This window comes from Pseudomonas sp. HR96 (assembly GCF_034059295.1).
Lineage (GTDB): Bacteria > Pseudomonadota > Gammaproteobacteria > Pseudomonadales > Pseudomonadaceae > Aquipseudomonas.
In genome coordinates, this window is the sequence record NZ_CP139141.1 from 3,342,817 (window position 1) to 3,571,877 (window position 229,061).

Genomic DNA, 229,061 nt, shown 5'->3' on the forward strand with positions numbered 1-229,061 from the left:
GCCGCACCGAAGAACGGGTGTTCGAGCTGGCCCGCCAGGGCCTGGAAGAGATCGTACTGGTCAGCGACGACGAACTGCTGCAGGCGGCGCAGTGGCTGTGGTTCGAGCTGGGTCTGGCGGCCGACCTGAGCGGCGCCGCCGCGATCGCAGCGCTCAGGTCCGGCAAGCTGCAATTCGCCGCCGGGACGCAGGTCTGTGCGCTGGTGTGCGGGGCCGGGGCCGAGGGGCTCTAGCGCAGACGCCCTCGATCAGGATCAAACCGGCCTAGCGGCCTTTGGGGGCTGCGGCCCCTCCTGATCAACCTCTGGGGCCGTCGACTGGCAATGCTCCCAGCATCCCTTCGATCCAGCCGATCTCCTGCTGCAACCCTCGCCGCTGCTCCTCGACCAGCTCCTGGCGGGCGTTCGCCAGCCCAGCCAGGGTCTGGCGCTTGCGCCGCAGAGCACGCTGCCATTTATCGAGAAACGCCGGGCTGCGCACCGCCATCAGGCGCGGCCCGAAGTACAACTGCTCGGCGCTGTAGCGGACCTCTTCGGCGCGCTCGGCGACGATGATTTCGTAGTCGAACCGATTCTCGCGCAGGATCTCCTCGGCCAGGATGCGATAACCGTTGCCCAGCAACCACTGGCGCAACGGCTGCTCGCCGCCGTTGGGCTGCAACACCAGCCGTTCGCGGCCGTTCAGGCGTGCCTTGCCTTGCTCGAGGATGTCGCGAATGGTTTCGCCACCCATGCCGCACAGGCTGACGGCAGTGATGCCATCGCCTGGCTCGAGCGCCGCCAGACCATCGGCCAGGCGAACACTGATCAAGGCCTGCAGGTCATTGTGCTCGACGCTGCGCTGGGCGGCACGCAACGGCGTCAGCGCCACCTCCCCGGCGACCGCTGCGCTGATCGCACCACGGCGCAGCAGCGCGACCGGCAGATACGCATGGTCCGAGCCGATATCGGCCAGTCGGGCGCCTGGCGGGATGTGCGCGGCGACGAGCTGCAGGCGTCTGGACAAGGTCTGGTGGTTCAACTGGGGGCTGCCGTATGGGAGGTAATGATCAAAAAAGTGGGCCTTTATACACCAGTTCGGCACGCCTCCAATGCCCTTACCTGCTGCCCTTGCGCATCGAAGTTGTTTTCTGCCAACCACGCCTCGAATGCCGCCTTGCGCTCGGGCCACTCGCTGTCGATGATCGAGAACCACGCGGTGTCACGGGTGCGCCCCTTGTACATCACAGCCTGGCGGAAGATGCCTTCGAAACTGAAACCCAGCCGCAGCGCAGCCTTGCGCGACGGCGCATTGAGCGCATCGCACTTCCACTCGTAGCGCCGATAGCCCAGGTCGTCGAAGACGAATTTCATCAGCAGGTACTGCACTTCGGTGGAGATCGCCGTGCGTTTCATCAGCGGCGAGAAGGTCACGTTGCCGACTTCGATCACCCCATTGTTGCCGTCGATGCGCATCAGCGCCAGCGTGCCCACCGCCTGCCCGGTGCGCTCATCGATAACCGCCCAATGCTGTGGATCCCGGGAGGCTGCGGCAGCCGACACGTAGGCCTGATAGCTGGCGAGGTCTTCGAACGGCCCGACAAAGAGGTAGGTCCAGTCGCTGCCATCGGCGGCCTGCCGATAGGCCGCAAACAAGGGTTCGGCGTGCTGTGCCGCATCCAGCGGCTCGAGCCGGCAAGTGCGCCCCTGCAGGATCTCGCGCGCAGGGTGCTGGCGCGCAGTCCAGTCGCGGGTGCTGGCGCCGATGGGTTGGCCGTAGGCATTGATGAGGGACGACATGCGAGCTCCTGCACAAGTGGGATACGGTGCCGAGGTTAGAACCGACAATGACTTGTGGAAAGATCCACTGCTCCCCGATCCGGCCAGACCAATAGCGAGACCTTGCCGGATATAGACTGCATATCTATAGTGGACTGATTTTCCACAGCGAGCACCCATCATGATCAGCGATGAAAGTTACAGCAGGCTGTTCGACTCCATTACCGAGGCCCACCAAGCCCTGCGACCCGGCGTGGCAGTCACGCCTCTGGCGCACAGCCCTCGATTGTCAGCTCAGAGCGGTGCGCAGCTGTACCTCAAGTGCGAACACCTGCAACACACCGGCTCGTTCAAATTCCGCGGAGCCAGCAACAAGGTTCGCCTGCTGACAGCAGCGCAGCGCCGCGTCGGCGTCATCACCGCCTCCTCCGGCAATCATGGCCAAGGGCTGGCCTTGGCCGCCCGGGAAGCAGGGGTGCCCGTCACCGTGTATGCCTGCGCCGACGCCTCGGCGTTCAAGCTCGATGCGATTCGGGCACTGGGCGCCGAGGTCATCACTCTGGACAGCGACCCCCTGAGCGTCGAACTGCATGCTGCAGAGCAAGCGCGGCGCCAGGGCCAGCTCTACGTTTCGCCCTACAACGACACCCAGGTCATCGCCGGCCAGGGCACCATCGGCCTGGAGCTGCTCGAACAGCTGCCCGATGTCGATGCGGTGTTCGTCGCCGTGGGTGGCGGCGGCCTGATCTCGGGCATCGGCACTGCTATCAAGCGCCTGCGGCCCGGCACCGAGATCATTGGCTGCTGGCCGAGCAACGCGCCGGCCATGGAGCGATGCCTGGCGGCCGGGCAAATCGTCGACGTGGCCGAGACCGACACCCTGTCCGATGGTACCGCCGGGGGTGTCGAACCTGGCAGCATCACCTTCCCTCTCTGCCAGCGGGTGATCGACCGCCGAGTGCTGGTCAGCGAAGCCGAGATCCGCGCAGCGCTGCAGGCGGCCGCCCGGCACGAACGCTGGATCATCGAAGGCGCGGCCGGCGTGGCCCTGGCCGGGGCCCTGCAACTGGCCGCGCAGTACCAGGGCAAGCGGGTGGCGGTGATCATCTGCGGGCGCAACATTCTTCTGGAAAAATTCCTCGGAGCCGTGCAATGAAGCTGTTCGACCTGCCCTGTATCGCCGCCGCCGTGGACCCGGCCGAAGCCGCCGAACAGATTCGCCTGGGCTTCATCGCCTACTCGCAAGGCCGGGTCAAGGTGCCGCCGGTGCAGAACTTCGTGTTTGCGCCAGCCAACGGCGACTGCTGCGTGAAATCGGCCTGGGTCGAGGGCAGCGACAGCTTCACGGTGAAGATTTCTACCGGCTTCTATGACAACCCGACGCGCGGCTTGCCCAGCAACGACGGGCTGATGCTGGTGCTCTCGGCGTTGACCGGCCAGCCGCTGGCGCTGCTCCAGGACGAGGGCTGGCTGACCGGCCTGCGCACCGCCCTGGCTGGCCAGATCGTCGCCCGGGCCCTGGCGCCGGCGCAGGTGGAGGCCATCGGCATCTTCGGCACCGGCAGCCAGGCGCGGCTGCAGCTCGAACACCTGCTGCCGGTCACCGACTGCCGCCACGTGCTGGTCTGGGGCCGGCACGACGAGGCTCTGCACCGTTACCGCGAATTCGCCGAAGGGCTGGGCCTGCGCGTCACCACCACCCGGCATGCCGAAGAAGTCGCGCGCCAGGCCAACCTGATCGTCACCACCACGCCATCGCGCGAGGCGCTGCTGCAGCGCCAGTGGCTTCGGCCGGGCAGCCATATCACCGCAGTGGGTGCCGACAGCCCGGGCAAGCAGGAGCTGGATGCGCAGCTGGTGGCGGCGGCCGAGGTCATCGTTGTCGACTCCATCGCCCAGTGCAGCCTGTACGGCGAGGTGTCCCACGCCCTCAAGGCCGGGCTGATCGAGCGCTCGCGCCTGCTGGAGCTCGGCCAGTTGCTGGCCGGCGAAGGCCAGGGCCGCCGCGACGACCGGCAGATCACCCTGGCCGACCTGACCGGGGTGGCGGTGCAGGATGCGCAGATCGCCCGCTATGCCGTGCAGGCCTGCAGCCGCGTCTGACGGCGGCGCAGGTTATTGAAGGTCGGTGCGGGCGTTGCGGCGGCTTTGCACCACCACGAAGATCACCACCGCCGCCGCCACCACCGTGGCCACGGCAATCCCGCAAAAGGCCTTGAGGCTGGGAGGCATCTGGTCGATCCAGGGAAACCACTGTGACAACTGCTGCATACTGCCCTCCAGAGGGGTCGATCAAAATAGCCGGATATCATACGCCAACCGCTTTCGCAGAGGGGGCTGTCGCTCGTCGGACGCTCTATCTCGAAGGTTTAACCCAACAAAGCCACGACACCGTAACAATTCAGTAGTATTTTCGTCTGATTCTTCGGCGGGACTGAATCGGTAGTGATCCCCCAATCCTCATCGCTTGATTGGCTGCGGCGCGTTCTGCTGCTGGTGTGCGTGGTCACCCTGGGCTGGCTGTGGGGTCTCTGTGCCCAGCAGAAGTTCTCGGCGCAACGTGAAGCGCTCGAGGCCAAGGCCGCCGAACACCTGAACCTGGCAACCGTCGCCGCCGAGGACATCGGCCAGTGGGTCGACCGCGCGCAAACCCTCGGCAAGCTCGCGCGGCGCAGCGCCGCCGACCTCGACCCGGGGCGCGGCGGGGTTGCGCGGATGCTCGCCGAAGATCCGCTGATCAAGCGCCTGAGCCTTTACGACCCGCAGGGCATTCGTCTGTCGACCACCGACCCCGATGAGCCGCAAACCCTCCCGGCGAATTGGCTGGAGCAGATCCAGCGTCACCGCGACCGCTATGGCTACACCCCGCTGATGCCCGGCCTCGCTCAAGCCTCGCCCCCCCAAGCCACGCGCGAGCAGCTGCCGTTTCTGCTGCCGCTGATCGACCCAGCCACCGACAAGCTGGACGCGATCATGCTGGTGCAGCTGGATGCCGGCTACCTGGCTGCCCTGTTCAAGCACATCGAGTTGGGCGCCAGCGGCATGCTGCGCCTGCTTGACCAGGACGGCCAGGAACGCTTGCGCCTCGACAACCGCGGCATCGCTGCCGCTGGCGCCGCCCTCAGCCCGGCGCTGCCCAGCGGCGGCGACGAGTACGGCGAGTTTACCCAGCAATCCAGCACCGCCGCGTACCAGAGCCTGTATCGGCGCATGCCGCAGCGCGGCTTTTCGGTCGTGGTCAGCCAGCAGCGCGACGAGATTCTCGCCCCCGCGTGCGCCCGCCTGGGTCGACAGCTGTGGCTGAACCTGGCGATGACGATCTTCATCGTCGCCGGCATGTGGTGGATCCTGCGGGGCCTCAGCCGCCGCCATCAGGCGTTCGAAGCGCTGGAAGAGGCACAGCAGGTCAATCAGCAGCTGATCAGCCGCCTCGAGGAGCAGCACCAGCACAGCAGCAAGGCCGCCGCCACTGACCACCTGAGCGGCCTGCACAATCGCCGCCACTTCCTTGAAATCGCCCACGAAACCCTGCTGCGCCAGCGCAACCGTCGGCGCCTGATGGCACTGCTGTTCATCGACATGGACCGCTTCAAATCCATCAACGACTCGCTGGGGCACAAGGTCGGCGACCTTCTGCTGCAGGCCATCGCCCGGCGCATCGAGCGTCTGCTCGAACCGACCGACACAGCCGCGCGCTTTGGCGGCGATGAATTCGTCGTGCTGCTGGCCGGCAAGCGCACCGAGGCGCAGATCGAAGCCTGGGTCAGCCGATTGGTCAGCAGCGTCAGCGTGCCATACGTGATCGACGGCCAGCAGCTGAACACCAGCCCCAGCGTCGGCGTCAGCGTGTGCCCACGGGACGGCCAGAACGTCGAACAGGCGATTCGACATGCCGATGCGGCGATGTATTCGGCCAAGAGAGCCGGCCGTGCGCAGTATCGTTTCTTCGACCCGTCGCTGAACGTCAGCGACGTCAAGGACTTTCTCCTTGAACAAGCGTTTGCCGCAGCGCTGAGCGACCGTCAGTTCGTCCTGCACTTTCAGCCTCAGGTCAACCTCGCCAGCATGTGCGTGGACAGTTACGAGGCGCTGGTGCGCTGGCAGCACCCGGAGTTCGGCCTGCTCTACCCCGATCGTTTCATCGACCTGGCCGAGCGCAGTGGCTTCATTGTCGCGCTGGGCTGGGAGGTGCTGCGCCTGGCCTGCGAGGAACTGTCGCAGTGGCGGGTCGAAGGCAAAAGCATGGTCGTCGCCATCAACGTCTCGCCCCTGCAGCTGCGTCAGGCGGATTTCAGTTACCGCGTGCTGGCCGAATTGCAGAAGCGGCACATCGTCCCGCACCACCTGGAAATTGAAATCACCGAAACCATCGTGATCGACGACGAACCCCTGGCCATCGCTCACCTGCAAAGGCTGCGCGAAGCCGGCATGCAGATCAGCCTCGACGACTTCGGCAAGGGCTATGCCGGATTCGGCCATCTACAGAAGCTGCCACTGACCAAGCTGAAGATCGACCGCAGCGTGATCGCCCCGCTGGTCAACAGCCCGGACGACAGCCCGATCGTTTCCTCGACCATCATTCTGGCCAAGCGCATGGGCCTGACGGTGGTGGCCGAGGGCGTGGAAACTCGCGAGAACCTGATCTGCCTGCGTCTGGCCGGCTGCGATGCGGTGCAGGGTTATCATTTCAGCCGGCCGCTGTCGGCGGTTCAGTTGCGCGCCTACGCGCCCTTTCGCCAACCACGGGAAAAAGCCAGCGCGCATCAGCAGCTTTAGCCGGCCAGGTTGATCACCCCGGCATACACCTGGCGATCGACATTGCCCCCCGTCAGCATCACCGCGACCCGCCGCCCGGCCATGGCTTCGCGCTCCAGCGTGAAACCGGCCAGCGCCGCCGCCCCCGCGCCCTCCACCAACTGATGAGTGTCACTGTAATAGACCCGCATGGCCTCGGCGATCTGCGCTTCGCTGACCGCGAGGATTCGCGCTGCACCGCTGGCATACACGGCGAAGGCTTCAGCCACGGGCTTGCGCACAGCCAGGCCGTCGGCGAAGGTGGCGGCCGAAGCGGTTTCAACCAACTCTCCCGCTTCGCAGGACAGCTTGGCGGCCATCGCCGCGCTGGCTACCACACCGACTATCTCGGTGCTCAAGCCCAACGCATCGCGTGCCGCGATCGCCGCGCAGATCCCCGAGCCGCAGCCGATCGGCACGTACAAGCTATGCAGATTCGCCACCGCCTGGAGCAACTCCAATGCCGCCGTGGCCACTCCCTTGACCAGTTCGACATGGTAAGGCGGCACCAGAAAAAGTCCCTGTTCACTGGCCAGCCGCGCGGCGTGCTCGCGTGCCTCGTCGAAGTCGCCGCCCTGCTCGACCAGCTCGGCGCCAAAGCCGCGCATGGCAGCGTTTTTCTCCGCCGAGTTGCCCTGCGGCACCACGATCACCGCGCGCATCCCCTGGCGCGCGGCCGCCCGCGCCAGGCTCTGGCCGTGATTGCCGCGGGTTGCGCTGACGATCCCCTGGACCTGCGGATGTTGCTGCCTGAGCCAGTGCATGAAGGCAATCCCTCCGCGTACCTTGAACGCGCCCGTCGGCGTGTGGTTTTCGTGCTTGACCCAGACCTCGCAGCCGAGCCGATCGGCCAGCAGCGGCCAGGCGTATTGCGCGGTGGGTGGCATTTCCCGATAAACGAGCGCGGCGGCGCTACGGATAGCGTCGAGCGTGATAGGTTGCATGGACAAGCTCCTCGAAATGGCGTCGCCAGGATAGGCACAGCACCCGCCTGAGTGCTTTCAAAAACCTGACCTGACTTTGCCCACCGCGATTGAGTAACATGGCACCATGACCCGTCGCCCCGCCCCGACCTGCCCTGCTTGCTCCCCGTCGGTGCGCCGCGCCGAGGTCGGGCCGTGGCTGATCGAATTGCTGCCCGCCATGGCCTATCACGCACGCTACGTGGCTCCCGAGGCGAGCGTCGGTTTTGCCTTCGACAGCCAGCGCGGGCAGCACGCGATCGGCAGTGACCGGGTGCTGCCGTTCACCGCCAGCGCCAACGGCCTGGCCTTCGTACCGGCCGGTTGCGATGTGTTTTCCGAGTCCGCCGAAGGCGGCGAGTACCTGCGCCTGGTGCGACTGGAGCGCCAGGATGCGGCGCCGTGGCTGCAAAGCGACGCCTTCAACAACCGTCTCGACCGGCAGGCGATGACCCTGGCCCGCCGCTTGCGCATCGCGCTGCTGTCGCCCTCGCCCCTGGATGATTGCGAAGGCTGGGCACTGGCGCTGGCAGGCTGTACGGTCGCAGCGCGTGGCGCGCCACCCTCAGGGCCAGGCGCGGGCTTGACCACCCGGCGCTTGCGCCTGCTCGACGATTGGCTACAGGCGCATCTCGAGCAGCCACTGAGCGTGCAGGCCATGGCCGCCCTGCTGGGGTTGTCGGAGGCATACTTCAGCCGGGCCTTCAAACAAAGCACCGGACAAAGCCCACACAGCTACCTGCTCGACCGCCGTATCGCTCGCGCCCGCAGCTTGCTGCTCGGCAGCAGCAGCGGCCTAGCCGATATCGCCCAGCGCTGCGGCTTCGCTTCCCACGCTCACCTGAGCCTGGCGTTCCGCCAGCGCCTGGGCCTGACGCCCAGCCAGCTGCGCGGCCGGGCCTAGACGTTTTTGCCACCGGCCCTGCAGGATCGGGCGCTGAACGGAATACCACACACCGTCAAATAAATTTTACACAGACCATCCCAACTCCCGTCGCAATCCGCTACCCTAGCGGCTACCAGCAAGCACCGCCTCGTCCCAGACCCAAGACCGAGAACGATATGAACGCCGATTTCGACCTTCTTCATGACCTCCAGCCCGCCACCCCAGCTTCACGCCTTGAAGGAGCCTGCGCATGATCGAAGTCACTGAGGTATCAATCGCCGCCTTGCGCGCCGCCCTGGAGTCGGGGCAGACCACCTCGGTCGAGCTGGTGCAGGCCTACCTGGCGCGGATCGAGGCCTACGACATTCCTGCCAGCGCCACCGCGCTCAATGCCGTAGTCGTGCGCAACCCCGCCGCCCTCGACGAGGCCCGCGCCAGCGATGCGCGCCGGGCCAGCGGCGCCACGCTCGGCCCGCTGGACGGCATCCCCTACACGGCCAAGGACAGCTACCTGGTCAAGGGCCTGACCGCCGCTTCCGGCAGCCCGGCATTCGCCAGGCTGGTGGCCCAGCGCGACGCCTTCACCATCGAGCGCCTGCGCGCCGCCGGGGCGATCTGCCTGGGCAAGACCAACATGCCGCCGATGGCCAACGGCGGCATGCAGCGCGGCGTGTATGGCCGCGCTGAAAGCCCGTACAACGCGGCCTACCTGACCGCGCCGTTCGCGTCCGGCTCCTCAAACGGCGCCGGGACGGCGACGGCGGCGAGCTTCTCGGCGTTCGGCCTGGCCGAGGAGACCTGGTCCAGCGGCCGCGGGCCGGCCGCCAACAATGGTCTGTGCGCCTACACGCCCTCGCGCGGGGTCATCTCGGTGCGCGGCAACTGGCCGCTGACGCCGACCATGGACGTGGTCGTGCCCTATGCGCGAACCATGGCCGATCTGCTCGAAGTGCTTGACGTGGTGGTGGCCGAAGACCCCGACACCCGTGGCGACCTTTGGCGCCTGCAGCCTTGGGTGCCGATCCCCAAGGTCAGCGAGGTGCGCCCGGCCTCCTACCTGGAACTCGCCGTCGGCGCCCAGGCGCTGGCCGGCAAGCGCCTGGGCGTGCCGCGCATGTACATCAATGCCGACCCCGAAGCCGGCACCAGCGAGGCGCCGGGCATCGGCGGCCCGACTGGCCAGCAGATCCACACGCGGGCAAGCATGCTCGCCTTGTGGCAGCAGGCACGCCAGGCCCTCGAAGCCGCCGGCGCCGAAGTGCTTGAAGTGGACTTCCCACTGGTATCCAACTGTGAAGGCGACCGCCCGGGGGCACCGACCGTGTACAACCGCGGTCTGGTGTCCAGGGAGTTTCTCCATGACGAACTCTGGAGCCTTTCAGCCTGGGCGTTCGATGATTTCCTGCGCGCCAACGACGACCCGTCGCTCAATCGCCTGGCCGATGTCGACGGCCCGCTGATCTTCCCCCACGATCCCGGCACCCTGCCCAACCGCGAAGGCGACCTGGCAGCCGGCATGGACGAATACGTGCGCATGGCCGAGCGCGGCATCACCCCCTGGGACCAGATCGCGACGCTGCCCGACGGCCTGCGTGGCCTGGAACAGACCCGGCGCATCGACCTGGAAGAATGGATGGACCGCCTGGGCCTGGACGCCGTGCTGTTCCCCACCGTGGCCGACGTCGGCCCGGCCAACGCCGATGTCGACCCCAAAGCGGCAGACATCGCCTGGAGCAACGGCGTATGGGTAGCCAATGGCAACCTTGCTATTCGCCATCTGGGCGTGCCGACGGTCACCGTGCCGATGGGCGTGATGGCCGACATCGGCATGCCCGGCGGACTCACCTTCGCCGGCCGGGCCTACGACGACACCGCCCTGCTGAAGCTGGCGGCCGCCTTCGAGGCGACCGGTTCGCGGCGCCAGATTCCACCCCGTACGCCGGCGCTGTAGCCCTCCTGCGGCGGCCAGCCGATGGCTCAGCCCTGGCCCTCGGCCTCACCGGGGGTGTGCGTCTTGAGCCAATCGGCCAGCGCCGCGTTCATGCGCGTCTGCCAGCCAGGCCCGGTCGCCCTGAATTGCGCCAGCACATCAGGCTCCAGGCGGATGGTGATGCGTTCGCGCACCACATCGGCCTTCGGCCGGCCGCGGCGCACCCGCCGGGCGCCCTGAAACTCGTCGGCCTGCACGAAGAATGCCGCGGTCAGTTCCGGGGCTTCATCCGGATCAACCCAGGCGGCTGCGGTATCGCTCTTGTTCTCGTTCATTGGCTTTTCTCATGGAGATGATTCGGCGGTCCTCGCCTCGTTGTGTCCAGACCATCACGACCATTCGCTCATTCAATGAGCCCAGCGTGACGAAGCGACTCGCCGTACTCGTATCGGCGATCTTCGGCTGGGAAGTGATGCCCGGAGAAAACCGTGGTTGCATCGGCGAAGTCCAGGCCACGCTCGCAAAGAGTCCGGTCTCGTTCGGCTTGATCATAGGTAATGGGCATCGCTTATTTGTATGCACATAAAAAAGCATAAACAAGCAATGCATTGTGTCGGGATGTTCGCAACAACGATCAACCGGGCATTGACCCAGTCGCGATCGTGAACTTGAATCCATCCACCGCTGGAAGTGGGTAGTCGGCTCTTGCGTGCAAGCGAGGTGGCTATGGGCAATATCGTGATCTGCTGCGACGGCACCTGGAACACCCCCGATCAACAGGACCATGGCGTGCCGGCGCCGACCAACGTGGTGCGGCTGTACAACGCCCTGGCCCCCGTCGATGCGCAAGGCGCCGTGCAGGACCGCTATTACCATCCCGGGGTCGGCACCTCGGGCAAATGGTGGGACAAGGCAGTCGGTGGCGGCACAGGCGCGGGCCTGGACCAGAACATCATGAGTGCTTACCAGAAGCTCTGCTTCAGCTACCGGCCTGATGCCGACATTTACCTGTTCGGCTTCAGTCGCGGCGCCTACACCGTGCGCAGCCTGTGCGGTTTCATCGCCTGTTGCGGGTTGCTGAAGATCGATCATCTGCCGCCCGCCGAGGTCTGGCAGCGCATCGAGCAACTGCTTGACCAGGGTTACCGACGCAAGATCGAAACCCGCCAGCACTGGGAAACGCTCGGCTGGGAGTTCCATAACGGCGCCGGGCAGGACATCCCCATTCACTTCGTGGGCGTCTGGGACACTGTCGGCGCCCTGGGCATCCCCGATGACATGGCGTTGCTGAGCCTGCTGGACGAGCGCAGCCACTACACCTTCCATGACACCAGCCTGCACCCCTCGGTGAAGCACGCTCGCCATGCACTGGCCATGGACGAGCGACGCGCGTCGTTCCAGCCGACCCTGTGGACTGACGTACCCGCGGGCAGAGACATGCAGCAGATCTGGTTCCCCGGCGTACACAGTGACGTGGGCGGCGGCTACCACGAATGCGGCCTGGCCGATGGCGCATTGCAGTGGATGATCGACCAGGCCAGCGGGCACGGGCTGGCGTTCAACAAGGCCACCCGGCAGATTCAGCCGAACTACCATGACATGCTGCATGACTCCTGCCAGGGCGTATTCGGGCTACTGCCGACCCAACCCCGGAGCATCGCCCACCTGCTCGACAGGATCGACTTCCACGACTCGGCGCTCAAGCGCCAGGACGACCCGCCGATCGCGCAGTCGCCGTACCGCCACCTGCATGTGCTCGACCCCGCCCTGCCACTGACCCTGGACATCGGCGCGCGCCTGCAGTGGAACGAGACCGGAGTGTGGTTGGAGGCCGGGCGCAGCTACCGCTTCAGCGCCAGTGGCGAATGGCTGGACGGCGCGGTCAAGTGCGGGCCTGGCGGGCCGCCGGCGCAGCACTTTCAACCGGCCGGGATCGGCCAGTTGCTGGGCAGCGCCCTGGGCCAGCTGGAAAAACTGTTGCCCGGCGGCACGGTCGACCTGCGCTTCACGCGGCGCCACGAACAATACCCCTGGCTGAGTTTGATCGGCGCGATCGCCAACGGCATCGGCGTGGACGCCAAGCAGTGCACCATTCGCCCGGAAACTTTCTATATCGGCGCAGGCTGCACGTACACACCGAAGGCGGCAGGTTACCTGTATGCCTACGCCAACGATGCCTGGAATGGGTATGGGAACAATGTCGGGCATGTGGCCCTGCGGATCGGCTAGGCAATACCGGCAGCCCGGGTCTGTGGAAGGGGCCTTGACCCCTTCGACTCCCCCCTCAGATCCCCGAGCGGATCTTGGTCCAGGCCCGGTTCATCACCCGTTGCGTGGTGATCGGCAGGTCGGCGATGGCGTAGAGCTTCTCCATGACGTCGAGCGGCGGATAGGCCCCCGGGTCGTTGCGGATGTCTTCGTCCACCAGCGGCGTGGCGGCGGCGTTGCCGTTGGGGTAACGCACGCTGTTGCTGATTTCGGCCATTACCTCGGGGCGCAGCAGGTAGTTCATGAACCGGTAGGCCCCCTCGACGTTCACCGCATCGCGGGGAATGGCGACCATGTCATAGAAGCTGCCAGCGCCCTCCTTCGGGATGCTGTAGCGCACCTCGACCTTGCCGCCGGCATCCAGAGCCCGTTGCCGCGCCTGGGCAATGTCGCCGGAATAGCCCACTGCCACGCAGGTGTTGCCGTTGGCCAGGTCCGAGATGTACTTGGAGGAATGGAAATACGCCACCGCCGGGCGCACCTGCATGAACAACGCGCTGGCCTGCTGGATCTGCTGCTTGTCCTGCGAGTCGGTCGGGTAGCCCAGGTAATGCAGCGCCACGGGCAGCATCTCGGTGGCGGAGTCGAGGAAGCTGACCCCGCAGGCCTTGAGCTTCTCGGCGTTCTCGGGCTTGAACAATAGGTCCCAGGAGTCTACCGGCGCGTTGTCGCCGAGCACTTCGCGGACCTTCTGCGGGTTGTAGCCGATGCCGATGGTGCCCCACATATACGGGAAGGCATGGGCGTTGTCCGGGTCGCTGACCGCGACCTTTTTCAATAGCACCTTGTTCAGGTTGTCCCAGTTGGGCAGCCTGGATTTGTCCAGCGGCAGGTAGACATCGGCCTTGAGCTGCTTGGCCAGAAAGTTGTTGGACGGCACCACCACGTCGTACCCGGAGCGTCCGGCCAGCAATTTGGCCTCCAGCGTCTCGTTGCTGTCGAACACGTCATAGACCACCTTGATGCCGGTCTCGTCCTCGAACTTCTTGATGGTGTCCGGTGCAATGTAGTCCGACCAGTTGTACACGTGCAGGGTCTGCGGGTCGGCCTGGACCGCCGCGGCGCCACCCAGGCCCAGCAGGCTGCCCACGGCGAGCGCGAGCAGGGTTTTGCGCATTGCGAACATCTTCATACTCCGTTGATTGCCTGGGCGGTCGACGGGCGGCGTGCGCCCTTGCCGGCCGCCGCCGGGCTGGCGGCTTCCACGGCCATTTGCTCCATGGCCTCCTGAATCCCGCGAATGCGGCGTTTTTCGGCGCGCCGGCCGAACAGCCAGGCCAGGTAGGTGGCGCAGGATACGGCGAGCAGAATCAGGCTGGCCACGGCGTTGATTTCCGGCTTGACACCCAGACGCACCGCCGAGAACACCTCCATCGGCAGCGTGGTGGAGCCCGGCCCGGAGACGAAGCTGGCGAGCACCAGGTCGTCCAGCGACAGCGCAAACGACATCATGCCGCCGGCCAGCAGGGACGGTGCGATCATCGGGATGGTGATCAGCATGAAGACCTTCCAGGGCCGCGCGCCGAGGTCCATGGCAGCTTCCTCGATGGAAATGTCCAGCTCGCGCAGACGCGCCGACACCACGACCGCCACATAGGCCGCGCAGAACGTGGTGTGGGCGATCCAGATGGTCGCCAGGCCACGCTCGGCAGGCCAGCCGAAGGTCTGCGCCATGGCGATGAACAACAGCAGCAGGGACAGGCCGGTGATTACCTCAGGCATCACCAGGGGTGCAGTGACCAGGCCACCGAACAGGGTGCGGCCCTTGAAGCGGGTGACCCGGGTCAGCACGAACGCAGCCAGGGTGCCGAGGATGATCGCGGCAATGGCAGTGTTGCAGGCGATCTGCAGCGAACGGCCGACCGCGCCCATCAATTGCGCGTTGTCCATCAGGCCCACATACCACTTCACCGACCAGCCGCCCCAAACGGTCACCAGCCGCGAGGCGTTGAACGAGTAGATGACCAGGATCAGCATGGGCAGGTAAATGAAGGCCAGGCCCAGGACGAGCATCATTCTTGAGAAGCTGAAGCCGAAACGGTTCATGCCCGTCCCTCCATTTCCTTGGCCTGGCTGCGGTTGAACAGCACGATGGGGATGATCAGGATGGCCAGCATCACCACCGCCAGCGCGGAAGCCACCGGCCAATCGCGGTTGTTGAAGAACTCCTGCCACAACACCCGGCCGATCATCAGCGTCTCCGGTCCACCGAGCAGCTCGGGGATGACGAACTCGCCCACCACCGGGATGAACACCAGCATGCAGCCGGCGATGATGCCGTTGCGCGCCAGCGGCACGGTGATTTTCCAGAAGCTGTTGAAGTTGCTCGAGCCCAGGTCCGCAGCCGCCTCCAGCAGGCTGGGGTCATGCTTGACCAGGTTGGCGAACAGCGGCAGCACCATGAACGGCAGGTAGGCGTAGACCACGCCGATGTACACCGCTGTGTTGGTGTTGAGGATTTCGATCGGGTGGTCGGTCAGGCCGGTCCACATCAGGAACCCGTTAAGCAGGCCGTTGTTGCTGAGGATGCCCATCCAGGCATAGACGCGAATCAGGATGGCCGTCCAGGTCGGCATCATGATCAGCAGCAACAGCACCGTCTGCGCTTCCTTGTGCGCTCGGGAAATGGCATAGGCCATGGGAAAGCCGATCACCAGGCACATCAAGGTGCTGTAGAGGGCGATCTTCAGCGAGCCAAAATAGGCCGCGATGTACAAGCTGTCGTCGGCCAGCAGGCTGTAGTTGGCAGTATTGAGGACGATGCTCAGCTTATCTTCGGCCAGGCTCAACAGCTCGGTGTAGGGCGGAATCGCCACCGAGGCTTCCGAGAAGCTGATCTTGAGGATGATGAAGAACGGCACCAGGAAGAACAGGAACAGCCAGAAGAACGGGATGCCGATCACCACCTTGCGCCCGCTGGGCAGCCAGCGGCTCAGGCGATGGAGGGTGGACGGGCTGATTGAGTGGTTCATGCTCGCAACACCACCCCGCTGTCGTTTTCCCAGCAGACGAACACTTCGTCATCCCAGGTCGGCCGCGCGCCGCGCCGTTCGGCGTTGGCGGTGAACGACTGGACAATCTTGCCGCTCGGCAACTTGACGTAGAACACAGAATGGCCGCCCAGGTAGGCGATGTCATGCACGCTGCCGCGCGACCAGTTGTAGGTCTCGGTTGGCCGCTCAGTGGTCACCAGCAGTTTTTCCGGGCGGATGGCGTAGGTCACGGCCTTGTCCTGGGCGGCGGTGGACACCCCATGCCCGACGTAGATGTCGCGCTCCAGCTCGTTGCTGGCGATGATTGCGTGGCCTTCCATGTCTTCGATCACTTCGCCGTCGAACAGGTTGACGTTGCCAATGAACTCGCAGACCAGGCGGTTGCTGGGCGTTTCATAGATGTCGATGGGGCTGCCGGTCTGGGCGATCCAGCCCAGGTGCATGATGGCGATGCGCTGGGCCATGGTCATGGCCTCCTCCTGGTCGTGGGTCACCATCACGCAGGTCACGCCGACCCGCTCGATAATCTCCACCAGTTCCAGCTGCATCTGCTGGCGCAGCTTCTTGTCCAGCGCGCCCATGGGCTCGTCGAGCAGCAGCAGCTTGGGGCGCTTGGCCAGCGAGCGGGCCAATGCCACGCGCTGACGCTGGCCACCGGAAAGTTGATGGGGTTTGCGCCGGGCATACTGGGTCATGTGCACCAGCTTGAGCATTTCCTCGACCCGTGCCTCGATCTCGCTAGCCGGCAGGCGGTCCTGCTTGAGGCCAAAGGCAATGTTCTGCGCCACGGTCATGTGCGGAAACAGCGCGTAGGACTGGAACATCATGTTGATGGGCCGCTCATAGGGCGGCATTTCGGTGATGTCCACGCCATCGAGGTAGATGCGCCCCTCGGTCGGCCGGTCGAAGCCGGCGAGCATGCGCAGCAGCGTGGACTTGCCGGACCCGGAGCCGCCCAGCAGGGCGAAGATCTCGCCTTGGCGAATCTCCAGGGAGACGTCATCCACAGCGGTGATTTCATCGAATTTCTTGGTCACTCGATCGATCTTGACCAGCACCTTGCTGGTCGGCAGACCGCCTTCGAGGGCCTTCCTGTGCTGACTGGAGGCATTTGCCATTTGAAGTCCCACCCCTTCTCTGGAGCGACGCCTTGAGCGCGCTTATTGTTTTCGGCAGCTTATCCTCGTTGATTTTATTTGACAACATTTTGTAAAGAATTCCCCACGAAGGCGATTGGCATCCTGCACAGGGCCATGCAGGCGTTGATGCGGAAAGGATTTATCAGGCGCATCGGCGTAGCAGGTCTGCGGAAACTGCACGGATGAAAATTATATTTAACGAACAAAAGATCCCGGCTAAAACGCCATTAGCGCTGCCCGGACGATGTGATTTAATAGCCGCCGGCGCGCGGCTGCCCATCGAAGGCCAGCCGCCTCAACGGCAGAACATAAGGCGGTTATGGATACGGGATCACGGCTCAAACTGGTTCGCGAACGGCATCAGCTTTCCCAGCGCGAGCTGGCCCGCCGCAGTGGCGTCACCAATGCAACCATCTCGTTGATCGAACAGAATCGCGTCAGCCCCTCGGTCAGCTCGCTGAAGAAACTGCTCGAAGGCATCCCCATGTCGCTGGCCGACTTCTTCACCTTCGACGAGCCGCCGCAGCAGGAACGCTATGTGTTCCGCGCTGGCGAACAACCGGACCTTGGCCGCAACGGGCTGCGCCTGCTGCTGGTCGGTGCCCCGGTGCCCGGGCGGCAGATGCGCTTTCTGCGCGAGGTGTATGCGCCGGGTGCAGGCTCCGGCGAGCCGATCGTGCACGCCGAAGGCGAGGAATGCGGGCTGGTGACCCGCGGGGTGATCGAGATGACCGTGGACGGCAACGTCAGCGTGCTCAACCCGGGGGATGGCTACTACTTCCCGACCACCCTGCCCCACAGCTTTCGCAACATTGGCGCCGACGAGGCGGAAATCATCAGCGCCAATACGCCGGCCAATTTCTGATCGAGCGGCAAGAACCTCCTCGGGGCTTAGCCCCGAGCTTTGCAAAGGTCAGAAAGCCGCGCGATTGACATCCGCCTCGCAGCGCTTGAGCAGGGTCCTGATCGATCCAAGAATCTTGCGCTTGCCCAGGTCTTCGGCGGTGAACCAGCGGCAATCGGCAATCTCGTTGCACGGCCGTGGTTCCTGCTGCGCCGGCAGCTGGCTCTCGAACAGGTAATGAATCACCCGCGCCTCGGCGTATTCCGACACATACACCAGGTTGTCCAGCGCCACGCCGGTTTCTTCGGCCATCTCGCGCATGGCCGCCTGCAAGGGCGTCTCGTCGGACTCGACGCGCCCGCCTGGCAAATTCCATTTGGCCTTGTGCTTGCGCACGAAAAGAATCTGGTCGTCCCGGCGAAAAATGACCGTCGCCCGGCGCTTTGGAGCCTTTGCCTTGCTGAGTACGGATGCGCTCATGGTGTACCTCGAACGACTGCGGCCGGGTCTATATCTAATTTACAAAAAATCGTCATCAAACTGTCACAAACACTCAGAAGCACAGAGCGTGCCGCAAGTCACGGCTGAACGAAGCTTATTGCCGAGCGGTCAACATAAATCCCATGGACCACGAGGCCAACGCCATGCTTACCGACTGGGAAATGTGCATCCGCCTTCTGTTATCGGCCGCACTGGGCAGTCTTATAGGGCTGGAGCGTGAACGGTTGCTGTGGGCTGCCGGGCTGCGCACGCACATGCTGGTGTGCGTGGGCTCCTGCCTTTTGATGATCGTTTCATCGTTTGGTTTCCAGGATGCCCTGGCAATGGCGCACACCGAGCTGGACCCCTCACGGGTAGCCGCCCAGGTGGTCTCGGGGATAGGGTTTCTCGGTGCAGGCTCGATCCTGCTGCGCGGCGAGGTGATCAAGGGCCTGACCACCGCCGCCAGCCTGTGGACGGTGGCCGCCATCGGCCTGGCCGTGGGCGGCGGCCTCTATGTGGTCAGCAGCGCCGCGACCTTTATCATCCTGCTGATTCTGGTGGCGATCAAGCCCATGGAGAAGCTGGTGCGTAACCATGTGCAGGTGCATGTGCTCAAGCTGGTCGCACCGTCACGCGCCTTGACCCTGAGCACGGTCAACGAAGTGCTGGGCAACCGCTCGAGCAAGGTCAAGCAGTTCATTGTCGAGAAGGGCCCCAGCGACGACACCGACAGCGTCACCATCGAACTCAAACGCACCTCGGGGGCGCAGGCCGAGCAGATTCTTGCGCAACTGTTGAGCATCGACGGGGTGCAGGAAGACGGCTCGGTCCAGTAGGCTCAGTCCTTCAGCTCGGCCAGGCCCAGGTGTTCGCGCAAGGTCGAGCCCTCATAGGCGGTGCGAAACAACCCCTTGCGCTGCAGATGGGGAATCACGCTTTCAACGAATTCGCTGAACGAGCCTGGCAGCCAGGCTGGCGAAATGACGAAGCCGTCGCAGCCACCCCCTTCGAACATCTGTGCCAGTTGATCGGCGATCTGCGCCCCGGTACCCACCAGTTGCGGCACCCGCACGCTGCTGGCAAAAATGCGACCGAGCTCTTCGAGCGTTGTCTCTGCCCCTTGCATCAATAATTTTTCCGCCGCTGCCGGAGGGATCGACGGTGAGCGGGCAATGTCGGCAAGGGTCGCCGACAACGGAAAAGGCGACAGGTCGACGTTCAACTGTGACGCCAGGGTGACCAGGCCCAGCTCGGGGCGCGCCAGCGCATTGTGCTGGTCGCGCTTGGCGCGCGCCTCGGCTTCGCTGCCGCCAACGAACGGCATCACCGCCGTCAGCACCTTGCAGCTGTCAGCCGTACGGCCCTGCTGCACCACCTGATTGCGCACGTCCTCACGGAACGCGTGCATGGCCTTGAGGTGCGGATGAATGGTGAAGATTGCCTCGGCCCAGCGCGCGCCGAAACGTCGACCGCGGCCGGACGAGCCTGCCTGGATCAACACCGGGCGGCCCTGGGGCGTGCGGGGGATATTCAGCGGACCCTCGACCTTGAACCACTCGCCATGGTGGCTTAGCGAATGAATCTTCGCCGGGTCGGCCAGCACCCCACTTTCGCGGTCGAGCTTCAGCGCGTCACGCTCCCAGCTGCGCCAGAGCTTGAGCGCGACTTCGACAAACTCGTCGGCGCGGTCGTAGCGCAGGTCGTGTTCCAGGTGCTTGTCCTTGCCGAACAGGCGTCCTTCGCTGTCGTTCATCGAGGTGACGATATTCCACGCCGCCCGGCCCCTGGACAGGTGATCGAGGGTGGCGAACTCGCGGGCGATGTGGGCCGGCTCGTAGTAGGTGGTCGAGCGAGTCGCGCCGAGGCCGAGCTTGCGCGTCTGCCCCACCAGGTAGGAGAGAATCGGCAAAGGGTCCAGCCGCGTGGCGTCCTGGGCGCCATAGCGCAGGGCGAGTTCGCGCGAACCGCCCATCTGGTCGCCGACCGCCAGACGGTCGGCGAAAAAGAGAAAGTCGAACAGGCCCTCCTCCACCACCCGCGCGGTACGTGCGTAATACTCCGGGTCAAGGTAGTTGCCCAGCGTCTCGGGATGGCGCCACACGGCGTGGCTATGAATCACCGGGCCCGTGAGCAGAAAGGCAGACAGGTGAATTTGACGGCTCATGTTCAGGTCTCGGGGCTAGTGGCTGTTGGGAGTCCAGACGGAAATGGCGTCGATCTTCAGCGGTTTGGGAATCAGCCTGGCCTGGTAGTAGGTATCGGCGATGCGCTGCTGCTCGGCCAGTTCGTCAACCTTGACCGGAACGATGTCGTAGCTGCGCCGCGAGTTGGCCAGCTCGACGGTTTGCGGCGCGATGTTGCCCCACAGCGGGCCAAGCTCCCTGGCGGCTTCCTGCGGATGGCTCTTGACCCACTGGCCGGTCTGGCGAAGGGTGTCGAACACCACTTGCAACACCTCCGGGTGGGCCGTGGCGAAGGTCGTGGTCGCCAAGTAGAAGCGGTTGTAATTGGCCACGCCATCGCTGCCATCGCTGAGCACGCGCACGTGGTGCTCACGCTGCTGGGTGGCGAGGAACGGGTCCCAGATCGACCAGGCGTCGACGTTGCCACTGGAAAACGCAGCGACTGCATCCGGCGCTTCCAGGTAGCGCGGGGTGATGTCGTCGAGGGTCAGGCCGGCTTTCTTCAGCGCCGACACCAGCAGGAAGTGACTGCCCGAGCCTTTGGACACGGCGACGGTCTTGCCCTTCAGATCAGCGAGGCTGTGGATCGGCGAATTTTCCGCGACGATGATTGCCTGGGCGCCCGGCGAAGGCGCTTCGCGGGCGTAATAGGTCAGGGGCGCATTGGCCGCCTGGGTGAACAAGGCGAACGCGTCCGCCACATCGGCGTGCAGGTCGACGCTGCCAGCGTTCATGGCACTGAGCAGCCCGCTGCTGAACTCGTGCCAGTTGACGGTAAAGCCCAAGGGCTTGAGGCGCTCCTGCAACTGACCGTTGTTTTTCAGCAGAATCCACAAGGTAGAGGAGCGCTGATAACCGATATCGAGGGTCTGCTCGGCATGGGCGGCCACCGCGCCGAGCATCAGGCTGGCGGCCAGGAAGAGTTTCTTGAAGGTCATGGGCTCTATCGCGAACGGTCGGGTTCCAGGTAGATTCCATTATAAAAGCTAATAGGCATTATGAAAGAAACGTATAAATCTAAGCTTATGCACATCGCTGCGGGACCGAGCCTGCTCGGGAAGACATCAGCGAACCCTAACGTCGAATCGCGGCTGGCTTTTCCCGAGCGAGCTCGGTCCTAGAGGTTTTCGTCAGATCTTCAGCACTCGACGAAGCTCACCGCCAACCCCCCACGCGAAGTTTCCTTGTACTTGTCGTGCATGTCCGCACCGGTGTCGCGCAGGGTGCGGATGGCGTGGTCCAGTGAGATGAAATGCTCGCCGTCGCCGCGCAGGGCCATCTGCGCGGCGTTGATGGCTTTCACCGCAGCGATGGCATTGCGTTCGATGCAGGGCACCTGGACCAGCCCGCCGACCGGGTCGCAGGTCAGGCCAAGATTGTGCTCCAGGCCGATCTCGGCAGCGTTCTCGACCTGCCGCGGGCTGGCGCCGAGAATCTCGGCCAGGCCGGCCGCCGCCATGGCGCAGGCCGAACCGACCTCGCCCTGACAACCAACCTCGGCCCCGGATATGGAAGCGTTCTTCTTGCACAGAATGCCCACCGCAGCAGCGGCCAGGAAGAAGCGCACGATGTCGTCGTCGCAGGCATCGGGATTGAACCGCACGTAATAGTGCAGCACTGCCGGGATGATGCCCGCCGCGCCGTTGGTGGGCGCCGTCACCATGCGTCCGCCGGCGGCGTTTTCCTCGTTGACCGCCAGCGCGAACAGATTGACCCACTCCATGGCGCTCAGGGTCGAACCGATGACATTGGGTTTGCCCGCCGCCTGCAGGCTCTGATGCAGGCGATGGGCTCGGCGCCGCACATTCAGCCCGCCGGGCAGCACGCCCTGCTCTTCCAGGCCCTTGCTGACGCAGGCCTGCATGGTGCGCCAGAGCGCAAGGATAGCGCTGCGGATCTGCGCTTCGTCACGCCAGGCGCGCTCGTTGGCCAACATCAGCTGGGAAATGCTCAGACCGTGCTGCTGGCACAACGCGAGCAACTGCGCGGCGCTGGAGAAATCATAAGGCAGGACCGTGCGGTCCGCGTCGAGGACGCCGCTGGCGGCCTGTTCGGAGCCGACGATAAACCCACCCCCGACTGAATAGTAGGTTTCTTCGAACAACTCGCCAGTGGCACCGAATGCGCTGAACGACATGCCATTGGGGTGATACGGCAGACTCTCTTCCAGCAAAAGCAGGTCGCGCGTGCAGACGAACTGCACCTCGTGCACGCCTGCCAGCACCAGGCGCTGCTCGCCAGTGACCCGCCCCAGGCGCGCGCCCATGGCTTGCAGGTCGACGCTGTCGGGCAACTCGCCCATCAGCCCCATCAGCACCGCGCGGTCACTGCCATGGCCGACCCCGGTCGCCGCCAGCGAGCCATACAGGCGCACCTCGACTCGGTGGACCTTGGCCAGAAGCTGGCTACGCTGCAGCTCGCCAACGAACGCCGCACCGGCGCGCATCGGGCCAACCGTATGGGAACTGGAGGGACCGATACCGACCTTGAACATGTCGAACACACTGATAGCCATCGCACGCCTTCGCTGTCGCTGGGCGCTCGAACAGGCGCCACACTGCGCACCATCTTTGGGCATCGGCCATTGCAAGGACAAACGAAAGTTGCTCAAGCGACGTTTAGCTTGGCTGATCGATCGCCTCGCTGCGCGGCGCCAATGCCGCCTGTACGGCATTACGGCCGGCTCGCTTGGCCTGGTACAGCGCGGCATCGGCCATGCCATAGGCGGTGTCGAAATGCGTGCCGGCCGCACAGGCGCTGATGCCGAAGCTGGCCGTCACCTGGCGCTCGACCGGGGCCGCGAAGCGGTGCTCGGCAATCGCCCGGCGCATCGCCTCGGCCAGCGTCAGCCCCTGCGCCAGGCTGCCACCGGGGACCAGTACGGTGAACTCCTCGCCGCCGACCCGGCCGACCAGGCCGGTATCGCCGACGATGCGTCGCAGGCAGTCGACGATGCCGCGGATGACCGCATCGCCCGCCGGGTGACCGAACTCGTCGTTGATCCGCTTGAAATGGTCGATGTCCAGGACGATCATCACCGCCCCACACCGGGCCAGCGCCTGCACCGATTTTTCGATGATCGCGCCGCGGTTGAGAATGCCGGTCAGGGCATCATGGGTCGCACGGTATTCCAGCTGCTGGGCCAGGGTGTTGAGCTGCAGGTTGAGGCTGTTCATCTCGCGCTCGGCGCGGTCGCTGCGGCCGATCAGCCGCCGCGTTTCGCGCATCAGGCGCTCGAAGTGGCCGGTCAGTTCCAGCAACGATGCGCGGTACACCGAGGCCTCGGCATCCTCCAGACCGGCGATCGCGCGGGCGCGCTGCACCGCCTCGTTCTCGCTCTCGAAAAGGTCTGGCGCATCGTTCACGGCTACCTCCCGCGCAGCGGCTGAAGTCAACATGGCGTGTGTCCTTGTCGGTTCGACGGTCAGGTGTTTACCGGATGATCGGTGAAGTGGATGGCCTGGAAATCCGCCTGCAGCTCTTCGCCGAACTCGAAAATGGTCTCGTCTTCGGCATCGTGATACCAGTTCATCAACACCTGGTTGCCCGCCTGGGCCGCTTCGTCCAGGGCATCGAACAGGCTGAAGAGCATCTTGGTGCTGGAGCTGTTGAAGTACGACAGGGCAATGTCGGTGGTGATGCGCTGGCTGCTGCAGGTGCCCAGGTAAGTGCGCAACTGCTGGATGATCGGCAGATAGAACGCCGCCGCGTTCTCCGGGTACGACTCGCCCTTGAGACTGAGCTGGTGCTCGTCGAAGCGAAAGTCGACTTGCGGGGAGGTGGCGGTGGCAGCGATGAACAGGTTATCCATGGTAAAGATCGTCCTTCAACTTCAGATAATTGCCTTGAGGCAGAACAGCGTGGTGCCTGGGTCGTCGGAGCGGGCCTGGAAGGCGAACTCCAAAGGCTCGCTGGCATCACGGGCCATGGTCAGGAAACCCAGGCCGGCCCCCTTGCTGTCGTCAGGGGTGTCGGCGCGCAAGGTGGTCTTGTAGGCCTGTTTGATCTGCTCCAGCGACATGTGGCACAGCGGCTCGAGCTTGTTGCGCAGGCGCTCGACCTCGAAGGTGGCGATCGGGTTGGCGCACAGCATGTAATGGCGGTCGCCTTTCACGCTGATGCACACCGCACCCTGGCGCAGGGAAGGCTGCTCGACGAAATCCTCGCTCAAGGCGTCCGAGGAGTAGTGAATGATGTTCTGCGACAGCTCGACGAACGAGGAAAACAGCTTGCGCCGGGTCGGCCCGCTGACACCGGATACCTCCAGCTGCAGCTTGACCACCTCGGACATGGCCGCAACGATGCTGTGGGAGAAATAGCCCTTGTGGTAGAAGATCACGTTGCGTTGCTGGGCAAGGTCCAGGAACGAGCAATCCTGATCGGCCAACGGTGAGTTCATCAATGGTCTTCCTGGGCGAAGGTCTGGGGAATTCGGGCGCAGAAAAAGGTCAGGTCGTCGCGACGGTTCTGCTCGCCCTGCCACTGGGCCAGCGCTCGCTGCAGAGCCAGACCGATCTGCGCGGTAGGTTGGTCGCGGTGCGCAATGATCAGGTCACAAGCCCGGCGCTTGCCGAAGGCGATGTGCCGGGGGCCGCCGATCTGGTCGGTCATGCCGTCGGTGGTGATGAACAGCAGGGTGCCGGGGGTGATGGCGACTGTGCAGTGCTGCCATTGGTAGTCGGCGTCGCTGTCCACGTAGCCGACGCCCATGCGCTGGCCGGCCACGGTCTCGAACTGCTCGGCACCTGGCGGCAACACGTGCAGGGAAACCCGGGCGCCAGCGAAGCTGAGCTCGCGGCGCGCGCTGTCGAACCAGAAAAAACCGGCATCGAGGCCGTCGTCCGATTCCGGGCTGTCGTCTGCGCCCTGGGTCTGCCCGAGCAGGCCCTTGACGCTGCGATTGACCGCCGACAGCAAGGCGGCAGGATGGCGCGGGCCGTGCTGGTCCAGTGCCTGGGTCAACGACGAAGAGGCGATCATGGTCATGAAGGCTCCCGGTACGCCGTGGCCAGTGCAGTCGGCGACCGCGCCGAACCAGCCATCGGCATGGCGGGCGAAGTGATAGAAGTCGCCGCCCACCACATCGCGCGGCTCCCACACCAGCACGGCGTCGCGCAACGTGGCCGCCAGGGCCTCGCGCGAGGCGCGCAGCATGGCGCGCTGGATGACGCTGGCGTATTCGATGCTTTGCATGGTCTGGCGGTTCTTTTCGGCTTGCAGCTCGGCCACCACCGCCATCAGCTGCAGGCCGTTGCCCAGACCGGCGAACAGACCGTCACGGGTGACGATGAAGCCGTCGGCCAGGGCCTTCTCGCCGGACTCCACTGTCTTGAACGTCAGCGCCTCGATCGACATCGCGGCATCGACGATCAGCGGCTCCTTGTCCATGAAGGCAATGCAGCTCTTGCGATCGTAGAGTTCGCGGTGGAACGGCCGGCTCATCTGCGACATGAAGATATTGCGGTTGATCAGGCCGATTGGCCGGCCTTTCTCGACCACTGCCAAGCAGACCATATCCTTGTGCGCTGAGAAGATCTCCATCACCGTCGTGTTGGTTCCCGTCGACTCGAGGGTTGGTACCTCGACGCACAGATCACCCGCGCACCGCCGATGCCGAGGCACCTCGGGGCGGTTGAAGGCCGCTAGTGTGGAATGCATGACAACACCATCGCGCAGGCTTGGAAAAAGGCAGCCTAGCGCCGTGATGTTAAGCTGATATTACAATGACACCCCCCCTCAGCGAAAAAATCCGAAAAAAAGCCCCGACAGGCGGGGCTTCATTTCCAGGCAGCTGCACTTACACGCGGATTTCTGCGGCCTGCGGCACGATGATGCTGGGGAACTCCCGCTGCGCCTGGCGCTGCGCCAGGACGATTTCCAAGGCGCGGCTGTGGGGGATCTCGACATCGTCGAAGGTCAGGATCTGACCGGGCTCGACGGCGCGGCGCAGTACTGCATTGTTGAGCATGCCGATCGGCACGTGGTCCGGGTTGCGCTCCAGCAGCACCGCTTCACCACGCAGCTGGTAGCCGCCGATGCCGCGCACGATCTTGTCGCCCAGCTTGAGCGCATGCTTGGCGATGGCAGCCACGCCCAAGGTCGGCGTGGTGGAGTTGTTCAGCAGCACGCCACCGCCGTTGATGACCCGGCGCAGGGTCTTGCCGACTTCCAGCGAACACAGGTGGAATGGACGCAGCAAGGTGTAGTAAGGGCCGCCACCGAGCTTGAAGTACTCGATGGCCTTGGTCTGTTCCTCGTCGTGACGACCCACCACGAACACGCCACCCGCCGAGTAGCCTTTTGGCATGATGTAGTCGACGATCGGGTGGCCGTGGTCATCGGCGATCTTGCCCAGCACGTTGCCGGTGGCCATCAGCTCGGTGGAGTCGAGCCCTTGCAGGCCCTGCTGGGTAATGGTGGCGCCCAGCCCGTTGCCCACCAATACCTGTTCGATCTGCACCTTGGTGCCATCGGTGAAGGAAATGGTCTGGTCGATGCTGGTGCCCTGGCGTTCTGCCCAGTAGGCCATATCGGCGGCGTTGGGGTTATGGTTCAGGTAGCCCTTCATGTTGCCATAGACCAGCGGGGTGAACCCCATGGCCAAGGCTTCTTCATGCAGAGCCGCCAGGGAACCTGGCTGATCGCCTTCGCCTTCGGTGAGAAACCCCTGGCCGGCCAGGTAGGAACCGGTGGTGACCTGCAATTCGGCGTTGATGGTAATGACCTTGAGGCCGGCGGCAAAGGCGCGCTCGATCACCTCGGTGCCATGGCAGACGTCGCCGCTGCATTCGATGATCAGGTCGGAGTTATCCACCAGATCATTCAATGAGTTGGTCAATACGGAACTCAGGGGAAAATCCTGAAGCGTATCAAGTGGCCGACGAGTCAGAATTCTGGTGATCTGGATATCGTTATAGTGCTTGGCAACCATGCGCACCAAAGCCAACGAAATCATGCCTGTACCACTAATACCAACGCGCGTAATCGATGATCTGTCCATGGGCCTTCAAAACCTTCAAAGTTTGGGAGTAACAGGCTCTTGCCCAACAAAGTTGGCGGCCCTTGATTTTCATGCTGAGCACTACGCAGTTACTCTCGCGTGGCGTACCCATCAATATTCAGTGCTTTATGGACCCTACTGCCGAATCAGGAGTTGATGCCGGCCGATACATCGTCACGCGTCAGCGCCGCGCTCCAGAAATCCGAGAGCCGCCATAGTGGCTAAGTGCTCTGACGGACGACCTGCGCGCGAGTTCAAAATTTTTGATAAAAAAATTTCAAGGACTTACGAAGCCTAGCTGGCCGTCGCCGAAAAAGCCGTCAAATCATTGTCGCCAACTTTAAGCGCGGCGGCGGCCAGCAATTCCACTGGCACCTGGACGCTTTCGACGACGCTTGGGACAGCCAGCCCGTGCTCGTCGAGCAGGACTTCACGAGCTGAATAACCATCGACGAAGACAACGGTACGGTTGAAGGGAGAGTTTTCGTTCATGACAATTGCCTCATGCAAAAAAGTAGAACAGTTGAGCGTCAATGCCTTGTCCGTATGAACCGCATACGGACGGCTGGTTGAGTGCCTGACTCAAGCAGACAACGCCTCATTGAAAAAACGCGATCACCTCGATCGTCAGACACGCGCACCCGCCTCCACAAAAACGAAAATCCGTTTGGAAAACGAGTCAGGAGGATGGTGGCTTCGGTAACTACTCGGGGACCGTACAAACCTGTGACGTCGCAAACTGCCGAACGTGCCAAGGGCCGGTAAATTATTTTCACGCTCCTGGCGGCGATTTAATGGCCGTCGCCGGGAGGAAGTCAACAGTTTGAGAGGGCCTCATGTCGGATTTTTTGACGCAACCATGATGGCATTTTCAAATGTCGCACCTATCTCGTTGTTTTTCTTATAAATTCACTCAAAAACTCAGCATGACACGACTTAAATTTCATGCTGATAAGGGCGCACGTTCTGAAAAAGGGGCTGTCCGAGCCGTTTGTCGGGGGTTGTTTGCCAGTAATTTGGCAAGGGGCCACTATGCCGCCCAGAGTCACCGTGAATGGAATGACCGTCAGGCGCGCGGACAGGTAGGCCTCCTGTCTCGACATACGCGTGGGCCGTGACTATGAATGCCAGGATTGCCCTATGAAAAGATTTGTCGTGCTCGATAGTTTCCGCGGCCTTTGCGCCCTGGCCGTTGTTCTGTTTCATACCTATGTTGTGCAAAGCATTGCCGAGCTGGAGTTTTTCAAGAACTCCTTTGTGCTCGTCGAGTTCTTTTTCATCCTCAGCGGTTTCGTCCTGTTCCATACCTATGGGCAACGACTGAACACCGGCAGCGACTTGAAGAACTTCTTCATCAGCCGCACCGCGCGCATCTTCCCTCTGCACTTGACCATGCTCGCGGTCTATCTCGTGTTGGAATGTGGACGCAAACTCGCGGAAAACAAAGGCTTCAGCTTCAACGAACCGGCCTTCAGCGGCGCCACGGCACCTCATGAACTGCTGCCCAATGCGCTGCTGCTGCAGTCCTGGCTGAACAACACCATCACCGGCTCATTCAACTACCCGTCGTGGAGCATCAGCATCGAGTACTACCTTTACTTGATCTTCGGCGCCCTTGCCCTGCTCGCCCGCAATAACAAGATCAAGATTTTCGCGGTGATTTCACTGGTTTCCTTCATCACTTTGTGGAACGGTGAAAGTTGGCTGAAACTGGAAATCTTCCGCGGCACTTCAAGCTTCTTCGCCGGTGCCTGCCTGTACCTGGTCTACAACCGGATCAAGGACCTTGACCTGCACGGCGTGGATTTCAACCTGCTGGAAATCGCCCTGGTGTTGGGCAGCTACCGCTTGATCGTGTCTTCCATCGACCACAAAGGTGTCTACGCAACGCTGCTGTTCTGCGTATTGATCCTGGTGTTTTCCTTCGAGCGTGGGGTGATCTCGCGTCTGCTCAGCCATCGGGTATTTCTCTGGCTCGGCAGCCTGTCGTTCTCCATCTACCTTACCCATGCAGCCATTCTGTTCGTCTACAAGAGCGGCATCATCGTGCTGGGCAAGCTGCTGCACACCGACTTCACCGAGACGCTGCAGGGCCATGACATGCCCGATATGATGAAGTACATCTCGACCCACAGCATGCTGCTGGATAACGGCATCGTGCTGCTGCAACTGGCAACGGTGCTCGCGGTGTCGGCCTTGACCTACAAGTACGTCGAACTCACCGGCATGCAACTGGGCAAGCGCCTGACTCGCAAGAAGAACATCACCCCGGACTCGATGCAGGGCGCGGCAAGCTGATCGCGCAGGAGGGGGCCAAGCGCCCCCTTCGTTCTTCACCGCCACTACCCTCCCCCGCTCAAGCCGCCGCACGATCCTCGGCCACTGCTCAGCCCTCGGCCACTGATTAGCCAAATTGTCATCGCTGCTTAGGCAAATCATGGTTTCGCCGCTCGCTCACCCCCCAGCACAATGGCGCTCACTCACAGCGCAAAGGACGCCCCCATGACGTTTTCCATTGTCGGCCGCTGCGCCACCACTGGCCAGCTGGGCATCGCCATCAGCTCCTCGAGCATCGCCGTCGGCGCGCGCTGCCCCTGGTTGCAGCCCGGGGTTGGCGCCGTGGCGACCCAGAACATCACCCTGCCCGCCCTTGGCCCGGCAGTTCTCGAGCAACTGGAGGCCGGCGTGGCGCCCAGTGCGGCACTGGAGAAGGCTCTGGCCGGCCATGATTTCAGCCAGTTCCGCCAGCTGACCGCTATCGATCATCTAGGCCGCACGGCGCACTTCAGCGGCAGCCAGACCCTGGGCATCCATCACGCCCGCTCGGGCGAGCAATGCGTGGGGGCCGGCAACATGCTCGCGGCGCAAGGCGTGATCGACGCTCTGGTGGAAGGTTTCGAACACAGCCAGGGTCAGCTGGGTGACCGTCTGCTGGCGGCCATGCAGGCGGCCGTCACCGCCGGCGGCGAAGCCGGACCGGTACATTCGGCGGCGCTGCTGGTGGTCGGCGACGTCAGCTGGCCGATCGTCGATCTGCGGGTCGACTGGGCCGAACAAGATCCGATCAAACAACTCGCCGAGCTCTGGCAGGCCTATCGTCCACAACTGCAGGATTACCTTACCCGCGCCCTGGACCCGACCCAGGCGCCCAGCTACGGCGTACCCGGGGACCAATGAATGAACGATAGCCGCACCTTGCTGGCCCATCTGATCGGCTTCGACACCACCAGCCGCGAGTCCAACCTGCAACTGATCGAGTTCGCCCAGAACTACCTGCGCGGCCTGGGCGTGAGCTGTGAGCTGATTTTCAATGCAGAACGCAGCAAGGCCAACCTGTTCGCCAGCATCGGCCCGACGGACCGGCCCGGGGTCGTGCTCTCCGGTCACACTGATGTAGTACCGGTGGACGGCCAGGCCTGGACGGTGCCGCCGTTCGCCCTGACCGAGCATGACGGCAAGCTGTATGGCCGTGGCAGCGCCGACATGAAAGGCTACATCGCCTGCGTGCTGGCGGCCGTGCCGCGCCTGCTGGCCAGCGACCTGCAGATGCCGGTGCATATTGCCCTGTCCTACGACGAGGAAGTCGGCTGTCTGGGGGTGCGCTCGCTGCTGGCGGAACTGGCGCAGCGTCCGCACAAGCCGCTGCTGTGCATCATAGGCGAGCCCACCGAGCTCAAGCCGGTGCTCGGCCACAAGGGCAAGCTGGCGATGCGCTGCGACGTGCATGGCGCCGCCTGCCACTCGGCCTATGCACCGCTGGGGGTCAACGCCATTGAATATGCCGCCGAACTGATCGGCGAGTTGGGGCGTATCGGCAGCCGCTTGCGTGACCACCAGGATGCCCGCTTCGATCCGCCCTGGTCGACGGTGCAGACCGGCGTGATCGCCGGTGGCAAGGCGCTGAACATTGTGCCCGCCGACTGCCGTTTCGATTTCGAGGTGCGCACGCTGCCGGCCCATGACCCACGCAAGGTCGCCAGCCAGTTGCAGGATTACGCCGAACAGCAGTTGCTGCCGCGCATGCGCGCCGTGCATGCAGGCAGCCAGATCGCGTTCACCGAGTTGTCGACTTACCCGGGTTTGCTCACCGACCAACACAGCAAGGCAGCGCAGCTGATTGCCCGCTGCTGCGGATCGAGCGAATTCGGCACCGTGGCCTTTGGTACCGAGGGTGGGTTGTTCGACGCCATCGGGATTGCCACCGTGGTCTGCGGCCCGGGCAGCATGGACCAGGGGCACAAGCCGGATGAATTCGTCAGCGTGGCGCAGCTGGAGGCCTGCGACCAGATGCTTGCCAGGCTCACCGAGGCGTTGACGGCGGCGGTAGACTTGTAGCCCCGGCTGGATTACCCGGCCGTGGCCCGGGCTTGCACCGGGCACCAGGCGCGGTGCAGGTTCAACGCGGTATTGATGATGCCCAAGTGGCTGAACGCCTGCGGAAAGTTGCCAAGCATGCGCCCGGCGTGCGGGTCGTACTGCTCGGCGAGCAGGCCAACGTCGTTGCACAGCCCGCTCAGGCGCTCGAACAGCGCGCTGGCGTCCGCCGTGCGGCCCAGCAGCACGTAGGCATCGGCCAGCCAGAACGAACACACCAGAAAGGTACCTTCCCCAGGGCTCAGGCCATCGTCGGTGGCCTGGGTGTCGTAGCGCAGCAGCAGACCGTCGCGCAGCAGGCGCTGCTCGATCTGCGCCACCGTCGCCAGCACCCGGGGATCGTCGGGCGGCAGGAAGCCGGTCAAGACGATCTGCAGCAGGCTGGCGTCCATATGGCTGGAGCCGTAGGCCTGGACGAAACAACCCAGCGCCGGGTCGAGCGCGTGTTCGCAGACCTGGCGATGAATCTGGTCGGCGACCGCACGGCAATGTTCGGCGCGCAGCCTCCCGGCCGGTGTGTCATCGGCCGATTGTGCCCAGCGATCGAACGCGACCCAGGCCATGACCTTGGAATGGGTGAAGTGCTGCGGCTCACCGCGAATCTCCCAGAGACCGGCGTCGGGCTGGTGCCAGATCTTTTCCAGATACGGCTGCAGCACCTGGGAAATCGCCGAGCCGCGTGCGTGATGGGGCATGCCGCCCTTGCGCGCCTGGGTCATGGCGTCCACCACTTCGCCGTAGACGTCGATCTGCAACTGCCCCGCCGCCAGGTTGCCGATGCGTACCGGCCGGGACTGCTCGTAGCCGGCCAGCCAGGGCAATTCGTATTCCGGCAACCGTCGTTCGCCAGCCAGGCCGTACATGATCTGGATCTGCTCGGGGTTGCCCGCCACCGAACGCAGCAGCCAGTCGCGCCAGGCGCTGGCCTCTTCGTAATAGCCCAGGTTCATGAACGCCAGCAGGGTCATGGTGGCGTCGCGCAGCCAGCAGTAGCGGTAATCCCAGTTGCGCTCGCCGCCGATGCGTTCGGGCAGCGAGGTGGTCACCGCCGCGACGATGCCACCGGTGGGCCGATAGGTCATGGCCTTGAGGGTGATGAGTGAGCGCTTGACCAGCTCGGTCCAGGGGCCGACATCGGGGCAGCGGTCGGAAAATTCGCGCCAGAAGCGCTCGGTTTCCGCCAGCGCCTGCTCGCCGTCGAAGCCGTCGCGCAGGGGCAGATGCGATGGTTGATGCGCCAGAGTGAAGACGTGACGTTCGTGGGCTCGCACGACAAAGTGGCTACCGGTGCTCTGGTCCTTGGCGTGCAGCGAGGACGGGCTGCGCAGCACCAGCATTTCCGGCCCGGCTACGGCCGTGAGGGTGCGCGGTACGGCCTTTTCCACCCAGGGCACACTGTTGCCGTAGTCGAAACGAATGGCCAGGTCCATCTCGAACGGCACCTCGCCCTCCAGCCCCTCGACAATGCGCAACACGGCGCTTTGCTCGCCCATGGGCATGCAGTCGATCAGCCGGGCGCTGCCACTGGCCGTGTGAAAGGTGGTTTCCAGAATCAGCGTCCCGGCACGGTACTGCCGGCTGCGCTGGATCACCGGCTCACGCGGGGCGATCAGCCAGCGGCCGTTTTCGTGCTCGCCGAGCAAGGCCGCAAAACAGGCCGGGGAATCGAAGCGGGGGAAGCACAACCAATCCAGCGAACCATCCCGGGCGACCAGCGCGGCAGTCTTGCAGTTGCCGAGCAATGCGTAGTCTTCGATCAAAGCAGCCATGGGGTTACGACCTTGTGCGATACGGATCAGGAAGAAGAACGACCTCGGGGCAGGATCATCCGGGTAATGGCGTCGGCGGCGCCCTCTTCGGCATTGCTGCCGGTGACGGCGCTGGCATGGCGTTTGACCTCGTCACTGCTCTGCCCCATTGCCACCGAAAAGCCGGCGCGGCGAAACATCGGGATGTCATTGCCGCCATCGCCCAGGGCGGCGGTCTGCGCCAGGTCGACGCCCAGGTAATCGGCCAGGCTGGCCAGGGCATCGCCTTTGTTGGCCGCCAGGTCCGTGACGTCCAGGTAGTAATCCTGCGAGCGGGAGGCCAGCGCCCGGCCTTCGATGCGTGGCAGCAGCGCTTGCTCGAGCTTGATGAGCAGGTCGAAATCGGCGCTGGTGGCGACGATCTTGTCGACCCGGTCCAGATAGGGTTCGAAGCTGGGCACCACAACTTCGTCATAGCCCAGCACATCGCGTTCCTTCTGCATGTAGGCGGCGCTGCGGTCGCGCACCAGCCACTGGTCGTCGGCGAAAAGCCAGACCGCCACCGGATGCCTGGCGAACAGGGCCAGGGCAATACGTGCCGCGTCGGGGTGCAGGTGACTGACCTTTATATAGCTGCCGTCGGCAGCCATCAGCGTCCCGCCGTTGAAGGCGGCCACCGGCACCTCGATGCCCAGTTGGGCAATCTGCTTGCGCATGGCCAAAGGCGGCCGGGCACTGGCCAGGCTCAACGCCACCCCGGCCTCGCGCAGTTGCGCGAAGGCCGCCAGGGTCTTGTCGCCGAAGCTGTGGTCCGGGCGCAGCAGGGTGCCATCGATGTCGCTGAGTACCAGCCGGATGGGCAGCTGCGCCGCGCCACTCATCCGAGGCTGTGCCAGCTGCGGCCATCACGGGTCAGCAGCTCGTCGGCCGCCTCCGGACCATCCTCGCCGGCGGCGTAGGTCATGACCTGGCCACCCTCCTTCCAGGCATCCAGGTAGGGCTGCACCGCACGCCAGCCGTTCTCGATGTTGTCGGCGCGCTGGAACAGGGTCTGATCGCCCGTCATGCAGTCGTACAGCAAGGTCTCGTAACCGGTGGACGGGGTCATCTGGAAAAAATCCTTGTAGGCAAAGCCCAGCTCGACGTTTTCCATGACCAGTGCCGGCCCGGGCCGCTTGGCCTGCAGGTCGAACCACATGCCTTCATTCGGCTGGATGCCGATCTTCAGGTAGTTGGGTTTCAGACGGTCGATTTCGGTGTCGCGGAACTGCGCGTACGGCGCCTGCTTGAAGCAGATGGCGATTTCCGTGTCGCGCTGGCTCAGGCGCTTGCCGGTGCGCAGGTAGAACGGCACGCCGACCCAGCGCCAGTTGTCGATCAGCACCTTGAGCGCGACATAGGTCTCGGTCTGGCTCTGCGGATCGACCTTGGGCTCTTCGCGATAGCCCGCCTTGCCACCGGCACCTGCGGTGTACTGGGCGCGCACCGAGTTCTTCAGCGCGTCGGCCTTGGAGTACGGGCGAATCGCACCGATGACCTTGGCCTTTTCGCCACGCACCGCGTCAGCGCCAAAAGCCGCTGGCGGCTCCATGGCAACCATCGCCAGCAGCTGGAACAAGTGGTTGGGCACCATGTCGCGCAGGGCGCCTGTGCTGTCGTAGAAACTGCCGCGGGTCTCGACGCCGACGGTTTCCGCCGCCGTGATCTGCACGTGGTCGATGTAATGATTGTTCCAGAACGCCTCGAAGATGCCGTTGGAAAAACGGCTGATGAGGATGTTCTGTACGGTTTCCTTGCCCAGGTAATGGTCGATGCGATAGATCTGCGTCTCGCTCATCACGCTCAGCAGGTCGGCGTTGAGCGCCTGCGCCGTGGCCAGGTCCGAGCCGAAGGGCTTTTCGATGACCACCCGGCGAAATGCCTCCGGGGTCTCCTTGAGCAGATTGGCTTCGCCGAGGCGCTTGGCGACCTCGCTGAAAAAGCGCGGTGAGGTCGCCAGGTAGAACATGGCGTTGCCCGTACCGTTCTTTTCGATGCGCTCGCCGATGGCCTTGTACGTCGCCGGATCGGTGAAGTCACCGGTGATGTAGCTGATGCGCTTGGTCAGCTTCTCCCAGAGCGCCGGGTCGATGATCTGCCCTTCGTCCTCGCTGCCTTTGGCCTTGGCCTGCTCGATGATGAAAGCCTTGAGCTTTGCAGCGAAGTCGGCGTCGCTGACCTCGTTGTGGTCGACGCCGACGATGTGCAGACCGTTATCCACCAGGCCGTCGCGACGCAGGTTGTAGAGCGCCGGCATCAGCAGGCGCTTGACCAGATCACCATGGGCACCGAACAGAAACAGCGTGGTTGCCGGTGCGGCGTCGACCTTGGATTTGCCTCGGATCATTTTGGAACCTCGATATGGCCGCCGAAACCAAAGCGCATGGCTGACAGCATCTTGTCGCCGTAGGTGCTCTCCTGGCGGGAGCGGAAACGGGCGAACAGCGCGCTGGAGAGTACCGGTACCGGTACGGCCTGTTCGACGGCGGCGTCGATGGTCCAGCGGCCTTCACCGCTGTCCGACACCGAGCCGGAATATTTGCTCAGGGCCGGGTCACTGGCCAGCGCGTCAGCGGTCAGGTCCAGCAGCCAGGAAGAGACCACGCTGCCGCGACGCCAGACTTCGGCGATGTCGGCCATGTTCAGGTCGAAGCGCTCTTTCTCCGGCAACTCTGTGGAGTTCTTGCTCTGCAGAATGTCGAAGCCTTCGGCATAGGCCTGCATCAGGCCGTACTCGATGCCGTTGTGGATCATCTTGACGAAGTGGCCGGAACCCGCCGGGCCTGCATGAATGTAGCCACGTTCGGCACGGTCGTCATCGGACTTGCGGTCACGGGTGCGTGGAATGTCGCCCATGCCCGGGGCCAGGCAGTCGAACAGCGGGTCAAGGCGCTCGACCACGGCGTTTTCGCCGCCGATCATCATGCAGTAGCCGCGCTCCAGGCCCCAGACGCCGCCGGAGGTGCCCACGTCGACATAGTGCAACTGCTTGGCCTTGAGCGCTTCGGCGCGGCGGATGTCGTCCTTGTAGAAGGTGTTGCCGCCGTCGATGATCACGTCGTCGGCCTCGAGCAGGCCGCTCAACTGCTGGATGGTTTCTTCGGTGGGTGCGCCGGCTGGCAGCATGACCCACACGGCGCGCGGTGCCTGAAGCTTGGCGACCAGGTCGGCCAGGTCGCTGGCGCCGGTGGCACCCTCGCCGGCCAGGCCCTTGACCGAATCCTGGCTACGGTCGTAGACCACGGTGGTGTGTCCGCCCTGCATCAGTCTTCTGGCGATGTTGCCGCCCATACGGCCCAATCCAATGATTCCCAGTTGCATGCCGGTGCTCCAATTTGCAAATAAAGGTGTCTTGCACCTTGATGGTCGACCCATCTTCCCACCGTTAGTCCAGAGCCTTTGTTGATAAGTTTCCGGATCGGCGAGATGAAGGAATATTTCATGTTGCGTGCTATCTGAGGGCCGCCGCTCGACGCCCTGAAACGTTACATCCTGAATCACGCAAACAGCATAGTTTACCGTTCGTCGGCGCTAACTGCGACTAATCCCCATGGAATCTGCCCACGGTCCTTACCTAGACTGGCCGCGCCGCTTCACCGCACCCCGTGGTGAGCATTAGCGACAGGACCTCTCATGAAACTCCATCTGCCCCTTGCCACCCTGTTCCTGAGCATTGGCTGCGCCACTGCGCAGGCCGCAGACGTCGCCCCCACCGCGCAGTGCCAGACGGCCAGCGAAGCGGACATTCAAGCCCTGTTCGTGCGCTGGAACGACTCGCTGAAAACCGGCGACCCGCAGAAGGTAGTCGCCAACTACGCACCTGTCTCGGTGTTGCTGCCGACAGTATCGAACAAGGTGCGCCTGAGCGCCGAGGAAAAGGCCGACTATTTCACGGCGTTCCTGGCCAACCAGCCGCAAGGCCGCATCGACTCGCGCTCGATACTGCTGGGTTGCAACAGCGCCGTGGACGCCGGGCTGTACACCTTCACCTATGGCACCTCCGGCAAGACCGTGCAGGCCCGCTACAGCTACTCCTACGGCTGGGATGGCGCGCAGTGGCTGATCACCAGCCACCACTCTTCGGCGATGCCTGAAGGCTGAGTCGTCCGGCCCGCGAGCGAGCCCTTTCGAACCGTCGCCGCTCTCCCCTGTCCCATCCTGAAGCGCCCCGGATCCCAGAGCCTTTGCGTGCCTTCGGGGCGCGCTTGTGAAACCTCTCCTACACTGAAAATGGCGCCCGAATACCGTTCGAGAACTTCGTCACAAAAAAGTCGAAACTTCTGCAAACGCGGCCGGTCAGCTAAAGGGTAGGCCAATGCACTCGGCATGTTTCTCGCAGGGCTTCCTGTGCAGCAGCAGTCGGGCAAGGTTTGCCCACCCCACCTTCGTCAATTCACCGAGCGGCGCTGCAGCCGTTTCGTCCCGCGCCTGCGCGCCGGATGCGTGTGCGATTGATCAGGGGATGGATAAAAACCGCAAAGTGCCAGCTATTTTCTTGGGAGAGAACAATGATCAGTGCCGCTGTCGAGACGCATGGAGAGAGTTTTAATCGGCAGGCCAGCGAGCCGTCGATCACTGTGGTAGCGTCGACGGGCAAGGTACTGCAGGCCGACGCGCGGCCAAACCCCAACCGCAAGAAGGTCTTGTTCGTGACCTCCGAGATCGCCGACCTGGTCAAGACCGGCGGTCTGGGTGACGTCTCGGCCGCTCTGCCACGGGCCATGGGGCCCTTGCACGACGTTCGCGTGCTGATCCCGGGCTACCCCCAGGTGGTCAACAGCGAAAACCCCATTCACGTGGTGGGCGAGCTTGGCGGTCATGCCGCACTGCCGCCTTGCAAGATCGGGCGCATGGACATGCCTGATGGCCTGGTCATCTACGTCCTGCTGTGCCCCGAGCTCTACGAGCGCGACGGCACCCCCTACGGCGCCAACAACGGCCGCGACTGGCCGGACAACCACATTCGCTTTGCCCGGCTGGGCCTGGCCGCAGCCGAGATCGCCGGCGGCCAAGGCATGGTGCACTGGAAGCCCGACCTGGTGCACGCCCACGACTGGCCCGCCGGCCTGACGCCGGCCTACATGCAGTGGCGCGGGCTGTCGGTGCCTACCCTGTTCACCATTCACAACCTGGCCTACCAAGGTGTGGTCAGCCGCGCCTGCTGCCCGGAACTGGGCATTCCCAACCATGCCTTGAACCAGGATGGGTTGGAATTCTACGGCAAGCTGTCGTTCCTCAAGGCAGGCATGGCCTATTCGGACCACATCACCACGGTCAGCGCCACCTACGCCGAAGAAATCACCACTCCGGAGTTCGGCTGCGGGCTGGACGGTTTCCTCAGCAGCAAAGCGCAATCCGGCCAACTCAGCGGCATTCCCAATGGCATCGACGAGAGCTGGGAGTCGGCCACCGACCCGCATCTGGTCTGCCCATTCAGCCTCAACGACTGGGAAGGCAAGGCGGTCAACGCCGACCACGTGCGCGAACTGTTCGGCCTTGAAGCGTCCACCGGCCCGCTGTTCGCCGTGGTCTCGCGGCTGGTGTTCCAGAAAGGCCTGGACCTGACCGAGGGCGTGACCGACTTTATCGTCAAGCAAGGCGGCCAGATCGCGATCATCGGCCGCGGCGAGCCCGAAGAAGAGCAAGCCATGCGCGAGCTGGCCCTACGCTACCCCGGCCAGGTCGGTGTGCGCATCGGCTTCAACGAAACCGATGCGCGGCGCATGTTCGCCGGCAGCGACTTCCTGCTGATGCCATCGCGGTACGAGCCTTGCGGCCTCAGCCAGATGTACGCGCAACGCTTCGGCTCGCTGCCGGTGGCACGCAAGACTGGCGGCCTGGCCGACACCATTGAAGACGGCGTGACCGGGTTCCTGTTCGAGGAATCCACCGTGCAGAGCTACGAAGAAGCGCTGCGCCGCGCCTTCTATGTATTCGACAAACCCGAGCTGTTGAACGCCATGCGTTGCCGGGCGATGACCCAACCCTTCAACTGGAGCCAGGCCGTGGAACCCTACGCCGAGCTGTATGAAGACATGGTCCGTCGCGCGGTGGGCAAACTGGAAAAACACTGAATAGAAGAGGTTTCATCGATGCCGTCATGGACAACTGAAACCTGGTCTCACGGTGCGGTCATGCTGGACAAGGAGCACACAAGGTTCGCCTTGTGGGCTCCAGACGCAAAAAGCGTTTCCCTTGAGCTTCAACGCGACACCGGCGCGGCACCCCTTGTGGTGCCGATGCCCGCCGTTGATCACGGCTGGTATGTGATCGAGTTGGCCTGCCCTGCCGGCAGCGCCTACCGCTACATCATCGACGACGACCTCAAGGTGCCGGACCCTGCGTCCCGCGCCCAGCAGGGCGACGTCCATGCACCCAGCCTGGTGGTCGACCCTGGCGCCTATCAATGGCAGAACACTGACTGGCAGGGCCGTCCCTGGCACGAGGCGGTGATCTATGAACTGCACGTCGGCACCCTCGGTGGATACGAGGGCGTCGAGGCGCACCTGGCCCGCCTGGCGGGCCTGGGCATCACCGCGATCGAACTGATGCCCATCGCCGAGTTTCCGGGCGAACGCAACTGGGGTTACGACGGCGTTCTGCCCTATGCGCCGGAAGCCTCGTACGGCACCCCGGAGCAGCTCAAGCACCTGATCGACTGCGCCCACGGCCACGGCCTGATGGTCATCCTCGACGTGGTCTACAACCACTTCGGCCCCGATGGCAACTTCCTCAACGCCTACGCCAAGGAATTCTTCCGCGAAGACAAGCACACCCCATGGGGCGCAGCCATCGATTTCCGGCGCCCGGAAGTGCGCAGCTTCTTCATCGACAACGCCGTGATGTGGGTCAACGAATACCGCTTTGACGGCTTGCGTTTCGACGCCGTTCACGCCATCGAGTCGCCGGACTTCCTCGACGAGATGTCAACGCGCATTCGCGACGCGGTGCCCGCTGGCCGGCATGTCTACCTGACCCTGGAAAACGAACACAACCAGGCCAGCCTGCTGCAGCAGGGTTATGACGCGCAGTGGAACGACGACGGCCACAATGCCCTGCACGTGCTGCTGACCGGCGAAACCGAAGCGTATTACGAAGACTACGCCCAGCAGCCGACCGAGAAGCTGGCTCGCTGCCTGAGCCAGGGTTTCATCTATCAAGGTCAGGTCAACCGCAACGGTGAACACCGCGGCGAACCGAGCGGGCACCTGGCGCCGACCTCGTTCGTGTTGTTCCTGCAGAATCACGACCAGATCGGCAACCGGGCCTTTGGCGAACGACTGAGCCAGCTGTGTTCGGAGCCGGCTTTGCGTGCTGCCACTACCCTGCTGTTGCTGTCACCCATGATCCCCCTGCTGTTCATGGGCGACGAATGGGCCAGCAACGAGCCGTTCCTGTTTTTCACCGACCACCACGGCGAGCTGGCCGAAGCAGTGCGCAAGGGCCGGCGGGAAGAGTTCAAGGCGTTCGCGGCGTTCCAGGACGCCAAGCGTCGCGCGCAGATTCCCGACCCGAACCACAGCGACACTTTCGACGCCTCGCGTCCGCGCTTCGAGGATTTCGAATACCAGCAGGACGGCCCTTGGGTCCAGCTGTATCGGCAATTGCTGGCCCTGCGCCGCGACACCATCGTGCCGCGCCTGCCGGGTTGCACCGCTGAGGGCTGCCATGTGCTGGCCACGGGCGCGGTGTCGGCGACCTGGCGCATGGGCGATGGCAGCATGCTGCGCATCGACCTCAACCTCAGCGATGACGCGGTATCGATCGAACCGGTTGGCGCCGAGCATCTGCTGTTCGATAGCCGGGCCAACCCGGAACAAGCCAATACGGATGGCTCGCTGAGTGCCTGGTCGGCGCTGGTCAGCTTGACCCCAGGTGCTGGAGACCCTGTATGACGGATGCATTGCACAAGCTCGCGGACCATGCTGGCCTTGCGGTGCATTGGACTGACGCCAATGGGCGCCCGCAGCAGGTCAGCGATGACGTACTGCGCAAGGTGCTGGCCGGCCTCGGCCACCCCGCCGACAGCGATGAGGCGGTGGCTGCCAGCCTCGACCAGCTGCAGCAGCTCAAGCAAGGCCACCACCTGCCACCACTGCTGACGGTCGACTATGGCAAGCCGCTGCCCCTGGGCCAGTATTTCAAACCCGGTACCGGGTGCCAGGTGCACCTGGAGGATGGCGCCACCCTCGACTTGCACCTGGACGACCTAGGCAACCTGCCAGGAATGATCCCGGTCGGCTACCAGGACGTGCGCATCGACGGCCAGCACTTCACCATGGCCGTGGCACCCGCACGCTGCTACAACGTTGCCGACGCCGTGGACAGCGACCCGGCCCGCGCCTGGGGCCTCAGCGCGCAGCTCTACAGCCTGCGCCGCGAAGGCGACGGCGGTTTTGGCGACACCCAGGCGCTGGAGAGCCTGGTCCGTGCCGCCGGGGAACGCGGTGCCGATGCCGTGGCGATCAGCCCGATGCACGCCATGTGCAGCGCCGACAACAGCCGCTACAGTCCCTACTCGCCTTCCAGCCGACTGTTTCTCAACAGTCTGTATGCCGCGCCGGGCACCATTCTTGGCGAACGCGCCGTGCGCCTGGCCATCGAAGCGGCGGGCCTGGCCGAGACCCTTCACCAACTCGAAGCCCTGCCGCTGATCGACTGGCCGGCGGCGGCGAGCGCCAAGCAACGTTTGTTACGCGCGCTTTACGACGCTTTCATCGCCAGCGAGCATCCGCTGAACAACGACTTCAGCAGCTTTCGTCACCACGGTGGCGAAGCCTTGGAAAACCACTGCCGTTTCGAGGCCATCCAAGCCCTGCGCGCCGCCGCAGGGGAAAGCCTTGACTGGCGTCAATGGCCGGATGAACTGCACGACCCACGCAGCATGGCCGTGGCCCGTTTCGCCCGCGAACACAGCGTGGAGGTCGGGTTTTACGCCTTCTGCCAGTGGTTGGTGGACCGCAGCCTGACCCGCGCCCAGGCGGCGGCCCGCGCCGCCGGCATGCGCATCGGCCTGGTGGCAGACCTGGCGGTGGGTGCCGATGGCGCCGGCAGCCAGGCCTGGAGTTTCCAGGACGAGCTGCTTAGCGCGCTGACCGTCGGCGCTCCGCCGGACATCCTCAACCGCGCTGGCCAGGGCTGGGGGATCTCCGCGTTTTCCCCCGAGGGCCTGGTGCGCAACGGCTTTCGCGCGTTCATCGAAATGCTCCGGGCCAACTTTGCCCACGCGGGCGGGCTGCGCATCGACCACGTCATGGGCCTGCAACGGCTGTGGGTGATTCCGGTCGGGTCGCCGCCCAATGAAGGTGCCTACCTGCATTACCCGATTGACGACATGCTGCGGTTGCTGACCCTCGAATCCCATCGGCACAAGGCGATCGTCCTCGGCGAAGATTTGGGCACGGTGCCCGACGGCCTGCGTGAAAAGCTCGCGGCCCGGCACATGCTCGGTATGCGTGTGCTGCTGTTCGAGCAAAGTCATACCGGGCACTTTCGCCCAGTGCAGGAGTGGCCCGACGATGCCCTCGCCACCAGCACCACCCATGACCTGCCGACCCTCAATGGCTGGTGGCGCGCCCGCGATATCGACTGGAATCGCAAGCTCGAGCTGATCGATCACGACACCGAACAGCAATGGCGCGTGACCCGCGAGCACGAGCGCCGGGGACTCAAGCATCTGCTGACCCAGGATGCGCAGAACTTCAAGGGCCAGGGCGACGAAGTGGAACAATTGATCGACGCCAGCGTGCGCTTTCTCGGCCATACCCCTGCGCCGCTGGTGCTGTTGCCCCTCGACGACGCCCTGGGCATCGAAGAGCAGGCCAACCTGCCCGGCACGATCGACAGCCACCCCAACTGGCGGCGGCGCTACAAGACTGCGGTACAAACCCTGCTGGACGATTCCGACGCAGCGCGGCGCCTTGAGCTGCTCGCCTGCGCCCGTCAACAAGCCCAAGAGCGTGATCGATGACAGTAATGACGGCCACCCTGCGGCTGCAATTTCATAAAGGCTTCACCCTGGACGACGCGGTGCCTCTGGTGCCGTACTTCAAGAACCTCGGCATCAGCCACCTCTACGCCTCCCCACTGCTCAAGGCCCGCCCGGGCTCGATGCATGGCTACGATGTAGTCGACCCCACCACCATCAACCCGGAGCTGGGCGGCGAGAACGCCCTGCGACGGCTGGTGGCTGCCCTGCGACAGCATGGCATGGGACTGATCCTCGACATCGTCTCCAACCACATGGCCGTCGGGGGGGCGCACAACCCCTGGTGGCTGGACCTGTTGGAATGGGGCCGGCGCAGCCCCTATGCGGAGTTCTTCGATATCCAGTGGCACTCTCCCGATCCGCTGCTCGAAGGCCAGCTGCTGTTGCCGTTTCTGGGCAGTGACTATGGCGTGGCCCTGCAGAAGGGCGAGCTGCCGCTGCGCTTCGAAGCCGAGACCGGACAGTTCTACGTCGAGCACTACGAACACCGCTTTCCGATCTGCCCGCTGGACTACCCGGGGCTGTTGGCGGCTGCCGACGAGCCGCGGCTGGACGAGGTCAGCAAGCGCTTCGCTGCATTGCGCGATCAGGCCGATGCCTGGGAGCAGACCAAACACCTGCGTGCCGAGCTGGCCGGGGTGATGCTCGAGCAAGGCATGCAAGCGTCGATCGACCGGACCCTGGCACACTTCGACTCGCTGACCGAGGACGGCTTCAACCGTCTGCATCAGCTGCTCGAGCGCCAGCCCTACCGCCTGGCGAGCTGGCGCACGGCGGCCGACGACATCAACTGGCGGCGCTTCTTCGACGTCAACGAACTCGGCGGCTTGCGCGTGGAGCGCGCGGCCGTGTTCGAAGCGACCCATGGCAAGATCTTCCAACTCGTGGCCGAGGGCCTGGTGGACGGCCTGCGCATCGACCACATCGACGGCCTGGCCGACCCGCGTGGCTACTGCCGCAAGCTGCGGCGCCGGGTCAACGCCCTGCTCGGCCAGCGCCCGCCGGAAGCGGCGCTGACGCGCCTGCCTATCTACGTGGAGAAGATTCTCGGCAGTGGCGAACACTTGCACCGCGACTGGGGCGTGGACGGCACTACCGGCTACGAATTCATGAACCAGGTCTCGCTCTTGCAGCATGACCCCAGCGGCGCCGCGCCGTTGGGCCTGCTGTGGAGCGAGCTGAGCGGACGCACCGCCGACTTCGCCGAGGAAGCCCTGACGGCACGTCATCTGGTGCTCAACGGCTCGCTGGCCGGCGACTTCGAATCGGTGGCCCAGGCCCTGCTCCTGGTGGCTCGCTGCGACCTGATGAGCCGCGACATGACCTTGGGCTCGATCCGTCGCGCCTTGCAGGAATTGATCGTGCATTACCCGGTGTACCGTACTTACATCGGCCCCTGTGGGCGCCCCGCTGAAGACGAAGGCTTCTTTCAACAGGCCATGGAGGGCGCGCGGGCCAGCTTGAGCGAGGCCGACTGGCCGGCGCTCGACTACTTGCAGCGCTGGTTTGGCGACCAGACCTGGCGCCAGACTCCCCCGGGCCGCCAGCGCAAGTTGTTGCGCTACGCCTGTATCCGCTTCCAGCAGCTGACTTCGCCCTCGGCGGCCAAGGCTGTCGAAGACACCGCGTTCTACCGCTCGGCGATGCTACTGTCGCGTAATGACGTGGGTTTCGAGACTGAACGCTTCAGCGGCTCGCCGGCCCTGTTCAATCAGGCCTGCGAGGAACGCCTGGCCACCTTCCCCAGGAACCTGCTGGCCACCGCCACCCACGACCACAAACGTGGCGAAGACACCCGCGCGCGCTTGGCCGTGCTCAGTGAGCGCGGCGCCTGGTATGCCGATCAGGTACGGCACTGGCACGACCTGGCACAACCGCTGCGCCAGGCTTTCGCCGAGGGCCATGCGCCCAGTGGTGGCGATGAGCTGATGCTCTACCAGGCCATGGTCGGCAGCTGGCCCCTGGGCCTGACGGCGGATGACCCCGACGGCCTCGCCGCCTTCGCCGAAAGGTTGTATCAGTGGCAGCAGAAAGCGCTGCGTGAGGCCAAGCTGATCAGTAGCTGGAGCGCGCCGAACGAAGCCTACGAGAAAATCTGCAAGGAATTCCTCGAGCAGCTGCTGCTGGGCGACGCCGGCAAGCCAGTGCGCCAGGCCATGGCCAGCGCAGTGGCTTCGCTGGCGCCGGCCGGCGCGCTGAACGGCCTGGCACAGACCTTGTTGCGCATGACCGTGCCGGGCATACCGGATCTCTATCAAGGCGCCGAGTTCTGGGACTTCAGCCTGGTCGACCCGGACAACCGTCGTCCGGTCGACTACCACGCCCGGGCCCAGGCCTTGCACGCCGACCTCGACTGCACCCAGTTGCTCGCCGATTGGCAGGCCGGTGCGATCAAGCAGGCGTTGGTCAGTCGTGTTCTACACTGTCGGGAGCAACACCCCGAACTGTTTGGCGAGGGGGCCTATGTGCCTTTGCAGGTCAAAGGTGAGCAGGCAGACAAAGTCTTTGCCTTCGCCCGCATCAGGGACCGCCAGCAGGCCATTGTGATAGTGCCGCGCCTGGCCAGTGGTTTGTTGGCCGATGCCAACAGCCCGTTGATAGCAGCGCAACAGTGGGGGGACACTCACGTCGAATTGCCCGCAGGAGTGGAGCTGCCAACTTTGAAGGGACTTTTTTCGCAATGTGCAGTCACACCAGAGAGAACATTGCGTCTGGACAGTGCGTTGAAGGATTTCCCTGTCAATCTATTCGTCATTAGTGAGCTGTGATCAGGAGCGTTGAAATGAGTGCCGACGACAAACGTATTCGCGAATTCGCCTATCAGATCTGGGAATCGGAAGGGCAACCTGAAGGCCAGGGCGACCGCCATTGGGAAATGGCCCGCAAGCTGGCCGAAGCCGAAGCGCTAGCGCCGACCAAGACCGGCAAGACCCGGGCCAAAGCCGCGGCCAAGCCTGAAGGCGACGCCAAGCCGGCGGCCGCCAAACCTGCTGCCAAGGCCAAGCCTGCTGCTGCCGCCAAGCCGGTTGCGGCGCCCAAACCGGCCGCTGCCAGCAAGCCCGCCCCGGCTGCCAAGCCTGCGCCCAAACCCGCCGCCAAGGCCGCCAATTCCGACAGTGCCGTAGCACCTACGGCAGCACCCGCGCCTGTCGCCAAGGCCCCGGCGGCGAAGAAGGCCCCGGCGGCAAAAAAACCGGCCAGCGCGAAGAAACCGCCAGCCAGCTGAGGCCAGAGACAGCCGCAGCTGGTCGCCAGCCGCGGCTGTCATGCTCCAACAACCCTGATCGATTGTCTGATACCCATCCAGAACGGCCTGCCCGTGCCCGGCATTCGGGCCGGCCGTCGCCTTCGGCGCCGTTTCACGTCACCCCTGCCGCGCAATTCCCCGCTCACTCCGTAGAACCCGGTAAACAAGGATCGAATATGGCCCGGCAAAAGAAACAACAGCAACCTCCCGTTGGCGAGCCCTCGCGTATTCGCGAGGGTTTGCCCTTCCCGCTCGGCGCCAGCTGGGACGGCCTGGGAGTGAATTTCGCGCTGTTCTCAGCCAATGCCACCAAAGTCGAGCTGTGCATCTTCGACTCGACCGGCGAGACCGAGCTTGAACGTATCGAACTGCCCGAGTACACCGACGAGATCTACCATGGCTACCTGCCCGACGCGCACCCCGGACTGATCTACGGCTACCGGGTGTACGGGCCGTACGATCCGGAAAACGGCCACCGGTTCAACCACAACAAGCTGTTGATCGATCCCTACGCCAAGCAACTGGTGGGCACCTTGAAATGGTCCGAGGCGCTGTTCGGCTACACCATTGGCCACCCCGACGGCGACTTGAGCTTCGATGAACGCGACAGCGCACCGTTCGTGCCCAAGAGCAAGGTGATCGACCCGGCCTATACCTGGGGCCGCGACGAGCGGGTCAACGTGCCATGGGACAAAACCATCCTCTATGAAACCCATGTGCGCGGGTTCAGCATGCGCCATCCGGCCGTCCCGGAAGCGGTGCGCGGCACCTTTGCGGGCCTTGCGGTGCCCGAGGTGGTCGAGCACATCAAAAAGCTGGGCGTCACCTCGGTCGAGCTTCTGCCCATCCATGGCTTTGTCAACGACCAGCACCTGTTACAGAAAGGCCTGAACAACTACTGGGGCTACAACAGCATCGCCTTCTTCGCGCCGCATGCCCGTTACCTGGCCAGCGGCAAGATCGCCGAATTCAAGGAAATGGTCGCGCACCTGCACGATGCCGGCCTGGAGGTGATCCTCGACGTGGTCTACAACCACACCGCCGAAGGCAACGAACAGGGCCCCACCCTGTCCATGCGCGGCATCGACAACGCCTCCTACTACCGGCTGATGCCTGACAACAAACGCTTCTACATCAATGACTCAGGCACTGGCAACACGCTGGACCTGAGCCATCCCTGCGTGCTGCAGATGGTCACCGACTCCCTGCGCTACTGGGCCACGGAGATGCACGTGGACGGCTTTCGGTTCGACCTGGCGACCATCCTGGGCCGCTATCACGACGGCTTCTCGGAGCGCCACAGCTTTCTCGTCGCCTGCCGCCAAGACCCGGTGCTGCGCTCGGTGAAATTGATCGCCGAGCCTTGGGACTGCGGACCGGGCGGCTACCAGGTCGGCGGCTTCGCCCCAGGCTGGGCCGAGTGGAACGATCGTTTCCGCGACACTGTACGGGCCTTCTGGAAAGGCGACGACGGCCAGCTGGCCGACTTTGCCGGCCGCATGACCGGTTCCGGCGAGATGTTCGACCAACGGGGGCGCAGGCCCTACTCATCGGTCAATTTCGTCACCGCCCACGATGGCTTCACGCTGCGTGACCTGGTGTCCTACAACGACAAGCACAACGAAGAGAATGACGAGAACAATCAGGACGGCACCAACAACAACGTGTCCTGGAACCATGGCGTCGAAGGGCCGACCGATGATCCGCAGATCAACGCGCTGCGCCTGCGCCAGATGCGCAATTTCTTCGCCACGCTGCTGTTCTCTCAAGGCACGCCCATGATCGTCGCCGGCGACGAGTTCGCCCGCACCCAGAATGGCAACAACAACGCATACTGCCAGGACAGCGAAATCGGCTGGGTCAACTGGGCCCTGGACGAGGACGGTGCCGGACTGTTGAAATTCGTCAAGCGCCTGATCAAGCTGCGCCACGCCTACCCGATCCTGCGCCGCAACCGCTTTCTGGTCGGCGAATACAACGAGGCCATCGGCGTCAAGGACGTGACCTGGCTGGATGCCGACGCCAACGAGATGTCCGACGAACAATGGGAAGAAGGCCACGGTCGCTGCCTGGGCATGCTCCTGGATGGCCGCGCCCAGCCGAGCGGCATCCGCCGTCCGGGCGCCGACGCCACGTTGCTGATCATCGTCAATGCACACTACGACGTCGTCAACTTCGTCCTGCCCGAAGTGCCCGAGGGCCAATACTGGGATTGCCTGGTGGACACCCATCGCCCCGAGCTCAATGGCCATGAGCGCCTGGACTTCGGTAGCACCTTTGCGGTGACCGGCCGATCGCTGCTGCTGTTCGAACTCCATCGGGAAACAGAACAATGAGCACGGCACTTGCCCAAGCCCTGAGCGGCCCCTTCGCTGGCTACCCGGACAGCCAGGCCCTGGGGCAGCGTCTGCGCCAATTGCAGCAGGCGGGCCTTGACCGCCTGCCCGTGCCCGGCAGCGGTCAGACCCTGGCTCGTTTTCAGGCCCTGGCCGAAGTGGCCGGGCATGACCTGGGGCTGTGCAAGCTTTATGAGGGCCACACCGATGCGCTGGCGATCATGGAGGAACTTGGCCACCCGCAACTGGACGCCACCAGCCTCTGGGGCATCTGGGCCTCGGAACCGCCGAGCGCACGCCTGGAGGTGCGCAACGACGGCGGGCGTGTGGTGCTCGCCGGGCGCAAGGCCTGGTGCTCGGGGGCTCGAGTGGTCGACAACGGCCTGGTGACTGCCTGGGACGCCGAGGGTCGCCAACAACTGGTCGCCGTGCAACTGCAGCAGCCCTCGGTGCAGGTGGTCGACGAAGGCTGGCACGCCGTCGGCATGGCTGCTACCCAAAGCCTGACGGTGGTGTTCGACCAGACCCCGGCCGATGCCATTGGCGGCCCGGGGGACTACCTTTCCCGGCCGGGCTTCTGGCAGGGCGGCATCGGCATCGCCGCCTGCTGGTTCGGTGCCGCGCGGGCCTTGGGCGAGGCATTGCTGCAGCACTGCGGCACGCGAGGCGAGCCGCAGGCACTGGCCCACCTGGGCGCCGTGGATGCGGCACTGCATGGCGCCGCGAGCACGCTGCGCCAGGCTGCCGAGCAACTCGACCGGCTGCCCACCGCCGACTGCCAGCTGCTGGCGCGCAGAGCACGGGCCGTGATTGAACACAGCTGCGAACAAGTGCTTCACCACACCGGCCGCGCCCTGGGCGCCGGCCCCTATTGTCATGACCTGCATTTCGCCCGCCTGATGGCGGATCTGCCGGTCTACCTGCGTCAGAGCCACGCCGAACGCGACCTTGCCGCGCTCGGTCAGATGCTCCATACGCCCCAGTCAAGGACATGGCCATTATGAGGTCCAACCCAATAGTCGGCAGCGGCACCTCGCTGCAGGCCTGGAACGCTTCCCACCATCTGGCCGAGCTGCCGGCCATCAGCGCCGCCGAGCTGGTGCCGGTTGGCAAACGCGCCGTGATCGTCGCACCACACCCCGATGACGAGGTGCTCGGCTGCGGCGGACTGCTGCAGCAATTGGCCGAACTGGGTCGCTCGATCCTGATCATTTCGGTCACCGACGGCAGCGCCAGCCACCCAGGCTCCGCACTCTGGCCCAGCCAGCGCCTGAGCGTGGTCCGCCCGCAGGAGAGCGCTCAGGCCTTGCACCGCCTGGGTCTGCCCCTGCACAGCCTGCAGTGGCTACGCGGCGGCTTCGCTGACAGCGGCGTCGCCGGGCAGGAAGCCGAGCTGCGTGAGTTTCTCGAACGCTACCTGCGCGCCGATGACGTGGTCTTCAGCACTTGGCGCGAAGACGGGCACACCGACCACGAAGCGGTAGGCCGCGCCAGCCACCAGGCCGCACAGGCCTGCGGCTGCACCTTTCACGAGCTGCCGATCTGGACCTGGCATTGGGCTAGCCCCGAAGACAGCCAAGTGCCCTGGTACCGCGCCCGCAAGCTTCACCTCAGCCCGCAGATGGTGGCGCGCAAACGCCACGCTGCCCATGCCTTCGCTAGCCAACTGCAGGGTGACCCCGCCATCGGCCTGCCGCCGGTACTCGCCCCCTACGTGCTCGACCGCCTGCTGCGGCCCTTCGAAGTGGTGTTTCTATGAGCGTTGAAGACACCTACTTCGACAGCCTGTTCAAGGGCAACGACGACCCTTGGGCGATGCGTGATCGCTGGTATGAGCAACGCAAGCGCGCCCTGTTGATGGCCTGCCTGCCCCGTCGGCAGTATCGCTCGGTATTCGAGCCAGGCTGTGCCAACGGCGAGACCAGCGCCGAGCTCGCCGGCCGTTGCGCGGCGCTGCTGTGCAGCGATACCGCGGCCGCTGCCGTGGCGCTCACACGCCAACGACTGCAGGGCCAGCCCCATGTTCGCGTCGAGCATGGACGCCAGCCGCAGCAATGGCCGGCGGGAACCTTCGATCTGATCGTCCTCAACGAATTGTGCTACTACCTGGACAGCGCTGCGCTGGATGAACTGATCGAGCGCGCCCTCGCCTCGTTGAGCGCTGACGGCCAATTGCTGGCCTGTCACTGGCGCGCGCCGATCGAGGGTTGCGAGCTGGATGCCGAGCAGGTGCATCGGCGTTTGCGGCACAAACTGCCCATGACCCACCTGCTGCAGCACGAGGAACCCGACTTCCTGCTCGACCTGTTCAGCCGCGACCCACTGTCGGTTGCCCAGCACGAAGGCCTGGCCTAGAGAGGTGCGGCCGAACTCCGGCGCGGGGATCCAGTCCCAATAGACAGGACCCTCGCGACAGGACGCTCTTGTGGACGCCGAAACCGAAACGCCGCCGCTGCCCGTGGATGCTCGCCCCGTACATCGCCTGCGGGTGCTGACGGTCAATACCCATAAGGGTTTCACCACCTTCAACCGGCGGTTCATTCTGCCGGAGCTGCGCGAGGCGGTGCGCAGCACCAGCGCCGACCTGGTGTTCCTCCAGGAAGTGCTCGGTGGCCACGACGGCCATGCCTCGCGCTTCAGCAACTGGCCACAAATGTCGCAGTACGAGTTTCTCGCCGATACCATGTGGAGCGACTTCGCTTACGGGCGCAACGCGGTCTACCCCGACGGCCATCATGGCAACGCCCTGCTCTCCAAGTACCCGATCCTGCGCCATCGCAATCTCGACGTTTCCATCACTGGCCCCGAGCGTCGAGGGTTGCTGCACTGCGTACTGCAGGTGCCAGGGCACGACGAGGTGCACGCCATTTGCGTGCACCTCTCGTTGCTGGAAAGTCATCGTCAGCAGCAGCTGGTGCTGATGCGCCAGTTGCTCGACTCGCTGCCGCCCGACGCGCCGGTCATCATCGCCGGGGATTTCAACGACTGGAAATTGCGAGGGAATTCAACGCTGAGCCAAGGCAAGGACCTGCATGAAGCGTTCGAGCGCCACCATGGCAAGTTGGCCAAGACCTACCCTGCACGGTTTCCGCTATTGCGCCTGGATCGGATCTACCTGCGCAATGCGACCAGCCATGAGCCGAGGATTCTGGGCAACAAGCCCTGGAGTCATCTGTCCGATCATTTGCCGCTGGCGGTTGAAGTGCACCTGTAGCCGACTCTGCGGCTACTTGCCCTGGAAATAGAACAACATGCCGTACAAGGTCAAGATGATCACAGCGGGCAGACCCATCTCCCATAGACCAATCCTTTCAGCCCAGGTGGGTTTGCGCGAAGCACGCTCATCCAGCTCTTGCAGGTATCGCAAATCGGATTCGAGCGCTCGGCGGCAGACCTCATCCATATCAATTTTGCCATTCGAGGTTTGATCGTTCATGGCGCCTCCCAGGCGTTCACGACAGCAACAATTTGAACAGTGCCACAATGGCAGTGAGAAGCCCGGCCATCACAACGACGGGATAGAGTTTGCCCTCGCGCCGGAGTTTTTTTATCTCCTCCTGCAGCTTGTCCGATTCGATTTGCGTCTTGCGGTTGGCCAGTACCCGTTGACTGAGTTCGAGGCTTTCCAGGCTCTCTTGCGACATGGCTTCCCTCCCAGTGTGTGCGTATCCATACGCTAGATCGGGTGGAATTATGCGCTTAAATGACGCGGAAGAAGCGCCTTGGCAAATGCGGTAACACATTTGCCAGGACGCCCCAAGGGGAAGGTCAGGACTGCGGCTTGAGAATCAGCACGCCGAGGGGAGGCAAGTTAAGGCTCAACGACAAGGGTTGGCCATGGCTGGGAACATGCTCGGTCTCCACCGCGCCGCCGTTGCCGAAGTTGGAGCCGGCATACAGGTCGGCGTCACTGTTGAGCACCTCGCTCCAGCGTTCGGCGAACGGCACGCCCACCCGGTAGTTTTCGCGCGGTACCGGGGTGAAGTTACCTACCACCAGCACCGGCTCGCCCTCGCGACTCCAGCGCAACCAGGCGAACACGCTGTTGGCGGCATCGTCACCAATCAGCCACTGGAAGCCTTGGGGTTGGCAATCCTGATCGTGCAACGCGGGCTCGCTGCGGTACAGGCGGTTGAGGTCGCCTACCAGCTTCTGGACACCCAAGTGCTCGGAATACTGGGTAAGGTACCAGTCCAGCTGGTGGTCATGGTTCCATTCGCGCCATTGGCCAAATTCACAGCCCATGAACAACAGCTTCTTGCCCGGGTGCGTCCACATGAACGTCAGGTAGGCGCGCAGGTTGGCAAACTTCTGCCAGCGATCACCGGGCATCTTGTCGATCAGCGAATGCTTGCCATGCACCACTTCATCGTGGGAGATCGGCAGTACGAAGCGCTCGGAAAACGCGTACATCAAGCCGAAGCTCAGCTCGCTGTGATGGTGCGCGCGATGAATCGGGTCGTTCTGCATGTAGTGCAGCGTGTCATGCATCCAGCCCATGTTCCATTTGTAGTCGAACCCCAGGCCACCCTGCTGGGTTGGCTGGCTGACCCCCGGCCAGGCCGTGGACTCCTCGGCGATCACCAGGGCACCGGGTGCCTCGATGGCCACCACGTCGTTGAGGTGACGGAGAAACTCGATGGCCTCGATATTCTCGCGACCGCCGTACTTGTTGGGGATCCACTCGCCGGCCTTGCGCGAATAGTCGCGGTAGAGCATCGACGCCACGGCGTCCACGCGCAGCCCATCGATATGGTAGTTCTTCAACCAGTGCACCGCCGAGGCAATCATGAAGCCATGCACCTCGGTGCGGCCCAGATTGTAGATCAGTGTGTCCCAATCCTGGTGGAAACCTTCCAGCGGGTTGTCGTACTCGTACAGGGCGGTACCGTCGAAACGGGCCAGGCCGTGAGTGTCGGTGGGAAAATGCGCCGGCACCCAGTCGAGGATGATGCCGATGCCGGCCTTGTGGCAGGCATTGACGAATTCGGCGAAGTCTTCCGGAGTGCCATAGCGCGCCGACGGAGCGAACTGCGACAGCGGTTGGTAGCCCCAGGAGCCGCCGAACGGGTGCTCCATGATCGGCATCAACTCGATGTGGGTAAAGCCGGTCTGCTGCACGTAGGGGATCAGCCGTTCGGCCAGCTCGTGCCAGTTATAGGAACGCACCACTTCGCCCGCCTCGTCCAACTCGCACATCCACGAGCCGGCATGCAGCTCGTAGATGGACAGGGGGGCATGGACGCTGTGGCGCTCGGGGCGCTTGTCGAGCCACTCCTGGTCGTCCCAGTTGAACTGCAACGGCTTGGCCACCCGCGAACCGGTTGCCGGCGGCAGTTCGGTCTGCAGCGCTACTGGGTCGGCCTTGAGCGGCAGAATGCCGCTGTGCGCCAGCACTTCGTACTTGTACGACTCGCCAGGCTGCAGGCGCGGGATGAAAATCTCCCAGACCCCGCTGGGGTGACGAAGGCGCATCGGGTGGCGACGGCCATCCCAGACGTTGAAGTCACCGACCACCGAGACGCGCCGGGCGTTCGGCGCCCAGACGGCGAACCGCACGCCCTCGACGCCATCGACCTGCACGAACTGCGCGCCCAGGGCATGGCCGAGATCGCGATGGTTGCCTTCGGCGAACAGATAGAGGTCCATCTCGCCGAGCAATTCACCATAGCTGTAGGGGTCTTCGCTGACCTGCTCACCGCCTGCCCACTGAACCTTCAGCAGGTAGGGTTGGCGCTGGTCGAAGTGGCCGACGAAAAATCCCGGTGTGGTGCTGAGCTCCAGTTGACCCAGGGCTTCACCGGAGTCCCGGGCCAACACTTGGACACTCAACGCATTGGGCAGGTAGGCGCGAATATATTGCCCCTGCGCGCCATCGTGGTGCGGGCCGAGGATCGAAAACGGGTCGTGGTGCTCGGCGCGGATCAGCGCTTCGATGTCGGCTTGGCTCGGCAGCGCGCCGCCCTGGCCTGGTCCTTGTTCTTTTTGCGCACTCATTACGACTCTCCCCTTGTGCTTAGCAGCCCGAACAAGCCATGCAAAGGCACGGCCAGCCAGCTCGGACGATTCTCGGCTTCGTAAGCTATTTCATAGGCAGCCTTTTCCAGGCTGAACAATTCCAGCGCTGCGCGCTCGCCGTCGGCATGTTGCCAGGCGTGCGGCAAGCTGGCGGTGGCCAGACCATAGGCCTCGATGAAGGCCTGTCTGGCCTCTTTCAAATAGCGCTCGGCAACACGCTCACGGGCCTGCGCAGCCTGCTCCGAGACGTCGACGCTCTGCGCGTTGCGCACCGCCATGGCCGCGGCGTAGTCGAAGGAGCGCAGCACACCGCTGACATCCTTGTACGGGCTGTACATGCCGCGGCGCTCTTCCAGCGGCCGTGCCGGTTCGCCTTCGAAGTCGATCAGGTAGGCGTCGCCCTGCACCACCAGGATCTGCCCCAGGTGCAGGTCGCCGTGCACCCGCATGATCAGGCCGCCCACCGCTTGCTGGCACAGCTGCTCGACATGCGCGAGAAGGCCCTGGCGCTGGCCGAGCAGTTTATCCACCAGGGTGCGCGACTCTTCGTCCAGGTCAGGCTTGCGCTGCTCAAGCAGCTGCAAAGCGCGCTCGACCTGAGTGGTGATGCTCTGCTGCCAGAGCTCGGCGTCCTGCTGGGCGCTGGGCCGCGAGCGAAACGCCGGGTCATCGGTCGGCGCCCCCAGCACCTGGTGCATTTCGCCCAGGCGCTGGCCCAGCAGGCCGGCGAAATCGGCCAGCTCGCCCAAGGCGTTGTAATGCTGTTGCTGCTCTGAACGGGCAGTGTCCATCTCGTCGCGGATGGCCCGATCAAGGTTGTTCTGGGTCCACTCCCAGGCATCACCCTGGTTGGCCAGGAAACCTTGGGCGATCATCAGCAGGTTCGGCGTGCCATCAGCGCCCACCCGGCTCACCGAGCCCGACAGAGGCGAAATATTGGCGTAGCCGGCGTTGGTCAGGTAGGCACCCATCTCAAGCTCGGGGTGGATGCCGGGGTTGACCCGGCGAATCATCTTGAGAACCATGGCGCCACCGACCACCACCGAGCTGTTGGACTGCTCGGCGGCCAGGTAGCGGATCGGCGATTCGTCGTTCAGGCCAAGCCTGGCGAGCTGCGCGGTCGGTTCGAAACGGATCTCGCCGTCGCCGGTGGCCAGCTTCAGATTGCCCTGCACAGCCGCGACGACCGCGTGGATGAACGTCTCGAGGACGAACGCGTCGGTGATCAGGCCAACCTGGCGACCGCGACGCACCCGTGACAACGCCAGCTGCTGCGGCAAGGCACTGCTGAAGTGCTCTTCACCGAGGAAGCCGAACGGAAACTGATAGCGGCTGACCGAGTTGTCGCCGCCAGTGACTTCGATCTCGCTGAACAGCACCGGGCTGGTCGGCTTGCCGAAACGCACGCCGTAAGCGATGCGCACCTGGGCAACCCCTGCATCCTTGCCGCCGAACCAGCGGCGCTTGGGCAGGTACTGCGGCAAGGCGTTGTCTTCCAGGGCCGTACGGGACGGCTGGTCGAGCAACTCTTCCATGCGCTTTTTCAGCACAAGGGTGGTGAAGTCCGGCAGACTTTGCGCCGGTTCGACGTGCCAACTGGGCATTTGCGCCTCCGGGGCGAGCAAGAACCAATAGAACCCATAAGGTGGCAGGGTGAGCAGGAAGTTCAACTGCCCGATCGGCGGGAACGCGCTGCCGCCGAGCATCTCCACTGGCACCATACCCGCGTACTGCGACAATTCCAGCTCGGCCGCCTGGGCCGCGCGCGAGACGTTGGCCACGCACAGGATGATTTCCGACTTGCCATCCGGCGCCGTGTACTCGCGTATGTAGGCCAGGATGCGGCGGTTGGTCGGGGTCAGCATCTTCAGCGTTCCGCGGCCGAACGCCTTTTGCTGCTTGCGCACACCGAGCATGCGCCGGTGCCAGTTAAGCAACGAGTGGGCGTCGCTGGCCTGGGTCTCGACATTGACCGACAGGTACCCGTAAAGCGGGTCCTGAATCGGCGGCAGGACCAGGCTGGCCGGGTCGGCGCGGGAGAAACCGCCATTGCGGTCGATGGACCATTGCATCGGCGTGCGCACGCCATCGCGGTCGCCCAGGTAGATGTTGTCGCCCATGCCGATCTCGTCGCCATAGTAGATGGTCGGCGTGCCGGGCATGGACAGCAGCAGACTGTTGAGCAGTTCGATGCGCCGACGATCACGCTCGAGCAGCGGCGCCAGGCGCCGGCGGATGCCCAGGTTGATCCGCGCGCGGCGATCGGCGGCGTAGTAGTTCCACAGATAGTCGCGCTCGCGATCGGTGACCATTTCCAGGGTCAGCTCGTCGTGGTTGCGCAAAAATATCGCCCATTGGCAGTTGGCCGGAATCTCCGGGGTCTGGCGCAGAATATCGGTGATCGGAAAGCGGTCTTCCTGAGCCACGGCCATGTACATGCGCGGCATCAACGGGAAATGGAAAGCCATGTGGCATTCGTCGCCGTCCTTGCCATGCACGTCGCCGAAGTACTGCTGAGTGTCCTCCGGCCATTGGTTGGCCTCTGCCAGCAGCATGCGGTCAGGATAATTGGCGTCGATTTCGGCGCGAATCTGTTTGAGCACCTGGTGAGTCTCGGGCAGGTTCTCGTTGTTGGTGCCGTCGCGCTCGATCAGGTAGGGGATGGCATCCAGCCGCAGGCCGTCGATGCCCATGTCCAGCCAGTAGCGCATCACCCCGAGCACCGCTTTCATGACCTGCGGGTTATCGAAGTTGAGATCCGGCTGGTGCGAATAGAATCGATGCCAGAAGTACTGGCCGGCCACCGGGTCCCAGGTCCAGTTGGACTTCTCGGTGTCGAGAAAGATGATCCGCGTGCCGTCGTACTTGCTGTCGGTGTCCGACCACACGTAGAAGTCACGAGCCCGCGAGCCAGGCTTGGCCCGGCGCGCGCGCTGGAACCAGGGGTGCTGGTCGGAAGTGTGGTTGATGACCAGTTCGGTGATCACCCGCAGGTTGCGCGCATGGGCCTCGGCGATGAAGCGACGCACATCGGCCATGGTCCCGTAGTCGCTGTGCACCGCTTTGTATTCGGAGATGTCGTAGCCGTCGTCGCGCCGTGGCGAGGGGTAGAACGGCAACAGCCAGATGGTGTTGACGCCCAGCTCGGCGATGTAGTCGAGCTTGCCGATCAGGCCCGGAAAGTCACCGATGCCGTCATTGTTGGAGTCGGCATAGGACTTCACGTGAACCTGATAGATGACCGCATCCTTGTACCAGAGCGGGTCCTTGATGAATTCGGCGGACCGGGGTTTCTTCGCCATTGTTATTCCCTGTCAATCATGAGCGACGGTGGCATTTGCGCAGCGGTTACTCCGGCTTGCTGAATCGCCAGATCCCGAACGGCGTGCGCCAGGGCTCGATGCGCATCCATTGGGTCTTGCCGTACCAGGTCCAGCGATGGCCGGTCATCAGGTCTTCGCCATAGGAGGCCGCATTGTCGTCCAGCCCCAACTCCCACAACGGCAGTTCGAAGTTGGCTTCCTGGGCGTTGTGCGGATCGAGGCTGACGGCGACCAGAATGAAATTCTGGCGATCGGCCGTGCGTTTGCCGAAGTACAGGATGTTGTCGTTGTAGGCCTGGTAGAACTCGACCCCCAGATGCGTCTGCAATGCCGGGTTCTGCCGGCGGATGCGGTTGAGCTGAGCGATTTCGGCAATGATGTTGCCCGCCTGGGTGTAGTCGCGCGGGCGGATCTCGTACTTCTCCGAGTCCAGGTACTCTTCCTTGCCCGGGATGGGCGCGGATTCACACAGTTCGAAACCGGAGTACATGCCCCACAGCCCCGAACCCATGGTCGCCAGCGCAGCGCGGATGAGGAAACCCGCGCGCCCGGAGTCGTGCAGGAAGAAGGGGTTGATGTCCGGAGTGTTGACGAAGAAGTTGGGCCGGTAGCACCACGACAGCGGCGGCGAGTTCAGCTCGCCAAGGTAGGTCGCCAACTCGGTTTTGCTGTTGCGCCAGGTGAAATAGGTGTAGCTCTGGGAATAACCGACCTTGCCCAGCCGCGCCATCATCGCCGGCTTGGTGAAGGCCTCGGCGAGAAACATCACCGACGGATCCTTGCTGCGCACGTCCTCGATCAGCCACTGCCAGAACGGCAAGGGCTTGGTGTGCGGGTTGTCGACCCGGAAAACCTTCACGCCCTCCTCGACCCAGCCGAGGATCACGTCGCGCAGCTCCAGCCACAGGCCGGGCACGGCGTCGGCGGCATAGAAATCGACGTTGACGATGTCCTGGTATTTTTTCGGCGGGTTTTCCGCGTAGCGGATGGTGCCGTCCGGGCGCCATGAGAACCAGCCAGGATGCTGCTGCAGCCAAGGGTGGTCCTGAGAACACTGGATGGCGAAATCCAGGGCGATTTCCAGGCCATGCTCGGCGGCGGCGGCCACCAGCCGACGGAAGTCTTCGCGGCTGCCTAGCTGCGGGTGGATGGCGTCATGGCCACCGTCGGCGCTCCCGATGGCATAGGGGCTGCCGACATCATCCGGGCCGGCGGTTAGGGAATTGTTGGGGCCCTTGCGGTGGGCGCGACCGATGGGGTGGATGGGCGGGAAATACAGCACATCAAAACCCATGTCGCGGATCATCGGCAGGCGGTTATGCACGTCGTTGAAAGTGCCGTGGCGCGACTTGTCATCGGTGATCGAGCGTGGGAACAGCTCGTACCAACTGGCGAATTGCGCTAGCGAGCGCTCCACTTCGACGGGAAACTCGGCGCTTTTGCTGAGAAACGCGCGGTGATCGGCCGACGCCATCAAGGTGGCGGTTTCACTGTGCAGCAAGAGTTCGACCTGAGCCTCGCTGTCGAGGCCGGCAAGCCGGTCATGGAGGGCCATCAGCGACGCCTTCAGCGCGTCATCGCTGCGCTCGGCACTGTTGAGAATATGCAGCCGGCCTTCTTCCAACTCCAGTTTGATGGGCACGGCGGCAGCGTATTTCTTGCCCAACTCGTATTGGTAACTGGCGAACTGGTCGATCCAGGCTTCGATGGCGAACACGTGGCGGCCGACCGTATCAATGGTCAGCGACGCCTGCCAGCTGTCGTTGCCCAGGTCGCGCATGCCGACGCTGTGCCAGTCACTTGCATTGACTTCGCGCCAGCGCAGCACGACGGCCAGCTTGTCATGACCATCGGCGTAGACCTTGCTGTCCACGGTCAGGGTCTGGCCAACCACCGCCTTGACCGCGAACAGGCCACCCTCGATCACAGGGGTGGTCGACTCGATCACGATGCGCGGCAGTAACAGCGCCTGCGAGAGGCTCAGGGGCTGCCCCTGGGTCGCCTGCTGATCGGCGTTCTGGCCGGCTTCGAAAGGTTGATCTGCAGTCATCGAGCATTGCTCCTTTACGCCCCATGGACGCACATGTTCGGGTTCAGGTCGGTTGTACACCGGCCCGCCTGGCCTCGCGCGCAACTCGCGGAGAGCACTCGCGCAGAACAGTGGGGTTATTACTGCTTATGTTCGAAGCCCGGGCCGAGGGGAAAGTTCAGATGGATTCGCGCGCCAGTGCCGTATCAGGCCATGGGGATCGAACGGCATTGACCGGGGTCAACAGAATGTACGAATGCTCGCCCGACCGCCATCTTCGAGGACTGTGCCATGACATTGCCCATACCCGCTGAAACACCGGATCCGAACATCGACGACCCAGAGATTCCGCCTCCGGTGATTGACCCGACCGAAGTGCCGCCAGTCCCGGTCAAGCCGCCAGAAGGCGACCCTCCGACCGATGTACCCGCCCGCCAGGTATGATTCCCCTAGGTGACTCGGCCCGGCCATGGGCGCAGCTTAGCCGCTGTGCGCTCGGACGCCAGGCGGGTCACCCTGAATCTGATACGTTATATTTCTGTTACCGCTCGCCTGTTCTGTTTCCGCGCCCGCTGGCATAGTAGGGACCCTCCCTGCGCCGCAGACACCATGAAACGCTACGAGAAATTCGCCGACGAGATTGCCGAACTGATCCGCACCGGCGTGCTGGCGGCCGACGCCCGCGTGCCCTCGGTACGCTACGCCAGCCAGTCCTACGGGATCAGCCCCTCCACGGTGTTCCAGGCCTATTACTTGCTGGAGCGCCGGGGCCTGATCAGGGCGATGCCGCGCTCGGGCTACTTCGTCAATCCTTCGCTCACCGGCCACCTGGGCGAGCCCAGCGTCAGCCCCGCCTCGGGCGAGACCACCCCGGTGGACGTCAGCGAACTGGTGTTCTCGATCCTCAGCTCAATCAAGAACCCACAAACCGTCGCGTTTGGTTCGGCCTTCCCCAGCCCGACACTGTTTCCACTGCAGCGCCTGGCGCGTTCGCTGGCCAGCACCAGTCGCAGCATGGACCCCAACCTGGTGGTGACCGACCTGTCACCGGGCAACCCGCACCTGCGCCGGCAGATCGCCTTGCGCTACCGGGTGGCTGGCATGGCCGTCACGGCCGATGAATTGCTGATCACCAACGGCGCGCTGGAAGCCCTGAATTTGTGCCTGCAGGCAGTGACGGAGCCGGGCGACCTGGTGGCGATCGAGTCCCCGGCCTTTTATGCCTGCCTGCAGGTGCTGGAGCGCCTGAAACTGCGCGCGGTGGAGATCCCCGTGCACCCGCGCGACGGCATCGACCTGCAAGTGCTCGCCGAACACCTGCAGCGCCTGCCCATCAAGGCCTGCTGGAGCATGAGCAACTTCCAGAATCCGATGGGCGCCAGCATGCCCGAGGCACGCAAGCAGGCGCTGGTCGCGCTGCTGGAGCGTTATCAGGTGCCGCTGATCGAGGATGACGTATACGCCGAGCTCTACTATGGCCAGCATGCACCCAAGCCGTGCAAAGCTTTCGACCAGGACGGCCTGGTGCTGCACTGCGGCTCCTTTGCCAAGAGCCTGGCACCTGGCTACCGCATTGGCTGGGTGGCCGCTGGACGCTACGCGCAGAAAATCGAACGCCTCAAATTGATGACCTCGCTCTGCGCGTCGATGCCGGCACAGGCTGCGATCGCCGACTACCTCGAGCACGGCGGTTATGACCGCCACCTGCGCAAGCTGCGCCAGGCGCTGGAGCAGCAACAACGAGCGATGCTGGCAGCGGTGGCGCGTTACCTGCCCGCCGACACCCGAGTGAGCCGCCCTGCCGGTGGCTATTTCCTCTGGCTGGAGTTGCCCACTGGCGTGGACTCGCTCGAACTGTTTCGTCAGGCGCTGGCCCAGGGCATCAGCATCGCCCCGGGGCCGATCTTCTCTCCTACCCGGCGTTTTCGCCACTGCGTGCGCCTGAATTACGGCAAACCCTGGGACAAGGATTCGGAACAGGCGATGGCCACGCTCGGCCGGCTGATCAGCGCGCTAGCCTGATTGTTCCATCAATCCGATGCATGAATCACATCAAGCAACTTGATGGGTTATTCATTTACTGGAACGGTTCAGTCGCTATGCTGGTCTGCTAGTTCTCGCTCCATCAATCAAAAGGTGACAACACCCATGGCCAAGACTTACAGCTACGCTGCCAAGGATCCCAAGGATTCGCTCAAGCCCTTCACCTTCGAACGTCGCGCGCCGGGTGCCGATGACGTCCAGATCGATATCCTCTACTGCGGCGTCTGCCACTCCGACCTGCACACCGCCCGCAACGAATGGCACAACACCCTCTACCCGTCGGTACCTGGCCATGAAATCGTCGGCCGCGTGACTGCCGTAGGCTCTGCCGTGACCAAGTTCAAGGTCGGCGACCTGGCCGGTGTCGGCTGCATGGTCGACAGCTGCCAGCACTGTGCATCGTGCGCAGAGGGCGAAGAACAGTATTGCGAGAACGGCTTCACCGGCACCTACAACGGCCCGGTGTTCGGAGGCGAAAACACCTACGGCGGCTATTCGGACAACATCGTGGTCAAGGAAAAGTTCGTCCTGCACATCTCCCACGACGAAGCTGACCTGGCTGCCGTGGCGCCGCTGCTGTGCGCAGGCATCACCACCTATTCGCCCCTGCACCACTGGAAAGTCGGCCCCGGCATGAAGGTCGGCGTGGTCGGCCTGGGTGGCCTCGGCCATATGGCGGTGAAGATCGCCCACGCCATGGGCGCCCACGTGGTGCTGTTCACCACCTCGCCGAACAAGCGCGAAGACGGCCTGCGCCTGGGCGCCAGCGAAGTGGTGGTGTCCAAAAACCCGGATGAAATGGCCAAGCAGGTCAACAGCCTGGACTTCATCCTCAACACCGTGGCGGCGCCCCACGACCTGGATGTTTTCCTCAACCTGCTCAAGCGCGATGGCACCATGACCCTGGTCGGCGCCCCAGACAGCCCGCACCCCTCGCCAGGCGTGTTCAACCTGATCTTCAAGCGCCGCAGCCTGGCTGGCTCGTTGATCGGCGGCATCCAGGAGACCCAGGACATGCTGGATTTCTGCGCCAAGCACGGCATTCTCTCGGACATCGAGATGATCGACATCCAGACCATCAACGAGTCCTACGAGCGCATGGTCAAGGGCGACGTGAAATACCGCTTCGTGATCGACATGGCAAGCCTGAAGAAAGAAGCCGCTGCGGCTTGATGGCTTGACCTCGGTGGTGTCGGGCGGCCGGTTGCCGGTCGCTGACGCTGCCGCTGCCATCGCGAGCCAAGCCTGCTCGCGATGGCCACCTTTCCTTTCCTGAGCGCCATCCGCTCAGAGCATCAACTGCATCCCTTGGTCGGGCCTCAGGTTCAAGTGCTGAACGCTCACAGCCGTTTTCACGCCGCGCTCAAATCCCGCCCAATGCCAGGTCCATGGCGAAATAGGTGAAGATCAGGTCCGCGCCTGCACGCTTGATCGCGCCAAGGCTCTCGCGTACCACGCGCCCTTCATCGATGGCACCGGCCTGGGCGCCGAATTTGATCATGGCGTATTCGCCGCTGACCTGATAGGCCGCCAGCGGCAGGCGCGAGGCTTCGCGGATGTCGCGAATGATGTCCAGATAGGCCCCGGCCGGCTTGACCATCAGCGCGTCGGCACCCTCCTGCTCGTCGAGCAGCGACTCGCGCACCGCTTCACGGCGGTTCATCGGGTTCATCTGGTAGCTCTTGCGGTCACCCTTGAGGGCGCTGCCGCCGGCTTCGCGGAATGGGCCATAAAGCGAGGAGGCAAACTTGGTCGAATACGCCATGATCGAAGTGTCATGAAAGCCCGCCCCGTCCAGCGCGGCACGGATGGCCTGAACCTGACCGTCCATGGCCGCCGAAGGCGCGATGAAGTCGGCACCCGCCCGGGCAGCCACCACGGCCTGGCGGCCGAGGTTGACCAAAGTGGCGTCGTTGTCGACCTTGCCGTCATGCAGCACGCCACAGTGGCCGTGGGCGGTGTATTCGCAAAAACAGGTGTCGGACATGACGATCATTTCCGGCACCGCCTCCTTGCAGATGCGATTGATCCGCGCCACCAGGCCGTTGTCGTTCCAGGTGTCGCTGCCATCGTCATCCAGGTGGTGGGAAACGCCGAAGGTCATCACCGACTTGATGCCAGCTCGCGCGTAGCGCTCGATCTCGCTGGCCAGGCGCGACTCGGGAATGCGCCGCACCCCTGGCATGCTGTTGATCGGCACGAAGTCGTCGATCTCCTCTTCGACGAAAATCGGCAGCACCAGATCGTCGAGGCTGAACTCCACTTCCTGGAACAGCGACCGCAGGCTTTCGGAACCCCGCAGGCGGCGTGGGCGTGTGTACGGAAACTGACTGGACATCTTGCAACCTTGCATGAAGAAACATGGGCGATATTGCCTGGCTGGCCACGAGCTTATGCCCGCCGCAGGTGCAGGAACAAGCGCCCGCCAACGAAACTTCATTGCGCGCTTTGCAACAATTGCCTCGCCAACTGCATCAACACTTGCGCCAACAATTGCAGCAGGCCGGCTCGACGTCGGTCGCTGCGGATCAAAGTGCTGTGCGACTATCGAACACTCGCGTATCAGCTAGCATTGACACTGTCTGGAAGGTGCTGATAAATATGTACTATCCAGTTAGTTTTGCTCGTTCGCGCTTCATTACTGGCCCAAGAGATTCAATAATAAAAACAACGGAGACACAGCATGAGCAGCCCCGCAGACACTTCGTCGCACGGCTCCACACAGTCGAAGAAAGCCACCGCCAGCGGTTGGATCGGCTCGGCGCTGGAATACTACGACTTCTTTATCTACGCCCAGGCAGCGGCGCTGATATTCCCGCAGATCTTTTTCCCCAACACCGACCCCAAAGTCGCCATCGTCGCTTCGTTGGCCACTTATGGCGTGGGCTACGTGGCGCGCCCTATCGGGGCATTCTTCCTGGGTCACTGGGGAGACACCCGCGGGCGCAAGAACGTACTGCTGTTGTGCATGTTCATGATGGGGTTTGCGACCATGGCGGTGGGGCTGCTGCCTACCTATGGCCAGGTCGGCGTGCTGGCTCCGTTGCTGCTGGTGATCCTGCGCCTGATCCAGGGTTTCGCGGTGGCCGGGGAGATTTCCGGGGCCAGCTCGATGATCCTCGAACATGCCCCGTTCGGCCGACGCGGATTCTTTGCCAGCTTCACCCTGCAGGGCGTGCAGGCCGGGCAGATCTTCGCCGCCGCGATCTTTCTGCCATTGGCCTACTTCATGCCGGACGAGGCCTTCAATACCTGGGGCTGGCGCATTCCGTTCCTGCTGAGCGCCATCGTGCTGATCGCCGGCTACATCATCCGCAAGGAAGTCCACGAAACCCCGGCCTTCACCAAGGAAGAGCAAGCCAGCAGCGTAGCCCGCTCGCCGATCAAGGATGCGTTCAAGCACAGCTGGAAAAGCATGGCCCTGGTGGTGTGCATGGCGCTGATGAACGTGATCCCGGTGGTTGCCACCATCTTCGGCGCCGCCTATGCCGTGCAGCCTGCCTACGGCATCGGCTTCGCCAAAAGCGTGTACCTGTGGATTCCGGTGGTGGGCAATATCATCGCGGTGCTGGTCATCCCGTTCGTGGGCAACCTGTCGGACAAGATCGGCCGGCGCCCAACCATGATCTTCGGCTGCCTGAGCTCCGGACTGCTGTCGTTCGGCTACCTGTATGCGATCAGCATCCACAGCGTACCGCTGGCCATGGCCATGTCGTTCCTGATGTGGGGCGTGTTCTACCAGGGCTACAACGCGGTGTTTCCAAGCTTTTACCCGGAGCTGTTCCACACTCGCTATCGCGTATCGGCCATGGCCATTGCGCAGAACGTCGGCACGCTGATCACCGCGCTGTTGCCAGCCCTGTTCGCCGCCTATGCGCCACCCGGTTCGACCGATATCCCGCTGATCGTCGGCAGCATGGCATTCGGCATTACCATCATCGCCGCCGCTGCGGCCTACTTTGCCCCGGAGACTTATCGTATCCCGATGAATGAACTGGGCAAGCCTGATGCCAAGGCGATGGAGAAGAAAGAGTACGATGAGGCGCGTTCGCGGGCCCTCAGTGTTTCGGTGTAGGCGCGCGTTGCGGTAAATCAGGCGCAGCCCCGAGCCGGGGCATCATGATGCCCCGCATCAAGTCGCAAGCCCGCGAGTCGTCGATCATCGATCAATGACTCGCGGGCTTGCTCATTTTTGCAGCCTGAAAAAGGCCGCAGTGCGGTTGCCGGGAGATATTTGCGCATATCCGTATGGATGATCCTGCCAACCCGGCGTAAGCTCCCCGCCACTGCCCTCACTGCCGACGCCGCGCCCCATGAAACCGTCCGACATTTTCCATACGGCCGCCGAGCATCACCGCCGCTACGAGCTGCTGGTCCAGTCGGTCATGGACTACGCCATCTACATGCTCGACCTGGATGGCCGGATCATCACCTGGAACGCCGGCGCCCAGCGCATCAAGGGCTACAGCACCGAGGACATCATCGGCCAGCACTTCTCGCGATTCTTCGGCGCCGATGATCAGGCCGACGGCAAGCCGCACCGCCTGCTCAGCCAGGCCTACGCCCAAGGTCGCTGCCAGGATGAAGGCTGGCGGGTACGCAAGGACGGCAGCCGCTTCTGGGCCCGGATCGCCCTGGACCTGATCCGCGACGACAGCGGCAACCCGATCGGCTTCGCCAAGGTCACCCGCGATATCACCGAGCGCCATGAGGCCGAGCGTCAGCTCGACCAGGTACGGGCCGAGCTGTTCCAGGCACAGAAGCTCGAGGCCCTCGGGCAGCTGACCGGTGGCCTGGCCCACGACTTCAACAACCTGCTGACGATCATCCTCAGCTCGGCGAAGATGGCGCAAAAAAGCGCCAACCCCGAGCGGGTGGCGGCCATGCTGGCGAATATCGTCGACGCCGGTGAACGCGGCAGCCGCCTGACCCGCCAGTTGCTGACGTTTGCCCGGCACAAGGAGGCCGGCAGCCAGCGACTGGACGTTGGCGAAATGCTCGCCACCACCCAAGCGCTGCTGGCCCAGGCGTTGCCCAAGCGCATCACACTGCAGGTGCAGGCCCCACCGGACCTGTGGCAGGTAGACGCCGACCCCAGCCAGCTGGAAATGGTCCTGCTCAATCTGACGCTCAATGCCCGCGACGCCATCAGCGCCGAGGGCTGCATCCATGTGCACGCCAGCAACCAGCATCTGGACGAAGGCACCCATGGCCTGCTGGGGGATTTCGTCTGCATCACCGTCGCCGACACCGGCGCCGGCATCGACGAGTACACCCGCCAGCGGATCTTCGAGCCGTTCTTCACGACCAAGGCGTTCGGCCAGGGTACCGGGCTGGGGCTCAGCCAGGCCTACGGCTTCGCACGCCACGTCAATGGTGACCTGCGAGTCGACAGCGTGGTGGGGGAAGGTACGCAGATGCACCTGTACATTCCGGCGGCCTTATAGCGGATAGCGCAAAAAGTGCCATGCGACGATTCTGAAAAGCGGGTTAGAATTGACCGATCAGATCGACAGCCCGTTTTCGCGCCCCATTCCTGGCTCGGAACGAGGCAAGCACCGTACTCATGACAAAAGGCAGCCCGATATTGGAACAGCTAAAACGCCTTGCAACCGGAATCGTCGGCTTCGACGCTCTATTGAAAGGTGGCCTGGTGGCCGGTGCTTCATACATCGTCCAGGGCCGACCCGGCTCGGGCAAGACCATCCTCGCCAACCAGCTGGGCTTTTACCACGTGCGCGAAGGTGGCCGTGTGCTGGTGGCGACATTGCTCTCCGAATCCCACGAGCGGCTGTTCCAGTACCTGTCCACCCTGTCCTTCTTCGACCCCTCGCGCATCGGCAACGAGATCCAGTTCGTCAGCGCCTTCGACACCCTTGAGAATGAAGGGCTGGACGAAGTGGTCAAGCTGCTGCGCCGCGAAATCGTCCGCCAGAAAGCCACGGTATTGATCGTCGACGGCTTGCTCAACGCCCGTTCCAAGGCCGAATCGCAGATCGACACCAAGAAGTTCATCGCCGAACTGCAAGGCCACGCCGCCTTCGCCGGCTGCACCGTGCTGTTCCTGACCAGCTCGCGGCTGGACGACGGCAGCCCGGAACACACCATGGTCGATGGCGTCATCGAGCTGGGCGAAGAGCTGTTCGGTACCCGCTCGGTGCGCCGCATCCAGCTGCGCAAGACCCGCGGTAGCGGCGCCCTCTCCGGCCTGCACGAATGCGAGATCACCGACGACGGCCTGGTCATCTACCCACGCCTGGAAAGCCTGTACAGCCGCCCGTCCCATGTCGAAACCACCGACATGAAGCCGCTGCCCAGCGGCGTTCCGGCCCTGGACGGGCTGATCGGCGGCGGCCTGCCGCGCGCCTCGGTGACCCTGGCCATGGGCCCCTCCGGGGTCGGCAAGACCACCCTGGGCATTCGTTTTCTCAGCGTCGCCACGCCTGAGGAGCCGGGGCTGCACTTCGGCTTCTACGAAACCCCAGACCGTCTGCGCGCCAAAGCCAACGCCATCGGCGTCGACTTCGCCAGCATGGAAGAAACCGGTGCACTGCACATGGCCTGGCAGCCGACCACCGAAGGCCTGCTCGACGGCCTCGGTGCGCGCCTGCTGAGGCTGGTGGACCAACACGGCATCAAGCGGGTGAGCATCGACAGCTTCGGCGGCATGACCCGCATGGCCAACAACCCGGCCCGCCTGACCCCGTTCTTCAGCGCCCTGATGGGCGAACTGCGCGCCCGCGGCGTACTGGTGTTCGCCTCCTGGGAGATCCGCGGCCTGTTCGGCCCCGAGCTGGACGCGCCCAGCCCGGACCTGTCGAGCATCGTCGACAACATCCTGGTGCTGCGCTTCGTGGAGTATGAGTCTGAACTTAAACGCCTGTTATCCATCCTTAAGATAAGAGACAGCGTTTACGATCCCGCTTTGCTGGAGCTGGTCGTCAACGACCATGGGGTCGATTTGAGGAAGGCTTTCAAAAATGCAGAAGCCGTTATGTCGGGCAGCGCATCGACGATATCGAAGCCGTGAATGCGACGGAGTCGAGCTGACATGGCTACTATCCTGATCGTCGACGACGAGTACGTGATCGCCGATATCCTGGGCTATGCCCTCGAGGATGAAGGCTACACGGTCGTCAAGGCCGGCAATGGCCGCAAGGGCCTGGAAATCCTCGAGCGCGATCGGCCGACGCTGGTAATTACCGACTTCATGATGCCGCTGATGGATGGCCTGGAGTTCGCCAGGGCCATCCGTGAGCGGCCGGCGTTCGAGCAGACTCCAATCGTGCTCATGTCCGGCGCCCAAGCCAATCTTGGCCGCGACAATCCCCATATATTCGCTGCGGTTTTCGACAAGCCCTTCGACATCGACAAGGTGATTGCCAAGGTCAGTGAACTGCTCGGCGAGGAGACACATTAGGCGCTTTTTTCTCGGCACCGCCGCACCATTTCCTTTCCCTGCAATCTGATGATCGCCATGGCCCGAACCCCACGGTTTGCGAGCCAGGGGCGGCATTTTTCCCGTAATGTGCAATGATCTTTTGTTTGGTAAGGCACTTTGCTAGTGTGCGTTGCCTTGAATGCTCCACCGTACCCCTTTGAAACCCAGCAACAGGAATTTGCCATGTCCTCCGCCGTCCTTGCCGAACTGTTGAAGCAGCACGAAGCTACCCTTATCGATCACTGGATCGCTGCCCAACGCAGCGCCGGCATCCGCTCGGACCTGATCGACGAACGCACCGTGCAGCAGAACTCGCGCGACCTGTTCAAGGCACTCAGCCTGGCCATTGCCGAAGGCAACGACGATTTCGACGCGCCGGCCTGGCGCCCGGTCAAAGCTTTCATCGAACGCCTGTCCCAGGCCCAGAGCCGTCAGGGCTTCAGTCCCAGCGAGACCGCGACCTTCGTCTTCTCGCTCAAGGAAGCGCTGTTCCAGACCATCCAGGAACACAGCAGCAACCCGGTGCAGGTCACCCTCTCGGCCAGCCGCCTGCTGGACAAGATCGGCCTGTTCAGCATGCAGTGCTTCATGACCGGCCGCGAAGCGGTGATCCGCGAGCAACAGGAAAGCATGCTCGAGCTCTCCACCCCGGTGGTCCAGCTGTGGAAAGGCGTGCTGGCCATCCCGCTGATCGGCGCGCTGGATTCCAACCGCACCCAGATCGTCATGGAAGCGCTGCTGCAGAAGATCGTCGACACCGAGTCGGACATCGCCATCATCGACATCACCGGCGTGCCCACCGTGGACACCATGGTTGCCCAGCACCTGCTCAAGACCATCACCGCCGCCAAGCTGATGGGCGCCAAGTGCATCATCAGCGGCATCCGCCCGCAGATCGCCGCGACCATCGTGCACCTGGGTGTGGAACTGGGCGACGTGGTCACCAAGGCCTCGCTGGCCGACGCCTTCCAGCTCGCCCTCAAAGAGCTGAATGTGCGCCTGGTCACCCCGCAGACCCGCTAAGGAGGCCGAGCCATGGTGGACAGAATCCCCGTCCTGAAAATGGGCAAGTACCTGTTGTTGACCATCCAGGTCGACATGCATGACCAACTGGCGTTGGACCTGCAGGAAGACCTGACCGAGCAGATCGTGCGCCATAACGCCAAGGGCGTACTCATCGATATCTCCTCGCTGGAAATCGTCGACTCGTTCATCGGCCGCATGCTCTCGCATATTGCCAACGTGTCGCGCATTCTCGACGCCAAGGTGATCGTCGTCGGCATGCAACCGGCAGTGGCCATCACCCTGGTCGAGCTCGGGCTTTCGCTGGAAGGCATCGCCACCGCGCTCAACGTGGAAAAAGGCATGCGCTGGCTGGAAAACAATGTAAACGACGACCTGGTTCAGGAGCTTGAGAGTGACGAAGACAGAGACGCTGCCGCTGAAGCAGGAAACTGACATCGTCGTCATTCGCCAGCGAGTGCGCAAGGCTGCCGAAGAAATACGACTGGGTCTGGTGTCGCAAACCAAGGTGGTCACCGCAGCCAGCGAAATCGCTCGCAACGGCCTGATCTACGGCGGCGGCGGCGAATGCGTGATCGAGATCACCCAGCGTGACGGGCGTACTGCCCTGCACTTGATCATCGCCGACAACGGCCCTGGCATCGACAACCTCGAGCGCGCCATGACCGATGGCTTCACCTCCGGCGGCGGCCTGGGCCTGGGCCTTTCCGGCGCCAAGCGGCTGGTGGACGATTTTGCAATCCAGACCGTGCCGGGCTCCGGCACAACGATTGAACTGTGGAAATGGCGATGAACGAGCTACTTTTCGACATGAGCATCCCGGTGAGCGACAGCGCTCACGTCGACGCCGCGCGCCGCCAGATCGTGCGCGCGGCGGCCGAGCTCAACAATGACGACACTCTGCTCGGCAAACTCACCGTGGTGGTGCAGGAAGCGGCGCGCAACCTGGTCAACCATGCCGGCAGCGGTGAATTGCTGTATTGCCAGGACAGCCAGGCGTTGCGCCTGCTCACGGTCGACAGCGGCCCGGGCATGGCCAACGTCGCCCAGTGCCTGACCGACAGCTACTCCACCACCGGCACCATGGGCGCGGGCCTGGGTGCCATGCAGCGCATGTCCGACCTGTTCGACGTGTTCTCGCAGCCGGGCCAGGGTACGGTGCTCTACACCCAGTTCGACCTGCCGCACGCGGTCGCCAGCCTCGATCCGGGTTTCAGCGTCGGCGCTGTCTGCACGCCCTACCCTGGCGAGGAGATCTGCGGTGACGCCTGGGCCATGCGCGGCAACCGGGTCATGATCGCCGACGGCCTGGGCCACGGCCACGCGGCCAGCGTTGCCAGTCAGAAGGCCCGCCAGGTGTTTCTCGACCACGACCCGGCGCTGACCATCGAGCAGGTCATGGAGCAGATGCACCGCGCGTTGATGCCCACTCGGGGCGGCGCGGTGTCGATCGCCGAAATCAATGTCGAGCAACGTCAGCTGCGCTTTTGCGGCATGGGCAACGTCGCCGGCATCCTGGTCAGCGACAAGCAGCGCAGCCTGGTCTCCAGCAATGGCACGGTCGGCTACCGCATGGGCCGCATCCACGGCTTCAGCTACCCCTGGGAGCCGGGCAATGTCCTGCTGCTGGCGTCCGACGGCATCGGCACCAAATTGAACCTCGGGGCCTATCCCGGACTCTATGGGCGACACCCTGCGGTGATTGCCGGGCTGGTACATCGAGATTTCAAACGGCACAACGACGACGCCACTGTGGTGGTGGTCAAGTACGACACGCCGCGTCACTAAGCATCCATCTTGAGCAAAACCACCGTGCCTGAGCCTATTTCGAGCAAATCCCTGTGAGCTACCTGTCGTGAGCAACTACCGGCGCATCACCACAGTGAGCATTACCCACGAGGTCGATGTGGTTGCCTGTCGCCAGAGCGCCAAGCAGATTGCCGCCTGGCTGGGCCTGTCGACCCTGGAGCAGATTCGCCTGGCCACGTCGGTATCCGAGCTGGCCCGCAATGTCTACCAGTATGTCGGCTCGGGCACCTTCCACTTCGACCTGCGCAAGGACCCCCACGGCCTGGTCAACGCCATCGGCTTCGAGGCGGTGGACGAAGGCAGTGGCATTGCCGATATCGAGCGCATCCTCGATGGCAGCTACGTCTCGCCTACGGGCATGGGCGTAGGCCTGCGCGGTGCGCAGCGGCTGATGGACGAGTTCGACATCCAGACCTCTGCCGCCGGCACGCGCATCCGCGCGCTGAAGAGCGTATACCCGCCGCGGCCGTTCCCCAGCGAGAAACGCATTCAGGAGATCCGCCGCCAGCTGCAGACCGAGGGCGCGTCGGACCCCTACGTCGAGCTGCAGGTGCGCGGTTCGGAGCTGCTGCTGACAAGTTCCGAACTGCGCAGCAAGCAGCAGGAACTGGAAGCCACCAATCTTGAGCTGGAGAACACCAACAAGGGTGTGGTGGCGCTGTATTCGGAGCTGGAGAAGGCCTCGCAGGAGCTGCAGGAGGCCAGCGAGTCCAAGAGCCGCTTCTTCTCCAACATGACCCACGAATTTCGCACGCCGATCAACATCATCGAGAACATCTCCAAGCTGCTGCTCAAAGGTGCCGACGGCGAGTTGAACCCTGAGCAGTACAAGCAGGTGCGCTTCATCAGTTCGGCGGCCAGCGAGCTGTCCGATCTGGTCAACGAGCTGCTGGACCTGGCAGAAGCAGAGTCCGGGCGCATGGAAATCGTCCCGGCGCGCTTCAGCCTGGTCGAGTTCATGGAACAGCTGCGCCAGTTCACCGGGGCCTTGTCGATGCGCTACCCGACCCTGGACTGGCAGGTCACGCCGATCCTGGTCGATGTGATCCTGGACACCGACCGCAACCGGCTGTTCCAGATCATGCGCAACCTGATCAGCAACGCCTTCAAGTACACCCCGCAAGGGGCGATCAGCGTCCGCTGCTTCCTGCCTGACTCCGACACCGTCGAGTTCATGGTCGAGGACAGCGGTGTGGGCATCGGCGCCGAGGACCAGGCGCGGATCTTCGAGGAGTTCGCCCGGGTACGCATTCCAGGCCTGGCCCATGTCCAGGGCAATGGCCTTGGCCTGCCCCTGGCGGTGCGCCTGGCCAGCCTGCTGCGTGGCGACATCGAACTGACCAGCGAAGTCGGCAAAGGCAGCCGCTTCACCGCGCGCATCGCCCGCGAGTTCGTCGAGCGCGAGGCCGATCTGCAGAATCTCGACCTGACCGGCATCACCGTGCTGATCATCGATGACAACGAAGCGGACCGCTACCTGGTGCGCCATCTGCTCGAACCCTACCATGCGGTGGTGATCGAGTCGGAGAACGCCAGCGCCAGCATCGACAAGATGCATGCGGTGCGCCCCGACATCATCCTGCTCGACCTTGACCTGCCCGACATCTACGGCGCCGACCTGCTCGAAAGCATGGATTGGAGCCTGCACTCGCGGGTACTGGTCAATACTGCCAAACTGCTCGACGACACCGAGCGCGATCGCCTGCTGAGCCAAAGTCAGGGCGTGCTGATCAAAACCCAACCCGACTATGCCGAGGCGTTGCTGCAACAAGTGCAGCGACTGGCGGGGAGCTACCGCCCATGAAGACCCGGCGTATTCTGATCATCGACGACATGGATGCCAACCGCTACGTGTTGCGCAAGATCCTCGAAGCAGAAAGCGGCTTCGAAGTGCTCGAGGCCGGCAACGGCGAAGCAGGCCTGGCGCAACTGGATGCCAGCATCGACCTGGTCATCCTCGATATCAACCTGCCGGACATGACCGGCTTCGAGCTGATCCAGCAGGCCGAGGCCAAGCTGGGCCATGGCAAGTTGCCGGCGGTGATCAACATCTCGGCCACCTTTGTCACGGGCAAGGACAAGGCCATGGGCTTGAACAAGGGCGCGCGGGCCTACCTTACGCACCCGATCAACCCCGATGAGGTGCTGGCGACCATCTCCAGCCTGATGAAATCCAACCATCGTTTCGAGCGCATGGAAAAGCAGCGCCAGGTGGCCCTGGCGCGCAGCGAGAACCTGCGCAGCGAGAAAATCATGCTCGAACGGTTCATGCGCTCGTTCAGCCATGACCTGCGCTCGCCGCTGGCGGCGGCGGTGATGGTCACCGGGTTGATGTCCAAGAACCCGGCGCGGCGCACCGAGGAAATGCTCAAGATCCTTGCCGACAACCTCAAGCGTATCGACCAGATGGTCACCAACGTGCTCGACATTTCCCACGTCAGCATGGGCGGCGGCATCAAGTTGATCGGCGAGCCGCTGGCACTGGCGGGCATGCTCGGCGAAGCCGTGGAAAACCTGCGCCTGCAGGTGACCCAGCAGATCCTTGTCGATGATCAACTGGGCGATGCCCGGGTATTCTGGGACAAACACGCCTTTCTGCGCATCTTCGACAACCTGGTGATCAATGCCAGCAAGCATGGCGCGGCCGACTCATCGATCCGCATCAGCCAGGCGGTCGAGGAAGACATGGCGGTGATCTGTGTCAGCAACCACGGCAACTTTCCCGAGGAAGTCCTGACCAACCTGGCCACGCCCTATTTCATTTCCACCAAGAGCGAAACCAAGGGTTGGGGCCTGGGCCTGCCAATCGTCAAGGCGCTCTGCGAGAGCTTCGGCGGGCGGGTGTCGTTCCTCAACGATGAAGGGCTGGCCAAGGTCGAGCTGCGCCTGCCTTTGTCGGTGGCGGTGTAGGCTACAGGGCTGGGACGCCCAGCAACACCCGCATGAACGCCCGCTTCAAAGCACTGTCCGGCTCGGTCCAGGCCAGACCGATGCCCGCCCCTGGCAATGCCAGCGCCAATGGCCGGGTGACCACCCCTGGCGGCAGCGCCGAGGCCGCCTGGGCGGGCACCAGGCCGATGCCCTGCCCGGCGGCCACCAACGCCAGCATGGTGGTGAACTCGCCCAGCTCCAACGCCCAGTGCAATTGCAGGCCCAGCTGATGGAAGGCCACCAGCATCAGGTCATGCAGCCCCGGGGCGAACTTGCGAGCCAACACGAACAGCGGCCGCGTCGCCAGCTGGCTCGGCTGCACCTGCTCGGCGGCGGCCAGCGGGTCGCCCTGGGGCATCGCCACCACCAGGCCTTCGCTGAACAACAGACGCGTGTGCACGCCGGGCACGCTCAATGGCATGCGCACCAGGCCCAGATCCAGTGAATTATCCAGCAGCGCCCGCACCTGCATCGGTGATGGCAGATCCTTGAGCTCCAGTTCGACGCCCGGCAATTGTTCACGCAAGGCTCGCAGCAGACTGGGCAACAGATGCGCCAATACCGAAGACACGAAGGCCACGCGCAGCAGGCCCACCTCCCCGCTCTGGGCCTGGCGCACCACTTCGACGGTGCGCGCAGCCTGGCGCAAGGTCGCCAGCGCCTCGGGCAGCATCAGCCGGCCCTGCTCGGTGAGAGCGACATGATGGCGGTCGCGCTCGAACAGACGCGCCCCGACGCTCTCCTCCAGCGCCCGGATCTGCGCGCTAAGCGCCGGTTGCACGATGTGCAGGCGCGCCGCCGCACGGCCGAAATGCAGCTCTTCGGCCAGCGCGGCGAAGGCGCGAAGGTGCTTGAGGTCCATACCTTGATCCTGTGGTGATGAAAATCCCGGAGCACGCTTGGTGATCACATTCGGTGATGACCATATCAGCACATACGATTGGCGCTCGCCAGCATTCGGCGCTCAACTGGATGCATTGCCCAACAACAAGAAACGAGGAGGCAGCCCATGCCCACCCCTGACCCCTTCCGCCTCGACGATCGCCGCGCTCTCGTTACCGGCTCGGTGCGCGGCATCGGCCTGACCCTGGCCCGCGGCCTGGCCGCTGCCGGCGCCACCGTGGTGATCAACGGCCGTCATGCCGCCGCCGCCGAGGACGTCTGCGCGACCTTGCGCAGCGAAGGCATCGACGCCGACTTCAGTGCCTTCGACGTCGCCGAACACGCCGAGGTCGCCGCCGCTGTCGACGCCCTCGAACAACGCCTGGGCGCCATCGACATTCTCGTCAACAACGCCGGCATCCAGCATCGCGCGGCGCTTGAGGATTTCACCAGCGCTGATTGGCAGCGGCTGATGCGCACCAACCTGGACGGCGTGTTCAACGTTTCCCAGGCGGTGGCACGGCACATGATCGGCCGCGGCCAGGGCAAGATCATCAACATTGGCTCGGTGCAAAGCGAGCTGGCCCGGCCGACCATCGCGCCCTACGCCGCCAGCAAGGGCGCTGTGCGCATGCTGACCCGTGGCATGTGCGCCGACTGGGCGCGGCACGGCTTGCAGATCAACGGGCTGGCGCCGGGCTACTTCCAGACCGAACTCAATCGCGCCCTGGTCGACGACCCGGCATTCTCCGAATGGCTGTGCCAGCGCACCCCCGCCGGGCGCTGGGGCAAGGTCGAGGAACTGTGCGGCGCGGCGGTGTTTCTGGCTTCCCCCGCGGCCGACTTCGTCAACGGCCAGATGCTCTACGTCGATGGCGGCCTGACCAGCGTCGTCTAACTACCAGCGTCGTCTAACTGCAGATCAAGGATGCGCCATGCCCACTTCCCTTCCCATCCTGTGCGGCTCGATCATGGGCTCGCCGTTCTCGCTCAGCGCCAAGATCCATAACGCCGCCTACGCCGAGCTGGGCCTGGACTATACCTTCGTCTGCTTCGGCGTCGACGACCCCGAAGCCGCCGTGCAGGCCATCCGCACCCTGGGCGTGCGCGGCATGAATGTGTCGATGCCGTACAAGCAGGCGGTGATACCGTTTCTCGACGCCATCGACGAGTCGGCCCAGGCCATTGGTGCGGTCAATACCATCAACAATATCGACGGCCACCTCACCGGTTACAACACCGACCACCTGGGCGCCGTGCGCGCCTTGCAGGAAGTGCAGCGCCTGCGCGGCAAGCGCGTGGCGCTGCTGGGCGCGGGCGGCGCAGCACGGGCCGTGGCCTATGGCTGCCGCGCAGCGGGCGCCGAAGTGCAGGTGTTCAACCGCAACGCCGAGCGCGGCCAGAGGCTGGCCGCCGACCTGCAGGTGCGCTATGCCGGTGATATCGGTGCCTTCAGCGCCGAGGCCTTCGACCTGGTGGTCAACGCCACCTCGGTCGGCTTCAAGGACCCCGCCAGCAACCCGCTGGACGGGCGTCTGGCACCGCACCTGCTGGTCATGGACGTGGCCTTCATGCCGGTGCGCACCGCCCTGCTCAAGCAGGCCCAGGCGCTGGGCTGCCGCACCGTCGCCGGCACTCGCATGCTGGTGCACCAGGCCTGTCGGCAGATCGAGCTGTACACCGGCTGCGACGCGCCCATCGAAGTGATGGAACGAGCCATGCTGGCGCAAATCCAGCGGCTGAACCTGTAGGCACGCCACTTCCCACATCACAACAAGACGCCCGCTGCGGCGCGCACCCGGCGCCCGCATAAACGAGGACTGCAGCATGAGTACAGCACAGCACACCCACCACTCGGCGCCCGACGAGCACAGCGTCAGCAGCGGCGACCTCAAGCGCGCCGCCTGGGCCTGCTCGCTGGGCAGCGCCCTGGAGTACTACGACTTTGCCTTGTACAGCCTGGCCTCGGCGCTGATTTTCGGGCCGCTGTTCTTTCCCGAACAAACCCGCACCATGGCCTTGATCGCCAGCTTCGGCACCTACTTTCTGGGCTTTGCGGTGCGCCCCCTGGGTGGCGTGCTGTTCGGCATGGTCGGCGACCGTATCGGGCGCAAGTTCGTGCTTTCGGCCACGGTGCTGCTGATGGGCGTGTCGAGCACCCTGATCGGCGCATTGCCGACCTTCCACGACGCCGGTTACCTGGCCCCGGTGCTGCTTGTTCTGCTGCGCCTGCTGCAAGGCCTGGGCGCCGGCGCCGAGCAGGCGGGGGCGGCGGTGATGATGACCGAATACGCGCCCCGGGGCCGCCGTGGCTTTTTTGCCGCCCTGCCATTTCTCGGCATCCAGCTGGGTACTATCCTGGCCGCCGTGGTGTATTTCTTCGTGGTCAGCAGCAGCGAGCACGTCACCGAGACCTGGCTATGGCGCCTGCCGTTCTTCCTCAGCCTGCTGATCGTCGGCGTCGGCCTGTGGATGCGCCTGCGCCTCAAGGAGTCGCCCACTTTCATACGCCTGAAGGCGCTCAAGCGCGAAACCGGCAACCCGCTGCACAGCGCCTTCAAGCATTCGAAAAAGACCCTGTTGATCGGCGTGGGCCTGCGCTTGGCAGAAAACGGTGGCTCGTCCATCTACCAGGCGCTGGCCGTCAGCTACATCGTCAACGTGGTGGGGCTCAAGGGCCCGGTGGGCGTGCTGACGCTGATCTGCGCCGCCAGCGTCGGCGCCATTGTCACGCCGCTGGCCGGGCGCATCAGCGACCGTTTCGGGCGGGTCAAGGTGTATCGCTTCTTCGCCCTGCTGCAATTGGCCTTGGCGTTTCCGGTGTGGTGGGTGCTGAGCCTGGGCAACGTAGCCGCGAGCATTGTCGCCATCGCCATTGCCCTGGGCGTCGGCACCTGGGGCATGTTCGGCACCCAGGCATCGTTGATGCCCGAGCTGTTCGGCTCGCGCCATCGCTACATGGGCGTGTCGATCGCCCGCGAGGCCTCGGCGGTGATCGCCGGCGGCATCGCGCCGATGATCGGCGCCGGCATCATCGCCTTGGTGGTGCTGGGCAATGCAGGCCTGGCTCGCCCCGGCCTGGGCGCCTGGCTACCGATTGCCGGGTACCTGGCCGTGCTCACGTTGATCACCCTGTACACCACCTTCAAGATGCCGGAAACCCTCAACCGCGACCTCGACGAGCCGCGTGATGCGCTGCAGGTGCATGAGGACGAGCTCAGGTCGCAGGCGAACGGCCACGTCCGGCAAACCGTTGCCACAGCTTCGGCCCCGCTACGTTGACCACCAACCCGGCCATCACCAGCAAGCCGCCGGCGCACTGCAAGGCGCTCAGGCGCTCGCCCAGCAGCAGCGCCGAAGAGCTCAGGCCGACCACCGGCACCAGCAGGGAAAACGGCGCCACGCGCCCGGTGGGGTAGCGCGACAGCAGCTTGCTCCAGCTGATGTAGCCAAACAGCGTGGCGACGAACGCCAGGTAGGCCAGCGACAGCAGCGAGCTCAGGCCGATGTTGCGCAGCGAATGCTCCACCAGCGCCGGGCCCTCGAGCCACAGCGACATGCCGAGAAATGGCAGCGGCGGCACGATCGCTCCCCACACTACCAGGGCCACCAGGTCGACGTGACCAAAGCGTCGCGTGATGATATTGCCCATCGCCCACATCGACGCTGCGCAGAGGGTCAGCAATACGGCCACCAGGGGCGTGGCGGCGCCAGTGTCCAGACCGATCAGCGCCAGGCCGGCTGCGGCGATCAGCAAGCCCAGCACACTGGCCACGCGCAGGCGCTCGCCGATGAACAGCGCGGCAAACAGTAGGGTGAAGAAGGCCTGTGCCTGCAGTACCAGCGAGGCCAGGCCCGGTGGCATGCCGTGGGCCATGCTCTCGAAGAGAAAGGCGAACTGACCGAACGAGATGGTTGCGCCGTAGGCCAGCAGCCAGACCCAGGGCAGCTGTGGCCGGCGAATGAAGAAGATCGCCGGTATCGCCACCAGGGTGAAGCGCAGGCACCCCAGCAGCATCGGCGGCAGGCCATCCAGGCCGTACTTGATCACGACAAAGTTGAGGCCCCAGGCAATGATGACCAACAGGGCCAGGCACAGATCTTTGGGCGACATCGCTATTCCTTGGCAGGGTGAACGGTGGCGCGCAGTCTATTGGATTTATAGGGTGGGTGTCTGTCTTGAGGTTCAAGATGGCCATCATCGGCCACCCTGACCCGCGTCAACGACGATTCCGTCAGCGCCCCAACGCCCACTGCCGGCAGTGCTCCAGATACCCCTGCTCGTGGCTGCCCACCAGCTGCACCACGCTGGTCCACAGCCACGAGGGCGCGGCCAGGTCCTTGGCGTGGTTGAGCTGCAGGTCGGCCAGCCAGGCCTTGCGGGTGGCGGCGTCCATCTGCCGGGCGTGGGCCACGCCGACCACCTGAGCCAGGTAGGCGGCGGCGGCCATGGCATCGGTCTGGCTGAGGTTGTCGATGTCCAGCTTCATGTCCTGGGGCAACAGCTCGCGGATGAACACACCCTGGTCGAGAAAACGCGTGGCCAGCATCCGCTCGCCCAGCGCCGGCGACAGCTGGCGCGCGCCCTCGACCACGCGTTTGGCGTTGTCACGTGGCATGTGCGTGCGCGAAGCCCGTGGCGCCGCGGCGGCCACCGCCTGCTTGACGTCGATCAGGCAGTACTCCTGGTCGTCGCCCGTGCCTACGCCAAGCAGCACCGCGTAGCGCAGCAGCCCCAGCGAACTGCAGCCCTTGACCCAATAGGCAGCATCCAGCAGCTCCACCTCGGCATCGTCCGGACGGCCCTTGAGCGAGGTCACCAGCTGGTGCAACTCGGGCGTGGCGCACAGGGCCTGGATCGCCGACTTCTCGTCGCGCGCCAGTGGCCAGAAGCTCTTGCCCTGGGGAATGGTCGGCCGGGCGTTGTCGATACGCTCCTTGGCCAGGTGCTTCCAGGTCCGCTTGACCGCGCTGCGCATGCCGGATGCCACCTGCGGCGGGCGTTCCAGTTCGGTGCCGGGACGCAGCTTGAACGCCTGCATGTAGCCGCGCATCATCTCCTCGAGCATGCGCGCAGTGGTCACCCCCGGCAGGTCGGAGCCGCGCGCGGCGGTGGCCAGCGACAGCGCCAGGCGCACCAGGTCGTGCACCGGATTGCCGATCACGGTCTGGTCGAGGTCGCGGATGTGCATGCCGATCTGCCCGTGGCGGTCACCCGTAGGACCGAGGTTGCCGGCATGGCAGTCGCCGCAGATCCACACATGTGGGCCCTGGGGCAGGCGTCGTCCACGCTGGCTGTGCAGCCATTCATAGAACTGCACCGTACTGCCACGCACATAGGCATGGGCCGAGCGGGCCATTTTTTCGTTGCGCAATTGCTTGAGGATGTCGGCGCGGGCAGATCGGCTGGGTAATTTCATTACAAAATATTTCGAAGAGAGAGATTGGTAGACGCAGGGCTGCGCAGTTGGTTCTAAACCTTTGCTATGCTCGTGCGCTCGACTTCGCAAAGCACCCGCCTACATGTCCCACCGTTTCGTTCACACCCTGGTCTCAGGGTCTCGCCGCCTGCTGCGCCCGCTGTTCGACCCCTATCGCCGCTACCGCCATGCCCGCCTGATCCACGCCGCGCGGGTGGTGATGGGGCTCCTGGTGTCGATACTGCTGACCACCGGCATTCACCTGCCCCACGGTGAATGGGCCTCGGTGACCCTGCTGATCGTCATCGGCGGCCTGCAGCACCACGGCAACATCGGCAAGAAATCCGTGGAGCGCGCCTACGGCACCTTGATCGGCGCGGGCCTCGGCCTGCTGGTGGTGGCGCAGCAGAACTACCTGGGGCTGCCCTTGCTGACCTACCTGCTGATGTCGGTGGCCTGCGGTTTCTTCGCCTACCACGCCATCGGCAAGGGTGGCTATACCGCCCTGCTCTCGGCCATCACCCTGTTCATCGTCGCCGGGCACGGCGACAACCCGCTCAGCGACGGCCTGTGGCGCACCGTCGACATCCTCATCGGCATTGTCCTGGCTTTGGCTTTCTCCTTCGCCCTGCCGCTCTATGCGGTCTACTCCTGGCGCTACAACCTGGCCGACGGCCTGCGCGGCTGCGCCCAGGTCTACAAACGCATCATCCGTGGCGAGGCGGTGGGCAGCGACGAGCACCTCAAATTGATGCGCAAGCTCAACCTGATCATGCTGCAACTGCGCTCGCTGATGCCCTCGGTGTCCAAGGAGGTGCGTATCTCGGTGACCGAGCTGGACGCCATCCAGGGCCATTTCCGCCTGTGCCTGAGTACCCTTGAGCTGCTCGGCAACCTGCGCCCGCCGGTCAGCGACGCCTATGCCATGGCGCAGCTGCAGTCGACCCTGGCCGCCGAGCACCGTCAACTGTCCCGCCAGCTGCTGGGCATGGCCCGAGCGCTCAAGGGCGGCGCCACCGCACGCCTGGGCCGTGGCGCCGACCCGGCGGTGACCGCCGCCGGCGCCCCTGCGCAGCTGGCCGGCTACGCACTGCTGACCCTGGAGCTGTTGAAAAACGTCGACGCCCTGCAACGCAAACTGGCGCAGACGTCGGGCCGATGGAAAATCTGAGGCACTAATCCTGGTGGGCGGCGTCCAGAACCTGACACCTATTGCCGAATGCCGGCTCCCAACCGCGAAGGACCTTGCCGATGATCACCGTTCACCACCTCAACAATTCGCGCTCGCAGCGCATCCTCTGGCTGCTGGAAGAGCTGGGGGTGCCCTACGAGCTGAAGTTCTACCAGCGCGACCCGCAGAGCAACCTGGCCCCGGCCGAGCTCAAGGCGATCAACCCGCTGGGCAAGTCGCCGGTGATCCAGGACGGTCCGCACACGCTGATCGAGTCCGGTGCAATCATCGACTACCTGATCCGCCGCCACGGCGACGGCCGCCTGCAACCGGACCCGGCCTCCGCCACCTACGACGAGTACGTGCAATGGCTGCATTTCGCCGAAGGCTCGGCGATGCTGCCGCTGATGCTCAACCTCTACGTCGGCCGCCTGGGCGACGCCGGTGCGCCCCTGCAGCCACGGATCAAGAGCGAGCTGGCCAACTACCTGGGCTACTTGGACAACGCCTTGAGCCAGGTCGACTACCTGCTGGGCGACGAGCTCAGCGGCGCCGACATCCAGATGAGCTTCATCGGCGAGATCGCCCGCAAGCAGGGCCTGCTGGGCCCATACCCGCACCTGTCGGCGTGGGTCGAGCGCTTCCAGGCGCGCCCGGCCTACAAGGCTGCGGTGAAAAAAGGCGGGGCCTACAGCTACGAGTAGGACCGAGCTTGTTCGGCAACCGCAGACCCCAGATCAAAACAACCCTGAAGTCGGCGGCGGCGTGCCCTTGAGTTGCCAGGCGCCGACCGCAGCGGCCTTCCACTGGCGTGGGTTGTGGTTGGCCACGGTACGTGCGTTGCGCCAGTGTCGGTCGAGGTTGTGGCTGCGCCCAGTCGTGGAGGCGCCGCCGACGTCGAACAGCAGTTCTGCGGCCTTGAGCGCCGATTCGGCGGCAAGGAACTGGGCCTGGGCAACATCCACGGCCGCCTGGTCGACGTCCAGTTCGGTCAACTGCGCCTGCCACGCCCGATCAATGCTGCGCGCCGCGAGCAGCACGGCTGCCTCGGCGGCGAAGGCGCGGGCGCTGATATCACCCACGCTGAGCTCCACGTAGGGATCGTCCACCGAGCGCGCGGCGCTGCTGTGCTTGATCGGTCGGGCGAAGTCGCGGGCGAACCTGACCGCATCCTCCAGCGCATTGCGAGCGATTCCGGCTTGCACGGTGGCCAGGAACAACTGCAGGAACGGCGTGACGATACTGCGCTTGCCCTCCTCCACAGTGCGCGGGCGGATCTCGTCGGGATAGACGATGACATTGTCCAGGCGCGTGGTGCCGCTGGCCGTCAGGCGCTGGCCCATGGCATCGAAGTCGTCGAGCAGCACCAGGCCCTGACGGTCACGGGGCAGCACGAACGACACCGGCTGATCATCTTCGTCCAGCGCCACGGCGCTGACCCAGTCGGCGTATAGCGAGCCGGTGCTGTAGTACTTGCTGCCGTTGGCCCGGTAATGCTCGCCCTCGCGAACGATGCGCGCGCTGACCACCCCATTGGCCCCGCCCAACTCCCAACCGGCATTGCCCAGCACTGCCCCTTGCAGGTAACGCTCGAACCAGCGCTGGCGCTCGACCTCGGCACCGTCGGCGGCAGAGGCCAGCAGCCCTTCGACGAAGCCCAGCCCGGGGCGCAGGGCCTGGGCGACATTGGAATCGGCGGCCGCGACGCGCAACAGCAAGGCAATCACCTCGCTGACCGTAGCGCCCGGCCCGCCGTATTGCGCCGGGATGCGCGCGGTGTAGAGGCCGGCCGCCGCCAGGCTGGCGATGGCCTCGTAGGGCAGTTGCCGTTCGCGCTCGCGTTCGGCGGCGCCGGCAGCGATCTGCGGCAGCAGCGCGTCGAGGCGGGTATGCAGGTCGGCGACAGAAGTGGCCGCACGCGTGCGGACGACAGACAGAGGGGGCATGAGCATTCCTGGACAAAGAGATGACCAGGCAGCTTTGCAGTATCCATGCCTGCGCTCCAGGCCCTGGAAAACGGGGATCGGCGCCGTGCGCCTGTTCGTGCAAGCAACATTCTGTGGAACCGCTGTTGCCCAGCCGACAGCCCGGTGCGACCTTTGGTCCGAGGCTGGCTTAATGCTATCAATGACAGGATACACTTCACGCTGAACCCGTGCCCTGACAGTCAACCCATGATACGCACCATCGGATCCTTCGCTAAACGCATCTACCTGCCGCGCATCATCGGCTGCGGCATCGGCTTCTGGGCGGTGGCCGCTGTGCTCTGGACCTTGCCAACGCCGCTATGGATCTGGGCCTTGCTGGTGTTCAATGGTTTTATCTGGCCCCACGTGGCGTTCGTTCTGGCACGTGGGCAGAAGGTCCAGTACGACGGCGAACGTCGCAACATGGTGCTCGAATCGGCTCTGGGCGGGTTGTGGGTCGCGGCCATGCATTTCAACCTGCTGCCCACCACCATCCTGGTGTCGATGCTGTGCATGAACTGCATCGCGGTCGGCGGGCCGGGCCTGCTGCGTGCGTGCCTGGCGGCAATGACGGCCGCCCTGCTCGCCGGCGTGGCGCTGCTGCGCCCAGGCTTCGTGCCCGAGACCACCCATCTGCAGGTGTATGCCTGCCTGCCGATGCTGGCGATCTACCCTTTGGCGCTGGGCGCGGCAACCTATCGGCTGGCGGCCAAGCTGGCCGAGCACAAGCGCGCGTTTCGTGACTTCAGCCGCACCGACAGCCTCACCGGCCTGCTCAACCAGGGCGCCTGGCGGCTGATGCTCGACGCCGAATACACCCTGGGCCTGCGCCGAGCCGGGACGACGTCGCTGGCACTGATCGACATCGATCATTTCAAGGCGATCAACGACGGCTACGGCCACCTGATCGGCGATGAAGTGATCAAGCTGTTCGGCGCCGTGCTGGCCGAGGTCAAGCGGTCCAGCGACATCGCCGGGCGGATCGGCGGCGACGAATTCGGGCTGATCCTGCGCGGCGCCGATGTCGACCAGGCCGAGGTATTGCTCAAGCGCCTGCAGACCCGCCTGCGCGAAACCTTCGAACACCGCCTGGACCTTCCCGCCGTTTCCCTGAGTATCGGCGTGGTGGGCTTTGCCAGCGCCCATGCAAACGTCGAAGACTGGCTACGGGCCTGCGACCATGCCTTGTACGACGCCAAGCGCCGCGGCCGCAATCAGATCGTCGCGGCCTGATCAGGCCTGTCCCGTCTCGCCCGTGGGCGCGGGCACAGCCCGCGAGCTGTTGGCCTTGATGCCCGCCACCTGCCCCACCTCCTGCAATCGAGGCAGGGCTCGGCCCTGCTCGTCGAACAGGTGACAGCGCGCCGCGCTGACCCCGATCAGCACGGTCTGCCCCGCCTGCACCGTCGACATGCCATCGCCCTTGACCATCACCTGCAAGCCGTCGCCTGTCTGCGCATGGGTAAAGGTCTCGCCGCCCAGATGCTCCACCAGCAGGGCCTGGGCGCTGAACTGCGCATCGCCCAGGCCCTGCTCGGACAGATGCTCCGGGCGCAGGCCGAGGGTCAGCGGGCTGCCGATCGCCACCCCGGCAGCGTTCACCGGCACCCACAGACGCGCCCCGCCAGGCAGGCCGACCTGCACGCCTTCGGCGGCGGTCGCCAGCACCGTGGTCGGCACAAAGCCCATCTGCGGCGAGCCGATGAAGCCGGCCACGAAACGGTTGCAGGGGTGATGGTAAAGCTGCAGCGGTGAGCCAACCTGCTCGATGCCACCCTTGTTGAGCACCACAATCTTGTCGGCCAGGGTCATCGCCTCGACCTGATCGTGGGTGACGTAGATCATGGTTGCCTGCAGCGCAGCATGCAGCTTGGCGATCTCGATGCGCATCTGCACGCGCAGCGATGCATCGAGGTTGGACAGCGGTTCGTCGAACAGGAACACCTCGGGCTGCTGCACGATCGCCCGGCCGATCGCCACGCGCTGGCGCTGGCCACCGGAGAGCGCCTTGGGCTTGCGCGTGAGCAAGGGTTCGAGCTGCAGGATGCGGGCGGCGTCCTGGACCTTGGCGGCGATCTGCGCCTTGGGCATTTTCTGCATCTTCAGACCGAAGGCGATGTTGTCGTAGACGCTCATGTGCGGATACAGCGCGTAGGACTGAAACACCATGGCCACGCCACGGTCGGCCGGTTCCAGGTAGGTGACGTCGCGACTGCCGATGCGGATGGCGCCCTGGGTGATGCTCTCGAGCCCGGCGATACAGCGCAGCAGCGTCGACTTGCCGCAGCCCGAGGGGCCGACGAACACCACGAATTCGCGACTGTTGATGGACAAGTCGATGTCATGCAACACCTTGATGTCGCCATAGGCCTTTTCGACGCCGCGCAAGCTGAGCTCGGTCAAGATGCAGTCCTCTTTGTTGTTTTGGTTGAGGTGGCGGCCAGCGCCGAAAAAACCGCCTTGACAGCAAGCCTTTTCGCTCTACGATCATTTGTAATTCAGATATTACAAATGTCAAGGAGGGAGAAAAATGCGTGCGGCCTACATCCACGGCATTCGCGACATCCGCATCGGCGAACGCCCGGTGCCGGTGCCGGTTGGCGACCAAGTACTGCTGCGGGTCAGCGCGGTCGGCGTCTGCGGCAGCGACCTGCATTACTTCAAGGAGGGCGCCATCGGCCATGCGCGGATCACCCAGCCGTTCATCGCCGGGCATGAATTCGCCGGACGCGTGGTCGATGACCAGCCGCACCTGGGGCTGCGCGCCGGCCAGCTGGTGGCGGTCGACCCGGCTCGGCCGTGCGGCCAGTGCGAATGGTGCGGCCGCGGCCATGTCAACCTGTGCCCACACGTGGTGTTTCTCGGCTCGCCACCGCACACCCACGGCGCCATGACCGAATACATCGTGGTTGCGCCGAGCCAGATCTACCCGGTGCCGGAGCACTTCACCGCGGTGCAGGCGGTCATGCTCGAACCCCTGGGCGTGGCCATTCACGCCATGGACCTGGCCGGCTCGAAGAAGACCTTTGAAACCGTCGCCATCATCGGCTGCGGGCCCATTGGCCTGTGCCTGCTGCAATTGGCCAGGCAGATGTGCAAGAAGGCCATCTACGCCATCGACCCCATTGCCTACCGCGCCAACAAGGCCCTGGAGCTGGGCGCCGACAAGAGCGCGGCGAGCTATGAAGCCATCAGCGAATGGACCGAAGGGCGCGGCGTCGACCTGGTGCTGGAGGCGACCAACTCGCCGCAGGGCTTCCAGATTGCCGCGCACTCGGCACGCATCGGTGGCCGCGTAGTGCTGGTGGGCATTCCCGACGGCGACCAGTACACCCCGCTCAGCGCTTCCCTGCTGCGGCGCAAGGGCCTGGACATCCGCATGTCACGGCGCATGGGGCATGTGTACGACCGCGCCATCGAGCTGGTAGCGCGCGGCGCGGTGGACGTCGAAGGCCTGGTGACCCACCGCTTCGACCTGAGCGACACCAACTCGGCCTTCAGCTTTCCATCGGACTTCGTCGATGGGGCGCTCAAGACCATCATCCTGCCGAACCCCTGACAGGCGCTTTAGCACAAAAAAGTAGTCCTCAACCAAAACAATAAAGAGGTCACCCCCATGAACAAGCTCGTCGTCAACGCCCTCGCGCTGTCGGTCGCCCTGGCGGCCGGCACGGCCCACGCCTGGACCTTGCAGGAGGCTGCCGCGCCCTACAAGGGCACCGAGATCAAGGCCATCTTCCTTGACCGCCCGGGCTACGCCGCCGCCATCAAGCTGCTGCCCGAGTTCGAGAAGGCCACCGGCATCAAGGTCAGCTACGAGACCGTGCCCTATGAAAACAGCCGCGAGCGCGAGGTGCTCAGCTTCACCTCCGGCGAGCAACTGGACGTGGTGCTGACCGACGTGGTGTGGATCGGCGAGTTCGCCGGCAACGGCTGGCTGGAACCGGTCACCACCTTCAGCAACGACCCCAAGCTGGCTGACCCGGCGCTGAACCTGGCCGGTTTCTTCCCGATCCTGCTGGAGTCGTTTGGCAGCTGGGACAAGCAGACCTACGGCCTGCCCTTCGATAACTACTCGGGGCTGCTGTTCTACAACAAGTGCATGCTCAAGGACGCCGGCTTCGACAAGCCGCCCGCCACCTGGGACGAACTGCTCAAGGTCTACGCGCCCAAGCTCACCGACAAGAGCAAGGACCGCTACGCCTTCGCCTTGCAATCGCGGCGTGGCGAGACCCAATCAGCCGACAGCTTCATGCGTTTTCTCTGGCCATTCGGCGGCTCGCTGCTGGACGACAAGTTCAAGTCCAACCTCAATTCCAAGGCATCCCAGCAGGGCCTGCAATTTCGCCAGGACCTGATGCAGTACATGCCCCCGGGGATCGTCGACTACGACCACAACGAGTCGGTCAACGCGCTGGCCCAGGGCAAGGTGGCGATGATCACCGAGTGGTCGGCGTTCTACGCCACCCTGGCCGACCCGGCCAAGTCGAAGATCACCGACTGCCTGGCAGTGGCGACCGAGCCCAAGGGCAGCGCGGGGTTGAAACCGGCGCTGGGGGGCTTCTCGCTGGGGGTCAATGCCAAGTCCGACGACAAGCAGAAAGCCGCTGCGTGGCTGTTCATTCAGTGGATCACCTCCGAAGCCATGGCCAAGCCGTACCTGGAGGCCGGCGGCGTCAGCGGGCGCATGGCGGTGTACAAGGACCCAGCGGTGCAGAGCCGCTATCCATTCGTGCAACCCATGGTCACTTCCTGGGAAGGCGGAGTCCCGGACTACCGTCCGCGCTTCCCGCAATGGCCGGAGATTTCCGAAGTCATCGGCGAGAACGGCACGGCGATCATGCTCGGCAAGACCAGCGTCGCCGACGGCGCCAAAACCATTGGCAGCAAGGTCGAGGAGATCCTGCAAAAGGCCGGCTACTACGACGGCAAGGCGAAGTTGTTGAAGTAGCGCCAAGCGGGCCTGGCGGTCGCCAACGACTCAGTGGCAGAGGCCGCCAGGCCGGCTTCATGACAGCACACCGTGCAGCGAGGCCCCATGTCCAAGCCCGTCTTCCCTACCCTGTGGAACAACACCCGCGCAGCCTTCGCCTTCCTCGCCCCGGCCACCGTGGCGCTGGCCCTGATCGGCATCTTTCCAACGCTGTTCGCGTTGGTCAATTCGTTTCGCCAGTACAACCTGGCCAAGCCGCGCGACCCGACGCCCTTCGTCGGCCTGGACAACTACGCCAACGTCCTGCACGACGCATCATTCTGGGCCGCGCTGGGTCTTACCGGGCTGTTTCTCGTCACCGTGGTGCCCATCCAGCTGGCCCTGGGGCTAATCGTCGCGCTGCTGCTGCACAAGCCCGGCCTGGCCGGCTTCAAGCTGCTGGCGCGGATGAGCCTGGTCATTCCACTGGCCACCGCACCGGCCGTCGCCGGCCTGATCGGCCGGCTGATCTTCAACCGCGACTTTGGCGTGGCCAACGCCCTGCTCGCCCTGGTCGGCGCCGGGCCGGTGGAATGGCTGGGCGACACCGGCAATGCCTTCATGGCCGTGGCGCTGATGGACATCTGGCAGTGGACGCCCTTCTGCGCCCTGGTGCTGCTGGCCGGGCTGACCATGGTGCCGACCGAGGTCGAGGAAGCGGCCCGCCTGCAGACCCGCAACCGCTGGCAGATCGTGCGGCATGTGCAGCTGCCGTTCCTGCTGCCCAGCGTCACGGTGATCCTGATCCTGCGCACCGCCGACATCCTCAAGATGTTCGACACCGTGTTCACCATGACCCGCGGCGGCCCGGGTGCGGCCACCGAGCTGGTCAGCGTGTACATCCAGCGCATCGGCTTTCGCGTGTTCGACCAGGGCCTGGCCTCGGCGCAGGCCATCGTCCTGCTGATTCTGACCATTGTCCTGGCGCGCCTGTACATCAAGTTCGTCTATCGGGAGATCTGACATGAGTACCCTGGCCATCCCAGCCCGCCAAGCAAATCCACGCGCGCGCCCGGCTTTCAAGGTCAACGCCTGGCACCTGGTCGGCCTGCTGGCGATCTTCCTGTTCGCGGTATTCCCGTTCTACTGGATGGTCGCCACCAGCCTCAAGACTCAGGCCGAGGCACTGGCCTCACCGCCGGTGTGGCTGTTCACCCCGCATCTGGATAACTACGTGCAGGTGCTGTTCCAGCGCGACGTGCTGCACAGCCTGGGCAACTCGCTGATGGTCGCGGTGAGCACCACGGTGCTGGCGGTCGGCCTTGGTACACCGGCGGCCTACGCACTGGCGCGCTTCGAGTTCAAGGGCAAGGAGGACCTGTGGTTCTGGTTCATCACCAACCGCATGCTCAGTCCGATCGTCGTCGCGCTGCCGATCTTCCTGATGGCGCGCAGCCTGAACCTGATCGACACCCAACTGGTGCTGATCCTGGTGTACCTGACCTTCAACCTGCCGATCGTGGTGTGGATCTGCACCGACCAGTTTCGCGCCGTGCCCCGGGACCTCGACGAAGCGGCGCGGCTGTCCGGCGCCTCGCGCTTGACCATCTTCTGGCGCATCGCCCTGCCGCTGGCCATGCCCGGGGTGGCGGTGTCGGCAATCTTTTCGTTCATCTTTTCCTGGAACGAGCTGCTCTACGCGCTGGTGCTCACACGCAACAACGCGCGCACCGCACCGGTCACTGCCACCAGTTTCATGAGCGGCTACGACCTGCCGTGGGGGGAAATCATGGCCACCGGCACGCTGATCGTGTTTCCCGTGATCATTTTTGCGTTGATGGTTTCCCGCCATCTGGTACAAGGTCTGACCATGGGCGCCGTCAAGTAGCCGCCCCCGATAGAATCGAGGAACCCCGTGCACAACCCGGCAGAGCCCATGCAGAACGAAGCGGTCAATCCCGACGAGCAGTTGAATGTGCGCATCGCCTGGCACTACTACGTTGGCAACATGACCCAGCAGCAGATTGCCGACCTGTTCGGCATTACCCGGGTACGGGTCAACAAGGCGCTGGCCGTGTGTCGCGAAACCGGTCTGGTGCAGATCCGCATCAATTCGCGCCTGGCCTCCTGCGTGGCCCTCGAACAGCGCCTGTTAGAGCGTTATCGGCTGCAGCGGGTCAGCGTGGTGCCCTCGCCGCAGGATCCGGCGCAGATCTTCCGGGTGCTAGGGGTCGGCGTTGCGCCGACCCTGGAAGAACACCTGCGCGACGGCTGCACCCTGGCCGTCGGCTGGGGCCGCACCTTGCGCGAAGCGGTGCGTGAGCTGCAAGGCAAGGCGCTCAACGAGATGACCGTAGTGTCGCTGCTCGGCGGCCTGCACTACGGCTCGGCGAACAACACCGTGGAGCTGGCCTCGAGCCTGGCCGGGCTGTTCGGCGGCGCCTATTACTACCTGGCCGCCCCGGTGTTCGCGCCCTCCGAGCAGTACCGCGACATGATTCTCGCCGAGCCCTCGGTGCAGAGCGTGTTGGCTCGGGCGCGGCAGGCCGACCTGGCCTTGCTCACCGTGGGCGATCTGAGCGAGCGTTCGTTGATGCTCGAGCTGGGTCTGGTCAATGCCGAGGATGCGCAGTCATTGCGGGCCGCCGGCGCGGTGGGCGACCTGCTGGGGCGCTGGCTGGACCGCGACGGCGAGGAAGTCGACCACCCGTTCAATCGCCGGGCGATCTCCCTGGAGCTCACAGATCTGGCGCGCATCGCCAAGGTGGTGCTGGTGTCTGGCGGGCCGTACAAGACCGAGATCATCGGCGCGGTGCTCAAGCGCGGCGTGGTGCACGAACTGGTGATCGATGAAGTGGCGGCGCTGGAGTTGCTGGCCAGCTAGTCTGGCTCCTTCTCGCGATGCAGGCCCCGCCGTGACTCAGGATTGCGGAAAATCAGCCCCTACCGTCACCGCCTCCCAGGCGTCGAAGTCGGCACGCAAGGTTTCCAGCTTCTGCCGCGCCAGCTGCAACGCCTGTTTGCCCAGCAGCAGGCGCAGTGGCGGCTTCGGCGAGGTGGCGGCCTGGATGATCGCTTCAGCCGCGCGCACCGGGTCGCCGGCCTGGTTGCCACTGCGCGCGGCAGTCTGCCGGCGGCGCTCGCCGGCGGTGGCGTCGTAGTCGTCGATCACCGTGGCCGACGACTTGATCGACGGCCCGGCCCAGTGGGTCCGGAAAGGCCCCGGCTCGACGATCAGCACATCGATACCCAGTGGCTTGACCTCCAGCGCCAGCGATTCGGAGATGCCTTCCACTGCGTACTTGGTGCCGTGGTAGTAGCCCGTCGCGCCGAAGCTGGTCAGGCCGCCAATGGACGACAGGTTGATGATGATGCCGCTGCGCTGCTCGCGCATGATCGGCAGCACCGCCTTGGTCATCTCCACCAGACCGAACACGTTGGCCTCGAACATCGCCCGTACCGCCGCGTCCTCGCCCTCCTCGATGGCCGCCAGGTAGCCATAGCCGGCGTTGTTGACCAGCGCATCGATCCGCCCGAAATGACTTTTGGCATGGGCCACGGCGGCCAGTACCTGACGCGGCTGGGTTACATCCAGATCCAGAGCCAGCGCCCTGTCCTCATGGCCCTTGACCAGCTCTTCGAGGGTTGCGGGATTGCGCGCCGTCACCACTGCGCGCCAACCACGGGCCAGCACCAGCCGGGCCAGTTCACGGCCAAAGCCGGTGGAGCAGCCGGTTATCAGCCATACGGGGTTGTCTTGGTTGAGCATGGGGAGAAGTCCTTTGCGCGCAGGGTGTGTGATCTGGAAACTGCGCGGCCGATGGAGTTCCCCCGGCCCGCGCACATAAACAGAATCGCGGGCTGCATCAGCCATTCGCAGCCCTGCCCGCGCGTGCCTGCCATTAGCATGGCGCTCAGCTGAACATCACAACAACAAGGGTTGGCACGCTATGCGATTAGGTTGGTACTCGGCGCTTACGGCTACGGAAAAGCGCACCTACTGGGCCTGCTTCGGCGGTTTCACGCTCGATTCGATGGACTCCACCATCTATGCCCTGATGATGCCCGTGCTGATGACGGTGCTGGCCCTGAGCAAGTCCGACGCCGGCCTGCTCGGCTCGGTCTCGCTGATCGGCAGTGCTTTGGGAGGATGGGCCGCCGGCCTGCTCGCCGACCGTTTCGGGCGGGTCAAGGTGATGCAGGGCACGGTCATGTGGGTGGCTGCGTTCACCTGCCTGGCAGGCCTGTGCAGCAGCTTCTGGGAGTTTCTGCCGGTGCGCTTCCTGCAAGGCATCGGCTATGGCGGGGAGGCGGTGGTGGGTGCCGTGCTGATCAGCGAAGCCATCGCCCCGGCCCTGCGCGGCCGCGTCGCGGCCTCGGTGCAGAGCGGCTATGCCGTGGGCTACGCGATCTCCCTGACCTTGATGCCCGTGGTATTCGCCTTTCTGCCCGAGGACATCGCCTGGCGCGCGTTCTTCGCCATCGGCCTGCTGCCGGCCTTGCTGATCTGGTTCATCCGCCGTCTGGTGCCCGAGTCCGAGGCCTTCAACCGGGCCAGCCGTGGCGCGAAGAAAAAGCTCAACCTGCGGGAAATCTTCGGCCACGATCATCGTCGGGTGACACTGATCAGCACGGTGCTGGCCAGCGGCATCTTCGGCGGAGCCTACATCATGATCACCTGGCTGCCGACCTACATGCGCATGGTCCTCAATCTGCCCGTGGCCTCTACCTCCGGCTACCTGGCGGTGAACATCGTCGGCTCGCTGCTCGGTCCGTTCATCTATGGCCGCATCAGCGACCACATCAGCCGCGCCAAGGCCTTCATGCTGTTCCTGGCCTGCCAGGCCTGCGTGGTGGCGGTGTACACCTTCGCGCCGATCAACATGGCAGTGACCCTGGGCCTGGGCCTGCTGCTCGGCGCTTTCCAGGGAGGGCTGGCCTCGGGTCTGCCGGTTGCCTTCGCCGAGCTCTACCCAACGCGAATCCGCGCCAACGGCGCGGGTTTCTGTACCAGCTTCGGGCGAGGCTTCGGCTCGATCATGCCTGCGGCCGTTGGCTTTGCCTCCACCGGTATGGGCCTGCCCACCGCGATGGGCGTGTTTGCCATCAGCTCGTACGCGATTGCCTTCATCGCAGCGCTGTGCCTGCCGAACGCGACCGGGGCGGACATGACGATGGAACCCAGTGTGGCCAACGCTGACAGGCCGGTTGGCGGGCAGGCAGAGGCCTATCGAAGCCATTAGAACGGCGTTGCCACGCTCGCCAGGATATGCAGCAAGCGAGGGTGGCGTAGGAGCCGGCGCAGCTGGCGAGGGCTGCAACCCGAACGGCGCTGGCCGAACGCGACCGGCATTGGGGCGGCGGTGCATCGCTCGCCAGCTTCGCCGGCTCCTACAACGGCAGGTGCTGCAACCGAACCGGCATTGGGGCGGCGGTGCATCGTTCGCCAGCTGCGCCGGCTCCTACAACGGCAGGTGCTGCAACCGAACCGGCATTGGGGCGGGGTGCCCCGTTCGCCAGCTTCGCCGGCTCCTACTACGGCGGTGCAGCAACCGAGTGCGGCGTAGGAGCCGGCGCAGCTGGCGAGGGCTGCAACCCGAACGGCGCTGGCGGAACGCGCCATGCATTGGGGCGGGGTGACCCGTTCGCCAGCTTCGCCGGCTCCTGCCTCGAGGTGTGTAACGGCCAAGATGGCGTAGGACATCAGATCCAACAGGCATCCCATAACGGGTAATCCCCGACCCGCTCGACCAGGCCGGCTCTGATCGGGTTGCGCACTATGTATCGGGCTATGGCTTGCAGGTCTTGTTCACGACGGATCGCTCGATCATGAAAACCTCTCTGCCAAACAGCGCCCCTGGTGCCCAATGCTCGGTTGATCGACTGCGCCGACAAGCATTTCACCCGCAAGACCAGCGCTGAGATGTCGCCATCATGTAACTGGACCAGCCAATGAAGGTGGTCGGGCATCAGCACCCAGGCGATGCTGCGGGCGCAGCCCCGGTGCTCCTGGGACCTGAGTTCAGCCACCACCAGACGGCCCAGCTGCCAATCGCTGAAGAACGTCTGACGCCTGATAGTAGCGGTAGAGATCAGATAGATGCGCCCTGTTTCGGACACTCGACCGGTGCGCAGATGACTGGCTTTCTCGAACATTCCCTTGCCCTCCTGTTGAGAGAGGCAAGGTCAGGCGTCACGGGTGAAGCGTCCAGCAGCAACAGGTGTCGGGGTATGTCGGGAGCTCAAACCCGAAACCGCGCCACCGCATCATTCAGTGTGCCCGCCAGGCGTGACAGCTCGTGGCTGGAGCCGCTGATCTGCCCGGCGCCCGAGGAGGACTCGGTAGACAGGTCGCGGATGTTGGTGATGTTGCGGTCGACTTCCTTGGCCACCTGGGCCTGCTCTTCGGCGGCGCTGGCGATGACGATGTTGCGCTGGTGGATCTGGTCGATGGAGGCGGTGATTTCGCTCAGCGCGCCGCCGGCACCTTCGGCCAGGGCCAGGGTGGCGCTGGCGCGTTGGGTGCTCGATTGCATCGAGTCCAACGCCTGGGAGGAGCCGCTGCGCATGGCGGTGATCATCTGGTCGATTTCCAGGGTCGACTGCTGGGTGCGATGGGCCAGGGCGCGGACCTCGTCGGCGACCACGGCGAAACCGCGCCCCGACTCGCCGGCGCGGGCGGCCTCGATGGCGGCGTTGAGCGCCAGCAGGTTGGTCTGCTCGGCGATGGAACGAATCACGTCGAGGACCTTGCCGATGTCGCGGGACTGGTCGGCGAGGTTCTGCACCAGGGTCGAGCTTTCGTCGATATTGCCGCTCAGGGCCTGGATCGCTGCCACGGTTTCGCCGACGCGCTGCTGGCCGGCCAGGGCGGTGTCATTGGAGTGCTGGGTGGCCTGGGAGGTGGACACGGCATTGCGTGCCACCTCTTCGGCGGCCGAAGTCATCTGGTTGACTGCGGTGGCAGCCTGTTCGATTTCTGCGGTCTGACGTTGCAGGCCCAGGTTGCTCTGGTCGGTGATGTCGTTGAGCGCCTCGGCGGCGGCCGCCATCTGCCCGGCCGAGCCATGGATCAACTGCAAGGTGCCGCGCAGGCTGCTTTGCATGGTTTGCAGGGCGGTCTGCAGGCGGGTCACTTCGTCGTTGCCGCTGACCTCGACGCGCTGGGTCAGGTCGCCTTCGGCCACGCTTTCGGCCGCGCGCATGGCCAGCTTCAACGGGCCGACGATGCTGCGGGTCAGCAGCCAGGCCAGCAGCACGGTGCCCAGTGCGGCCAGCGACACTAGCAGGATGACCATCAGCCGCGAACGGCCGTACTGCGCCTCGGCGGCCTGGCCCTGGGCGGTGATCTGCGCGTTGTAGTAGTCGGCGATGGCATTGAGCTGGGTGCCGGAGCCATCGACCACGGTTTTCATGTCCACCAGCAGCAGCTTGTCGAGGGCGTCGGTCTGCTGCTTCTCGGCCAAAGTGAAGGACTGCGCAATGCCTTGCTGATACTGGCCCAGGGTGACCTGGAACTGGTCATACAGGCCGTGCACCTGCGGCGTATCGAGCAGGCCGCTGAGGCGTTGCAGCTGTTTGCTCAGGTCCTGGTTGCGGGTGTCCATCTGGCTGCGGTACTGGGCGATGCTGGCCGGGTTGGGGTCCAGCGCCATGCGCAGGGAAATGGTGCGGATGCGCAGCATGACTTCGCGGATGTCGCTGACCAGGCGCATTTTCGGCACCAGGTCGTCCTCGACCTGCACGGCGCGCTCGCGGATGCTTGCCATGTGCGACAGCGCCATGGCGCCGAGCAGCGCCACCAGCAGGGCAATCAAGGCAAAACCCAGGCCGGCGCGGCGGGCGATGGAGAGGCTGCGAAGTGACATTGTGCTTATCTCGCTTGTGGTCAGAGGTCGTACAAGCATTATCGGCGCACTCGGCGCCGACTTGAGGCGAACCGCGCAGGTTTGCCAGGGTCCAAAGCGGGTCCCTCCACAGGCCCCGCCCATGCTGCTCGATGCCCTGGTGTTTCTCGTCACTCTGACCCTCATGGAGGGTTTCGCCTATGTCGCGCACAAGTACGTGATGCACGGCTGGGGCTGGGGCTGGCATCGCTCGCACCATGAGCCGCGCGGAGGTTGGTTCGAAAAGAACGATCTGTACGCGCTGGTGTTCGCCGGGGTGGCGATCCTGTTGATCTGGCTGGGCACGCGCGGCGCCCATCCACTGGAGTGGATAGGCGCCGGCATGACCGGTTACGGGCTGCTGTATTTCCTCGTGCATGATGGCCTGGTGCACAAGCGCTGGCCTTTGCGTTATGTGCCGCGCAGTGGTTACCTCAAGCGCCTGTATCAGGCCCACCGCATGCACCACGCGGTCGACGGCAAGGAGCGCTGCGTGTCCTTCGGCTTCCTGTATGCGCCTTCGGCCGAGAGGCTCAGGCGCGAGTTGCGCGAGCTGCATGGCGGGCCGCTGCGGCGCGAGGATCAGAGCCCGCGGTCTTGAGGGTCAGGCCGGCCTGACGGCCGCTGAAACAGCTGCGGATCACGCGGCGGCCAATCCACTCCGCGAGCACTCAGCGCGCTGATGCCACCTTGCAGCACCAGGCGCAGCTTGTCCGCCTTGGACGTCGACACCCGTGCATCCCACGCCTGAGCGCCGAGCTTGTCGACCCGCACGCCAATCTGCCGGTAGACGTTGCGGGCGGTGCCGACCGCCCACGCCGAACGCAACGGCAATCGCGCGATGCCGGCGCTGGCGCTCATGTAGTAAGGCTCGGCCAGGGCCACCAGGCGCCGCGAGAGCACCGCCAGGGCCTCGCGGTTGGCACCCTCGGCGACCTGCTCGGGGGCGATGTGCAGCTCGTGCAGCCATTGGCGCGGCAGGTAGCAGCGGCCGGCCTGGGCGTCTTCGACGATGTCACGGGCGATGTTGGTCAGCTGGAAGGCAATGCCCAGGTCGCAGGCGCGGTCCAGAGTCGCTTCATCGTGCACGCCCATGACCCGAGCCATCATCAACCCGACCACCCCGGCCACGTGGTAGCAATAGCGCAGGGTGTCGTCCAGGGTCTGGTAAATCTGCCCCTGGACGTCCATGGCGAAGCCTTCGAGATGATCGAACGCGTCGCGCTGAGGAATGGCATGGCGCCGGGCAACCTCCTGGAAGGCGGCGAAGGCCGGCTCGCTCATGGCCATGCCGGCATAGGCGGCGCGGGTCTGCTCGTACAGGCGCCCCAGACGCCGCCGATGCTCATCGGCCGGCACCGCCTGGGCGTCGAAGCCCAGTACCTGACCGTCGATGACATCGTCGCAATGCCGGCACCAGGCGTACAGCATGACCGCGCTGCGCCGGGTCGCCGGGTCGAACAGGCGCGCGGCGGCGGCGAAGCTTTTCGAGCCGACCGAGATGCTCTGCTCGGCATGTTCGAGCAACGACGGCTGGGAGGGCGACGGTGCGTTCATTCGCCTACCTCCTGCAGCATCAGCCCGGCGGTGGCCTTGGCCGAGCCGATCACCCCCGGCACGCCAGCGCCGGGATGGGTACCGGCGCCCACCAGGTAGACATTGGCCAGCTGCCCATCGCGATTGTGCGGGCGGAACCAGGCACTCTGGGTCAGCAATGGCTCAAGGGAAAAGGCCGAGCCGACGTGGGCATTGAGCTGATCACGAAAATCCACCGGGGTGAAGATCCGGCTGGTCACCAGGTGATCGCGCAGGCCCGGCATGTAGTGGCGTTCCAGGTAGGCGAAGATCCGCTCGCGGTAGCGCGGCCCCTCCTCTTCCCAGTCCAGCGGCGCATTGCCCAGGTGCGGCACCGGTGACAACACGTAATGGCTGGAGCAACCGGCAGGCGCCAGGCTCGGGTCGGTGATGCAAGGTGCATGCAGGTAGAGGGAAAAGTCCTCGGCCAGGCCCGGGCCCTTGAAGATCTGGTCGATCAGCCCGCGGTAGCGGGCGCCGAAACACACCGTGTGGTGCTGCAGTTGCGGCTGCGGCCGGTCGAGGCCGAAATGGATGACGAACAGCGAGTTGCTGAAGCGCTGCTTCTTCAGGCGCTGCCCTTCGCTGCGCCCGCGCGGGTGGCCGCCGAGCAGGCCAGCATAGGTGTGCACCACGTCGGCGTTGGAGGCGACCTGGTCGCAGGGGAACTGACGGCCATCGACCAGCTGCACGCCTGTGGCCCGGGCCTCACGGGTCTCGATCCGGGCGACCTCGGCGTTCAGTTCCAGGCGCCCGCCCAGATCCTCGAACAGGCGCACCAGGCCCTGCACCAGCGCTCCGGTACCGCCCCGGGGAAACCACACGCCCCAACGACGCTCCAGGGCATGGATCAGGGTGTAGATCGACGAGGTGGCGAACGGGTTGCCACCCACCAACAGGGAATGGAAGGAAAACGCCTGGCGCAGTTTGTCATGCTCGATAAAGCGCGAAACCATCGCGTACACGCTTTTCCAGGCCTGCAGCCTGGCCAGCTGCGGGCCAGCCTGGAGCATGTCGCGAAAGCTCAGGAACGGCACGGCACCAAGCTTCAGATAGCCCTCTTCGAACACCGCCCGGGAATAGGCAAGAAACCGCTGGTAGCCGGCCACGTCGCGGGGGTTGAGGGCATGAATCTGGCGGTCGAGCGCAGCCTGGTCGTCGGCGTAGTCGAATACCGTACCGTCTTCCCAGCACAGCCGATAGAACGGCGCCACCGGCAGCAGTTCGACATAGTCGGATAGACGCTTGCCGGCCACTTCAAACAGCTCCTCGATGGCCGTGGGGTCGGTGATGACTGTCGGCCCGGCGTCGAAGGTGAACCCCTGGTCCTGGTAGACATAGGCACGACCGCCGGGCTTGTCGCGTTTTTCCAGCAAGGTGGTGGCGACCCCGCCGGCCTGCAGGCGGATGGCCAGGGCCAGGCCGCCAAATCCTGCACCGATGACCACGGCGCGGCGCGGCTCGCCCGGGGTGGCGCTACTGTGCACTGATGTCATACCGGCCTCTCGAAATGCCTGGGAGCGAAACGCAGCGCCGCCGCGAGGGCGGCACCGACGGGTACCGGCGGCTTGCCGGTGAGGATGCGCAGCTTGTCCAGCACGCCCAGCCGTTCGGCATAGAAGCGCGTGATCAGCGGCTCGGGGAGACGGTAGAAGCGCTGCATGACCTGCCAGCGGTCCGCAGGCTCGCCGGCCAGAAACAGCATGCGATTGAGCAAACGATAGAAGCCCTGCTGGCGCCAGGCGTGCAGCGCATGGCGCCGCAGCGCCTCGAACAGCCGCTCGGAATGAAAGCTGTGGAACTGCCCCAGCCAGCGCGCCAGGCGCACCGCGTGGGGCAGCGAATAACCGGTGGTGCAGTGATACAGGCCGGCGCGCAGGCCGGCACGTGGCTGGCCCTCGGCTTCGGCCCAGAAGGCGTCGGCGTCGCCGGCCAGGGTGATGGGCAGCAGGCCCTGTTCTTCGCGCAGCACCTCGGCGATCTGCCAGCCCTGGGCCGCGACGTAGCGGGCGATGTTGTCGCGCAGGCGCTCCACCGCCAGCGGCTGGTCGTCGATGTAGTGGGTGTCCTCGACCAGCAGGGTGTCGGGGCTGAACGGCAGCACATAGACGAAGCGATAGCCGTCGCCCTGCTCCACCCGCGCGTCCATGATGATCGGTGCGTCAAGCCCATGGGGCCGGTGCAGGCGCAGCAGCTGCCCGACGAACGCCTGCCGGCCCAGCGCCACGTGCCGGCTGTTGACCGCACCGCGGCCATCTATGACAGCGGCGGCGTGGAGAATCTGGCCGTTGTCCAGCAGCACCTCGCGCGGGGTCAGGCTGGCGATCCGGGTGTGGCTCAGCAGGCCTTGGCCCAGCGCTGTGCCAATCACCCGGGCAAAACGCTCGGAGGTGATGCTGGCGTAGCCACTGGGCATTTCCCGACTGAGGTTGGCGAAATGCACCTGGTAACGGTCCCAGCGCTTGACCACCAAGGGGTCCAGCCAGCGGTGCTGCTCGGCGTCCAGATCCCCCTGGTGGAACGACCAGGTGTGGTTGCCGCCCAGGGTGGCCTGCTCTTCGACCAGCAGCACCCGCAGCTGCGGCTGGCGGCGTTTGAGCTCCCAGGCGATCAAGCCGTTGGCCAGGCCGCCGCCGGCGAGGATCAAATCGTATTCATCATTCATGCCGAGCGCTCCTGCGCGGCGCCTGCGGGCCGCAGCGACGCCTCGATCACGCCGGCCGCGCGGCTTACGCCGCCGGCCTGTTGCAGCACTGCGGCCAGACGTTGCAACGGCTCGCCGGGCAGCTCGCGCAAGGCCAGCAGCCCTTGCATCAGCGCCCGCGGGCGGGCTCGCCGCGACAGGCGCAGGCCGATGCGCTGGTAACTGACCCGCGCGGCCACGCCAGCCTGGTCGAAGGCGATAGGCAGCACCAGCATCGGCGTGGCGCTGGCGATGGCGTCCATCACCGTGTTCAGACCGCCATGGGTGATCAGCGCATCGGCCCGGGCCAGCACCGCCTGCTGGGCGGCGAAGTCGCCGACCCAGCTGGCACCGGCGGCGCGCACACGCTGCTCCTGCGCGCTGTCGAGGCCACCGCAGTGGGCCACCAACAGTTGCGTATCGAGCTGGCGACAGGCCTGGGCGATCCGCAGAAACATGTCCAGCCGCCCGCCCTGCAGGGTGCCCAGGCTGGCGAATACCAGCGGCCGACCTGATTCGACGAGCACCGGCAGGGCTTGGCTGGCAGTCGACTCGCCACGCAGTGGACCTACCTCGTGCCAATTGACCGGCGGCTGCCGGCGCGGGAAATCGAAGCCGGCGATGGTCTGGCTGATGGTCGCCAAGGGCGACAGGCAGTCGTGCAAACCATCGCGCGGCGCCACGCCCAGCTGCCGGCAGGCCCGGTGCAGCTGGCGCCGCAATGGTTGCATGAGCCAGTCATGCACCCGGGTGCTGCCTTGATACAGCTGCAGGTCGAAGGGCCGCGTGCCGTAGGCGAACGGCATGACCGGCAGCGGCAGACCCGGCTCGCGGTCGATCGGCAGCGCGCAGGCCACCGAAATGAACGGCAGGCCCAGCGCGCTCGCCACCAGGCCGCCAGCGGCCTCCATTTGATCGCACAACAGCGCATCGATCTGCAGCGCCGCCAGCGCCGCAGGCAACTCGGCACACAGCATCGCGGTGGTGTTGGCCAGCTCGCCGATCAGCCGGTGCAGGCCACGCACGCCCCCCGGCTGCGCCGCCAGGCGCAGCAACGCCGCCAGGCTGCCGGGTGGATGGCTGCTCGCGCCCAGCGCAACGAAGCCGATCCGGGGGTCGTCGAGCCAGCCCCGGGCATCGGCCTGATGCATGAAGGTGACCCGATGACCGCGCTCCAGCAGCTCGCCGGCCAAGGCCTGCAGGGCTTTGTAGTGGCTGTAGAACGGCGGCGCGACGACGGCGAAATGAGTCATCCAAGGTCCTGGGCAGGCGCGGCCAGCAGCGGCGCCTGGCGCAACGCCGCCAGGTTCGCCGAACCGGTGCACAGGCAGGCGATGGCCAGCTGGCGAATGATGACCTCGAAGTGTTCGATGACCGCTGCAGTGGACTGCGTGGCGCACGCCAGGACCCCCGCCGCCTGCCCGGCCAGGTCGGCACCCAGGCGCAAGGCACGGGCGACGTCGAGCCCGTCGCGAATGCCCCCCGAGGCGATCAGCGGGACCTGCGGCAGGGCGGCGCGCACGCCGGCGATACACTGCGCGGTGGGGATGCCCCAATCGGCGAAGGCTGCGGCCACAGCGCGATCGGCCGGGCTGAGGGCACGCTCGGCTTCGACCGCCGCCCAACTGGTGCCGCCGGCACCGGCTACGTCGATGACCTGGACACCCGCCGCCACCAGCTGCACGGCCACCCGCGCACTGATCCCGGCACCGACCTCCTTGACCACCAAAGGTACGCCGAGGGCCTGGGCGGCTTCGGCGATCGCCTCGAGCACCCCGCGCCAGTCGCGGTCGCCTTCGGTCTGGAGCATTTCCTGCAAGGGGTTCAGGTGCACGATCAGGGCATCGGCCTTGAGCATGTCGACGGCGCGCCGGGCATTGTCCAGGCCCTGGCTGCCGAGCAGCTGCGCGGCGCCGAGGTTGGCCAGCAGCGGCACGTCCGGTGCCAGCCGCCGCAGCTCGCGCGTCAGGCCATGATCATTGGCGCCGCGCAAGGCCACACGCTGGGAGCCGACCGCCATGGCAATGCCCAAGGCCTGGGCCGCTTCAGCGAGATGACGGTTGATCGCGGCGCTGCGCTGCGCTCCGCCGGTCATCGAGCTGATCAACAGCGGGGCGCGCAGCGACCGACCGAGCAGCGAGGCGCGCAGGTCGATGTCGGCCAGGCGCAACTGCGGCAGGGCGCAATGCTCGAATTGCACCGCCGCCAGCCCCGAATGAGTGTCGCGCTGGGCACGCCGCGGGTCGAGGACGATGTCCAAGTGGTCATCCTTGCGCTGTGTCAGCTCGGCTTCGCTCATGGCGGCTCCTTCAATCCCGCTTGCGGCAGGGAGTCTTTTGCCGATTTGGCTGTCAGTAATACGTGGCACTGTTGTACGCGACAGCGGAAACTGCATAAGTCATGTATAAGAAAATGACGTGCGTATGGCAACTGCCAGCGTCAGGCGTTCCCTGAACTCGTGCAAAAGACTGGACTGATGACTGCGGGGGAGCACATGACGACACAGCTGGAACTGAGCAAGCACAGGCGCAGCAGCCCCAAGGCTGGGGAGCGTCAGCCGGCGGACCTGACACGGGTTCGCGATGAAATCGAAAACCGTCTGGGCCAGCTGTTGCCTGCGGTGGGCAACGAACGTGATCTGGTGGCGCGGGCCATGCGCGACAGCACCCTGGCCCCCGGCAAACGCATGCGCCCTATGCTGCTTGTGCTGGCAGCCCGCGGTCTGGGTTGCCCGGCCGAGCAGGCGCTGGAGCTGGGCTGCGCGATCGAGATGGTGCATGCCGCCTCGCTGGTGCTCGACGACATGCCGTGCATGGACAACGCCCAGCTGCGCCGCGGCCAGCCGACGACGCACATCCGCTATGGCGAGGACGTCGCCATCCTGTCGGCAGTGGCGCTGCTCAGTCGCGCGTTCGGCGTAGTCGCCAGCACTCCGGGGCTGGCACCCGAGGTCCGTACCCAGGTGGTGCTCACCCTGGCCAACGCCGTGGGCATGCAGGGTTTGGTCCGCGGCCAATTCGAAGACCTGCGCGAAGGCGCGCGGCCGCGCTCGGCCGATGAAATCACCGTGACCAACGATTTGAAGACCGGCGTGCTGTTCGGCGCCACCTTGCAGATGGCCGCCCTGCTCGGCGGCGCCGACGAAGTCACCAGCTGCGCCCTGCAGGGCTTTGCCCTGGAGCTGGGCCAGGCCTTCCAACTCTATGACGACCTGCAGGACAACTGTGCCGACAACGCCAAGGACCAAGGCAAGGACCAGGGCAAGTCGACCCTCGTCGCCCTGCTGGGCGAAGCCCACGTGCGCGAGCGCCTGCACGCGCATCTGCAGCGCGCCGAGCATTACCTGCGCCAGGTGTTCGGAGAAGAGCAGGAGATCCGTTGCTACGTGGCGGGGATTTTTCGGCGGGTGGTCGGTGGGGAGGTTTGAGGGGGCGTGTGCATGGCGAAATGTTCAATATGGCGACCATCGGCCGCCCGGGCGGCCGGTGGTGGCCATATTGAACCTATCGCCCCTCAAGGCAATATCTCGCGAATCCTCTGCGCCAGCATGTCAATGGTGAAGGGCTTGTTGATCACTTGCATGCCCGGCAGCAGGTTGTCGTGGGCGCCGGTGCCCTGGGCGTGGCCGGTCGCGAACAGCACGGGCAGGTGCGGTCGATGCTGGCGGGCGATCAGGGCCAGCTGGCGCCCGTCCAGCCCGGGCAGGCCGACGTCCGAGACCAGCAGGTCAATGCGTCCCGACCCCTGCAGCACCGGGATCGCCTCATGGGCATCCTGCGCCTGCAACACCACGTAGCCTAGCTCCAGCAACACTTCCACCACCAGGCTGCGCACCACCGGTTCGTCTTCCACTACCAGCACCACCTCCCCGGAGCCCGCGCGCGGCTCGGCCTGCACGCCCACCAGCGGCGCCTCGGGCTGGCCCTCGTAGCGCGGCAGGTACAGGCAGACGCGGCTGCCCTTGCCGACCTGCGAGGAGATTTCCACATGCCCGCGCGACTGCTTGGCATAGCCGTAGATCATCGACAGGCCCAACCCGGTGCCCTGCCCCGTGGGCTTGGTGGTGAAGAAAGGCTCGAACGCGCGCGCTCGCACTTCGGGCGTCATGCCGGTGCCGCTGTCGACCACGCAGACGCGCAGATAATGCCCGGGAGCCAGCTCGCCGGCGCTGCGTCGGTCGGTCTCGGTGATGGTCACCGCCGAGGTCTCCAGGCTCATGACGCCGCCGAACGGCATGGCGTCGCGGGCGTTGATCACCAGGTTGAGCAGCGCGCTTTCCAACTGGTTGGCGTCGGTCAAGGCCTGGCCCAGGCCGCTGCCCAGGCGGGTGTCCAGGGTGATGTTCTCGGCCAAAGTGCGCCGCAGCAGGTCTTCGAGCGAGGCAATCAGGCCGTTGAGGTCGGTAGGTTGCAGGTCCATGGTCTGGCGCCGCGAGAACGCCAGCAGACGCTGAGTCAGGGCCGCAGCCCGCTGCGCCGAGGTGGTGGCGGCGCTCATGTAGCGCTCCAGCTTGTCGGTGCGCCCCGACTCGTAGCGGCGCTGCATCAGGTCCAGGCTCCCGATGATGCCGGTCAGCAGGTTGTTGAAGTCGTGGGCTATGCCGCCGGTCAGTTGACCCACGGCTTCCATTTTCTGCGACTGGCGCAGCTGGTCCTCGGTGTGTCGCAGCTCGGTAATGTCGCGGCCCACGGCGTACACCTGGTCGCTGGCCGACACTGCCGACCAGGAGATCAGGCGATGGCTGCCATCCTTGTGGGCCATGCGCAGTTCGATCTGAGTGGTGTCCAGACCCTGCCTCAGGCGGTCCATCTCGGCGCTGGCGGCGGGTGCGTCCTGGGCATGGATCAAGCTGAGGATGTTGGCCCCTACAAGTTCGTCGCTGCTCCAGCCAAGCGCCTGGCTACAGGCGTCGTTGGCGTTGAGAATCAAGCCGTCGACATTGCTGACGGTCATCAGGTCGTGGGTCAGGCGCCACAGGCGGTCGCGCTCCAGGGTGCGCTGGGCGATCTCCAGCTGCAGCTGCTCGTGGGACACCGCCAGCGAGGCCTGCAGCAAGCGCAGGCGCTCGGCAACCACGCGCTCGTCGGTGCGGTCGCGCAGGATCTTGACGTAGCCCACGGGCTCGCCGTCGCGACGCAGAACCACCAACTCGCCCAGGGCCCAGAACAGACTGGCGTCGCGCTTGCAATGCCAGCGCTCGTCGATGGCCATGCCGTCGCGGGCGGCGATCTGCATTTCCACCCCGGCCCGGCCTTCGGCCTTATCTTGTGGGGTAAAGAACAGGTCGCTGTACTGGCCGATCGCTTCGCCCGCGCTCCAGCCCAGCACCCGCTCGGCGCCGGGGTTCCAGTCGAGGATGGTGCCGTGCAGGTCGAGCACCACCACGGCGTAGTCGGCCGTGTGCTGGAATACCAACTCGTGGCGCTCCAGGGCAGTCATGGCTGCCAACGGGTTGGCAGGGTCGAACGGCGCATCGCAACTCATGAAACCTCCGGGGTCGCTGGGCGACAGGCAATGATTTCTAGACTTCACCGCCAGCGCAAGTTCAATAAAACTCCCAGGTTGTTCGAATCGGGGCGCTGAAGGTCGTCACGCAGCGCCTGATGGAAACATTGGCGTTGCGGCGTGTCTGTAGAACAGCGCCGGCGGCTTTTGCATTGCCCGCCCGGCTTTACAGACCAAGGAGTGTGCCATGACCGCAAGCAAGCTTTTCGCCAGTTTGACCCTCGCCGCCCTGTGCGCGGCCAGCGTGCCGGCCTTCGCCGACGACACCAGCGTCACCCTCGACCGCCCGGGCGTTGGCCAGCATGAAATCAAGAAAGGCGACAAGGTGCCAGACGAATACAAGCGCAAGGAGCTGGCCCTGGGCGACTGGCAGAAGCGTCACCTGGCCGCCCCCGGCGAGAACGAGCAGTGGGTCGAGATCAAGGACAAGTACGTGCTGGTCAACATCCCCAACGGCACGGCCAAGGACATGGTGATGAAGTCCAAGGTCAAATAAACCTCGGCGGTATCAAGCCCGGGGGCGCTGCCCCCTCCCACTCTGCCCGTGGGAGGGGGCAGCGCCCCCGAGTTGTTTTCACAGGCTCAAGGCGCCGGGTTGGGCTGCTTGACGTGGATCGCCTCTATCCCTGCCAGCACCTCTTCGCTCAACACCAGTTCGGCGCTGCCCAGGTTGCTGTGTAGCTGCTCCAGATTGGTCGCGCCAATGATGTTGCTGGTGACGAAGGGGCGGCTGGTAACGAACGCCAGGGCCATCTGCGCCGGGTCCAGGCCATGCTGCTGAGCCAACGCAACATAGGCCGCAGCGGCGGCGTCGGTCTCGGGATTGTTGTAGCGCTGGAAGCGCTCGAACAGGGTCAGGCGGCCACCTTCAGGGCGCGCACCGTTCAAGTACTTGCCGGTCAATACAGCGAAGGCCAGCGGCGAATAGGCCAACAGGCCGATCTGTTCACGGATGGCGATTTCCGCCAGGCCGATTTCGAAGGTGCGGTTGAGCAGGTTGTAGGGGTTCTGGATCGACACCGCTCGGGCCTTGCCCTGGGTCTCGGCCAGGTGCAGGAAACGCGAGGTGCCCCAGGGGGTTTCGTTGGACAGGCCGAAATGGCGGATCTTGCCGGCCTTGACCAGTTCGTCGAGCACTTCGAGGGTTTCGCCGATCTCGGTGGCGACGTCATCGGCGTGATGCTGGTAACCCAGCTCGCCGAAGAAGTTGGTCTTGCGGTCCGGCCAGTGCAGCTGGTAGAGGTCCAGGTAATCGGTGTTCAGGCGCTTGAGGCTGGCCTCGAGCGCGGCGGTGATGTTCTTGCGGTCCAGGCGCGGATTGCCGTCGCGGATGTGTTCCATGCGGCCGGGGCCGGCGACCTTGCTGGCGAGCACCCAGTCGGCGCGATCGCCATGCTGCTTGAAGTACTCACCGATGATCTGCTCGGTCCTGGTGTAGGTCTCGCCACGCGGCGGCACCGGGTACATCTCGGCGGTGTCGAGGAAGTTGACCCCGGCCGCCTTGGCCGCACGAATCTGTTCGAAGGCCTCGGCCTGGGTGTTCTGCTCGCCCCAGGTCATGGTGCCCAGGGCAATGGCGCTGACCTTGAGGTCGGTCTTGCCCAGTTTACGAAACTCCATTGCCTGCTCCGTCAAAATGAATCATCAAATATGAATCGCGAACTGTAGGCAACAGACTGGGCCGAGCGCCAATTCCTTTTCGATCTAAGACCATTAGCTTGCTTAGCAAAATGGCGCAGCGGCCATTGCCTTAGAAGATCGTGCTGTACTGCTCGATCTCCCAGGCGCTGATGGTGCGGTGATAGGTTTCCCATTCCCTGGTCTTGTAGCGAATGAATTCGTCGCGCAGGCCCTTGCCCAGGGTCTTCTCCACCAGCGGGTCATCGGCGAAGGCCTTGATCGCCTCGGGCAGGTTCTGCGGCAGGAACTCGATGCCACGGTCGGCGCGCTCGGCCTCGCTCATGGCGTAGAGGTTGTCTTCGTTGGGCTCGCGCGGGTCGATCTTCAGGCGCACCCCTTCAAGGCCTGCGGCCAGTGCCAGGGCGGCGGCCAGGTAAGGGTTGACCGCGCCGTCGGCGTTGCGCGATTCGCAGCGCCCGCCCCCCGACGGCACGCGGACCGAGTTGGTGCGGTTGTTCGAGCCGTAGGAATTGAACACTGGCGCCCAGGAGAAATTGCCGCCCGCGCCTTGGCGCACCAGCCGCTTGTAGCTGTTGACGGTCGGCGCGAAGGCCGCGCACAGCGCCCGGCCGTGCTTGAGGATACCGCCGATGAAATGGTAGCCGGTTTCGGTCAGGCCCAGCCCGCGCGGGTCGTCCTTGGGGTCGCACTCGAACACGTTGGCCCCGGTTTCCAGGTCGTACAGCGACATGTTGAAGTGTGCGCCGGTGCCGGTCTTGTCGGCGAACGGCTTGGGCATCATGGTTGCGATCAGGCCTTGTTCGCTGGCGTAGTGCTTGGCCATGAAGCGGAAGAACACGAAGCGGTCGCACATGGTCAGTGCGTCGCTGTAGTTGAAGTCGAACTCGTACTGCGAGTTGCCGTCTTCGTGATCCAGCGAGTAGAGGTCCCAGCCGAGCTGGTTGATGGTGCTGGAGACCTTGTCCAGCCAGGCGAACTGGTTAACGAAGCCCTGCACGTCGTAGCACGGCTTGAGCAATTTGTTCTCGGGGTCCGGCACCACAAGGCTGCCGTCGGCCTCGCGGCGCAGCAGATAAATCTCGCACTCGATGCCCAGATTCATGCCAAAGCCCATGTCGGCGGCCTGAGCCAGCACGTTCTTCAGGGCCACGCGCGTGCTCAGCGGATAAGGCTGGCCCTTGAAGGCGTTGTCGGCGGGCATCCAGGCGATTTTCGGTTCCCAGGGCAGCTGGATGATGGCGTCCAGGTCCGGCACCGAGGTGATCTCGTCCTCGTGGGGATCCTGGCCGAGGCCGTCGAGGGCATAGCCGGTGTAGCGCTCCGAGCCCTTGGCCATCTGCTTGAGGTGCCCAACCGGCACCACCTTGCCCTTGGGCACGCCGTGGATGTCCACATAGGCGCCAATGCAATATTCCACGCCTTTTTCGCGCAGGGTTTTTTCCAGGTCAGCCACTTCTTGGGCGCTTTTCATGAGGATTCGCTCTTGCAGGTAAGGGGGGCTGGAGTAAGGGGGGCTGGAGTCAGCTGAAACCGACCACGGCATGCGGGATATAAGGCGCTTCGAGCTGCTGGATTTCTTCGGGCGTGAGGGTCAACTCCAGGGCCGCGGCAGCGTCCTGCAGGTGTTCGACGCGGGTCGCTCCCAACACCGGCGAGGCCACTGGCTGCTTTTGCAGCAGCCAGGCCATGGCCACCTGCGCCTGGGGGATACCGCGCTGGCCCGCCACTTGCGTCACCGCCTGGATCACCTGCCGATCGGCCTGCTCGGTGGCGGCATACAAGGTGCGTGCATAGGGATCGTTGCCGCTGCGCTCGCTCCCGGCGTCCACCGGGCGGGTCAGGCGGCCGCGTGCCAGAGGGCTCCAGGGCGTCACGGCGACGCCCTCGGCGACGCACAGGCCGAGCATCTCGCGCTCTTCCTCGCGGTATAGCAAATTGAGGTGGTTCTGCATGGCAATGAAGCGCGTCCAGCCGTTGGCATCGGCCACGTGCAGGGCCTTGCACAGCTGCCAGGCGAACATCGACGAGGCGCCCAGGTAGCGCACCTTGCCCACCTTCACCAGGTCGTGCAGGGCCTCAAGGGTCTCTTCCAGCGGCGTGTCGTAGTCCCAGCGATGAATCTCGTACAGGTCGATATAGTCGGTGCCCAGGCGCGTCAGGCTCTGGTCGATCTCGTGCATGATCACCTTGCGCGACAGGCCACCGCCATTGGGGCCGGGGCGCATGGTGTTGTAGACCTTGCTGGTGATGACCACCTCGTCGCGTCGGGCGAAATCCTTCAAGGCCCGGCCCAGCACCTCCTCGCTGGCACCCTTGGCGTAGGCGTTGGCGGTGTCGAAGAAGTTGATGCCCAGCTCCAGCGCCTGGCGAATGAACGGGCGACTCTGCTCCTCGGTAAAGGTCCAGCTGTAGCCGCTGCGCTCGGGCGGCGCGTAGGTCATGCAGCCCAGGCACAGGCGCGAGACTTGCAGGCCGGAGCGGCCCAGACGGGTGTATTGCATGATCGAACTCCTCTTGTTGGCGGCGCGCGGCAGTCAGCCCAGCACGCGCTCGCGCAGGTAATTGGCGAGGTCCCAGACGGTGCGTTCGAGATGGCTCAAGCGGCCTGGGCGGGCCAGGGTGGAATGGGTCGCGCGTTGCTGGACGGCGTTGACTTCGAGGTCCTCGGCGGCGATCGCCGTGCCGCGCGTCTGCATGCGCGTCACGGTGTCGGCGAAGTCGGCGCGGGCCGCCGCGCGCGGGTCGACCAGCACCACTCGGTGCCAGTCGGTGTTCTCGGCATCGAGCGGCAGCAGGCTGGTGACGCTGACCCGGTCCGGGTCCAGGCCCAGCAGGCAGTTGGGGAAGATCTGCACCAGCTTGATCTCGCGCTGGTCGTCGCCCTGCACGCCGGCGAAGGTTTCCAGGCCCGGCGTGAGGATTTCGCTGAGCTCGCCCTTGGCCCGCAACGGCTGATGGCAGATGCTCCAGCCTTTGCCGCCGGCGCCTATGTAGCTGAGGCGCCCGGGAAAGCTGGTTTCCAGGCTTTTGCGGTGCACGGCCGGGTGGTGATAGCACTCCATGAAGGTTTCGGCGGCGATTTTCCAGTTGAAATCGCACGGGTAATCCGTGGTGTAGGCGACCTTCAGCTTGGCGAAACTGTGCTTGCGCAGCAACGGCACCAGGTCGCTCAAGCGCTCGCCGATGGAGTCGACGCTGGCGCTGAGCGTGATAAAGATCAAGCCTTCGACGATCTCGCAGCGCACCTGCGGCAGCTGCCACTGGCTGGGGTCGAAATCCTCGGCCTGTTCCATGCTCGGCGCGCCGAGCATCTGCCCGTCCAGGCCGTAGCTCCACTTGTGAAATGGGCAGGCGAAGCCGCGCGCGTTGCCAGCGCCTTCGACGATCGGCAGCCAGCGATGCAGGCACACGCGCGACATGACCCGGATGCCGTCGCCGGCCCTGACCGCCAGCAGTGGCTCCTTGACGATGTCGATGGAGAAGTAGTCGCCGACATTGGCCAGTTGCGCGGCGTGGCCGATGCACAGCCAGTCGGCGCGGAACACCTTGTGCAGTTCCAGTTGGTAGAACGCTGGGCTGTGGTAGGTCTCCGGCGGCAGGGTGCGCGACTGGCTGGCGGGCTTGCCGCGGTCCGCGCGCAGGGCATCGAGCAGGTGCTCGACGCCAGCGACGGGCGCAGTGAGGTCTTTGAGGCTGATCAATTCGGTCATTGCGGCGGCTCCTCGATGAGTGGCGGGCAGGTGGCAATGCAAGCGGTGGCTCAGGGCGTGCGGCGGCTTTTGTTGAAGTGCCGCTCGATGCGCCGCTGCAACAGGCTGAGCACACTGGTGGCGAGCAGGTACCAGGTGCAGGCGACCATCAGCAGCGGGATGGTCTCGAACGTTCGCGAATAGATGGTCTGCGCGGAATAGAGCAGGTCCGACAGCGAGATCACGCTGACCAGCGAGGTCATCTTGAGCATGCCGATGGTCTCGTTGCCGGTCGGCGGAATGATGAACGGCATGGCCTGGGGCAGGACGATGCGCGCGGTCACCCGGCGCTCGCGCATGCCCAGGGCACGGGCAGCTTCCTGCTGGCCGTCGTCGACCGAGGCGATGCCGGCGCGGACGATCTCGGCCATATACGCCGCTTCGTTCAGGCCCAGGCCGAGAATCGCCGCCACGTAGGGTGTGATCAGGTCGTTGGTGGAGGCCTGGAACAGGGTCGGGCCGAACGGGATGGACAGGCTGACCTGCGGAAACAGGATCGCCAGGTTGTACCAGAAGATCAGCTGTACCAGCACCGGCGTGCCGCGGAAGAACCAGATGAAGCTGGCGCTGGCGCCAGTGATCAGCGGGTTGCGCGACAAGCGCATCACCGCCAGCAGCACCCCCAGGACCACGCCGAGGAGCATGGTGACGATGGTCAGCCAGACGGTCATCCAGACGCCGCTGAGGATGGTGGCATCGAATAGATAGTGGCTGACGGTAGGCCAGCCGAAATTTTCGTTGGTGACCACCAGGCGCAGGAACAGCACGGCGAGCACGATCAGCACGGCGGCGACGGCCCAGCGGCCGGGATGGCGTTGCGGCACGACCACCAGGTGGTCTTCGGGAAAGCGCTCGTTCCAGCTCGCCGCAGTGGCAGCAGCCGCTGCCGAGCCTGCCGGCAAAGCCGTTGATTCAGGGACTGGCGGCTGAGTGGATCGATCAACGGGTTGCAAGTGAGTCATGGCCGATTCTCGGGAGAACATGCAGCGCGAATTCGAACAAGCACCAGGGGGCGTGTCGCCTACCTGCCACTCATATTAATCAACCGATTAATTAAGGCAAGGATTAAATCGGTACGGATGGCCACTCGCGGTCAGAAGACCTTGGACAGAAACTCCCGGGTACGCGGGTGTCGAGGCTGCTCGAAGAGCTGCGCGGGGCTCGCGCATTCGACGATCACGCCCTGGTCCATGAACGCCACCTTGCTCGCTACCTCGCGGGCAAAGTGCATTTCGTGGGTGACGACGAGCATGGTCATGCCCTCCCCAGCCAGGTCGCGCATCACGTCGAGCACTTCGCCGACCAGTTCCGGGTCAAGTGCGCTGGTGGGCTCGTCGAACAGCATCAAGCGCGGTTTCATGGCCAGCGCGCGGGCGATCGCCACGCGTTGCTGCTGGCCGCCGGAAAGCTGGCTGGGGTAGGCGTCGAGCCGATGGCCGAGGCCCACCCGTACCAGCAGGTCATGGGCGCGCTGATGCGCCTGCTCGCGGCTCTCGCCCTTGACCTGCATGGGGGCCTCGGCGACGTTCTGCAGGGCGGTCATGTGGCCGAACAGATTGAAGCGCTGGAACACCATACCGATCCGCGCGCGGCGCGCCGACACTTCGGCGTCCTTGAGTTCGTGCAGGCGATTGCCGACCCGGCGGTAGCCGACCATCTCGCCATCGACGTAGAGCGCGCCGCCGTCGATCTTTTCCAGATGGTTGACGCAGCGCAGGAAGGTCGACTTGCCGGAGCCCGAGGGGCCGATCAGGCAGGCCACCTCGCCCTGCTCCACCGTCATGTCGACGCCGCGCAAGACCTCCTGGCCCTTGAAACTCTTGAGTACCTGGCGTGCGGTGACCGCCGGCACGTCGGCGGCGGGTGCAGTGAAATGTTCGTGCATGGCGCATGTCTCCCGGTTCATGGATCGTCTGCCAGCGCCGCAGGGGGCGCAGCGGCTGGCGTCGAACTTGCAATGCCGTGATGGCGAGTTCCATTCCCACTACCGCCGAACCGTTCGGCGTCAACAGGAAGCCTTGATGAAACCTGATACCGCATTAACCGATGTCTCTCTCGCCAACGGGCGCGTCGCCCTGGTCACCGGCGGCGCCAAAGGCATTGGCCGGGCCATTTCCCTGCAGCTGGCGGCCGGCGGTGCCGACATTGCCATCGTGGTGCGCAGCGACCGCGCCGCTGCCCTCGCCACCGCTGCCGAGGTGCAGGCGCTGGGCCGCCGCGCCGAGGTGTTCTGCGCCGAACTGACCGACGCGCAAGCGGTGGCCGGGTTGGTCCAGCAGGTCGAAGGCGCCATGGGCCCGATCTCCCTGCTGGTCAACAATGCCGGCCATGGCGCGCCGGGGCCGCTGTTGTCACTGACCGAAGGCGACTGGGACACGGTGGTCGCCGGCAACCTGAAATCCTGCTTCCTGCTCAGCGTTGCTGTGGCTCGGCAGATGGCTGCACGCAATATGGGTGCCATCGTCAACATCGCCGGTGCTTCCGCGCATCGGTCCTACCCCGGTGCCGGGGCCTACGGCCCGAGCAAGGCGGCCGTGGTCAGCCTCACCGTGCAGATGTCGCTGGAGTGGGCGCCACTGGGCATCCGCGTCAACGGCGTCAGCCCGGGACCGATCCGCGAGGCCGACAGCGGCTGGCAGGCTCGTGAGCCGGCGCTGGCCGAAGAAGTCTCGCGGCTGCCGCTCAAACGCGCCGGGCAACCACTGGAAGTGGCCAGGGCCGTGGCCTTCCTCGGCAGCGACGACGCCAGCTATGTCACCGGGCAGATGCTCATCGTCGATGGCGGTGGAGTGAATACCTGGTATCTGGCGGGGTAAGCCAGGCCGCGCAGCGAACCTGCCTGGCCGCCGCCGAGCGGCCGTCAGGCCGGTTTCGCCTTCAGCGCCAAGCCTCGCCCCGGCGCAACACATCGCGCGCACAGATATACCCCCATGTCATGTTCGGCCCCAGCGTGGTGCCCGCGCCCACTGCGCGAGTGCCGATCGGGTTGGCCATGGCGACGCCACAGCAATACAGGCCCTCCAGCACGCTGCCATCAGTGCGCAGCACGCGGCCGTGTTCGTCGGTGCGCGGGCCACCTTTGGTGGCCAGGAACGTGCGGTTGAACGGCAGCGCGACGAACGGCCCCTGGCTGATCGGCGCCAACCCTGCATGAATGCGCTTGTCGCTTCGGGCCAGGCCATGGGCGCCCCCGGCACGGGCGAAATCCTCGTCGACGCCGCGTTCGCAGAAGCCATTGAAACGCGCCACCGTGGCCTCGAGTTGCGCGGCGGGCAAGCCGATCTTCTCGGCCAGGGCGGCCAGCGTCGGCGCGCGCACCAGCCAGCGGGAATCGAAGCGATGGAACCAGCGCAGCATCGGCGAGCGCTTGAGCAGGCTGCGGTCGGAAATCACCCAGGCCGGCAACTGCGCCGATGCGCCACCTGGACTCTCGCGCTGGTCCAGCGCCTCGCCGAGGTTGAAAGTGAACTCGTTGACGAAACGCTGGCCGTGGCGGTTGACGATGATCGCGTTCGGTTCGTAGTGAAAGAACACCGCCAGGCAATGCGCCTGGCCCTGGTAGCGCCAGGGCATGGCCGGGTTGATGTTGGCCTGGTCCATGTGCGCCAGTTGCGCGCCGGCCTGCTCGGCCATGCGCTGGCCGTCGCCTTCGTTGCTGCGCGGGCTGGCGATGAAGTCCACCGGGCCGGGAAAATGCTCGGCCAGGCGCGCGGCATCCCACTCGAAACCGCCGCTGGCAAGGATCACCCCACGCGGCGCCAGCACCTTGAGCACCTGCCCGTGCTGCAGCGCCCACAGCCCGCCCACCCTGCCCTGTTCATCGAGCAGCAGGTGCGTGGCGCGCGCGTGGCGCTCGAACTGACAGCCCAGGCGTCGACAGCCCGCCAGGAGCCCGGCGATCAACGCCGCACCCTTGCTGCGCGTGCCGCTCAACCAGCGCCACAGCAAGCGTGGCGCCAGGCGCCAGGCGCTGGCCAGGGGATGGTGGTAGACATCCAGGCCGATGATTTCGTGGTAGCTGTAGTACTGCGGCAACGGCGAGGGCCGCAGCCAGCGGCCCAATGCACCAATACCGGCACGGCGCAGCTGGCGGCGGGTCAGCGAGCGCGGTGCGAGCATGCGTCCACGCGCCTTGGCACCGGGGTACTGCGCCAGGGGGTCGGGCTCGTCGGTGAGTTCGAAGCGCACCGGTGAATGGCCCTCGAGGCATTCGATCATGGCCCCTGCAGCGGCGCTGAATGCCCGCCACAACGGCTCTTCGGCAGATTGCCAGCCCGGCGGCGCGCTGGCTCGCAGATAGTCCAGCGCCTCCTCGCTGCTGTCGGCAATGCCGGCAGCAGCTGCATGAAGATTGGCCGGCGCCCAGGTGGCGCCGCCGGACATGGCGCTGGTGCCGCCGAGCCAGGCGCTCTTTTCCAGCACCAGCACGCGCAATCCACCGGCGGCAGCGGTCAGCGCCGCGCTCAGGGCTGCCGAGCCGGAGCCGACCACCACCATGTCGCAATGCAACTCACGGTCGGCCATGGTAGGCGCCGGCCCCGTGGCTGCGGGCGGGTTGTCCGCCAGCCAGGTGGGCATCTCAGGGCTTGGGGTTCTGGATCGGGTTGCTGGATGTCAGGTTGATGCCCGGCTCTGGCAGCTTGAGGGGCGCCAGGTCCCACTTGTCCATGATCTTCTCGTAGTTGCCGCTGGCGTAGACCGCCTTGAGCGCCGCGAGCATGGCGTTGGCCATGGCCGGGTCGTCCTTTTTCACCACGATGCCCAGGTAGAACTTCGGCATCAGGCTGGAAGTCACCACGCGAATCGGCTTGGGCGCCGACTTCTCCATGTCTTTTGCGGCGGCGGCATCGTTGACCACGAAATCCACGCGCCCGGAGTACAGCGCCAGCAGCACGGCGTCGGCCGAGGGGTACTGCGACAACTCGATGGCCGGCTTGCCGGCATTCACGCAGTGCGGGGAGAACAGTTCGGTGATGGTGCTGGCGAAATCGGTGCCCGATTGCACGGCGGCGTGCAGGCCGCACAGCGATAGCGGGTCCTCACTGACCTTGGTGTTGCTCTTGAGGGTATACAGCGCGTTGGTGGCGTAGGAGAAATCGACGAAGGAGACCTGTTTCTCGCGCTCCAGCGAGTCGGAGATGCACTCCATGGCAACGTCGTAGCGCCCGCTCTGCACCCCTGGAATCAGGCCGTCGAAGGCGATCGAAGTGGCCTTGACCTTGACCCCGAGCTTCTCGCCCATGGCGTTCCACAGGTCGGGCTCGTAGCCGACCATGGTCTTGTTGTCGGCGGCAAAGGATTCGCATGGTGGGTAATGCGCGTCGGTGACCAGGTTGATCACGCCCGCCTTGCGCACCGCCTCCGGCAGCATGGCGTGCAAGGTCGGGTCCATGCTTTCGGTAGGGATCTTGACTTCACTGGCGGCGTGGGCCGCACCCATGACACAGCAGAACGACAGCAGCGGCAAGCTTAAAGCGAACACTTTCATCAAGGTCTACCTCGGGGTCGATGCGCACGTCTGGTGCGCGCAGCCAAGCCAGCTATCCTGTGCCGAAAAGCGCTTCCCAAACACCTCGGAGCAACAAGCATGCCATGGAAAATTAACTGAGCGATTAATCTTCAGGGTATTGATCGGCTTGACCTTTCATCGGCAGAACCGCGCTTGCACGGGGGTCCCGCCGGCGCACCAAGCGGGCGCACAATCACCCGAAAACAGCCCAATAGCGTGCAAGTTAATTAGGCGATTAATTATTCTTGCAACCGATCGACACCGGGCATAGGCTCTTTGGCACCCCCATCCACTCCCTCGAGGGCTGCACACCATGACCACCGACGAAATGATCGAACTGCTCGAACGCGAGCGCGAAGCCATCTGGCGCACCATGCCGGATGAAGTGGCGGCCATCGGCCGTGGTGAAATCCCTCGCGGCACTGGCGCACGCGGGCAATACCTGAGCACCTTGATGTTCGCCGAGGGCGAAGCCCGCACCCTCGCCGACGAAATGTTCTGGGGCCTGATCGAAGTCTGCCGCCAGCCGGGCGCCGACCTCGCCACACTGAAAATGGTGATTCGCCAGATCATCGGCTACAAGGCCGACTTCTTCGATTTCGTCGGCCTGCCGGGCGCAGCCGCCACGGTGCATCAGTACGTGGCCGTGGCCGATGCCACCACCACCCTCGATGAACTGGAACGCCTGACCGGCGCCGCGCTGTCGTGGGCCAACCGCCTGCACATGTGGGTCGACCACGTATTCCCATGGGGTGTTGGCGACGGCTTCCGCAAGCCGAAGACCAAGACCAAGACCGCCATCGCCTGATCAGCCCACTTCAATACAGGAACCCCGTCATGCTCTTGAGTCTGAAAGTCGAAGGTCAATCCATCTGCCTGATCGAAATCTGGGAAGACAAAGTGCCGAACCTGGCGCAGATCTTTCGTGAAAAACTGCCGCTGCAGAGCTCCCTGCAGCACGGCAAACTGCTCGGCGATCTGGTGTTCTTCACCCTGCCGATCGTTGCCCCGTGGGAAAACCGCTACCTGACCCAGGACGTCGGCAAGGAACGCATCGAGAAAACCGGCCACGCCGCCGGCGCCGTGTGCTTCTACAGCCCGCGCCAGCAACTGTGCATCGTCTATGGCGACGACGTATCGGCCGAGCCGTTGCCGATCTCTTACATCGGCGAGGTGGTGGAAGGCGCCCTGCAGCTCAAGGTAACCGGGATGGAGACCTGGTTCGAACAGGGTGCGCTGGTGGAGTTGGCGATCGCCGACTGAGGTTGCAGGCGACGCGAGATCAGGCCGGGCGCACGGCCAGATGCTCCAGCACCAGCTGGCGCATCACCACGATGGCGTTCTTGAAGTTGAACTTGGGAAACATCATCGAGCGAAACAGCACGCCGTCCAGGTAGGTGGAGATGAACATGGCCATGTCGGCCGGGTCGACTTCGCGGAACACGCCGCTGGCGATGCCGTCCTTGATGGCCTTGCGCAGCACCTGGGACTCCTTGTCGTAGAACTTGCGGATCGCCTTGTCGATACGCACCGTGCGGCCGTGGGAGCTGGCGTAGTCGAGACTCATCTTGGCCAGCTTCTGCAGCAAGGCGAACTGCAGGATGTGGATCTGCAACCAGAGGAAGATGATCGACTGCGGCTCGACCGCATCGGACTTGATCGAGTTGAACTGGCGGAAGGCATCTTCCACCGTCGACTCGACCACGCCGAGAAACAGCTCTTCCTTGCTGCCGAAGTAGTAATAGATCAAGGCCGAGTTCATCTGCGTGGCCTTGGCTATGTCCTTGATGGTGACGGTGGAATAGTTGTGCTCGGCGAACAGGTCCAGCGCGGCCGACTGCAGGGCCTTGGCGACATCGGACTGTTGGCGCTTGTCGCGCACGGCAGCCATGTCGATCTCCTCGGCGGGGTTCTTGTCCTTTTTCGCCAGACTACTCTTCGCTGCCATGTTGAACCCTGATGTCGATGACCGATGTTGGAAAATCCAGATACCGCGCGGCTGCGCATTATCAGCTGACGCCGGTTATTCGTCCATGCGCAACGCAGCGCAGCGCCAAGACCCGCAAAGGAGCATGCCATGCCCAGCGATTACCAGATTGCCGCTCTCGGTGACCTGCCCCTGCAATCAGGGCGGATCCTGACGGATGCCAGGCTCGCCTACCAGACCTTCGGCCAACTCAATGTGGCCGGCGACAACGTGGTACTGCTGCCCAGCTACTACACCGGCAACCACCGTTCCTACAGCGGCTGGATCGGTGCTGGTCGCCCGCTGGACCCGGCGCGCTGGTTCATCGTCACGGTCAACCTGTTCGGCAATGGCTACTCCACTTCGCCAAGCAACTCGGCTACCCAAGGTGGCGCCGACTTCCCCCGGGTCAGTCTGGAGGACAACATCCAGGCCCAGCGGCGTCTGCTCTGGGAGGTGCTGGGGGTGCGCTCGCTGGCGCTGGTCGGCGGCTGGTCGATGGGCGCCATGCAGGCGTTCAACTGGGCGATTCGCTATGCCGACGATGTGCGGGCGTTGCTGGCGGTGTGCGGCACCGCGCGTTGCTGGCCGCTCAACCAGGTGTTTCTCGAGGGCGTGCGTGCCGCGCTGCAGGCCGATCAGAACTACAGCGCCGGGCGCTACCGCAGCCCGCCCGAAGCAGGACTGCGCGCATTCGGCCGCGCCTACGCCGGCTGGGCCTACTCAGCGCAGTTCTTTCGCGAACAACTGTACCGCGACCTGGGCTTCGACAGCCTCGAGCAGCTGTTGCTCGACTGGGAGCAAGACCACATGCGCCATGACGCCAACGACCTGCTGTGCGTGCTCGACAGCTGGCATCAGGCAGACCCCAGCCAGTTGGCCCACGGCGGTGACCTTGGCGCAGCGCTCGGCGCCATTCGCGCCCGTTGTGCAGTCATGCCAGGCAGTACAGACAGCTACTTCACCGAAGCGGAAGCACGCTTGGAATGGCGCTCGCTGGGCAATGCCCAGTGCCTGCCGCTGAACTCGCCGTACGGTCATTGCGCAGGCGCACCGGGCCGCTTCGCTGTCGAGACGGCGAGCATCGACCGCGTGCTGGGCGAGCTGCTCGCCGGCATCTGATATGGTTTTTTAAGTTTCATCTGAATCTGTTATGAATCGGTCCCGGCGCGCATCCTTCACCCCATCACAGCGACAACCCTGCCGCTCAATTGGAGGTGTGAAATGGATGGCGTCATCATGCTGGTCATCATCGCCGCAACACTGGGATCATTCGGTTACGTGATGTACCTGATTCACAAGGAAAGCCGCGGACAATAGGGCTTAAGTCCATCCCCGTGTTGCCGATATCCTTGGACTATTCCAAGAACATTCAGGTGGCAACATGGGCAGTTTGCGAAGCATGTCGATCGGGCAACGGCTGTGGCTGATTCTGATAGTGGCCATGGCCATGCTATTCAGCCTCGGCCTGGTCATGCTCAAGCAGATCCATGACGATCTGTTCCGTGGCCGTGTGGAGCGGACCATGCACGTGGTCCAGGCCGCCAGTGGCGTGCTGGAGTATTACCACGGCCTGGAAAGTGCCGGCACCTTGACCCGCGAGGCCGCGCAGAAGCAGGCGCTGACGGTGATCCGCGGCCTGCGCTATGACCAGACCGACTACTTCTGGATCAACGACCTGCGCCCGGTCATGATCATGCACCCTACCAACGCCAAGCTCGAAGGCCAGGACCTGTCCGGCGTCCGCGACCCGGACGGCTTCGCCCTGTTCAGTGAAATGGCCAGACTGGCCCAGGCCAAGGGCGGCGGCACGGTGGACTACCGCTGGCCCAAGCCCGGTGCCAGCGAACCGGTAGAGAAGACGTCCTACGTGCAGTTGTTCGCGCCCTGGGGCTGGGTGCTCGGCTCGGGCGTGTACGTCGACGACATGCAGGCCGACTTCATGCAGCAGATCTGGCATGCCTCGCTGGTCGGCCTGGGCATCGTGCTGGTCATGGCGGTGCTGGTGCTGCTGATTTCGCGCAGCATTGTGCGCCCATTGCGCGCCACCGTAGCGGCCATGGCCAACATCGCCAGTGGTGAAAGCGACCTGACCCGTACCCTGGAGGTGCAGGGCAACGATGAGATCACCCTGCTGGCAGGGCACTTCAATACCTTCACGGCCAAGCTGCACCGCGTGGTCAGCGAGCTGCAGGCCTGCGCCACGGCGCTCAACCAGTCCTCGGGCGAACTGGGCAGCAATGCCGAACAGGCCCAGCAGCGCAGCGAACAGCAGGCACAGCAAATGGAGCTGGTGGCCACGGCGGTCAACCAGGTGACCCACGGGGTGCAGGACGTGGCACGCAACGCCGAGCATGCCGCCAGCGAGATGCGCGACGCCCAGGCCCAGGCCGAACAGGGCCAGCGCAACATCGACAGTTCTCTGAAGCAGATCGACTCGCTGTCGGCGACCATCGACGATGCGGTGCAGGTGATCCGCACCCTGGCCGGCGAAAGCACGCAGATCGGCACGGTGCTGGAGGTGATCAGCTCGATTGCCGAACAGACCAACCTGCTGGCGCTCAACGCCGCCATCGAGGCCGCGCGCGCCGGCGAGCAGGGTCGCGGCTTCGCCGTGGTGGCCGACGAGGTGCGCCTGCTGGCCCAGCGCACGCAGAAGTCCACCGCCGAAATCCACGCCATGGTCCAGCGCCTGCAGACGCACTCCGATTCAGCGGTCAAGGTCATCGGCGAAAGCAGCCGTGCCTCGCGCCTGACCATCGAACAGGCCAACCAGGCCGGGCAGAGCCTGACCTCGATCAGTCAGGCGCTGATCAATCTCAGCGGGCTCAACGCTTCGATCGCCAGCGCGACCTTGCAACAATCCCATGTGGTCGAGGACATCAACCAGAACGTCACCGTCGCTGCCGGCCTCTCCCACCACACCGCCCAGGCCGCCGAGCAGTCCAGCGCGGCGAGCCTGGGGCTGAAGCAGTTGAGTGGCGAGTTGAGTGGGTTGCTGCGCCAGTTCAGGTTGTAAGCTTTGCCGGCTCAGGTCGCGCAAGGCTCAGGGCCACACCGCGAGCATGAAAGGGAAATCTTTTTACGGACTTTTCACCTTTTCACCGCTAAGATCCCCTCCTTCGTTGGGGAGTAACCCGCGGCCCGCCTCAGGGGCCGAGTTCGCATCAACATTCTCGGCAGCAGCCGTGGTGCGAGCACTCCATGAGTGGGTGAGACCGACGACACTTCCACGCCTCTAGTCGGGCGCGTGGCCGTGTCGTTGTCTCATTGCCCGACTGGAAGCTGCGCGTGAACCCGATCTCCCTCGTACTCCTGGCCCTGGCCATGTCCACCGATGCCTTCGCCGCCGCCATCGGCAAAGGCTCGAGCCTGCACAAACCGCGTCTGAGCGAAGCGCTGCGCACCGGGCTGATCTTCGGCGTGATCGAAGCCATTACCCCCCTCATCGGCTGGCTGATCGGCCAGGCCGCGACGCGCTGGGTGGCCAACTGGGACCACTGGATCGCCTTCACCCTGTTGCTGGTGCTGGGCCTGCACATGATCTACAACGGCCTCAAGGCCGATGAAGCCGAGGAGGAAAAGCCCTCCCGTCACTCCTTCCTGATGCTGGCGGTCACCGCCTTTGCCACCAGCATCGATGCCCTGGCCGTGGGCGTCGGCCTGGCCTTCGTCGACGTCAACATTCTGATCGCGGCGGCCGCCATCGGCCTGGCGACCATGACCATGGTCACCCTGGGGGTAATGCTCGGACGGGTGCTGGGAACGGTGGTGGGCAAGCGCGCCGAAATCCTCGGCGGCGTGGTGCTGATGCTGGTGGGTGCGACGATTCTTTACGAGCATTTGTCGGCGTGAATCAACGCCCGCCCGGCGCATTGCGCAACCGGGCTGGCGCGTTCGCCATCACACGTCGAGCAGACGCTCGGCCGCGACCGGCTTGAGGCGCGGGGTCAGCAGGTGGATGACCAGGATCGCCACCAGGTAGGCGCTGCCGGCGACGATGAAGATCGGCTGGTAGGACTTGAACACCTGGAGGATGTAGCCGTTGTAGGTGGTCATCAGCATGCCGCCGATGGCCCCTGCGGTACCGCCGATGCCGATGACCGAGGCCACCGCCTGTTTCGGGAAGAGGTCCGAGGGCAAGGTCATCAGGTTGGCCGACCAGGCCTGGTGCGCAGCGGCCGCCAGGCCGATGATGCCCACCACCAGCCATAGGCTGGAGACGAACTGCGCGGTGACGATCGGGGTCACCGCCAGGGCGCACAGCAGCATGGTGGTCTTGCGCGACAGGTTGGCGCTGCGGCCGCGCTTCATCTGTTTGGACGACCCCCAGCCACCCAGCACCGAGCCGACGTCAGCCAGCACGTACACGGCGATCAACGGTGGACCGAACGACTTCAGGTCCAGGCCGTAGGTCTTGCCGAGGAAGTCCGGCAGCCAGAACAGGTACAGCCACCAGATCGGGTCGGTGAGAAACTTGCCGGCGGCATAGGCCCAGGTTTCACGGAAGGTCAGCAGCTTGAACCAGGAGAACTTGGCCGGCGTGGCGTCCACGGGCAACGAGGGATCGGTATCGGAGCGGATGTAGTCCAGCTCGGCGGCGCTGACCTTGGGGTGGTCCTGCGGGCTGCGGTACACCAGCAGCCAGGCCACCAGCCACAGGGCGGTGACGATGCCGATGGAAATGAACGCCGCGCGCCAGCCCCAGGCCAGGGTGATGGCCGGCACCAGCAGGGGCGTGACGATGGGACCGAACGCGGTGCCGGCGTTGAAGATGCCGGTGGCCTGCGCCCGCTCCTTCTGCGGGAACCACTCGGACACAGCCTTGAGGCTGGCCGGAAAGCTGCCCGACTCACCGAAGCCCAAGGCAAAGCGCGCCATCGCGAACTGCGTGACACCGTTGACCAAACCATGGCAAATGCTGGCGATGGTCCACAGGGTGAAGGCCAGCGCGTAGCCGATGCGCACGCCGACCTTGTCGATGATGCGGCCAAAGGTGAGGAAGCCGATGGCATAGGCACACTGGAACCAGAACACCACGCTGGCGTAGTCGGTTTCCGTCCACTTGAGCTCGGCGGTCAAGGTGGGCTTGAGGATCCCGATCATCTGCCGGTCGATGTAGTTGATACCGATGGCGACGAACAGCAAGGCACAGATGGTCCAACGGTAGCGGCTGGTGAGGGTGCGAGGCGTTGCAACGGGTGTGGCGATGCTTGCAGTGGCGGCGCGAGGCGCTGCCTGGCCGTTAGGCGCAGGTCCGATGTCGACTGTCATGCTGCGGCTTCCTTTGTTGTTTTTATTATCCAGCGATTCCCGGGATCTGCCGGGTCCAACCCACCGACAGCAGGGCGGTGGATTTGTCAGTCATCGTATGAGGCGTTTCTGAGTGTGTCAATTCGACCAAAGGCGCCAATGGTCGTTATTTTGTCCTGGGCTTGTAGAAGATGAACTTGTCGGTTTCAGCGGTCTTCAGGTAGTCCTTGCCCCAGCCGTCCAGCGCGACATGCCGGTCATGAAAGAACAGCGCGCCGCCGGTCCGATCCTTGAGCTGCTGGTTGAGGGCTTTACGCGCGACTTCCTTGGCGACGGTGTAGCGATCCTCTTCCTGGACCTGGTCCGCGCGGCCATCACACCACCAGGAAAACTGGCAGTTCTTTTTCTCCGAGCCCTGCTTGACCACCCCGCACACGGTGTCGGCGAAACCGTCGTGGCCCAGGCGATTGATCACCACGTCGGCCACCGCCTCCATGTCCGCCGGGCCGCCGCCCTTGGCCTCCCAGTAGATGGTGCGCGACAGGCAGGTGATGGCGTCGCTGACCGACTCCTTGCCCGCCGGGTCCACCGCCTGCACCTCGGCCGGCGTGATCGCCTCGGACTTGGGCGCCGGCTTGACCTCCTCCTTGGCAGCCACCTTCTGTTCGAGCACCTGGGCTTTGTCGACTGCTTTTGCAGCGGCGGCGGGATTGCCAGCAGCGCCTGAGTCTTCGCCGGCGACTGCCACGGCGCTGCTGGAAAGAACTGCAAACACACACAACACGATTGCTGATGCCCGCATGGTTTCACCTGTTATTGGAAGCCCGCCGAAAGCGGATTGATGAATCGACCATGGCCAAATGGAATCATTCGCCGCAGCGCCGAGGATATTTTCGGTCGTCCCGGAAAACCCCATGCTTTCAGCAACTTGTTCACTTTTACTGTGGAGGGGGCTGTGGATAACCTGAGCACAAGCCCGCCGCGCCTAGCGTCTGCGGCGGGCGGATGACCCTGGTCAAATAGTGTTCGATTATTAGCACATGGAGGCTAGCGGCCAGCAGTGATCACGGATAAAACCGTACAATGGCGTTTTTGCCCTGTTCTCCCCTCAAGGACTGTTCCATGCCTGAACAAGGAAATCTGCTGCAAGCCGCCGTGGTGTTTCTGTTTGCTGCGGTATTGACCGTGCCCCTGGCCAAACGCCTGCAACTGGGCTCGGTGCTCGGCTACCTTTTTGCCGGCGTGCTGATCGGCCCCCAGGTGCTCGGCCTGATCGGCAATCCGCAAAGCGTCGCGCATATTTCCGAGCTGGGGGTGGTGTTGCTGCTGTTCATCATCGGCCTGGAACTGTCGCCCAAGCGCCTCTGGGTGATGCGCAAGTCAGTGTTTGGCGTGGGCCTGGCGCAGGTGCTGCTGACCGGCCTGGTGATCGGTGCGATCGCCCTGCTCGGCTTCGGCCAGCCGCTGCCCAGCGCAGTGGTGCTGGGCCTGGGCCTGGCGCTGTCGTCCACCGCCTTCGGCCTGCAGAGCCTGGCCGAGCGCAAGCAGTTGAACGCCCCGCACGGGCGCCTGGCGTTCGCCATCCTGTTGTTCCAGGACATCGCCGCCATCCCGCTGATTGCCCTGGTGCCACTGCTGGCCGGGGGCACCGCCGCCGGCTCGGGGGATGCGCTCGACCATGGCCTCAAGGTTCTGGGCAGCATTGCCGTGGTGGTGGTCGGCGGCCGCTACCTGCTGCGCCCAGTGTTTCGCATCGTCGCGCGCAGCGGCCTGCCGGAGGTTTCCACGGCCACCGCCCTGCTGGTGGTGATCGGCACGGCCTGGCTGATGGACCTGGCGGGCGTGTCCATGGCCCTGGGCGCCTTCCTCGCCGGCCTGCTGCTGGCCGACTCGGAATACCGGCACGAACTGGAATCGCAGATCGAGCCATTCAAGGGCCTGCTGCTGGGCTTGTTCTTCATCAGCGTGGGCATGGGCGCCAACCTTTCGCTGCTGTTCGAATCACCGGCTGCGGTGCTCGGCCTGATGCTGCTGCTGGTGGCGATCAAGCTGCCCTTGCTGATGATCATCGGCAGACTGGCCGGGGGCCTCGACCGGTTGAGCGCAATACGCCTGGGCGTGGTGCTGGCAGCCGGCGGCGAGTTCGCCTTCGTGGTGTTCAAGATCGGTCGCGACCAGGGCCTGTTCGACGCGCGCCTGTACGACACCCTGCTGCTGACCATCACCCTGTCCATGGCCGTCACGCCGCTGCTGTTGCTGGCCTGCGCGCGCTGGGTACGTTCACGGCCCAAGCCCGTGCAGCAAGTGCCCGAGCACCTGCGCGCCATCGAGAGCGACGGGCCGCGGGTGGTAATCGCCGGCATGGGCCGCATGGGCCAGATCGTCGCGCGGATCCTGCGCGCCCAGGGCATTCCTTTCGTCGCCCTGGACACCTCGGTGGAGTCCATCGAACTGACTCGCAGCTTCGGTGACCTGCCGGTGTTCTACGGCGACCCGCTGCGCCCCGAAATCCTCAGCGCGGCCAAGGTCGGCGAGGCGGAGTATTTCGTCATCGCCACCGACGACCCGGACACCAACATCAAGACCGCCGAGCTGGTCAGCCGTCTCTACCCGCATTTGAAGATCATCGCCCGGGCGCGCAACCGCCAGCACGTCCATCGGCTGGTGGACGTCGGCGCGCAGGCGGTGCGCGAGACCTATTATTCGAGCCTGGAAATGAGCCGGCGCACCCTGGTGGGCCTGGGCCTCTCCAATGCCCAGGCCGAGGCGCGCGTGCGCCGTTTCAAGACCCACGACGAACAGGTGCTGGCGGCCCAGCATCTGGTCTACGACGACGAGGCCAAGGTGCTGCAGACCGCCCAGGAAGCGCGAGCCGAACTGGCCCGCCTGTTCGAGTCCGACAGCAAGGAAGAGCAGAAGGCGGCCAAAGGCAAGTCGGTCGGCTGATCCTTGGGATTGCGAGCTAATCGGCACACCGAGGTGATGCCCTCGCCAGCTGCGCCGGCTCCTACACCGACCCCGGAATGCCCCACAGTTGGCGTAGGAGCCGGCGAAGCTGGCGAGCGAACCAACACCCAACCCCAGGCTTGATTGGCCATGAGCCGCAATACCAGCAGACGATCCACCCGCTAACCGAGGTGATGCCCTCGCCAGCTGCGCCGGCTCCTACACCGACCCCGAACACCCCACAGCTGGCGTAGGAGCCGGCGCAGCTGGCGAGCGAAGCAACACCCAACCCCAGGTTTGATTGGCCATGGGCCGCGATACCAGCAGACGATCCACCCGCTAACCGAGGTGATCCCGTCGCCAGCTGCGCCGGCTCCTACAACGACCCCGAACGCCCCACCGGTGGCGTAGGAGCCGGCGAAGCTGGCGAGCGAAGCTACACCGAACCCCAGGTTTGATTGGCCATGAGCCGCGATACCAGCAGATGATCCACCCGCTAACCGAGGTGATGCCCTCGCCAGCTGCGCCGGCTCCTACACCGACCCCGAACACCCCACCGGTGGCGTAGGAGCCGGCGCAGCTGGCGAGCGAAGCAACACCGAACCCCAGGTTTGATTGGCCATGAGCCGCAATACCAGCAGATGATCCAGCCGCTAACCGAGGTGATCCCGTCGCCAGCTGCGCCGGCTCCTACACCGACCCCGAACACCCCACCGGTGGCGTAGGAGCCGGCGCAGCTGGCGAGCGAACCAATACCGAACCCCAGGCTTGATTGCCCATGGACCGCGATACCAGCAGATGATCCACCCGGACACCGAGGTGCTGCCCTCGCCAGCTGCGCCGGCTCCTACGCCAGCTCGGAACGCCCCACGTGCCTATAAAAAGTCGATGTTATTCGATAAATAGCGACTCACGCGCAAGCGCTCCAATTCACCGATGAATCCTCCAAACTCGCATCCAAACGAGGTGATAACTGCCAATCGAACATCTCGACAACTAAAATAATAACACCGGTAGGAAGTTTCCTACTTGAAATAAAGACTGATATTACAGAACCTTCCTACAAACTACCAATCATCCCGCCGCAATCAAAAAATACTATTTCCCTTTTGAAACACTACATATGTAAAAAGAAACACCTTCGAAACGAAGGTATCCAATCACACAAGGAATAATTCAATGGAAAGCGAATTTGGCGAAATGATGATTGCGTTCTCAAGCTTGCAGGACAGTGATGCGAGCATCGGCTTTAGCGGTGGGTCAGGCGGGTCCGGTGGTGGCGGCGCAAGTGGTGGGTCAGGCGGCGGTGGCAGTTATAAAGGTGGCTCCGGCGGTTGCGGCGGATGTGGGAGCGGTTGTGGCGGTAATGCCATAAGCTCAACGGACGACTAATCCCCCATAGACCTATCCTATAAAAGGCAGGTTTGGAGATAGGCCATGCAAATCAAAATGCACAATTATGAAATCATGAACTTCGACTCTCAAGTTTTCGTAAATTCAACGAAAGGCATTTCAAATATCACGTCCGGGCCAATGGCAGCCTTCCTGTCCGAACTCAGGGGATGTGCGGGCCAAAACATTTCACCTGACCACATTGAAAACGAGCTGGCACGATATGGACTGGATATCGAACCTCAATGCTTTTACGCCGCAAATCCAAAATGGTGCCGTTCCCATGACACATATGAAGTCGATCACAAAGCGGGCCACTCACAGAAAGGCACTTTTTACTCGGCAGGTGTTAACACTTGCAATGATCTTCCTTAAGGAACAACTAAAGGAGCCTATCTCATTCTTCTGGACGCTCATCTCCCCCTGCGCATTATTCTATTTTCTAGCGTATGCTCGATATGACGCCTCCTATTTTACCCAGACTTATATGGATGCTGCCTCATGGTTTTATGCATACACTTCAGCCAGTATCGCGCTATTCGGAGTAGCGCTGTACTTCGTGGGCCGTCGTGAGGCTGGATTCGTCCGATCATTCATTTACACAACCCGAGCAATATACTTATACATAACGGCGCACCTCATCTGCCACTCAATTGTCTCACTTGCGTATTGCATTATTTTTTACCTGGCCACCCGTTTTGCTTTTCAAGATGCCAATCCAGCAGAACTCCCAACACTCATCCTTCGCTTCTACCTGTGCTTTCTGCTTTTCTGTATTCCGGCGCTGCTTCTGGCCACTTGCCCACTCAGTTTCCGAAACGCCAACACATTATTTTCAATGATACTGTTTTCAATGTTATTACTCTCGGCGATCGGTGCCTATCAGCCTCATTGGATTGTTGAGACCATCAACACCCTCAATCCATTTGTCATCGCGAGTCGTATCATGCGTGAAGGGGTCATCATGATCGAAGCCTTCTGCCTGCTGATTGGCTTTACCTTGGCGATTTATTGCAACGTGAAATACTTCCGGATAAATCCAGTTTGGAGTCGATACTGATGGACAGTGTAGCAGCGCAAAGCCTATGGTTTGCCTACCCTGGCAGACAGATTCTCTCTGACGCGACATTGACTGTCCCCTCAGCTCAAGTCACCGGCTTGCTCGGGTCCAACGGTGCGGGCAAGACCACGTTTTTCGACCTGATATGTGGCATACGGACGGCTCAAGCAGGCCAACTTCAGATGAGCGGCCAGACCTGTCTCTATCTATCGCAGGTCATTACAGCCTCGCCTGTCCTGCAGATGGAGGACGCTTTCAGAATGATGGCGGCTCTGACCGCATACCGGAATGTGGATCTGGAAGAGGTGATCGAAAAACTGGCTTTGTGGTCATCGGAGTTGGTCGGCAGATACACTGCCCTTTGGCATAAAAAGTCAGCAGTGTGCAGCTACGGCGAGGTTCGGTGGTTTTTTTCCACATCGTTACTGGCGATTGGGGCGGATCTGATCCTGCTCGATGAACCCACCGCAGGAGTCGATCCCGAGTGTAGACACTACACCTGGCAATGTATCAAAGCGGCAGCGAGAGAAGGCACAGCTGTATTGGTCTCCTCCCACAACGTGCAGGAAATCGTCGAACACACAGATGCTTTTCATATGCTCGCCAACCAGCGCTTCACCCGTTTCTCTTCGGGCGAGGAATATATGAATTACTACCGTTCACAGTCATTGGATGAAGCCTTTATCCAGGCCGGCAAACACGTCCTCGCGGGTTGAGCCGAGAGTGGCTGCCGCCGGCCGGATGCATCATCGGGCCTGGCGCCCTCAGCCGCCGAAATCCGCTGTCCAGTAGATGCCCGCATCGCTCTTCGGATCGGTGCCATAGCCCACTCCGAGTTCCTTGAACGCCGGGTTCATCAAGTTGGCGCAATGCCCGGGGCTGGCGATCCAGCCGTCCACCACTTTGCGCGCGCTGTCATAGCCGGCGGCGATGTTTTCGCCGACCTGCTGGCCAGCGTAGCCCGCCAACTCGGCGCGATCACCCGGGGTGCTGCCGTCACGGCCCTGGTGGTCGAAGTAATTGAGGTTGGCCATGTTGCGCGAGTAGGCGTCGGCCACGCTGGCCAGGGTGGCGTTCCAGTTCAGCGGTGGCGCGGCGCCGAACGCTTGCGCGCCGCACTGGCGCGGCTGGGCGCGGGCGCTGTTGATCATCGCCAACACCTTGCGCCCTTCGGCCTGGGAGGCTTCCAGTTTGCCGGCCAGCAAGGGGCGGCCGAGCACGATGCGCCATTCGCGGTCATCACGGCTGACGCCGATGTTGATGAACTGCGGGTCGAGCACCACCTGGCAGAAGCTTTCCTGCACCACTTGCAAGGCCGACGCGGCGTCGCGCGGGCCCGACAGGGTGATCGCCCGCACGTTGGCCATCGGGTAGCGCGCCTGGGCCATGGCCGCGCGCAGGTCGACCTTGCCGGTGGCGGGCAGAATCAGCCGGGTATCCAGCGACAGCGGGGGCAGCTCGGGCGAGGCCTGGCTGCCGCACTTCTGCACCTGGCCACGATAGGCGTTGATCGAGTCGGCCAGTTGGCTTTCCTCTGAAGCGACAGCGGCGCTGCTGACGGTCGCCGCCAGCAGCAGCAAGACAGGTCGAAGCATTGTAGGTCCTTGCATGATGGGTGGGCGCAGCCCTGCAGGAGCGGGCGCGCCCGGAAAAAGCTCAGCGCGACGCCAAGGTTTCACGCGGGCTTTCCAGAAACAGTTGGCGATAGGACTCGGCAAAACGCCCAAGGTGCCAGAACGAATAGCTCATGGCGACCTCAGCCACCGTGCCTTGCCCCGGGCGCAGGCGCAATAGGGCCTGGCGCGCCAGGTTCAGGCGATGGTGACGCAGCCAGGCGCTGGGCGGCATGCCCACGCATTCGGCGAAGGCCTGGCGCAGATGCTGAAAGGACGTGCCGGCGGCGCTGGCCAGCTGCAGCGCACTGAAATGCTCGGTGGGATAGGCGTTGACCAGTTCGAACACCCGCTGCACCACGCGCCGGTGGCCGGCCATGTGGCGCGCCTGATGGCTGCTGCGCTGGGCCTCGGAACATTCCAGCACGTACAGGCAGTCGTCCACCAACTGGCGCGACAGCGACGCGGCCTGCTCGCCGTCCGGCTGCTCGATACCCCCCAGCCACTTGCTCAACCAGCGACTGAACAGGCTGCCGTGGCCGGACTTGAGCGGCGTCAGCAACAGGTCTTCCCAGGGGCAATCGGGGCTGGGCGGGCCCAGGGCGGCCAGCTGGATGACCACGGCGATCTCGCGGTAGTGCTCCGGGGTCACCCAGAGGTTGCGGGTGTTGCCATCGAGCAGGTAGAAGCTGCCTTCGTTCATGTCGAAGCTGAACACCAGGGCATCGCTCGGCGCCTGGTAGTACTGCTCGATCCGCGTGTTCATGCGCTCTTCGTAGACCTGCACCGGGCCCAGTTCGGCCTGCACCAGGCGCCCATGAAACTGCCCTGCGGACATCTGCGCGTAATGCAGTTGCCAGCCTTCGCTGCCCTGCTCCTGCTGTTCGGCGCAGGAGGTTTCCAGGCGTCTGACGCACACCGGTCTGGCGTCGCTGGAGGGAGCTGTCATCAAGGTACCTGCTGGCCAGGATCAGGGTGGAAAACGTCGCGGGTCGAACGCCGCAGCGGCGACGATAACAGCGCCGCCGAATGCCTACAAGCACCGTCGGCTACCGCGTCCAGCACTGCTCGAGCACTACAATGGGGCAAATCGTCGCGGCGAAAGTGGATAGACCGGTTACCGTCGATCACCCAGGCTGGGGGCGTCAATACCGACCCCCAGAGGCTCCATGGACATCACCCGACAGCCGCTTGGCGAATGGCTGAAAAGTCATCGCATCACCGAAGTGGAATGTGTGGTCAGCGACCTGACCGGCATCGCCCGCGGCAAGATCCTGCCCACCCAGAAATTTCTCAACGAGCACGGCATGCGCCTGCCGGAAAGCGTGTTGCTGCAGACCGTGACCGGCGACTTCGTTGACGACGACGTCTACTACACCCTGCTCGACCCCGCCGACATCGACATGGTCTGCCGCCCCGATGCCCAGGCGGTGTACGTGCTGCCCTGGGCGATCGAGCCCACCGCCATGGTCATCCACGACACCTTCGACGCCCACGGCGAGGCCATCGAACTGTCGCCGCGCAACGTCCTCAAGCGCGTCCTGGCGCTGTACGCCGAGCGCGGCTGGCGGCCGGTGGTGGCGCCGGAGATGGAGTTCTACCTGACCCAGCGCTGCGAAGATCCCGACCTGCCCTTGCAGGTGCCGGTAGGCCGCAGCGGCCGCCCGGAGAGTGGCCGGCAGTCGTTCTCCATCGAGGCGGCCAACGAATTCGACCCGCTGTTCGAGGACGTCTACGACTGGTGCGAAGCGCAAGGCCTGGACCTCGACACGCTGATCCACGAAGACGGCCCGGCGCAGATGGAGATCAACTTCCGCCACGGCGACGCCCTGCACCTGGCCGATCAGATCATCGTGTTCAAGCGCACCATGCGCGAGGCCGCGCTCAAGCACAACGTAGCCGCCACCTTCATGGCCAAGCCGATCACCGACGAGCCGGGCAGCGCCATGCACCTGCACCAGAGCGTGATCGACATCACCACCGGCGAGAACATCTTCAAGGACGCCAACGGCGAACACAGCGCGCTGTTCATGCAGCACATCGCCGGGCTGCAGCGCTACATCCCCGAGGTGCTGCCGCTGTTCGCGCCCAACGCCAACTCGTTCCGGCGCTTTCTGCCCGACACCTCGGCGCCGGTCAACGTCGAGTGGGGCCTGGAAAACCGCACCGTCGGCTTGCGGGTGCCGGCGTCGACCCCGGCCAACCACCGGGTGGAAAACCGCCTGCCTGGCGCCGACGCCAACCCGTACCTGGCCATCGCCGCGAGCCTCCTGTGCGGCTACGTCGGCATGGTCGAAGGCCTCGAGCCTGGCGCCCCGGTGCAGGGCCGCGGCTATGAACGGCGCAGCCTGCGCCTGCCGCTGACCATCGAGGACGCCCTGGAGCGCATGGAAAACAGCGCGATGCTCAAGGGGTTGATCGGCGCCAAGTTCGTTCAGGGCTACGTCGCGGTCAAACGCGCCGAGCACGAGAACTACAAGCGCGTGATCAGCTCGTGGGAGCGCGAGTTTCTGATGATGAGTGTTTGACCCACGGCGTGCAGGACCGGGCAAACCCGATCCTGCCCTAGCCCGCTGGCACAGCCCGCCAAGATCCCACAGCCCAACCACCACCGAGGCCTACATGCACAAGAAGCTGATTTCTCTCTGCCTGCCCGCCCTGCTCTGCGCCGCCACGGCGGCTCATGCCGAAGGCACCGTGCGCATCTACAACTGGGCCGACTACATCGCCCCCAACACCCTGGCCGACTTCCAGCAGGCCACCGGCATCCAGCCGACCTACGACGTCTTCGATTCCAACGAGACTCTGGAGAGCAAGCTGCTCACCGGCCGTTCGGGCTATGACGTGGTGGTGCCGTCCAACCACTTCCTGGCGCGGCAGATCAAGGCCGGGGCATTCCAGAAACTGGACCGCTCCAAACTGCCGAACTGGAAGAACCTGGACCCGGTGTTGATGAAGCACCTGCAGGACAATGACCCCGGCAACCAGTACGCCGTGCCCTACCTCTGGGGCACCAACGGCATCGGCTACAACGTCGACAAGGTCAAGGCGGCGCTGGGCATCGACAAGATCGACTCCTGGGCCGTGCTGTTCGAGCCGCAGAACATCAAGAAGCTGCAGCAATGCGGCGTCGCCCTGCTCGACTCGCCGGACGAAGTCTTCCCGGCCGTCCTCAACTACATGGGCCTGGACCCGCGCAGCGAGAAACAGGCCGACTACGACGCCGCCGAAGCCAAGCTCAAGGCCATCCGTCCCTATGTGACCTACTTCCACTCCTCCAAGTACGTGACCGACCTGGCCAACGGCGCCATCTGCGTGGCCTTCGGTTATTCGGGCGACGTGCTGCAGGCGGCCGCGCGCGCCCAGGATGCCAGGAACGGCGTCAATATCGCCTATGCCATACCCAAGGAAGGCGCCAATATCTGGTTCGACATGCTGGCCATTCCCAAGGACGCCGACCACCCGGAGCAGGCCCTGGCCTTCATCAATTACGTGCTCGACCCCAAGGTCATCGCGCAGATCAGCGACACCGTCGGCTACGCCAACCCCAACCCGGCGTCCAATAGCCTGATGAAGCCCGATGTGCTGAACAACCCGTCGGTGTACCCGTCACCGGAAGTGATGAGCAAACTCTACGCCTCGACCATCCAGACGCCGGCGATCATGCGCACCATGACGCGCAAGTGGACCAGCATCAAATCCGACCGTTGAGGCGGTAACGGTGAGGAGCACCGCAAGCATGTCCTACATCAATACCTACTACAGCGCGACCACCGAACCGGGCCCTGCGCGGCCCGGCGTGCAGGGCCAGGTCGACGCCGACGTGTGCGTGGTCGGCGGCGGTCTGACCGGGGTCAATACCGCGCTCGAACTGGCCGAGCGTGGGCTCTCGGTGGTGCTGCTGGAGGCCCGGCGCATCGGCTGGGCCGCCAGCGGGCGCAATGGCGGGCAGCTGATCCGTGGGCTGGGCCACGATATCGAGCACCTGCGCGGGCGCCTCGGCGACGATGGCGTGCGCTTCATGCAGCAGGCCGGTTTCGAGTCGGTGGAGATTGTGCGCCAGCGTATCGAGCGTCATGCCATCGACTGCGACCTGCGCTGGGGCTACTGCGACCTGGCCAACACACCCGCGCACTGGCGCGGGTTGCAGGCCGAGCAGCAGAACCTGCTGGCGCAAGGCTATCGCCACAAGCTGCAGCTGGTAGCGCCGCAGCGGATGCATGAGGTGGTGGATTCAGCGGCCTATGCCGGCGGCCTGATCGACATGGGCTCGGGTCACCTGCACCCGCTCAAGCTGTTGCTGGGCGAGGCCGCAGCTGCCGAAGCGCAGGGCGCGCGGCTGTTCGAGAACAGCGCGGTGCGGCGGATCGTGCATGGGCCGCAGGTTGAGGTGCACACTGACCAGGGCTGCGTGCGGGCCGGGCAGTTGGTGCTCGGTTGCGATGCGTTTCTCGACGACCTCGAACCGAGCCTGAGCGGCAAGGTGCTGGCCGCCGGCAGCTATGTCATCGCCACCGAACCCCTCGGTCAGGCCCGGGCCGAGCAGTTGATCCCGCAGAACCTGGCGCTCTGCGACCAGCGCGTGACCGTGGATTACTACCGGCGCACCAGCGACCACCGCCTGCTGTTCGGCGGCGCTTGCCACTACTCCGGCCGTGACCCGGCCGACATCGGCCAGTACATGCGCGGCAAGATGGAGAAGGTCTTCCCGCAGCTGCGCGGGGTCGGCATCGACCATGCCTGGAGCGGACTGATCGGCATCGGCGCCAACCGCTTCCCGCAGATCGGCCGTCTCAAGGCCCAACGCAACGTGTTCTATGCCCAGGGCTATTCCGGCCATGGCCTGAACGTGACCCACTATGCCGCGCGGGTACTCGCCGACGCGATCGCCGCCAATGACCAGCGCGCGCTGGAGCTGTTCGAACGCGTGCCCCACCGCACCTTCCCGGGCGGCAAGGCGCTGCGCTCACCGCTGCTGGCGCTGGGGATGTTGTGGTATCGGATGAAGGAGTGGGTTTGAGTCGCGGCGCGGTGACGGGCCCGGGTGGTGACACCGGGCCCGAAAAGCCCGATCAGTGGGTAGCAATCGAATGCGCATGGAGCTCAATCCCCAAGGCATGCAAGACCTTGAGTACCGTCTCGAACCGTGGTTTGGCCCCAGGCGCAAAAGCTTTATACAAACTCTCGCGCCCCATGCCGGTCTGGCGGGCGATCTGCGCCATGCCTTTCGCCTTGGCCACATACCCCAATGCTCTGAGAAGCTCGTCGCTGTCTGCGTCAGCCAATACCTGGGAGAGGTATTCGTTAATGGCTTCATCGCTGTCAAGCAACGCGGCCATATCAAAAGTGGTCAATGTCTGGGTCATGTTCCGACCTCCTTCGCCAATTGCCGTGCACGCCTGATATCGGCGTCCTGTGTTGAACAGCGATGTTCGCTTGCCCAGATAATTCATTGCGCAAACGTATCCTTTTGGATACAGATCAGCAATGAGTCAAATTGACCAAAAGCAGCCCTGCCCTCAAAGCCCCAGATCCGACAACCCCGGATGCTCATCCGGCCGGCGGCCCTGCGGCCAGTGGAATTTGCGGTCGGCCTCCTCGATCGGCAAGTCATTGATGCAGGCAAAGCGCCGCGCCATCAGGCCGTCCTCGTTGAACTCCCAATTCTCGTTGCCGTAGGAACGGAACCAGTTGCCCGAGTCGTCATGCCATTCGTAGGCATAGCGCACGGCGATGCGGTTGTCGCTGAAGGCCCAGAGCTCTTTGATCAGCCGGTAATCCAGCTCCTTGCGCCATTTTCGTTCGAGGAAAGCCTGGGCTTCGGCGCGATTGTTGACAAACTCGGCGCGGTTGCGCCACTGAGTGTCCTCGGTGTAGGCCAGCGCGACCTTCTGCGGGTTGCGGCTGTTCCAGCCGTCTTCGGCCAGGCGCACTTTCTCGAGGGCGGTTTCGCGGGTGAAGGGCGGCAAGGGGGGACGGGTCGACGACATGGCAGAGCCTCCGGGTGGCGATGGAATGGATGGCGATCAGACGAAGAATGACCGATGCACTGCAAAACCTGTAGCCTGGGCAGTGTAAATAATCATCTGCGGGTTCTGCTCGCTCAATCACTTGCCCGTCGCTATCGTGGCCAGTCCGCTGCGCCAGGCTAAGGCAGGTGCAGCATGAAGTAACCGCCCCCCAGCCCGCCGCCATTGGCCAGTTCGATACGTCCCGGCACGCCGCCACGCTGATGGCGTTCGGCGATGCGCGCGGCAAAATACAGCCCCAGCCCGGTGCTGCCACTGACCGGGTTGATGCCCTGCACCGCATGGGACTGACTCTCGATCAGCCGCGGCGGATAGCCCGGGCCGTCGTCGTTGACGCCGATGAGCATGCCGCCGCCCTCCTCGCGCACGCTGATGACGATGGCCTGGCGGGCGAAGCGGATGGCGTTGATCAGCACGTTGCCGACCACCGAGCCAATCAGCTCGCGGTCGAAAAAGCCCAGCGGGCACAGCGGGTCGACTTCGTAGCTGGCCTCGATGCCGCGGCTTTGCAGCACGTCGGCGTGGGACGCCAGCTGCGCCTCGATGAAGTCGTCCATCTCGTGGTAGTCCGGCTGCAGCGGCAGCTGGTCGACGCCCAGTTTGTAAAGGCCCAGCAGCTGCACCATCATGCCGTTGAGGTTGGCGAACTCGTAGTCGATGACCGCGCGTTCGGCGCTGTGCTGCTGAGCCTCGGGCAGGCGCCCGAACCACTCGTTCTGCGCCTGCATGACGGTGGCCAGGGAGTTTTTCATGTCGTGCACGGTCGAGGCGATGACCATGGAAAAATCCAGACCCGGCTGCTTGTCATTCATGCGTCGAAAGCCCTGTTGCGCAAGTTCTGGTAGCGCTCGTAGCGCGTGTCGGTGGCCGGCAGGTTGCCTACGCTGTTCAGGCATGCCTGGCACTCCTCCAGCTTAGCTGCATCTGGCGTGGTGCCACGGGCATGCAGCAGCGACTGCGCCAGGTTGAGGGCGATACTGATGTTTTTCGGTTGCATGGCCAGGGCCTGGCGGAACAACGCCTGGGCCTGCCCCAGGTCGCCACCCTTGTAGCTGCGCACGCCTTGCACGTTGAGGGCCATGGCGGCCTGATGGTCGGCGGCGATGTCCGGGTCGTTGGACAGGCTGACGATGCTCTGCATCACCGCCGGGTCGTCGCCGTAGATCTGCGCGCAGTTCTTGAACATGCTGGCGCTGGCCGCGTCCTGGCCCAGCTGCTGCAATTGGGTGGCGAACTTCAGGGCGATGTCGGCGCTGAAGAACTGCTCCATGTCGGCGACCTTGGCCATCGCCTCCTCGGCCAGCTTGGCGGCGGCTTCGGGGTCCGAGCGCTGCAGGCTGCTGGCTTTCATCAGGCTGGTGCGGGCCGACAGCGCCGGGTTGTCGGCGTGCTCCTTGGCCACTTCACCGAGGGTCAGGTTGAGCTCGGCGCGGCTGCGTGCATCCAGGCCGTGCTCGCCGGTCTTGTTGATCAGCGCCTGGGCGAAACCCAGGTTGGTTTCCGGGTCCTTGAAGCGCGAGTGCTTGCCCTGCGCCACAGCCTGACGGAAGGCCCGCGAGGCGCCCTCGAAGTCTTCGTTGTCCAGCGCCAGCTTGCCCAGCAGCCCTTGCCGGCGCACGGCCAGCGGCGACAGGCGCACGGCGTCTTCCAGCACCTTCTGCGCGCGCTTGCTGTCGCCCTGGGCGACCAGCACGTCGGCCAGGCCATCATAGAGCGCGGGCATGCTGGGGAAGGCCTTCAAGGCGGCTTCGTACACCGCCAGCGCCGGCGTGGTCTGGTTGCGCCGGGCCAGCAGGCTGCCCAGGGCGCTGTAGGCCCAGGGCGTCGGGCGGTCGGCCAGGATGCTCTTGAGCAGCGCTTCGAGCTCGTCGTCGCGCTTGAGGTCGCGCAGCGCATCGGCCTTGTAGCGCAGGCACAGGGGGGCGAAGCGCGGGTCCTGACGGGTCAGCTCGGCGCAGGCTTCGAGCACCATCGCCGGGTCGCCCTTGTCCAGCGCCTTGAGGATCGGCTTGAGCAGGGTTTTGCGCTGTACCAGCTTGTCCAGCCGCTGAGCCAGGCCGGCACGGTTGAACGGCTTGGTCAGATAGGCATCGGGCTCCCACTCCAGGGCACTCATGACCATGGCCTGGCTGTTCTCGGCGGTGACCATGATGAAGATGCATTCGTGGCTCATGAGCTTGTCGCTCATCAGGTCTTCGAGCACCTGCTGGCCGGTCTTGCGCCCGTCGCCCAGGTTGAAATCGTGCAGGATGAAGTCATAGCGGCGCAGCGCGCAGACTTTCAACGCCTCCTCGCCGGTGTCGCACATGTCGACGTTCTTGACTCCCAGTTCGCGCAGCATCGAGCGCACCGAGCTGCGAAAGTCGGAAAAATCATCGACGATCAGAAATTTTTTATCGGTGTACACCAAGATCGGATCCTGCCGCAGGAAGAGAAGATGAGGCCGTCGAGGCTTCGCAGTATAGGGTCTATCGGCAGGAAAGCGCTTTGCTGTAGGGGCATTGCGCCAAGGCAGGGGCGATCAGGGTTTGCGCAGCAGGTAGACGCGGGCCATGGACCACAGGGCGAGCAGGTCCAGGCGCGCCTCGATCTTGAAACCGGCCTGACGGAATTGCGCCTCGGCCTCGCCGCGCAGGCGCGCGGCGGCGGCCTTGTGCGGCGGCTCGCGCCACAGCGCGACGATCAGGGTGTCGCGGCTGACCCGGTAGAACTCGCGCAGCAACGCCAGGCGCCGGGCGGGGTCTTCGAGCTGCTGCAGGCCGTCCATGCAGAAGATGCTGTCGACCGCGTTGTCCGACAGTTCGATGCGTGCCAGCTCGGTGTGCAGGGGCCGGACCCGCGCCAGCACCTCACCGCCATGGGCGCCCAACGCACGTTCCAGGGCATCGAGCGAATCGTCGGCGGCGATCACCACCCGGCTCGGCTTGCCGGCCAGCAGCGGCCAGAAACGCCCGGTGCCGCACGGCAGGTCAAGCACCAGCCCGGGGTCACCGGCCAGGGCCAGGGCCTTGCGCGCCAGCTTCAGCTCGCGCCGCGCGGCCCAGCCCGATACGGGGCTCGCCGCTGGCGGGCAAGAGGTCGAAAGGTTCAGTTGGGCAGGATTTCCCACGGCGGTCTCCACGGATCATGGGCGCAGCCTAGCCGCCGCCGAATCAAGGAGAAGTCGTGCGAATGTGAAAAAAGTGTCGGTTTGGTTACAGACCAACGGCAGTGGCGCGCCTGCACGACATGACCCTGACCGTGGGCGACGCCGCGCCGGGCTGCCGGGTGGAACTGCTCAGCCGCCCGCGCTGAAGTGTGCCGACCAGCGGCAATCTTTCCCTCTTTCGTTCAGTCAGCAGCAAGGTGCCGGCCGGTAGCCTTGTACTCGCTGCGTATTACAAGAAGACCACGACTCGCCCGGACCTGCGGCCTTTCACCGATTTTTGACATCGCGTTGACTGGTCGTTTACTCGCCTGAGCCTAGAGTGCGGGCAGTTTTCCAGGCCATGGCCAAAAGAGGTTGCAGATGTCCGATGCCGGGGTTCAGTCGCGTGGAATCGCCACGCAGTCACCACGTCGAATGGTCGGGCCGCGCCGGGTCATCCTGGCGCTGGCCATCATCTTTCTGCTGGCCCCTGCCATCGCCTGGTTCGCCCGCCCCGCCTCGGTCCTGGACCTCAGCGTCGGCAACCGCCTGGCCCGCTCGGGCCTGGCCGAAAGCTGGGCGCGGGGCGACGTCATCGTGCTGCTGCGCCACGCCGAACGCTGCGACCGCTCCAAGCGCACCTGCCTGGGTCCGAGCAACGGCATCACCCTGCACGGCAGCGCCATCGCCACGCAACTGGGCAGCGTGTTCTCCGGCCTCGGCCTGGCCAACGCCGACGTGCTCAGCAGCACCACCCTGCGCACCCAGCAAACCGCACAGTTCGTCTTCGGCCAGCCGGCCCTGACCCAGGAATGGCTGTTCAAATGCACCGGCGACGTGCTGGGCAAGGCCATGGCGCAAAAGAACACGCAACGCAACCTGGTGCTGGTCACCCACAGCGAATGCTTCGACCGCCTCGAACAGCAACTGGGCATCAGCGACACCACTGACAACCCCTACGCCAGCACGCTGTTCGTGCAAATCGGTGGCGAGGGCGCCAGGCCAAAAATCCTGGGCTTCATGCATGCACGCAAGTGGCTGACACTGGCTGCGCTGGACAGGTCCTGAGGGCAATAAGTGGTCAGAGGTGTCTCTACCAACCTAATAGCTTGTTACAGCTTCTCCGCCAGACAGGCCCGGAGGACGTGCCAATATAGCGCCCCCTTCCGGCCAGCTGGATCGCCCCGCGTTGACTACAGCTACAGCCCCCCTCTCATCCCCAATTCATGAGATCAAAGGCCAACGCACTTGGCTGGACTACGGTCTCCCGGACCTGCGTACCCTCCCTCGCGACATGCGTATCCTTGCGACCAAGGAGATCATGCCCGCCGTCTCATATGAAGAAGCGATAGCCATCGTCGCACTGCACCTGGGCTTCACTGCACCCGATGTCTGCGCACTAAAGATGGGTAGCCCTATAGGTGAAGTGCTGATAGAGCGCCAGAACCTCGGCCATATCGTGGAGAAACGCCAGGACGCCCGAGAACGGTACGTGAGGATGGCAATGGACACGTTGACTGGACCTTTCGAGATCTGGCGCGTCGCTTTCTCGAATTGCAGCTATCGCCTGGCTTTCATAGGAACCTATGAATCACGTCGGCAGATGCTCGTCAGCGTCGCACTTGTCGACGGGCGAACGCTATGGAATTTCATGCACACCGATGCAAAATCCCTGAACAAGCATCGCCACGGAGAGCTTCTATACAAGCGTTACGAACTTTTATGATGTGCAAAGAAAAAGGGCCACTTTTTGGGATGGCCCTGAAATTGCGCTTGATATTCATATACACGCCCTCAAGCAGGGGTGTGGAGGTCTCACCCTACACCGATGTTCAGCCATCGCCGGGGTTCCTACGTCAGTCATAGCCGCTGAAGGCCACTGATTTCGCGCTCGAGACGATTATTTCTGAACAGCAGCCTTTGGTCAATGCTTCATGAGCAGGCCATTGGCATATCCTGCGCGCCTACATTGTGACCTGCACATTATTATTGACGAACCCCCACTTGGTGTTTGACATAATAAACAGCTGTGGCAGGCTAGGCATCAGGATTCGACCAGAACCAGGCCCGTCGGCCTGCCCCAAGGTGACTTATGTCCAGCAACCCTGCCAGTAGCAACGTCAATAAAAATCAACGAACACAGCCGCGCAAACCGGTGGTACTCATGTCCATGGGCACCTCGGAGCGCAAGGGCCACGCCTACCAGGTGATGACCCACAAATACATCACTCCCCTCGTCGAACTGGCCGGCTGCGTACCGGTGCTGGTGCCCACCTGCTGCGGTATCGATGACCTGGAGCAGTACCTGGACATGGCCGATGGCGTGTACCTGACCGGCGCCGGCAGCAATATCGATCCGGCCCTCTATAACCAGAGCAACCAGACCCCGGGCAAGGCCCAGGACCGTGATCGCGACGATTTCGATCTGCCGTTGATTCGCGCGGCCATCGCTCGCGGGCTGCCGATTTTCGGCATCTGCCGCGGCATGCAGGAGATCAACGTCGCGTTGGGCGGCGATATCTACCAGAAGGTCTACGCCGAGCCGGGCTTCAACGATCATCGCGAGGACCCCGAGGCCTCGGTGGCCGAGCAGTACGCACCGGCCCATGGTGTCCAGGTGCTGGCCGACAGCTGGCTGCACCGCCTACTGGGCGAAGAACGCATCGAGGTCAACTCGCTGCACGGCCAGGGCCTGAAAACCCTGGGGCAGGGTTTGCAGGGTATCGCCTACGCCGACGACGGGCTGGTGGAAGCGATCCATGCACCGCAGCTGGCCTCCTTCCTGTTGGCCGTGCAGTGGCACCCTGAATGGCAGGCCAGCGGCAATCCGGATTCAGTGAAACTGTTCGAAGCGTTCGGCCAGGCCTGCCGCGAGCGCGTAGCGGGCAAGCGCCTGGAAAACGCCGCCTGACGTTCCGGCTGACCCGCACCGCTCGTTGCCCCCTCAGCGTTCGTGGGAGGGGGCAAAGCCCCCGAGAGGCCGCCAGGCCGTCTTGATTTCACGGGCCGCGCAGGCCCTCCCGTGCGTCCGAAATTCCGACCGCCTACCCTCCTGCTCTGGTATAGCCCAACGCCATCATTGATAATCGGGCGCAATTCCAGCGGCACAGGTGGGCGGCGCAGATGGCAGCGGTAGCAAGCAAGACCAAGGTCCGTGGCGCCTCCATGCCGCGCCGCGTCTATGCACCCCGCTGTGTCGGCCTGACCCTGGGCTTCATCGCCGTCTACTTTAACCTGCTGCCCGGCGCCAGTTATGGATCGGTGCTGGGCCTGCTGATCGGTTACTGCTTCGTCTGGCCACATCTGGCATTCCTCGCCTCGCGCCGCAGCTGCGCCCCCATGCGCGCCGAGTACCGCAACCTGTTCATCGACGCCCTGGCCGTCGGCTTCTTCGCTGGTGCCATGGGTTGCAACCCCCTGCCTTCGGTGGCCATCGTCACCATGATCGGCATGAACAACATGGCCGCCGGCGGCTTGCGCCTGCTGTTGCAAGGCGGCGCCGTAAGCCTGTTCGGCCTCGCCATTGCCTGGCTCGGCCTGCAGCCCGGGGCGGTGGGCCAGCCCAGTGCCGGGCAGGTCAACGCCTGCCTGCCGCTGCTGGTGTTGTACCCGATGTCACTGGGCTACGTCTGCTTCATCACCACCAGCAAGCTGGCCCGGCACAAGGACCAGCTGGACATTCTCAGCCGCACCGACCACCTCACCGGCCTGACCAACCGCAAGGCCCTCAACGACCTGCTCGAAGCGCAGTTCGCCGGGGAGCCGGGCGAATGCGTGGTGGCCCTGGTCGATGTCGATCATTTCAAACAGATTAACGACCGCCACGGTCACCTCGCCGGCGACCAGGTGCTGGCCAGGATCAGCCGGGTGATGCTCGAATGCGTGCGCGAACACGACACGGTGGCGCGCTATGGCGGTGACGAATTCTGTGTGATCCTGCGCCAGGTAGATGAAACCCAGGCCGAGCAGATCCTCGAGCGCATGCGCTGCCTGGCGGCGCAGATGGACACCGGCCTCGGCGTGCCCCTGCGTCCCACCCTGAGCATCGGCGCGGCGCTGCACCACCCGCGCGCGCTGAACAGCGTGATGTGGCTCAACGCCGCCGACACCGCCCTGTACCGCGCCAAGCGCGAGGGCCGCAACCGCGTCGCCTTTGCCGGCTAGCGGGCGCGCAGGGGGCGAAAGAAGGCGCGGATCTCTTCGGCCAGTGCCTGGGGTTGCTCCAGCGCGGCGAAGTGGCCGCCGGCCTGCATGTCGGTCCAGCGCTGCACGTTGTACACCCGCTCCACCCACGAGCGCGGCGGCATCGGCAGCTCGGCGGGGAAACGCGCCACCCCGGTTGGCGGCAGCACGCGCTCACCGGGGTGGAAGTGCAGGGGCCGCCGACGGCTTTCCAGGTACAGGCGAAACGACGAGCCGATGCTGCCGGTAAACCAGTACAGGCTGATGTTGGTCAGCAGCTCATCCAAGGTCACGGCGCTTTCCAATGACCCTGCGCAATCGGTCCAGGCGTGGAATTTTTCGCTGATCCAGGCCGCCAGTCCCGCAGGCGAATCGTTCAGGCCGACCGCCAGGCTCTGCGGCTTGGTGCCCTGGATCTGCCCGTAGGCGCCCTCGCGCTGTCCCCAGTCGGCCACTCGCTCGAGAAAGGCCTGCTCCTCGACACTGACCGGCGCCTGCCCGACGCCGAGGGGCGGCCGATAGGAGCCCGGAATGAAATTCAGATGCAGGCCGCTGAGCCGTTCAGGATAGCGCCAGGCCAGCCAGGTCGAGACCCCGGCGCCCCAGTCGCCGCCCTGGGCGCCGAAGCGCTCGTAGCCCAGCGCGGTCATCAATTCGGCCCACAGCCCCGCCACCTCGAACGGCCCGGTGCCGGGACGCTTGGGCGCCGAAGAAAATCCGTAGCCCGGCAGCGACGGCACCACCACGTCGAAGGCATCCTGCGGATCACCGCCATGACGGCCGGGGTCGGCCAGCAGCGGGATGATCGCCTGCATCTCGACGAAGGAGCCCGGCCAGCCATGGGTGAGGATCAACGGCAGGGGTGCCGGGCCCACGCCGCGTTGATGGACGAAGTGCAGGGTTTGATCGCCCGCTTGGGCGATGAACTGTGGCAGCGTATTGAGCTGCGCCTCCTGGGTCCGCCAGTCGAAGGAGCCCTGCCAGTAGTCCAGCAGCCGCCGCAGGAAATCGCGGTCGGTGCCCTCCTCCCAGCCCACTCCTTGGACGCCGTCCACCCGGCGGGTGCGCGCCAACCGCTGTTGCAGATCGGCCAGGGCGGCGTCCTCGATGGCAATGGCAAAAGGTCGAATCTGCATCATCAGTGTCCCTCAAGCGGCTGATTGCGCGCGTGATTATCGACGCGGTCAATAGTTCCCATCGGATTTGTTCGTTTCCATTTTGCCGCGATTCAGGCCATCATCCGCGCGCTTCGACTCCAGGACCCGAGTGATGAAAACCAGTCTCATTTATCTGCTGCCCATTCTGGCAATGGCCGGTTGCGCCTCCGCACCCAACTCCCCTTCGGTGACCCTCACCACCAGCAAGTCGCCAGGCGAGTACGCCCAATGCATCCTGCCCAAATGGCAGGCGGAACGCCCAGGCACGCAGATGACCCAGCACCGCGAGCTGTACACCCTGACGGCGCCCAGCGGGATTGCCGCCGACCAGATCCTCGAAGTGCACAAGACCAGCACCGGCAGCCAGGTGGCCTTGTACCTACGTGGCGCCGTGTTGCGCACCCGATTGGAGAAGCACGCCCGCAGCTGCCTGTAAGCCCTGCCCGGCCACCGGCGCCACGAACTCGCGCGGCGTACAACCGTACTCACGCCGGAACACGCTGTAAAGGTACTGCGCCGACTTGAAGCCGCAGGCCTGCGCCAGCTCCTGCAACGGCCGCTCGCCCGAGGCCAGCCCGGCAGCGGCGGCATTGAGTTTGAAACGCAGGATCTCGTCATGCACGCTGCGCCCCAGCTGGCGGCGAAAATGCGCCTCCAGCGATGATCGCGATACCCCGACATACTGCGCCACCTGCGCTGTCTTGATGCCCTGACAGGCGTACTGGCGGATGTAATGCAGCGCTCGCATGACATAGGGATGGCCCAGCGGCTGATGCAGGCTGGAGCTCTGCACGTTGATGCCGGCGGGGGCCACCAGCACGCGCTCCCCGGCCGGCGCCTTGCCATGCAGCATCTGGTGCAGCAACTGCGCCGCCAGTTGCCCCATCCGTTCGGTGCCCTGGATCACCGAGCTGAGCGGCACGCGGGTCAGGGTGCGAGTCAGCGGGTCGTTGTCGATGCCGATCAACGCCACCTGCTCCGGCACGGCAATGCCCGCCGTCAGGCAGGCCTGGAGCAACTGCCGCGCACGGGCATCGGTCACGGCGATGATACCGATCGGTTTGGGCAGGCTTTGCAGCCAGGCGATCTGCCGCTGCACGGCGCTGTCCCAGAGCGAGGCGCTGGTACCCAGGCCGTGGTACACCAGAGCCTTGCCGCCGTCGCCAGCGACCAACTGGCGAAACGCCGCTTCCCGCTCCTGCGCCCAGCGGTTGCTCTCGGAGGGGGGCAGGCTGAAGCAGGCAAAGCGGGTCAAGCCGGCTTCGATCAGGTGCCGGTAGGCCAGCTCGATCAGCGCGAAGTTGTCGGTGGCAACGTAAGGCACGCGCGGCGGATAGGCGCCCGCATCCTGATAGGAGCCGCCGACCGCCACCACCGGCATGCGCATGGCCGCCAGTGCCGGCGCCATGGCCGGGTCGTCGAAGTCGGCGATGATGCCGTCACCTTGCCAGCGCTCGATACCACGCAAGCGACAAAGAAAATCCTCTTCCAGAAACAGGTCCCAGCGCGCGCGGGTGCTGCTCAGGTAATTGCCGATGCCGGTGATGATGCCGCGGTCGTAGACCTTGCTGCCGTTGAACAGCAGAGCAATGCGATGAGGTGGGGTCATGGAGGCTGCCGATATTTTTCGTTGTTTTCGAGGGCCACAGACACCCTAGCCCGCTTTGGTCAAAATCGCACACCCTGCTGGTGAATTTCATAATCCACGGGGCACAAGCCGAAGCTAATCTCGACCCACGTCCCTCATAACAACAACTGGACTCTGTCGATGCCCTACTTTCCCGCCGTAGAAAAAATCCGCTACGAAGGCCCGAACAGCCAATCACCCCTCGCCTTCCGCCACTACGATGCCGACAAGTTGGTGCTCGGCAAGCCCATGCGCGAGCACCTGCGCATGGCGGTGTGTTACTGGCACACCTTTGTCTGGCCCGGCAGCGACATCTTCGGCGCCGCCGCCTTCAAGCGCACCTGGCACAGCGCCGGCGATCCGCTGCAGGTGGCCCGGGGCAAATGCGATGCGGCCTTCGAGTTCTTCAGCAAACTGGGCGTGGACTACTACAGCTTCCACGACACGGACGTCGCCCCCGAAGGCGCGAGCCTTAAGGAGTACACGCACAATTTCGCGCACATGGTCGACGAGCTGGAGCGCCATCAGCAGGACAGCGGCATCCAGCTGCTATGGGGCACCGCCAACTGCTTCAGCCACCCGCGCTACATTGCCGGCGCGGCGAGCAACCCCGACCCGCAGGTGTTCGCCTGGGCCGCGACCCAGGTGTTCAGCGCGCTGAACGCCACGCAACGACTCAAGGGCAGCAACTATGTACTGTGGGGCGGTCGCGAAGGCTACGAGACGTTGCTCAACACCGACCTTGCCCGCGAACGCGAGCAGCTGGGGCGCTTCATGTCCATGGTGGTCGAGCACAAGCACAAGATCGGTTTCACCGGCGACCTGCTGATCGAGCCCAAGCCGCAGGAGCCGACCAAGCACCAGTACGACTACGACAGCGCCACGGTCTTCGGTTTTCTCCAGCAGTACGGCCTGGAGCAGGAGATCAAGGTCAACATCGAGGCCAACCACGCCACCCTCGCCGGCCACAGCTTCCACCACGAGATCGCCACGGCGGCCTCCCTCGGTATCTTCGGCAGCATCGACGCCAACCGTGGCGACCCGCAGAACGGCTGGGACACCGACCAGTTCCCCAACAGCGTCGAAGAGCTGACCCTGGCCACCTATGAAATCCTCAAGGCCGGCGGCTTTGGCCACGGCGGCTTCAACTTCGACTCCAAGGTGCGCCGCCAGAGTGTCGACGAACTGGACCTGTTCTACGGCCACGTGGCGGCGATGGACGTGCTGGCGCTGGCCCTGGAACGCGCCGCCGCGATGGTCGAGAACGACCTGCTGGCGCAGTTCAAGCAAAAACGCTACGCCGGCTGGGACCAGCCGTTCGGCCAGGCGTTGCTGGCCGGCAACTATGACCTGGAACGCCTGGCCCAGCACGCCTTGGCCGAAGGCCTCGACCCGCAGCCGGTCAGCGGCCGCCAGGAGATGCTCGAAGGCCTGGTCAACCGTTTCATTTATCCATAGGCCCGTGAGCCAACGGCCATAAAACGACTAAAGTCATAGCGCAGCACGATGTGCCTCCAACAACAAAAACAAGGACACACTCATGAAACTCCTGCATACCGCCCTCGTTGCCAGCCTGTTCACCCTGTTCGCCGCGCCGGTGTTCGCCGATGCCGCGCACCCCAAGATCGGCTTCTCCATCGACGACCTGCGCCTGGAGCGCTGGGCCCGTGACCGCGACTACTTCACCGCTGCCGCCGAGCAGCTGGGGGCCAAGGTCTACGTGCAGTCGGCCGACGCCAACGAGCAACGGCAGATCTCGCAGATCGAAAACCTGATTTCCCGTGGCGTCGATGTCATCGTCATCGTGCCGTTCAACGCCACGGTGCTCAACAACGTGGTCGCCGAGGCGAAGAAAGCCGGGGTCAAGGTGCTCTCCTATGACCGCCTGATCCTCAACGCCGACATCGACGCCTATATCTCCTTCGACAACGAGAAGGTCGGCGAGATGCAAGCCGGCGGCGTGCTCAAGGCGCAGCCCAAGGGCAATTACTTCCTGCTCGGCGGCGCCCCCACCGACAACAACGCGAAGATCCTCCGTGAAGGCCAGATGAAAGTCCTGCAGCCGGCCATCGACAAGGGCGACGTCAAGGTGGTCGGCCAGCAGTGGGTCAAGGAATGGAACCCGACCGAGGCGCTGAGCATCATCGAGAACGCCTTGACCGCCAACAACAACAAGATCGACGGCATCGTCGCCTCCAACGACGCCACCGCCGGCGGCGCGATCCAGGCCCTGGCCGCACAGAAACTCGACGGCAAGGTGCCGGTCTCCGGCCAGGACGCCGACCTCGCCGCGGTCAAGCGCGTGCTGGCCGGCACCCAGACCATGACCGTGTACAAGCCGCTGAAGCTGATCGCCAGCGAGGCAGCCAAGCTCTCCGTGCAGCTGGTGCGTGGCGAGAAACCCGCCTTCAACTCGCAGTACGACAACGGCAACCACAAGGTCGACACGATTTTGCTGACGCCCACTGCGCTGACCAAGGACAACCTGCACATCCTCGAGGATGACGGTTTCTACACCAAGGCGCAGATCGCCGGGCAGTAATCCCATGGCCGACTATCTGTTGCAGATGAAGGGCATCGTCAAGACCTTCGACGGCGTGCATGCGCTCAACGGCATCGACATTCAGGTACGGCCCGGCGAATGCCTGGGCCTGTGCGGCGAGAACGGTGCCGGCAAGTCGACCCTGATGAAGGTACTGTCGGCGGTCTACCCCCATGGCACCTGGCAGGGCGAGATTCTCTGGGACGGCCAGCCGCTCAAGGCCCAGTCGATCGCCGAGACCGAAGCCGCCGGCATCGTCATCATCCACCAGGAGCTGACCCTGGTGCCGGACCTGTCGGTGGCGGAGAACATCTTCATGGGTCACGAGCTGACCCTGCCGGGTGGGCGCATGAACTACCCGGCGATGTTCCACCGCAGCGAAGCGCTGATGCGCGAGCTCAAGGTGCCGGACATGAACGTGGCGCTACCAGTGTCGCAGTACGGCGGCGGCTACCAGCAACTGGTGGAAATCGCCAAGGCGCTGAACAAGAACGCTCGCCTGCTGATCCTCGACGAGCCCTCCTCGGCCCTGACCCGTTCGGAGATCGAGGTGCTGCTGGACATCATTCGCGGCCTCAAGGCCAAGGGTGTGGCCTGCGTGTACATCTCGCACAAGCTCGACGAGGTGGCGGCGGTGTGCGACACCATCGCGGTGATCCGCGACGGCAAACACATCGCCACCACCGCCATGGCCGACATGGACGTCAACCGTATCATCACCCAGATGGTCGGCCGCGAAATGAGCAACCTTTATCCCAGCCAGCCGCACGCGGTGGGCGAGGTGCTGTTCGAGGCCCGCCATGTCACCTGCTACGACGTCGACAACCCGCGGCGCAAGCGGGTCGACGACGTTTCCTTCAGCCTGCGCCGGGGCGAAATCCTCGGCATCGCCGGGCTGGTCGGGGCCGGTCGCACCGAGCTGGTCAGTGCCCTGTTCGGCGCCTACCCCGGTCGCTACGAAGGGGAAGTGTGGCTGGACGGCCAGCGAATCGACACGCGCACGCCGCTCAAGTCGATCCGCGCCGGGCTGTGCATGGTGCCCGAGGACCGCAAGCGCCACGGCATCATCCCCGACCTGGGGGTGGGCCAGAACATCACCCTGGCAGTGCTCGACACCTTCTCGCGGATGACCCGCATCGACGCCGAGGCGGAGCTGGGCAGCGTGCACGAGGAAATCCAGCGCATGCACCTGAAGACCGCCACGCCGTTCCTGCCGATCACCAGCCTCTCCGGTGGCAACCAGCAGAAGGCCGTGCTGGCGAAGATGCTGCTGACCCGTCCGCGGGTGCTGATCCTCGACGAGCCGACCCGCGGCGTAGACGTCGGCGCCAAGTACGAGATCTACAAGCTGATGGGCGCCCTGGCGGCCGAAGGCGTGGCGATCATCATGGTCTCCTCGGAGCTGGCCGAAGTGCTCGGGGTGTCCGACCGGGTGCTGGTGATCGGCGAGGGGCAACTGCGCGGCGACTTCATCAACCAGGGCCTGACCCAGGAGCAACTGCTGGCGGCGGCGATCAGCCAGCCGGCCATCCACTCACTCGACACCACCACCCTGCCTACCGGGAGTTCCGCCTGAATGCATCAGGTCAAACAACTGTTCACCCGCTACAAGATGCTCGCCCTGCTGATCGCCGTGGTCATCATCTGGCTGTTCTTCAGCTGGCAGACCGAGGGCGGCTTCATCACCCCGCGCAACCTGTCCAACCTGCTGCGCCAGATGTCGATTACCGGCATCCTCGCCTGCGGCATGGTGCTGGTGATCATCAGCGGCGAGATCGACCTCTCGGTCGGCTCGCTGCTCGGCCTGCTCGGCGGCATCGCGGCGATTCTCGACGTGGTCTATCACCTGCCCCTGCCGCTCAACCTGGTGATCGTCGCGGTGGCCGGCGGGCTGATCGGCCTTGGCAACGGCTACATGACCGCCTACCTGCGCATCCCCTCGTTCATCGTCGGCCTGGGCGGCATGCTGGCGTTTCGCGGCGTGCTGCTGGGGGTCACGGGCGGCACCACCATCGCCCCGGTGTCGCCCTCCCTGGTGTATGTCGGCCAGGGTTACCTGCCGGCCTCGGTCGGCCTGGTGCTGGGCGTGCTGCTGTTCGCCCTGACCCTGTGGCTGACCTGGCGCCAGCGGCGCAACCGCGCCCTGCACGGCCTGGCGCCGCACGCTCTGGTGCGCGACGTGATCCGTGTGGTGGTGATCGGCCTGGTGCTGGCCGGCTTCGTCTACACCCTCAACAGCTACGACGGCATTCCGGTGCCGGTGCTGCTGTTGCTGGCGCTGCTCGGAGTGTTCAGCTACGTCACCAGCCAGACCGTGTTCGGCCGGCGCATCTATTCGGTGGGCAGCAACATGGAAGCCACGCGCCTGTCCGGCATCGACGTGCAGAAGGTCAAGCTGTGGATCTTCTGCATCATGGGCGTGATGTGCGCCCTGGCCGGGCTGGTCAACACCGCGCGGCTGGCAGCCGGCTCGCCGTCGGCCGGCAACATGGGCGAGCTGGACGCCATCGCCGCCTGCTTCATCGGCGGCACCTCGATGCGCGGCGGCTCGGGCACCGTGTATGGCGCTTTGCTGGGCGCGCTGGTGATCAGCAGCCTGGACAACGGCATGTCGATGCTCGACGTCGACAGCTACTGGCAGATGATCGTCAAGGGCAGCATCCTGGTGCTGGCGGTGTGGGTGGACGTGAGCACGCGCAGCGGGCGCAGGTAGCGCCTGGGATCACCCTGGCCACCGAGGTGATGCCTGCGCCGGCTACGCCAACCCGGGTGATCTCAAAGGTGGCGTAGGAGCCGGCGCATCTGGCGAGCGGGGCAACCCCGAACGCCAGGTTTGATTGGCCATGAGCCGCGATACCAGCTGATGATCCACCCGCCCACCGAGGTGATGCCCTCGCCAGCTGCGCCGGCTCCTACACCGACCCCGAACACCCCACCGGTGGCGCAGGAGCCGGCGAAGCTGGCGAGCGAAGCAACACCCAACCCCAGGTTTGATTGGCCATGACCCGCGATACCAGCTGATGATCCACCCGCCCACCGAGGTGATGCCCTCGCCAGCTGCGCCGGCTCCTACAACGGTCCGGGATAACCCACCGGTGGCGTAGGAGCCGGCGCAGCTGGCGAGCGGGGCAACCCCGAACGCCAGGTTTGACTGGCCATGGGGCGCGATACCATCGGACGATCCACCCGCCCACCGAGGCGATGCCCTCGCCAGCTGCGCCGGCTCCTACAACGGTCCGGGATAACCCACAGCTGGCGTAGGAGCCGGCGCAGCTGGCGAGCGAAGCAACACCCAACCCCAGGTTTGATTGGCCATGAGCCGCGATACCAGCAGATGATCCACCCGCCCACCGAGGCGATGCCCTCGCCAGCTGCGCCGGCTCCTACAACGGTCCGGGATAACCCACCGGTGGCGTAGGAGCCGGCGCAGCTGGCGAGCGGGGCAACCCCGAACGCCAGGTTTGACTGGCCCTGGGGCGTGATACCAGCAGATGATCCACCCGCCCACCGAGGCGATGCCCTCGCCAGCTGCGCCGGCTCCTACAACGGTCCGGGATAACCCACAGGTGGCGTAGGAGCCGGCGCAGCTGGCGAGCGGGGCAACCCCGAACGCCAGGTTTGACTGGCCATGGGGCGCGATACCAGCTGATGATCCACCCGCCCACCGAGGTGATGCCCTCGCCAGCTGCGCCGGCTCCTACACCGACCCCGGAATGCCCCACCGGTGGCGTAGGAGCCGGCGCAGCTGGCGAGCGAAGCAACACCCAACCCCAGGTTTGATTGGCCATGAGCCGCGATACCAGCAGATGATCCACCCGCCAACCGAGGTGATGCCCTCGCCAGCTGCGCCGGCTCCTACAACGGTCCGGGATAACCCCACAGGTGGCGTAGGAGCCGGCGCAGCTGGCGAGCGGGGCAACCCCGAACGCCAGGTTTGACTGGCCGTCAGGCCGCTCATCTCTTGCGCTTAGAACCAGCGATCGTTGCGCTTGCGCCCGCGGGTCAGCATCGGCAGGATCAGACCGGCCAGCAGGCCCGCGCCGGCGATGCCGCCGCCATAGACCATGTAGCGCATCAGCACCTGCTTGTTCTCGTCGCCCAGCTGCGCCTGCACCGTACGCACTTCGGTCTGGGCGGCGGTCAGCTGCGCATCGATGTCCTTGTTGTGCGCCTGCAGCTCGTCGATGAGCTTCTTGCGCGCATCCAGCGTCTCCTGCATGCCCTGCACGCGTGTCTTCCAGCTGTCGTCGATGGTCTTGAGCTGGTCATTCAGCTCGCCAACCTGCTGGGTCAGCGCCGGCAGACGTTCGCTGGGGCTGGGCTGTTCCTGCAGGTTGGCGCTGGGCAGCCACACGGTGTCGCCCGACTCGCCGCGAATCTGGCTGTAATCACCCTGGGTGCTGATCAACTGCACCTTCTGCCCGGACTTGACCATACCGATGATGCGGTAGCCGTCGGTGGGGCCGCTGCGCACCACGGTGGTCAGGTTGTCGCTGATCCAGCGCTCGGCGTCGGCGCCTTCGGCATTGCCGGCCAGCAGCAGGGTGGCGCCGACCACAGTGGAAATACCGGTGACGAGAGAAAAAAGACGGGACAGAAAGGACATGAATGATCTTCGCGTGAAATGAAAATGAAGGCTCCGATGGTCGAGCCGGCACAAGCGGGGGCTAAGGCGCCCGGGGAATGACCGCTTGGCAGAGACCGTAAAAAAGCCTTCAGGTTCATTTATGCGAAGAACGGGGGCGACGCCAGGCTATTGGGTGGCGATGTTCTCGAACGGCACCGGCACCGATTTCAAGGCGCCGTCCAGGTTGCGGTAGCGATGGTACTGGTTGCCCGCCGTCGCCGTCCCCGTCGCCACCGGCAAGGCCGGCAACAACCAGCCGCGCTCGACCTGGCGCTGCCCGTCAAGCACATAGCGCACCGTCAGTTGCTGCCCGAGGTCATCGCTGTCGCCAGCGCGCAAGTCCTGCGCCAGCACACGCAGGGTTTCCTCGATGCACTGCTGCAACTGCTGGTCGACTGCGGCCAGGTCAAGCTGGCCGTCGTCGATACACTGGGCACCGCAGCGGCGAAACGGCGCACCCACCACTTCGATGTGGCGTCGGTACAAGGGCTCACCGGCGATGTCCTGCACCTGCGCGCGGCTGATCAGCACGAAGCTGCCACGATCGGCCGACAGCACCAGCTGCGGCTCGATCAACAGGCGCGCGGTGATCGCGCCCTGCCCGGCGGGCAAACCGGCGTCAAGGCTGGCCTGGCGAAAACGCCGCGCCAGCCGGTCGGCTTCGGCCTGCTCGGCCAGCAGCGCCGCCATCGGTCGCGCGTCGCGCTGGGCGGCGGCACGAGCATCGCGTTCGAGCACACCGGTGCCGGTCTGGGTATTGATCGCGCTGGCAACCAGCAGCCCGACCACGCCACCCGCCTGCACCGAGCTGCGGGTAATGCTGTCAGTGGTCTGCGCCGCAGCCTGGGCGGCTTTGGCATCGATGACCCAGCTGGCGCTGACAAAGCCATCGCGCGGTATCTGGACCTGCACCTGCAGGCCGTGCGCGTTGACATAGGGCAAAGCCTGCGGGCCATTGAAGCTTTTCTCGCTGGGCGGCTGCTGCGCGCAGCCGCCCAGCAACAGCGCTGCGGCCATGGCCAGGGCGCACCGGGTGGTAGCGGCCATCATTGCGCGAACGGCGTGATGACCAACTGCCGGCTGCTGTCCACCGCCTGGTAATAGGCATTGGCCAGATTGGCATAGTTGGGTTGATCCCACTCACCCTGCGCCGGCTTGACCACGGCGAACGGTTTGTACCACAGCAAATGGTTGTCGCGCAGGTCGACCACGGCGCCGACGCCACCCACTTGCGGGGTTGGCACGCTGGTGGGGATCACGCTGTAGTAACTGCGATAGGCGCCGCTGGCGGTGTAGGAAATCAGCAGCAGGCGGTCAACGCCATATTTGGCCTGCAGCGGACTCAGATCGCGGTTGTAGAAACCTTCGTGAAACTTGGCTTCCTTGTATTGCTTGAGGTCAATGACCTCGTCGATCTTCTTCGCCCTGTAGCCCTTGGCTTGCAGCTTGGCGACGATCTCGTCGGGGATGGTGGCGGCATCCTGCAGCTTCCAGGTGGCTACCTGGGCGCTGAGCTTGCTGTTGACGCCGGTGTTGATGGCAAGGTCGAGCAGGCCTTGCTGGCCGGTCAGGGCCAGTTGCGAGGCCGGCAGTGTGGTCATGGCAACGCCGATGGTCGGCTGTTTTTCGCTCCAGAACTGCGGGTCCAGATCGATCGGTTTCTGCACGGTGGAACCGCACCCGGTAAGCGCACCGGCCAGCAACCAGCAGACAAGACCCAGGCGTAACGAGGCAAGCGACATGGAAAAATTCCTTTTAATGATGAATGTCGATTGGTTGTTTCGGCGCGGCCGTGAATAACTTGATGGCTTTTTGATACTTATTTTTTGACGCTGGTGAATCCCCCTCGCCTGCTGGCGCGCGGCGGCTTTGTGCCCTGCCCCAAGCGCCTGCATTCACACCCGCCACAACTCTTCCAACGTCGTCGTGTAGCTCTGGCTCATCAACTCCTGGCGCATGCCCCAGTCCGGCATCAGCGGCACCGCCGCCGGGCGCAGGGTGCCGCGGCCCCAGCGGGCGTTGATGGTATCGAGCACGCGCATCACCTGTTCGGCGGCCGCCGGCTGCGAGGCGGCGAACAGGTCGTCGGTGTACTCGCCGCGCTGGCACAGGTCGAGCAAAAGCACCTCGGCCTTGCTGTACTGGTAGCCTTCGCGAAACACCTGCTCGAGCCCCTGCACCGCCGCCTTGGTCAGCAGGCGCACGTCATCGGTGGGGTACGGCAGGCAGACGATCACGCCATTGGCGTACTTGGCCTCCTGCGGGTTGAACATGCCGGTGCGGATGCTGATGCGGATTCGCCGGCACAGCGACTGCTGCGCGCGGAGTTTTTCCGAGGCGCGCATCATGTAGGTGGCCACCGCCTCGCGCAGCGGTGGCAGGCTGTCCAGGCGCTGGCCGAACATGCGGCTGCAGCAGATTTCCTGCTTCGGCGGGTCGGGATCGTCCAGCGCCAGGCACGGCGTGCCGGCCAGTTCCCGGGCGGTCTTCTCGATCACCACACTGAACTTGTCGCGCAGCAGGCGGGCGTCGGCCTGGGCCAGGTCCCAGGCAGTCTTGATGCCGAGGCCCTCCAGGTGCGCCGACATGCGCTTGCCGATCCCCCACACATCGCCCACCGCACAGGCCTTGAGCAGGCGGTCGCGGCGCTGCGGGGCGCGGATGTCGAGGACCCCGCCCAGCTGCGCCTGCCACTTCTTGGCGCCGTGGTTGGCCAGCTTGGCCAGGGTCTTGGTGCCGGCGATGCCGACCCCCACAGGGATGCCGGTGTACTGGTGGACCCGTGCGCGAATCCGCCGGCCGAGGGCGTCGAGGTCTTCGGTCATGCCGGTCAGGTCGGCGAACGCCTCGTCGATGCTGTACACCTCCACCGCCGGGACCATGGCCTCGATCACGCTCATCACCCGCTCGCTCATGTCGCCGTACAGCGCATAGTTGCTGGAGAACGCCAACACACCGTGCTGGCGCAGCTTGTGGCGGATCTGGAAATACGGCTCGCCCATCTTCACGAACGGCTTGGCATCGGCCGAGCGAGCGATCACGCAGCCGTCGTTGTTGCTCAGCACGACGATGGGCGTGCGCAGCAGGTCAGGGCGAAACACCCGCTCGCAGCTGGCGTAGAAACTGTTGCAGTCGATCAGGGCGAACGCCGGGGCGTGGCCGCCGCTTTCAGAGCTTTTCATGGGCACGTACGCTGAAGGTGACCACGCCCCAGATGATCAGCTCGTCGCCTTCCATCACATAGCGGGGCGGGAAGTCGCGATTCTCGGACTTCAGGATCACCTCCTGGCCGCGCTTGTGCAGGCGCTTGCAGACCGGCTCGGTGTTGATCGCGGCAATGACGATATGGCCGTGTTCGGCCTCGATGGAGCGATCCACCGCCACCAGGTCGCCGCTGAAGATGCCCGCGCCGATCATGCTGTTGCCCTCGATGCGCACCAGGTACATGTGCGGCGCGCGGATATCCAGCAGCTCGTCGAGGGAGATCTTGCGCTCCATGTGGTCGGCGGCCGGCGACGGGAAGCCGCACGGCACCCGGAAGGAATACAGCGGCAGCCGGACGCCGCCGACTGCCAGGGGACCCAGCAAGGTGAACATTTAAATTGCCTCAAAATGTGTACTGTATGAATATACAGTTAACTGTGAAGCCGCGCTGTGGTCAATTGCACAGATGGAAAATTTCGACGGGAGGAAACGCCATGTGTGGACGCTATTCGATGTACCAGCCCATGGAGGTCTACCTGCGCGAGCTGGCGCCGCAGCAGTTGGTCATCAGCTACGTCGAACCCGAGCCGGCCAGCCGCTACAACATCGCCCCGTCGACCCGCGTGCCGGTGATCGTCGGCGAATCGGCCGGGCTGCGCCTGGAGCAGGTGCGCTGGGGCTGGGAGCCTTTCTGGGCCAAAGGCAAGCGGCCACCGAGCATCAATGCGCGCAGCGAGACAGTGGCCACCAGCAGGTTCTTCAAGCAGCTCTGGCCCCAGGGCCGCGTGCTGGTGCCGGCCAATGGCTGGTATGAGTGGGTCAAGGACGCGCAGGACCCGAAGAAGAAACAGCCGTATTACATCCGCCTGAAAGACCGCGCGCCGATGTTCTTCGCCGGGTTGGCCCAGGTCACGCCGGGGCTTGCGCCTGGCGAAGGCGACGGCGTGGTGATCATCACCGACGCCAGCGATGCCGGCATGGTCGATATCCACGACCGCCGGCCGGTGGTGCTCGGCCCCGAGGCGGCGCGCCAGTGGCTCGAGTATGGCCTGGAGGCGGCGCAGGCCGACGAGCTGATGCGCGGCGCCGGGCGCGCAGTGGCGGATTTCGAGTGGTACCGGGTGGGGCCGGCAGTGGGCAATGTGCGCAATCAAGGCGGCGAGTTGATCGACGAAGTGGTGGTGCCGCCGTTGCCGGAGACGGGTGACTTGTTCGACTGACCTGACAGCCATCGCTGTGCAGATCGCCTGCTATCGCCGACAGACGTGGGAGGGGGCAAAGCCCCCGAGAGGCCGTAGGCCGGTTTGAACTTGTGAAAAGCTCGCGGGCTTCGCCCTCCCACGATTGCCCCACTCCCCCGCCTACCCTGGCTTGTAAATAAAAATACATCGGCCAATGACCGGCCCCTCTTTAGTGCAAAAAACCCTCGAAAGTTCCATTGATTCCTGTCGAACAATCCCGCCCAGGCCCCGCAAAGCAAGCACTGCAAAGATATGGCATATTGGCATTAAATAATTACATAGCCAGCTAACCAACTTCGCTATTCCAGCCGCAGTTCCCTTCTTGTCGCGATAACGAGCTTGCGGATCGAGAATTATTAGCTATCACTGTAAGCACCAAAATGGATCATGGAGGCTTGAGGATGGCTGCCGCAAAGAAAATGAGCGTGGTGCAGCTGACCATGTTGACTGCGGTCAATATGCTCGGATCAGGCATTGTGCTATTACCGACCAAACTTGCCGAGGTCGGCGGCATTTCCATTTTGTCGTGGTTGATTACCGCCACCGGTTCTCTGGCGCTGGCCTATGCCTTCGCCCGCTGCGGCATGTTGAGCCGAAAGACCGGCGGTATGGGCGGTTATGCTGAATATACCTTCGGCAAGTCCGGGAATTACATCACCAACTACACTTACGGCCTGTCGCTGTTGATTGCCAACGTGGCGATCAGCATTACCGCTGTCGGTTATATCCAGACGCTGTTCGATATCAAACTGGGCTCATTGCAAGTCGGCCTGGCGACCATTGCGTTGTTATGGGTGACCACCTTCGCCAACTTCGGCGGCGCGAGCATCACCGGCAAGATCGGCGCCGTGACGGTGTGGGGTGTGATCGCGCCGGTGGTGCTGGTATCGACCATCGGCTGGTTCTGGTTCGACAGCAGCATCTACGCCGCCGGCTGGAACCCCCACGACAAGACCTGGTACGACGCCGCCGGCGCCTCGGTGGCCATCACCCTGTGGGCGTTCCTCGGCCTGGAGTCGGCGTGCGCCAACGGCGATGCAGTGGAAAACCCCGAGAAGAACGTACCCATCGCCGTGCTCGGCGGCACCCTGGGCGCAGCGGTGATCTACATCGTTTCCACCAACGTCATCGCCGGCATCGTCGACAACGCCGCGCTGGTCTCCTCCACCGCGCCCTTCGGGCTGGTGTTCGCGCAGATGTTCAACCCGCTGGTGGGCAACATCGTCATGGGCCTGATGGTGCTGGCCTGCATCGGCTCGTTGCTGGGCTGGCAGTTCACCGTCGCCCAGGTGTTCAAGAGCTCGGCCGACACCGGTTACTTCCTGCCGATCTTCGCCAAGGCCAACAAGCATGGCGTGCCGATCATCAGCATGCTGATCCTGCTGGCGATCCAGACCGCCATGGCCCTGCTGACCATCAGCCCGGACCTGGCCAAGCAGTTCGACACCCTGGTCAACCTCGCCGTGGTCACCAACCTGGTGCCCTACATCCTCTCCATGGCCACCCTGGTGACCCTGCAGAAGATCTCCAACGTCCCGGCCAACAAGGCGCTGGTGACCAACATCGTCGCCGGCGTGGCGGCAGCCTACAGCTACCTGGCGCTGTACAGCTCGGGCGAACAGGCGCTGATGCTCGGCGGCGTGGCGACCATCGCCGGCTACACGCTGTTCGGCTTCGTCAACACCCGCCTGATCCGCCTTGAAGCGCTGAACAACAGCGTACCGACCCAGACCGTGGCCGCGCAGCACCTGAGCGCCGAGCCGATCCCGGTCAACAATCTGCCCCTGGCGCCCCTGCACGCCCCTATGGAGACCCGCCCATGAGCGAACCCAGACAACTGCTCGGCATGCTGGCCCTGCTGGTCAGCGCCGCACCGGACAAACGCACGGTATTCGGCCGCGCATTGAACCAATTGATCGCCGACGTCGAAGAGCGCTCCATCAGTATCCTGATTTCGGAAAGCCTCGGTGACGCCACTTCCATCCTGCATTCCGACCCCGCAGTGCAGTGCGTGCTGCTCAGCTGGGAGATGGACACCAGCGAAGGCCACGCCGAATGCATCCGCCTGTTGACCGACCTGCGCGAGCGCAACACCCGCGTGCCGGTGTTCCTGATCAGCGACCGCAGCACCGCAGCGAGCATTCCGCTGGTGGTGATGCAGCACGCCGACGACTTCATCTGGCTGCCGGAGGACACCAGCCGCTTCCTCAGCGGGCGCATCCTGGCCGCCATCGAGCGTTACCGTCAGGCCGTACTGCCACCGATGTTCGGCGCCCTGCTCAAGTTCGCCCGCTCCTACGAATACTCCTGGCACACGCCAGGCCACGCCGGCGGCACGGCTTTTCTGAAAAGCACCGCCGGCCGGGCGTTCTACGAGTTCTTCGGGGAAAACCTGCTGCGTTCGGACCTGTCCATCTCGGTCGGTGAACTGGGTTCGCTGCTCGACCACAGCGGCCCCATCGGCCAAGGCGAACGCTACGCGGCCAAGGTGTTCGGCGCGCACCGTACCTATTACGTCACCAACGGTTCCTCGACCTCCAACCGGGTGATCCTGATGGCCAGCGTGACCCGCGACCAGATCGCCCTATGCGACCGCAACTGCCACAAATCGGCCGAGCATGCGATGACCCTGTCGGGGGCCATCCCCACCTACCTGGTGCCGACCCGCAACCGCTACGGCATCATCGGCCCGATTCTCCCGCAAACCTTGAGCCGCAAGGCGATCAAGGCAGCCATCGCCAGTAACCCGCTGGTGGGCGCCGACATCGACCCGACACCCGTGCACGCCATCGTCACCAATTCCACCTACGACGGCCTGACCTACAACGTTACGCGGGTCGAGCAACTGCTCGGCGAAAGCGTCGACCGCCTGCATTTCGACGAGGCCTGGTACGGCTACGCACGCTTCAACCCGCTGTACCGCGACCGCTTCGCCATGCACGGCGACCCGGCCGACCACGACCCGTCGCGCCCCACCGTGTTCGCCACGCAGTCGACCCACAAGCTGCTGGCAGCGCTGTCGCAGGCCTCGATGATTCACGTGCGCAACGGCCGCAACCCGATCCCCCACGGGCGCTTCAACGAGTCGTTCATGATGCACGCCTCGACCTCCCCCAATTACGCCATCATGGCCTCGTGCGACGTCAGTTCGGCGATGATGGAAGCGCCCAGCGGGCAGATCCTCACCAATGAGTCCATCGAGGAGGCCATTGCGTTCCGCCAGGTCATCTCGCGCATGAAAAGCGAAATGCTCGGCCACGACGACTGGTTCTTCTCCTGCTGGCAGCCGCCGACCGTGACCATCGACGGGCGCCGCGTGCCCTTCCACCATGCCGACCCGCTTATTCTCAAGACCGACCCAAGCTGCTGGGTGCTGCACCCCAACGAGGTCTGGCACGGCTTCGGCGACATCGAAGACGGCTACTGCATGCTCGACCCGATCAAGGTCTCGGTGCTCAGCCCGGGCATGGGCGATGACGGCGAGCTGCTGGACTTCGGCATCCCCGCCTGCGTGCTCAGCGCCTACCTCGGGCACCAGGGCATCGTGGTGGAGAAAACCACCGATTTCACCATTCTGTTTCTGTTCTCCATCGGCATCACCAAGGGCAAATGGGGCACCCTGGTCAACGCCCTGCTGGACTTCAAGCGTGACTACGACAGCAACCTGGAGCTGGAGCTGTGCCTGCCCGAACTGCTCGCCGCCAACCAGCAGCGCTATGCCGGCATGGGCATTCGCGACCTGGCCGAAGAGATTTTCGCCGCCATGAAGGAGCACCGCACCACCTCGACCATGGCCAAGGCCTTCGGCATGTTGCCCACCGCCGAATTCAGCCCGGTACAGGCCTACGAAAAGCTGGTCAAGAACCAGATCGAACGGGTGACCCTGGCCGAGGCGGCCGGACGGGTGGTGGCCACGGGTATCGTCCCCTACCCGCCTGGAATCCCGTTATTGATGCCGGGTGAAAACATCGGCCCGGCCGACGGGCCATTACTGGGGTATCTGGCGGCGCTGGAAAGTTTCGACAAGTCCTTTCCCGGGTTTACCCATGACACCCATGGCATAGAAAGCGAGGCTGGGGTTTATCAGTTGCTGGTATTGAAATAACGCGCGAGCCAGGCATGGGCGGCGGATAACGCCGCCCATGATGAGTGGCAGGAACGCCGAACAAGCAGCGCCCTCGCTTATTACAAAACGCTATAGAGCCTGCTACGTTTTATTGAAAATATTCAACAACTAACTGGCGCCTTGAAACTTTCCTGCTAAGTTTGTGATACATGATATTCGCCTGCCAGGTCGCGTTAACGAAAGCGAAGTTGGCACGGTAAAAAGGCTCGATGTAAATAAAGGTACAACGGTGTGGTCGCGCTATTAGTGCGACCACAGCACGATCAATGCTGCCCGGATATCAGCCATGGCTATGGACCGCCGTTTCAACAAATCACTCTTCACCGCCATGTTGCTGGCACCCGCGCTGGCCTGTGCCGACAGTAGCGGCACTGGTGGCACCAGTGACGCCGCCAACAAGAGCAACAACCCGTTGAACCTGGCGCCGGGGTTTAATCTGCAGGACTACTACACCCCCGACATCGCCAACAGCAATGCCCACAGCAACGATGCCTTGTTGCGTGGCACCTTGCCGGTGGCGCCTGGAGCCTTTATCGGTGTGCCGCAGTTGCTGCGCGCCACCCTGCCGATCAGCACCCGCCCCGACCCGCACGGCGGCTACAGCACCGGCAGCGGCGACCTCAACCTGTTCGATATCTTTCTGCTCAAGACCGAGGGCGTGCAGCTGGGCATCGGCCCGCAGATCACCGCGCCCACTGCCGCCCATGACGAGCTGGGGACTGGCAAATGGCAGGCCGGGCTGGCCGCCGTGGCCATCGACGCGTCGCCGCGCGGCCTGCTCGGCGCGCTGGTGCAGTACCAGAGCTCGTTCGCTGGCGACAGCGACCGCGCCCACGTGGAGTCGGCCACGCTCCAGCCGTTCCTCATTCACAACCTGCCCCGCGGCTGGTACCTGCGCTCCACCGCCACCTGGACCTTCGACCTGAAGAACGACACCCACTACATCCCCCTGGGCCTGGGCGCGGGTAAAGCGTGGAAGGTCGGCGGCAACATTTTCAATGCTTTCGTCGAGCCGCAGTGGACCGTGGAGCACAAGGGCGATGGCCTGCCGCGTTTCACCCTGTTCGCCGGGCTCAATGTGACCTTTGGAAAATGAGGACGACCCGAGCCATGAACGCCCCCAGCAAACTTACCGTCGCCCTGCTATTGGGCCTGAGCGCCAACTACGCGTCAGCCGTGGATACCCGCATCGGACCAGTGACCTTGCAAGGTGACCTGCCAGACCGCGCCTCCATTGCCCAGTTGTACGCCGAGCTGGACTTTCAACAGGCCACCCAGGCCTACCTGTGGGCGTTGCCGCTGGTGTCCTATGCGCAGTGGCAGAAGGAATTTCGCGAAAAGCTCGGTGCGCGCAACGGGGACCTGATGGTGCTCACCAGCTACGAAGACAAGCTGGGGGTCATTACCGCAAACGCCACCACGCCTTACATTCTCGGCTTCGTCGACCTGAACCAGACCGGCCCGCTGGTCATCGAGCTGCCCCCGGGGCCGACTGCTGGTGGGGTGGGCGACTTCTGGCAGCGAGCGATCGTCGACATGGGCCAGACCGGGCCGGACAAAGGCCAGGGCGGCAAATACCTGGTGCTGCCGCCGGGCACGCCGGCGCCAGCAGACACCCAGGGCTACTACCTGGCGCCGTCGCAAACCATGAACGTGCTGGTGGGTTTTCGCGTGCTCGACCCGGACCCGGCCAAGGGCCAGGCGTTGGTGCAGAAGTTTCGCATGTACCCACTCAAGGACCAGGCGCACCCCGCTGCCACTCGCCTGCTGACCCCAGGCGGCAAACGCTGGTCAGGTACCCAGCCCGGCGGCATGGCTTATTGGCAACTGTTGCATGAGATCATTCAGCGCGAACCGGTCAACGAGCGTGATCGCTTCTACATGGCCATGCTTGCCAGCCTCGGCATTGAAAAGGGCAAGCCGTTCGCCCCGACAGCCGAACAACGCCGGGCGCTGGAGCAGGGCCTGCAAATGGGCGAGTTGATCGCCAAGGCCAACACCTTCGCCAAGCGCTTCCCCCAGGCACGCTACTGGCCCGACCGGCAGTGGGACACCGTGCTCAATATCGAGGATCCGTCCCAGCGCGTCGCCCATTACGATCAGTTGTGGGAGCGCACGGCCTGGTTCTACGAAGCGGTGACCAACACCAAGGGCATGGTCTCGCACACCCCGGGGCTGGGCCAGACGTACCTGGGCGCCTACACCGACGCCCAGGGCCAGTGGCTGGACGGCGCCAGCCGCTACACCTTGCACGTCGACGCACAGCCACCGGCGAAGCAGTTCTGGTCGCTGACGGTCTACGACATCGCCACCCGCTGCCTGATCGACAACCCGCAGCGCAAAGCCGACCTGTCCTCGCGCCAGGACCTGAAGAAGAACCCCGACGGTTCGGTAGACCTGTACTTCGGCCCGCAGCCGCCCAAGGACAAGGACAAGGAAGCGAATTGGGTGCAAACCGTGCCGGGCAAACAGTGGTTCAGCTATTTCCGCCTGTACGCGCCCACTGAAGCCTATTTTGACAAGAGCTGGAAGTTGGCCGACTTCCAGCGCGAACCCTGAACAGTGGAGCCAAGGATGAAGCCTCTCTATCGTCACGCCATCGTCGCGGCCCTCTGCGCCCTGCCGCTGGCTGCCACCTGGGCCGATACGCCGTCGCTGTCCGCCAGCGAGACCACGGCGATTGCCAAGCAGGCCTACCTGTACGGCTACCCTGTGGTGGAAATGTACAAGACGCTCTATGCCCAGGCCGTGGACCAGGGTGGCGCGGACTACAAGGCTGAGTTCAACCGCATCGGCAACACCGCCAGGGTATTCACGCCCCGCGACAAGGCCTTCGTCACCCCTAACTCCGACACGCCCTACTCGTTTCTGTGGCTGGACCTGCGTGCCGAACCTCAGGTGCTGAGCCTGCCGGCCATCGAGGCGCAGCGTTATTACTCGGTGCAATTGATCGACCTCTACACGCAGAACTTCGACTATCTGGGCACGCGAACCACCGGCAATCAGGGCGGCACCTTTCTGATCGCCGGGCCGCATTGGCAAGGGCCGGTGCCCAGCGGCATCGCCAAGGCCGTGCACAGTGAAAGCGACATTGTCTACGCCCTGTACCGCACCCAGCTGTTCGATGAAGCGGACCTGGCCAAGGTGCGCGAGATCCAGGCCGGCTACCGCGTGCAACCCTTGAGCGGCTACCTCGGGCAACCGCCGGCGCCCAAGCCAGCCGCTATTGCCTGGCCAAGGCCTCAGGCAGACATGAGCGACAGCCCGGCACTGTTTCGCTATCTGAGCTTCATGCTGGCGTTCGCTGCGCCGCAGCCTGCCGAAAAGGACCTGCTCGCACGCCTGGCGCGCATCGGCGTGACGCCGGGCGGGTCGTTCGACGAACAGCGTCTGAGCGAGGGCCAGCGCGCCGCTCTGCAGGCCGGCATCGATGCCGGCAAGGCCGAGTTCGCGCAATTCAAGAAGACCCGGGTCGACACCCACCAGATCAGCAGCAGCGACCTGTTCGGCAGTCGTGCTCACCTGCAGGGCAACACCCTGTACCGCTACGCCGGCGCCAACATGGGGATCTTCGGCAACTCCGCCGAGGAGGCGAATTACATCGGCTACTTCACCGATGCCCAGGGCCGCCCGGCCAACGGCGCGAGCCGCGACTACCGGCTGCATTTCGCCAAGGATCAACTGCCGCCAGCCAGGGCGTTCTGGTCACTGACGATGTACGACGGTGCCACCAAGCTGCTGGTGGAAAACCCCCTGCAGCGCTACCTGATCAATTCGCGAATGCTCGACAGCCTGGCCCGCGACGCCGACGGCGGCATCACCCTGTACCTGCAACCGCACTCTCCGGGTAAAGCCCGCGAGAGCAACTGGTTGCCGACGCCGGCAGGCCCCTTCTATGCGGTGCTGCGGGTCTACATGCCGGGCCCGGAGTTGGCCAGCGGGCAATGGCGCCAGCCGCCGCTGCAAAGCACTGACCGTTGAAGGGTCGACCGACTGATTCATTGATACCAAGGAGTACCTCGTCATGGATTTTCGCCGTCGCACCGGTTACCTCACCGCCATGACCCTGGCCGTGTCGCCGCTCCTGCCTGCCACGGCCTGGGCCGACAACGCGCGGGACTGGCAGAACACGCCGATCGACCTGAACATGCTGTTTGGCTACTACAACGTCATCGACACCAATACGCCGATCGACACGGCGCTGCCGATCAAGGGCCTGTCGCTCAACGCCAATGTCTACATCGCCCGCTACGCGCGCTCCTTCGACCTCGACGGGCGCAACACGGCGGTAGAAATCCTGCAGCCCTATGCCGACCTCTCGGCCTCCTTCGACAACGCCCAGTACTTCAGCGGCACCAAGCACAACGGCGGGCGCGGCGACACCCAGCTGGTGTTCGCCCACAACTTCTTCGGCGGCCCGGCACTGAGCGCCGAGGAATTCGCCAAGTGGACCCCCGAGACCTTCCTCAGCGGCGCGCTGACGCTGATCACGCCGACCGGCGACTACGACAAGAACCGCATCATCAACATCGGCTCCAACCGCTGGGCGGTGAAACCGGAGATCGCCTTTGGCACACCCATCGGCCCGACCTGGCTGGAGTTCAACACCTACGCAACGCTGTACGGCGACAACGACGACTACCAGGGCAACAGCAAGCTGGAGCAGAAACCGCTCTACGCCATCGAGAGCCACTACAGCTACACCATCAACCGCGCGCTGTGGATCGGCCTGGACGCCACCTACAGCGCCGGCGGCGAAACCAGGGTCGACGGCGTCAACCAGGACAACAAGCAGCAAAACACCCTGGTCGGCGCCAGCCTGGGTTTCATGTTGTCGCCGCAGTTCGGCGGCCTGGTGGCCTACAGCGACACCGTTTCCGAGCGCACCGCTTCACCGGACGTCAACACCTGGACGTTGCGCCTGCAATACGTCTGGTAATCCACCGCTGCCCGTCCCATACCCAGGAGTCACCCGATGAAGATGCCGCTGCTCAACACGCTGGTCTGCTGCGCCCTGCTGGGCCTGGGCGGCTGCGCCAGCTCCCAGGTCGACCCCAGCCAGTACTCGGGGTTTCTCAAGGACTACAGCCGCCTGAAACCGGCGCAAAGCCCCAGCGGCGCGCCGGTGATGCGCTGGATCGACAATGACGTCAATGCAGCGCAGTACACCCAGGTGTACATCGAGCCCAGCCAGTTCTACCCCAAGCCTCAGCCCACCGCCGTGATCTCGGCGCAGACCCTGCAAGCCATCACTCGATACTACGACAGTGCGCTCAAGCGTGAGCTGGGCAAGGACCTGAGCATCGCCAGCGCACCCGGCCCGCACACCCTGATCGTGCGGCCGGCGATCACCGCTGTGTCGACCAGCAACCAGGGCCTCAAGCCCTATGAGGTGATTCCTATCGCGCTGGTGGCAGCGGCCGTGAACACCGCGTCCGGTGGGCGTGACCAGAATGTCGATATTGCCACCGAGGCCGCCGTGCTCGACGGCGACAGCAACAAGGTGCTGGCCCAGGTGGTGCGCAAAGGCAGCGGCAAGCCGCTGGAAAACGACAAGACCCAACTCGGGCTGGAAGACGTCAAGCCGGTACTCGACGGCTGGGCCGCCGACATGCGTGCCAGCTTCGAGAAAATCAAGGCAGGCAACGGGAGCTAGCAAATGACCCAGCGTCCTTGCTCGTGCTGGCTGCGCGCCCTGGGCGCCAGCCTGGCATTGCTGGCCAGCGTGGCGGTGCAGGCCGACGACCCGCCGCCCGTTGCTGCGGCCGAACAGGACCCGCGTGCGCTCAAGGTGCTGGAGCAAATGGGCCAGTACCTGCGCTCGCTCACGCACCTGCATCTGATCGCCAGCAGCGACACCGACCAGCAGCTCGATGACGGCCAGGTGGTGCAGTTCAACAAGCGCACCGAGCTGCTGGTGACCCAACCGAACAAGCTGCGGGTCAGCGTCGCCGACGGCCCCTGGCGCAAGACCCTGTATTTCAACGGCAAGCGCTTCGCCCTGTTCGACGAAGGTCAGCGCTACTACGCCAGCGGCGCCGGCCCGGCGACCATCGACGGGCTGCTCGACGACATGTACCTGCGCTACGGCATTGAACTGCCGCTGGCCGACCTGTTTCGCTGGGATGCCGGCACCGCCGCGGCGGTCGGCGTGAGCAGCGCCCTCTACATCAACGACCAGGAGATCGACGGCCAGCTGTGCGCCCACTACGCCTACCGTCAACCCGGCGTGGACTGGCAACTGTGGGTGCACCTGGGTGCCCGGCCGATGCCGTGCCAATTGGTGATCATCCGTCAGGACATCGACGGCAGGCCGCGGCACAGCGTGCGTTACCACTGGGTGCAGGACAAGCCGGCGCCCGCCAGCGCCTTCGACTTCGTACCGCCGGCCGACGCTCAGGCGGTGCCGCTGCGCGAGATCAGCGCGCCCGCGCAGGAGGCGCAACCATGAAGACTGCCTGCAACCGGATTCTGCAACGCGCCACCCTCGGCCTGGTGCTGGCGGCGCTGCTCTGCCCGGTACCCGCCCAGGCCTGGCACATGCGTGCCGGCGGCGGCGCACGAACCTTCGTGGTGCCGCCCCACGGCTTCGCCGGCGGCCCCGCGCCGCGTCCGATGCCAGGGCCGGCACCGCACCCCATGCCGGGACCTGCCCCGCACCCGATGCCCGGCCCCGCGCCGCATCCCCAGCCAGGCCCGGCGCCCCATCCGCAACCTGGCCCGGGCCCCGCGCCGCACCCCGGGCCGCCACCGCATCCGCCCGGACCGCCAGGGCCTCCCGGGCCTCCCGGGCCTCCCGGGCCACCACCACCGCCGCACCACGACGACGATGACTGGTATCACCCCTGGGCCGCCGCCGCGGTGATCGGCGCCACCACGGTGACGGCCATCGCCATCGGCACCGCGGTGACCTCGGTGCCCAGAAACTGCGTGCCGGTGTTGGTCAACGGCATCAGCTACCAGCAATGCGGCAGCACCTGGTACCAGCCGCAGTACGTCGGCACCACCTTGCAATATGTGGTGGTCGTAGCGCCGCGATGAAAGGACAGGAGCGAACATGAGTATCCGCGACGAGATCAACGACCTGCAGCGGCTGATCGCCCAGGATGTGCTGGGCCAGGAGCAGGTCATCCGGCAGCTGCTGCTGGCCGTGCTGGGCAACGGCCACCTGCTGCTCGAAAGCCTGCCGGGGCTGGCCAAGACGCGCATGGTCAAGGCCCTGTCTCGACACCTGCAGGCAAAGATGAGCCGTATCCAGTTCACCCCCGACCTGCTGCCCTCGGACATCACCGGCGCAGAAATCCTGCAGCAGGTCGAGGGGCGCAACCAGATCCTGTTCCAGCAGGGGCCGCTGTTCGGCAACCTGATCCTGGCCGACGAAATCAACCGCGCCCCGGCCAAGGTCCAGGCCGCCCTGCTCGAAGCCATGGAGGAGCGCCAGATCACCGTGGCCGGGGTCAGTCACCCGTTGCCGGCGCTGTTCGTGGTCATGGCCACGCAGAACCCCATCGAGCAGGAAGGCACCTACCCGCTGCCCGAAGCGCAGATGGACCGCTTCCTGATGAAGGTGCTGCTCGACTACCCGGCGCCAGCGGCAGAAAGCCAGGTGTTGCAGCTGCTGCGCAGCGAGGAGCAACAGGCCGGGCAGCCGCACGCGCCCGCACCCGAGGGCCTGGCTCAGGAGGTGCTGTTCGCCGCGCGGCGCGAGATCAGCGCGATTCATGTGGCGCCGGCCATCGACCGCTACCTGATCGATTTGATCGATGCCACTCGCCATCCGGCGCAATACGACAGCGACCTGGCGCGCTGGATAGAGCTGGGCGCCAGCCCGCGCGGCGGTATTGCCCTGGACCGTCTGGCGCGCAGCCACGCCTGGCTCGAAGGCGCCGACTTCGTCGCTCCGGATGACGTGCGAGCGGTGCTGCACCCGGTGCTGCGCCACCGCCTCAAGCTCAGCTACGACGCAGTCGCCGATGGCGTCGGCGTCGAGCAGGTGCTCGATCGCCTGCTCGACAAAGTTGCCATCACCACCTGAAGGAGAGCGCCATGCAGGACAATCCCTCACCCTGGCACGGCGTGCAGGTGTCGCTGGCCGAGCTCATGGCGTTGGAGTTCAAGGCCCGCGGCCTCAGCCTGCTGGCACACCAGCCACGGGCCAGCCTGCTGGCCGGCAATCACGGCTCGCGCCTGCGCGGCCGCGGCCTGGATTTCGAGGAGCTGCGCCGCTACCAGCCCGGCGACGATCTGCGCGCGCTGGACTGGCGCGCCAGCTCGCGGCGCGGCCTGCCCTACGTCAAGACCTACCATGAGGAGCGTGATCGCCCGGCCCTGCTGCTGGTGGACCAGCGCATGAACATGTACTTCGGCTCGCAGCGCAGCTTCAAGTCGGTGCTGGCCGCCGAGCTCGCCGCCCTGCTCGGCTGGATGGCCTGGCAGGCCGGCGATCGGGTCGGCGGCCTGGTGTTCAACGACGCCCGTATCGAAGCCATTGCCCCGCGCCGCAGCCGCCAGAGCGTGGCCGCCCTGCTGGCCGCGATCAGCCGGCAGAACGCTGCGCTGAGCGCTGACAGCGTACTGGCCGACGCCCCCGGACAGCTCGACCTGGCCCTGCGCCGCTGCGTGCAGGGCGGCGGGCATGACCAGCTGATCTGCATCGTCAGCGACTTCGCCGGCTGCACCGAGGCGAGCGTGCAGCTGTTGCGCCAACTGGCCGCACACAACGACGTGCTGGCCCTGCAAGTGTACGACCCGCTGGCGCTGAGGCTGCCCGAGCGCGGCCGGGTGCTGGTCACCCAGGGACAGCTGCAGGTCGAGTTGACCCTGGACCGCGCCACCGTGCGCAAGCCGCTGGGCGATTACCTGCAGGGGCGCCTGCGCGAAGTGGCCGAACTGCTGCGGCGCAGCCGGGTGCCCCTGCTGATGTTCAGCAGCGGTGAGGAGGCGCCGCTGCAACTGCGTCGTGAACTGGGCCGCGAACCTCGGCGTGGCGCCCGGAGCCCGGTATGAGCAGCCCGGCCATCGAGCAGTTGCAGGAGCTGCCGCTACCCGCGCCCGTCAGCTATCTGCCGCAGACCTGGGGCTGGCTGGTGCTGCTGGGGCTGGTCCTGCTGCTGGCGCTCGCGGCCAGCGCCTGGCGCTGGCGTCACTGGCGCCGTGACCGCTATCGGCGTCAGGCCCTGGCTCGGTTGCGTCAGCTGGAACGGCAGCTGGACACCGCCGCGCTGCGCGAGGTGCCCGAGTTGCTCAAGCGAGTGGCGTTGTCCATGCCGCACCAGCCGCCCGTGGCGAGCCTGACCGGCCAGGCCTGGCAGGCCTTCCTCCAGGCCAGCACCTCGGTGCCCCTGCCCCACGACTTCGCCGCGCGCCTGGCGTTGCTGGCCTACGCCCCGCAGGCGCGCCTGGAGGCCATGGCGCCACCTCAGCGTTTGGAATTGCTGCGCCTGAGCCGGCAATGGGTGGAGAGCCATCATGTGGCAGCTTGACCACCCCTGGCTGCTGGCCCTGACGCTGCTGGCGTGGCCGGCCTGGCGCTACCTGCCCGACTACCGCGAACGCCAGCGCGCCCTGCGCGTACCGTTTTTCAATGCCCTGAGCCAGGCGGTCGGGCAGACGCCCAAGCGCCAGGGCCTGCGCCGCCACCTGGTGCAGCTGGGGCTGAACCTGCTGGTCTGGCTGCTGCTGGTGATCGCCTTGAGTCGGCCGGTGTGGGTGCAGCCACCGCTGCTGCATCAACAGCCGACCCGCGACCTGATGCTCGCCATCGATATTTCGCAATCCATGGAAACCCGAGACTACAGCCTCGCCGACGGCAGCAAGGTCGACCGCCTGAGCGCGGTCAAGCAAGTGGTGCAAGGCTTCATCCAGCAGCGCAAGGACGACCGCCTGGGCCTGATCGTGTTCGGCAGCGGCGCCTTTGCCCAGGCGCCGCTGACCCTCGACCACGCCAGCCTGGCGCTGCTGCTGGAGCAGGTGGGCATCGGCATGGCCGGCCCCAACACCGCCCTGGGCGACGCCATCGGCCTGACCATGCGCCTGCTGGAACATGCGCCGGAGCGCGACAAGGTGCTGATCCTGCTCACCGACGGCAACGACACCAGCAGCCGGGTCGCGCCCCTGCATGCAGCGAGCATGGCCGCCGCCGCCGGCATTGTGGTGCACACCATCGGCATCGGCGACCCGGCTGCCAGCGGCGACGCCAAGGTCGACCTCGACGGCCTCGCGGCCATCGCCACGCGCACCGGCGGGCGTTTCTTTCGCGCCGAAGACAGCCGCGCGCTGCAGCAGGTCTACCAGACCCTCGACCAGATTACCCCGCACCAGGTCAGCACCCTCAGCCACCAGCCCAAGCGCGACCTGTTCTGGCTGCCACTGGGCGCCGCCATGCTGCTGCTCGGTGTCTTTCACGGCGGCGCGGCGCTGCGCGTGTACTGGCGGCGTGCCCGGCCGCTGGCGCAGGAGACCTGAATGGACATCGACCTCGACGCCCTGCACTTCCTGCGCCCAGCCTGGCTGTTGCTGATACCGCTGGCGCTGCTGCTGATCCTGGCCTGGCGGCGGCTGGGCGATGCGCGCGGGCGCTTTGACGGGCTGATCGCCGAGCACCTGCTGCGTCACCTGATCGTCGCGCCCAAGGGCCAGGCGCGGGTGCAGCCGATTCACTTGCTCGGTGCCAGCCTGATCCTCGGCGCCCTGGCCATGGCCGGGCCGAGCTGGGAACAGGATCGGCCGGCCTTTCTGGACAATCGCGCACCGCTGATCCTGGCTCTGGACCTGTCGCCGTCGATGAACGGGCACGATATCGCCCCCAGCCGCCTCGAAGCCGCCCGGCACAAGCTGCTGGACCTGGTGCAACGTCGGCATGGCGGGCGCATCGGCCTGATCGCCTACGCCGGCAGCGCCCATCTGGTGCTGCCACCCAGCGACGATCCGGCGCTGCTCACATCGTTCCTGCAGGTGCTGTCCAGCGACCTGATCGCCACACCGGGTCGCGACCTGGCTGGCGTGGTCGAGATCGCCAACCGGCTGCTGGCCGCCGAACAGAGCCCGGGCACGCTGGTGCTGGTCACCGACGCCGCCGACCCAGGGCAATTGCCAGCGCTGGGCAAACTGCTCGATCAGCAGGACCTGCAACTGCTGATTGTGGCGGTCAACAGCCAGGCCGAAGCCAGCCTGCAACAGCTGGCCGACGCCACCGACGCCCCGCTGGGCAGCCTGACCGGCAACGACGACGACCTGGACTGGATCGAGCTGCATGCGCAACGCCACTTCCAGGCTGCCAGCGCCGAGCAGCAGCAACTGCAATGGAAGGACGCCGGCTACTGGCTGCTCTACCCGCTGCTGGTGCTGGCCTTCTTCAGCCTGCGCCGCGGCTGGAGCCTGAACTGGGGCGCGGCGCTGCTGGCGCTGCTGCTGCTCGGGCCGCCGCCGGCCCAGGCCGCGAGCCTGGCCGACGCCTTCTTCAGCGCCGACCAGCAAGGTCGCTGGGCCTACGAACACCACCACTATCAACAGGCCGCCGCGCATTTCCGCGACCCGTACTGGCAAGGCCTGGCCGCCTATGCCCTGGGTGACTACGCCAGCGCCCAGGCCGCATTCGCCCGGCTCGACAGCGCCGCCGGCTACTTTTATCAGGGCAACAGCTACGTCCACCTGTTCAAATTCGACGAAGCCATCGACGCCTATCGCCAGGCACTGGCGCGCCAGCCGGACTTCGCCCAGGCCCAGGCCAACCTGCTGCTGAGCGAGGCCCTGCAGAAGGACTACCGCGACGCCCAGGACAAGGCCCCGGAGGTCAAGGCCGATGCGCTGAAGTACGACAAGCAGGCCGGGCAAGGCAAGACCCATGCGCTGGCGCAAGGCACCACGCCCTCCGACGCGCAGTGGCTGGAAAACCTCAGCACCTCGCCAGCGGCGTTCCTGCAACAGAAATTTCGCCTGGAAGACGCCCAGCGCAGCGCCGCCGCGCAGGTGCAACCATGAACCGCCTGACCTGGACCTGGACCTGGACCTGGATTGGTGCCGGGCTGTGTCTCTACCTGCCGGCCGGACTGCTCGGCGCCGCGCAGCTGCGCATCGAGACCCACCTGGAGCCGGCCAGCGGCGCGGTCGCCGGGCAAACCCTGCAACTGCAAGTGGATGTACTGACCGACAGCTGGTTCACCGCCGCGCCGCAACTGCCTGCGCTGGAAGTGGCCAACGCCGTGGTGACGCCGCCCTCCGGCGAAGCGCGGCACTTGAACCTGAGCCGCGACGGCGTGCAATTCGTTGCCTTGCGCTACAGCTATTGGCTGACCCCGACGCGGCCCGGGGCATTCGTCGTACCGGCGCTGTCGATCGCCGTGACCCCGACTCAAACCGTGCAGAGCCAGGCGCTGAATTTCGCGGTGACACAACCGGCAGGCGTGCCCATCGGGCAGTCGGTGCTGGTGGCGCGGGCGGTGAGCCTGAGCCAGACGCTTGAGCCATCGAGCAGCGCCCTGCAGGTCGGCGACAGCGTGCGGCGCCAGGTGACCCTCAGCGCCGACGGCGCGCAGCTGATGCTATTGCCCGCCGTGCCGCTGGCCGAAGTCGACGGACTGCGGCGCTATCTCGACGCCCCGCAGCTCAAGGCTTTGGACGATGGTCGCGGCCAGATCAGCGGCGCGCAACGCAGCGACGGTGCCAGCTACGTGATCCAGCGGCAGGGCGACTTTGCTCTGCCGGCCATCGAGCTGTCCTGGTGGGACAGCGACGCCCATCGGTTGCGCAGTGCGCAGCTGCCTGCCCTCACCTTCAAGGCCCGTGCCGCAGCGGCGCGCAGCACGCCCTGGTCGGTGCGCGAGGACCTTGACCGGCTCGGCCAGCACGGCCGTATCGCGTTGTCGCGGCATTGGCTGCTGTGGAGCCTGTGGGCCCTGGCCGCCGCGGCCCTGCTGTACGCCGCGCGGCCCGGCTGGCGGCGCGCGCGCAAGTGGCTGCAGCACCAGCGCGAGCAGCGACGTCAACGCTGGCTGGCTTCGCCGCGCCAGGCGCTGCAGCAAGTGCCCGGGCAACTGCGCGGCCAGCCGCCGCGCCTCGACGCGCTGTACCTGTGGGTGCGCCGGACGTGCGGCAGCACAGGCCTGGCGCCGCTGCGCGAGCGCTTGCCCATCGGGTTGAGTGAGGCGCTGTATGGCCGCCAGCCGCACGCCGCCCAGGCGCTGCAGCAATTGCTGCGCAGCCCGGCACTCAAGCCCGACGCTGGCCAGTCCGCCGCCGGCAAGGACGTCGGCGGCCTGCAACCGCTCAACCCCCGATTTCATCCACGCAGCACCGCACTACCCGACTCGCATCAAGCGAGCACGTCATGGCAACGGAGGCAACTGAAATGACTCGCAGACGAAACTGGCTACCCCGGCTGGCCTTCATGGCAGCCTCAATGCTGGCGCTCTCGGCCACCGCAGGAGCGGCAGACAAACCCAACATCCTGGTGATCTTCGGCGATGACATCGGCCAGACCAATATCAGTGCCTACTCCATGGGGGTGGTCGGCTACAAGACGCCCAACATCGACCGTATCGCCAAGGAAGGCATGCTGTTCACCGACTATTACGCGGAAAACAGCTGCACCGCCGGGCGCTCCAGCTTTATCACCGGGCAGAGCCCGCTGCGCACCGGCCTGACCAAGGTCGGCATCCCCGGCGCCGCTGCCGGGTTGCAGAAACGCGACATCACCATCGCCCAGGCGCTCAAGGGGTTCGGCTACGCCACCGGCCAGTTCGGCAAGAACCACCTGGGCGACCGCGACGAGTTCCTGCCCACCAACCATGGTTTCGACGAGTTCTTTGGCAACCTCTACCACCTCAACGCCGAAGAGGAACCGGAACGGCCGTTCTGGCCCAAGGACCCCAACGACCCGTTCGCCAAGGCCAACGCCCCGCGTGGCGTGCTGCACTCCTACGCCGACGGCAAGATCGAGGACACCGGGCCGCTGACCAAAAAGCGCATGGAGACCATCGACGACGAAACCACCGCTGCCGCCCAGGCCTTCATCAAGAAGCAGGTCGATGCCAACAAGCCGTTCTTCGTCTGGATGAACACCACGCGCATGCACGTGTTCACCCATGTGCGCGAATCGATGGCCGGCCAGAGCGGCATGCCCGGCAACGAGTACGCCGACGGCATGGTCGAGCACGACGGCGACGTCGGCAAGCTGCTCAAGACCCTCGATGACCTGAAGGTGACCGACAACACCATCGTCGTCTACACCACCGACAACGGGCCCAATCAGTTCTCCTGGCCGGACGCCGCCACCACGCCGTTTCGCAGCGAGAAGGACACCAACTGGGAGGGCGCCTTCCGCGTGCCGGCCATGGTCCGTTGGCCAGGCAAGATCAAGCCGGGTGAGGTGTCCAACGAAATCTTCTCCGGGCTCGACTGGTTCCCCACCCTGCTCGCCGCCGCCGGCGACGGCGACGTGAAGAACAAGCTGCTCAAAGGGTGGGCACCGAGCAGTGGCGGCGCCAGCTTCAAGGTCCATCTGGATGGCTATAACCAGCTGCCCTACCTGACCGGCCAGGAGGCCTCCGGTGCGCGGCACGAGTTCTTCTACTTCAACGACGACGGCGAGATGGTCGCCACGCGCTTCGACAACTTCAAGGTGGTGTACTGCGAGCAGCGCGAGCCGGGCGGCTTCCGGGTCTGGTCCGAGCCGTTCATCTGCCTGCGCGTGCCGAAGATCTTCAACCTGCGCATGGACCCCTACGAGCGCGCCGACGTGGTCTCCGACCAGTACAACGACTGGGTGGTGAAGAACGACTACCTGATCGGCATGGCGATCACCCGCTCGGCGCAGTTCCTGGAAACCTTCGTCGACTACCCGCCCAGCCAGAAACCGGCGAGCTTCAGCATCGACCAGATCCGCAAGCAAGTGGACAGCAAGGTCGACGAACGCATGCGCGAGGACGCGAAGAAACAGTAGGTCATGGCCCATCCGCCTGGCGCAGGCGGATGGGCTCGACTACCTTGGCAGTACTTCAAGGGAATGAAACGGGTCTGGGAAATTCGGCATGCCGACAAAGAAAACCGTAACGCCGACCCACGCAGCGCCCCGTGGTTTGTTCCATCGTCTCTACCCCGTCTTTATCGCGGTGCTGCTGGTGACAGCCGGCGCCCTGGCGTACCTCGCGCAACGCCCGCCGCAAACGCCGCTGCCGGCGCCGCCTGCCCCGCAGGCTGTGGCCAAACCGCTGCCTGCGCCGACCTTCGTCGACGAACAACAGTGCGCCGGCTGCCACGGTGCCCAGGTCAAGGATTGGCAAGGCTCCCATCATCAGCTGGCGATGCAGGACGCCAGTGAACAGACGGTGCTCGGCGACTTCAATGCGACCACCTTCAAGGGTGAGAAAGACACCACCCATTTCTTTCGCAAAGGCGGTGAATTCTGGGTCAACACCCAGGATGGCGACGGCACCGCCAAGGATTTCAAGGTGGCCTATGCCTTCGGCGTGGCGCCCCTGCAGCAATACCTGCTGCAGGCACCCGGTGGCCGCCTGCAGGCGCTGGGCGTGGCCTGGGATACCGAAAAACACCGCTGGTTTCACATCTACCCCGGGCAAGGCGTGGATTTCAAAGACCCGCTGCACTGGAGCAAGCCAGGGCAGAACGCCAATTTCATGTGCGTGGAGTGCCATACCACCGGCTTCAAGCGCAATTTCGACGCAGCCAGCAATACCTTCAACAGCCAGTGGAACAGCCTGGGCGTCGGCTGCCAGGCCTGTCACGGCCCGGCCTCCAACCACCTGCTGCTCAGTGGCAAGCCGCAGGCGCTGGCAAGTACGGCCAATGCCGGCTTCGTCATCGACCTGGCCAAGGCCGACAACCGTACCCAGGTCGACACCTGCGCGCGCTGCCACGCCCGCCGCGCGCCGTTGGGCGACGACCAGAAGCCCGGCCAGCCGCTGCTCGACGCCTACCTGCCGGCGGCGCTGACCCGTGATTTGTACGAGCTGGACGGCAAGATCAAGGGCGAGGTGTTCGAGCACGGCTCCTTTGTACAGAGCAAGATGTTCGCCAAGGGCGTGCGTTGCAGCAACTGTCACAACCCCCACAGCACCGAGCTCAAGGCGCTAGGCAACGGCGTCTGCCTGCAATGCCACAACAGCGCCGGCAAGACCGGCGTGCCTGGGGTGGACGGTGCCGGCCTGCAGGCGAAAAACTACGACTCGCCCGAGCATCACCATCATCAGCCCGGCCAGCCCGGCTCGCAGTGCGTGGACTGCCACATGCCCGGCAAGCTGTTCATGGTCAACGACCTGCGCCACGATCACAGCTTCAGCCTGCCCAACCCGGCCCTGGCGCAGCGCATCGGCATGCCCGATGCCTGCCTCACCTGCCACCAGGACCTGCCAGCGCAGCAGGTGATCGAGCGCTTCAAGGATTGGTACGGCGAGGCCGAGCTGCACACCCCCAGCGCGCAATACGCCCAGAGCCTGTGGCAGGCGCGCAGCGCGCAGCCGGGGGCGGCGGCGGCGCTGTTCTCGCAGCTGGACGACCACTTGCTGGCGGCCATCCGCCGCGCCACTCTGGTCGCCGAGTTGCCGGCCTATCCCAGCCAGCAGGCCCTGGCCGCCAGCAGCACGGCGCTGCGCGATCCGGCGCCGCAGGTGCGCGAAGCGGCGGTCAACGCGCTGGCGGCGCAACTGCCCGCTGAGCAGCGCGTCGATCTGCTCGGCCCGGTGCTGCGTGACCCGATCCTCGCCGTGCGCATCGCCAGCGCCCACGCCCTGCTCGGTGCCGGGCCGCAGCTGGGCGGCTACCAGGCCGCCTTCGAGCAGGCCATCGGCGAATACGAGCAGGTGCAGCTGAGCCTGCAGGAGCGCGCCGAGGCCAATCTCAATCTGGCCCTGCTCTATCAAGCCACGGGCCGCGCCGACCAGGTGGAGCCTTACCTGCGCACGGCCCTGCAGCGTGATGGCGATTTCCTGCCGGCGCTGGTGACCCTGGTGCAATGGCTCGATGCCCGGCAACGGCAAGCCGAAGCCGATGCCCTGCTGGCCGCGCGGCTCAAGGCGCAACCGCAGGTCGCCCTGCTGCAGTTCACCCAGGGGCTGGCGCTGGTACGCCGCGGCCAGGCTCAGGCCGCCCTGGCTGCGCTGCGCGAAGCCAACCGGCTGGAACCGGACAACGCCCGCTACGCTTATGTGCTGGCGCTGAGCCTGCAGGATCAAGGCGACACCGAGGGCGCCCGCCGCCTGTTGCAGTCGGCTCTGGACCGCCACCCGGAAAACCGCGACGTACGGCTGGCACTCGTCGCGCAGCTACGGGATGACGGCCAGGTGGCGCAGATGAAAACCTTGATTGATCAGCTGAAGGCGATCAACCCGGGGGATCCAGTGCTGCATTAGCGAGCCCGCGCTACAGTGCCCCCTCCCGTTCGACCCAGCCGTGCGCCTGCTCGATAAAGTGCAGCACGGCGCTGGAGCGCTCGTCGATGCGCGAAATCAGCGACAGCTCGCTGACCATCTGCGGCTGGCTCAGGGCAAAGATCTGCACCCCCGGCATGCTCAGCCGCGCCATGGGCTCCGGGACGATGCTGATGCCCACACCGGCGGCCACCAGGCCGGGGATGCTCATCAGCGACGGCACGTAGAAAATGTTGTCGGGGTGCAGCTGGTTCTGGCGGCAGGCATGCAGCGTGTGCGAGGTCAGGCCGACGCCGGTCGGGTCCTGCAGGAACACGAACTTCTCGCGCCGCAGGCTGGCCAGGTCGCCGGCGAAGTCGCGGGCCAGCGGGTTGTTGTCCGCCACCAGCAGCACCAGCCGGGAATGGCTGAACGGGTGCGTGCGCAGGCGGTCCGGCAAGTGGTCCTTGAACACCCGGGCAAACGCCAGGTCGATCTTGTGTGCCAGCAGCATCTCGAACTGGGCGCCGATCCCGGCATCGACCAGCGCCACCTTGATCTGCGGGAAACTGCTGAAGTAATGCCGCAGCAGATGCGGCAGGTGATGCTCGAGCAAGGCCGAGTGATAGCCGAGGCTGATCTCTCCCACCTCCCCGCGCCGCGCCCGCCGCGCTGCGGCCACGGCCAGCTCGCTGGCTTCGATCGCCTGCCGGGCATGGGCTTGAAAGGCCAGGCCGGCGGCGGTCAGCACCACGCCGCGGTTGGCCCGGCGGAACAGCGCCACGCCGAGCTCTTGCTCCAGCGTGCGGATCAGCTGGCTCAGCGCCGGTTGCGCGATGCCCAGCTGCTCGGCCGCCTGGCTGAAGTGCTGCAACTGCGCAGCGGCGACGAAGGCTTTGAGGTGACGAAGTTCCATGGGCGCATCCATAAGCCAAGCTTATTGAAATGTGTAGGTTTCGATCATTATTCTGCAAGCCATATGCGCTATCGTCTAGTCGCTGCGGTGGCTTGAATCAACAGCATTCCCCGCCATCGGCCAGCCTGATAACGATAAAAACAACCAGAGCACACCTATGAGCACAGTGACCAGCACACCTCATGATTCGCGCATGTCGCGCAAAGCGGTGACGGCGGCAACCATCGGCACCGCGCTGGAGTGGTTCGATTTCACGCTCTACGGAGCGATGTCCGCCACCATCCTGCCCAAGCTGTTCTTCCCGGCGATGGAGCCGACCGCCGGCCTGCTGGCGTCGCTGGCGACCTTCGGCGTCGGCCTGGCTGCGCGGCCGCTGGGGGCCATCACTTGCGGCTATCTGGGCGACAAGCTGGGCCGGCGCAACCTGATGCTCGCCACCGTCACCATGATGGGCCTGGCCTCGGTGCTGATGGGCCTGCTGCCCACTTACGGCCAGGTGGGCGTCTGGGCTCCCATGCTGCTGGTGCTGCTGCGCATCATCCAGGGCTTTGCGCTGGGCGGTGAATCGACCGGCGCACAATTGATGGCGCTTGAACACGCCCCGCGCGACCGGCGCGGGCGCTACTCGGGGCTGCTGGGGCTGTGTTCGCCGCTCAGCCAGATCCTCGCCAACGCAGTGCTGATGGGCCTGGCAGCAACCCTGAGTGCTGCGCAGTTCGAAAGCTTTGGCTGGCGCATCCCGTTCCTGCTGAGCTTCGTGCTGGTGGTGGTGGCCATCTTCATCCGCCTGAAGGTCGATGAAACGCCGGCCTTCGTCGCCCTCAAGGACAGCGCCCGGCAGACCGCGCGCAGCCCGCTCAAGTCGGCGCTGGGCAGCCATTCGAAAACCATCGTGCGGTTGATGCTGTTCTTCTGCTCGCCGGCGGCTCTGTTCTACCTGATTGTGATCTTTTCCCTCAGCTACCTGACCAAGCATCTGGGGCTGACCCAGGCCATGGGTTTCATGTCGCTGATGGTGGCCAACGTCTGCGCCATCTTCGGCGCCCTGGCCGGGGGCTGGCTGTCCGACCGCTGGGGCCGGCGCAAGGCACTGGCATTCGGCTCGTGCATGACGCTGGTGATCCTGCTGGTGTATTTCCCGGTGCTGAACACCCTGAACATGACAGCGATCATGGTCATCATGGGCCTGTTCCTCGGTTTCACCCAGTTCCAGAGCGGCATCCAGCCGGTGGCCTTTGCCGAAGCCTTTCCCACCCAGGTGCGCTATTCCGGCTCGGCGCTGGCCTATACCGGCGCCAACCTGCTGGTTGGCGGCCCGATGCCGATGATCGCCGTGTGGCTGATGAGCCAGTACGACAATTCGCCATGGCCGCTGGTGTCACTGTGCGCCGCCATCAACCTGATGTCCCTGGCGATGATCGCCATCGGCCCGGAAACCCGCGGCATCGACCTCAACCAGGTCACCACGCAGCAACCCCAGGACCAGGCGCCCGACGCCCTTCTCGCAAAGCCCTATGGCGGACACCCATGAATCGCAGCGTTTTCATTCTCAATGGCCCCAACCTGAACATGCTCGGCCGCCGCGAGCCGCACATCTACGGGCACACCACCCTCGCCGAGATCCGCGCCACCAGCCAGGCCCTGGCGGCTGAACTGGACCTGCAATGCGAGTTTCGCCAGACCAACCATGAAGGGGTAATGGTCGACTGGCTGCAGGAAGCGTTCGAGCAAGGCGCGGCGGTGATCATCAATCCGGCGGGGTTGTCGTTTCACTCCATCCCGGTGCTCGATGCGCTGAAGCTGATCAAGGCGCCGCTGATCGAGCTGCACTTGTCGAACATCCACGGGCGCGACGAACTGCATCGCCATTCGATCATGTCCGGGGCGGTCAATGCGGTCATCTGCGGGCTGGGGGCGGCGGGCTACCCGCTGGCGGTGCGGGCGGTGGCGCAGCTGTTGCAGGTGCAGGAAGAAGCGTCCGCCGATCAGTGAAGCCAATTCACAAGCTCACACAGCCGGTCTTGGCGGTTCAAAGGCTGTGCGCGGCCAGTGTGGACGTTTTCAGCGACTTCACAGCGCCGCAACGCTGTCTATGCACCGAGTATTGTCCACTCCAGCAGAGCCCCTGAGTTGGCCATATCAGCAACCTCAATGCGCGACACAACCTCTTGGGTTCGCTGCATAACGACATCTCTGGCGCTGGTGTAATCGCGAATCAGGCCGGCGACGGCAGTCAGATCCGCCGCTACGCGGTAACCTGCACGGCGGCCTTGCAGGTTTTTCTCGGTGCGTTGCAGCTCCCTGAGGGTGACGCGATGCTCGGATCCCAGGTCCTGCAAGTCGAGCCTCGCCTCCATCAGTTGCACCTGGTTCATGCCGACAAAGTTTTTCGGGTAGCGCCGACCGTCATCGATTTTTGCATCCCAAGAGGGGTCACGCTTCCTCGCCGTGATCATGCCATGCACTTCGCGCCGGCGTTTGGCCACGGCAGTATCGCCTTGGCGACGTTCGTACTCGGCACGCTCATAAGCCGCGTCCTCGTCCCGCAGACGATCCTGCCAGGCGTCGGATTCATTCGGTTGCCCTCTCACGTCCGTCGGGTCGACGGGCTGTGCGCCCAGGTCGCGCGCTGATTGCAAAGTCCTGAGAAAAGCTTGCGCCACTTCGGCATCATCGACACGGGCCCCACGCACCTTGCGGTCGTGGGTCAATGCCCTCTGCTCTTCGCGGCGCTGGTGATCGGCCAGGCGCTCGGCTTGCTGGCGCTTCTCGGTATCGTGGACGATCTGTTGTTGCGCCCGCTGGTCGTGCTGGCGCACCTTGAGGTTGGCCGCGTCAAGTTCCTGTTGATTGTTTGCTCGCTGCTCGGCGCCCGCCTGGTATTGCTTGCCCTCCTCCCGTCGGCGTTCTCTGGCTGCGGCGGTCCGTTGATTCGCCGGCAAGTTCTCATAGTCTCGCTCGCGCTGATCTTCCAGGGCGTCGGTGCGGCGGTCTTCATTGACCTGCCGCTGCAGCCGGTCACGAAGGGCGCGGTCAGCCACCGCCTGGCCGCTCGCTTCGGTGCCTAGTGGGTCCTGTGCAACGTAGGTGCTCAGGGGCGAGGTGTTGAACGCCTGCAAGGTGGCGGTAGAGGCTTGAGCCCTGTCACGGAAGCTGGCCTCTTTGGCCTTGATCAGACCCAGCGTCTCTCTCATGCTGTTTTCAGTCAGCAAGAGGCCTTTGAGACCTGCCTTCTCGACAACTATCTGAATCCACTTGGCGGCGTGTTCCGAGGCCTTGCTCCTCGCATAAAACTCTTTTGCGGTGTCTTTGATGAGTCGGTCGAAGACCATTTCGTACATCCCGTACAGCCATTTGACCATGGCATCCTGAGCGGCCCCGTCATAAGCGTCGATGGCCCCACGCGCGATATTGGTCCCGGTCAAGGTGGCGATCTGCAAAAGGGCTGCGGTTCCATAAAGAGCCATTTTGGCTTTGGGAGGCATCGTGGGGTGGCTGCCGACCCAGCGCAGGCTTGCGCTGATGATCCCACCGATGAAATCGACCCGGTGCAAGACGTCCAGCCAGAAGTTTTCACTTTCCGAGATGGTGGCTCGGTCCATGTTAGCCACCGAGAGTTCCTTCATCTGGTTGGTCTTGACCAGCAATACCTGAGAGAGGGTGGTCTGGTCACATCGGCGCACCGTCACATACCCTGCCGCTGTTCCTGGATCCTGCGCCCTGAATTCTGCCTGTTTCTTGCGAATGTTGGCGACGTACTCAGGTGAGTAGAGTGCGTCTTCGCCACGCGCCTTGTTGTCAGCGTCAAGGAAATTTTGCGTCGAAATATTCCTGAACAGGTATTTCATGACGGCATCGACAGCGCGCGGGTCCACCCGGCCATTGACGATCAGCACGGGAAGGCTGTTCATGATCTCGATGATCGAGGCGAACCGTTGCACGTACATGCGCTGTTTGTCGGCATAACTTGCTACCGATTCATGAACACCGGTGCCCAGAAAGACAATCTCGTCAACCCGGCCGCCCGGCGCTGTTTCGTCGACAAATTCGACGGTGTCCATCAGGGGGCGAGGCGCGGTCAACTCAGCACGCAGCCGGCGTCTTTCAGACATGCTCAAACCGACGTCTTCCAGGAAACGAGGGGGTATTGGAACTGCCTTTATCGCGACCTGATACAGGACCGCGTGGCCGTCCTGCAAGCGCTGCACCGGGTCGTAATCTGCCGTGCCAATGCTGTCGCGCAACATGTGCTGGCCACGCAAGGTCGCTGCCCGCTGCAGTTGCTGTTCATGCTTGCGGTAGAAGGCGTCGAGCTCCTGCAGGTGGCGAACCGGGGTGTCGGTCTCGTCCAGTTCCTTGAAGAAAGGATCATCATACTGTTCGTTGAACGTATTACGTCCCAATTCGTGCTTGCGCATGCCTCGCAGCAGCTTGCCCCAGGTGATACTTTTCTTTTGGGTTTTTTTGCGCGTGTACTTGTCGACTCCTTGAATTTTTTTCTCGTAGTCATCAGCCCGCTGGATATGCTCGCGGAATTTATCCTGGCCGGTCAAACCCGTGACTTTCCAGCGGGGGGCAAATTCGGAAAACCAGTTATCGGCATTGTCTTCCCAGATATCAAATTGCACCTCGGTGGTCAGCTCACTGTCAAAATGAACTCGCAGTGAGCTGGTAGGGTTTTTGGCACGGTGGTCATCGAGAATTTCCTGGCCGAGCTTTTCGATGTAAAGCCATTCGTTCAGCAGGTTCATGGGCACATCGAAACTTTCCTCCTCCAAGCTGCGGAACGCGCGTAGCACCAGACCGTCGGTCCTGCGCCGCTCGGCAATGCGCTCCTGTGTGACTTCGGCAGTGATCTCCACCCTCTCCTGCATCGTCTGCGCAACCGTTTCGCTCTCGGCGGATTTTCTCGAGCCACCTCGCTTGCCAGCCTTGGCTCTTCTAAGCCTTATCCGCGCCCCGCGTGTACCAGGCTGCGGGTCAGCCGAGGCGTGTTGCGACCCCTGCGCTTCTTCACGTTCTTCGTCGCTGACCCACTGTTCCAGCGGCTCGGCCAGAATCTTGTCTATGGCCGTTCGCAGCAACACCGGATCCTGGTAAATGGCATGGCCCGACGGGTACTCCGACAGCAGCCGGTGATCAATCTCGTCAAGGAAGGTGGTGTCTTCGAAGGTCCAGATAGGGCTGTCCAGCACCTGGCCAATCTCGTCGCGCTGGCGCTTGCGTTGATAGGCCTGGGTCGCCCCGTAGATCGTCAGCCCCGCACCCAGCACGCCGAACGCCGCAGCAGCGCCGATCGCGCCTTTGATCTTGTGTTTTCTGGCGTAGGCAATGACCTGCTGCAGGCGACCGGGGTCGGGTTTGACAGTACCGGCCGGGCTTTGGGAGTCGTGCGATGGGGCCAATAACGAAGCAGAATCGGCCACTGTGGCTGAAGCCTCGTCACCCAACGGGACAGTGACATGGCCCGGCGTCGCTATCAGGTATTGGCCATCGGTGCCGGTGTTGGTGTTGGTGTTGGTGTTGGTGTTGGTGTCGATCGCGTCAGGTTGCCCTGTCCTTGACCAATGCCATGCCAGCAGCCCGAACATGCCCGCCACACCGAACGAGGCCGCACCGGCTATCATGTAGGCCGTGGAAGCCTGCATGCGATGCTCAGTTGCCAACGAGCCCTGGTCAGCCGCCATGCGCTTGAGGTCGTCGTTGTAGACATGGCTTACCTCCTGGCTATCGTCTTCGGTGGCCTGCGCGCCGCCCACCATGGCGAACAGGCTGAGGAACCTGCCCACCGGACTACCGCCCCCGAACCACCCAGAGGATAGACCTGACGCGGCGACGGGACCTGAGCCACTGGCCGTGGCCTCTGGTGCCGGACCTGGCGCTTGCGGCCCGAGCAATCCAGCCAGCTGCTCGGGCGCCAGGCCGGTGATTCTGGCCACTACCAAGGTTCGCAGCCGGACCACGTAGCTTTGAACCAGCGGGTCGGTGCTGCTCTGCAGATCGAGCATCAGCTGTGCAAGGCGCTGCATCCAGTTACCGTCGGGGTTCTGCCGGCTGTCATGGCTATAAAGCCGATAGACCTCTGGCAACAAGGTCAATACTTCGGCCAGGCGCAGCAGTCCGGGTGCCCAATCCGCCAGATGCCTGAGGATCCGAGCGAAATAGCCATGCAGCGGTCCGTCGCCGAGCGTGCCCGCGTTCCAGGCGGTAAACAGCTGGCCCAGATCGGCAAAGGCGCTCCATAGCACTTTCACCAGACCGACAAAGCTGTACATCGCTTGCACGATCGGCAGTCGTTTGAGCAGCAATTTTGCTCCGATGCGTGCTGCCTCCACGGCGCTGGTGGGTCGGGTGCCGCTGACGTAGAACATCATCATCGCCAGCACCGGCATCGCCGCAGCGGACAGGGTGCCGTCCTGCCAGCGGCGGGTGACTGCCTCCGTCAACGTCTGCGTGGCCACGCCGACGATACCGCGGCTTATTGCACCTACCTGATCAAAAGCCCCTGCCTGGTCCGAAAGTGCCTGATAGGGCTGCAGCATGGCCTGGCCCAGCGGCGCCCAATAGCCATATTGACTGATGGCCTCGGTCAACGGTACCGGCAAGGCACGCTCGAGAAGCGACAAGTGCGGCGATCGAGCGGCGATGCCGATCAGCCGCTGCAGACCCTGGGCGGGGTTTTCATTCACTTCGGCAGTATCAATGAACTCCCGAGCGATGTTCATGGGCGCGGTGATCTGCCGAGAGAAGTCGTGCGGCAACAAAAGGTCGAACAGTTCGCCCACTTGCGGTTCGGCCATCAATTCAAGCCCCCAACCCAGCTGCTCCTGGAGCGACCCTTGGGCTGGAAAACTCCTTAGCGCTTGCAGCGAGCCGCTTTTTGCTTCGAGTTGCGTCAGGTAGTCACGGACCTCGACGGGCAAGGCCACGCCAGTGCGCAAGGCCCGCTCCAGATTCAACACGGTGACGCTGGCGCGGGCATGGGGCGTGTCCTGCGGCGGCAGCTCGTGGGGTCCCGCCAAGGTCTGGGCGACGGCAGCCAGGCGCATGTTGACGGTCTGCGCCACCAGCCCGCCGAACGAGGTGTGCAGCCCGGTGCCGAGCAACTGGACTGCAGCGGCATGCGGGTAGTCGACTGCGCCGGGCTTGATCAGCCTCTTGAAACGTCTGATGACTTGGGCCCAGTCACTGAAAAAGTCGGGGAGCCACTGCAGGTCTTGCGGAAGGACAAGCTTGGCCATCTCGACCGGAGTCAGTACCCGCATCAGGGCGGCAACGCTGCTTTCGTCCTCTACGGGCTGATGGTCCTGCAACAGTTCCAACAGCTTGATCAAGCGCGGCAAGGCGATGTCCAGTGCGCTTTGCGTGGTCGGTTCGAAAGGCGCCACCGGCGCAAGTGACATGATATTGCGCAACAGCCGTAGCGGGGTGAGCAGACTGCCGATCAGGCTGGCCTCGCCAGGTTCCATTGCGGCTTGCACTTCAACAGCGAGGTCGAGCAGCGTTTCCATCTCCGGGCTGAGGGTCACTCCTGCACGCCGCTTCGCTTCGCGTAACCGCTCGGCGGCGTGCGCCTCGCCACGTAACGCCGCCAGCGCGTGCAGCAGCGCCGCGACATCGACTTGTGGCAGACCCACCTTGATCGCTCGCTGCAGCAAGCCCAGCAATGCAGGCAGGACGAGCGCCTTGAGGGTTTCGTACCACAGGCGGGTACGGGTTTTGGCCGCGTCTGGCGTGGCGGGTTTGGCCGTCTGCGGCAGCCACACGGCATCGGGCAATCTCGGCCCGGCCATCACCGCGCTCATCTGCTCGATCGCGTGTTGATCGACTGGGGCCACGCTGCTTTCGGGCTGGCGGGTGATTGGAGGGGCATGCAGCGTCATGAACCAGCTCCGATGAGTGCTGCACTCAGTATTCAGAAGCTGGCTCGGTTTTCCATATTTGATTTTTGCCAAATCAACGCGTTCTGTACGCTCGATGACACTGCGGCCCTGCTCGTCAGCGGCCAGCAGTTGCGGCGTGCAGCATGTGCCGCTGCCACTTGCAGGAGGGCAACCTGAAATAGCGTTTCGTGGTAGACATGGGCGGGCTCCAGCGCAAAGCTGTGCGCTTCCCATTCTGGAGTGGCGCCATGAACAATGATCTCTTCGAAAAAGGCTTCGCCAACCGTAAAGCCGTGCTCGGTGAAGCCCATGTGGAAAAAGCCTGGGCGGCGGCCGATGACTTCAACCGGCCGATGCAGGCGTTGGTCACCGAATACTGCTGGGGCGCCATCTGGGGCGACGACACCCTGCCGTTCAAGACCCGCAGCCTGCTCAACCTGGCCATGCTCACCGCGATGAGTCAGCACCATGAGCTGGCCGGGCATGTAAAAGGGGCGTTGAACAACGGGGTGACCAAGGAAGAGGTCCGCGCGGTACTGATGCAGGCGGGTATCTACTGCGGGGTGCCGCTGGCGCTGGCGGCTTTTCGGGTCGCGAGCGAGGCGATCAAGGTTTGGGAGGGTGAGCAGCCGGCTTGATCGGGTAGTGGCTGTCTGGTGCTGCCATGCGCAAGAATGACCTGGCGTTCTTCCTCTCGCTATTTGCGTCGCTGCTGGCGGTGATGGCGGTGATGGCGGCGGTGCTGGGAGGGGGTGCGCTGTAATGGTTTGCCAGGGGGCGTGGGGAGAATCCGAACGATCGAAGCCTATGAGGCACGCATTGGCATTGGTTAAAATCTGTAACACAACCAAAGCCCAGCCGCGTTGCCGGACGTTTTTTTTGTGCTTACGATCAAATCATGATTATCTATGACGAAACAAAGCGCCAATCCAATATCGTCAAACATGGTTTCGATTTGGCCCAGGCGGGTCTGGTGTACGACTCGCCGGACAAAATCACGCTCTGCACACAACGTCATGGCGAAGACCGATGGATAGATATGGCCATGGTCAAGATCCTGGGTATGGTTCTCGTACTGGTGTACGTGGAACGCGGCCAGGACATCCGGGCAATTTCATTGCGCCGCGCATCCAGACAGGAGAGAAAACTTTATGAAAGTTACCGACATGACTGATTGGGATCGCGTAAAACGCGAAGCTGCTGCCGATGCGCCCATCGCTCAGGACGCGGACGATCTCTACAACCCGAACGATGAGGAGGCCGTCACTGCATTCTTCGAGCAGGCAGTGGTTCGCCGCCGTGGCGAGCGCGGCCCCCAGAAATCTCCAGTGAAGGCCAGGGTGTCGTTACGACTCTCGCCAGAGGTGGTGGAGTACTTCAAAGCCAGCGGTAGCGGCTGGCAGACACGCATGGATCAGGCGTTGAAGGAATACGTGAGCCAGCACCCACGTCCAGTGTGGTGATCGTGCAAGCGCCTGGCGGCCCTCGACAGCAAAACTTGCACAAACAAAAAAGCCCTGAAAATTCAGGGCTTTATCGTCGAGATTTGGCGGAAGCGTAGAGATTCGAACTCTAGGGGCTTTGACACCCGGCGGTTTTCAAGACCGCTGCCATAGGCCACTCGGCCACGCTTCCAGATTTGTTGCGGGCGCCATGATACCGGATTGAAACACCCTGTCAAACTCCATCGCTGGCCGCTTTGGCGCGGTCTGGTATGATCTTGATTCTAAACATTTCAGCACGAGCTATTTACGTGCGAAACCTGCTACAACAGACACCAGCTCTACCATTACCGCACTATTAGGAGTGTCCGCCATGCGCGAACAGGATTATGCAGTTAATAATGGCTCGCAGGCTCAGCAGCTAGAAGTTAGCCGCGTCCTGCGCAACACCTACGGCCTGCTGGCCCTGACCTTGGCTTTCAGTGGCCTGACCGCCTACATTTCCCAGCAGATGCACGTCGGCTACCCGAATATCTTCGTGGTGCTGATCGGCTTCTACGGGTTGTTCTTCCTCACCAACAAGCTGCGCGATTCGGCGTGGGGCCTGGTGTCGGCGTTCGCCCTGACCGGCTTCATGGGTTACCTGCTCGGCCCTATCCTCAACCGCTACCTGGGCATGCAGGGCGGCGCTGAAGTGGTCAGCTCGGCCTTCGCCATGACCGCTCTGGTGTTCGGTGGCCTGTCGGCCTACGTGCTGATGACCCGCAAGGACATGAGCTTCCTCGGTGGCTTCATCACCGTCGGCTTCTTCGTGTTGCTGGGCGCTACGCTGGCGAGCATGTTCTTCCAGATCAGCGGGCTGCAACTGGCGATCAGCGCCGGCTTCGTGCTGTTCTCGTCGGTGTGCATCCTGTTCCAGACCAGCGCGATCATCCACGGTGGCGAGCGTAACTACATCATGGCGACCATCAGCCTGTATGTATCGATCTACAACCTGTTCATCAGCCTGTTGCAGATCTTCGGCATCATGGGTCGCGATGACTGAGGCTGGTTGTCGACTGTCCGGCTCACTGCCCACAAAAAAAGCCCGCTGAAAAGCGGGCTTTTTCGTTGGTCGCGGGCAAGAGCTCGGGGCGCTGCCCCCTCCCACCTGAGCTCCTGAGCCTAATGCACCTGGGCAAAGTCACTCAGCACATCGTCGCGCAGCGCGATGAACGCCGCGTCGCTGCGATTGCGCGGGCGTGGCAGGTCGATGTCGAGGATGCGACGTATGCGCCCGGGGTTGGGTTGCATGACCACCACCCGGTCGCCGAGGAACACCGCTTCGTCGACGTCGTGGGTCACCAGAATCATGGTGATCCCTTCCTTGGCCCAGATCTGTTGCAGCTCACCTTGCAGGCGGGTACGGGTCAGGGCATCCAGTGCCCCCAGCGGCTCGTCGAGCAGCAGCACGCTGGGCCGGTTGACCAGGCCGCGGGCGATGGCCACCCGCTGGGCCATGCCGCCGGATATCTGATGCGGGTAACTGCTGGCGAAGTCTTGCAGGCCCACCAGCTCGATATGCTCGCGCACGCTGTCGCGCTTCTGCGTGGCCGTCAAGGGTGCGTTTTTCAGGCCCACGGCAACGTTCTGCTCGACAGTCAGCCAAGGGAACAGGCGATGGTCCTGGAAGACGATACCGCGATCCAGGCCGGTGCCGCGAATCGGCTTGCCGTCGAGCAGGATGCGCCCTTCGTAGTCCTCGTCCAGGCCGAGAATCAAGCGCAGCAACGTCGACTTGCCGCAGCCGCTGGCGCCGACGATGCTGATGAACTCGCCGGCGGCGATGTCCAGGTGGATGCCGTCAAGCACTTGCAGCTGGCTGCGCGCACCCGGCTGCGCGGCGAAGCGCTTGCTGATGTTTTCCAGGGTCAGGCTGTTGCGAGTCATGGCCAGTCCTTGCAGATAAAGTGAGTCAGCGTGGTGCCACGCCGTACAGATGCTGCAGCCGGCGCTCCAGGCGCCGCGCCAGGGTGTTCAGGGCAAAGCCGACCAGACCGATGACGATCATGCCGAACAGCACCAGGTCCATCATGAAGTGCTCGCTGCCGTCGATCAGCGTGTTGCCGATGCCCTCCCCCGACACCAGCAGGTATTCAGCGCCGATGGTGGCCAGCCACGAGTAGACCAGGGCCAGGTACAGGCCGGTGAAGATCGACGGCAACGCAGCCGGCAGCATGACGCCGATGATGGTCTGCCAGCGCGTGAAGCGGTACACCCGCGCCACTTCCAGCAAACTGGGCGGCACGCCGCGCAGGCCGTCGCAGGTGTTGACCACCACGGGCACCAGGGCGGCCAGCGAGAGGAACACCACCTTGGCCACGTCGCCGAGGCCGAACCACACTGAAATCAGCGGGATCCAGGCGAACAGGGAAATCTGTTTGAAGGTGTTGAAGCTGGGCCCGACCAGGCGTTCGGCCAAAGGCGACAGCCCCAGCACGCAGCCCAACACCAGGCCCAGCAGCGTGCCAATGACGAAGCCGCTGAGGTTGCGCGCGAGGCTTGAACCGATGGCCCGCCAGAACTGTGCAGAGCTGACCTGGTCCCAGGCAGTGGCCGCGACCTTTTGCGGCGAGACCAGCAGCCCCGAATGGCTCCAGCCCAGCGCCGAGGCCAGCCACCACAGGGCGATCAGGCCCAGTGGCAGTACCCAGCCGCGCCAGGCACGGCGTTGATGGAACACCTGAGTACTCATGCCATGCCACTCCCGTGCGCCGATCGGCCCTGCCGACCGCCAAGCCGTTGCTCGGCCAGGTCGAACAGTCGGTCGATCAACCAGCCGACGGCACCGACCACTACCACTGCAGCCATCACCAGATCCAGCTGGAACAGCTGGCGTCCGTAAACGATCAGGTAGCCCAGGCCTTCGCTGGAGGCCACCAGTTCGACCACCACCAGCGACAGCCAGGCCTTGGTAAAGCCCAGGCGCAGCCCGGTGAACAAGGTTGGCACGGCAGCCGGCAACACGATGGCGAGCACCTGCTGGCGGTCGCTGAAGCCATAGACCCGACCGACTTCCAGCAGCCCTGCGGGAGCCTGGCGAAAGGCCTGCAAGGTGCACAGGGTCACGGGCACCATGGCCGCCATGGCGATCAGCGCATACTTGAGCGGCTCGCCGATGCCGAACAGCAGCAAGGCGAACGGCAACCAGCCCAGCACCGGAATCTGCACCATGGCGTTGAAGGTCGGGAACAGGTACTCCTCGGCGCTGCGCGACAACCCCATCACCAGGCCCAGCGACAGGCCGATCACCGCCCCCAGGCCAAAGCCGACGACGACCCGCTGCAGGCTGGCGGCCGCGTTGCGCCACAGGTCGCCGCTGACCACCAGATCATGCAGGGCGTCGTAGACATAGGCCGGCGGCGGCAACACCTGCTCGGGCAGCCAACCTTGGCGAGTGCCGAGCTGCCACAGGGCGAACAGCGCCAGCGGCAACAGCCACGGCAGGCCGAACCGCTGCAGGCGCGCCCGCCACAGCGCGAACCGGCGGGGCGCCACCGCCACCTGTCGCGGCGCGCGCAGGGGTGCCGGGGGCAGGCGCTTGACGACAGGTGCCGCAGCCGGTGGCGCCAGGAGGCGAGCGTTAGCCTTGGCCATCAGGGTCAACCTCCGCTGGCCACCGGCGTCGCCGATGCCGTGCTGTTGGCCGGTTGTTTGCCGTCAGGCGCGTAGGGGGTCCAGTAGTTTTCCAGGCCCTTGGCCTTGAGGGCGGTGTCCAGGTAACGCGCGTCGAACCAGCCGTCGATGCTTACCGGGCGGCGGATCAGTTTTTCTTCCTTGGCCTGGTCGGCCACTGCCTGGTAGCGGGTGCGCAGGAAGGGGTCGATCAGGGGCGAAGCGCTGTCGCGCAGGCTGACATGGGCAAAGTCGGCCTTGAGCGAAGCGAGTGGCTCGTTGGCCTTGGTCCATTCGGCCAGCACCGCGTCGCGGTTGGCCGGCTCGGATTCCCATTTTGCCGCGTCGACCAGGGTGTCGACGACTTTCTGCACGTTCTCGGGATGTTCTTTCTCGTACGGCCCGCGCACCACCAGGGCCAACTGGCGGGTGTAGCGGACATCGCCCTGGGGGTTGTCGTAGATGACGTCGGCCAGGCCCTCGTCGCGCAGCTTGAACAGCTCGCGACCACCGAAGGCGGCGTCCACGCCCTTGGAGGCCAAGGCGGCCTGACTGCTGCCGGCGTCGAGGTTGATGACCTTGAGGTCACGCTCGGTCAGGCCATGGGCCGCCAGCAGGTTGATTGCCACCAGGTGGGCGTTGGTGCCGCGAAACAGTGCCACCTTCTTGCCCTTGAGGTCCTCGATGGTCTTGATGTCCGAGCCCTTGGGCACCGCCAGGTAGACATTGGAGCGTACCCCGATGGCCGCCAGCAGCTTGGTGTCCAGACCGTTGGAGCGGGCCACCACCTGGGGCAGGTCGCCCTCGTAGGCGAAGTCCAGCTGCTGGTTGGACAGCGCCTCGTTGATCGCCGGCCCCGCCCCCTTGAAGAAGAACCACTGGACCTCGGTGCCTGTGCCGGCAAAGGCTTTTTCCAGCAATTGCTGATTGCGCACCACGCTCAGTGGCGAACCGCCAAAAGTGATCGGGTCGCCGCCGCCCGCACTGGCAACGCCGATGCGCAGTACGTCGGCCTGGGCACCTGCCGTCAGGCACAAGCCCAGCAAACCGAAAACGGCCTGACGCGAGCGGTTGAAGCGGAAATTGGACTTGGCCATCGAGCGTATCCTTACCGGTAAAGGGCGACCATCAGGCCGCAAGGTGTTTTTTGTCGGCTTCGGTCTTTGGCGAGCGCGCATCGGGCGAAGGCAGCAGCGCCTGGCTCGGGCGTCCGTCCACGCCGACCGGCACATCGCCAGCGACGGTGGTGCGACGGACGATGCGCTCGGCGTCGCCGTAGTCGTTGACGGCGATATGTTGGGTAGCGCGGTTGTCCCAGATCACCACGTCGCCCTGCTGCCAGCGCCAGCGCACGGTGTTGTCGACGTGGGTGATGCGGTCGTGGAACAGGCGCACCAGCTGCTTGGAGTCGTTGCTGCTGACACCCTGGATATGCTTGAGGAAGTGCCCGAGCAGCAAGGTGCGCTCGCCGGTTTCCGGATGCACGCGGACCAGCGGATGCTCGGTCTCGTAGACCTGGGCGGTGAACTGCTCGCGATAGCGCTTGCGCCCCGCCTCCCCGGTATCGCGCGGCGCGGCATAGTCGTAGACGTTGGTATGCACCGCGCGCAGGCTGTCGGCCAGGGTCTGCAGCGGCCCTGGCAGGTCGGCGTAGGCCGTGGCGGTGTTGGCCCACACGGTGTCGCCGCCGTAGGGCGGAATCACCACCCCGCGCAGGATGGAAATCTTCGGGTAGTTGGCGACGAACGTGACGTCGGTGTGCCAGGAGTTGGCGCGGGTTTCCTTGGCGTCCAGATGCAGGATGGCATTGCTCTGCTCGGCCGAGCGTACCGTGGGGTGCGGCACCTGGTCGCCGAAACGGCGCGAGAAGGCTTCGTGCTGCTCGTCGCTCAGGTGCTGTTCACGCAAGAACAGCACCTTGTACTTGAGCAGCGCCTGGTTGATGAAAGTGAAATCGGCCGCGCTGATGTCGCCGGCCAGATCGATGCCGTCCAATTGCGCGCCGATACGGCCGGCCACCGGTTTGATCTGGATCGCCATGGGAACTCCTTTCTCGGGTTTGTTGTGGGCCAGATCATAAATGCATAAAAAACAGAACGACCAATCACTAATTTGCATATCAATAGTGTGAGAAATTCTGTCGAGCGGCAGCCCTGGTGAATGCAAGCCTGAGCTTTTTCATGCGCCAGGCTTTATCATTCGCGCTATATCGCCAGCCAGAGCCCCCCATGAAATTCGCCATTGCCCTGTTTGCCCCCGCCCATGCGCCCTCCTCGCGCCGCGCATTGCGCTTTGCCGAGGCGGTGTTGGCGGGCGGCCATGAAATCGTCCGGCTGTTTTTCTATCAGGACGGCGTCAACAGCGCCTCGGGCAACGTCGTGGCGCCCCAGGACGAACTGGACACCGCACGGCAGTGGCGTGAATTCGTCGAGCACCATCGGCTCGACGCCGTGGTGTGCATCGCCGCCGCCTTGCGCCGCGGTGTGCTAGACGAGCAGGAAGCCACGCGCCACAGCCGCCCGGCGGCCAACCTGCCGCAGCCCTGGGTGCTGTCCGGCCTGGGCCAGCTGCACGAAGCCGCGCAGCAAGCCGATCGCCTGATCAGCTTCGGGGGTGCCTGATGGCCAAGTCGATGCTGATCATCAGCCGCCAGGCGCCGTGGTCCGGGACCGGGCCGCGCGAAGCGCTGGACATTGCCTTGGCCGGTGGCGCCTACGACCTGCCGTTGGCCATGCTGTTTCTCGACGACGGCGTATTCCAGCTGGCAACTGCGCAGCAACCCGCCCGGTTACAGCAGAAAGACCTGGCCGCCAACCTGGCCGCCCTGCCGATGTTCGGCGTTGACGAGCTCTATGTGTGCAGCGCCAGCCTGGCCCGCCGCGGCTTGTTGCAGCTGGCACCGAGCCTGCCGGCGCAAGTACTGGGAGACGCCGCACTGGCCGCCCTGATCGATCGATTCGACTGTGTGATGACCCTCTGATGACGACCTTGCACGTGCTTTCCCACTCGCCTTTCAGCGACAGCCGTTTCGACAGCTGCCTGCGCCTGCTCGGCGCGCACGATGGCCTGCTGCTCAGCGGCGACGCGGTGTACGCCTTGCAGCCTGGTACCGCGGCGCTGGCAGCCCTCGAGCAGCGTCAACTGCGGCTCTACGCCCTGGCCGAAGACCTCGAGGCGCGCGGCCTGCAGGCGACGGCGCAGGTCGCCGCCCTGGACTACCCGGCGTTCGTCCAGCTGACCCTCGACTACGACAAGGTCAACAGCTGGCTATGAATGCGTTGAACATCGACTCGCGCAGCATCGGGCTGGACAAGGATGGCTTTCTGGTCGACCTTGACGACTGGAACCCGGCGGTGGCCCGGGCGCTGGCCGAGCGCGAAGGCATCGCCCTGACCGACGAGCACTGGGAGGTGCTGCAGCTGCTGCGCGCGTTCTACGAAGAGTTTCAGCTGTCACCGGCCACCCGCCCGCTGATCAAGTACACCGCGCTCAAGCTGGGCGCCGACAAGGGCAACAGCCTGCACCTGAACCGCCTGTTCAACGGCACTCCCGCCAAACTCGCCGCGAAGCTCGCGGGCCTGCCCAAGCCGACCAACTGCATATGACCGACCTCGCCCCCCTGACCCTCACGACCCCGACCGAGCATCCCTTCGCAGTGTTCGTGCGCATCCTCGGCAAAGGCAAGCGCGGCGCGCGCAACCTGACCCGCGAGGAAGCTGCCGAGGCCATGGGCATGATCCTCGATGGCGCGGTGGAGCCGGCGCAACTGGGCGCATTCCTGATGCTGTTGCGGCACAAGGAAGAGAGCGCGGAGGAGCTCGCCGGCTTCACCGACGCCCTGCGCCGCCGCCTGCAGGTGCCGCCACTGGCGGTGGACATCGACTGGCCCAGCTACGCCGGCAAGAAGCGCCACCTGCCCTGGTACCTGCTGGCGGCCAAGACGCTGGCCGCCAACGGCCTGCGCATTTTCATGCACGGTGCCGGGGCGCACACCGCCGGGCGCCTGTACACCGAGCAGTTGCTGGGGGTGCTGGACATTCCCCTGTGCCGCGACTGGGCGGCCGTGCAGGTGGCCATGGACAATCGCCAGCCGGCTTTCATGCCGCTGGCCGACTGGGCGCCCGCGTTCCAGCAGATGATCGACCTGCGCAACATCCTCGGCCTGCGCTCGCCAATCCATTCGCTGGCGCGGTTGCTCAACCCGCTAGGGGCCAAGGTCGGCCTGCAGAGCATCTTTCACCCCGGCTACCAGGCGGTGCACCGCGACGCCAGCACCCTGCTGGGTGACAACGTCATCGTCATCAAGGGCGACGGCGGCGAGATCGAGATCAACCCCGACACCCTCAGCCACCTCTACGGCACCACGGCCCACGTCGCCTGGGACGAAGAGTGGCCAGCGCTGGCCGAGCAACGCCACGTCAAGCCGGCCAGCCTCGATCCCGCGCAATTGCTCGCCGTATGGCGCGGCGAGCAGGCCGACAGCTACGGTGAAAAAGCCGTGCTGGCGACCATTGCCCTGGCCCTGCGCGGCCTCGGCCAGCCGCGCGAACAGGCATTCGCCAACGCCGAGCGCTATTGGCTCAACCGCACGACCTGACCGGGGCGCAGTCTGATAGGGTAACTCCACGCGTTCAGACACAAGGCAGGTCACCGATGGGTTTGCTTATTGACGGGCACTGGCATGACCAGTGGTACGAAAGCAGCAAGGACGGCGCGTTTCAGCGCGAGGCTGCCAAACACCGCAACTGGGTGACCGCCGACGGGGCCCCGGGGCCCAGCGGCGAAGGTGGCTTCCCGGCACAGGCCGGGCGTTACCATCTGTATGTCTCGCTGGCCTGCCCCTGGGCCCATCGCACCTTGATCATGCGTCGCCTGAAGGGCCTCGAGGGCCTGATCGATGTGTCGGTGGTGGCCTGGCTGATGGGCGAAAACGGCTGGACCTTCGACAAGAGCCGAGGCTCCACGGGCGACGCCCTGGGCCAACTGCAGTTCCTGCATCAGTTGTACACCCAGGAAACCCCTGACTTCAGCGGCCGGGTCACCGTGCCGGTATTGTGGGACATCGAGCGCCAGCGCATCGTCAGCAACGAGTCGTCGGAGATCATCCGCATGTTCAATAGCGCCTTCGACGGCCTGACCGGCAATACCCTGGACTTCTACCCTCAAGCCCTGCGCGGGCAGATCGACGCGCTGAACGACGCCATCTACCCCGCAGTGAACAATGGGGTATACCGCGCAGGCTTTGCCACGCAGCAGCACGCCTATGAAGAGGCGTTCGATGAGGTGTTCGCCGAGCTGGACAGGCTGGAGGCGCTACTGGGAGCGCAGCGCTACCTGGCTGGCAGCCAGCTGACCGAGGCTGATATTCGCCTGTTCACCACCATCGTGCGTTTTGATGCGGTCTACCACGGCCACTTCAAGTGCAACTTGCGACGCATCGTCGACTACCCGAACCTGTCCAACTGGTCGCGGGAAATCTACCAATGGCCAGGGGTGGCCGAGACGGTCAATTTCGAGCACATCAAGCATCACTATTACATGAGCCACAAGACCATCAACCCCAACGGCCTGGTGCCGAAGGGGCCCCGACTGAATTTCAATGCGGCCCACGATCGAGGCCGACTGTAGGACCCGGCCTGCTTGGGAATCTTGGGGGCTGCTGCTCCCGAGCGAGCTCGGTCTTACGGGCGTCAGACCGTGCCTTGCGCCCCTTCGAACCACTTCAGCTTGTCGCGCAATTGCACCACTTCACCGACGATCACCAAGGTCGGTGCATGCACCTCATGCTCGGCCACCAGCTGCGGCAGGTTGGCCAAGGTGCCGGTGAACACCCGCTGATTCGGCGTGGTGCCCTGCTGGACCAGCGCCGCCGGGGTATCGGCCGCGCGGCCGTGTTTGATCAGTTCGGCGCAGATGATCGGCAAACCGATCAGGCCCATGTAGAACACCAACGTTTGCGCCGGTGCGACCAGATCGGGCCAGGGCAGGTCGCTGGTATGGTTCTTCAGGTGGCCGGTGATGAAGCGCACCGACTGGGCGTAGTCACGGTGGGTCAGCGGAATGCCGCCATAGGCCGCGCAGCCGCTGGCCGCGGTGATGCCCGGCACCACCTGGAAGGGTATGCCATGGGCCGCCAGCTCCTCGATCTCTTCGCCACCGCGGCCAAAGATGAACGGGTCGCCGCCCTTGAGGCGCACCACCCGCTTGCCCTGTTTGGCCAAGGTTACCAGCTGCTGGTTGATCTGCTCTTGCGGCACCGCATGCTCGGCGCGGCGCTTGCCGACGTAGATGCGTTCGGCGTCGCGACGGCACAGCTCGACGATGGCCGGCGCCACCAGTCGGTCGTACAGCACGACGTCAGCCTGCTGCATCAGGCGCAGGGCCTTGAAGGTCAGCAGATCTGGATCGCCCGGGCCGGCGCCCACCAGATAGACCTCGCCGGGGGCGTGAGGCGGCGCGCCTACCAATTTGGCTTCCAGCAGGCGCTCGGCCTCGGCGCCCTGCCCGGCCAGTTGGCGGTCGGCAATCGGTCCTTGGAACACTTCTTCCCAGAACGCGCGACGTTGCTGCACATCAGGATAGAGTGCCTTGACCCGCTGGCGAAAACGCGCGGCCAGCCCGGCCAGCTCACCGTAGGTGGCTGGAATCCAGGCCTCCAGGCGCGCACGGATCAGGCGCGCCAGCACTGGCGCGTCGCCACCACTGGACACCGCCACCACCAGGGGTGAACGGTCGACGATGGCCGGGAAGATCACGCTGCACAGCGCCGGCGCGTCCACCACGTTGACCGGCACGCAGCGCCGCCGCGCATCGGCCGACACCTGAGCGTTGAGCGCCTCGTCGTCAGTGGCGGCGATGACCAGCTGGCAGCCGTCGAGGTCCTGCTCCTGATAGCCGCGTAGCAAAGCTTCGCCGCCGCCGCTGGCAATCAGCTCGGCGAGCTGACTGTCGATGGCCGGCGCCACCACGCGCAGCACGGCGCCGGCATCGGCCAGCAGGCGAGATTTGCGCAAGGCAATCTCGCCGCCGCCGACCACCAGCACCTTGCTGGCGCGCAGGTTGTGAAACAGCGGCAGGTATTCCATTCAGCCGATGACCTCGAGGCCGCCCATATAGGGCTTGAGCACCTCAGGCACGCGGATAGAACCGTCGGCCTGCTGATAGTTTTCCAGCACCGCGACCAGGGTGCGGCCCACGGCCAAACCGGAGCCGTTGAGGGTATGCACCAGCTCCGGCTTGCCGGTTTCCGGGTTGCGCCAGCGCGCCTGCATGCGCCGCGCCTGGAAGTCGCCGGTGTTGGAGCACGAGGAAATCTCGCGGTACTTGTCCTGGCTCGGTACCCAGACTTCCAGGTCGTAGGTTTTCACCGCGCTGAAACCCATGTCGCCGGTGCACAGCGCCAGCACGCGATACGGCAGTTCCAGTGCCTGGAGCACGCGCTCGGCGTTGGCGGTGAGGCTTTCCAGGGCTTGCATCGACTTGCTCGGCTCGACCACCTGGACCATTTCGACCTTGTCGAACTGGTGCTGGCGAATCATGCCGCGAGTGTCGCGACCCGACGCACCGGCTTCGCTGCGAAAGCAGGGCGTGTGGGCGACGAGCTTGAGCGGCAGCTGTTTGGCGTCGAGAATCTCGCCGGCAACAATGTTGGTCAGCGACACTTCGGCGGTCGGGATCAGGTACAGGTCGGCCTCGCCGTCGCGGCTGATCTTGAACAGGTCTTCCTCGAACTTGGGCAGCTGACCGGTGCCCTGCAGCGCCGGCGCCTGCACCAGGTACGGGGTGTAGGCCTCTTCGTAGCCATGCTCGCCGACGTGCAGGTTGATCATGAACTGCGCCAGGGCGCGGTGCAGGCGCGCGATGGGCCCACGCAGCAGGGCAAAACGCGCACCGGAGAGCTTGGCGGCGGTTTCGAAATCCAGCCAGCCGAACTTTTCGCCCAGGGCCACGTGGTCCTGGATCGGGAAGTCGAACGCAGTGGGGCTGCCCCAGCGGCGCACTTCGACGTTGCCGTCTTCGTCGGCACCCACCGGTACCGATTCATGGGGCAGGTTGGGGATGCCCAGCAGGATCGCGTCGAGCTCGACCTGCAAGGCGTCCAGTTCGGCCTTGCCAGCGGTCAGTTCGCCGGCCATGCGGTCGACGTCCGCCATCAACGGGGCGATGTCTTCGCCACGCTGCTTGGCCTGACCAATGGATTTGGAACGGGCGTTTCGATCGGCCTGCAATTGCTCGGTGCGGGTCTGCACGGTCTTGCGCTGGGCTTCCAGCGCTTCGATGCGTGCCACGTCGAGGCTGTAGCCACGACTGGCCAGGCGGTCCGCTACGTCCTGGAGTTGGCCACGTAACAGTTTGGAATCGAGCATTGTAGGTCTCTCGCTGGTCAGAATCTGGTTCGAAATAGGTTTGGAAACTCGGCTTACAGCCGTGTCAGGGCCAGGCCCGCCCAGGTGGCGAACAGCCCGCCGAATACGCTGATGGCACAGTAGCCGACGGCTACCAGGCCCTGCCCGCTTTCCAACAAGCGCACTGTATCCAGGGAAAAAGAGGAAAACGTGGTCAGGCCGCCGATGAAGCCGACGATCAGGCCCGAACGCACTTCCACGGGAATCTCCGGACGAATCAGGAACAAGCCGTAAAGGTAGCCGATCAGCAGGCAGCCGACGATGTTCACCGCCAAGGTGGCGCTGTAGAAAAAACGCGGCCAATTGGCCACTACATAGGTGCCGGTGGCGAAGCGTAACAGTGTTCCGACGATGCCGCCCAGCGTGACGGCGATAATAGTAGGGATCAATCCTTTCTCCGGCGGCGCGGGCTGTTGCGGTCGAGTACCGCGAGGTGGCTGAGTTTTTCGCGAATCTTCAATTCCAGGCCGCGCGGCACCGGCTGGTAGTAGGCCCGTGGCTCCAGGGCTTCGGGGAAGTAGTCTTCCCCGGCGGCGTAGGCGTCGGGCTCGTCGTGGGCGTAGCGGTATTCTTCGCCGTAGCCCAGCTGCTTCATGAGCTTGGTCGGCGCGTTGCGCAAGTGCAGCGGCACTTCCAGCGAGCCGTGCTCGGCCGCCTCGCGCATGGCCGCCTTGAAACCCATGTACACCGCATTGCTCTTCGGCGCACAGGCGATGTAGACGATGGCCTGTGCCACCGCCAGCTCCCCTTCAGGGCTGCCCAGGCGCTCCTGCACGTCCCAGGCCGACAGGCACAGGCTGAGGGCGCGCGGGTCGGCGTTGCCAATATCTTCGCTGGCCATGCGCACCACGCGCCGGGCCAGGTACAAGGGGTCGCAACCACCATCGAGCATGCGCGCGAACCAGTACAGCGCGGCATCGGGGTTGGAGCCGCGCACTGACTTGTGCAGCGCCGAGATCTGGTCGTAGAAGGCCTCGCCGCCCTTGTCGAAGCGTCGGCGGGTGTCGCCCAGCAGGCTCTGCAGCAGCTCGGTGCCGATTTCCTCGCCGTCCTCGGCCAGGTCCGAGGCGTTCTCCAGCAGGTTGAGCAGGCGTCGGCCATCGCCGTCGGCGGCGGCCAGGAGCATCTTGAACGCTTCGTCGCCCAGGCGCAGCTGGCGTTTGCCCAGACCCTTCTCTTCGGTCAGGGCGCGATCGACCAGCTTGCGCAGCGCCGCCTCATCGAGGCTCTTGAGCACGTAGACACGGGCCCTGGACAGCAGGGCGTTGTTCAGCTCGAACGAGGGATTTTCGGTGGTGGCGCCGATGAAGATCAGCGTGCCGTCTTCGACGTACGGCAGGAAGGCGTCCTGCTGCGACTTGTTGAAGCGGTGCACTTCGTCGACGAACAGGATGGTGCGCCGGCCATACTGCCCGGCCTGCTGCTTGGCGATTTCCACCGCCTGGCGGATCTCCTTGACCCCAGCCAGCACCGCCGAGACGGTTTCGAAATGGGCGTCGGACACCTTGGCCAGCAGCCGCGCCAGGGTCGTCTTGCCGACCCCGGGCGGGCCCCAGAAGATCATCGAGTGCAGCGCGCCCTGCTCGATCGCCTCACGCAGCGGCTTGCCGCGCGCCAGCAGATGCTCCTGGCCGACGTATTCGTCCAGATTGCTCGCGCGCAGTCGGGCTGCCAGGGGTTGAGCGATGGGTTCGCTGCGAAACAGATCCATGGACGTCGTGGGAGCCTCTTATTCCTGAATCACGTCGGCGCCTTTGGGCACGTCGAACTTGAACTTGCCGGGTTCCACAGGCTGGTTGGCCTTGACCCCGGTAAAGAGAATATTGGTGCGCTGGCCGACGCTGTCGATCAGTTGCATGTCGTTGATCAAGCCGCCGCGAAACGACAGACGCAGGGAGTCGAACAAGGTGTCCTTGGCTTTGGGCTTGAGGATGAAGTCGATGATGTCGCCCTGTTCCTTGGAGGTGATGTCGAAGCTCTGGCTGATCTTCGAGACGTCACCGGACAGCAGCAAGGCCGGGGTCTGGGTCAGGCGCTGGTCAAGGGTCTTGATGGTCACCTGTTCCAGGTCCGGGTCCCACAGCGAGACCTTCTTGCCGTCCGAGACCATCAACTGTTCCTGCGGTGCGTCGGTGTGCCAGTTGAACAGGCCAGGGCGCTGCAGGGTCATTTCGCCGGACGTTTCCTGCAGCTGGGTGCCGCCACCGTCGAGGGTCAGCTGTGAGAAGCGCCCGGTCAAGGTCTGGGATTTTTCCAGAAGCTGGGTCAGTCGCGTCACGTCAGTGTCGGCCGCCAGGGCCGGCAGGGTGGCGAACAGCGGCAGAGCAGACACCAGCAGCATGCGAATAAGGCGCATGGAATTCCTCATGAGTAGATTCATTTAGTCGCGCATCGGCCCGGGGGCGATGACTTCCCGGGAACCGTTGGTGTTCATTGGCGTGACCACGCCGGCCATTTCCATGGCTTCGATCATGCGTGCTGCGCGGTTGTAGCCGATCTTGAGCTTGCGCTGCACCGCGGAAATCGATGCCCGGCGGCTTTCCAGGACGAAATTGACGGCTTCGTCGTACAAGGCGTCGCTTTCACTGTCGTCGCCATCGCCACCGCCGCCACCGCCGTTCTCGAAGCCGCTGCCGGCCTCTTCGACGCCGGCCAGAATATCTTCGTTGTAGTCCGGCACGCCGCGCTGCTTCCACGCCTCGACCACGCGATGCACTTCGTCGTCGGAAACGAAGGCGCCGTGCACGCGAATCGGCAGGCTGGTGCCCGGCGGCATGTAGAGCATGTCACCGTGGCCCAGCAGCTGCTCGGCACCCCCTTGGTCGATGATGGTCCGCGAGTCGATCTTGCTCGACACCTGGAACGCCATGCGGGTCGGGATGTTGGCCTTGATCAGGCCGGTGATCACGTCCACCGAGGGGCGCTGGGTGGCGAGGATCAGGTGGATGCCAGCGGCCCGCGCCTTCTGCGCGATACGCGCGATCAGCTCTTCGACCTTCTTGCCGACGATCATCATCATGTCGGCGAATTCGTCGACCACCACCACGATGGTCGGCAGGGTCTTCAACAGCGGCGCCTCGTCGTGCATGCTTTCGCGCTTGTACAGCGGGTCGGCCAGGGGCATGCCCTCGGCCTCGGCGTCCTTGACCTTGCGGTTGAAACCGGCCAGGTTGCGCACGCCCATGGCGGCCATCAGCTTGTAGCGCCGTTCCATCTCGGCAACGCTCCAGCGCAGGGCGTTGGCGGCGTCCTTCATGTCGGTGACCACCGGGCACAGCAGGTGCGGGATGCCTTCGTAGATCGACAGCTCGAGCATCTTCGGGTCGATCATGATCATCTTGGCGTCTTCGGGGCCCGACTTGAACAGGATCGACAGGATCATCGCGTTGACCCCCACCGACTTGCCGGAGCCGGTGGTACCGGCCACCAGCAGGTGCGGCATCTTCGCCAGGTCAGTGATCACCGGCTTGCCACCGATGTCATGACCCAGCGCCAGGGTGACCGGCGAAGTGGCGTCGTCGTATTGGGGCGAAGACAGCACTTCGGAGAAGCGCACGATCTGCCGGTCTTCGTTGGGAATCTCGATGCCCACGGTGGTCTTGCCCGGAATCACCTCGACCACACGCACGCTGAGCACGGCCAGCGAACGCGCCAGGTCCTTGGCCAGGTTGGAGATGCGGCTGACCTTGACCCCGGCGGCCGGTTGTATCTCGTACCGGGTGATCACCGGACCCGGGTGGATGGAGTCGACGCTGACTTCCACACCGAACTCCTTGAGCTTGATCTCGAGCAGCTGACCGACCCCGGCGAGCGACTCAGGCGAATAGTTGACCTGCTTCTTTTCCGCCGGATCGAGGATCGAGATCGGCGGCAAGGTACCGGCCAGGCCATTGTCGACGAACAGGCTGGCCTGCTTTTCCTTCTCTACACGCTTGCTGGTTTCGGCCGGCTTGAACGGCGTGGCCGCAGCGCTGACGCCGTTATGGGTCTCCCCCAGGGGCTGGATCGGCACCGACATGCGCGCCAGTAACGGATCGACCCCTGGAGTGGCTGGCGCCGGCACCGGCCGGGCCGCAGCGACCGGGGCCGCTGGCGCGACCACGACAGGCTTGGGCCGCTCGGCGACGATGGGCGCCGGGGCGGGCTTGTCCAATGGCGCCGCCTCGGCCAACGACGGCTCGACCACTCGCGGCCTGGCCCGCAGCGACTCACTCGCCACCGGCCTGGCCGGCTCCTGGCGGGCGAACGCCGGCTCGTCGACCTGGCGCAGCTTGGCCACCAGTTGCTTGCGTTCGTTGCGCGCCGTCCACCAGCGCCCGGCAGCACCCTGCACCAGCTCCAGCAGGTCAAGGGTGATCTTGCCGGTGACGTCCATCACCTTGAACCACGACAGGTCGGTGAACACGGTCAGGCCGAACAGGAACAGGGCGATGAACAGCAGGGTGCTGCCCTGCACGTTCAAGGCGTTGCGCGCCAGGTCGCCCAGGCTTTCGCCCAGCGCGCCGCCGGCCGAGGCCGGCAGGTTGGGCGCCGAGTGGAAATGGATATGCGCCAGCGCGGCGCCCGACAGCACCAGAAAGACCAGGCCGATCAGGCGCCAGGAGAACAGCCAGCCGCTCCACTGCCACGGCTGGTGCCGTTCGCGGAAGATCTGCCAGGTCTTGACCGCCAGCAGCAACGGGAACACGTAGGCGAAATAGCCCAGCACCATGAACAGGATGTCGGCGGCAAAGGACCCGGCCCGGCCAGCGGCGTTCTGCACCTGCGCCGAATGGCTGGAGTGGCTCCAACCCGGATCGGTCTGATCGTAGGTCAGCAAGGCCATCAGCAGGTACAGGCACAGAGCGCCCATGGCGATGAGCGCACCTTCCTTGAGCCGGTAGTGGATGTGTTGGCGCCAGAGCGGCACGGGAGCGGAGGTTGCGGTGGATTTCTTCAAAACGCTTCTATTCCTGCGCCTGACAGCGCGTCCAAACGAATATCGACTGAAAAGAGACGGTCACGCTCAAGTGAAAAGGACCGCACAGGTAAAAAGGGACGAACATAACGGACTGCACATTGTACGTATTTGCCATAACGTTGCCACGATGGCCATATGGTTGCTCAGCAGTCCGCCTGTCACTGCAATCCATCGACAGCCAAATGGCTTTGATTTGACCACGCATTTCGTTGTGTGACAAAGGCTTATGCGATGTTTTTGCAGTGCAACCGGCTCTGACTGCAATTTTCCGGAAAAATTGCATGAAACCCTCGCCGCAGACACCTTTGCTTGGCCCGAGGGTGACGGGGCTGGCGGCAGATGCTAGGTTTCCAGTCACCGGGACCGCCCTCCCCTTTCGCGAATCACACCTGCATGCTGACCTGGCTCAAACGCACCGACCTGGTTTTCCCCCCACTCGACAAAGCGATGCGCGAGCCCAACGGCCTGCTGGCAGCTGGCGGCGACCTGAGCCCCGAACGCCTGGTCGCCGCCTACCGGCACGGCTGCTTCCCGTGGCATGACGACAGCCAGCCGATCCTCTGGTGGTCGCCGGATCCACGCACCGTGCTGTTTCCCGCGCAACTGCATGTTTCGCGCAGCCTGGCCAAGCTGCTGCGCCAGCAACGCTACCGGGTCAGCTTCGATCACTGCTTCGCCGAGGTCATCAGGGCGTGCGCCGCGCCGCGCAGCTATGCCGACGGCACCTGGATCACCAGCAACATGCAGGCCGCCTACATCGAGCTGCACGCCCGCGGCATCGCCCACTCGGTGGAGGTCTGGGACGGCGAAAGCCTGGTCGGCGGCCTGTACGGCCTGGCAATGGGCCAGTTGTTTTTCGGCGAGTCGATGTTCAGCCGCGCCGACAACGCCTCCAAGGTCGGCTTCGCAACGCTGGTCCGGCACCTGCAGCAGGGCGGATTCCAGTTGATCGACTGCCAGATGCCCACCGGCCACCTGCAAAGCCTGGGCGCCACCTCGATCAGCCGCGCCGAATTCGCCGACTACCTGGCGCGCTACCTCGACCAACCCAACAGCGCCAGCTGGATCTGCTAGCGCCGTCGGTTTGCTAGGCGCGCTCCCGCGAGCTGGCATACACTTGCTGTAAAGCTTTATTCCGAGGGTTGATCATGACCGAGCTGGCGCGCCTGAAGTTTTATGCCACTCAACCCCACTCGTGCAGCTACCTGCCCGAGGAGCAGGCCACCACGCTGTTCCTCGACCCCAGCCAGCCGATGGACGCCAACGTCTACGCCGACCTCTCGGAGATGGGCTTTCGGCGCAGCGGCGACCACCTGTACCGCCCGCACTGCCAGCGCTGCAACGCCTGCGTGCCGGCGCGCATCCCGGTCGCCGATTTCCTGCCCAGCCGCCAGCAGCGGCGCATTCTCAAGCGCAACGCCGACCTTCAAGTGACCTCGGTGACCCCGGCGTTCACCGACGAGTACTTCGACCTCTACCAGCGCTACATCGAGCAGCGTCATGCCGACGGCGACATGTACCCGCCCAGCCGCGATCAGTTTTCCACCTTCCTGGTCCGCGACCTGCCGTTCTCGCGCTTCTACGAGTTTCGCCTGCAAGGCCGGCTGGTGGCAGTGGCGGTCACCGATCTGCTGCCCAACGGCCTGTCGGCCGTCTACACCTTCTATGACCCGGCAGAGGAGCGCCGCAGCCTGGGCCGCTTCGCCATCCTCTGGCAAGTCACCGAAGCGCTGCGCCTGAACCTGGAGGCGGTGTACCTGGGGTACTGGATCAAGAACTGCAAAAAGATGAACTACAAGACCCAATATCGGCCCATAGAACTGCTGATCAATCAGCGTTGGGTCACCCTGAACTGATAGCTCTTGGCTTGACCCCTCTTTTTCGGGCACAATGCACGCCGCTTTTGCCTGGCGCAGTTGCACCGGGCCATTAACTGGATACCGAGGGTTTTACTGCATGTCGAAAGAAGACAGCTTCGAAATGGAAGGCACTGTCGTCGACACCCTGCCCAACACCATGTTTCGCGTGGAGTTGGAAAATGGGCACGTCGTAACCGCGCATATCTCCGGGAAGATGCGCAAGAATTACATTCGTATCCTGACCGGCGACAAGGTGCGCGTTGAACTGACGCCCTATGATTTGAGCAAAGGGCGCATCACCTACCGCGCTCGCTAAGCGACACAGACGAAAAAGCCCGGCGATTGCCGGGCTTTTTTGTGGGTGACGCCTCAATGTTTGTCAGCTCCGACGCGGGAGGGGGCAGAACCCCCAAGCGCTTGACCTTGCAAGATCAAAAACTCGGGGGCTTTGCCCCCTCCCACATTCGAAGACCTCCAGGCCCAGAAGCCTTACGCCAGCTCCGCCGTGGTCTCGAACTCGAACGTCAAATCGCCATCCTTGACATCGATGTGCACCACGCCGCCGTGCTCGGACAGCTCGCCGAAGAGAATCTCCTCGGCCAGCGGACGCTTGATCCGGTCCTGGATCAGGCGCGCCATCGGCCGCGCTCCCATCTGCGCGTCGTAGCCACCAGCCGCCAGCCAGCTGCGCGCAGCATCGGTAACCTCCAGCAGCACACGCTTGTCTTCGAGTTGGGCCTGCAGTTCGGTGAGGAACTTGTCGACGACACTCTTGATGACTTCGTGGCTGAGACGACCGAATTGGATGATGGTGTCCAAACGGTTGCGGAACTCCGGCGTGAAGCTTTTCTTGATCACTTCCATGGCATCCGACGAGTGGTCCTGATGGGTAAACCCGATCGAGGCCCGGGCTGCGGTTTCGGCGCCGGCGTTGGTGGTCATGATCAGAATCACATTGCGGAAGTCCGCCTTGCGCCCGTTATTGTCGGTCAGCGTGCCGTGGTCCATGACCTGCAGCAGCAGGTTGAAGACTTCCGGATGCGCCTTCTCGATTTCGTCGAGCAACAGCACGCAGTGCGGCTGCTTGGTGATGGCCTCGGTCAGCAAGCCACCCTGGTCGAAACCGACGTAGCCCGGCGGCGCACCGATCAGGCGCGACACAGTGTGACGCTCCATGTACTCGGACATATCAAAGCGCACCAGCTCGACACCCAGCGCCTTGGCCAACTGCCGCGCCGCCTCGGTCTTGCCGACGCCGGTAGGCCCGGCGAACAGGAACGAGCCGACCGGCTTGTCCGGCGACTTGAGCCCGGCACGCGAGAGCTTGATTGCCGTCGACAGCGAGTCGATGGCGGCATCCTGGCCGAACACGGTGAGCTTGAGGTCACGCTCCAGGTTACGCAGCAACTCCTTGTCGGAGCTGGTGACGTGCTTTGGCGGAATCCGCGCGATCTTCGCCACGATGTCCTCGACCTGCGGCACTTCGATGCGCTTGACGCGGTTCTCGACCGGCTGCAGACGCTGGTAGGCGCCCGCCTCGTCGATGACATCGATGGCCTTGTCCGGCATGTGCCGATCATTGATGTAGCGCGAGGCCAGCTCGGCGGCGGCACGCAGGGCCTCGTCGCTGTACTCGATGTTGTGGTGCTGCTCGAAACGCCCTTTCAGGCCGCGCAGGATGCCGATGGTGTCTTCCACCGAGGGCTCGCTGACGTCGACCTTCTGGAAGCGCCGGGCCAATGCCCGGTCCTTTTCGAAGATCCCGCGAAATTCCTGGAACGTCGTCGAGCCGATGCAGCGGATGTCGCCCGAGGACAACAGGGGCTTGAGCAGGTTGGAAGCATCCATCACCCCACCCGACGCCGCGCCCGCACCGATGATGGTGTGGATCTCGTCGATGAACAGGATGGCATGGGGGCGCTTCTTCAGTTCGCCCAGCAGCGCCTTGAAGCGTTTCTCGAAGTCGCCGCGGTACTTGGTACCGGCCAGCAGCGCGCCAAGGTCCAGCGAGTAGACCACGCTGTTGGCGAGCAACTCGGGCACCTGGTTGTCGACGATGCGCTTGGCCAGGCCCTCGGCGATGGCGGTCTTGCCGACGCCGGCTTCACCGACCAGCAGCGGGTTGTTCTTGCGCCGACGCGCGAGGATCTGCGCAACGCGCTCGACCTCGTTCTCGCGCCCGACCAATGGGTCGATACGCCCCTGACGGGCCAATTCATTGAGGTTGCTGGCATAGGCATCCAGAGGATTGCCCGAAGAGGACGCTTCACCGCCTTCGTCATCCTGCATATCTTGCTCACCCTCGGAATGGTCACCATGGCCCGGCACCTTGGAGATGCCGTGGGCGATATAGTTGACGACATCGATGCGCGCGACACTCTGCTGCTTGAGCAGGAACACCGCCTGGCTTTCCTGTTCGCTGAAGATCGCGACCAGCACGTTGGCGCCGGTGACTTCACGCTTGCCGGAGCTCTGCACATGGAATACGGCGCGCTGCAGGACGCGCTGAAAACCTAGCGTGGGCTGGGTTTCACGGTCTTCGTCGTGCACGGGGATCAGAGGCGTGGTGGAATCGATGAACTCTTGCAGGTCGTGCTTGAGCTTGTCGAGGTTGGCGCCGCAGGCACGCAGAACGGTGGCGGCGGCTTCGTTGTCCAATAGTGCCAGCAGCAGGTGCTCGACGGTCATGAACTCGTGACGTTTGGAGCGCGCTTCCTTGAAGGCAAGATTGAGCGTGACTTCGAGCTCGCGGTTTAACATAGCTTCACCTCATACCCAAGTGGTCGGCGTTAACCGTCCTTCTCGATTTCACAGAGTAGCGGATGCTGGCTTTCCCTGGCGTATTGGTTGACCTGCATGGCCTTTGTCTCGGCAATGTCGCGGGTAAACAATCCACAAACTGCCCGCCCTTCCGTGTGTACGGCCAGCATGACCTTGGTCGCCAGCTCGCGATTCAGGTTGAAAAACAGTTCCAGCACTTCGACTACAAAATCCATGGGGGTGTAGTCGTCATTAAACAAGACCACCTTGTACATCGGGGGAGCTTGCAGCGCCGGTTTTGACTCTTGTACCGCCAGGCCCGCGCCATCGTCCTCATGCGTTTGCGGGCGATCCTGATTGAAGGTTAGTCGAATCTGGCTGAATGGATGCATGGAAAGAAGGTTCGTCGTTGAGCTAATAGAATTGTGGGTTGACCCTGTGGTCGAATAGTGGATCCGACCGCCGCATGACCTTGACTATCGGCAAAACGGTGTTACAAACAATAGAACCCACATTGGGGAAGAAAGGTCCGCGCAGTCAACGAAAATTTTCACATCGACCCGGTAGCGCCTTTGACCTTCAAGGCCGTACGGTTTGTGTGGCAAAGGCTCGACGCTGGGCGGGTGTAGTGGATGATACTCCAGAGATGGGGTCCTATGCAGAGGGATATGAGCATGGCAAGTGGTAAAGTCAAGTGGTTCAACAATGCCAAGGGCTATGGCTTCATCATCGAGGAAGGCAAGAACGAGGATCTGTTCGCCCATTACTCGGCCATCCGTATGGACGGTTATAAAACACTCAAGGCGGGGCAACCAGTGAGCTTCGAGATCATTCAGGGACCCAAGGGGCTGCACGCCGTGAACATCGCCGCCGCTCTGGACGCTAATGCGCCAACTGCCATCAATGCGCCTACCGAGACCGCCAACCAAGCGGTAACCGCCTGACCGCGCGCCGTCGCGCGCGGCGACGGCAGCGGCCCGGCACCCTCTCGAGACCCGCGCGGTTCGCAACGAACCGTGCGGTTTTCGCCTGCGCGCCGTTTTGCCCGCGACATCGTGCCCCATTGCATTTGCCGCACATCGATCAGTACAACCCCCTCCTGCGCGATGGCAGACCAGTGGTATACTGCCTGGGTGACCATGGAGTCACCAGATTGCGAGCGACCGACAGCGACCGTTCCAGCCTGGAAAGGGCCGGGCATTGCCACCATTTTTCGGGAGGCAGCCCGACCGCTTGACGCTCTACTGATGCAACCCACATCACCGCGGCGAATCCTCGACTTTCAGCTCAGGTTGGCTTTGAGCGAAAGCGCCTACCCTGCGCATCTCGAGATTCCGTGCACGCTCAGCAAAGACGAGAGTTAATCCGAATGCCCACCCGATCGAAGATCATCTACACCTTTACCGACGAAGCGCCAGCCCTGGCCACCTACTCCCTGCTGCCGATCATCGAAGCGTTCACCGCGTCGGCCGACATTTCCGTTGAAACCCGCGACATCTCCCTGGCGGGCCGGATTCTTGCCAGCTTTCCCGAGCGCCTCAAGGCCGGCAAGACGGCCCCCGACGACCTCGCCGAGTTGGGCGCCCTGGCCACCACGCCAGAGGCCAACATCATCAAGCTGCCGAACATCAGTGCCTCGGTGCCGCAACTCAAGGCCGCCATCAAGGAACTTCAGGCCCTGGGCTACGACCTGCCGGAATACCCGGACAACGCGACCAGCGACGCCGACGTCGATGCGCGCGACCGCTACGACAAGGTCAAGGGCAGCGCCGTGAACCCGGTACTGCGCGAAGGCAACTCCGACCGCCGCGCCCCGCTGTCGGTAAAGAACTACGCACGCAAGCACCCGCACAAGATGGGCGCCTGGGCCAGCGATTCGAAATCCCACGTGGCACACATGACCAGCGGCGATTTCTACGGCAGCGAGAAGTCCGCCGTGATTGCCGCCGACGGCAGCGTGAAGATCGAGCTGGTCGGTAAAGACGGCAGCAGCACCGTGCTCAAGGAAAAGACCAGCGTACTGGCCGGTGAAATCATCGATGTCGCCTCGCTGAGCAAGAACGGCCTGCGCCGCTTCATCGCCGCCGAGATCGAAGATGCCAAGAAACAGGGCGTGCTGCTGTCGGTGCACCTGAAAGCGACCATGATGAAGGTCTCCGACCCGATCATGTTCGGCCAGATCGTTGCCGAGTACTACAAGGACGCCCTGGAAAAACACGCCGACGCCCTCAAGCAGGTCGGCTTCAACCTGAACAACGGCATCGGCGACCTGTACTCGCGCATCAAGGCGCTGCCGGCCGACCAGCAGGCCGCCATCGAAGCCGACATCAAGGCCGTCTACGCCTCGCGTCCAGCCTTGGCCATGGTCAACTCCGACAAGGGCATCACCAACCTGCACGTGCCGAGCGACGTCATCGTCGACGCCTCGATGCCGGCGATGATCCGTGACTCGGGCAAGATGTGGAACGCCGAAGGCAACCTGCAGGACACCAAGGCGGTGATCCCGGACCGTTGCTACGCCAGCATCTACCAGGCCGTGATCGAAGACTGCAAGCAGCACGGCGCCTTCGACCCTACCACCATGGGCAGCGTGCCGAACGTCGGCCTGATGGCGCAGAAGGCCGAAGAATACGGTTCGCACAACAAGACCTTCCAGATCCCGGCCGACGGCGTGGTCCGCGTGACCGACAACAACGGTGCGGTCCTGCTGGAAACCAGCGTCGAAGCCGGTGACATCTGGCGCATGTGCCAGACCAAGGACCTGCCGATTCAGGACTGGGTCAAGCTGGCCGTCAACCGTGCCCGCGCCAGCAGCACCCCGGCGGTGTTCTGGCTGGACCCGGCGCGCGCGCACGACGCGGCGATGATCGCCAAGGTCGAGAAGTACCTGAAGGATCACGACACCTCGGGCCTGGACATCCGCATCCTGTCGCCGGTCGACGCCATGGCCTTCTCGCTGGAGCGCATCCGCGCCGGCAAGGACACCATCTCGGTCACCGGCAACGTGCTGCGCGACTACCTGACCGACCTGTTCCCGATCATGGAACTGGGCACCTCGGCAAAAATGCTCTCCATCGTGCCGCTGATGAACGGCGGCGGGCTGTTCGAGACCGGCGCCGGCGGTTCGGCGCCCAAGCACGTGCAGCAGCTGGTCGAGGAAAACTTCCTGCGCTGGGATTCGCTGGGTGAGTTCCTCGCCCTCGCCGCCTCCCTGGAACACCTGGGCGAAGAGTACGACAACCCGAAGGCCAAGGTGCTGGCGGCAACGCTGGACAAGGCCACCGGCCAGTTCCTCGACAACAACAAGTCGCCATCGCGCAAGGTCGGCAACATCGACAATCGCGGCAGCCACTTCTACCTCGCGCTGTACTGGGCCCAGGCCCTGGCCGCACAGACCGAAGACGCCGCGCTGCAATCGCAGTTCAGCGCCCTGGCCAAGACCTTGACCGAGAACGAGGCGAAAATCGTCGCCGAACTCAATGCGGTACAAGGCAAGCCAGCGGACATCGGCGGCTACTACTCGCCGAGCCCGGAGCTGACCGCCAAGGTGATGCGCCCGAGCGCGACCTTGAACGCCGCCATCGATGCGTTGAAATAAGCGTTCGCTGAAACAAGCAAACCCCGGCCTGGTGCCGGGGTTTGTCGTTTGAAAGGCTCCCCCTGCGACATTCAGAGGCATACCCATGACCTGGCAACCCCACATCACCGTCGCCACCATCGTCGAACGCGATGGCTGCTACCTGCTGGTCGAGGAACTCAAACACGGCAAACTGGTGCTCAACCAGCCTGCCGGCCACCTCGAAGCCCACGAAACCCTGACCGAGGCCGCCATCCGCGAAACCCTCGAGGAAACCGCCTGGGAGGTCGAGCTGACCGCCCTCACCGGCATCTACCTGTACACCGCGCCGAGCAATGGCGTCACCTACCAGCGCGTCTGCTTCGCCGCCAAGGCCGTTCGTCACCACGCCGAGCGCCCGCTGGACGCCGACATCACCCGCGCCCTGTGGCTGACCCGCGAGCAGATCGTCGCCGAGCGCAAGCGCTGGCGCAGCCACCTGCTGCTGACCTGCATCGACGACTACCTCGCCGGCCCGGTGGACAGCCTGGCGCTGATCCGCGATTGACCAGACTGTGATTAAATAGCCCCCTTAGCGCCAGCAGCCCTCGCCTGCTAGAATCGCGTCCTTTTTCGAGACCCCCAGCCAGCCCATGAGCGACTCAGCCCTTCCCAGCACCCCCCGTGACCCCGCACAGCTTCGCGTGATCGTAGGCATGTCCGGTGGCGTCGACTCGTCCGTTTCCGCATTGCTGCTGCTCGAGCAGGGCTATCAGGTGGAAGGCCTGTTCATGAAGAACTGGGAAGAGGACGACGGCACCGAGTACTGCACCGCCCGCGAAGACCTCGCCGACGCCCAGGCCGTGTGCGATCGCATCGGCATCAAGCTGCACACGGCCAACTTCGCCGCCGAGTACTGGGACCACGTGTTCGAGCACTTCCTGGAAGAGTACAAGGCCGGCCGCACACCGAACCCGGACATCCTCTGCAACCGCGAGATCAAGTTCAAGGCGTTCCTCGACTACGCCCTGATGCTCGGCGCCGACCTGATCGCCACCGGCCACTACGTGCGCCGTCGCGACATCGACGGCCGTACCGAACTGCTCAAGGGCCTGGACCCGAACAAGGACCAGAGCTACTTCCTGCATGCCGTCGGCGGCGAGCAGATCGCCCGCACGCTGTTCCCGGTCGGCGAACTGGAGAAACCCCAAGTGCGCGCCATCGCTGAAAAGCACGGCCTGGCCACGGCCAAAAAGAAAGACTCCACTGGCATCTGCTTCATCGGCGAGCGGCGCTTCAGCGACTTCCTCAAGCAGTACCTGCCGGCCCAGCCCGGGGTGATCAAGACCACCGCCGGCGAAGTCATCGGCAAGCACCACGGCCTGATGTACCACACCATCGGCCAGCGTCAGGGGCTGGGCATCGGCGGGCTCAAGGACGCCGGCGACGACCCTTGGTACGTGCTGGAAAAGGACCTGGTCGACAATGTGCTGGTGGTCGGCCAGGGCAACGAGCACCCATGGTTGTTCTCCCGTGCCCTGCTTGCCTCGCAGATCTGGTGGGTCAACCCGGTGGATCTGCACCAGCCGCGCCGCCTCACGGCCAAGGTACGCTATCGCCAGGGCGACCAGGCCTGCACCCTCGAACGCACGGCCGAAGGCTACCGCGCGGTCTTCGACGAGCCACAACGGGCGGTCACCCCCGGCCAATCAGTGGTGTTCTACGACGGTGAAATCTGCCTGGGCGGTGGCGTCATCGAAAGCGCCGAGCCCTGGACCGAGCACGCCAGAGTCTCGGCAGCATGAGCCCGCTCCAGGAACAACTGGTGGCGTTGGGCGCCGTGTTCGAAGCCGCGGTGCTGGTCGACCGTATCGCCAAGACCGGCCAGGTGGCGGAGGCCAGCCTGGGCTGCATGCTCGGCAGCCTGCTGGTGCGCGACCCCAAGGACACCCTGGAGGTGTTCGGCGGCGACGACAGCCAGCTGCGTGAGGGCTACCGCGCGATGGCCAGCGCACTGGAACGCGACCCCGGCAGCCTGCAGCGCGAGCCGCTGCGCTACGCCCTGGCCATGCTCGGCCTGGAGCGCCAGCTGGCCAAGCGCGAGGAGATGCTCGAACTGATCGGCCGGCGCCTGCCGCAGATCCAGTCACAGGTGGAGCACTTCGGCATCACCCACGAGAACGTCATCGCCGCCACTGGCGCCCTCTATCAGGACACCCTGAGTACCTTGCGCCAGCGCATCCAGGTCAACGGCGACACGCGCCACCTGCAACAGGCCAGCAACGCGTCGAAGATCCGCGCCCTGCTGCTGGCCGGCATTCGCTCGGCGCGTCTGTGGCGCCAGCTTGGCGGCCATCGCTGGCAGTTGGTGGTCAGCCGGCGCAAACTGCTCAAGGAGCTCTACCCGATGCTGCGCGGCTGAGTCCGTCCACGTCCCGCCTGGCAGTTGCGCTGCGCCTGCCTGGCATTTTCGTGTATTATTCGCCCCCCATTTCGTCGCCCGACTGTCCGAGAGCACCCCATGCAGCTTTCTTCGCTCACTGCGGTTTCCCCTGTTGACGGCCGCTACGCCGGCAAGACCCAAGCCCTGCGCACCATTTTCAGCGAATACGGCCTGATCCGTTTCCGCGCCCTGGTCGAAGTACGCTGGCTGCAGCGCCTCGCTGCCCACCCGCAAATCGCCGAAGTGCCCGCGTTCTCCGCCGAGGCCAATGCCCTGCTGGACGTGCTGGCCAGCGATTTCGCCCTCGAGCACGCCGAGCGCGTCAAAGAGATCGAGCGCACCACCAACCACGACGTCAAGGCCATCGAGTACCTGCTCAAGGAGCAGGCCGCCAAGCTGCCGGAACTGGCCAAGGTCAGCGAGTTCATCCACTTCGCCTGCACCAGCGAGGACATCAACAACCTGTCCCACGCGCTGATGCTGCGTGAAGGCCGTGACGACGTGCTGCTGCCGCTGATGCGCCAGATCGCCGAAGCCATTCGCGAGCTGGCGCACAAGTTCGCCGACGTGCCGATGCTGTCGCGCACCCACGGCCAGCCGGCCTCGCCGACCACCCTGGGCAAAGAGCTGGCCAACGTGGTGTACCGCCTCGAGCGGCAGATCGCGCAAGTGGCCGCCGTGCCGCTGCTGGGCAAGATCAACGGCGCCGTGGGCAACTACAACGCGCACCTCTCGGCCTACCCGCAGGTCGACTGGGAAGCCAACGCCCGCGCCTTCATCGAAGACGAGCTGGGCCTGGGCTTCAACCCCTACACCACGCAGATCGAGCCGCACGACTACATCGCCGAGCTGTTCGATGCGATCGCGCGCTTCAACACCATCCTCATCGACTTCGACCGCGACATCTGGGGCTACATCTCGCTGGGCTATTTCAAGCAGCGCACCATCGCTGGCGAAATCGGCTCCTCGACCATGCCGCACAAGGTCAACCCGATCGACTTCGAAAACTCCGAAGGCAACCTCGGTATCGCCAACGCACTGTTCCAGCACCTGGCCAGCAAGTTGCCGATCTCGCGCTGGCAGCGTGACCTGACCGACTCCACCGTACTGCGCAACCTGGGCGTCGGTTTCGCCCACAGCGTGATCGCCTACGAAGCCAGCCTCAAGGGCATCGGCAAGCTGGAAATCAACGAGCAGAAGATCGCCGCCGACCTCGACGCCTGCTGGGAAGTGCTCGCCGAGCCGATCCAGACCGTGATGCGCCGTTTCGACATCGAGAACCCGTACGAGAAGCTCAAGGAGCTGACCCGCGGCAAAGGCATCAGCCCAGAGGCGCTGAAGACCTTCATCGAGGCCCTCGACATGCCGGCCGATGCCAAGGCCGAGCTGCACAAGCTGACCCCCGCGAACTACATCGGCAACGCGGCGGCGCAAGCGCGTCGCGTCTGACTCAAAGTTAGCCGTTGCCACGCCCGGTCTCGCCGGGCGTTTTTCTTGGTACAACAAAAGCAATTATTTTCAGCAGGTTACCTATGAATTCTGACATTCCACTTCAAATGCTCGGCGGCCTTACCGCTCGCCAGTTTCTGCGCGACTACTGGCAAAAGAAACCGCTGCTGGTGCGTCAGGCCTTTACCGATTTCGAAAACCCGATCAGCCCTGACGAGCTGGCCGGCCTGGCTCTGGAAGAAGAAGTCGAGTCGCGCATCGTCCTCGAACACGGCGAGCGTCCGTGGGAGCTGCGCCGCGGCCCGTTCGCCGAAGACGCCTTCAGCCAGCTGCCCGAGCGCGACTGGACCCTGCTGGTGCAGGCGGTCGACCAGTTCGTGCCGGAAGTGGCCGAGCTGCTCACGCATTTTCGCTTCCTGCCGAGCTGGCGCATCGACGACGTGATGATCAGCTTCGCCGCCCCCGGTGGCAGCGTCGGCCCGCACTTCGACAACTATGACGTGTTTCTCCTGCAAGGCCACGGCCGCCGGCACTGGCAGGTCGGGCAGATGTGCGACTCCGACAGCCGCCTGATCGAACACAGCGACCTGCGCATCCTGGCCGACTTCATCCCGGCCAGCGAATGGACCCTGGAGCCCGGCGACATGCTCTACCTGCCGCCGCGCCTGGCCCATTGCGGCGTGGCCGTGGACGACTGCATGACCTACTCGGTCGGTTTCCGCGCGCCAAGCGCTGCCGAAGTGCTGACCCACTTCACCGACTTCCTCAGCCAGTTCCTGCCTGATGAAGAGCGCTACAGCGACGCCGACGCGCAACCGGTCAGCGACCCGACGCAGATTCAGCACGACGCCCTGGACCGCCTCAAGCGTCTGCTGGCCGAGCACATGGGCGACGAGCGCCTGCTGCTGACCTGGTTCGGCCAGTTCATGACCGAGCCGCGCTACCCCGAGCTGGTGGCGGGCAGCGAGCTGGCCGAAGAGGATCTGCTGAGCGACCTGGAACAAGGTGCCGTGCTGATCCGCAACCCGAGCGCGCGGCTGGCCTGGTCGGAAGTCGACGACGACCTGCTGCTGTTCGCCAGCGGCCAGAGCCGCCTGCTGCCGGGTGATCTGCGCGAGCTGCTGAAACTGATCTGCGCCGCCGACGCGCTGCATATCGACAATCTCGGCCCATGGCTGGGCGACGAACAGGGCCGCACCTTGCTGTGCGAACTGATCAAACAGGGAAGTCTGGGGTTTGCCGACGATGAATAAAGTCCACGTACGCGTTGCCGATTGGCATAAAGACAACTCCGAGATCCGACGCATTCGTGAAGCCGTATTCATCAGCGAGCAGCATGTGCCGCCGGAACTGGAATGGGACGCCGACGACGCCGGCGCCACCCATTTTCTCGCCTGCGAGGGCGACTATGCCGTGGGCACCGCACGCCTGCTGCCCGACGGCGAGATCGGCCGGGTCTCGGTGCTCAAGGATTGGCGCGGCCTGAACATCGGCGACGCGCTGATGCGCGCGGTGATCGAGCAGGCCGAGCAGCGCCAGCTGCGCCCGCAACGCCTGAGCGCCCAGGTGCACGCCGCGCCATTCTACGAGCGACTGGGCTTTACCGTGGTCGGCGAGGAGTTCCTCGAGGCCGGGCTGGCGCACGTCGACATGGTTCGCAAGGTCTGACAGTACGTTTTGGCTAACGATCTCGGGGACTCTGCCCCCTCCCGCGCTCGAAAGTGGGAGGGCGCACAGCCCCCGAGCTTTTGAAGGCATCACCCCGCCCGCTCCCCGCAATACCCCAGCAAGTTATCGTTCAGCGCCTGCATCGCCTCGCCCACGCCGTCCAATGGCGCGAGCAATTCAGCGGCGGCCAGGCCCTCGGCGCAGGCTTGCTCCAATGCCTCCAACGCCTCCAGCAACTGCTGCGCGCGGATGATCCGCGCTGCGCCCTTGACCCGATGCGCCAACCCGGCGATTGCTTCATGGTCGGCGCCGCCGCGTAATTGCTCGAGCTGCTGCAGGTCGTCTCGGTTGCTGAGCAACAAGTCACCCAGCAGGCGCCGGATCGCCTGCGGATCGGCGCCGGTCAACTCCTGCAAGCTGGCCACATCGATCACCGACTCGTCGACGCTCACGCCCGCCGCGGCCGGCGCCGCGAACTGCCCTGCGGCATCGAACACGCCCAGGCGCTCGGCCAGTTCGGCCAGACTCAGCGGCTTGAACAGGCAGTCGTCCATGCCCACGGCGATGCAGCGCTTGCGCTCCTCGATCTGCGCATTGGCCGTGCAGCCGAGCAGCGTACACGGCTCGCAGCCCTGGCGCCGCTCGTGCTCGCGCACCGCCTGGGCCAGCTCGTAGCCGTTGAGCCCAGGCATGTTGCAATCGGTGATCAGCACATCGAAGCCGCCCTGCAGCCATAGCCGCAGGCCCTCCTGGCCTTCGCACGCCAGCTGCACCTGATGGCCCAGGTAGGCCAGCTGGTGATCGAGCAGCATGCGGTTGGCCGGGTAGTCGTCCACCACCAGGATGCGCAGGCGCCGCGCGACCCTTGGCGCGTCGGCAGGCACCGCCACCGGCAGCGCCGACACCTGGCCCTCGACGGCCGGCAAGGTCAGCTCCACGGTGGCGCAAGTGCCCGCGCCCAGCACACTGCTGAGGGTCAACTGGCCGCCCATCATCTGACACAGCGTGCGGCAGATGCTCAGACCCAGACCGGCACCCGAGCGGGTCGACTGGCGATTGTTGCTGGCCTGGTTGAACGGCCGTCCGAGCCGTTGCAACTCGTCGGCCGGGATGCCCATGCCGCTGTCCTCCACCTGCAACAGCAGATGCACCAGGCCGCCCTCCCTGCGCAATTCGAGGCAGACCTGCACGCGCCCCTCCTCGGTGAACTTGATGGCGTTGCTCAACAGGTTGCCCAGCACCTGCTTGAAACGCAGCGGGTCGAGCTGCGCGCTGAGGTCCTCGTCGCCGGCGCAGGCCAGGCGCAACGTCAGGCGCTTGTGCCGTGCCTGACCGTCGAACAGACGCACCACCGACTCGACCAGCGCGCGCACCGGCATCGGTTGCGGGTTGAGCACCAGGTGCCCCGACTCGATGCGCGTGATATCCAGGATGTCGCCGATCAACTCCAGCAGGCCGCGGGCGGCCCCCGAGGCGACTTCCAGTGCGAGCTTGTCGAGCACACCCTGCTCGGCCTTCTTCAGCGCCAGTTCAAGCATGCCCAGCACCGCATTCATCGGCGTACGGATCTCGTGGCTCATGCTCGCCAGAAAGGTGGTCTTGGCCCGATTGGCCGCCTCGGCGTCTTCCTTGGCCTCCTGAAACGCCTGGCACAAGCGCTGGCGCTCGCTGACGTCGATCCAGCCGGCGATCATGCCGACGATGCTGCCGTCACTGCCGCGATAGGGCAGCAGCCAGTGGTGCAAGGTCAGCGCCTCGCCGTTGGCGAGGGTCAACTGGCGGTCCTCGACGATCGCCTCGCCGCGCTCCATCACCGCCATGTATTCGCGCTGCACCAGGCATGCCTGCTCGTACTCCACCACTGGCGTTTCCGTGAGCAACTGGCCGATGACGGCGTCGCGGCTGACCCCCAGTGCCTCCAGATAACTGACGTTGCAGTTGAGCAGCCGTCCTTCGCGGTCGCGCACATAGATCGGGTGCGGGGTACCGTCGATCATCACCCGCATGAATTCCAGCTGGTCGGTCAGGGCCTGCTCGGCCAGAACGCGTCGGCGGATCAGGCGCCGCAGGTAGGCAATCCACCACACCGCCAACAGCCACAGGCCGATGAAGCCGCCTGCGGCGGGCAGGATCATGCCGCGATAACGCAGCCAGAAGCCGTCGGCGACAATGACCTCGTTGTGCCAGCGGGCGATCAGCTCGTCCATCTCCTGGGGCGAGATGCTCAGCAGGCCCTTGTTGAGGATGCTCTGCAGCTCCGGGGCGTTGCGCGCAGTGGCGAAGGCGAAGTTGGCCGGCTCGTAGGGCAGTATCGCACTGACCCGCAGCTGCCCGCGGTAGCGCTGGGAGATCATGTAGCGTGCGCCGATCAGGGTGATCACCGCCGCCCGCGCCTTGCCATTGGCGACCAGCGCCAGCGCTTCGGAGGAGTTGCGCGCCTGGATCTGCCCCATCAGCGGATACTGGGTGTGGATGCGATCGAGCAGATAGCTGCCGGTGACGAAGGCCACTGGCTGTTCGGCCAACGGCTCGAAGCGGTCGATGGCGGCATCCTCCTCGCGGGTCACCAGGACCAGGCTGCTGGTCAGGTAGGAGCGGGTGAAGCGTACCTGCTCGGCCCGCGTTTCACTGGGCGGCAGGGCTGCCAGCAGGTCGACCTCGCCGCGCTTGACCTGGTCGACCATGCTGCGCACCGAAGTTGAATTGAGCACTTCGAAGTTCAGCCCGGTCCGTTGTGCCACCCGTTGCAGCACGTCGGCACCGATGCCGCGAAAGTTACCCTGCTCGTCGCGATAGCTGACCGGCAGGAACTCTTCGTCGATCACCACGCTGACCCGCGGGTGCGCCTTGAGCCAGTTCTGCTCGCTTTCGTCGAGCTGCACCTCGTGGCCGGCGGCTACCTTCACCCCGGCCACGCTCCAGCGGCGCAGGATGTCGCCGTGCTCGCGCGGTGGAATCACTTCCAGGGCGGCGTTGATCAAGGTCACCAGGCGGCTTTCGTGGGGCGACAGGACAAAACCGAAGTGGTTGGGTTCGACCTGGGAGAAACGCACCATCTGCAGATTGTCCAACCCCCCCTTGGCCAGCTGGTAGTGCGCCGCCATGGCATTGCCCAGGTAGCGCTCGGCCTGGCCGAAGGCCACCGCGCCTAGGGCGCTGAGGGTCGAGGTATAGGGAACGATCCGCGCCTCGGGATACAGCCGCTCCACTTCCTCGATCGGCAGGTAGTCCTGGAGAATCGCCAGGGTGTTTTCCGGGCTCGCGGCCACCGGTTCGCCGTCCGGGCCCGGTGCGGCTTCACGACGGGTGGCCAGCACCGAACGGTCCTCGACATAGGCCTGGGTCAGCACCAGGTCGCGGGTCGAGGCCTCGAAACCATTGGAACTGCCCAGCAGGTCGATCTCGCCATCCTGCAACGCCTGCAGTGCTCGCTCGCGGCTGGGGTAGCGGGTGACCTCCACGCGCAGGTTGAGCAGTTCGCCCACCAGGCCCGCGTAGTCGGCGCTGATGCCTTCGTACTCGCTGCCGGTGCCGGTGATGTCGAACGGCGGGTAATCGGGCTGGCTGACGCCCAGGCGCAGCAGACGGCGCGACCATAGCCAGCGGCGGTCGTCGTCGGTCAGCTCCAGGGCTGCCTGACTCTGGGCATCGGCATGGGAGCGGCCATACAGCCGCGGGTGGTCGTTGGCGGCGGCACCGGGCGACTCGACCAGGCAGATGACCAGCACCAGGGTCAGTACCGGCCAGCTGTGCCGACGCGACGGTTGCAGGGGGCGAAGTAGCAGGGACATGGCCATCACAGCAGCAGGTGCCGCTTGGCGATGTCGGCCAGGTCGACCACCGATTTGACCCGCAGCTTCTCGATCAGACGCGTCTTGTGGGTGCTGACGGTCTTGGCGCTGAGGTTCATCACCTCGCCGATCTGCTGATTCTTATGCCCCTGGGCCAGGTACTGCAGGATGCGCATTTCACGGTCGGTGAGGCTGGCGATGCATTCGGCCTCGGTGGGCATGTAGTTGGCCTGGTACACCGAACTGAGCGACACGTCGGGAAAGTAGCTGAAGCCGGACATGATCGCCCGCACTGCCTTGGACAGCTCCGGCAGGTCATTGGTCTTGCACACATAGCCCGCAGCGCCCATCTTCATGCAGCGCAGCGAGTAGTAGTCGGCGCCCAGCGAGGTCAGCACCAGAAAGCGCGTGCGCATCTTCAGCGCGCGGATGCGGGTGACCACTTCGATGCCATCGAGCCCTGGCATGGAGAGGTCGAGCACCACCAGGTCGGGGTCCAGGCCGCGCACCAGCTGCAGCGCGTCGATGCCGTTGTCCGCTTCGGCGATGATCTCGAAGCGCTCCCTCTCCAGCGCCATGCGCACGGCCGCGCGGATGAACGGGTGATCGTCGACGATCACGGCGGTGTAGGTCTCGGTGTACATGGCAACTTCCTTGGTAAGCGTAAGGGCCCGAGGGCAAGCGGCTCAGCCGTCCAGCTCGACCTGGCGACGCTGTTCGCCCTCGATCAGTTCGAAGCGGTGTACCCGCCCGGGGGTCTTGTCGAAACGGCGGGCGCTGCCGGGCAACAGGTGGTGCTTGGTGGCAGTGCTGCACTCGGAGCCGTCGCGGTTGCAGTCGTTGAAGTGGTCGAGCACCACCGTCGAGTTGCCGCCGTTGGGCACCCGGAAGTGGTCCGGCTGATCGTCGATACGAGTGACGAATTGCGTCGCCTCGGGGCGCACGAACAGCATCGAGCCATAGCCGGCCAGAATGCTGACCCCGGCCTTGATCTGCTCTTCATAGGCCTTGGCCTGCGCGGCGCTGACATCGAAACCTTCGTCGACTTCCGGCACCACCGGAATGAAGCGCAGGCGAAAATAGCGCTCCTTGTCCCGTTCGCCACGAAACAGCAGGCGCACCGCCTGCATGCCATTGGCCGGCACGATCAACCGCGCCGGGCTGGCCACCAGCGGGCGCTCGGCGGCGGGCAGACTCTCCAGGGCGATTTCCTCGGCCTGACCCTGGGCGTTGTAGACGATTTCCGCCAGGCTGACCCGCACGAACGCGGTGCTGTCGCCACCGTTGCGCACGCGCTTGAGCAGGCTGCTGCGTTGATCGGGCAGGTAGTCGTAAAGGCCGCCGATATTCAGTTGCACGGCGCCTTGGGCGCTGTCGACGACAAGTACGGGGCAGCTGAGCAGTGCCATTAACAGCACCAGGGGCAGAGCTTTCATGATTGACCTCTTGCAAACGGACCGAGAAGGCGCTCGGACGCCTGACTGATTATTCGCCGAGTGTTCGACGGTGGATGTAGGAAGCTTCCCGCAACCGTGCGGGAAGATTCCTGACTGCTGTGAATAGCTGTGGCGCGGCTTACCTAGAGTTCGGCATCGAAGATGATCCACACCAGGCCTGAGTAAGTGGCCCCCGGGTTGTCGAGCATTTCCTGGATGACGTCACTGCCGCTGACCTCGTACTTCAAGGTGCCGCGCCGGTCCCAGGTGGTGGCATTGCTGTCGAACTCCAGGGCGTTGGCCTGCCCTACCGGCAGGACCTGGCCGAGCACCGGGGCACCGAGATGGGTATGTTCGGGAGGCAAGGTCAAGGCCACCGAGAACGGCACCTGGTGCGCCGTGGGCCGGTGCATCAGCCCGCACATCGTGCCCATGTTGCGCTGGCACTCGATGTACACCTTGAACGGCCCGGACGACCACAACCGAAACGGCACCTCGTTGAACAGCCGCCGCGGCACCGGGCCGCTGCGCCAGTAGCGCTCCCAGCCGCCGTCAGGCTGGAGCACGGCCTTGTCGGAGTTGGGCGGGAAGTCGAGGACGAAGGAATGGATGACCTCGAGTTCGAAGTTGAAGTCGACCTGCTGGCCGCGGCTGACCTGGGCACCATTGCCCAGGTCGATCTGCGCGCCGTCGCCGACCGTGAAGCTCAGGTTGCCGCGCCACATGCCGTGTTTCATTCGATGCGGGTTGGGCGTGCGCACGCGTACGATGGCGGCCATGTTGTTGGTCTGGGTGTCGCCCCATACACCACTCGGTAGCCCGCCGGAGGTGTAGCAGGGGCCCGGGGACCTCACCCACCAGCCGTTGACCTTGTAGGTGCCTGGTGGGGGAATAGTCAA

At 64.5% G+C, this 229,061-nt stretch carries 199 protein-coding genes, 1 tRNA gene, 3 pseudogenes and 1 riboswitch (2 of these 204 only partly in view); of the genes and pseudogenes, 113 read left to right on the forward strand and 90 right to left on the reverse strand.

Annotation, left to right across the window (positions count from 1 at the left end; all coding sequences use genetic code 11):
• On the forward strand, positions 1-233 hold the 3' portion of the coding sequence (locus SFA35_RS14965) for a threonine/serine dehydratase (RefSeq protein WP_320571321.1). The gene continues 703 nt to the left of window position 1, outside the view; only the last 233 of its 936 coding nucleotides appear in the window; its start codon lies off the left edge, out of view; the stop codon is at positions 231-233.
• 64 nt (positions 234-297) lie between these two features.
• Here SFA35_RS14965 and SFA35_RS14970 read toward each other — a convergent pair whose 3' ends face one another.
• Both SFA35_RS14970 and SFA35_RS14975 read right to left on the reverse strand, forming a co-directional pair.
• Positions 298-1,020 (reverse strand): tRNA (adenine(22)-N(1))-methyltransferase, encoded by a 723-nt coding sequence (locus tag SFA35_RS14970; RefSeq protein WP_320571322.1) that lies wholly within the window; start codon positions 1,018-1,020, stop codon positions 298-300.
• Positions 1,021-1,064: 44 nt separating this feature from the next.
• Positions 1,065-1,778 carry a GNAT family protein gene (locus tag SFA35_RS14975; RefSeq protein WP_320571323.1) on the reverse strand — a complete coding sequence of 238 codons (714 nt, stop codon included), beginning with the start codon at positions 1,776-1,778 and terminating at the stop codon, positions 1,065-1,067.
• A 160-nt stretch (positions 1,779-1,938) separates the two neighbouring features.
• Between SFA35_RS14975 and SFA35_RS14980 the strand changes: the two genes are divergently transcribed.
• Together SFA35_RS14980 and SFA35_RS14985 are read left to right on the forward strand one after the other, a co-directional pair.
• The gene (locus SFA35_RS14980; RefSeq protein WP_320571324.1) at positions 1,939-2,913 is read left to right on the forward strand and encodes a threonine/serine dehydratase; all 975 of its coding nucleotides are present in this window, start codon (positions 1,939-1,941) and stop codon (positions 2,911-2,913) included.
• Complete coding sequence (locus SFA35_RS14985; RefSeq protein ID WP_320571325.1) at positions 2,910-3,860, forward strand: ornithine cyclodeaminase family protein; 951 nt, start codon at positions 2,910-2,912, stop codon at positions 3,858-3,860. Before SFA35_RS14980 ends, SFA35_RS14985 begins: the two co-directional genes overlap by 4 nt.
• Positions 3,861-3,872: 12 nt before the next feature.
• On the opposite strand, the gene SFA35_RS14990 is transcribed toward SFA35_RS14985, so the two are convergent.
• The gene (locus SFA35_RS14990) at positions 3,873-4,028 is read right to left on the reverse strand and encodes a hypothetical protein (protein ID WP_320571326.1); all 156 of its coding nucleotides are present in this window, start codon (positions 4,026-4,028) and stop codon (positions 3,873-3,875) included.
• Between the two features lie 174 nt (positions 4,029-4,202).
• Here SFA35_RS14990 and SFA35_RS14995 point away from each other — a divergent pair, with 174 nt between their 5' ends.
• Complete coding sequence (locus SFA35_RS14995) at positions 4,203-6,533, forward strand: EAL domain-containing protein (protein ID WP_320571327.1); 2,331 nt, start codon at positions 4,203-4,205, stop codon at positions 6,531-6,533.
• On the opposite strand, the gene SFA35_RS15000 is transcribed toward SFA35_RS14995, so the two are convergent.
• Positions 6,530-7,495 carry a threonine dehydratase gene (locus SFA35_RS15000; RefSeq protein WP_320571328.1) on the reverse strand — a complete coding sequence of 322 codons (966 nt, stop codon included), beginning with the start codon at positions 7,493-7,495 and terminating at the stop codon, positions 6,530-6,532. The two genes, SFA35_RS14995 and SFA35_RS15000, sit on opposite strands and share 4 nt — an antisense overlap.
• Positions 7,496-7,601: 106 nt before the next feature.
• Here SFA35_RS15000 and SFA35_RS15005 point away from each other — a divergent pair, with 106 nt between their 5' ends.
• Positions 7,602-8,417 (forward strand): AraC family transcriptional regulator, encoded by an 816-nt coding sequence (locus tag SFA35_RS15005; protein WP_320571329.1) that lies wholly within the window; start codon positions 7,602-7,604, stop codon positions 8,415-8,417.
• A 232-nt stretch (positions 8,418-8,649) separates the two neighbouring features.
• Positions 8,650-10,350, forward strand: a complete 1,701-nt coding sequence (locus tag SFA35_RS15010; RefSeq protein ID WP_320571330.1) for an amidase — start codon at positions 8,650-8,652, stop codon at positions 10,348-10,350.
• Positions 10,351-10,376: 26 nt separating this feature from the next.
• Here SFA35_RS15010 and SFA35_RS15015 read toward each other — a convergent pair whose 3' ends face one another.
• Both SFA35_RS15015 and SFA35_RS15020 read right to left on the reverse strand, forming a co-directional pair.
• Positions 10,377-10,664: a BrnA antitoxin family protein gene (locus SFA35_RS15015; protein WP_320571331.1), complete on the reverse strand. Its 288-nt coding sequence runs from the start codon at positions 10,662-10,664 to the stop codon at positions 10,377-10,379.
• Entirely contained in the window at positions 10,624-11,115 is a 492-nt protein-coding gene (locus SFA35_RS15020; RefSeq protein ID WP_320571332.1) for a BrnT family toxin, read from the reverse strand. The genes SFA35_RS15015 and SFA35_RS15020 overlap by 41 nt, the downstream gene beginning before the upstream one ends.
• Between SFA35_RS15020 and SFA35_RS15025 the strand changes: the two genes are divergently transcribed.
• On the forward strand, positions 11,056-12,558 hold the full coding sequence (locus SFA35_RS15025) for a DUF2235 domain-containing protein (protein ID WP_320571333.1): 1,503 nt from the start codon (positions 11,056-11,058) through the stop codon (positions 12,556-12,558). The two genes, SFA35_RS15020 and SFA35_RS15025, sit on opposite strands and share 60 nt — an antisense overlap.
• 55 nt (positions 12,559-12,613) lie before the next feature.
• Here the strand turns inward: SFA35_RS15025 and SFA35_RS15030 are convergent, their stop codons facing one another.
• The 4 genes from SFA35_RS15030 to potA are packed head-to-tail and all read right to left on the reverse strand — an operon-like array spanning position 12,614 to position 16,708.
• A complete protein-coding gene (locus SFA35_RS15030) occupies positions 12,614-13,729 on the reverse strand; it encodes a polyamine ABC transporter substrate-binding protein (protein WP_320571334.1) in 1,116 nt (371 codons plus the stop codon).
• Positions 13,726-14,643: an ABC transporter permease subunit gene (locus tag SFA35_RS15035; RefSeq protein WP_320571335.1), complete on the reverse strand. Its 918-nt coding sequence runs from the start codon at positions 14,641-14,643 to the stop codon at positions 13,726-13,728. The genes SFA35_RS15030 and SFA35_RS15035 overlap by 4 nt, the downstream gene beginning before the upstream one ends.
• Complete coding sequence (locus SFA35_RS15040) at positions 14,640-15,521, reverse strand: ABC transporter permease subunit (protein ID WP_320579055.1); 882 nt, start codon at positions 15,519-15,521, stop codon at positions 14,640-14,642. Before SFA35_RS15040 ends, SFA35_RS15035 begins: the two co-directional genes overlap by 4 nt.
• A 44-nt stretch (positions 15,522-15,565) precedes the next feature.
• Positions 15,566-16,708, reverse strand: coding sequence for a polyamine ABC transporter ATP-binding protein (gene potA / locus SFA35_RS15045; protein WP_320571336.1), 1,143 nt, complete (start codon positions 16,706-16,708; stop codon positions 15,566-15,568).
• Between the two features lie 340 nt (positions 16,709-17,048).
• On the opposite strand from potA, the gene SFA35_RS15050 reads away from it, so the two are divergent.
• The gene (locus tag SFA35_RS15050) at positions 17,049-17,594 is read left to right on the forward strand and encodes a cupin domain-containing protein (protein ID WP_320571337.1); all 546 of its coding nucleotides are present in this window, start codon (positions 17,049-17,051) and stop codon (positions 17,592-17,594) included.
• A gap of 48 nt (positions 17,595-17,642) precedes the next feature.
• Here the strand turns inward: SFA35_RS15050 and SFA35_RS15055 are convergent, their stop codons facing one another.
• Complete coding sequence (locus tag SFA35_RS15055) at positions 17,643-18,053, reverse strand: NUDIX hydrolase (RefSeq protein ID WP_320571338.1); 411 nt, start codon at positions 18,051-18,053, stop codon at positions 17,643-17,645.
• Between the two features lie 143 nt (positions 18,054-18,196).
• Between SFA35_RS15055 and SFA35_RS15060 the strand changes: the two genes are divergently transcribed.
• Positions 18,197-18,892, forward strand: coding sequence for an MgtC/SapB family protein (locus SFA35_RS15060; RefSeq protein WP_320571339.1), 696 nt, complete (start codon positions 18,197-18,199; stop codon positions 18,890-18,892).
• A 2-nt stretch (positions 18,893-18,894) separates the two neighbouring features.
• Here SFA35_RS15060 and SFA35_RS15065 read toward each other — a convergent pair whose 3' ends face one another.
• The 9 genes from SFA35_RS15065 to SFA35_RS15105 form a co-directional block, all read right to left on the reverse strand.
• Complete coding sequence (locus SFA35_RS15065) at positions 18,895-20,220, reverse strand: LLM class flavin-dependent oxidoreductase (protein ID WP_320571340.1); 1,326 nt, start codon at positions 20,218-20,220, stop codon at positions 18,895-18,897.
• A 15-nt stretch (positions 20,221-20,235) separates the two neighbouring features.
• On the reverse strand, positions 20,236-21,177 hold the full coding sequence (locus SFA35_RS15070; protein WP_320571341.1) for an aliphatic sulfonate ABC transporter substrate-binding protein: 942 nt from the start codon (positions 21,175-21,177) through the stop codon (positions 20,236-20,238).
• 200 nt (positions 21,178-21,377) lie between these two features.
• On the reverse strand, positions 21,378-22,754 hold the full coding sequence (locus tag SFA35_RS15075) for an L-serine ammonia-lyase (protein WP_320571342.1): 1,377 nt from the start codon (positions 22,752-22,754) through the stop codon (positions 21,378-21,380).
• A 103-nt stretch (positions 22,755-22,857) separates the two neighbouring features.
• Positions 22,858-23,637 carry a GGDEF domain-containing protein gene (locus SFA35_RS15080; protein ID WP_320571343.1) on the reverse strand — a complete coding sequence of 260 codons (780 nt, stop codon included), beginning with the start codon at positions 23,635-23,637 and terminating at the stop codon, positions 22,858-22,860.
• A gap of 26 nt (positions 23,638-23,663) precedes the next feature.
• Positions 23,664-24,050, reverse strand: coding sequence for a DUF1987 domain-containing protein (locus tag SFA35_RS15085; RefSeq protein WP_320571344.1), 387 nt, complete (start codon positions 24,048-24,050; stop codon positions 23,664-23,666).
• Positions 24,051-24,071: 21 nt separating this feature from the next.
• The gene (locus SFA35_RS15090) at positions 24,072-24,641 is read right to left on the reverse strand and encodes a SiaB family protein kinase (protein ID WP_414058403.1); all 570 of its coding nucleotides are present in this window, start codon (positions 24,639-24,641) and stop codon (positions 24,072-24,074) included.
• Positions 24,638-25,897, reverse strand: a complete 1,260-nt coding sequence (locus SFA35_RS15095) for a SpoIIE family protein phosphatase (RefSeq protein ID WP_320571346.1) — start codon at positions 25,895-25,897, stop codon at positions 24,638-24,640. The genes SFA35_RS15090 and SFA35_RS15095 overlap by 4 nt, the downstream gene beginning before the upstream one ends.
• Before the next feature lie 139 nt (positions 25,898-26,036).
• A complete protein-coding gene (locus SFA35_RS15100; RefSeq protein ID WP_320571347.1) occupies positions 26,037-27,194 on the reverse strand; it encodes an NAD(P)-dependent oxidoreductase in 1,158 nt (385 codons plus the stop codon).
• A 339-nt stretch (positions 27,195-27,533) separates the two neighbouring features.
• Complete coding sequence (locus SFA35_RS15105; RefSeq protein ID WP_320571348.1) at positions 27,534-27,731, reverse strand: hypothetical protein; 198 nt, start codon at positions 27,729-27,731, stop codon at positions 27,534-27,536.
• A 648-nt stretch (positions 27,732-28,379) separates the two neighbouring features.
• On the opposite strand from SFA35_RS15105, the gene SFA35_RS15110 reads away from it, so the two are divergent.
• The 3 genes from SFA35_RS15110 (at position 28,380) to argE (ending at position 31,574) form a co-directional block, all read left to right on the forward strand.
• Positions 28,380-29,537 carry an acyltransferase gene (locus tag SFA35_RS15110; protein WP_320571349.1) on the forward strand — a complete coding sequence of 386 codons (1,158 nt, stop codon included), beginning with the start codon at positions 28,380-28,382 and terminating at the stop codon, positions 29,535-29,537.
• A gap of 204 nt (positions 29,538-29,741) precedes the next feature.
• Positions 29,742-30,416, forward strand: coding sequence for a DUF1028 domain-containing protein (locus tag SFA35_RS15115; protein WP_320571350.1), 675 nt, complete (start codon positions 29,742-29,744; stop codon positions 30,414-30,416).
• Positions 30,417-31,574, forward strand: coding sequence for an acetylornithine deacetylase (argE, locus tag SFA35_RS15120; RefSeq protein WP_320571351.1), 1,158 nt, complete (start codon positions 30,417-30,419; stop codon positions 31,572-31,574).
• A gap of 11 nt (positions 31,575-31,585) precedes the next feature.
• On the opposite strand, the gene SFA35_RS15125 is transcribed toward argE, so the two are convergent.
• Genes SFA35_RS15125 through gnd form a run of 4 tightly spaced genes read right to left on the reverse strand, consistent with a single transcriptional unit; the run spans position 31,586 to position 36,721 of the window.
• Positions 31,586-33,382, reverse strand: coding sequence for a glycoside hydrolase family 15 protein (locus SFA35_RS15125; RefSeq protein ID WP_320571352.1), 1,797 nt, complete (start codon positions 33,380-33,382; stop codon positions 31,586-31,588).
• Between the two features lie 26 nt (positions 33,383-33,408).
• A complete protein-coding gene (locus SFA35_RS15130) occupies positions 33,409-34,242 on the reverse strand; it encodes an HAD family hydrolase (RefSeq protein ID WP_320571353.1) in 834 nt (277 codons plus the stop codon).
• Positions 34,239-35,747, reverse strand: coding sequence for a glucose-6-phosphate dehydrogenase (gene zwf / locus SFA35_RS15135; RefSeq protein WP_320571354.1), 1,509 nt, complete (start codon positions 35,745-35,747; stop codon positions 34,239-34,241). Before zwf ends, SFA35_RS15130 begins: the two co-directional genes overlap by 4 nt.
• Positions 35,744-36,721 carry a phosphogluconate dehydrogenase (NAD(+)-dependent, decarboxylating) gene (gene gnd / locus SFA35_RS15140; RefSeq protein WP_320571355.1) on the reverse strand — a complete coding sequence of 326 codons (978 nt, stop codon included), beginning with the start codon at positions 36,719-36,721 and terminating at the stop codon, positions 35,744-35,746. Before gnd ends, zwf begins: the two co-directional genes overlap by 4 nt.
• Before the next feature lie 312 nt (positions 36,722-37,033).
• Between gnd and SFA35_RS15145 the strand changes: the two genes are divergently transcribed.
• The 11 genes from SFA35_RS15145 (at position 37,034) to SFA35_RS15195 (ending at position 52,185) form a co-directional block, all read left to right on the forward strand.
• Positions 37,034-37,501, forward strand: a complete 468-nt coding sequence (locus SFA35_RS15145; RefSeq protein WP_320571356.1) for an SgcJ/EcaC family oxidoreductase — start codon at positions 37,034-37,036, stop codon at positions 37,499-37,501.
• A 407-nt stretch (positions 37,502-37,908) separates the two neighbouring features.
• A complete protein-coding gene (gene glgA / locus SFA35_RS15150; RefSeq protein ID WP_320571357.1) occupies positions 37,909-39,474 on the forward strand; it encodes a glycogen synthase GlgA in 1,566 nt (521 codons plus the stop codon).
• Positions 39,475-39,492: 18 nt separating this feature from the next.
• Entirely contained in the window at positions 39,493-41,295 is a 1,803-nt protein-coding gene (gene treZ, locus SFA35_RS15155) for a malto-oligosyltrehalose trehalohydrolase (protein ID WP_320571358.1), read from the forward strand.
• Positions 41,292-43,370 (forward strand): 4-alpha-glucanotransferase, encoded by a 2,079-nt coding sequence (gene malQ, locus SFA35_RS15160; RefSeq protein WP_320571359.1) that lies wholly within the window; start codon positions 41,292-41,294, stop codon positions 43,368-43,370. The genes treZ and malQ overlap by 4 nt, the downstream gene beginning before the upstream one ends.
• Complete coding sequence (locus SFA35_RS15165) at positions 43,367-46,156, forward strand: malto-oligosyltrehalose synthase (RefSeq protein ID WP_320571360.1); 2,790 nt, start codon at positions 43,367-43,369, stop codon at positions 46,154-46,156. Before malQ ends, SFA35_RS15165 begins: the two co-directional genes overlap by 4 nt.
• A gap of 14 nt (positions 46,157-46,170) precedes the next feature.
• Positions 46,171-46,614, forward strand: a complete 444-nt coding sequence (locus tag SFA35_RS15170; protein ID WP_320571361.1) for a DUF2934 domain-containing protein — start codon at positions 46,171-46,173, stop codon at positions 46,612-46,614.
• Between the two features lie 197 nt (positions 46,615-46,811).
• Positions 46,812-48,971, forward strand: a complete 2,160-nt coding sequence (glgX, locus tag SFA35_RS15175; protein ID WP_320571362.1) for a glycogen debranching protein GlgX — start codon at positions 46,812-46,814, stop codon at positions 48,969-48,971.
• On the forward strand, positions 48,968-49,975 hold the full coding sequence (locus SFA35_RS15180) for an acyl-CoA dehydrogenase (RefSeq protein WP_320571363.1): 1,008 nt from the start codon (positions 48,968-48,970) through the stop codon (positions 49,973-49,975). The genes glgX and SFA35_RS15180 overlap by 4 nt, the downstream gene beginning before the upstream one ends.
• A complete protein-coding gene (locus SFA35_RS15185) occupies positions 49,972-50,730 on the forward strand; it encodes a PIG-L family deacetylase (protein WP_320571364.1) in 759 nt (252 codons plus the stop codon). The genes SFA35_RS15180 and SFA35_RS15185 overlap by 4 nt, the downstream gene beginning before the upstream one ends.
• Positions 50,727-51,326, forward strand: a complete 600-nt coding sequence (locus tag SFA35_RS15190) for a class I SAM-dependent methyltransferase (protein WP_320571365.1) — start codon at positions 50,727-50,729, stop codon at positions 51,324-51,326. Before SFA35_RS15185 ends, SFA35_RS15190 begins: the two co-directional genes overlap by 4 nt.
• Before the next feature lie 70 nt (positions 51,327-51,396).
• Entirely contained in the window at positions 51,397-52,185 is a 789-nt protein-coding gene (locus tag SFA35_RS15195; protein ID WP_320571366.1) for an endonuclease/exonuclease/phosphatase family protein, read from the forward strand.
• Between the two features lie 12 nt (positions 52,186-52,197).
• On the opposite strand, the gene SFA35_RS15200 is transcribed toward SFA35_RS15195, so the two are convergent.
• The 5 genes from SFA35_RS15200 to SFA35_RS15220 all read right to left on the reverse strand — a co-directional run bounded on the left by SFA35_RS15200 (position 52,198) and on the right by SFA35_RS15220 (position 60,362).
• Positions 52,198-52,407: a hypothetical protein gene (locus SFA35_RS15200; protein ID WP_320571367.1), complete on the reverse strand. Its 210-nt coding sequence runs from the start codon at positions 52,405-52,407 to the stop codon at positions 52,198-52,200.
• Positions 52,408-52,423: 16 nt separating this feature from the next.
• Positions 52,424-52,615, reverse strand: coding sequence for a hypothetical protein (locus tag SFA35_RS15205; RefSeq protein WP_320571368.1), 192 nt, complete (start codon positions 52,613-52,615; stop codon positions 52,424-52,426).
• Between the two features lie 124 nt (positions 52,616-52,739).
• Positions 52,740-54,968, reverse strand: a complete 2,229-nt coding sequence (glgB, locus tag SFA35_RS15210; RefSeq protein ID WP_320571369.1) for a 1,4-alpha-glucan branching protein GlgB — start codon at positions 54,966-54,968, stop codon at positions 52,740-52,742.
• The gene (treS, locus tag SFA35_RS15215; protein ID WP_320571370.1) at positions 54,968-58,291 is read right to left on the reverse strand and encodes a maltose alpha-D-glucosyltransferase; all 3,324 of its coding nucleotides are present in this window, start codon (positions 58,289-58,291) and stop codon (positions 54,968-54,970) included. The genes glgB and treS overlap by 1 nt, the downstream gene beginning before the upstream one ends.
• Positions 58,292-58,337: 46 nt before the next feature.
• Complete coding sequence (locus SFA35_RS15220; RefSeq protein WP_320571371.1) at positions 58,338-60,362, reverse strand: alpha-1,4-glucan--maltose-1-phosphate maltosyltransferase; 2,025 nt, start codon at positions 60,360-60,362, stop codon at positions 58,338-58,340.
• A gap of 588 nt (positions 60,363-60,950) precedes the next feature.
• On the opposite strand from SFA35_RS15220, the gene mapR reads away from it, so the two are divergent.
• Complete coding sequence (gene mapR / locus SFA35_RS15225; RefSeq protein WP_320571372.1) at positions 60,951-62,363, forward strand: GntR family transcriptional regulator MpaR; 1,413 nt, start codon at positions 60,951-60,953, stop codon at positions 62,361-62,363.
• Positions 62,364-62,489: 126 nt separating this feature from the next.
• Positions 62,490-63,557 (forward strand): NAD(P)-dependent alcohol dehydrogenase, encoded by a 1,068-nt coding sequence (locus tag SFA35_RS15230; protein ID WP_320571373.1) that lies wholly within the window; start codon positions 62,490-62,492, stop codon positions 63,555-63,557.
• A gap of 190 nt (positions 63,558-63,747) precedes the next feature.
• Here the strand turns inward: SFA35_RS15230 and hemB are convergent, their stop codons facing one another.
• The gene (gene hemB / locus SFA35_RS15235) at positions 63,748-64,722 is read right to left on the reverse strand and encodes a porphobilinogen synthase (protein WP_320571374.1); all 975 of its coding nucleotides are present in this window, start codon (positions 64,720-64,722) and stop codon (positions 63,748-63,750) included.
• 345 nt (positions 64,723-65,067) lie between these two features.
• On the opposite strand from hemB, the gene SFA35_RS15240 reads away from it, so the two are divergent.
• The 10 genes from SFA35_RS15240 (at position 65,068) to SFA35_RS15285 (ending at position 75,567) form a co-directional block, all read left to right on the forward strand.
• Entirely contained in the window at positions 65,068-66,459 is a 1,392-nt protein-coding gene (locus SFA35_RS15240) for an MFS transporter (RefSeq protein WP_320571375.1), read from the forward strand.
• 238 nt (positions 66,460-66,697) lie between these two features.
• On the forward strand, positions 66,698-67,831 hold the full coding sequence (locus SFA35_RS15245; protein ID WP_320571376.1) for a PAS domain S-box protein: 1,134 nt from the start codon (positions 66,698-66,700) through the stop codon (positions 67,829-67,831).
• Between the two features lie 137 nt (positions 67,832-67,968).
• Positions 67,969-69,414: an ATPase domain-containing protein gene (locus SFA35_RS15250; protein WP_320579057.1), complete on the forward strand. Its 1,446-nt coding sequence runs from the start codon at positions 67,969-67,971 to the stop codon at positions 69,412-69,414.
• 21 nt (positions 69,415-69,435) lie between these two features.
• On the forward strand, positions 69,436-69,804 hold the full coding sequence (locus SFA35_RS15255; protein ID WP_320571377.1) for a response regulator: 369 nt from the start codon (positions 69,436-69,438) through the stop codon (positions 69,802-69,804).
• A gap of 204 nt (positions 69,805-70,008) precedes the next feature.
• Positions 70,009-70,848, forward strand: a complete 840-nt coding sequence (locus tag SFA35_RS15260) for an STAS domain-containing protein (protein ID WP_320571378.1) — start codon at positions 70,009-70,011, stop codon at positions 70,846-70,848.
• A gap of 12 nt (positions 70,849-70,860) precedes the next feature.
• Positions 70,861-71,283: an STAS domain-containing protein gene (locus SFA35_RS15265; protein WP_320571379.1), complete on the forward strand. Its 423-nt coding sequence runs from the start codon at positions 70,861-70,863 to the stop codon at positions 71,281-71,283.
• A complete protein-coding gene (locus tag SFA35_RS15270; RefSeq protein ID WP_414058404.1) occupies positions 71,237-71,641 on the forward strand; it encodes an ATP-binding protein in 405 nt (134 codons plus the stop codon). Before SFA35_RS15265 ends, SFA35_RS15270 begins: the two co-directional genes overlap by 47 nt.
• Positions 71,638-72,636, forward strand: coding sequence for a SpoIIE family protein phosphatase (locus SFA35_RS15275; protein ID WP_320571381.1), 999 nt, complete (start codon positions 71,638-71,640; stop codon positions 72,634-72,636). The genes SFA35_RS15270 and SFA35_RS15275 overlap by 4 nt, the downstream gene beginning before the upstream one ends.
• A 67-nt stretch (positions 72,637-72,703) precedes the next feature.
• Positions 72,704-74,461, forward strand: a complete 1,758-nt coding sequence (locus SFA35_RS15280; protein WP_320571382.1) for an ATP-binding protein — start codon at positions 72,704-72,706, stop codon at positions 74,459-74,461.
• Entirely contained in the window at positions 74,458-75,567 is a 1,110-nt protein-coding gene (locus tag SFA35_RS15285) for a response regulator (protein ID WP_320571383.1), read from the forward strand. Before SFA35_RS15280 ends, SFA35_RS15285 begins: the two co-directional genes overlap by 4 nt.
• A gap of 1 nt (position 75,568) precedes the next feature.
• Here SFA35_RS15285 and SFA35_RS15290 read toward each other — a convergent pair whose 3' ends face one another.
• Positions 75,569-76,450 (reverse strand): LysR family transcriptional regulator, encoded by an 882-nt coding sequence (locus tag SFA35_RS15290; protein WP_320571384.1) that lies wholly within the window; start codon positions 76,448-76,450, stop codon positions 75,569-75,571.
• Between the two features lie 147 nt (positions 76,451-76,597).
• Here SFA35_RS15290 and SFA35_RS15295 point away from each other — a divergent pair, with 147 nt between their 5' ends.
• The 3 genes from SFA35_RS15295 to SFA35_RS15305 all read left to right on the forward strand — a co-directional run bounded on the left by SFA35_RS15295 (position 76,598) and on the right by SFA35_RS15305 (position 79,752).
• Positions 76,598-77,368: a glucose 1-dehydrogenase gene (locus SFA35_RS15295; protein ID WP_320571385.1), complete on the forward strand. Its 771-nt coding sequence runs from the start codon at positions 76,598-76,600 to the stop codon at positions 77,366-77,368.
• A gap of 37 nt (positions 77,369-77,405) precedes the next feature.
• Positions 77,406-78,221, forward strand: a complete 816-nt coding sequence (gene aroE / locus SFA35_RS15300) for a shikimate dehydrogenase (RefSeq protein ID WP_320571386.1) — start codon at positions 77,406-77,408, stop codon at positions 78,219-78,221.
• 76 nt (positions 78,222-78,297) lie between these two features.
• The gene (locus SFA35_RS15305) at positions 78,298-79,752 is read left to right on the forward strand and encodes an MFS transporter (RefSeq protein WP_320571387.1); all 1,455 of its coding nucleotides are present in this window, start codon (positions 78,298-78,300) and stop codon (positions 79,750-79,752) included.
• Here SFA35_RS15305 and SFA35_RS15310 read toward each other — a convergent pair.
• Positions 79,688-80,584, reverse strand: a complete 897-nt coding sequence (locus SFA35_RS15310) for an EamA family transporter (RefSeq protein WP_320571388.1) — start codon at positions 80,582-80,584, stop codon at positions 79,688-79,690. The two genes, SFA35_RS15305 and SFA35_RS15310, sit on opposite strands and share 65 nt — an antisense overlap.
• A gap of 121 nt (positions 80,585-80,705) precedes the next feature.
• The gene (locus SFA35_RS15315) at positions 80,706-81,890 is read right to left on the reverse strand and encodes a DUF2252 family protein (RefSeq protein ID WP_320571389.1); all 1,185 of its coding nucleotides are present in this window, start codon (positions 81,888-81,890) and stop codon (positions 80,706-80,708) included.
• Positions 81,891-81,993: 103 nt separating this feature from the next.
• Here SFA35_RS15315 and SFA35_RS15320 point away from each other — a divergent pair, with 103 nt between their 5' ends.
• Both SFA35_RS15320 and SFA35_RS15325 read left to right on the forward strand, forming a co-directional pair.
• Positions 81,994-83,061, forward strand: a complete 1,068-nt coding sequence (locus SFA35_RS15320; RefSeq protein WP_320571390.1) for an FUSC family protein — start codon at positions 81,994-81,996, stop codon at positions 83,059-83,061.
• Positions 83,062-83,141: 80 nt separating this feature from the next.
• Positions 83,142-83,765: a glutathione S-transferase gene (locus SFA35_RS15325; protein WP_320571391.1), complete on the forward strand. Its 624-nt coding sequence runs from the start codon at positions 83,142-83,144 to the stop codon at positions 83,763-83,765.
• A 33-nt stretch (positions 83,766-83,798) separates the two neighbouring features.
• Here SFA35_RS15325 and SFA35_RS15330 read toward each other — a convergent pair whose 3' ends face one another.
• Positions 83,799-85,007: an acyl-CoA dehydrogenase family protein gene (locus SFA35_RS15330; protein WP_320571392.1), complete on the reverse strand. Its 1,209-nt coding sequence runs from the start codon at positions 85,005-85,007 to the stop codon at positions 83,799-83,801.
• A 228-nt stretch (positions 85,008-85,235) separates the two neighbouring features.
• On the opposite strand from SFA35_RS15330, the gene SFA35_RS15335 reads away from it, so the two are divergent.
• Positions 85,236-86,261: a diguanylate cyclase gene (locus SFA35_RS15335; RefSeq protein WP_320571393.1), complete on the forward strand. Its 1,026-nt coding sequence runs from the start codon at positions 85,236-85,238 to the stop codon at positions 86,259-86,261.
• Here the strand turns inward: SFA35_RS15335 and SFA35_RS15340 are convergent, their stop codons facing one another.
• Positions 86,262-87,431 carry a sn-glycerol-3-phosphate ABC transporter ATP-binding protein UgpC gene (locus tag SFA35_RS15340; protein ID WP_320571394.1) on the reverse strand — a complete coding sequence of 390 codons (1,170 nt, stop codon included), beginning with the start codon at positions 87,429-87,431 and terminating at the stop codon, positions 86,262-86,264.
• 127 nt (positions 87,432-87,558) lie between these two features.
• On the opposite strand from SFA35_RS15340, the gene SFA35_RS15345 reads away from it, so the two are divergent.
• From SFA35_RS15345 to SFA35_RS15365, 5 genes are all read left to right on the forward strand, one after another.
• On the forward strand, positions 87,559-88,587 hold the full coding sequence (locus SFA35_RS15345; protein ID WP_320571395.1) for a zinc-dependent alcohol dehydrogenase: 1,029 nt from the start codon (positions 87,559-87,561) through the stop codon (positions 88,585-88,587).
• A gap of 57 nt (positions 88,588-88,644) precedes the next feature.
• Positions 88,645-89,979, forward strand: a complete 1,335-nt coding sequence (locus SFA35_RS15350; RefSeq protein WP_320571396.1) for a sugar ABC transporter substrate-binding protein — start codon at positions 88,645-88,647, stop codon at positions 89,977-89,979.
• Between the two features lie 87 nt (positions 89,980-90,066).
• Complete coding sequence (locus tag SFA35_RS15355) at positions 90,067-90,963, forward strand: sugar ABC transporter permease (protein ID WP_320571397.1); 897 nt, start codon at positions 90,067-90,069, stop codon at positions 90,961-90,963.
• 1 nt (position 90,964) lies between these two features.
• Entirely contained in the window at positions 90,965-91,828 is an 864-nt protein-coding gene (locus tag SFA35_RS15360; RefSeq protein ID WP_320571398.1) for a carbohydrate ABC transporter permease, read from the forward strand.
• 27 nt (positions 91,829-91,855) lie between these two features.
• Entirely contained in the window at positions 91,856-92,824 is a 969-nt protein-coding gene (locus SFA35_RS15365) for a sugar-binding transcriptional regulator (RefSeq protein ID WP_320571399.1), read from the forward strand.
• A gap of 36 nt (positions 92,825-92,860) precedes the next feature.
• Here the strand turns inward: SFA35_RS15365 and SFA35_RS15370 are convergent, their stop codons facing one another.
• Entirely contained in the window at positions 92,861-93,709 is an 849-nt protein-coding gene (locus tag SFA35_RS15370) for an oxidoreductase (RefSeq protein ID WP_320571400.1), read from the reverse strand.
• Between the two features lie 181 nt (positions 93,710-93,890).
• On the opposite strand from SFA35_RS15370, the gene SFA35_RS15375 reads away from it, so the two are divergent.
• Positions 93,891-95,183 (forward strand): MFS transporter, encoded by a 1,293-nt coding sequence (locus SFA35_RS15375; protein ID WP_320571401.1) that lies wholly within the window; start codon positions 93,891-93,893, stop codon positions 95,181-95,183.
• Positions 95,184-95,643: 460 nt separating this feature from the next.
• Here the strand turns inward: SFA35_RS15375 and SFA35_RS15380 are convergent, their stop codons facing one another.
• The 3 genes and pseudogenes from SFA35_RS15380 to SFA35_RS26760 form a co-directional block, all read right to left on the reverse strand.
• Positions 95,644-96,096 carry an REP-associated tyrosine transposase gene (locus tag SFA35_RS15380; protein ID WP_320571402.1) on the reverse strand — a complete coding sequence of 151 codons (453 nt, stop codon included), beginning with the start codon at positions 96,094-96,096 and terminating at the stop codon, positions 95,644-95,646.
• 86 nt (positions 96,097-96,182) lie between these two features.
• Positions 96,183-97,046 carry a methyl-accepting chemotaxis protein gene (locus SFA35_RS26755; protein WP_414058548.1) on the reverse strand — a complete coding sequence of 288 codons (864 nt, stop codon included), beginning with the start codon at positions 97,044-97,046 and terminating at the stop codon, positions 96,183-96,185.
• 42 nt (positions 97,047-97,088) lie between these two features.
• Positions 97,089-97,973 (reverse strand): annotated as a pseudogene (locus SFA35_RS26760) (MCP four helix bundle domain-containing protein); the annotation flags it as partial.
• Between SFA35_RS26760 and SFA35_RS15390 the strand changes: the two are divergent.
• Complete coding sequence (locus SFA35_RS15390) at positions 97,930-98,427, forward strand: sterol desaturase family protein (protein WP_320571404.1); 498 nt, start codon at positions 97,930-97,932, stop codon at positions 98,425-98,427. The pseudogene SFA35_RS26760 and the gene SFA35_RS15390 overlap by 44 nt on opposite strands.
• On the opposite strand, the gene crtB is transcribed toward SFA35_RS15390, so the two are convergent.
• Genes crtB through fni form a run of 5 tightly spaced genes read right to left on the reverse strand, consistent with a single transcriptional unit; the run spans position 98,409 to position 104,383 of the window.
• Positions 98,409-99,383 (reverse strand): 15-cis-phytoene synthase CrtB, encoded by a 975-nt coding sequence (gene crtB, locus SFA35_RS15395; protein ID WP_320571405.1) that lies wholly within the window; start codon positions 99,381-99,383, stop codon positions 98,409-98,411. The genes SFA35_RS15390 and crtB overlap by 19 nt on opposite strands.
• Positions 99,380-100,897, reverse strand: a complete 1,518-nt coding sequence (locus SFA35_RS15400) for a phytoene desaturase (RefSeq protein WP_320571406.1) — start codon at positions 100,895-100,897, stop codon at positions 99,380-99,382. Before SFA35_RS15400 ends, crtB begins: the two co-directional genes overlap by 4 nt.
• Positions 100,894-102,066, reverse strand: coding sequence for a lycopene beta-cyclase CrtY (gene crtY, locus SFA35_RS15405; protein WP_320571407.1), 1,173 nt, complete (start codon positions 102,064-102,066; stop codon positions 100,894-100,896). Before crtY ends, SFA35_RS15400 begins: the two co-directional genes overlap by 4 nt.
• A complete protein-coding gene (locus SFA35_RS15410) occupies positions 102,063-103,337 on the reverse strand; it encodes a glycosyltransferase (protein WP_320571408.1) in 1,275 nt (424 codons plus the stop codon). The genes crtY and SFA35_RS15410 overlap by 4 nt, the downstream gene beginning before the upstream one ends.
• The gene (gene fni / locus SFA35_RS15415) at positions 103,334-104,383 is read right to left on the reverse strand and encodes a type 2 isopentenyl-diphosphate Delta-isomerase (protein WP_320571409.1); all 1,050 of its coding nucleotides are present in this window, start codon (positions 104,381-104,383) and stop codon (positions 103,334-103,336) included. The genes SFA35_RS15410 and fni overlap by 4 nt, the downstream gene beginning before the upstream one ends.
• 195 nt (positions 104,384-104,578) lie before the next feature.
• Between fni and SFA35_RS15420 the strand changes: the two genes are divergently transcribed.
• Positions 104,579-105,511 (forward strand): polyprenyl synthetase family protein, encoded by a 933-nt coding sequence (locus tag SFA35_RS15420; RefSeq protein ID WP_320571410.1) that lies wholly within the window; start codon positions 104,579-104,581, stop codon positions 105,509-105,511.
• A gap of 86 nt (positions 105,512-105,597) precedes the next feature.
• Here SFA35_RS15420 and SFA35_RS15425 read toward each other — a convergent pair whose 3' ends face one another.
• Positions 105,598-107,568, reverse strand: coding sequence for a PAS domain S-box protein (locus tag SFA35_RS15425; protein WP_320571411.1), 1,971 nt, complete (start codon positions 107,566-107,568; stop codon positions 105,598-105,600).
• Positions 107,569-107,776: 208 nt separating this feature from the next.
• Between SFA35_RS15425 and SFA35_RS15430 the strand changes: the two genes are divergently transcribed.
• On the forward strand, positions 107,777-108,085 hold the full coding sequence (locus SFA35_RS15430; protein WP_320571412.1) for an RcnB family protein: 309 nt from the start codon (positions 107,777-107,779) through the stop codon (positions 108,083-108,085).
• Between the two features lie 86 nt (positions 108,086-108,171).
• On the opposite strand, the gene SFA35_RS15435 is transcribed toward SFA35_RS15430, so the two are convergent.
• The 6 genes from SFA35_RS15435 to SFA35_RS15460 form a co-directional block, all read right to left on the reverse strand.
• Positions 108,172-109,209, reverse strand: coding sequence for an NADP(H)-dependent aldo-keto reductase (locus SFA35_RS15435; protein WP_320571413.1), 1,038 nt, complete (start codon positions 109,207-109,209; stop codon positions 108,172-108,174).
• A gap of 130 nt (positions 109,210-109,339) precedes the next feature.
• Entirely contained in the window at positions 109,340-110,701 is a 1,362-nt protein-coding gene (gene glnT, locus SFA35_RS15440; RefSeq protein ID WP_320571414.1) for a type III glutamate--ammonia ligase, read from the reverse strand.
• Between the two features lie 49 nt (positions 110,702-110,750).
• Positions 110,751-111,731 (reverse strand): aldo/keto reductase, encoded by a 981-nt coding sequence (locus SFA35_RS15445; protein ID WP_320571415.1) that lies wholly within the window; start codon positions 111,729-111,731, stop codon positions 110,751-110,753.
• A gap of 33 nt (positions 111,732-111,764) precedes the next feature.
• Entirely contained in the window at positions 111,765-112,940 is a 1,176-nt protein-coding gene (locus SFA35_RS15450; RefSeq protein ID WP_320571416.1) for an aromatic ring-hydroxylating dioxygenase subunit alpha, read from the reverse strand.
• Between the two features lie 50 nt (positions 112,941-112,990).
• Entirely contained in the window at positions 112,991-113,941 is a 951-nt protein-coding gene (locus tag SFA35_RS15455) for an amino acid ABC transporter permease (protein WP_320571417.1), read from the reverse strand.
• A gap of 131 nt (positions 113,942-114,072) precedes the next feature.
• Positions 114,073-114,864: an amino acid ABC transporter ATP-binding protein gene (locus SFA35_RS15460; protein WP_320571418.1), complete on the reverse strand. Its 792-nt coding sequence runs from the start codon at positions 114,862-114,864 to the stop codon at positions 114,073-114,075.
• Between the two features lie 136 nt (positions 114,865-115,000).
• Here SFA35_RS15460 and SFA35_RS15465 point away from each other — a divergent pair, with 136 nt between their 5' ends.
• The gene (locus SFA35_RS15465) at positions 115,001-115,795 is read left to right on the forward strand and encodes an SDR family oxidoreductase (RefSeq protein WP_320571419.1); all 795 of its coding nucleotides are present in this window, start codon (positions 115,001-115,003) and stop codon (positions 115,793-115,795) included.
• Positions 115,796-115,856: 61 nt separating this feature from the next.
• Here SFA35_RS15465 and SFA35_RS15470 read toward each other — a convergent pair whose 3' ends face one another.
• Together SFA35_RS15470 and SFA35_RS15475 are read right to left on the reverse strand one after the other, a co-directional pair.
• Positions 115,857-117,557: an FAD-dependent oxidoreductase gene (locus SFA35_RS15470; protein WP_320571420.1), complete on the reverse strand. Its 1,701-nt coding sequence runs from the start codon at positions 117,555-117,557 to the stop codon at positions 115,857-115,859.
• A 1-nt stretch (position 117,558) separates the two neighbouring features.
• Entirely contained in the window at positions 117,559-118,467 is a 909-nt protein-coding gene (locus SFA35_RS15475) for an ABC transporter substrate-binding protein (protein WP_320571421.1), read from the reverse strand.
• A 334-nt stretch (positions 118,468-118,801) separates the two neighbouring features.
• Between SFA35_RS15475 and SFA35_RS15480 the strand changes: the two genes are divergently transcribed.
• Positions 118,802-119,296 carry a hypothetical protein gene (locus SFA35_RS15480; protein WP_320571422.1) on the forward strand — a complete coding sequence of 165 codons (495 nt, stop codon included), beginning with the start codon at positions 118,802-118,804 and terminating at the stop codon, positions 119,294-119,296.
• Positions 119,297-119,325: 29 nt separating this feature from the next.
• Complete coding sequence (locus tag SFA35_RS15485; RefSeq protein WP_320571423.1) at positions 119,326-119,751, forward strand: hypothetical protein; 426 nt, start codon at positions 119,326-119,328, stop codon at positions 119,749-119,751.
• Positions 119,752-119,770: 19 nt separating this feature from the next.
• Here SFA35_RS15485 and SFA35_RS15490 read toward each other — a convergent pair whose 3' ends face one another.
• Positions 119,771-120,436 (reverse strand): TetR/AcrR family transcriptional regulator, encoded by a 666-nt coding sequence (locus tag SFA35_RS15490; RefSeq protein ID WP_320571424.1) that lies wholly within the window; start codon positions 120,434-120,436, stop codon positions 119,771-119,773.
• Between the two features lie 129 nt (positions 120,437-120,565).
• Here SFA35_RS15490 and SFA35_RS15495 point away from each other — a divergent pair, with 129 nt between their 5' ends.
• The 4 genes and pseudogenes from SFA35_RS15495 to mntP all read left to right on the forward strand — a co-directional run bounded on the left by SFA35_RS15495 (position 120,566) and on the right by mntP (position 124,309).
• The gene (locus tag SFA35_RS15495; protein WP_320571425.1) at positions 120,566-121,576 is read left to right on the forward strand and encodes an alpha/beta fold hydrolase; all 1,011 of its coding nucleotides are present in this window, start codon (positions 120,566-120,568) and stop codon (positions 121,574-121,576) included.
• Positions 121,577-121,979: 403 nt separating this feature from the next.
• Positions 121,980-122,567 (forward strand): annotated as a pseudogene (locus SFA35_RS26765) (cache domain-containing protein); the annotation flags it as partial.
• Between the two features lie 318 nt (positions 122,568-122,885).
• A pseudogene (locus tag SFA35_RS26770) lies at positions 122,886-123,473 on the forward strand (methyl-accepting chemotaxis protein); the annotation flags it as partial.
• Between the two features lie 96 nt (positions 123,474-123,569).
• Positions 123,570-123,740: riboswitch (yybP-ykoY riboswitch) on the forward strand.
• Positions 123,741-123,745: 5 nt separating this feature from the next.
• On the forward strand, positions 123,746-124,309 hold the full coding sequence (gene mntP / locus SFA35_RS15505; RefSeq protein ID WP_320571427.1) for a manganese efflux pump MntP: 564 nt from the start codon (positions 123,746-123,748) through the stop codon (positions 124,307-124,309).
• Positions 124,310-124,357: 48 nt separating this feature from the next.
• On the opposite strand, the gene SFA35_RS15510 is transcribed toward mntP, so the two are convergent.
• Positions 124,358-125,728 carry an MFS transporter gene (locus SFA35_RS15510; protein WP_320571428.1) on the reverse strand — a complete coding sequence of 457 codons (1,371 nt, stop codon included), beginning with the start codon at positions 125,726-125,728 and terminating at the stop codon, positions 124,358-124,360.
• Between the two features lie 145 nt (positions 125,729-125,873).
• The gene (locus SFA35_RS15515) at positions 125,874-126,509 is read right to left on the reverse strand and encodes a cell wall hydrolase (protein WP_320571429.1); all 636 of its coding nucleotides are present in this window, start codon (positions 126,507-126,509) and stop codon (positions 125,874-125,876) included.
• Between the two features lie 320 nt (positions 126,510-126,829).
• Between SFA35_RS15515 and SFA35_RS15520 the strand changes: the two genes are divergently transcribed.
• The 3 genes from SFA35_RS15520 to SFA35_RS15530 all read left to right on the forward strand — a co-directional run bounded on the left by SFA35_RS15520 (position 126,830) and on the right by SFA35_RS15530 (position 131,821).
• Positions 126,830-128,653, forward strand: a complete 1,824-nt coding sequence (locus tag SFA35_RS15520) for a monovalent cation:proton antiporter-2 (CPA2) family protein (protein ID WP_320571430.1) — start codon at positions 126,830-126,832, stop codon at positions 128,651-128,653.
• 1,615 nt (positions 128,654-130,268) lie between these two features.
• A complete protein-coding gene (locus SFA35_RS15525) occupies positions 130,269-131,105 on the forward strand; it encodes an ABC transporter permease (RefSeq protein WP_320571431.1) in 837 nt (278 codons plus the stop codon).
• Entirely contained in the window at positions 131,105-131,821 is a 717-nt protein-coding gene (locus SFA35_RS15530) for an ATP-binding cassette domain-containing protein (RefSeq protein WP_320571432.1), read from the forward strand. Before SFA35_RS15525 ends, SFA35_RS15530 begins: the two co-directional genes overlap by 1 nt.
• 48 nt (positions 131,822-131,869) lie before the next feature.
• Here SFA35_RS15530 and SFA35_RS15535 read toward each other — a convergent pair whose 3' ends face one another.
• Together SFA35_RS15535 and SFA35_RS15540 are read right to left on the reverse strand one after the other, a co-directional pair.
• Positions 131,870-132,700 carry a CAP domain-containing protein gene (locus SFA35_RS15535; RefSeq protein WP_320571433.1) on the reverse strand — a complete coding sequence of 277 codons (831 nt, stop codon included), beginning with the start codon at positions 132,698-132,700 and terminating at the stop codon, positions 131,870-131,872.
• A 61-nt stretch (positions 132,701-132,761) separates the two neighbouring features.
• On the reverse strand, positions 132,762-133,667 hold the full coding sequence (locus SFA35_RS15540; RefSeq protein ID WP_320571434.1) for a helix-turn-helix domain-containing protein: 906 nt from the start codon (positions 133,665-133,667) through the stop codon (positions 132,762-132,764).
• Between the two features lie 220 nt (positions 133,668-133,887).
• Here SFA35_RS15540 and SFA35_RS15545 point away from each other — a divergent pair, with 220 nt between their 5' ends.
• From SFA35_RS15545 to SFA35_RS15555, 3 genes are all read left to right on the forward strand, one after another.
• The gene (locus SFA35_RS15545; protein WP_320571435.1) at positions 133,888-135,246 is read left to right on the forward strand and encodes a glutamine synthetase family protein; all 1,359 of its coding nucleotides are present in this window, start codon (positions 133,888-133,890) and stop codon (positions 135,244-135,246) included.
• A 94-nt stretch (positions 135,247-135,340) separates the two neighbouring features.
• Positions 135,341-136,429, forward strand: coding sequence for a polyamine ABC transporter substrate-binding protein (locus SFA35_RS15550; protein WP_320571436.1), 1,089 nt, complete (start codon positions 135,341-135,343; stop codon positions 136,427-136,429).
• Between the two features lie 28 nt (positions 136,430-136,457).
• Positions 136,458-137,738, forward strand: coding sequence for an FAD-binding oxidoreductase (locus SFA35_RS15555; RefSeq protein ID WP_320571437.1), 1,281 nt, complete (start codon positions 136,458-136,460; stop codon positions 137,736-137,738).
• Positions 137,739-137,790: 52 nt separating this feature from the next.
• Here SFA35_RS15555 and SFA35_RS15560 read toward each other — a convergent pair whose 3' ends face one another.
• The 5 genes from SFA35_RS15560 to SFA35_RS15580 all read right to left on the reverse strand — a co-directional run bounded on the left by SFA35_RS15560 (position 137,791) and on the right by SFA35_RS15580 (position 141,856).
• Complete coding sequence (locus SFA35_RS15560) at positions 137,791-138,084, reverse strand: addiction module antidote protein (RefSeq protein ID WP_320571438.1); 294 nt, start codon at positions 138,082-138,084, stop codon at positions 137,791-137,793.
• A gap of 153 nt (positions 138,085-138,237) precedes the next feature.
• Positions 138,238-138,708 carry a nuclear transport factor 2 family protein gene (locus SFA35_RS15565; protein WP_320571439.1) on the reverse strand — a complete coding sequence of 157 codons (471 nt, stop codon included), beginning with the start codon at positions 138,706-138,708 and terminating at the stop codon, positions 138,238-138,240.
• A 158-nt stretch (positions 138,709-138,866) separates the two neighbouring features.
• Positions 138,867-139,559, reverse strand: a complete 693-nt coding sequence (locus SFA35_RS15570; protein WP_320571440.1) for a HAMP domain-containing sensor histidine kinase — start codon at positions 139,557-139,559, stop codon at positions 138,867-138,869.
• Positions 139,556-141,160, reverse strand: a complete 1,605-nt coding sequence (locus tag SFA35_RS15575) for a response regulator (protein ID WP_320579059.1) — start codon at positions 141,158-141,160, stop codon at positions 139,556-139,558. The genes SFA35_RS15570 and SFA35_RS15575 overlap by 4 nt, the downstream gene beginning before the upstream one ends.
• Positions 141,161-141,268: 108 nt before the next feature.
• A complete protein-coding gene (locus tag SFA35_RS15580; RefSeq protein WP_320571441.1) occupies positions 141,269-141,856 on the reverse strand; it encodes a class I SAM-dependent methyltransferase in 588 nt (195 codons plus the stop codon).
• A gap of 399 nt (positions 141,857-142,255) precedes the next feature.
• Here SFA35_RS15580 and SFA35_RS15585 point away from each other — a divergent pair, with 399 nt between their 5' ends.
• The 4 genes from SFA35_RS15585 to SFA35_RS15600 all read left to right on the forward strand — a co-directional run bounded on the left by SFA35_RS15585 (position 142,256) and on the right by SFA35_RS15600 (position 146,038).
• The gene (locus SFA35_RS15585; protein WP_320571442.1) at positions 142,256-142,942 is read left to right on the forward strand and encodes a histidine phosphatase family protein; all 687 of its coding nucleotides are present in this window, start codon (positions 142,256-142,258) and stop codon (positions 142,940-142,942) included.
• A 253-nt stretch (positions 142,943-143,195) separates the two neighbouring features.
• Positions 143,196-143,600: a PBECR2 nuclease fold domain-containing protein gene (locus SFA35_RS15590; protein WP_320571443.1), complete on the forward strand. Its 405-nt coding sequence runs from the start codon at positions 143,196-143,198 to the stop codon at positions 143,598-143,600.
• Between the two features lie 366 nt (positions 143,601-143,966).
• A complete protein-coding gene (locus tag SFA35_RS15595; protein WP_320571444.1) occupies positions 143,967-144,785 on the forward strand; it encodes a type 1 glutamine amidotransferase in 819 nt (272 codons plus the stop codon).
• A 212-nt stretch (positions 144,786-144,997) separates the two neighbouring features.
• The gene (locus SFA35_RS15600; RefSeq protein ID WP_320571445.1) at positions 144,998-146,038 is read left to right on the forward strand and encodes a diguanylate cyclase; all 1,041 of its coding nucleotides are present in this window, start codon (positions 144,998-145,000) and stop codon (positions 146,036-146,038) included.
• Here the strand turns inward: SFA35_RS15600 and SFA35_RS15605 are convergent.
• Complete coding sequence (locus SFA35_RS15605; protein WP_320571446.1) at positions 146,035-147,192, reverse strand: epoxide hydrolase; 1,158 nt, start codon at positions 147,190-147,192, stop codon at positions 146,035-146,037. The two genes, SFA35_RS15600 and SFA35_RS15605, sit on opposite strands and share 4 nt — an antisense overlap.
• 133 nt (positions 147,193-147,325) lie before the next feature.
• Between SFA35_RS15605 and SFA35_RS15610 the strand changes: the two genes are divergently transcribed.
• Positions 147,326-147,649, forward strand: a complete 324-nt coding sequence (locus SFA35_RS15610) for a hypothetical protein (protein ID WP_320571447.1) — start codon at positions 147,326-147,328, stop codon at positions 147,647-147,649.
• On the opposite strand, the gene SFA35_RS15615 is transcribed toward SFA35_RS15610, so the two are convergent.
• Entirely contained in the window at positions 147,593-148,822 is a 1,230-nt protein-coding gene (locus SFA35_RS15615; protein ID WP_320571448.1) for a DNA-binding transcriptional regulator, read from the reverse strand. The two genes, SFA35_RS15610 and SFA35_RS15615, sit on opposite strands and share 57 nt — an antisense overlap.
• A gap of 159 nt (positions 148,823-148,981) precedes the next feature.
• Here SFA35_RS15615 and xylA point away from each other — a divergent pair, with 159 nt between their 5' ends.
• From xylA to SFA35_RS15635, 4 genes are all read left to right on the forward strand, one after another.
• Positions 148,982-150,298, forward strand: a complete 1,317-nt coding sequence (gene xylA, locus SFA35_RS15620; RefSeq protein ID WP_320571449.1) for a xylose isomerase — start codon at positions 148,982-148,984, stop codon at positions 150,296-150,298.
• An 82-nt stretch (positions 150,299-150,380) separates the two neighbouring features.
• On the forward strand, positions 150,381-151,382 hold the full coding sequence (gene xylF, locus SFA35_RS15625) for a D-xylose ABC transporter substrate-binding protein (protein ID WP_320571450.1): 1,002 nt from the start codon (positions 150,381-150,383) through the stop codon (positions 151,380-151,382).
• A 4-nt stretch (positions 151,383-151,386) separates the two neighbouring features.
• Positions 151,387-152,958 (forward strand): D-xylose ABC transporter ATP-binding protein, encoded by a 1,572-nt coding sequence (gene xylG / locus SFA35_RS15630; protein WP_320571451.1) that lies wholly within the window; start codon positions 151,387-151,389, stop codon positions 152,956-152,958.
• Complete coding sequence (locus SFA35_RS15635; protein WP_320571452.1) at positions 152,959-154,095, forward strand: sugar ABC transporter permease; 1,137 nt, start codon at positions 152,959-152,961, stop codon at positions 154,093-154,095. It begins immediately after the preceding gene.
• A 1,254-nt stretch (positions 154,096-155,349) separates the two neighbouring features.
• Here the strand turns inward: SFA35_RS15635 and SFA35_RS15640 are convergent.
• The 5 genes from SFA35_RS15640 to SFA35_RS15660 form a co-directional block, all read right to left on the reverse strand.
• A complete protein-coding gene (locus SFA35_RS15640) occupies positions 155,350-155,988 on the reverse strand; it encodes a TIGR04211 family SH3 domain-containing protein (protein ID WP_320571453.1) in 639 nt (212 codons plus the stop codon).
• A 147-nt stretch (positions 155,989-156,135) separates the two neighbouring features.
• A complete protein-coding gene (locus SFA35_RS15645) occupies positions 156,136-157,056 on the reverse strand; it encodes a hypothetical protein (RefSeq protein ID WP_320571454.1) in 921 nt (306 codons plus the stop codon).
• On the reverse strand, positions 157,056-157,751 hold the full coding sequence (locus tag SFA35_RS15650) for a hypothetical protein (RefSeq protein ID WP_320571455.1): 696 nt from the start codon (positions 157,749-157,751) through the stop codon (positions 157,056-157,058). The genes SFA35_RS15645 and SFA35_RS15650 overlap by 1 nt, the downstream gene beginning before the upstream one ends.
• Positions 157,752-157,904: 153 nt before the next feature.
• Positions 157,905-159,191 (reverse strand): translesion error-prone DNA polymerase V subunit UmuC, encoded by a 1,287-nt coding sequence (gene umuC / locus SFA35_RS15655; protein ID WP_320571456.1) that lies wholly within the window; start codon positions 159,189-159,191, stop codon positions 157,905-157,907.
• Complete coding sequence (locus tag SFA35_RS15660) at positions 159,178-159,606, reverse strand: translesion error-prone DNA polymerase V autoproteolytic subunit (protein ID WP_320571457.1); 429 nt, start codon at positions 159,604-159,606, stop codon at positions 159,178-159,180. Before SFA35_RS15660 ends, umuC begins: the two co-directional genes overlap by 14 nt.
• Positions 159,607-159,707: 101 nt before the next feature.
• Between SFA35_RS15660 and SFA35_RS15665 the strand changes: the two genes are divergently transcribed.
• The 18 genes from SFA35_RS15665 to SFA35_RS15750 all read left to right on the forward strand — a co-directional run bounded on the left by SFA35_RS15665 (position 159,708) and on the right by SFA35_RS15750 (position 181,943).
• A complete protein-coding gene (locus SFA35_RS15665) occupies positions 159,708-160,433 on the forward strand; it encodes an SOS response-associated peptidase (RefSeq protein WP_320571458.1) in 726 nt (241 codons plus the stop codon).
• 422 nt (positions 160,434-160,855) lie between these two features.
• A complete protein-coding gene (gene potE / locus SFA35_RS15670) occupies positions 160,856-162,277 on the forward strand; it encodes a putrescine-ornithine antiporter (RefSeq protein WP_320571459.1) in 1,422 nt (473 codons plus the stop codon).
• The gene (locus SFA35_RS15675; protein WP_320571460.1) at positions 162,274-164,559 is read left to right on the forward strand and encodes an Orn/Lys/Arg decarboxylase N-terminal domain-containing protein; all 2,286 of its coding nucleotides are present in this window, start codon (positions 162,274-162,276) and stop codon (positions 164,557-164,559) included. The genes potE and SFA35_RS15675 overlap by 4 nt, the downstream gene beginning before the upstream one ends.
• 349 nt (positions 164,560-164,908) lie before the next feature.
• A complete protein-coding gene (locus SFA35_RS15680) occupies positions 164,909-165,676 on the forward strand; it encodes a hypothetical protein (RefSeq protein WP_320579061.1) in 768 nt (255 codons plus the stop codon).
• A 14-nt stretch (positions 165,677-165,690) separates the two neighbouring features.
• Positions 165,691-167,139 carry a DUF1254 domain-containing protein gene (locus tag SFA35_RS15685; RefSeq protein WP_320571461.1) on the forward strand — a complete coding sequence of 483 codons (1,449 nt, stop codon included), beginning with the start codon at positions 165,691-165,693 and terminating at the stop codon, positions 167,137-167,139.
• Between the two features lie 15 nt (positions 167,140-167,154).
• On the forward strand, positions 167,155-168,561 hold the full coding sequence (locus SFA35_RS15690; RefSeq protein ID WP_320571462.1) for a DUF1254 domain-containing protein: 1,407 nt from the start codon (positions 167,155-167,157) through the stop codon (positions 168,559-168,561).
• A gap of 43 nt (positions 168,562-168,604) precedes the next feature.
• Entirely contained in the window at positions 168,605-169,519 is a 915-nt protein-coding gene (locus SFA35_RS15695; RefSeq protein ID WP_414058405.1) for a transporter, read from the forward strand.
• Between the two features lie 36 nt (positions 169,520-169,555).
• Positions 169,556-170,236, forward strand: coding sequence for a DUF3313 domain-containing protein (locus tag SFA35_RS15700; protein ID WP_320571463.1), 681 nt, complete (start codon positions 169,556-169,558; stop codon positions 170,234-170,236).
• Between the two features lie 3 nt (positions 170,237-170,239).
• Complete coding sequence (locus SFA35_RS15705) at positions 170,240-171,031, forward strand: DUF2092 domain-containing protein (protein WP_320571464.1); 792 nt, start codon at positions 170,240-170,242, stop codon at positions 171,029-171,031.
• On the forward strand, positions 171,028-171,621 hold the full coding sequence (locus SFA35_RS15710) for a hypothetical protein (RefSeq protein ID WP_320571465.1): 594 nt from the start codon (positions 171,028-171,030) through the stop codon (positions 171,619-171,621). Before SFA35_RS15705 ends, SFA35_RS15710 begins: the two co-directional genes overlap by 4 nt.
• A gap of 16 nt (positions 171,622-171,637) precedes the next feature.
• Positions 171,638-172,615, forward strand: coding sequence for a MoxR family ATPase (locus SFA35_RS15715; RefSeq protein WP_320571466.1), 978 nt, complete (start codon positions 171,638-171,640; stop codon positions 172,613-172,615).
• An 11-nt stretch (positions 172,616-172,626) separates the two neighbouring features.
• A complete protein-coding gene (locus tag SFA35_RS15720) occupies positions 172,627-173,586 on the forward strand; it encodes a DUF58 domain-containing protein (RefSeq protein ID WP_320571467.1) in 960 nt (319 codons plus the stop codon).
• The gene (locus SFA35_RS15725; protein WP_320571468.1) at positions 173,583-174,062 is read left to right on the forward strand and encodes a DUF4381 domain-containing protein; all 480 of its coding nucleotides are present in this window, start codon (positions 173,583-173,585) and stop codon (positions 174,060-174,062) included. Before SFA35_RS15720 ends, SFA35_RS15725 begins: the two co-directional genes overlap by 4 nt.
• Positions 174,049-175,044: a VWA domain-containing protein gene (locus tag SFA35_RS15730; RefSeq protein WP_320571469.1), complete on the forward strand. Its 996-nt coding sequence runs from the start codon at positions 174,049-174,051 to the stop codon at positions 175,042-175,044. Before SFA35_RS15725 ends, SFA35_RS15730 begins: the two co-directional genes overlap by 14 nt.
• On the forward strand, positions 175,045-176,559 hold the full coding sequence (locus SFA35_RS15735) for a VWA domain-containing protein (RefSeq protein WP_320571470.1): 1,515 nt from the start codon (positions 175,045-175,047) through the stop codon (positions 176,557-176,559). It abuts the gene before it with no gap.
• Positions 176,556-177,929 carry a BatD family protein gene (locus SFA35_RS15740; RefSeq protein WP_320571471.1) on the forward strand — a complete coding sequence of 458 codons (1,374 nt, stop codon included), beginning with the start codon at positions 176,556-176,558 and terminating at the stop codon, positions 177,927-177,929. The genes SFA35_RS15735 and SFA35_RS15740 overlap by 4 nt, the downstream gene beginning before the upstream one ends.
• The gene (locus SFA35_RS15745) at positions 177,926-179,518 is read left to right on the forward strand and encodes an arylsulfatase (protein ID WP_320571472.1); all 1,593 of its coding nucleotides are present in this window, start codon (positions 177,926-177,928) and stop codon (positions 179,516-179,518) included. Before SFA35_RS15740 ends, SFA35_RS15745 begins: the two co-directional genes overlap by 4 nt.
• An 88-nt stretch (positions 179,519-179,606) precedes the next feature.
• Positions 179,607-181,943 carry a tetratricopeptide repeat protein gene (locus SFA35_RS15750; protein ID WP_320571473.1) on the forward strand — a complete coding sequence of 779 codons (2,337 nt, stop codon included), beginning with the start codon at positions 179,607-179,609 and terminating at the stop codon, positions 181,941-181,943.
• 10 nt (positions 181,944-181,953) lie between these two features.
• On the opposite strand, the gene SFA35_RS15755 is transcribed toward SFA35_RS15750, so the two are convergent.
• On the reverse strand, positions 181,954-182,856 hold the full coding sequence (locus SFA35_RS15755; RefSeq protein WP_320571474.1) for a LysR family transcriptional regulator: 903 nt from the start codon (positions 182,854-182,856) through the stop codon (positions 181,954-181,956).
• A gap of 157 nt (positions 182,857-183,013) precedes the next feature.
• Here SFA35_RS15755 and SFA35_RS15760 point away from each other — a divergent pair, with 157 nt between their 5' ends.
• Entirely contained in the window at positions 183,014-184,387 is a 1,374-nt protein-coding gene (locus SFA35_RS15760; protein ID WP_320571475.1) for an MFS transporter, read from the forward strand.
• Positions 184,384-184,848 carry a type II 3-dehydroquinate dehydratase gene (locus tag SFA35_RS15765; RefSeq protein ID WP_320571476.1) on the forward strand — a complete coding sequence of 155 codons (465 nt, stop codon included), beginning with the start codon at positions 184,384-184,386 and terminating at the stop codon, positions 184,846-184,848. The genes SFA35_RS15760 and SFA35_RS15765 overlap by 4 nt, the downstream gene beginning before the upstream one ends.
• Positions 184,849-184,946: 98 nt before the next feature.
• On the opposite strand, the gene SFA35_RS15770 is transcribed toward SFA35_RS15765, so the two are convergent.
• The gene (locus tag SFA35_RS15770; RefSeq protein WP_320571477.1) at positions 184,947-190,739 is read right to left on the reverse strand and encodes a hypothetical protein; all 5,793 of its coding nucleotides are present in this window, start codon (positions 190,737-190,739) and stop codon (positions 184,947-184,949) included.
• A gap of 248 nt (positions 190,740-190,987) precedes the next feature.
• On the opposite strand from SFA35_RS15770, the gene SFA35_RS15775 reads away from it, so the two are divergent.
• From SFA35_RS15775 to SFA35_RS15785, 3 genes are all read left to right on the forward strand, one after another.
• Positions 190,988-191,377: a carboxymuconolactone decarboxylase family protein gene (locus SFA35_RS15775; protein ID WP_320571478.1), complete on the forward strand. Its 390-nt coding sequence runs from the start codon at positions 190,988-190,990 to the stop codon at positions 191,375-191,377.
• 260 nt (positions 191,378-191,637) lie between these two features.
• Complete coding sequence (locus SFA35_RS15780) at positions 191,638-191,913, forward strand: BrnT family toxin (RefSeq protein ID WP_320571479.1); 276 nt, start codon at positions 191,638-191,640, stop codon at positions 191,911-191,913.
• Entirely contained in the window at positions 191,891-192,202 is a 312-nt protein-coding gene (locus SFA35_RS15785; RefSeq protein WP_320571480.1) for a BrnA antitoxin family protein, read from the forward strand. Before SFA35_RS15780 ends, SFA35_RS15785 begins: the two co-directional genes overlap by 23 nt.
• 84 nt (positions 192,203-192,286) lie before the next feature.
• On the opposite strand, the gene SFA35_RS15790 is transcribed toward SFA35_RS15785, so the two are convergent.
• Positions 192,287-192,374 (reverse strand) — tRNA-Ser (locus SFA35_RS15790).
• A 180-nt stretch (positions 192,375-192,554) separates the two neighbouring features.
• On the opposite strand from SFA35_RS15790, the gene SFA35_RS15795 reads away from it, so the two are divergent.
• On the forward strand, positions 192,555-193,226 hold the full coding sequence (locus SFA35_RS15795) for a Bax inhibitor-1/YccA family protein (RefSeq protein ID WP_320571481.1): 672 nt from the start codon (positions 192,555-192,557) through the stop codon (positions 193,224-193,226).
• 119 nt (positions 193,227-193,345) lie between these two features.
• Here SFA35_RS15795 and SFA35_RS15800 read toward each other — a convergent pair whose 3' ends face one another.
• From SFA35_RS15800 to SFA35_RS15820, 5 genes are read right to left on the reverse strand one after another with little or no spacing between them, the layout of a single operon-like run.
• Complete coding sequence (locus SFA35_RS15800; RefSeq protein WP_320571482.1) at positions 193,346-194,110, reverse strand: ABC transporter ATP-binding protein; 765 nt, start codon at positions 194,108-194,110, stop codon at positions 193,346-193,348.
• A 25-nt stretch (positions 194,111-194,135) separates the two neighbouring features.
• On the reverse strand, positions 194,136-194,915 hold the full coding sequence (locus SFA35_RS15805) for an ABC transporter permease (RefSeq protein WP_320571483.1): 780 nt from the start codon (positions 194,913-194,915) through the stop codon (positions 194,136-194,138).
• Positions 194,912-195,817, reverse strand: coding sequence for an ABC transporter permease (locus SFA35_RS15810; RefSeq protein ID WP_320571484.1), 906 nt, complete (start codon positions 195,815-195,817; stop codon positions 194,912-194,914). The genes SFA35_RS15805 and SFA35_RS15810 overlap by 4 nt, the downstream gene beginning before the upstream one ends.
• Positions 195,818-195,822: 5 nt before the next feature.
• Positions 195,823-196,932: an ABC transporter substrate-binding protein gene (locus SFA35_RS15815; protein WP_320571485.1), complete on the reverse strand. Its 1,110-nt coding sequence runs from the start codon at positions 196,930-196,932 to the stop codon at positions 195,823-195,825.
• 31 nt (positions 196,933-196,963) lie between these two features.
• The gene (locus SFA35_RS15820) at positions 196,964-197,875 is read right to left on the reverse strand and encodes a TauD/TfdA family dioxygenase (protein WP_320571486.1); all 912 of its coding nucleotides are present in this window, start codon (positions 197,873-197,875) and stop codon (positions 196,964-196,966) included.
• A gap of 188 nt (positions 197,876-198,063) precedes the next feature.
• Here SFA35_RS15820 and tusD point away from each other — a divergent pair, with 188 nt between their 5' ends.
• From tusD to SFA35_RS15850, 6 genes are read left to right on the forward strand one after another with little or no spacing between them, the layout of a single operon-like run.
• Complete coding sequence (gene tusD, locus SFA35_RS15825) at positions 198,064-198,456, forward strand: sulfurtransferase complex subunit TusD (RefSeq protein ID WP_320571487.1); 393 nt, start codon at positions 198,064-198,066, stop codon at positions 198,454-198,456.
• A complete protein-coding gene (gene tusC / locus SFA35_RS15830; RefSeq protein ID WP_320571488.1) occupies positions 198,456-198,815 on the forward strand; it encodes a sulfurtransferase complex subunit TusC in 360 nt (119 codons plus the stop codon). The genes tusD and tusC overlap by 1 nt, the downstream gene beginning before the upstream one ends.
• Positions 198,815-199,108 carry a sulfurtransferase complex subunit TusB gene (tusB, locus tag SFA35_RS15835; protein ID WP_320571489.1) on the forward strand — a complete coding sequence of 98 codons (294 nt, stop codon included), beginning with the start codon at positions 198,815-198,817 and terminating at the stop codon, positions 199,106-199,108. Before tusC ends, tusB begins: the two co-directional genes overlap by 1 nt.
• The gene (locus SFA35_RS15840) at positions 199,105-199,440 is read left to right on the forward strand and encodes a TusE/DsrC/DsvC family sulfur relay protein (protein WP_320571490.1); all 336 of its coding nucleotides are present in this window, start codon (positions 199,105-199,107) and stop codon (positions 199,438-199,440) included. Before tusB ends, SFA35_RS15840 begins: the two co-directional genes overlap by 4 nt.
• On the forward strand, positions 199,437-200,432 hold the full coding sequence (locus tag SFA35_RS15845; protein ID WP_320571491.1) for a glycosyl transferase family protein: 996 nt from the start codon (positions 199,437-199,439) through the stop codon (positions 200,430-200,432). Before SFA35_RS15840 ends, SFA35_RS15845 begins: the two co-directional genes overlap by 4 nt.
• 56 nt (positions 200,433-200,488) lie before the next feature.
• Entirely contained in the window at positions 200,489-201,463 is a 975-nt protein-coding gene (locus SFA35_RS15850) for a glutathione S-transferase family protein (RefSeq protein ID WP_320571492.1), read from the forward strand.
• 62 nt (positions 201,464-201,525) lie between these two features.
• Here the strand turns inward: SFA35_RS15850 and cysG are convergent, their stop codons facing one another.
• Genes cysG through SFA35_RS15880 form a run of 6 tightly spaced genes read right to left on the reverse strand, consistent with a single transcriptional unit; the run spans position 201,526 to position 209,179 of the window.
• A complete protein-coding gene (gene cysG, locus SFA35_RS15855; protein ID WP_320571493.1) occupies positions 201,526-202,920 on the reverse strand; it encodes a siroheme synthase CysG in 1,395 nt (464 codons plus the stop codon).
• Positions 202,921-204,201, reverse strand: coding sequence for a serine--tRNA ligase (serS, locus tag SFA35_RS15860; protein WP_320571494.1), 1,281 nt, complete (start codon positions 204,199-204,201; stop codon positions 202,921-202,923).
• A gap of 53 nt (positions 204,202-204,254) precedes the next feature.
• A complete protein-coding gene (crcB, locus tag SFA35_RS15865) occupies positions 204,255-204,629 on the reverse strand; it encodes a fluoride efflux transporter CrcB (protein WP_320571495.1) in 375 nt (124 codons plus the stop codon).
• Complete coding sequence (locus tag SFA35_RS15870; RefSeq protein ID WP_320571496.1) at positions 204,626-205,951, reverse strand: replication-associated recombination protein A; 1,326 nt, start codon at positions 205,949-205,951, stop codon at positions 204,626-204,628. The genes crcB and SFA35_RS15870 overlap by 4 nt, the downstream gene beginning before the upstream one ends.
• An 18-nt stretch (positions 205,952-205,969) precedes the next feature.
• Positions 205,970-206,596 carry an outer membrane lipoprotein chaperone LolA gene (gene lolA, locus SFA35_RS15875; protein WP_320571497.1) on the reverse strand — a complete coding sequence of 209 codons (627 nt, stop codon included), beginning with the start codon at positions 206,594-206,596 and terminating at the stop codon, positions 205,970-205,972.
• 24 nt (positions 206,597-206,620) lie between these two features.
• Positions 206,621-209,179 (reverse strand): DNA translocase FtsK, encoded by a 2,559-nt coding sequence (locus SFA35_RS15880; protein WP_320571498.1) that lies wholly within the window; start codon positions 209,177-209,179, stop codon positions 206,621-206,623.
• Positions 209,180-209,593: 414 nt separating this feature from the next.
• On the opposite strand from SFA35_RS15880, the gene aat reads away from it, so the two are divergent.
• The 3 genes from aat to infA all read left to right on the forward strand — a co-directional run bounded on the left by aat (position 209,594) and on the right by infA (position 211,375).
• On the forward strand, positions 209,594-210,274 hold the full coding sequence (gene aat / locus SFA35_RS15885) for a leucyl/phenylalanyl-tRNA--protein transferase (protein ID WP_320571499.1): 681 nt from the start codon (positions 209,594-209,596) through the stop codon (positions 210,272-210,274).
• A 74-nt stretch (positions 210,275-210,348) separates the two neighbouring features.
• Positions 210,349-211,056, forward strand: a complete 708-nt coding sequence (locus SFA35_RS15890) for an arginyltransferase (protein ID WP_320571500.1) — start codon at positions 210,349-210,351, stop codon at positions 211,054-211,056.
• Between the two features lie 100 nt (positions 211,057-211,156).
• On the forward strand, positions 211,157-211,375 hold the full coding sequence (gene infA, locus SFA35_RS15895) for a translation initiation factor IF-1 (protein ID WP_002553999.1): 219 nt from the start codon (positions 211,157-211,159) through the stop codon (positions 211,373-211,375).
• Positions 211,376-211,548: 173 nt separating this feature from the next.
• On the opposite strand, the gene clpA is transcribed toward infA, so the two are convergent.
• Together clpA and clpS are read right to left on the reverse strand one after the other, a co-directional pair.
• Positions 211,549-213,819, reverse strand: coding sequence for an ATP-dependent Clp protease ATP-binding subunit ClpA (gene clpA / locus SFA35_RS15900; RefSeq protein ID WP_320571501.1), 2,271 nt, complete (start codon positions 213,817-213,819; stop codon positions 211,549-211,551).
• Between the two features lie 29 nt (positions 213,820-213,848).
• Positions 213,849-214,211: an ATP-dependent Clp protease adapter ClpS gene (gene clpS, locus SFA35_RS15905; protein WP_320571502.1), complete on the reverse strand. Its 363-nt coding sequence runs from the start codon at positions 214,209-214,211 to the stop codon at positions 213,849-213,851.
• 282 nt (positions 214,212-214,493) lie between these two features.
• Between clpS and cspD the strand changes: the two genes are divergently transcribed.
• The 8 genes from cspD (at position 214,494) to SFA35_RS15945 (ending at position 222,935) form a co-directional block, all read left to right on the forward strand.
• On the forward strand, positions 214,494-214,763 hold the full coding sequence (cspD, locus tag SFA35_RS15910) for a cold shock domain-containing protein CspD (protein ID WP_320571503.1): 270 nt from the start codon (positions 214,494-214,496) through the stop codon (positions 214,761-214,763).
• A 425-nt stretch (positions 214,764-215,188) separates the two neighbouring features.
• Positions 215,189-217,417 (forward strand): NADP-dependent isocitrate dehydrogenase, encoded by a 2,229-nt coding sequence (locus SFA35_RS15915; RefSeq protein ID WP_320571504.1) that lies wholly within the window; start codon positions 215,189-215,191, stop codon positions 217,415-217,417.
• 85 nt (positions 217,418-217,502) lie between these two features.
• A complete protein-coding gene (locus SFA35_RS15920; protein WP_320571505.1) occupies positions 217,503-217,943 on the forward strand; it encodes an NUDIX hydrolase in 441 nt (146 codons plus the stop codon).
• 85 nt (positions 217,944-218,028) lie between these two features.
• The gene (gene mnmA / locus SFA35_RS15925) at positions 218,029-219,180 is read left to right on the forward strand and encodes a tRNA 2-thiouridine(34) synthase MnmA (protein WP_320571506.1); all 1,152 of its coding nucleotides are present in this window, start codon (positions 218,029-218,031) and stop codon (positions 219,178-219,180) included.
• A complete protein-coding gene (gene hflD / locus SFA35_RS15930; protein WP_320571507.1) occupies positions 219,177-219,797 on the forward strand; it encodes a high frequency lysogenization protein HflD in 621 nt (206 codons plus the stop codon). Before mnmA ends, hflD begins: the two co-directional genes overlap by 4 nt.
• A 99-nt stretch (positions 219,798-219,896) precedes the next feature.
• A complete protein-coding gene (purB, locus tag SFA35_RS15935) occupies positions 219,897-221,267 on the forward strand; it encodes an adenylosuccinate lyase (RefSeq protein WP_320571508.1) in 1,371 nt (456 codons plus the stop codon).
• Positions 221,268-221,350: 83 nt separating this feature from the next.
• On the forward strand, positions 221,351-222,520 hold the full coding sequence (locus tag SFA35_RS15940; RefSeq protein WP_320571509.1) for a cupin domain-containing protein: 1,170 nt from the start codon (positions 221,351-221,353) through the stop codon (positions 222,518-222,520).
• Positions 222,513-222,935, forward strand: a complete 423-nt coding sequence (locus tag SFA35_RS15945) for a GNAT family N-acetyltransferase (RefSeq protein ID WP_320571510.1) — start codon at positions 222,513-222,515, stop codon at positions 222,933-222,935. The genes SFA35_RS15940 and SFA35_RS15945 overlap by 8 nt, the downstream gene beginning before the upstream one ends.
• Before the next feature lie 89 nt (positions 222,936-223,024).
• On the opposite strand, the gene SFA35_RS15950 is transcribed toward SFA35_RS15945, so the two are convergent.
• The 4 genes from SFA35_RS15950 to SFA35_RS15965 all read right to left on the reverse strand — a co-directional run.
• Positions 223,025-226,726, reverse strand: a complete 3,702-nt coding sequence (locus SFA35_RS15950; protein ID WP_320571511.1) for a transporter substrate-binding domain-containing protein — start codon at positions 226,724-226,726, stop codon at positions 223,025-223,027.
• Between the two features lie 5 nt (positions 226,727-226,731).
• The gene (locus tag SFA35_RS15955) at positions 226,732-227,370 is read right to left on the reverse strand and encodes a response regulator transcription factor (protein ID WP_320571512.1); all 639 of its coding nucleotides are present in this window, start codon (positions 227,368-227,370) and stop codon (positions 226,732-226,734) included.
• A gap of 42 nt (positions 227,371-227,412) precedes the next feature.
• Positions 227,413-228,162, reverse strand: a complete 750-nt coding sequence (locus SFA35_RS15960) for a molecular chaperone (protein WP_320571513.1) — start codon at positions 228,160-228,162, stop codon at positions 227,413-227,415.
• Between the two features lie 143 nt (positions 228,163-228,305).
• Positions 228,306-229,061: the 3' portion of a hypothetical protein gene (locus SFA35_RS15965; RefSeq protein ID WP_320571514.1), read on the reverse strand. The gene runs 435 nt beyond the window's last position; 756 of the gene's 1,191 nt are visible here — the last part of the coding sequence; its start codon lies beyond the right edge, outside the window — the gene reads right to left on this strand; it ends in the stop codon at positions 228,306-228,308.

Bases quoted from the DNA above. Each gene is read 5' to 3' on its own strand.
- SFA35_RS15420 (WP_320571410.1), top strand. From the start codon at position 104,579: ATGACGACACAGCTGGAACTGAGCAAGCACAGGCGCAGCAGCCCCAAG.
- crtY (WP_320571407.1), bottom strand. From the start codon at position 102,066: ATGAATGATGAATACGATTTGATCCTCGCCGGCGGCGGCCTGGCCAAC.
- SFA35_RS15850 (WP_320571492.1), top strand. From the start codon at position 200,489: ATGGGTTTGCTTATTGACGGGCACTGGCATGACCAGTGGTACGAAAGC.
- gnd (WP_320571355.1), bottom strand. From the start codon at position 36,721: ATGCAACTGGGAATCATTGGATTGGGCCGTATGGGCGGCAACATCGCC.
- SFA35_RS15780 (WP_320571479.1), top strand. From the start codon at position 191,638: ATGATTATCTATGACGAAACAAAGCGCCAATCCAATATCGTCAAACAT.
- SFA35_RS15760 (WP_320571475.1), top strand. From the start codon at position 183,014: ATGAGCACAGTGACCAGCACACCTCATGATTCGCGCATGTCGCGCAAA.
- SFA35_RS15685 (WP_320571461.1), top strand. From the start codon at position 165,691: ATGAACGCCCCCAGCAAACTTACCGTCGCCCTGCTATTGGGCCTGAGC.
- SFA35_RS15380 (WP_320571402.1), bottom strand. From the start codon at position 96,096: ATGTTCGAGAAAGCCAGTCATCTGCGCACCGGTCGAGTGTCCGAAACA.
- SFA35_RS15295 (WP_320571385.1), top strand. From the start codon at position 76,598: ATGCCCACCCCTGACCCCTTCCGCCTCGACGATCGCCGCGCTCTCGTT.
- SFA35_RS15725 (WP_320571468.1), top strand. From the start codon at position 173,583: ATGAGCAGCCCGGCCATCGAGCAGTTGCAGGAGCTGCCGCTACCCGCG.
- SFA35_RS15400 (WP_320571406.1), bottom strand. From the start codon at position 100,897: ATGACATCAGTGCACAGTAGCGCCACCCCGGGCGAGCCGCGCCGCGCC.
- SFA35_RS15840 (WP_320571490.1), top strand. From the start codon at position 199,105: ATGAATGCGTTGAACATCGACTCGCGCAGCATCGGGCTGGACAAGGAT.
- SFA35_RS14990 (WP_320571326.1), bottom strand. From the start codon at position 4,028: ATGCAGCAGTTGTCACAGTGGTTTCCCTGGATCGACCAGATGCCTCCC.
- glgB (WP_320571369.1), bottom strand. From the start codon at position 54,968: ATGAGTGCGCAAAAAGAACAAGGACCAGGCCAGGGCGGCGCGCTGCCG.
- SFA35_RS15545 (WP_320571435.1), top strand. From the start codon at position 133,888: ATGGACATCACCCGACAGCCGCTTGGCGAATGGCTGAAAAGTCATCGC.
- serS (WP_320571494.1), bottom strand. From the start codon at position 204,201: ATGCTCGATTCCAAACTGTTACGTGGCCAACTCCAGGACGTAGCGGAC.
- cspD (WP_320571503.1), top strand. From the start codon at position 214,494: ATGGCAAGTGGTAAAGTCAAGTGGTTCAACAATGCCAAGGGCTATGGC.
- SFA35_RS15230 (WP_320571373.1), top strand. From the start codon at position 62,490: ATGGCCAAGACTTACAGCTACGCTGCCAAGGATCCCAAGGATTCGCTC.
- potA (WP_320571336.1), bottom strand. From the start codon at position 16,708: ATGGCAAATGCCTCCAGTCAGCACAGGAAGGCCCTCGAAGGCGGTCTG.
- SFA35_RS15890 (WP_320571500.1), top strand. From the start codon at position 210,349: ATGACCGAGCTGGCGCGCCTGAAGTTTTATGCCACTCAACCCCACTCG.
- SFA35_RS15125 (WP_320571352.1), bottom strand. From the start codon at position 33,382: ATGGCTGCTTTGATCGAAGACTACGCATTGCTCGGCAACTGCAAGACT.
- SFA35_RS15105 (WP_320571348.1), bottom strand. From the start codon at position 27,731: ATGAACGAAAACTCTCCCTTCAACCGTACCGTTGTCTTCGTCGATGGT.
- SFA35_RS15065 (WP_320571340.1), bottom strand. From the start codon at position 20,220: ATGAGCCGTCAAATTCACCTGTCTGCCTTTCTGCTCACGGGCCCGGTG.
- SFA35_RS15800 (WP_320571482.1), bottom strand. From the start codon at position 194,110: ATGACTCGCAACAGCCTGACCCTGGAAAACATCAGCAAGCGCTTCGCC.
- potE (WP_320571459.1), top strand. From the start codon at position 160,856: ATGGCTGCCGCAAAGAAAATGAGCGTGGTGCAGCTGACCATGTTGACT.
- SFA35_RS15445 (WP_320571415.1), bottom strand. From the start codon at position 111,731: ATGCAATACACCCGTCTGGGCCGCTCCGGCCTGCAAGTCTCGCGCCTG.
- SFA35_RS15330 (WP_320571392.1), bottom strand. From the start codon at position 85,007: ATGCCCCCTCTGTCTGTCGTCCGCACGCGTGCGGCCACTTCTGTCGCC.
- SFA35_RS15495 (WP_320571425.1), top strand. From the start codon at position 120,566: ATGCCCAGCGATTACCAGATTGCCGCTCTCGGTGACCTGCCCCTGCAA.
- lolA (WP_320571497.1), bottom strand. From the start codon at position 206,596: ATGCGCCTTATTCGCATGCTGCTGGTGTCTGCTCTGCCGCTGTTCGCC.
- SFA35_RS15050 (WP_320571337.1), top strand. From the start codon at position 17,049: ATGGATACGGGATCACGGCTCAAACTGGTTCGCGAACGGCATCAGCTT.
- SFA35_RS15510 (WP_320571428.1), bottom strand. From the start codon at position 125,728: ATGACAGTCGACATCGGACCTGCGCCTAACGGCCAGGCAGCGCCTCGC.
- SFA35_RS14980 (WP_320571324.1), top strand. From the start codon at position 1,939: ATGATCAGCGATGAAAGTTACAGCAGGCTGTTCGACTCCATTACCGAG.
- SFA35_RS15960 (WP_320571513.1), bottom strand. From the start codon at position 228,162: ATGAAAGCTCTGCCCCTGGTGCTGTTAATGGCACTGCTCAGCTGCCCC.
- SFA35_RS15035 (WP_320571335.1), bottom strand. From the start codon at position 14,643: ATGAACCGTTTCGGCTTCAGCTTCTCAAGAATGATGCTCGTCCTGGGC.
- SFA35_RS15355 (WP_320571397.1), top strand. From the start codon at position 90,067: ATGTCCAAGCCCGTCTTCCCTACCCTGTGGAACAACACCCGCGCAGCC.
- SFA35_RS15645 (WP_320571454.1), bottom strand. From the start codon at position 157,056: ATGGCCGCTACCACCCGGTGCGCCCTGGCCATGGCCGCAGCGCTGTTG.
- glgX (WP_320571362.1), top strand. From the start codon at position 46,812: ATGGCCCGGCAAAAGAAACAACAGCAACCTCCCGTTGGCGAGCCCTCG.
- argE (WP_320571351.1), top strand. From the start codon at position 30,417: ATGAACGATAGCCGCACCTTGCTGGCCCATCTGATCGGCTTCGACACC.
- mnmA (WP_320571506.1), top strand. From the start codon at position 218,029: ATGAGCGACTCAGCCCTTCCCAGCACCCCCCGTGACCCCGCACAGCTT.
- SFA35_RS15595 (WP_320571444.1), top strand. From the start codon at position 143,967: ATGTCCAGCAACCCTGCCAGTAGCAACGTCAATAAAAATCAACGAACA.
- SFA35_RS15490 (WP_320571424.1), bottom strand. From the start codon at position 120,436: ATGGCAGCGAAGAGTAGTCTGGCGAAAAAGGACAAGAACCCCGCCGAG.
- fni (WP_320571409.1), bottom strand. From the start codon at position 104,383: ATGAGCGAAGCCGAGCTGACACAGCGCAAGGATGACCACTTGGACATC.
- SFA35_RS15325 (WP_320571391.1), top strand. From the start codon at position 83,142: ATGATCACCGTTCACCACCTCAACAATTCGCGCTCGCAGCGCATCCTC.
- SFA35_RS15820 (WP_320571486.1), bottom strand. From the start codon at position 197,875: ATGGCGATCCAGATCAAACCGGTGGCCGGCCGTATCGGCGCGCAATTG.
- SFA35_RS15000 (WP_320571328.1), bottom strand. From the start codon at position 7,495: ATGCAACCTATCACGCTCGACGCTATCCGTAGCGCCGCCGCGCTCGTT.
- SFA35_RS15720 (WP_320571467.1), top strand. From the start codon at position 172,627: ATGCAGGACAATCCCTCACCCTGGCACGGCGTGCAGGTGTCGCTGGCC.
- SFA35_RS15075 (WP_320571342.1), bottom strand. From the start codon at position 22,754: ATGGCTATCAGTGTGTTCGACATGTTCAAGGTCGGTATCGGTCCCTCC.
- SFA35_RS15450 (WP_320571416.1), bottom strand. From the start codon at position 112,940: ATGACCGAATTGATCAGCCTCAAAGACCTCACTGCGCCCGTCGCTGGC.
- xylF (WP_320571450.1), top strand. From the start codon at position 150,381: ATGAAACTCCTGCATACCGCCCTCGTTGCCAGCCTGTTCACCCTGTTC.
- SFA35_RS15765 (WP_320571476.1), top strand. From the start codon at position 184,384: ATGAATCGCAGCGTTTTCATTCTCAATGGCCCCAACCTGAACATGCTC.
- SFA35_RS15660 (WP_320571457.1), bottom strand. From the start codon at position 159,606: ATGTTCACCTTGCTGGGTCCCCTGGCAGTCGGCGGCGTCCGGCTGCCG.
- SFA35_RS15560 (WP_320571438.1), bottom strand. From the start codon at position 138,084: ATGACCCAGACATTGACCACTTTTGATATGGCCGCGTTGCTTGACAGC.
- purB (WP_320571508.1), top strand. From the start codon at position 219,897: ATGCAGCTTTCTTCGCTCACTGCGGTTTCCCCTGTTGACGGCCGCTAC.
- SFA35_RS15285 (WP_320571383.1), top strand. From the start codon at position 74,458: ATGAAGACCCGGCGTATTCTGATCATCGACGACATGGATGCCAACCGC.
- SFA35_RS15180 (WP_320571363.1), top strand. From the start codon at position 48,968: ATGAGCACGGCACTTGCCCAAGCCCTGAGCGGCCCCTTCGCTGGCTAC.
- SFA35_RS15005 (WP_320571329.1), top strand. From the start codon at position 7,602: ATGACCCGTCGCCCCGCCCCGACCTGCCCTGCTTGCTCCCCGTCGGTG.
- SFA35_RS15260 (WP_320571378.1), top strand. From the start codon at position 70,009: ATGTCCTCCGCCGTCCTTGCCGAACTGTTGAAGCAGCACGAAGCTACC.
- SFA35_RS15755 (WP_320571474.1), bottom strand. From the start codon at position 182,856: ATGGAACTTCGTCACCTCAAAGCCTTCGTCGCCGCTGCGCAGTTGCAG.
- crtB (WP_320571405.1), bottom strand. From the start codon at position 99,383: ATGAACGCACCGTCGCCCTCCCAGCCGTCGTTGCTCGAACATGCCGAG.
- glgA (WP_320571357.1), top strand. From the start codon at position 37,909: ATGATCAGTGCCGCTGTCGAGACGCATGGAGAGAGTTTTAATCGGCAG.
- umuC (WP_320571456.1), bottom strand. From the start codon at position 159,191: ATGAAAAGCTCTGAAAGCGGCGGCCACGCCCCGGCGTTCGCCCTGATC.
- SFA35_RS15430 (WP_320571412.1), top strand. From the start codon at position 107,777: ATGACCGCAAGCAAGCTTTTCGCCAGTTTGACCCTCGCCGCCCTGTGC.
- glnT (WP_320571414.1), bottom strand. From the start codon at position 110,701: ATGAAAAGCGCCCAAGAAGTGGCTGACCTGGAAAAAACCCTGCGCGAA.
- SFA35_RS15205 (WP_320571368.1), bottom strand. From the start codon at position 52,615: ATGTCGCAAGAGAGCCTGGAAAGCCTCGAACTCAGTCAACGGGTACTG.
- tusD (WP_320571487.1), top strand. From the start codon at position 198,064: ATGAAATTCGCCATTGCCCTGTTTGCCCCCGCCCATGCGCCCTCCTCG.
- malQ (WP_320571359.1), top strand. From the start codon at position 41,292: ATGACGGATGCATTGCACAAGCTCGCGGACCATGCTGGCCTTGCGGTG.
- SFA35_RS15390 (WP_320571404.1), top strand. From the start codon at position 97,930: ATGCTGCTCGATGCCCTGGTGTTTCTCGTCACTCTGACCCTCATGGAG.
- SFA35_RS15465 (WP_320571419.1), top strand. From the start codon at position 115,001: ATGAAACCTGATACCGCATTAACCGATGTCTCTCTCGCCAACGGGCGC.
- SFA35_RS15600 (WP_320571445.1), top strand. From the start codon at position 144,998: ATGGCAGCGGTAGCAAGCAAGACCAAGGTCCGTGGCGCCTCCATGCCG.
- SFA35_RS15305 (WP_320571387.1), top strand. From the start codon at position 78,298: ATGAGTACAGCACAGCACACCCACCACTCGGCGCCCGACGAGCACAGC.
- aroE (WP_320571386.1), top strand. From the start codon at position 77,406: ATGCCCACTTCCCTTCCCATCCTGTGCGGCTCGATCATGGGCTCGCCG.
- SFA35_RS15460 (WP_320571418.1), bottom strand. From the start codon at position 114,864: ATGCACGAACATTTCACTGCACCCGCCGCCGACGTGCCGGCGGTCACC.
- SFA35_RS15570 (WP_320571440.1), bottom strand. From the start codon at position 139,559: ATGAATGACAAGCAGCCGGGTCTGGATTTTTCCATGGTCATCGCCTCG.
- SFA35_RS15610 (WP_320571447.1), top strand. From the start codon at position 147,326: ATGAAAACCAGTCTCATTTATCTGCTGCCCATTCTGGCAATGGCCGGT.
- SFA35_RS15190 (WP_320571365.1), top strand. From the start codon at position 50,727: ATGAGCGTTGAAGACACCTACTTCGACAGCCTGTTCAAGGGCAACGAC.
- SFA35_RS15515 (WP_320571429.1), bottom strand. From the start codon at position 126,509: ATGCGGGCATCAGCAATCGTGTTGTGTGTGTTTGCAGTTCTTTCCAGC.
- SFA35_RS15680 (WP_320579061.1), top strand. From the start codon at position 164,909: ATGTTGCTGGCACCCGCGCTGGCCTGTGCCGACAGTAGCGGCACTGGT.
- SFA35_RS15015 (WP_320571331.1), bottom strand. From the start codon at position 10,664: ATGAACGAGAACAAGAGCGATACCGCAGCCGCCTGGGTTGATCCGGAT.
- treS (WP_320571370.1), bottom strand. From the start codon at position 58,291: ATGGCGAAGAAACCCCGGTCCGCCGAATTCATCAAGGACCCGCTCTGG.
- zwf (WP_320571354.1), bottom strand. From the start codon at position 35,747: ATGATCCGAGGCAAATCCAAGGTCGACGCCGCACCGGCAACCACGCTG.
- tusB (WP_320571489.1), top strand. From the start codon at position 198,815: ATGACGACCTTGCACGTGCTTTCCCACTCGCCTTTCAGCGACAGCCGT.
- SFA35_RS15870 (WP_320571496.1), bottom strand. From the start codon at position 205,951: ATGGATCTGTTTCGCAGCGAACCCATCGCTCAACCCCTGGCAGCCCGA.
- SFA35_RS15705 (WP_320571464.1), top strand. From the start codon at position 170,240: ATGACCCAGCGTCCTTGCTCGTGCTGGCTGCGCGCCCTGGGCGCCAGC.
- clpA (WP_320571501.1), bottom strand. From the start codon at position 213,819: ATGTTAAACCGCGAGCTCGAAGTCACGCTCAATCTTGCCTTCAAGGAA.
- SFA35_RS15700 (WP_320571463.1), top strand. From the start codon at position 169,556: ATGAAGATGCCGCTGCTCAACACGCTGGTCTGCTGCGCCCTGCTGGGC.
- SFA35_RS15950 (WP_320571511.1), bottom strand. From the start codon at position 226,726: ATGTCCCTGCTACTTCGCCCCCTGCAACCGTCGCGTCGGCACAGCTGG.
- aat (WP_320571499.1), top strand. From the start codon at position 209,594: ATGCTGACCTGGCTCAAACGCACCGACCTGGTTTTCCCCCCACTCGAC.
- SFA35_RS15275 (WP_320571381.1), top strand. From the start codon at position 71,638: ATGAACGAGCTACTTTTCGACATGAGCATCCCGGTGAGCGACAGCGCT.
- SFA35_RS15170 (WP_320571361.1), top strand. From the start codon at position 46,171: ATGAGTGCCGACGACAAACGTATTCGCGAATTCGCCTATCAGATCTGG.
- SFA35_RS15710 (WP_320571465.1), top strand. From the start codon at position 171,028: ATGAAGACTGCCTGCAACCGGATTCTGCAACGCGCCACCCTCGGCCTG.
- SFA35_RS15060 (WP_320571339.1), top strand. From the start codon at position 18,197: ATGGACCACGAGGCCAACGCCATGCTTACCGACTGGGAAATGTGCATC.
- SFA35_RS15955 (WP_320571512.1), bottom strand. From the start codon at position 227,370: ATGTACACCGAGACCTACACCGCCGTGATCGTCGACGATCACCCGTTC.
- SFA35_RS15165 (WP_320571360.1), top strand. From the start codon at position 43,367: ATGACAGTAATGACGGCCACCCTGCGGCTGCAATTTCATAAAGGCTTC.
- SFA35_RS15615 (WP_320571448.1), bottom strand. From the start codon at position 148,822: ATGACCCCACCTCATCGCATTGCTCTGCTGTTCAACGGCAGCAAGGTC.
- SFA35_RS15455 (WP_320571417.1), bottom strand. From the start codon at position 113,941: ATGACTCACTTGCAACCCGTTGATCGATCCACTCAGCCGCCAGTCCCT.
- SFA35_RS15845 (WP_320571491.1), top strand. From the start codon at position 199,437: ATGACCGACCTCGCCCCCCTGACCCTCACGACCCCGACCGAGCATCCC.
- SFA35_RS15650 (WP_320571455.1), bottom strand. From the start codon at position 157,751: ATGTCGCTTGCCTCGTTACGCCTGGGTCTTGTCTGCTGGTTGCTGGCC.
- SFA35_RS15525 (WP_320571431.1), top strand. From the start codon at position 130,269: ATGGACTGGATATCGAACCTCAATGCTTTTACGCCGCAAATCCAAAAT.
- SFA35_RS15740 (WP_320571471.1), top strand. From the start codon at position 176,556: ATGAACCGCCTGACCTGGACCTGGACCTGGACCTGGATTGGTGCCGGG.
- SFA35_RS15435 (WP_320571413.1), bottom strand. From the start codon at position 109,209: ATGGAGTTTCGTAAACTGGGCAAGACCGACCTCAAGGTCAGCGCCATT.
- SFA35_RS15735 (WP_320571470.1), top strand. From the start codon at position 175,045: ATGGACATCGACCTCGACGCCCTGCACTTCCTGCGCCCAGCCTGGCTG.
- SFA35_RS15055 (WP_320571338.1), bottom strand. From the start codon at position 18,053: ATGAGCGCATCCGTACTCAGCAAGGCAAAGGCTCCAAAGCGCCGGGCG.
- hemB (WP_320571374.1), bottom strand. From the start codon at position 64,722: ATGTCCAGTCAGTTTCCGTACACACGCCCACGCCGCCTGCGGGGTTCC.
- xylA (WP_320571449.1), top strand. From the start codon at position 148,982: ATGCCCTACTTTCCCGCCGTAGAAAAAATCCGCTACGAAGGCCCGAAC.
- SFA35_RS15010 (WP_320571330.1), top strand. From the start codon at position 8,650: ATGATCGAAGTCACTGAGGTATCAATCGCCGCCTTGCGCGCCGCCCTG.
- SFA35_RS15550 (WP_320571436.1), top strand. From the start codon at position 135,341: ATGCACAAGAAGCTGATTTCTCTCTGCCTGCCCGCCCTGCTCTGCGCC.
- infA (WP_002553999.1), top strand. From the start codon at position 211,157: ATGTCGAAAGAAGACAGCTTCGAAATGGAAGGCACTGTCGTCGACACC.
- SFA35_RS15020 (WP_320571332.1), bottom strand. From the start codon at position 11,115: ATGGTCCTGTTGATCGGGGGTGTTCCAGGTGCCGTCGCAGCAGATCAC.
- SFA35_RS15565 (WP_320571439.1), bottom strand. From the start codon at position 138,708: ATGTCGTCGACCCGTCCCCCCTTGCCGCCCTTCACCCGCGAAACCGCC.
- SFA35_RS14985 (WP_320571325.1), top strand. From the start codon at position 2,910: ATGAAGCTGTTCGACCTGCCCTGTATCGCCGCCGCCGTGGACCCGGCC.
- SFA35_RS15030 (WP_320571334.1), bottom strand. From the start codon at position 13,729: ATGAAGATGTTCGCAATGCGCAAAACCCTGCTCGCGCTCGCCGTGGGC.
- hflD (WP_320571507.1), top strand. From the start codon at position 219,177: ATGAGCCCGCTCCAGGAACAACTGGTGGCGTTGGGCGCCGTGTTCGAA.
- SFA35_RS15130 (WP_320571353.1), bottom strand. From the start codon at position 34,242: ATGAGTGGCGCGGCGCAGCTGCCCATCCGGCTGGTACTCAGCGACATC.
- SFA35_RS15080 (WP_320571343.1), bottom strand. From the start codon at position 23,637: ATGTTGACTTCAGCCGCTGCGCGGGAGGTAGCCGTGAACGATGCGCCA.
- SFA35_RS15795 (WP_320571481.1), top strand. From the start codon at position 192,555: ATGCGCGAACAGGATTATGCAGTTAATAATGGCTCGCAGGCTCAGCAG.
- SFA35_RS15535 (WP_320571433.1), bottom strand. From the start codon at position 132,700: ATGCTTCGACCTGTCTTGCTGCTGCTGGCGGCGACCGTCAGCAGCGCC.
- SFA35_RS15425 (WP_320571411.1), bottom strand. From the start codon at position 107,568: ATGAGTTGCGATGCGCCGTTCGACCCTGCCAACCCGTTGGCAGCCATG.
- SFA35_RS15265 (WP_320571379.1), top strand. From the start codon at position 70,861: ATGGTGGACAGAATCCCCGTCCTGAAAATGGGCAAGTACCTGTTGTTG.
- SFA35_RS15375 (WP_320571401.1), top strand. From the start codon at position 93,891: ATGCGATTAGGTTGGTACTCGGCGCTTACGGCTACGGAAAAGCGCACC.
- SFA35_RS15785 (WP_320571480.1), top strand. From the start codon at position 191,891: ATGAAAGTTACCGACATGACTGATTGGGATCGCGTAAAACGCGAAGCT.
- SFA35_RS15770 (WP_320571477.1), bottom strand. From the start codon at position 190,739: ATGACGCTGCATGCCCCTCCAATCACCCGCCAGCCCGAAAGCAGCGTG.
- SFA35_RS15915 (WP_320571504.1), top strand. From the start codon at position 215,189: ATGCCCACCCGATCGAAGATCATCTACACCTTTACCGACGAAGCGCCA.
- SFA35_RS15220 (WP_320571371.1), bottom strand. From the start codon at position 60,362: ATGACTGCAGATCAACCTTTCGAAGCCGGCCAGAACGCCGATCAGCAG.
- SFA35_RS15665 (WP_320571458.1), top strand. From the start codon at position 159,708: ATGTGTGGACGCTATTCGATGTACCAGCCCATGGAGGTCTACCTGCGC.
- SFA35_RS15775 (WP_320571478.1), top strand. From the start codon at position 190,988: ATGAACAATGATCTCTTCGAAAAAGGCTTCGCCAACCGTAAAGCCGTG.
- SFA35_RS15810 (WP_320571484.1), bottom strand. From the start codon at position 195,817: ATGGCCAAGGCTAACGCTCGCCTCCTGGCGCCACCGGCTGCGGCACCT.
- SFA35_RS15350 (WP_320571396.1), top strand. From the start codon at position 88,645: ATGAACAAGCTCGTCGTCAACGCCCTCGCGCTGTCGGTCGCCCTGGCG.
- SFA35_RS15370 (WP_320571400.1), bottom strand. From the start codon at position 93,709: ATGCTCAACCAAGACAACCCCGTATGGCTGATAACCGGCTGCTCCACC.
- SFA35_RS15520 (WP_320571430.1), top strand. From the start codon at position 126,830: ATGCCTGAACAAGGAAATCTGCTGCAAGCCGCCGTGGTGTTTCTGTTT.
- SFA35_RS15940 (WP_320571509.1), top strand. From the start codon at position 221,351: ATGAATTCTGACATTCCACTTCAAATGCTCGGCGGCCTTACCGCTCGC.
- cysG (WP_320571493.1), bottom strand. From the start codon at position 202,920: ATGGAATACCTGCCGCTGTTTCACAACCTGCGCGCCAGCAAGGTGCTG.
- SFA35_RS26755 (WP_414058548.1), bottom strand. From the start codon at position 97,046: ATGCAAAGCAGCCTGCGCGGCACCTTGCAGTTGATCCATGGCTCGGCC.
- SFA35_RS15025 (WP_320571333.1), top strand. From the start codon at position 11,056: ATGGGCAATATCGTGATCTGCTGCGACGGCACCTGGAACACCCCCGAT.
- SFA35_RS15070 (WP_320571341.1), bottom strand. From the start codon at position 21,177: ATGACCTTCAAGAAACTCTTCCTGGCCGCCAGCCTGATGCTCGGCGCG.
- SFA35_RS15640 (WP_320571453.1), bottom strand. From the start codon at position 155,988: ATGTCCTTTCTGTCCCGTCTTTTTTCTCTCGTCACCGGTATTTCCACT.
- SFA35_RS15540 (WP_320571434.1), bottom strand. From the start codon at position 133,667: ATGACAGCTCCCTCCAGCGACGCCAGACCGGTGTGCGTCAGACGCCTG.
- SFA35_RS15115 (WP_320571350.1), top strand. From the start codon at position 29,742: ATGACGTTTTCCATTGTCGGCCGCTGCGCCACCACTGGCCAGCTGGGC.
- treZ (WP_320571358.1), top strand. From the start codon at position 39,493: ATGCCGTCATGGACAACTGAAACCTGGTCTCACGGTGCGGTCATGCTG.
- SFA35_RS15145 (WP_320571356.1), top strand. From the start codon at position 37,034: ATGAAACTCCATCTGCCCCTTGCCACCCTGTTCCTGAGCATTGGCTGC.
- SFA35_RS15200 (WP_320571367.1), bottom strand. From the start codon at position 52,407: ATGAACGATCAAACCTCGAATGGCAAAATTGATATGGATGAGGTCTGC.
- SFA35_RS15360 (WP_320571398.1), top strand. From the start codon at position 90,965: ATGAGTACCCTGGCCATCCCAGCCCGCCAAGCAAATCCACGCGCGCGC.
- SFA35_RS15095 (WP_320571346.1), bottom strand. From the start codon at position 25,897: ATGCATTCCACACTAGCGGCCTTCAACCGCCCCGAGGTGCCTCGGCAT.
- SFA35_RS14975 (WP_320571323.1), bottom strand. From the start codon at position 1,778: ATGTCGTCCCTCATCAATGCCTACGGCCAACCCATCGGCGCCAGCACC.
- SFA35_RS15555 (WP_320571437.1), top strand. From the start codon at position 136,458: ATGTCCTACATCAATACCTACTACAGCGCGACCACCGAACCGGGCCCT.
- SFA35_RS15310 (WP_320571388.1), bottom strand. From the start codon at position 80,584: ATGTCGCCCAAAGATCTGTGCCTGGCCCTGTTGGTCATCATTGCCTGG.
- SFA35_RS15590 (WP_320571443.1), top strand. From the start codon at position 143,196: ATGCCCGCCGTCTCATATGAAGAAGCGATAGCCATCGTCGCACTGCAC.
- SFA35_RS15945 (WP_320571510.1), top strand. From the start codon at position 222,513: ATGAATAAAGTCCACGTACGCGTTGCCGATTGGCATAAAGACAACTCC.
- clpS (WP_320571502.1), bottom strand. From the start codon at position 214,211: ATGCATCCATTCAGCCAGATTCGACTAACCTTCAATCAGGATCGCCCG.
- SFA35_RS15635 (WP_320571452.1), top strand. From the start codon at position 152,959: ATGCATCAGGTCAAACAACTGTTCACCCGCTACAAGATGCTCGCCCTG.
- SFA35_RS15110 (WP_320571349.1), top strand. From the start codon at position 28,380: ATGAAAAGATTTGTCGTGCTCGATAGTTTCCGCGGCCTTTGCGCCCTG.
- SFA35_RS15470 (WP_320571420.1), bottom strand. From the start codon at position 117,557: ATGCCCACCTGGCTGGCGGACAACCCGCCCGCAGCCACGGGGCCGGCG.
- SFA35_RS15695 (WP_414058405.1), top strand. From the start codon at position 168,605: ATGGATTTTCGCCGTCGCACCGGTTACCTCACCGCCATGACCCTGGCC.
- SFA35_RS15605 (WP_320571446.1), bottom strand. From the start codon at position 147,192: ATGCAGATTCGACCTTTTGCCATTGCCATCGAGGACGCCGCCCTGGCC.
- SFA35_RS15315 (WP_320571389.1), bottom strand. From the start codon at position 81,890: ATGAAATTACCCAGCCGATCTGCCCGCGCCGACATCCTCAAGCAATTG.
- SFA35_RS15245 (WP_320571376.1), top strand. From the start codon at position 66,698: ATGAAACCGTCCGACATTTTCCATACGGCCGCCGAGCATCACCGCCGC.
- SFA35_RS15320 (WP_320571390.1), top strand. From the start codon at position 81,994: ATGTCCCACCGTTTCGTTCACACCCTGGTCTCAGGGTCTCGCCGCCTG.
- SFA35_RS15745 (WP_320571472.1), top strand. From the start codon at position 177,926: ATGACTCGCAGACGAAACTGGCTACCCCGGCTGGCCTTCATGGCAGCC.
- SFA35_RS15240 (WP_320571375.1), top strand. From the start codon at position 65,068: ATGAGCAGCCCCGCAGACACTTCGTCGCACGGCTCCACACAGTCGAAG.
- SFA35_RS15805 (WP_320571483.1), bottom strand. From the start codon at position 194,915: ATGAGTACTCAGGTGTTCCATCAACGCCGTGCCTGGCGCGGCTGGGTA.
- SFA35_RS15690 (WP_320571462.1), top strand. From the start codon at position 167,155: ATGAAGCCTCTCTATCGTCACGCCATCGTCGCGGCCCTCTGCGCCCTG.
- SFA35_RS15485 (WP_320571423.1), top strand. From the start codon at position 119,326: ATGCTCTTGAGTCTGAAAGTCGAAGGTCAATCCATCTGCCTGATCGAA.
- SFA35_RS15715 (WP_320571466.1), top strand. From the start codon at position 171,638: ATGAGTATCCGCGACGAGATCAACGACCTGCAGCGGCTGATCGCCCAG.
- SFA35_RS15730 (WP_320571469.1), top strand. From the start codon at position 174,049: ATGTGGCAGCTTGACCACCCCTGGCTGCTGGCCCTGACGCTGCTGGCG.
- SFA35_RS15920 (WP_320571505.1), top strand. From the start codon at position 217,503: ATGACCTGGCAACCCCACATCACCGTCGCCACCATCGTCGAACGCGAT.
- SFA35_RS15530 (WP_320571432.1), top strand. From the start codon at position 131,105: ATGGACAGTGTAGCAGCGCAAAGCCTATGGTTTGCCTACCCTGGCAGA.
- SFA35_RS15100 (WP_320571347.1), bottom strand. From the start codon at position 27,194: ATGATTTCGTTGGCTTTGGTGCGCATGGTTGCCAAGCACTATAACGAT.
- SFA35_RS15085 (WP_320571344.1), bottom strand. From the start codon at position 24,050: ATGGATAACCTGTTCATCGCTGCCACCGCCACCTCCCCGCAAGTCGAC.
- SFA35_RS15585 (WP_320571442.1), top strand. From the start codon at position 142,256: ATGTCCGATGCCGGGGTTCAGTCGCGTGGAATCGCCACGCAGTCACCA.
- SFA35_RS15675 (WP_320571460.1), top strand. From the start codon at position 162,274: ATGAGCGAACCCAGACAACTGCTCGGCATGCTGGCCCTGCTGGTCAGC.
- mapR (WP_320571372.1), top strand. From the start codon at position 60,951: ATGAAACGCTACGAGAAATTCGCCGACGAGATTGCCGAACTGATCCGC.
- SFA35_RS15410 (WP_320571408.1), bottom strand. From the start codon at position 103,337: ATGACTCATTTCGCCGTCGTCGCGCCGCCGTTCTACAGCCACTACAAA.
- xylG (WP_320571451.1), top strand. From the start codon at position 151,387: ATGGCCGACTATCTGTTGCAGATGAAGGGCATCGTCAAGACCTTCGAC.
- SFA35_RS15185 (WP_320571364.1), top strand. From the start codon at position 49,972: ATGAGGTCCAACCCAATAGTCGGCAGCGGCACCTCGCTGCAGGCCTGG.
- SFA35_RS15480 (WP_320571422.1), top strand. From the start codon at position 118,802: ATGACCACCGACGAAATGATCGAACTGCTCGAACGCGAGCGCGAAGCC.
- SFA35_RS15750 (WP_320571473.1), top strand. From the start codon at position 179,607: ATGCCGACAAAGAAAACCGTAACGCCGACCCACGCAGCGCCCCGTGGT.
- SFA35_RS15335 (WP_320571393.1), top strand. From the start codon at position 85,236: ATGATACGCACCATCGGATCCTTCGCTAAACGCATCTACCTGCCGCGC.
- SFA35_RS15345 (WP_320571395.1), top strand. From the start codon at position 87,559: ATGCGTGCGGCCTACATCCACGGCATTCGCGACATCCGCATCGGCGAA.
- tusC (WP_320571488.1), top strand. From the start codon at position 198,456: ATGGCCAAGTCGATGCTGATCATCAGCCGCCAGGCGCCGTGGTCCGGG.
- SFA35_RS15255 (WP_320571377.1), top strand. From the start codon at position 69,436: ATGGCTACTATCCTGATCGTCGACGACGAGTACGTGATCGCCGATATC.
- SFA35_RS15815 (WP_320571485.1), bottom strand. From the start codon at position 196,932: ATGGCCAAGTCCAATTTCCGCTTCAACCGCTCGCGTCAGGCCGTTTTC.
- SFA35_RS15475 (WP_320571421.1), bottom strand. From the start codon at position 118,467: ATGAAAGTGTTCGCTTTAAGCTTGCCGCTGCTGTCGTTCTGCTGTGTC.
- SFA35_RS15290 (WP_320571384.1), bottom strand. From the start codon at position 76,450: ATGGACCTCAAGCACCTTCGCGCCTTCGCCGCGCTGGCCGAAGAGCTG.